The organism is Acinetobacter sp. ANC 4805, assembly GCF_022549495.1.
GTDB lineage: Bacteria > Pseudomonadota > Gammaproteobacteria > Pseudomonadales > Moraxellaceae > Acinetobacter.
On record NZ_JAKZGD010000001.1, the window covers coordinates 57,672 to 288,357 of the forward strand.

General features: G+C 38.9%; 205 protein-coding genes, 8 tRNA genes, 3 pseudogenes and 1 riboswitch (2 of these 217 only partly in view). Of the genes and pseudogenes, 126 read left to right on the forward strand and 90 right to left on the reverse strand.

From position 1 onward, the window contains the following. From MMP60_RS00260 to MMP60_RS00320, 13 genes are all read right to left on the reverse strand, one after another. Nucleotides 1–596 carry the beginning of a Tn7-like element transposition protein TnsE gene (locus MMP60_RS00260; RefSeq protein ID WP_241334455.1) on the reverse strand. Its footprint begins 1,012 nt before the window's first position, so only the first 596 of its 1,608 coding nucleotides appear in the window; the start codon lies at nt 594–596; its stop codon lies off the left edge, out of view. Next, a complete protein-coding gene (locus MMP60_RS00265; protein ID WP_241334456.1) occupies nt 589–2,112 on the reverse strand; it encodes a TnsD family transposase in 1,524 nt (507 codons plus the stop codon). Before MMP60_RS00265 ends, MMP60_RS00260 begins: the two co-directional genes overlap by 8 nt. 13 nt (nt 2,113–2,125) lie before the next feature. Beyond that, nucleotides 2,126–3,772 carry an AAA family ATPase gene (locus MMP60_RS00270; RefSeq protein ID WP_241334457.1) on the reverse strand — a complete coding sequence of 549 codons (1,647 nt, stop codon included), beginning with the start codon at nt 3,770–3,772 and terminating at the stop codon, nt 2,126–2,128. Beyond that, nucleotides 3,773–5,860, reverse strand: coding sequence for a Mu transposase C-terminal domain-containing protein (locus MMP60_RS00275; RefSeq protein WP_241334458.1), 2,088 nt, complete (start codon nt 5,858–5,860; stop codon nt 3,773–3,775). Next, nucleotides 5,844–6,677 (reverse strand): TnsA endonuclease N-terminal domain-containing protein, encoded by an 834-nt coding sequence (locus tag MMP60_RS00280; protein ID WP_241334459.1) that lies wholly within the window; start codon nt 6,675–6,677, stop codon nt 5,844–5,846. The genes MMP60_RS00275 and MMP60_RS00280 overlap by 17 nt, the downstream gene beginning before the upstream one ends. Nucleotides 6,678–6,829: 152 nt before the next feature. Next, nucleotides 6,830–8,668 (reverse strand): glutamine--fructose-6-phosphate transaminase (isomerizing), encoded by a 1,839-nt coding sequence (glmS, locus tag MMP60_RS00285; protein WP_241334460.1) that lies wholly within the window; start codon nt 8,666–8,668, stop codon nt 6,830–6,832. 12 nt (nt 8,669–8,680) lie between these two features. After that, nucleotides 8,681–10,045 (reverse strand): bifunctional UDP-N-acetylglucosamine diphosphorylase/glucosamine-1-phosphate N-acetyltransferase GlmU, encoded by a 1,365-nt coding sequence (gene glmU, locus MMP60_RS00290; RefSeq protein WP_241334461.1) that lies wholly within the window; start codon nt 10,043–10,045, stop codon nt 8,681–8,683. Nucleotides 10,046–10,072: 27 nt separating this feature from the next. Then, on the reverse strand, nt 10,073–10,588 hold the full coding sequence (locus MMP60_RS00295) for a phosphatidylglycerophosphatase A (protein ID WP_241334462.1): 516 nt from the start codon (nt 10,586–10,588) through the stop codon (nt 10,073–10,075). Continuing rightward, on the reverse strand, nt 10,566–11,483 hold the full coding sequence (thiL, locus tag MMP60_RS00300; RefSeq protein WP_241334463.1) for a thiamine-phosphate kinase: 918 nt from the start codon (nt 11,481–11,483) through the stop codon (nt 10,566–10,568). The genes MMP60_RS00295 and thiL overlap by 23 nt, the downstream gene beginning before the upstream one ends. 15 nt (nt 11,484–11,498) lie before the next feature. Further along, on the reverse strand, nt 11,499–11,948 hold the full coding sequence (nusB, locus tag MMP60_RS00305; protein ID WP_018678725.1) for a transcription antitermination factor NusB: 450 nt from the start codon (nt 11,946–11,948) through the stop codon (nt 11,499–11,501). A gap of 3 nt (nt 11,949–11,951) precedes the next feature. Continuing rightward, entirely contained in the window at nt 11,952–12,422 is a 471-nt protein-coding gene (ribE, locus tag MMP60_RS00310; RefSeq protein WP_018678724.1) for a 6,7-dimethyl-8-ribityllumazine synthase, read from the reverse strand. 11 nt (nt 12,423–12,433) lie between these two features. Beyond that, the gene (gene ribBA, locus MMP60_RS00315; protein WP_241334464.1) at nt 12,434–13,555 is read right to left on the reverse strand and encodes a bifunctional 3,4-dihydroxy-2-butanone-4-phosphate synthase/GTP cyclohydrolase II; all 1,122 of its coding nucleotides are present in this window, start codon (nt 13,553–13,555) and stop codon (nt 12,434–12,436) included. A 211-nt stretch (nt 13,556–13,766) separates the two neighbouring features. Continuing rightward, on the reverse strand, nt 13,767–15,059 hold the full coding sequence (locus MMP60_RS00320; protein WP_241334465.1) for a hypothetical protein: 1,293 nt from the start codon (nt 15,057–15,059) through the stop codon (nt 13,767–13,769). Between the two features lie 68 nt (nt 15,060–15,127). Between MMP60_RS00320 and serB the strand changes: the two genes are divergently transcribed. The 3 genes from serB to MMP60_RS00335 all read left to right on the forward strand — a co-directional run bounded on the left by serB (nt 15,128) and on the right by MMP60_RS00335 (nt 17,716). Beyond that, the gene (gene serB, locus MMP60_RS00325; RefSeq protein WP_241334466.1) at nt 15,128–16,348 is read left to right on the forward strand and encodes a phosphoserine phosphatase SerB; all 1,221 of its coding nucleotides are present in this window, start codon (nt 15,128–15,130) and stop codon (nt 16,346–16,348) included. Nucleotides 16,349–16,752: 404 nt separating this feature from the next. Next, on the forward strand, nt 16,753–17,088 hold the full coding sequence (gene aciT / locus MMP60_RS00330; RefSeq protein ID WP_241334467.1) for a ciprofloxacin tolerance protein AciT: 336 nt from the start codon (nt 16,753–16,755) through the stop codon (nt 17,086–17,088). A 148-nt stretch (nt 17,089–17,236) separates the two neighbouring features. Beyond that, nucleotides 17,237–17,716, forward strand: a complete 480-nt coding sequence (locus MMP60_RS00335) for a hypothetical protein (RefSeq protein WP_018678719.1) — start codon at nt 17,237–17,239, stop codon at nt 17,714–17,716. A 50-nt stretch (nt 17,717–17,766) separates the two neighbouring features. Here MMP60_RS00335 and dtd read toward each other — a convergent pair whose 3' ends face one another. After that, the gene (dtd, locus tag MMP60_RS00340) at nt 17,767–18,207 is read right to left on the reverse strand and encodes a D-aminoacyl-tRNA deacylase (RefSeq protein ID WP_241334468.1); all 441 of its coding nucleotides are present in this window, start codon (nt 18,205–18,207) and stop codon (nt 17,767–17,769) included. A gap of 151 nt (nt 18,208–18,358) precedes the next feature. Here dtd and pncB point away from each other — a divergent pair, with 151 nt between their 5' ends. From pncB to MMP60_RS00365, 5 genes are all read left to right on the forward strand, one after another. Next, complete coding sequence (gene pncB / locus MMP60_RS00345) at nt 18,359–19,561, forward strand: nicotinate phosphoribosyltransferase (protein ID WP_241334469.1); 1,203 nt, start codon at nt 18,359–18,361, stop codon at nt 19,559–19,561. Nucleotides 19,562–19,927: 366 nt separating this feature from the next. Beyond that, the gene (locus MMP60_RS00350; protein WP_241334470.1) at nt 19,928–20,776 is read left to right on the forward strand and encodes a rhodanese-like domain-containing protein; all 849 of its coding nucleotides are present in this window, start codon (nt 19,928–19,930) and stop codon (nt 20,774–20,776) included. Then, nucleotides 20,773–21,624 (forward strand): archaetidylserine decarboxylase, encoded by an 852-nt coding sequence (asd, locus tag MMP60_RS00355; RefSeq protein ID WP_241334471.1) that lies wholly within the window; start codon nt 20,773–20,775, stop codon nt 21,622–21,624. Before MMP60_RS00350 ends, asd begins: the two co-directional genes overlap by 4 nt. Before the next feature lie 144 nt (nt 21,625–21,768). Continuing rightward, nucleotides 21,769–22,110 (forward strand): hypothetical protein, encoded by a 342-nt coding sequence (locus MMP60_RS00360; RefSeq protein WP_180108366.1) that lies wholly within the window; start codon nt 21,769–21,771, stop codon nt 22,108–22,110. Between the two features lie 162 nt (nt 22,111–22,272). Next, nucleotides 22,273–22,827 (forward strand): hypothetical protein, encoded by a 555-nt coding sequence (locus MMP60_RS00365; RefSeq protein WP_241334472.1) that lies wholly within the window; start codon nt 22,273–22,275, stop codon nt 22,825–22,827. Between the two features lie 401 nt (nt 22,828–23,228). Here the strand turns inward: MMP60_RS00365 and MMP60_RS00370 are convergent, their stop codons facing one another. The 5 genes from MMP60_RS00370 to MMP60_RS00390 all read right to left on the reverse strand — a co-directional run bounded on the left by MMP60_RS00370 (nt 23,229) and on the right by MMP60_RS00390 (nt 28,254). Then, complete coding sequence (locus MMP60_RS00370; RefSeq protein WP_241334473.1) at nt 23,229–24,137, reverse strand: LysR family transcriptional regulator; 909 nt, start codon at nt 24,135–24,137, stop codon at nt 23,229–23,231. A 521-nt stretch (nt 24,138–24,658) separates the two neighbouring features. Beyond that, nucleotides 24,659–25,123 (reverse strand): DUF2147 domain-containing protein, encoded by a 465-nt coding sequence (locus tag MMP60_RS00375; protein ID WP_241334474.1) that lies wholly within the window; start codon nt 25,121–25,123, stop codon nt 24,659–24,661. Nucleotides 25,124–25,248: 125 nt separating this feature from the next. After that, nucleotides 25,249–26,607, reverse strand: coding sequence for a phosphate regulon sensor histidine kinase PhoR (gene phoR, locus MMP60_RS00380; RefSeq protein WP_241334475.1), 1,359 nt, complete (start codon nt 26,605–26,607; stop codon nt 25,249–25,251). 9 nt (nt 26,608–26,616) lie between these two features. Then, nucleotides 26,617–27,327, reverse strand: coding sequence for a phosphate regulon transcriptional regulator PhoB (gene phoB / locus MMP60_RS00385; RefSeq protein WP_004679100.1), 711 nt, complete (start codon nt 27,325–27,327; stop codon nt 26,617–26,619). Between the two features lie 249 nt (nt 27,328–27,576). After that, nucleotides 27,577–28,254 (reverse strand): TetR/AcrR family transcriptional regulator, encoded by a 678-nt coding sequence (locus MMP60_RS00390; protein WP_241334476.1) that lies wholly within the window; start codon nt 28,252–28,254, stop codon nt 27,577–27,579. 306 nt (nt 28,255–28,560) lie between these two features. Between MMP60_RS00390 and MMP60_RS00395 the strand changes: the two genes are divergently transcribed. Continuing rightward, nucleotides 28,561–29,388, forward strand: coding sequence for an SDR family NAD(P)-dependent oxidoreductase (locus MMP60_RS00395; RefSeq protein WP_241334477.1), 828 nt, complete (start codon nt 28,561–28,563; stop codon nt 29,386–29,388). A gap of 78 nt (nt 29,389–29,466) precedes the next feature. On the opposite strand, the gene MMP60_RS00400 is transcribed toward MMP60_RS00395, so the two are convergent. Next, the gene (locus tag MMP60_RS00400) at nt 29,467–30,834 is read right to left on the reverse strand and encodes an MATE family efflux transporter (RefSeq protein ID WP_241334478.1); all 1,368 of its coding nucleotides are present in this window, start codon (nt 30,832–30,834) and stop codon (nt 29,467–29,469) included. Nucleotides 30,835–30,933: 99 nt separating this feature from the next. Next, entirely contained in the window at nt 30,934–32,088 is a 1,155-nt protein-coding gene (locus MMP60_RS00405; protein ID WP_241334479.1) for a methionine aminotransferase, read from the reverse strand. Between the two features lie 318 nt (nt 32,089–32,406). On the opposite strand from MMP60_RS00405, the gene MMP60_RS00410 reads away from it, so the two are divergent. Further along, the gene (locus MMP60_RS00410) at nt 32,407–32,844 is read left to right on the forward strand and encodes a hypothetical protein (RefSeq protein ID WP_241334480.1); all 438 of its coding nucleotides are present in this window, start codon (nt 32,407–32,409) and stop codon (nt 32,842–32,844) included. A gap of 125 nt (nt 32,845–32,969) precedes the next feature. Here MMP60_RS00410 and MMP60_RS00415 read toward each other — a convergent pair whose 3' ends face one another. The 3 genes from MMP60_RS00415 to MMP60_RS00425 are packed head-to-tail and all read right to left on the reverse strand — an operon-like array spanning nt 32,970 to nt 35,432. After that, the gene (locus tag MMP60_RS00415; protein ID WP_241334481.1) at nt 32,970–34,277 is read right to left on the reverse strand and encodes a DUF445 domain-containing protein; all 1,308 of its coding nucleotides are present in this window, start codon (nt 34,275–34,277) and stop codon (nt 32,970–32,972) included. Between the two features lie 18 nt (nt 34,278–34,295). Continuing rightward, nucleotides 34,296–34,853: a hypothetical protein gene (locus tag MMP60_RS00420; protein ID WP_241334482.1), complete on the reverse strand. Its 558-nt coding sequence runs from the start codon at nt 34,851–34,853 to the stop codon at nt 34,296–34,298. 39 nt (nt 34,854–34,892) lie between these two features. Beyond that, nucleotides 34,893–35,432: a DUF924 family protein gene (locus tag MMP60_RS00425; RefSeq protein ID WP_241334483.1), complete on the reverse strand. Its 540-nt coding sequence runs from the start codon at nt 35,430–35,432 to the stop codon at nt 34,893–34,895. Between the two features lie 193 nt (nt 35,433–35,625). On the opposite strand from MMP60_RS00425, the gene gshA reads away from it, so the two are divergent. Together gshA and MMP60_RS00435 are read left to right on the forward strand one after the other, a co-directional pair. After that, nucleotides 35,626–37,203 (forward strand): glutamate--cysteine ligase, encoded by a 1,578-nt coding sequence (gene gshA / locus MMP60_RS00430; protein WP_241334484.1) that lies wholly within the window; start codon nt 35,626–35,628, stop codon nt 37,201–37,203. Nucleotides 37,204–37,221: 18 nt separating this feature from the next. Then, nucleotides 37,222–37,725 carry a disulfide bond formation protein B gene (locus MMP60_RS00435; RefSeq protein ID WP_241334485.1) on the forward strand — a complete coding sequence of 168 codons (504 nt, stop codon included), beginning with the start codon at nt 37,222–37,224 and terminating at the stop codon, nt 37,723–37,725. Nucleotides 37,726–37,778: 53 nt separating this feature from the next. On the opposite strand, the gene MMP60_RS00440 is transcribed toward MMP60_RS00435, so the two are convergent. Further along, nucleotides 37,779–39,125 (reverse strand): GPI inositol-deacylase, encoded by a 1,347-nt coding sequence (locus tag MMP60_RS00440; RefSeq protein WP_241334486.1) that lies wholly within the window; start codon nt 39,123–39,125, stop codon nt 37,779–37,781. A 261-nt stretch (nt 39,126–39,386) separates the two neighbouring features. Here MMP60_RS00440 and MMP60_RS00445 point away from each other — a divergent pair, with 261 nt between their 5' ends. Then, nucleotides 39,387–39,974 carry a YqiA/YcfP family alpha/beta fold hydrolase gene (locus MMP60_RS00445; RefSeq protein WP_241334487.1) on the forward strand — a complete coding sequence of 196 codons (588 nt, stop codon included), beginning with the start codon at nt 39,387–39,389 and terminating at the stop codon, nt 39,972–39,974. Nucleotides 39,975–39,991: 17 nt separating this feature from the next. Next, a complete protein-coding gene (gene parE / locus MMP60_RS00450) occupies nt 39,992–41,875 on the forward strand; it encodes a DNA topoisomerase IV subunit B (protein WP_241334488.1) in 1,884 nt (627 codons plus the stop codon). Between the two features lie 188 nt (nt 41,876–42,063). Here the strand turns inward: parE and MMP60_RS00455 are convergent, their stop codons facing one another. The 3 genes from MMP60_RS00455 to MMP60_RS00465 all read right to left on the reverse strand — a co-directional run bounded on the left by MMP60_RS00455 (nt 42,064) and on the right by MMP60_RS00465 (nt 44,240). Then, complete coding sequence (locus MMP60_RS00455; protein ID WP_241334489.1) at nt 42,064–42,804, reverse strand: hypothetical protein; 741 nt, start codon at nt 42,802–42,804, stop codon at nt 42,064–42,066. A gap of 71 nt (nt 42,805–42,875) precedes the next feature. Continuing rightward, complete coding sequence (locus tag MMP60_RS00460; RefSeq protein ID WP_241334490.1) at nt 42,876–43,421, reverse strand: GNAT family N-acetyltransferase; 546 nt, start codon at nt 43,419–43,421, stop codon at nt 42,876–42,878. Nucleotides 43,422–43,514: 93 nt separating this feature from the next. After that, complete coding sequence (locus MMP60_RS00465; protein ID WP_241334491.1) at nt 43,515–44,240, reverse strand: outer membrane protein OmpK; 726 nt, start codon at nt 44,238–44,240, stop codon at nt 43,515–43,517. Between the two features lie 370 nt (nt 44,241–44,610). Between MMP60_RS00465 and MMP60_RS00470 the strand changes: the two genes are divergently transcribed. The 5 genes from MMP60_RS00470 (at nt 44,611) to MMP60_RS00490 (ending at nt 49,094) form a co-directional block, all read left to right on the forward strand. Continuing rightward, a complete protein-coding gene (locus MMP60_RS00470) occupies nt 44,611–44,985 on the forward strand; it encodes an HPF/RaiA family ribosome-associated protein (RefSeq protein WP_241334492.1) in 375 nt (124 codons plus the stop codon). A gap of 140 nt (nt 44,986–45,125) precedes the next feature. Beyond that, nucleotides 45,126–45,671 carry an ankyrin repeat domain-containing protein gene (locus MMP60_RS00475; protein WP_241334493.1) on the forward strand — a complete coding sequence of 182 codons (546 nt, stop codon included), beginning with the start codon at nt 45,126–45,128 and terminating at the stop codon, nt 45,669–45,671. A 31-nt stretch (nt 45,672–45,702) separates the two neighbouring features. Beyond that, complete coding sequence (locus tag MMP60_RS00480; RefSeq protein WP_241334494.1) at nt 45,703–46,470, forward strand: transporter; 768 nt, start codon at nt 45,703–45,705, stop codon at nt 46,468–46,470. A 78-nt stretch (nt 46,471–46,548) separates the two neighbouring features. Next, complete coding sequence (dsbD, locus tag MMP60_RS00485) at nt 46,549–48,396, forward strand: protein-disulfide reductase DsbD (RefSeq protein ID WP_241334495.1); 1,848 nt, start codon at nt 46,549–46,551, stop codon at nt 48,394–48,396. A 2-nt stretch (nt 48,397–48,398) separates the two neighbouring features. Continuing rightward, the gene (locus tag MMP60_RS00490; protein ID WP_241334496.1) at nt 48,399–49,094 is read left to right on the forward strand and encodes a glutathione S-transferase family protein; all 696 of its coding nucleotides are present in this window, start codon (nt 48,399–48,401) and stop codon (nt 49,092–49,094) included. A 44-nt stretch (nt 49,095–49,138) separates the two neighbouring features. On the opposite strand, the gene MMP60_RS00495 is transcribed toward MMP60_RS00490, so the two are convergent. Together MMP60_RS00495 and MMP60_RS00500 are read right to left on the reverse strand one after the other, a co-directional pair. Further along, nucleotides 49,139–50,326 carry a GGDEF domain-containing protein gene (locus MMP60_RS00495; RefSeq protein ID WP_241334497.1) on the reverse strand — a complete coding sequence of 396 codons (1,188 nt, stop codon included), beginning with the start codon at nt 50,324–50,326 and terminating at the stop codon, nt 49,139–49,141. Nucleotides 50,327–50,612: 286 nt separating this feature from the next. Then, complete coding sequence (locus MMP60_RS00500) at nt 50,613–51,524, reverse strand: alpha/beta hydrolase (RefSeq protein ID WP_241334498.1); 912 nt, start codon at nt 51,522–51,524, stop codon at nt 50,613–50,615. A gap of 188 nt (nt 51,525–51,712) precedes the next feature. On the opposite strand from MMP60_RS00500, the gene MMP60_RS00505 reads away from it, so the two are divergent. Beyond that, a complete protein-coding gene (locus tag MMP60_RS00505; RefSeq protein WP_241334499.1) occupies nt 51,713–52,150 on the forward strand; it encodes a DUF2147 domain-containing protein in 438 nt (145 codons plus the stop codon). Between the two features lie 75 nt (nt 52,151–52,225). Here the strand turns inward: MMP60_RS00505 and MMP60_RS00510 are convergent, their stop codons facing one another. Together MMP60_RS00510 and MMP60_RS00515 are read right to left on the reverse strand one after the other, a co-directional pair. After that, a complete protein-coding gene (locus MMP60_RS00510) occupies nt 52,226–52,576 on the reverse strand; it encodes an arsenate reductase (protein ID WP_241334500.1) in 351 nt (116 codons plus the stop codon). Nucleotides 52,577–52,990: 414 nt separating this feature from the next. Further along, on the reverse strand, nt 52,991–53,815 hold the full coding sequence (locus tag MMP60_RS00515; RefSeq protein ID WP_241334501.1) for an exodeoxyribonuclease III: 825 nt from the start codon (nt 53,813–53,815) through the stop codon (nt 52,991–52,993). Nucleotides 53,816–53,856: 41 nt separating this feature from the next. Here MMP60_RS00515 and pyrE point away from each other — a divergent pair, with 41 nt between their 5' ends. Continuing rightward, nucleotides 53,857–54,507, forward strand: a complete 651-nt coding sequence (gene pyrE, locus MMP60_RS00520; protein ID WP_241334502.1) for an orotate phosphoribosyltransferase — start codon at nt 53,857–53,859, stop codon at nt 54,505–54,507. A gap of 285 nt (nt 54,508–54,792) precedes the next feature. Beyond that, entirely contained in the window at nt 54,793–55,920 is a 1,128-nt protein-coding gene (locus MMP60_RS00525; protein WP_241334503.1) for a hypothetical protein, read from the forward strand. Between the two features lie 139 nt (nt 55,921–56,059). On the opposite strand, the gene MMP60_RS00530 is transcribed toward MMP60_RS00525, so the two are convergent. From MMP60_RS00530 to MMP60_RS00565, 8 genes and pseudogenes are all read right to left on the reverse strand, one after another. Further along, nucleotides 56,060–56,440, reverse strand: coding sequence for a DUF1090 domain-containing protein (locus MMP60_RS00530; protein ID WP_241334504.1), 381 nt, complete (start codon nt 56,438–56,440; stop codon nt 56,060–56,062). A gap of 444 nt (nt 56,441–56,884) precedes the next feature. Next, nucleotides 56,885–57,247, reverse strand: coding sequence for a hypothetical protein (locus MMP60_RS00535; RefSeq protein ID WP_241334505.1), 363 nt, complete (start codon nt 57,245–57,247; stop codon nt 56,885–56,887). 62 nt (nt 57,248–57,309) lie between these two features. Continuing rightward, the gene (locus tag MMP60_RS00540; protein ID WP_241334506.1) at nt 57,310–58,527 is read right to left on the reverse strand and encodes a hypothetical protein; all 1,218 of its coding nucleotides are present in this window, start codon (nt 58,525–58,527) and stop codon (nt 57,310–57,312) included. Next, entirely contained in the window at nt 58,517–59,866 is a 1,350-nt protein-coding gene (locus MMP60_RS00545) for a class I SAM-dependent methyltransferase (RefSeq protein WP_241334507.1), read from the reverse strand. Before MMP60_RS00545 ends, MMP60_RS00540 begins: the two co-directional genes overlap by 11 nt. Further along, complete coding sequence (locus MMP60_RS00550; protein ID WP_241334508.1) at nt 59,853–61,022, reverse strand: DNA cytosine methyltransferase; 1,170 nt, start codon at nt 61,020–61,022, stop codon at nt 59,853–59,855. Before MMP60_RS00550 ends, MMP60_RS00545 begins: the two co-directional genes overlap by 14 nt. A 135-nt stretch (nt 61,023–61,157) precedes the next feature. Then, entirely contained in the window at nt 61,158–61,373 is a 216-nt protein-coding gene (gene rpsU / locus MMP60_RS00555; protein WP_004652785.1) for a 30S ribosomal protein S21, read from the reverse strand. Between the two features lie 72 nt (nt 61,374–61,445). Beyond that, nucleotides 61,446–61,663, reverse strand: a pseudogene (locus MMP60_RS00560) (DUF3565 domain-containing protein). Continuing rightward, nucleotides 61,664–62,116, reverse strand: a complete 453-nt coding sequence (locus MMP60_RS00565; RefSeq protein WP_241334509.1) for a MarR family transcriptional regulator — start codon at nt 62,114–62,116, stop codon at nt 61,664–61,666. 179 nt (nt 62,117–62,295) lie between these two features. Here MMP60_RS00565 and MMP60_RS00570 point away from each other — a divergent pair, with 179 nt between their 5' ends. The 9 genes from MMP60_RS00570 to lpxC all read left to right on the forward strand — a co-directional run bounded on the left by MMP60_RS00570 (nt 62,296) and on the right by lpxC (nt 72,312). Continuing rightward, nucleotides 62,296–62,778: a glutathione peroxidase gene (locus MMP60_RS00570; protein WP_046739821.1), complete on the forward strand. Its 483-nt coding sequence runs from the start codon at nt 62,296–62,298 to the stop codon at nt 62,776–62,778. Nucleotides 62,779–63,003: 225 nt separating this feature from the next. Next, nucleotides 63,004–63,948 (forward strand): glutathione synthase, encoded by a 945-nt coding sequence (gene gshB / locus MMP60_RS00575; protein ID WP_241334510.1) that lies wholly within the window; start codon nt 63,004–63,006, stop codon nt 63,946–63,948. 223 nt (nt 63,949–64,171) lie between these two features. Then, on the forward strand, nt 64,172–65,269 hold the full coding sequence (gene murG / locus MMP60_RS00580) for an undecaprenyldiphospho-muramoylpentapeptide beta-N-acetylglucosaminyltransferase (RefSeq protein WP_241334511.1): 1,098 nt from the start codon (nt 64,172–64,174) through the stop codon (nt 65,267–65,269). A 13-nt stretch (nt 65,270–65,282) separates the two neighbouring features. Then, entirely contained in the window at nt 65,283–66,734 is a 1,452-nt protein-coding gene (murC, locus tag MMP60_RS00585) for a UDP-N-acetylmuramate--L-alanine ligase (protein WP_241334512.1), read from the forward strand. Between the two features lie 91 nt (nt 66,735–66,825). Continuing rightward, nucleotides 66,826–67,752 carry a D-alanine--D-alanine ligase gene (locus tag MMP60_RS00590; protein ID WP_018679369.1) on the forward strand — a complete coding sequence of 309 codons (927 nt, stop codon included), beginning with the start codon at nt 66,826–66,828 and terminating at the stop codon, nt 67,750–67,752. A gap of 5 nt (nt 67,753–67,757) precedes the next feature. Next, nucleotides 67,758–68,615 carry a cell division protein FtsQ/DivIB gene (locus tag MMP60_RS00595; protein ID WP_241334513.1) on the forward strand — a complete coding sequence of 286 codons (858 nt, stop codon included), beginning with the start codon at nt 67,758–67,760 and terminating at the stop codon, nt 68,613–68,615. 65 nt (nt 68,616–68,680) lie between these two features. Continuing rightward, nucleotides 68,681–69,943: a cell division protein FtsA gene (gene ftsA / locus MMP60_RS00600; protein ID WP_241334514.1), complete on the forward strand. Its 1,263-nt coding sequence runs from the start codon at nt 68,681–68,683 to the stop codon at nt 69,941–69,943. 167 nt (nt 69,944–70,110) lie between these two features. Then, a complete protein-coding gene (gene ftsZ, locus MMP60_RS00605) occupies nt 70,111–71,298 on the forward strand; it encodes a cell division protein FtsZ (RefSeq protein ID WP_241334515.1) in 1,188 nt (395 codons plus the stop codon). 111 nt (nt 71,299–71,409) lie between these two features. Then, nucleotides 71,410–72,312 carry a UDP-3-O-acyl-N-acetylglucosamine deacetylase gene (lpxC, locus tag MMP60_RS00610; RefSeq protein ID WP_241334516.1) on the forward strand — a complete coding sequence of 301 codons (903 nt, stop codon included), beginning with the start codon at nt 71,410–71,412 and terminating at the stop codon, nt 72,310–72,312. A 98-nt stretch (nt 72,313–72,410) separates the two neighbouring features. Here the strand turns inward: lpxC and MMP60_RS00615 are convergent, their stop codons facing one another. After that, nucleotides 72,411–72,851 (reverse strand): DciA family protein, encoded by a 441-nt coding sequence (locus MMP60_RS00615; RefSeq protein WP_241334517.1) that lies wholly within the window; start codon nt 72,849–72,851, stop codon nt 72,411–72,413. Nucleotides 72,852–72,958: 107 nt separating this feature from the next. On the opposite strand from MMP60_RS00615, the gene MMP60_RS00620 reads away from it, so the two are divergent. The 10 genes from MMP60_RS00620 to recJ all read left to right on the forward strand — a co-directional run bounded on the left by MMP60_RS00620 (nt 72,959) and on the right by recJ (nt 86,360). Continuing rightward, nucleotides 72,959–73,657: a M23 family metallopeptidase gene (locus MMP60_RS00620; RefSeq protein ID WP_241334518.1), complete on the forward strand. Its 699-nt coding sequence runs from the start codon at nt 72,959–72,961 to the stop codon at nt 73,655–73,657. 206 nt (nt 73,658–73,863) lie between these two features. Continuing rightward, nucleotides 73,864–76,581, forward strand: coding sequence for a pyruvate dehydrogenase (acetyl-transferring), homodimeric type (gene aceE, locus MMP60_RS00625; RefSeq protein WP_241334519.1), 2,718 nt, complete (start codon nt 73,864–73,866; stop codon nt 76,579–76,581). Nucleotides 76,582–76,583: 2 nt separating this feature from the next. Then, complete coding sequence (locus MMP60_RS00630; RefSeq protein ID WP_241334520.1) at nt 76,584–78,518, forward strand: 2-oxo acid dehydrogenase subunit E2; 1,935 nt, start codon at nt 76,584–76,586, stop codon at nt 78,516–78,518. 138 nt (nt 78,519–78,656) lie between these two features. Beyond that, complete coding sequence (locus MMP60_RS00635) at nt 78,657–78,944, forward strand: hypothetical protein (protein ID WP_241334521.1); 288 nt, start codon at nt 78,657–78,659, stop codon at nt 78,942–78,944. 34 nt (nt 78,945–78,978) lie between these two features. After that, nucleotides 78,979–79,119: riboswitch (yybP-ykoY riboswitch) on the forward strand. Between the two features lie 84 nt (nt 79,120–79,203). Then, nucleotides 79,204–79,779, forward strand: a complete 576-nt coding sequence (locus tag MMP60_RS00640) for a TMEM165/GDT1 family protein (protein ID WP_241334522.1) — start codon at nt 79,204–79,206, stop codon at nt 79,777–79,779. 166 nt (nt 79,780–79,945) lie between these two features. Then, nucleotides 79,946–80,743, forward strand: coding sequence for an MBL fold metallo-hydrolase (locus MMP60_RS00645; RefSeq protein ID WP_241334523.1), 798 nt, complete (start codon nt 79,946–79,948; stop codon nt 80,741–80,743). Between the two features lie 318 nt (nt 80,744–81,061). After that, nucleotides 81,062–82,528 carry an IMP dehydrogenase gene (guaB, locus tag MMP60_RS00650; RefSeq protein ID WP_018679382.1) on the forward strand — a complete coding sequence of 489 codons (1,467 nt, stop codon included), beginning with the start codon at nt 81,062–81,064 and terminating at the stop codon, nt 82,526–82,528. Nucleotides 82,529–82,655: 127 nt separating this feature from the next. Next, the gene (gene glmM, locus MMP60_RS00655) at nt 82,656–83,993 is read left to right on the forward strand and encodes a phosphoglucosamine mutase (protein WP_241334524.1); all 1,338 of its coding nucleotides are present in this window, start codon (nt 82,656–82,658) and stop codon (nt 83,991–83,993) included. Nucleotides 83,994–84,005: 12 nt separating this feature from the next. Then, complete coding sequence (gene pdxH, locus MMP60_RS00660; RefSeq protein ID WP_241334525.1) at nt 84,006–84,659, forward strand: pyridoxamine 5'-phosphate oxidase; 654 nt, start codon at nt 84,006–84,008, stop codon at nt 84,657–84,659. Continuing rightward, nucleotides 84,660–86,360 (forward strand): single-stranded-DNA-specific exonuclease RecJ, encoded by a 1,701-nt coding sequence (recJ, locus tag MMP60_RS00665; RefSeq protein ID WP_241334526.1) that lies wholly within the window; start codon nt 84,660–84,662, stop codon nt 86,358–86,360. It abuts the gene before it with no gap. A 45-nt stretch (nt 86,361–86,405) separates the two neighbouring features. Here the strand turns inward: recJ and MMP60_RS00670 are convergent, their stop codons facing one another. Together MMP60_RS00670 and MMP60_RS00675 are read right to left on the reverse strand one after the other, a co-directional pair. Further along, nucleotides 86,406–87,317, reverse strand: coding sequence for a putative porin (locus MMP60_RS00670; protein ID WP_241334527.1), 912 nt, complete (start codon nt 87,315–87,317; stop codon nt 86,406–86,408). 217 nt (nt 87,318–87,534) lie between these two features. Then, nucleotides 87,535–88,302, reverse strand: coding sequence for a putative porin (locus MMP60_RS00675; RefSeq protein ID WP_241334528.1), 768 nt, complete (start codon nt 88,300–88,302; stop codon nt 87,535–87,537). A gap of 389 nt (nt 88,303–88,691) precedes the next feature. On the opposite strand from MMP60_RS00675, the gene prfB reads away from it, so the two are divergent. The 3 genes from prfB to MMP60_RS00690 all read left to right on the forward strand — a co-directional run bounded on the left by prfB (nt 88,692) and on the right by MMP60_RS00690 (nt 91,343). Further along, nucleotides 88,692–89,787, forward strand: a protein-coding gene (gene prfB, locus MMP60_RS00680; RefSeq protein ID WP_154650425.1) for a peptide chain release factor 2 whose coding sequence is annotated in 2 segments (ribosomal slippage) — nt 88,692–88,763 and nt 88,765–89,787 — 1,095 coding nt in all. Because the reading frame shifts where the segments join, the coding sequence is not laid out codon by codon here. A 162-nt stretch (nt 89,788–89,949) separates the two neighbouring features. Further along, nucleotides 89,950–90,252, forward strand: a complete 303-nt coding sequence (locus MMP60_RS00685) for a helix-turn-helix transcriptional regulator (protein ID WP_241334529.1) — start codon at nt 89,950–89,952, stop codon at nt 90,250–90,252. 26 nt (nt 90,253–90,278) lie between these two features. Continuing rightward, complete coding sequence (locus tag MMP60_RS00690) at nt 90,279–91,343, forward strand: alkene reductase (protein ID WP_241334530.1); 1,065 nt, start codon at nt 90,279–90,281, stop codon at nt 91,341–91,343. Nucleotides 91,344–91,396: 53 nt separating this feature from the next. On the opposite strand, the gene MMP60_RS00695 is transcribed toward MMP60_RS00690, so the two are convergent. After that, nucleotides 91,397–92,413, reverse strand: a complete 1,017-nt coding sequence (locus MMP60_RS00695; protein ID WP_241334531.1) for a hypothetical protein — start codon at nt 92,411–92,413, stop codon at nt 91,397–91,399. A 154-nt stretch (nt 92,414–92,567) separates the two neighbouring features. Between MMP60_RS00695 and MMP60_RS00700 the strand changes: the two genes are divergently transcribed. After that, a complete protein-coding gene (locus MMP60_RS00700; RefSeq protein WP_241334532.1) occupies nt 92,568–93,884 on the forward strand; it encodes a 3-deoxy-D-manno-octulosonic acid transferase in 1,317 nt (438 codons plus the stop codon). After that, on the forward strand, nt 93,881–94,594 hold the full coding sequence (locus MMP60_RS00705) for a 16S rRNA (uracil(1498)-N(3))-methyltransferase (protein WP_241334533.1): 714 nt from the start codon (nt 93,881–93,883) through the stop codon (nt 94,592–94,594). Before MMP60_RS00700 ends, MMP60_RS00705 begins: the two co-directional genes overlap by 4 nt. On the opposite strand, the gene MMP60_RS00710 is transcribed toward MMP60_RS00705, so the two are convergent. Then, nucleotides 94,583–95,551 (reverse strand): mechanosensitive ion channel family protein, encoded by a 969-nt coding sequence (locus tag MMP60_RS00710; protein ID WP_241334534.1) that lies wholly within the window; start codon nt 95,549–95,551, stop codon nt 94,583–94,585. The genes MMP60_RS00705 and MMP60_RS00710 overlap by 12 nt on opposite strands. A 134-nt stretch (nt 95,552–95,685) precedes the next feature. Then, entirely contained in the window at nt 95,686–96,255 is a 570-nt protein-coding gene (locus MMP60_RS00715) for a DUF805 domain-containing protein (protein ID WP_241334535.1), read from the reverse strand. A 282-nt stretch (nt 96,256–96,537) separates the two neighbouring features. Here MMP60_RS00715 and acs point away from each other — a divergent pair, with 282 nt between their 5' ends. Continuing rightward, on the forward strand, nt 96,538–98,481 hold the full coding sequence (gene acs / locus MMP60_RS00720) for an acetate--CoA ligase (protein WP_241334536.1): 1,944 nt from the start codon (nt 96,538–96,540) through the stop codon (nt 98,479–98,481). Nucleotides 98,482–98,536: 55 nt separating this feature from the next. Here acs and MMP60_RS00725 read toward each other — a convergent pair whose 3' ends face one another. Continuing rightward, nucleotides 98,537–99,079: a cysteine hydrolase family protein gene (locus MMP60_RS00725; protein ID WP_241334819.1), complete on the reverse strand. Its 543-nt coding sequence runs from the start codon at nt 99,077–99,079 to the stop codon at nt 98,537–98,539. 105 nt (nt 99,080–99,184) lie between these two features. On the opposite strand from MMP60_RS00725, the gene MMP60_RS00730 reads away from it, so the two are divergent. Then, nucleotides 99,185–99,598, forward strand: coding sequence for an AsnC family transcriptional regulator (locus MMP60_RS00730; RefSeq protein WP_087537033.1), 414 nt, complete (start codon nt 99,185–99,187; stop codon nt 99,596–99,598). 79 nt (nt 99,599–99,677) lie between these two features. Here MMP60_RS00730 and sfnG read toward each other — a convergent pair. Together sfnG and msuE are read right to left on the reverse strand one after the other, a co-directional pair. Beyond that, nucleotides 99,678–100,786: pseudogene (gene sfnG / locus MMP60_RS00735) on the reverse strand (dimethylsulfone monooxygenase SfnG). A 26-nt stretch (nt 100,787–100,812) separates the two neighbouring features. Next, nucleotides 100,813–101,553 (reverse strand): FMN reductase, encoded by a 741-nt coding sequence (msuE, locus tag MMP60_RS00740; RefSeq protein WP_241334537.1) that lies wholly within the window; start codon nt 101,551–101,553, stop codon nt 100,813–100,815. Between the two features lie 352 nt (nt 101,554–101,905). Between msuE and MMP60_RS00745 the strand changes: the two genes are divergently transcribed. Continuing rightward, nucleotides 101,906–102,556, forward strand: a complete 651-nt coding sequence (locus MMP60_RS00745; protein ID WP_018679402.1) for a response regulator transcription factor — start codon at nt 101,906–101,908, stop codon at nt 102,554–102,556. Nucleotides 102,557–102,678: 122 nt separating this feature from the next. On the opposite strand, the gene omp33-36 is transcribed toward MMP60_RS00745, so the two are convergent. Further along, on the reverse strand, nt 102,679–103,575 hold the full coding sequence (omp33-36, locus tag MMP60_RS00750) for a porin Omp33-36 (RefSeq protein ID WP_347005391.1): 897 nt from the start codon (nt 103,573–103,575) through the stop codon (nt 102,679–102,681). A gap of 1,053 nt (nt 103,576–104,628) precedes the next feature. Between omp33-36 and MMP60_RS00755 the strand changes: the two genes are divergently transcribed. Beyond that, nucleotides 104,629–106,350: a GGDEF domain-containing protein gene (locus MMP60_RS00755; RefSeq protein ID WP_241334539.1), complete on the forward strand. Its 1,722-nt coding sequence runs from the start codon at nt 104,629–104,631 to the stop codon at nt 106,348–106,350. 68 nt (nt 106,351–106,418) lie between these two features. On the opposite strand, the gene MMP60_RS00760 is transcribed toward MMP60_RS00755, so the two are convergent. Both MMP60_RS00760 and uvrA read right to left on the reverse strand, forming a co-directional pair. After that, the gene (locus tag MMP60_RS00760; protein ID WP_241334540.1) at nt 106,419–107,678 is read right to left on the reverse strand and encodes a hypothetical protein; all 1,260 of its coding nucleotides are present in this window, start codon (nt 107,676–107,678) and stop codon (nt 106,419–106,421) included. A gap of 60 nt (nt 107,679–107,738) precedes the next feature. Beyond that, the gene (gene uvrA / locus MMP60_RS00765) at nt 107,739–110,570 is read right to left on the reverse strand and encodes an excinuclease ABC subunit UvrA (RefSeq protein ID WP_241334541.1); all 2,832 of its coding nucleotides are present in this window, start codon (nt 110,568–110,570) and stop codon (nt 107,739–107,741) included. Nucleotides 110,571–110,940: 370 nt separating this feature from the next. On the opposite strand from uvrA, the gene MMP60_RS00770 reads away from it, so the two are divergent. The 4 genes from MMP60_RS00770 (at nt 110,941) to MMP60_RS00785 (ending at nt 113,993) form a co-directional block, all read left to right on the forward strand. After that, entirely contained in the window at nt 110,941–111,543 is a 603-nt protein-coding gene (locus MMP60_RS00770) for a TetR/AcrR family transcriptional regulator (protein ID WP_046739998.1), read from the forward strand. A 3-nt stretch (nt 111,544–111,546) separates the two neighbouring features. Beyond that, nucleotides 111,547–112,524 carry a zinc-binding dehydrogenase gene (locus MMP60_RS00775; RefSeq protein ID WP_241334542.1) on the forward strand — a complete coding sequence of 326 codons (978 nt, stop codon included), beginning with the start codon at nt 111,547–111,549 and terminating at the stop codon, nt 112,522–112,524. 69 nt (nt 112,525–112,593) lie between these two features. Next, a complete protein-coding gene (locus MMP60_RS00780; protein WP_241334543.1) occupies nt 112,594–112,947 on the forward strand; it encodes a DUF1304 domain-containing protein in 354 nt (117 codons plus the stop codon). 314 nt (nt 112,948–113,261) lie between these two features. Next, nucleotides 113,262–113,993, forward strand: coding sequence for a hypothetical protein (locus tag MMP60_RS00785; RefSeq protein WP_241334544.1), 732 nt, complete (start codon nt 113,262–113,264; stop codon nt 113,991–113,993). A 55-nt stretch (nt 113,994–114,048) separates the two neighbouring features. Here the strand turns inward: MMP60_RS00785 and tenA are convergent, their stop codons facing one another. Next, nucleotides 114,049–114,717, reverse strand: coding sequence for a thiaminase II (gene tenA / locus MMP60_RS00790; RefSeq protein WP_241334545.1), 669 nt, complete (start codon nt 114,715–114,717; stop codon nt 114,049–114,051). A 174-nt stretch (nt 114,718–114,891) separates the two neighbouring features. Here tenA and MMP60_RS00795 point away from each other — a divergent pair, with 174 nt between their 5' ends. From MMP60_RS00795 to MMP60_RS00865, 15 genes are all read left to right on the forward strand, one after another. Further along, complete coding sequence (locus MMP60_RS00795) at nt 114,892–115,974, forward strand: DUF475 domain-containing protein (protein ID WP_241334546.1); 1,083 nt, start codon at nt 114,892–114,894, stop codon at nt 115,972–115,974. A gap of 150 nt (nt 115,975–116,124) precedes the next feature. Then, a complete protein-coding gene (locus tag MMP60_RS00800; protein WP_241334820.1) occupies nt 116,125–117,489 on the forward strand; it encodes an MFS transporter in 1,365 nt (454 codons plus the stop codon). A 51-nt stretch (nt 117,490–117,540) separates the two neighbouring features. Beyond that, nucleotides 117,541–118,137, forward strand: coding sequence for a single-stranded DNA-binding protein (gene ssb, locus MMP60_RS00805; RefSeq protein WP_018679413.1), 597 nt, complete (start codon nt 117,541–117,543; stop codon nt 118,135–118,137). Between the two features lie 155 nt (nt 118,138–118,292). Continuing rightward, on the forward strand, nt 118,293–119,519 hold the full coding sequence (locus MMP60_RS00810; RefSeq protein WP_241334547.1) for a site-specific integrase: 1,227 nt from the start codon (nt 118,293–118,295) through the stop codon (nt 119,517–119,519). Continuing rightward, nucleotides 119,512–121,068, forward strand: coding sequence for a site-specific integrase (locus MMP60_RS00815; RefSeq protein WP_241334548.1), 1,557 nt, complete (start codon nt 119,512–119,514; stop codon nt 121,066–121,068). The genes MMP60_RS00810 and MMP60_RS00815 overlap by 8 nt, the downstream gene beginning before the upstream one ends. Next, entirely contained in the window at nt 121,061–123,187 is a 2,127-nt protein-coding gene (locus MMP60_RS00820) for an integrase (protein WP_241334549.1), read from the forward strand. Before MMP60_RS00815 ends, MMP60_RS00820 begins: the two co-directional genes overlap by 8 nt. A gap of 1 nt (nt 123,188) precedes the next feature. Beyond that, a complete protein-coding gene (locus MMP60_RS00825; RefSeq protein ID WP_241334550.1) occupies nt 123,189–123,605 on the forward strand; it encodes a hypothetical protein in 417 nt (138 codons plus the stop codon). A 78-nt stretch (nt 123,606–123,683) separates the two neighbouring features. Beyond that, on the forward strand, nt 123,684–127,544 hold the full coding sequence (locus MMP60_RS00830; RefSeq protein ID WP_241334551.1) for a hypothetical protein: 3,861 nt from the start codon (nt 123,684–123,686) through the stop codon (nt 127,542–127,544). 690 nt (nt 127,545–128,234) lie between these two features. Then, entirely contained in the window at nt 128,235–128,843 is a 609-nt protein-coding gene (locus tag MMP60_RS00835; protein ID WP_241334552.1) for a hypothetical protein, read from the forward strand. 25 nt (nt 128,844–128,868) lie between these two features. After that, nucleotides 128,869–130,107 carry a sel1 repeat family protein gene (locus MMP60_RS00840; RefSeq protein WP_241334553.1) on the forward strand — a complete coding sequence of 413 codons (1,239 nt, stop codon included), beginning with the start codon at nt 128,869–128,871 and terminating at the stop codon, nt 130,105–130,107. Between the two features lie 141 nt (nt 130,108–130,248). Next, a complete protein-coding gene (locus MMP60_RS00845; protein ID WP_241334554.1) occupies nt 130,249–130,617 on the forward strand; it encodes an MbcA/ParS/Xre antitoxin family protein in 369 nt (122 codons plus the stop codon). A gap of 214 nt (nt 130,618–130,831) precedes the next feature. Then, a complete protein-coding gene (locus MMP60_RS00850) occupies nt 130,832–131,524 on the forward strand; it encodes a hypothetical protein (RefSeq protein WP_241334555.1) in 693 nt (230 codons plus the stop codon). Between the two features lie 236 nt (nt 131,525–131,760). Beyond that, nucleotides 131,761–131,970 (forward strand): hypothetical protein, encoded by a 210-nt coding sequence (locus MMP60_RS00855; RefSeq protein WP_241334556.1) that lies wholly within the window; start codon nt 131,761–131,763, stop codon nt 131,968–131,970. After that, nucleotides 131,970–132,512: a hypothetical protein gene (locus MMP60_RS00860; protein WP_241334557.1), complete on the forward strand. Its 543-nt coding sequence runs from the start codon at nt 131,970–131,972 to the stop codon at nt 132,510–132,512. The genes MMP60_RS00855 and MMP60_RS00860 overlap by 1 nt, the downstream gene beginning before the upstream one ends. A gap of 220 nt (nt 132,513–132,732) precedes the next feature. Continuing rightward, nucleotides 132,733–134,523 carry a hypothetical protein gene (locus tag MMP60_RS00865; protein WP_241334558.1) on the forward strand — a complete coding sequence of 597 codons (1,791 nt, stop codon included), beginning with the start codon at nt 132,733–132,735 and terminating at the stop codon, nt 134,521–134,523. 82 nt (nt 134,524–134,605) lie between these two features. On the opposite strand, the gene MMP60_RS00870 is transcribed toward MMP60_RS00865, so the two are convergent. Continuing rightward, nucleotides 134,606–134,920 (reverse strand): hypothetical protein, encoded by a 315-nt coding sequence (locus tag MMP60_RS00870; RefSeq protein WP_241334559.1) that lies wholly within the window; start codon nt 134,918–134,920, stop codon nt 134,606–134,608. A 100-nt stretch (nt 134,921–135,020) separates the two neighbouring features. On the opposite strand from MMP60_RS00870, the gene MMP60_RS00875 reads away from it, so the two are divergent. After that, a complete protein-coding gene (locus tag MMP60_RS00875) occupies nt 135,021–135,392 on the forward strand; it encodes a hypothetical protein (RefSeq protein ID WP_241334560.1) in 372 nt (123 codons plus the stop codon). Between the two features lie 265 nt (nt 135,393–135,657). Here MMP60_RS00875 and MMP60_RS00880 read toward each other — a convergent pair whose 3' ends face one another. After that, nucleotides 135,658–136,620, reverse strand: a complete 963-nt coding sequence (locus MMP60_RS00880; protein ID WP_241334821.1) for a LysR substrate-binding domain-containing protein — start codon at nt 136,618–136,620, stop codon at nt 135,658–135,660. Between the two features lie 345 nt (nt 136,621–136,965). On the opposite strand from MMP60_RS00880, the gene MMP60_RS00885 reads away from it, so the two are divergent. The 3 genes from MMP60_RS00885 (at nt 136,966) to MMP60_RS00895 (ending at nt 140,379) form a co-directional block, all read left to right on the forward strand. Next, nucleotides 136,966–137,826, forward strand: coding sequence for a pirin family protein (locus tag MMP60_RS00885; RefSeq protein WP_241334561.1), 861 nt, complete (start codon nt 136,966–136,968; stop codon nt 137,824–137,826). 424 nt (nt 137,827–138,250) lie between these two features. Further along, nucleotides 138,251–139,549 (forward strand): FAD-dependent oxidoreductase, encoded by a 1,299-nt coding sequence (locus tag MMP60_RS00890; protein WP_241334562.1) that lies wholly within the window; start codon nt 138,251–138,253, stop codon nt 139,547–139,549. A 2-nt stretch (nt 139,550–139,551) separates the two neighbouring features. Next, complete coding sequence (locus MMP60_RS00895) at nt 139,552–140,379, forward strand: class I SAM-dependent methyltransferase (RefSeq protein WP_241334563.1); 828 nt, start codon at nt 139,552–139,554, stop codon at nt 140,377–140,379. 49 nt (nt 140,380–140,428) lie between these two features. Here MMP60_RS00895 and MMP60_RS00900 read toward each other — a convergent pair. Both MMP60_RS00900 and MMP60_RS00905 read right to left on the reverse strand, forming a co-directional pair. Continuing rightward, nucleotides 140,429–140,504, reverse strand: a tRNA-Thr gene (locus MMP60_RS00900). A 100-nt stretch (nt 140,505–140,604) separates the two neighbouring features. Next, nucleotides 140,605–140,931, reverse strand: a complete 327-nt coding sequence (locus tag MMP60_RS00905; protein ID WP_241334564.1) for a gamma-glutamylcyclotransferase — start codon at nt 140,929–140,931, stop codon at nt 140,605–140,607. Between the two features lie 180 nt (nt 140,932–141,111). On the opposite strand from MMP60_RS00905, the gene MMP60_RS00910 reads away from it, so the two are divergent. Continuing rightward, on the forward strand, nt 141,112–142,062 hold the full coding sequence (locus tag MMP60_RS00910) for a hypothetical protein (protein ID WP_241334565.1): 951 nt from the start codon (nt 141,112–141,114) through the stop codon (nt 142,060–142,062). A gap of 200 nt (nt 142,063–142,262) precedes the next feature. Here the strand turns inward: MMP60_RS00910 and MMP60_RS00915 are convergent. Further along, nucleotides 142,263–142,352 (reverse strand) — tRNA-Ser (locus tag MMP60_RS00915). 122 nt (nt 142,353–142,474) lie between these two features. Between MMP60_RS00915 and MMP60_RS00920 the strand changes: the two genes are divergently transcribed. The 3 genes from MMP60_RS00920 (at nt 142,475) to MMP60_RS00930 (ending at nt 145,904) form a co-directional block, all read left to right on the forward strand. Continuing rightward, nucleotides 142,475–144,352, forward strand: a complete 1,878-nt coding sequence (locus MMP60_RS00920; protein WP_241334566.1) for a potassium transporter Kup — start codon at nt 142,475–142,477, stop codon at nt 144,350–144,352. Nucleotides 144,353–144,515: 163 nt separating this feature from the next. Further along, entirely contained in the window at nt 144,516–145,589 is a 1,074-nt protein-coding gene (locus MMP60_RS00925; protein WP_241334567.1) for a DNA/RNA non-specific endonuclease, read from the forward strand. A gap of 72 nt (nt 145,590–145,661) precedes the next feature. Then, entirely contained in the window at nt 145,662–145,904 is a 243-nt protein-coding gene (locus MMP60_RS00930) for a hypothetical protein (RefSeq protein WP_241334568.1), read from the forward strand. Between the two features lie 47 nt (nt 145,905–145,951). Here MMP60_RS00930 and aqpZ read toward each other — a convergent pair whose 3' ends face one another. Together aqpZ and MMP60_RS00940 are read right to left on the reverse strand one after the other, a co-directional pair. Further along, nucleotides 145,952–146,641 carry an aquaporin Z gene (gene aqpZ / locus MMP60_RS00935; protein ID WP_241334569.1) on the reverse strand — a complete coding sequence of 230 codons (690 nt, stop codon included), beginning with the start codon at nt 146,639–146,641 and terminating at the stop codon, nt 145,952–145,954. Between the two features lie 174 nt (nt 146,642–146,815). Further along, entirely contained in the window at nt 146,816–147,823 is a 1,008-nt protein-coding gene (locus MMP60_RS00940; protein ID WP_004683482.1) for an AraC family transcriptional regulator, read from the reverse strand. 114 nt (nt 147,824–147,937) lie between these two features. Between MMP60_RS00940 and MMP60_RS00945 the strand changes: the two genes are divergently transcribed. Beyond that, a complete protein-coding gene (locus MMP60_RS00945; RefSeq protein ID WP_241334570.1) occupies nt 147,938–148,582 on the forward strand; it encodes a sterol desaturase family protein in 645 nt (214 codons plus the stop codon). 324 nt (nt 148,583–148,906) lie between these two features. On the opposite strand, the gene hisF is transcribed toward MMP60_RS00945, so the two are convergent. Beyond that, the gene (gene hisF, locus MMP60_RS00950) at nt 148,907–149,665 is read right to left on the reverse strand and encodes an imidazole glycerol phosphate synthase subunit HisF (protein ID WP_004659983.1); all 759 of its coding nucleotides are present in this window, start codon (nt 149,663–149,665) and stop codon (nt 148,907–148,909) included. 101 nt (nt 149,666–149,766) lie between these two features. Between hisF and MMP60_RS00955 the strand changes: the two genes are divergently transcribed. The 4 genes from MMP60_RS00955 to MMP60_RS00970 are packed head-to-tail and all read left to right on the forward strand — an operon-like array spanning nt 149,767 to nt 152,093. Continuing rightward, on the forward strand, nt 149,767–150,723 hold the full coding sequence (locus tag MMP60_RS00955) for a homoserine kinase (protein ID WP_241334571.1): 957 nt from the start codon (nt 149,767–149,769) through the stop codon (nt 150,721–150,723). A gap of 4 nt (nt 150,724–150,727) precedes the next feature. Continuing rightward, nucleotides 150,728–151,345 (forward strand): DUF1294 domain-containing protein, encoded by a 618-nt coding sequence (locus MMP60_RS00960; RefSeq protein ID WP_241334572.1) that lies wholly within the window; start codon nt 150,728–150,730, stop codon nt 151,343–151,345. A 31-nt stretch (nt 151,346–151,376) separates the two neighbouring features. Continuing rightward, nucleotides 151,377–151,778 (forward strand): hypothetical protein, encoded by a 402-nt coding sequence (locus tag MMP60_RS00965; RefSeq protein WP_241334573.1) that lies wholly within the window; start codon nt 151,377–151,379, stop codon nt 151,776–151,778. Between the two features lie 3 nt (nt 151,779–151,781). After that, the gene (locus MMP60_RS00970) at nt 151,782–152,093 is read left to right on the forward strand and encodes an antibiotic biosynthesis monooxygenase (RefSeq protein WP_241334574.1); all 312 of its coding nucleotides are present in this window, start codon (nt 151,782–151,784) and stop codon (nt 152,091–152,093) included. A gap of 21 nt (nt 152,094–152,114) precedes the next feature. On the opposite strand, the gene MMP60_RS00975 is transcribed toward MMP60_RS00970, so the two are convergent. After that, nucleotides 152,115–153,005, reverse strand: a complete 891-nt coding sequence (locus tag MMP60_RS00975) for a DMT family transporter (RefSeq protein ID WP_241334822.1) — start codon at nt 153,003–153,005, stop codon at nt 152,115–152,117. Between the two features lie 96 nt (nt 153,006–153,101). On the opposite strand from MMP60_RS00975, the gene MMP60_RS00980 reads away from it, so the two are divergent. Next, nucleotides 153,102–153,653 carry an XRE family transcriptional regulator gene (locus MMP60_RS00980; RefSeq protein ID WP_241334575.1) on the forward strand — a complete coding sequence of 184 codons (552 nt, stop codon included), beginning with the start codon at nt 153,102–153,104 and terminating at the stop codon, nt 153,651–153,653. Between the two features lie 43 nt (nt 153,654–153,696). Here MMP60_RS00980 and hisA read toward each other — a convergent pair whose 3' ends face one another. From hisA to hisB, 5 genes are all read right to left on the reverse strand, one after another. Then, entirely contained in the window at nt 153,697–154,428 is a 732-nt protein-coding gene (hisA, locus tag MMP60_RS00985; protein WP_241334576.1) for a 1-(5-phosphoribosyl)-5-[(5-phosphoribosylamino)methylideneamino]imidazole-4-carboxamide isomerase, read from the reverse strand. A 66-nt stretch (nt 154,429–154,494) separates the two neighbouring features. Then, nucleotides 154,495–155,157, reverse strand: a complete 663-nt coding sequence (locus tag MMP60_RS00990; protein ID WP_241334577.1) for a 3'-5' exonuclease domain-containing protein 2 — start codon at nt 155,155–155,157, stop codon at nt 154,495–154,497. A gap of 95 nt (nt 155,158–155,252) precedes the next feature. Next, nucleotides 155,253–155,792, reverse strand: coding sequence for a DUF805 domain-containing protein (locus tag MMP60_RS00995; RefSeq protein WP_241334578.1), 540 nt, complete (start codon nt 155,790–155,792; stop codon nt 155,253–155,255). 181 nt (nt 155,793–155,973) lie between these two features. Next, nucleotides 155,974–156,591: an imidazole glycerol phosphate synthase subunit HisH gene (hisH, locus tag MMP60_RS01000; protein WP_241334579.1), complete on the reverse strand. Its 618-nt coding sequence runs from the start codon at nt 156,589–156,591 to the stop codon at nt 155,974–155,976. Further along, the gene (hisB, locus tag MMP60_RS01005) at nt 156,591–157,184 is read right to left on the reverse strand and encodes an imidazoleglycerol-phosphate dehydratase HisB (RefSeq protein ID WP_000194096.1); all 594 of its coding nucleotides are present in this window, start codon (nt 157,182–157,184) and stop codon (nt 156,591–156,593) included. Before hisB ends, hisH begins: the two co-directional genes overlap by 1 nt. 103 nt (nt 157,185–157,287) lie before the next feature. Here hisB and MMP60_RS01010 point away from each other — a divergent pair, with 103 nt between their 5' ends. The 4 genes from MMP60_RS01010 (at nt 157,288) to MMP60_RS01025 (ending at nt 158,899) form a co-directional block, all read left to right on the forward strand. Continuing rightward, entirely contained in the window at nt 157,288–157,665 is a 378-nt protein-coding gene (locus MMP60_RS01010; RefSeq protein WP_018678860.1) for a GNAT family N-acetyltransferase, read from the forward strand. A gap of 109 nt (nt 157,666–157,774) precedes the next feature. Then, nucleotides 157,775–157,850: transfer RNA gene (locus MMP60_RS01015), tRNA-Phe, on the forward strand. A gap of 139 nt (nt 157,851–157,989) precedes the next feature. Then, nucleotides 157,990–158,065 (forward strand) — tRNA-Phe (locus MMP60_RS01020). 96 nt (nt 158,066–158,161) lie between these two features. Then, nucleotides 158,162–158,899, forward strand: a complete 738-nt coding sequence (locus MMP60_RS01025) for a class I SAM-dependent methyltransferase (RefSeq protein WP_241334580.1) — start codon at nt 158,162–158,164, stop codon at nt 158,897–158,899. Nucleotides 158,900–158,950: 51 nt separating this feature from the next. Here MMP60_RS01025 and MMP60_RS01030 read toward each other — a convergent pair whose 3' ends face one another. The 3 genes from MMP60_RS01030 to ompR all read right to left on the reverse strand — a co-directional run bounded on the left by MMP60_RS01030 (nt 158,951) and on the right by ompR (nt 162,850). After that, complete coding sequence (locus MMP60_RS01030) at nt 158,951–160,465, reverse strand: acetyl-CoA hydrolase/transferase family protein (RefSeq protein ID WP_241334823.1); 1,515 nt, start codon at nt 160,463–160,465, stop codon at nt 158,951–158,953. Nucleotides 160,466–160,613: 148 nt separating this feature from the next. Beyond that, the gene (locus MMP60_RS01035) at nt 160,614–162,068 is read right to left on the reverse strand and encodes an ATP-binding protein (protein WP_241334581.1); all 1,455 of its coding nucleotides are present in this window, start codon (nt 162,066–162,068) and stop codon (nt 160,614–160,616) included. A gap of 17 nt (nt 162,069–162,085) precedes the next feature. Then, entirely contained in the window at nt 162,086–162,850 is a 765-nt protein-coding gene (gene ompR / locus MMP60_RS01040) for a two-component system response regulator OmpR (protein WP_241334582.1), read from the reverse strand. Nucleotides 162,851–163,166: 316 nt separating this feature from the next. On the opposite strand from ompR, the gene MMP60_RS01045 reads away from it, so the two are divergent. Next, nucleotides 163,167–165,524 (forward strand): Tex family protein, encoded by a 2,358-nt coding sequence (locus tag MMP60_RS01045; RefSeq protein WP_241334583.1) that lies wholly within the window; start codon nt 163,167–163,169, stop codon nt 165,522–165,524. 55 nt (nt 165,525–165,579) lie between these two features. On the opposite strand, the gene MMP60_RS01050 is transcribed toward MMP60_RS01045, so the two are convergent. Genes MMP60_RS01050 through MMP60_RS01060 form a run of 3 tightly spaced genes read right to left on the reverse strand, consistent with a single transcriptional unit; the run spans nt 165,580 to nt 168,375 of the window. Continuing rightward, the gene (locus tag MMP60_RS01050; RefSeq protein WP_241334584.1) at nt 165,580–166,626 is read right to left on the reverse strand and encodes an RES family NAD+ phosphorylase; all 1,047 of its coding nucleotides are present in this window, start codon (nt 166,624–166,626) and stop codon (nt 165,580–165,582) included. Nucleotides 166,627–166,631: 5 nt separating this feature from the next. After that, nucleotides 166,632–167,534, reverse strand: coding sequence for a sce7725 family protein (locus tag MMP60_RS01055; RefSeq protein ID WP_241334585.1), 903 nt, complete (start codon nt 167,532–167,534; stop codon nt 166,632–166,634). Continuing rightward, the gene (locus MMP60_RS01060) at nt 167,503–168,375 is read right to left on the reverse strand and encodes a sce7726 family protein (protein ID WP_241334586.1); all 873 of its coding nucleotides are present in this window, start codon (nt 168,373–168,375) and stop codon (nt 167,503–167,505) included. The genes MMP60_RS01055 and MMP60_RS01060 overlap by 32 nt, the downstream gene beginning before the upstream one ends. A gap of 226 nt (nt 168,376–168,601) precedes the next feature. On the opposite strand from MMP60_RS01060, the gene MMP60_RS01065 reads away from it, so the two are divergent. The 3 genes from MMP60_RS01065 (at nt 168,602) to MMP60_RS01075 (ending at nt 170,534) form a co-directional block, all read left to right on the forward strand. Then, entirely contained in the window at nt 168,602–169,432 is an 831-nt protein-coding gene (locus MMP60_RS01065) for an AraC family transcriptional regulator (protein ID WP_241334587.1), read from the forward strand. A 77-nt stretch (nt 169,433–169,509) separates the two neighbouring features. Continuing rightward, on the forward strand, nt 169,510–170,220 hold the full coding sequence (locus MMP60_RS01070; protein WP_241334824.1) for an AzlC family ABC transporter permease: 711 nt from the start codon (nt 169,510–169,512) through the stop codon (nt 170,218–170,220). Next, nucleotides 170,217–170,534, forward strand: coding sequence for an AzlD domain-containing protein (locus tag MMP60_RS01075; RefSeq protein WP_241334588.1), 318 nt, complete (start codon nt 170,217–170,219; stop codon nt 170,532–170,534). Before MMP60_RS01070 ends, MMP60_RS01075 begins: the two co-directional genes overlap by 4 nt. A gap of 99 nt (nt 170,535–170,633) precedes the next feature. Here MMP60_RS01075 and MMP60_RS01080 read toward each other — a convergent pair whose 3' ends face one another. Together MMP60_RS01080 and MMP60_RS01085 are read right to left on the reverse strand one after the other, a co-directional pair. Further along, entirely contained in the window at nt 170,634–171,926 is a 1,293-nt protein-coding gene (locus MMP60_RS01080) for an MFS transporter (protein WP_241334589.1), read from the reverse strand. A gap of 314 nt (nt 171,927–172,240) precedes the next feature. Then, the gene (locus MMP60_RS01085) at nt 172,241–172,618 is read right to left on the reverse strand and encodes a heavy metal-responsive transcriptional regulator (protein ID WP_241334590.1); all 378 of its coding nucleotides are present in this window, start codon (nt 172,616–172,618) and stop codon (nt 172,241–172,243) included. A gap of 104 nt (nt 172,619–172,722) precedes the next feature. Here MMP60_RS01085 and MMP60_RS01090 point away from each other — a divergent pair, with 104 nt between their 5' ends. Next, nucleotides 172,723–173,832, forward strand: a complete 1,110-nt coding sequence (locus MMP60_RS01090) for an SDR family oxidoreductase (protein WP_241334591.1) — start codon at nt 172,723–172,725, stop codon at nt 173,830–173,832. Nucleotides 173,833–173,894: 62 nt separating this feature from the next. On the opposite strand, the gene MMP60_RS01095 is transcribed toward MMP60_RS01090, so the two are convergent. Together MMP60_RS01095 and MMP60_RS01100 are read right to left on the reverse strand one after the other, a co-directional pair. Further along, a complete protein-coding gene (locus MMP60_RS01095) occupies nt 173,895–174,782 on the reverse strand; it encodes an SDR family NAD(P)-dependent oxidoreductase (RefSeq protein ID WP_241334592.1) in 888 nt (295 codons plus the stop codon). A gap of 250 nt (nt 174,783–175,032) precedes the next feature. Next, nucleotides 175,033–176,310 (reverse strand): aminotransferase class V-fold PLP-dependent enzyme, encoded by a 1,278-nt coding sequence (locus MMP60_RS01100; protein ID WP_241334593.1) that lies wholly within the window; start codon nt 176,308–176,310, stop codon nt 175,033–175,035. A 296-nt stretch (nt 176,311–176,606) separates the two neighbouring features. On the opposite strand from MMP60_RS01100, the gene ettA reads away from it, so the two are divergent. The 6 genes from ettA to MMP60_RS01130 all read left to right on the forward strand — a co-directional run bounded on the left by ettA (nt 176,607) and on the right by MMP60_RS01130 (nt 185,875). Next, nucleotides 176,607–178,268 (forward strand): energy-dependent translational throttle protein EttA, encoded by a 1,662-nt coding sequence (gene ettA / locus MMP60_RS01105; protein WP_241334594.1) that lies wholly within the window; start codon nt 176,607–176,609, stop codon nt 178,266–178,268. A gap of 207 nt (nt 178,269–178,475) precedes the next feature. Further along, nucleotides 178,476–178,859 (forward strand): cation efflux protein, CzcI-like, encoded by a 384-nt coding sequence (locus MMP60_RS01110; RefSeq protein WP_241334825.1) that lies wholly within the window; start codon nt 178,476–178,478, stop codon nt 178,857–178,859. A 54-nt stretch (nt 178,860–178,913) separates the two neighbouring features. Continuing rightward, on the forward strand, nt 178,914–180,341 hold the full coding sequence (locus MMP60_RS01115; RefSeq protein ID WP_241334595.1) for a TolC family protein: 1,428 nt from the start codon (nt 178,914–178,916) through the stop codon (nt 180,339–180,341). A 3-nt stretch (nt 180,342–180,344) separates the two neighbouring features. Continuing rightward, nucleotides 180,345–181,592: an efflux RND transporter periplasmic adaptor subunit gene (locus tag MMP60_RS01120; protein WP_241334596.1), complete on the forward strand. Its 1,248-nt coding sequence runs from the start codon at nt 180,345–180,347 to the stop codon at nt 181,590–181,592. After that, the gene (locus MMP60_RS01125) at nt 181,582–184,725 is read left to right on the forward strand and encodes a CusA/CzcA family heavy metal efflux RND transporter (RefSeq protein WP_241334597.1); all 3,144 of its coding nucleotides are present in this window, start codon (nt 181,582–181,584) and stop codon (nt 184,723–184,725) included. The genes MMP60_RS01120 and MMP60_RS01125 overlap by 11 nt, the downstream gene beginning before the upstream one ends. A gap of 205 nt (nt 184,726–184,930) precedes the next feature. Beyond that, a complete protein-coding gene (locus MMP60_RS01130) occupies nt 184,931–185,875 on the forward strand; it encodes a cation diffusion facilitator family transporter (RefSeq protein WP_241334598.1) in 945 nt (314 codons plus the stop codon). A gap of 31 nt (nt 185,876–185,906) precedes the next feature. Here the strand turns inward: MMP60_RS01130 and MMP60_RS01135 are convergent, their stop codons facing one another. After that, nucleotides 185,907–186,245, reverse strand: a complete 339-nt coding sequence (locus tag MMP60_RS01135; protein WP_241334599.1) for a zinc-ribbon domain-containing protein — start codon at nt 186,243–186,245, stop codon at nt 185,907–185,909. 229 nt (nt 186,246–186,474) lie between these two features. Between MMP60_RS01135 and MMP60_RS01140 the strand changes: the two genes are divergently transcribed. After that, nucleotides 186,475–188,094 (forward strand): hypothetical protein, encoded by a 1,620-nt coding sequence (locus MMP60_RS01140; RefSeq protein WP_241334600.1) that lies wholly within the window; start codon nt 186,475–186,477, stop codon nt 188,092–188,094. A gap of 206 nt (nt 188,095–188,300) precedes the next feature. After that, on the forward strand, nt 188,301–189,209 hold the full coding sequence (locus MMP60_RS01145; RefSeq protein WP_228129336.1) for a hypothetical protein: 909 nt from the start codon (nt 188,301–188,303) through the stop codon (nt 189,207–189,209). A 42-nt stretch (nt 189,210–189,251) separates the two neighbouring features. Here MMP60_RS01145 and MMP60_RS01150 read toward each other — a convergent pair. The 7 genes from MMP60_RS01150 to MMP60_RS01180 form a co-directional block, all read right to left on the reverse strand. Next, nucleotides 189,252–189,327: transfer RNA gene (locus MMP60_RS01150), tRNA-Glu, on the reverse strand. 35 nt (nt 189,328–189,362) lie between these two features. Next, nucleotides 189,363–189,438, reverse strand: a tRNA-Glu gene (locus tag MMP60_RS01155). A gap of 211 nt (nt 189,439–189,649) precedes the next feature. Continuing rightward, the gene (locus tag MMP60_RS01160) at nt 189,650–191,056 is read right to left on the reverse strand and encodes an amino acid permease (RefSeq protein ID WP_241334601.1); all 1,407 of its coding nucleotides are present in this window, start codon (nt 191,054–191,056) and stop codon (nt 189,650–189,652) included. A 415-nt stretch (nt 191,057–191,471) separates the two neighbouring features. Beyond that, nucleotides 191,472–191,547: transfer RNA gene (locus tag MMP60_RS01165), tRNA-Glu, on the reverse strand. Between the two features lie 129 nt (nt 191,548–191,676). Beyond that, a tRNA-Ala gene (locus MMP60_RS01170) sits at nt 191,677–191,752 on the reverse strand. Nucleotides 191,753–191,810: 58 nt separating this feature from the next. After that, nucleotides 191,811–193,319 (reverse strand): glutamate--tRNA ligase, encoded by a 1,509-nt coding sequence (gene gltX, locus MMP60_RS01175; protein WP_241334602.1) that lies wholly within the window; start codon nt 193,317–193,319, stop codon nt 191,811–191,813. A 105-nt stretch (nt 193,320–193,424) separates the two neighbouring features. Beyond that, nucleotides 193,425–193,727: a DUF4179 domain-containing protein gene (locus MMP60_RS01180; protein ID WP_241334603.1), complete on the reverse strand. Its 303-nt coding sequence runs from the start codon at nt 193,725–193,727 to the stop codon at nt 193,425–193,427. A 407-nt stretch (nt 193,728–194,134) separates the two neighbouring features. Between MMP60_RS01180 and MMP60_RS01185 the strand changes: the two genes are divergently transcribed. The 8 genes and pseudogenes from MMP60_RS01185 to MMP60_RS01220 all read left to right on the forward strand — a co-directional run bounded on the left by MMP60_RS01185 (nt 194,135) and on the right by MMP60_RS01220 (nt 203,364). Then, on the forward strand, nt 194,135–195,130 hold the full coding sequence (locus MMP60_RS01185; RefSeq protein ID WP_241334604.1) for a sulfate ABC transporter substrate-binding protein: 996 nt from the start codon (nt 194,135–194,137) through the stop codon (nt 195,128–195,130). A 197-nt stretch (nt 195,131–195,327) separates the two neighbouring features. Then, entirely contained in the window at nt 195,328–196,251 is a 924-nt protein-coding gene (gene rsmH, locus MMP60_RS01190; protein ID WP_241334605.1) for a 16S rRNA (cytosine(1402)-N(4))-methyltransferase RsmH, read from the forward strand. Then, the gene (ftsL, locus tag MMP60_RS01195; RefSeq protein WP_241334606.1) at nt 196,251–196,589 is read left to right on the forward strand and encodes a cell division protein FtsL; all 339 of its coding nucleotides are present in this window, start codon (nt 196,251–196,253) and stop codon (nt 196,587–196,589) included. The genes rsmH and ftsL overlap by 1 nt, the downstream gene beginning before the upstream one ends. Before the next feature lie 10 nt (nt 196,590–196,599). Continuing rightward, nucleotides 196,600–198,433 (forward strand): annotated as a pseudogene (gene ftsI, locus MMP60_RS01200) (penicillin-binding protein PBP3). 3 nt (nt 198,434–198,436) lie between these two features. Next, nucleotides 198,437–199,936, forward strand: coding sequence for a UDP-N-acetylmuramoyl-L-alanyl-D-glutamate--2,6-diaminopimelate ligase (locus MMP60_RS01205; protein WP_241334607.1), 1,500 nt, complete (start codon nt 198,437–198,439; stop codon nt 199,934–199,936). Between the two features lie 22 nt (nt 199,937–199,958). After that, the gene (gene murF, locus MMP60_RS01210; protein ID WP_241334608.1) at nt 199,959–201,368 is read left to right on the forward strand and encodes a UDP-N-acetylmuramoyl-tripeptide--D-alanyl-D-alanine ligase; all 1,410 of its coding nucleotides are present in this window, start codon (nt 199,959–199,961) and stop codon (nt 201,366–201,368) included. After that, nucleotides 201,369–202,487 carry a phospho-N-acetylmuramoyl-pentapeptide-transferase gene (gene mraY / locus MMP60_RS01215; RefSeq protein WP_241334609.1) on the forward strand — a complete coding sequence of 373 codons (1,119 nt, stop codon included), beginning with the start codon at nt 201,369–201,371 and terminating at the stop codon, nt 202,485–202,487. Between the two features lie 58 nt (nt 202,488–202,545). Continuing rightward, entirely contained in the window at nt 202,546–203,364 is an 819-nt protein-coding gene (locus MMP60_RS01220) for a putative RNA methyltransferase (RefSeq protein WP_241334610.1), read from the forward strand. Between the two features lie 19 nt (nt 203,365–203,383). Here the strand turns inward: MMP60_RS01220 and ponA are convergent, their stop codons facing one another. Then, a complete protein-coding gene (gene ponA, locus MMP60_RS01225; RefSeq protein ID WP_241334611.1) occupies nt 203,384–205,951 on the reverse strand; it encodes a penicillin-binding protein PBP1a in 2,568 nt (855 codons plus the stop codon). Nucleotides 205,952–206,113: 162 nt separating this feature from the next. On the opposite strand from ponA, the gene MMP60_RS01230 reads away from it, so the two are divergent. From MMP60_RS01230 to MMP60_RS01315, 18 genes are all read left to right on the forward strand, one after another. Next, complete coding sequence (locus MMP60_RS01230; protein ID WP_241334612.1) at nt 206,114–207,172, forward strand: pilus assembly protein PilM; 1,059 nt, start codon at nt 206,114–206,116, stop codon at nt 207,170–207,172. Next, the gene (locus tag MMP60_RS01235; RefSeq protein WP_241334613.1) at nt 207,172–207,816 is read left to right on the forward strand and encodes a PilN domain-containing protein; all 645 of its coding nucleotides are present in this window, start codon (nt 207,172–207,174) and stop codon (nt 207,814–207,816) included. The genes MMP60_RS01230 and MMP60_RS01235 overlap by 1 nt, the downstream gene beginning before the upstream one ends. Then, nucleotides 207,813–208,565 (forward strand): type 4a pilus biogenesis protein PilO, encoded by a 753-nt coding sequence (locus MMP60_RS01240; protein WP_241334614.1) that lies wholly within the window; start codon nt 207,813–207,815, stop codon nt 208,563–208,565. The genes MMP60_RS01235 and MMP60_RS01240 overlap by 4 nt, the downstream gene beginning before the upstream one ends. Next, a complete protein-coding gene (locus MMP60_RS01245) occupies nt 208,565–209,092 on the forward strand; it encodes a pilus assembly protein PilP (protein WP_241334615.1) in 528 nt (175 codons plus the stop codon). Before MMP60_RS01240 ends, MMP60_RS01245 begins: the two co-directional genes overlap by 1 nt. A 16-nt stretch (nt 209,093–209,108) precedes the next feature. After that, nucleotides 209,109–211,286 (forward strand): type IV pilus secretin PilQ family protein, encoded by a 2,178-nt coding sequence (locus MMP60_RS01250; RefSeq protein ID WP_241334616.1) that lies wholly within the window; start codon nt 209,109–209,111, stop codon nt 211,284–211,286. 10 nt (nt 211,287–211,296) lie between these two features. Continuing rightward, the gene (aroK, locus tag MMP60_RS01255) at nt 211,297–211,866 is read left to right on the forward strand and encodes a shikimate kinase AroK (protein ID WP_241334826.1); all 570 of its coding nucleotides are present in this window, start codon (nt 211,297–211,299) and stop codon (nt 211,864–211,866) included. Nucleotides 211,867–211,888: 22 nt separating this feature from the next. Continuing rightward, nucleotides 211,889–212,971, forward strand: a complete 1,083-nt coding sequence (gene aroB / locus MMP60_RS01260) for a 3-dehydroquinate synthase (protein ID WP_241334617.1) — start codon at nt 211,889–211,891, stop codon at nt 212,969–212,971. A gap of 19 nt (nt 212,972–212,990) precedes the next feature. Next, nucleotides 212,991–213,857: a hypothetical protein gene (locus MMP60_RS01265; RefSeq protein ID WP_241334618.1), complete on the forward strand. Its 867-nt coding sequence runs from the start codon at nt 212,991–212,993 to the stop codon at nt 213,855–213,857. 464 nt (nt 213,858–214,321) lie between these two features. Further along, on the forward strand, nt 214,322–218,800 hold the full coding sequence (gene gltB / locus MMP60_RS01270; RefSeq protein WP_241334619.1) for a glutamate synthase large subunit: 4,479 nt from the start codon (nt 214,322–214,324) through the stop codon (nt 218,798–218,800). Nucleotides 218,801–218,871: 71 nt separating this feature from the next. Next, nucleotides 218,872–220,293, forward strand: coding sequence for an FAD-dependent oxidoreductase (locus MMP60_RS01275; RefSeq protein ID WP_241334620.1), 1,422 nt, complete (start codon nt 218,872–218,874; stop codon nt 220,291–220,293). Between the two features lie 172 nt (nt 220,294–220,465). Further along, nucleotides 220,466–221,356 (forward strand): metal-dependent hydrolase, encoded by an 891-nt coding sequence (locus tag MMP60_RS01280; protein WP_241334621.1) that lies wholly within the window; start codon nt 220,466–220,468, stop codon nt 221,354–221,356. A gap of 166 nt (nt 221,357–221,522) precedes the next feature. Continuing rightward, nucleotides 221,523–222,113 (forward strand): LemA family protein, encoded by a 591-nt coding sequence (locus MMP60_RS01285; protein ID WP_241334622.1) that lies wholly within the window; start codon nt 221,523–221,525, stop codon nt 222,111–222,113. 24 nt (nt 222,114–222,137) lie between these two features. Further along, nucleotides 222,138–223,199, forward strand: coding sequence for a TPM domain-containing protein (locus MMP60_RS01290; protein ID WP_241334623.1), 1,062 nt, complete (start codon nt 222,138–222,140; stop codon nt 223,197–223,199). Next, on the forward strand, nt 223,193–223,753 hold the full coding sequence (locus tag MMP60_RS01295) for a TPM domain-containing protein (protein WP_241334624.1): 561 nt from the start codon (nt 223,193–223,195) through the stop codon (nt 223,751–223,753). The genes MMP60_RS01290 and MMP60_RS01295 overlap by 7 nt, the downstream gene beginning before the upstream one ends. A 411-nt stretch (nt 223,754–224,164) precedes the next feature. Then, the gene (locus MMP60_RS01300) at nt 224,165–224,698 is read left to right on the forward strand and encodes a prepilin-type N-terminal cleavage/methylation domain-containing protein (protein WP_241334625.1); all 534 of its coding nucleotides are present in this window, start codon (nt 224,165–224,167) and stop codon (nt 224,696–224,698) included. Nucleotides 224,699–224,893: 195 nt separating this feature from the next. After that, entirely contained in the window at nt 224,894–225,424 is a 531-nt protein-coding gene (locus MMP60_RS01305) for a pilin (protein WP_277603644.1), read from the forward strand. A 30-nt stretch (nt 225,425–225,454) separates the two neighbouring features. After that, on the forward strand, nt 225,455–226,189 hold the full coding sequence (tfpZ, locus tag MMP60_RS01310; protein ID WP_241334626.1) for a TfpX/TfpZ family type IV pilin accessory protein: 735 nt from the start codon (nt 225,455–225,457) through the stop codon (nt 226,187–226,189). Between the two features lie 86 nt (nt 226,190–226,275). Continuing rightward, the gene (locus MMP60_RS01315) at nt 226,276–227,919 is read left to right on the forward strand and encodes an O-antigen ligase family protein (RefSeq protein WP_241334828.1); all 1,644 of its coding nucleotides are present in this window, start codon (nt 226,276–226,278) and stop codon (nt 227,917–227,919) included. Between the two features lie 74 nt (nt 227,920–227,993). On the opposite strand, the gene bfr is transcribed toward MMP60_RS01315, so the two are convergent. From bfr to MMP60_RS01335, 4 genes are all read right to left on the reverse strand, one after another. Continuing rightward, nucleotides 227,994–228,458, reverse strand: coding sequence for a bacterioferritin (gene bfr, locus MMP60_RS01320; RefSeq protein WP_241334627.1), 465 nt, complete (start codon nt 228,456–228,458; stop codon nt 227,994–227,996). Between the two features lie 266 nt (nt 228,459–228,724). Continuing rightward, nucleotides 228,725–228,919, reverse strand: a complete 195-nt coding sequence (locus tag MMP60_RS01325; protein ID WP_004660183.1) for a bacterioferritin-associated ferredoxin — start codon at nt 228,917–228,919, stop codon at nt 228,725–228,727. A gap of 177 nt (nt 228,920–229,096) precedes the next feature. Continuing rightward, a complete protein-coding gene (locus tag MMP60_RS01330; protein WP_241334628.1) occupies nt 229,097–229,480 on the reverse strand; it encodes a RidA family protein in 384 nt (127 codons plus the stop codon). A 173-nt stretch (nt 229,481–229,653) separates the two neighbouring features. Beyond that, a protein-coding gene (locus MMP60_RS01335; protein ID WP_241334629.1) for an HD domain-containing protein crosses the window boundary here: on the reverse strand, nt 229,654–230,686 show its 3' portion. Its footprint extends 1,076 nt past the window's final position; only the last 1,033 of its 2,109 coding nucleotides appear in the window; its start codon lies off the right edge, out of view — the gene reads right to left on this strand; the stop codon is at nt 229,654–229,656.

A 230,686-nucleotide genomic window follows, 5' to 3' on the forward strand; every position in this document is an offset into this window, starting at 1 on the left:
AAAGATTGTCGAATATCAGGATCAAGAAGAATCCAAGATAAGATCCGTCGTATGCCTGAATCGTTAAAATGAGAAATTGGATATGAGCAGGCTGGCAAAATATTGATGAGATAGTGATCAGGATTTGAAACAATATCGAAATCGATACTTAAACTATTTTCTGATACCGCTGATCTTGCAAGATATGGAGTATAGAAAAAGAGCGATCGAGCAAGTTCAAATTGTGGAAGTCGAACTTTGATTGTTTCGAACATTGGCTGCCCAAACTGATCGACTCGAACAGCATCAAACAAGAAATAATGCTCTATAAACTTTCCTTTAGGTAAGTTTGAATTATTGACAGAGGATAGCCAATCTTGTGTTGAACTAATTTTAAAGCGTAAATTATAGCCTTTAGGATATTCTTGAGTGGGGTTGATGTGACTATTTTTTCTTAATAATTTTGCATTAGAAAAATTCGTATAAGTCATTTTAGATTCTTTACTTTCATTCTCCAAAGCTAGATTTATTGCCCAACTGCCTGAATTATGTTTTTTAAACAAAGAGCCAATCTTTTTTATTTTCATATTCTTAGCGATGTGACTTATCTTAGCCATGGTTCATCCTTTTCATTTGATTTAGGAATTTGAGTGCTTCATCTGTTAATCGTTCTTCACTTAATCCTGAATGTCGTAATAATTGCCAATTAACTGGATGTTGATTCATTTTTTTAAATTGAATAATCGTTCGAGTGATTCTTCTGATTTGATAACTACTAATGTCCTCTGAAAAAGTGTTCAGAAATTTATGTGTTAAGGGTAATTGATATAGGTTTTTTTCTACGGTGGAGTGTTGTGATAGTTGTCTTAGATACCAGTTTCTAGATTGCCTAGGTAAACTCAAATCGTCTAATGATTGATAGAATATTTTGAATAATCGCATCACCATGTGCCAATCCCTAAGGGGCCAATCTACTTTCTTTGGAATACTTGCGGGCAAAGCGTGAAAGCTTTTATTTTTTGTGAGTAACCAAGTTTTATCATTGCGATAAAGCCATGCATATAAAGCAGCATTTTTGGCTCTAGAAGGTTTTATTCCAAAATCTTTAATCAAAGACATCCATTCATTACGTTTTTCTTTGAGCATCAATATGTCTTTGCACTTAGTTCTTTCACTAGGTGTATCAGTATTAGAGTGCTTAGCAGGTAATTGATGAATTTCACCCAGAATGGCTACCCATGTCCAGCCTTTAGGTAAAAACGTCTCTAAGACAATAATATGTTCAAGATAACTGAATGACTTACGATGCTTTCTAAAAATAGCTCTAAGCCAACATGTTTCAGACTCCAGTTCATCTAGGTGATGTTGCTGTAACCATTTTAAATCCCATGTTTTTATAACTGCTACATGAATTTTTGAATGATCAATGTGTTTAAAACCTCTGTTGAAACCTAATCGTTTTGCAGTACGCTGATAGAATTGACTCCATTGATGAAAGGTAGGTGATGTTGTTGGAGGAAGGTTTAACAGCTCATCAACACGCCTACTCACGATTAGATCTAATTCATGAGCAGGGTTATGAGGTTGCTTGCGATCCAGGATAAAACTTGCAGGAATAAATTGATGTCGTCCATTCAAATGGGCTGGTGGTAAAAATTCTGACAATTTAACTTTATGTTTGCTACAGCAATTTGCACCTTGAATGTACCAAAGTCTTGACCAAAAAAATTCTCCATATTGGTTATATTGTTCTTCTAAGCAATGGTGACAATAGCGATGCGTTGTTATTTGCTTAACTTTGGATGCCGCAACTCCTAATGCTAAATGGATAGAACCTTTTGATTGACTCCCCATCCAGTGAAGGCATTTTAACCGTGTATTTTCAGGAGAAAATAGAGCGTGGATTGGAAAAAGTGTATGTTCATAAACAATCTTTTCAAGTGCGTAGTTCGGTGATAAATGCGTTAACAGGCATATGAGATGGCTAGGTAAATCAATCGTGGCAATAACCTTACGATTAGCAAATACTTCTTCAAGTAATTGCTTAGGGCTTGTAATAGCATGATGAATTCCAGCTCTAGCTATCGTGCTATAAATTAATTCATTGGGATATGGTGTAGGAAAATTCAACATGCTAATTCCACTATTACATTGATTGCACCCAAGTTTGAGAATCAAAAATCAACTCACTTGATTGAAGAACGTCATAAAAATTTTGGGATTTTTGCTTTTGAGAAAACTTAAACCTTAAATCATCTGACGGTAAGCTTATCCATTCACTTTGTTTTATTTTTCTGAGATTCATTTTTTCTGGTTTTGTTTCTTTATTCGCCTCAACTTCAGTGATCCAATTCGAAACGATAGGCATGAGCTCTTGCATATTGAGATGAGGGAAATCGACAAAGGCTTTTTTGATTACAGAAATTACTTTAGATTCTGGATATCCAGTGGCAATTAGTAGATTATGCAATCTTTGTGCATGTACATTTCCATTATATTGTTCAACTTTTTCTTGTTCTTCTTCTATTTTTTTCTGAAGTAGAAGTAAGGTTTTGTCCACATACGGAATAGTTAAGTCAGAATAAAGTGCAATGCGATTAGGATCCCCAGACTTAAGCGCTTCTATCATTGGATGGACAAATTTAAGTTCATCCTCATAGACTTGTCTAAGCAAACCAGGCGTTATTCTTTCTAGTCCTGTCATGATCGCTCGGCATTGAGCCAAAACAAAAAGTTTGACGACTATATCCAGTATGCCTTGAGAGAGTTCATACCAACAGTCTCGAATTTCATCACTCAGTTGTTCCTTTTGGGTTAGCCATTGGTATTTCCACAGGGCATTGGTGAAAGCAATCCATTCTGTTCTAGTCGTGGTATTTGATAATGGGGGATTGTTCTTCATAGGTTCCCATATAACAGCTCCGAAACCAGCCCCACGACGCGCTGAACGCAAATCACCATCAAATATAAACTTAGCTTTAGGTGTGCCGACCATAACCACTGGTAAACCTACAACATTGATTAAGGTGACAAAGAAGTTCAGCATTTTTTCAGCACCACCTGAATTTTTAACACTCAGGTGTTGGATTTCATCAATGACGAGAACACCAATAGCGTAGGTGTTGGTAATTTGACGCATATAGTTGAGTAGGGCTTCGATTCCTAATCTTTTTAAGGCTACTTTTCTTTCAAAATCTGTTCCTAATGCAACATCAATCGCCTTAAAGAAATGCAAACATAGATTTTTCAATGAGCCATCATGAGGGCAGTCTATTTTGAGATAAACGAGTTGAGTAAAGTTGTATTTTTCATGATAAATCACTTGAGGATAAAGGTTCAGAATGCGTTGTAACGTTGTGCTTTTACCACTGCCTGAACAACCGATAAGTGAATAGCTTAAAGCTGTAGATTTTGGTGCATTAAAACGAAAGGCATTAATGTCTCCCGACATAATACGCTCATAACCATTTTGCAAATGCTGGTGCAATTTTCCATCAGCAATATTGCGCCCGACATAGCCTTTACGAATTAATATTGCAATTTTTTGTTCTAATGAAATATGTCGAGTAATGGGTTGAAAAAACTGATGAAGAAGTTGAGATGAAAGATGAATTCTTTCGTTCTTAGATCTCAGAATATCTTCAGGGTTAAAGTCCACTTTACCAATCAGATTAGCTTTGATATTTGCAATTTCTTGCATGATTGGTGGAAGAGCTTCAATAAATGGATTGTCTTTATATTCACCAAAACTAGGTGTGTAACGTGCTTGAATAAAATTTAATGGCAAAGTCATTTAATCATCCTCACCAAATAATTCGTCTGTTAAGTCTGGATAATGAACTGCTTCAGCATCTTGAGGCTTAATTGAGGTTTTCAGTTTAGGCATTGGAATAATGTTTGTATGGACTATTTCTTGCTGTATTACCTTAGCTTTGCGTTCACTATTTTTTTCTTTTGCTTTATTTTCAGTTATTTCAGCGATTCGTTGAGATGGTTTAATAGGAGTCTTCGGATGCTTAGTTTTAAGTTTCTCACTGATAAAAGCTTCAAGCTCTCTTCGTTTTTTTGAAGCCTCTAGTTCGTGCTGTACAAGGTGTGCTTTTTGGGCTTTTTGCCTTTCTTTGATTTCCCACAAAGTACTATCCAGAAATTCTCTCGATCGATCGGAGAGAGACCCTACCCAATATTCAAGACTATTATCTCTTTGAAAAATATAAATTTTATTCAATGAGTAAGGATCATATGCAGCTTCAAGGTTTTGAGGACGAGAACTTCCTGTTTTACGATGTAACCAACCGAGATCAAGTACTTCTTTCGCTAGGTAGTAAAGACCAAATGCTTTGATGCCTAAGTCTGATATTGTGATTTTAGTACGTGGCAATAATGCGATTCTGAGAGCTTCCTCTGGAACACTTCTCAATTTTCCTGTTCTGTTTTGAATACCCCAATTCCATAAATGTAAGGGAATGGTTGGTAAGTCATTAGGCATGTCTGGCTCACGATCATACGTCTTTAGCACATGAAATTGATTATGCGAGATGATGCAGGCAAGAATGATTTCATTAAATTGGTGAATATTTAATGTGGCATCTTGACGGTAATCATTACCACCAGTCTTTTTTACAGTGGAGCCTTCAACAACACCTTTTCCCTTACCTTCTTTTTTAAAATAAGCCTGATATGTATTGAAAGCTTGTTCCACGATGCCTTTAGCATCACCACGTCGAGCTGGCGCATTTTCGAGTCTTACAGCGAAAGTTTTTTCTAAAGCTTCTATTTGATAACCGAGTAGTTCTCCTCGATCCGCGAGTAAAGCATCAGGTAGACCAACAGCTGGCCAATCCTCTGGCTGAATTGAGATCCCATACTCAGCACAATATTGAACCTTATCGGTCATCGCTATATTCAATGCTTGTATTGCAGCTAAATATGAAGGTGATTCAAAACCTATATAAAAGCCTGCGATTAATCTACTGAAGACGTCAATCACAAAGTAAATGGTGGGTCTACCAACGATACTTTTTGGATTTGAATTTGAAACAAGATAAATATCAGCGATCGTGGCATCAATTTCATAACGTGCACCAGGGCCTAAGGCTTGAGTGTTAGATGTTGATTGCAAAGGACGATAGTCCTTTCGGTAGTTGGATGTACCAATACGAGCTTTTATGCTTTGAATTTTTTTGAATTCTTTTTCGTAGTAATACTTAAACTGCCATATTGTTGGAATATCTGATTCGGCTGTATCGGGATAGAGATTTTTATATGTGGTTTGAAATTTTCGATATACAAATGGAAGTGAGTGTTTATTGTCTTTTAAAAAGAATAACTTAATGGTTCGATAGAAAAGCTTTTCAATGTCTTCATTAACATTAATGCCTTGTTCACTATTATAGATACGAGGTCGACCTAATTTTTTATCTTTAGCTATTCTTTTTTTACCTTTAGCTCCACTATTTCTGTAATCAGGAAGTAATGCATTAGGAGTTTGTCCTCTTTGCCAATATCTGCGAGCTAAGCGATAAATAGTTTGTTTAGTGGCTTCATGTTGATCCATGATTTCACTAATTATTTTTCCTCTTTGCGCTGGAATATAAAATAATTCATGAGAGATCAGAGGGTAAATAAGGGCATAATTCTGGTCACGTTTTATTTCTTGTATTGATTCCTTCTCAGGCTGAATGAGCGCAAGTGACTCATGTGGATCTATTGCTCTTTCAATATTGCCATCTTCTAAACCTTTTAAGATTTCTGTTCTACTAACTTCAATGGGAAAAGCATTTTCAAGGTCAAGACGAATCCAAATCACAGAGTATGATAGGATAGTTAAAATCCTATAAAAAGAGCTTTCAAAACTTAATACTTCATTGATTTTCAGCATGAAGCATCTCATTCCAAATATTAAGTTCGCCCAATCGAATATGATCTGTATTCAAATCCTTAAAAGAAATATTAAGATCAAATATGAAATACCTTTGAGCCAGCAAGTCTCTAATTTCTCTTAACGATTGTCCTAACTCAAAATGATATTTTTGATCAATGGTTCTCGCTAATTCATTAATCTTTCTAGATTTATGTTTAATGAAAATATCTGAATAAAAGTTAAGTTTATCTAACGTATCTTGTTCACTCAGTTCCATGGTATTTATTGAACTGTACAACCATTGAATGTTCTGGCTGACAGTTTTAGGAACTTGGTGCTCGGTAAAAATAAAAAAAGGTATGTTTTTCTGTTTCCAATATTGTCGTTCAATTTCTATTTTTTCTATTGTGCGTGGGTCATTGAGAGCATTTGAATACTTAACTTGGAGTACAAATTTAGGTGTTATTGAATTATGTGTATCCACTAAAAAATCGCTTGTCATGATTTGATAGTGTTTCCCAAATCTAGGGTGAGGAATTCCAATTGTTTTTGCAATTTCTAGAGTTTGTTCGAGGTCTAAGGGATACTGTTCTCGAATATCGATAGTTGTTGAATGCCATTCTAGCAATAAAAAAGTCGACAGTTCTAGATCAGAGAGAAGGTGATGAGTTCTTTGGCTTTTATGACCAAAAACTCGATGAGATCGACCTTCTGAACTCACATCTCGAATTGTGAGCCAAGGCTTATAGTTATTTCCAAAACCCTGTCCTCGTCCTTCTTTAATCCATTTTTGAATTTTGAGTTCATGATTTTGTGTGTTCTTAAAGTTAGCCATAAAAAAATCCACACATCATGCTGTTTAGAGCATAACTTGTGTGGATTTTTTGAGCAATTCAGTATTACACTTTATTACTCAGTATGAGACTTTATTACTTAGTATGAAACTTTATTACTCTCATACACTAACCCTCCTTTCTTATTTTGTAATTACTCTACCGTTACACTCTTGGCAAGGTTACGTGGCTGATCGACATCTGTTCCACGTAATACCGCAACATGATACGACAGCAATTGCACAGGAATACTATAAACAATTGGTGCTAACCATTCATTGACTGATGGAATATGTACAACGTGTTGGCGGTCTTTACCATGAATTCCACTGTTTTCATCAGCAAAAACAAAGAGTTCACCACCACGAGCTTGAACTTCTTCCATGTTCGATTTTAACTTGTCGAGCATTTCATCATTCGGCGCTAAGATCACGACAGGCATGTCATTATCAACGAGTGCAAGTGGGCCATGTTTAAGCTCACCAGCAGCATAACCTTCCGCATGAATATATGAAATTTCTTTCAGTTTCAATGCGCCTTCTAAGGCAATTGGGAAATGCGTACCACGACCTAAGAATAGGCAGTGGTTTTTCTCAACGAAAAGTGCGGATAAACGCAGAATTTCAGCATTGCCTTGTAGTGTATTTAAAATGACTTTAGGGCAGTGCCATAATTCTTCAATAATTTTGGTGAGTTGAGTATCTGCAAGGCGTTGTTTAACCTGACCAATTTTCAAGATCAATAGCATTAATGCCGCAAGTTGCGTGGTAAATGCTTTGGTCGAAGCAACTCCAATTTCTGGACCTGCAAGCGTAAGCAAATGATGATCTGTTTCGCGTACCATTGATGAAGTGGCAACGTTACAAATGGTCATGGTGCTAATGTCGAGGTTCTGAGCTTTAGCTCGTTTCTGTGTTTCACGGAGGGCAGCTAAAGTATCAGCTGTTTCACCTGATTGTGAAATACAGATATAAAGCGTATTTGCAACAATCACTGGGCTGCGATAGCGAAATTCACTGGCAATCTCAACTTGGCAAGGCACGCCAATCAGTTGTTCGAACCAGTATTTTGCAATCATGCCAGCATGATAACTAGTACCACAGGCAATAATTTGAATGGTTTGAATTTTGGCAAAATCAGTAGTTGCGTATTGTAGAAAATCTTCACGTAAGCTATTGCCATTTAGGGCTTGAGAAATCGTTTGTTGAATGGCCTCAGGTTGCTCATAAATCTCTTTGAGCATGAAATGTTTATATTCACCTTTAGACACATTACTAACCGTTGCATCAAGTTCTTTGATCGGACGCTCTACACGCGCACCATTTACAAAAATTTCGATGCTATTACGTGTCAGACGGGCAATATCACCTTCTTCTAAATAGACGAAGCGATTCGTGACAGGTAATAAAGCCAACTGATCTGAACTAATAAAATTCTCACCGATTCCAACACCAATCACCAATGGTGAACCTTCGCGAACGGTGATCAGTTCATCAGGATGTGCTGTATGCACAATACCAAGCGCAAATGCACCTTTTAGACGAGGAACAACAGTTTGGACTGCTTCAAGCAAACTATCAGTTTGTTTTAGAGCATCGTTGACAAGATGTGCAACCACTTCGGTGTCTGTCTGTGAAGTGAAGACATAGCCTAAAGCTTGTAATTCATCTTTGAGTTCTTGGTAGTTTTCAATAATACCGTTATGCACAACCGCAACATTACCTGAAACGTGAGGATGCGCATTATTTTCGGTTGGTTTACCATGGGTTGCCCAACGGGTGTGTGCAATACCCACATTGCCCATCAAGTTTTGTTCTGATACAGCTTCAGCTAGATTTGCAACTTTACCTACGCGGCGCTCACGCAAGATTTTTTGATCATTCAGTAATGCCAAACCTGCAGAATCATAACCACGATATTCGAGACGTTTTAATCCTTCAATGAGGATGTCGGTTACAGAACGTTCAGCAACACCACCAACAATACCACACATAATTATATCCTCTTATTTTTTCAGCTTTTGGGGACGTTGATAATTTGCTTTCTCAAACTGTTTAGAGCGTTCGACAGCTAAACTATGCTCAGCCACATTTCGAGTTAAGGTTGAGCCTGCGCCTGTTGTTGCACCTTGACCAATTTTGATCGGTGCAACCAATGAGTTATTGGTTCCGATAAACACATTATCTTCAATAATAGTGCGATGTTTGTTTGCACCATCATAATTACAGGTAATCGTGCCTGCCCCAATATTACAATTCGCACCAATATCTGCATCACCTAGATAAGTGAAGTGATTGGCTTTTGAACCCTGTCCCATATTAGTATTTTTAACTTCAACGAAGTTGCCAATATGCACATCATCCGCCAAGTTTGCACCTGGACGTAAGCGTGCAAAAGGACCGATTTGGGTATTTTCACCCACAATTGCATTTTCAAATACGCTATAAGCTTGAACTTTAGTGCCTGCGGCAATTCGCGTATTCTTTAAAATACAGCCTGCACCAAGCTGAACGTTGTCACCGAGTTCACAGTCACCTTCAATGATGACATTGACATCAATTTGTACGTCTTGCCCACATTTAAGGCTGCCACGTAAATCAAAGCGATTTGGATCAATTAAATGTACGCCTTGTTGCATCAATTCTTTGGCTTGCTGTTGTTGGAACTGACGCTCCAACGTTGCAAGTTGTAGGCGGTCATTCACACCTTCAACTTCAAATGCAAGCTCAGGTTGAATTGAAGCAATTTCTAAGCCATCGGCAACGGCCATAGCAACAATATCGGTCAGGTAGTATTCACCCTGAACATTGTTATTAGACAGTTTTGGCAACCATCGGTGTAATTGGGCATTACTGACACAGTAAATACCCGTATTAATTTCTTGAATTTGACGTTGTTCGTCATTGGCATCTTTATGTTCAACAATGGCTTGAATCTTGCCAGCTTGACGAACGATACGACCATAGCCTGTTGGATTTTCAACATTAAGTGTAATCATACCAATACCAGATTGGCTAGAGGCTTCGAGTAGCTGTTCAAGGGTGCTTTGGCGAACGAGTGGCACATCCCCATACAGAATCAAAGAAATTCCATCTTGGGGTAAAACAGGTAAAGTCATTTGAACAGCATGACCTGTTCCTAGTTGTTCTGCTTGTTCAACCCACTCAATTTGTTCTGCGGCGAAGCTTTGTTTAACAAGGTCACCACCATGCCCATAGATGGTAATAATATTTTGAGCATGGAGTTTTTTTGCAGTTTGAATGACATGCCCCAAGAGTGGGCGACCTGCAAGTGGTTGTAATACTTTTGGTAGCTGTGAACGCATTCGCGTTCCTTTCCCTGCTGCAAGAATAATAACAGTTGCTGACATAACTTACCCTAATATCAATGGCTTAAGTCAAAAATAAAAATGAAGAATAAAAATACAGAGTGCTGCCCAAAGACCTGCGATGATGTCATCAAGCATAATCCCTAGACCGCCAGAAACTTTTTGGTCTGCCCAACTAATTGGAAATGGCTTCCAGATGTCGAATATACGGAAAAAAATGAAACCGACAATGACCCATAACCAGTTTAATTGCTGTACGTAGAGCAAGGGCAATAGCGTAATTGATTGTCCTGCAAATTCGTCCCAAACGATGCGTCCATCATCGTGTACATCAATCACTTTGGCGGTATGTCCACAAATGTATATACCGATGAGGGACATAATCGTGATTGCGAAAACGCTCAGATTAAAACCGAGATATAACCATAATGGTGTAAATAATAATGCAAAGGCTGATCCAAATGTTCCCGGTGCTTTAGGGCTTAGACCAGAACCAAATCCAACACCGCAGAAAACGATGCAGCGATTGAACCAAGTCATCTGTTTGAAGTGAATGGGAGGTTTATGCAAAATGTTGGTATCCATGAATTTGTAGTGGGTAATTCTCACCCATATACTCAAATAACAATCCAGTTTGTTGGGTAATTTTGCCGATTATTGTAAGCGGAACATCTAATTGTTGTCGCGAGAGTTTTTCAAAATTTTGCGGTGATATTGTAAAACATAATTCGTAATCATCACCACCTGCGAGAGCATAATGCCAAGCTTGTCTCAAATCTAATTCTTTTAGTGATGAATCTATCGGAAGTTGATCGAGGGATAATTTTGCACCCACATTTGAGGCTTTGAGAATATGTCCTAAATCTTGTGCAAGTCCATCTGAAACATCAATCATACTTGATGCCAAACCCTTGAGTTGTTGTCCTAACTGGCAACGTGGGGTTGGATAATCTAGACGCTGTTGTAAAGGATGCCCTAAATGTTGTAATCCAAAGGCGGCATCACCGACTTGCCCACTCACACAAATATGATCGCCAACTTGAGCACTTGCTCGTGTAATCGCTTGGCCCTGTTCAATCCAACCTAATGCAGTAACAGTGATGGTTAATTGAGTACTTTGAGTGGTATCGCCACCGATTAAGGCGACGCCAAATTGATCACAGCAAGCAAATAGTCCCTGACTAAATCCAGCTAACCAGTCATGATCAACGGTAGGGAGACTGAGCGCGAGTAAAATACTATGTGGTTTTGCACCCATTGCAGCAAGGTCAGAGAGATTGACAGCCACACTTTTCCAGCCAATGGCATGGGCAGAGGTATCTAAAGGAAAATGGCGACCAGCAACTAAGGTATCTGTGCAGATGACCAACTGCTGTGTCAGAGGAGGGGTGACTACGGCTGAGTCATCACCAATGCCTAAACTTACATCTGTATTGGATGTGCATTTAAAGTAGCGATCAATAATGGAGAACTCAGCCATCGTACATCAAGCCTATTATTTTGCTTGTTGTTTTTCAGCTTCACGAAGCTTTGATGATAGACGATCTAATACACCATTGATGTATTTATGACTGTCTGCACCACCAAAGTGTTTTGCTAGCTCAATTGCTTCATCAAGTACAACACGGTATGGAACTTCGAGATGATCTCGTAATTCATAAGCACCAAGTCGTAAGGTTGCAAGTTCTACACCGTCAAGTGCAGTTAACTCACGATCAAGTACAGGGATGAGTAACTCATCTAAAGCTTCATGTTGAGCAACCACTTGAGTGAGCAATTCATGGTAATAGTTAAGGTCAACTTTGTGCATTGCATTTTCTACACGCGTGCGTGCTTCAATTTCATGTACAGGGTTACGACTCATTTGCCATTCATAAATACCTTGTACAGCAAAACGACGTGCTTTGCGTTTCGCTGCATAAGCGGCCTGAAGTGTTTGCGACATGCTTTAAATTGCCTTTAATAAGTTAACCATTTCGATTGCAGTCAATGCAGCTTCGCTACCTTTATTGCCTGCTTTCGTACCTGAACGTTCGATTGCTTGTTCAATGCTGTCAGTTGTTAAGACACCATTGATGACAGGCATAGTGCTGTCAAGTGCAACCACACCTAAGCCTTTGGCACATTCACCTGCAACAAAGTCAAAATGTGGTGTGCTACCACGAATCACTGCACCTAAGGCAATGATGGCATCAAACTGATTTGAAGCCGCTAATTTTTTTGCAACGATAGGAAGTTCCCATGCACCAGGTGCATGAATAACAGTAATCGCTTCTTCTGAAACGCCATGACGTTTTAAAGTATCGATCGCACCTTCAAGTAAATGTTCAACCACGAAACTGTTGAAACGTCCTACTAAGATCGCATAACGACCTTCGCTTGCGAGATGTAATAAACCTTCAATTCGGCGAATTGCCATAGCAACCTCGATTATTTTGCTGTGATTTGATCGGCAGTGATGTATTCCACTACCTCTAAATGGAAACCTGACAAAGCATTGAAACGAAGTGGAGAACTCAACAACTTCATTTTTTCAACACCTAGATCACGTAAAATCTGTGCGCCGACACCAATCGTTTGATACTGATGTGACAATGCTGCATTTGATTTTAGTGGTTTCGGTTGATTTAACTGATCCAAGGCATGCCCTAAATCTTCTAAATGATCCTGACCGATCCAAACTAAAACACCACGTTCACTTGCAGCAATCGTTTTCATTGCAAGGTCTAAATTCCAAGCAGCTGAACCATCGGCTTTATTTAGTTTTAATAAGTCACGAACAGGGTTGAAGCCATGCACACGAACAGTGGTGATGCCTTGTTTTGGCTCGCCTTTCACTAAAGCTAAATGAATATCTGGATTACCGATTTCACGGTATTTGTATAAATCAAATTCACCATATTCGGTTTGAATCGTCTCTTGAGACAAACGCTCAACAGTTTGTTCATTGGTCATACGATAGTGAATCAGATCCGCAATTGTACCAATTTTCAGACCATGTTTTTCTGCAAAAACTTCTAAGTCTGGACGGCGTGCCATTGTACCGTCTTCATTAATAATTTCACAAATCACTGAAGCAGGCTCAAGACCCGCTAAACGTGTGAGATCACAACCTGCTTCGGTATGACCTGCACGATGGAGTACACCACCTGGTTGAGCCATTAATGGGAAAATATGCCCAGGTTGTACAATGTCGCTTGGTTTTGCATGTGCCGCCACAGCCGTACGAATCGTATGCGCACGCTCAGCTGCGGAAATACCTGTACTGATCCCTTCTGCTGCCTCAATCGAGAGCGTGAAGTTAGTGGCATGTTGTGCGCCGTTTTGATCAACCATCAAGGGTAGGTTGAGCTGTTTACAACGCTCACGACTCAGTGTTAGGCAAACCAAACCACGTGCATGTGTAATCATGAAGTTAATATCTTCAGGGCGAACATGCGTTGCAGCGATGACTAAGTCACCTTCATTTTCACGATCTTCATCATCCATTAGGATGACCATTTTGCCTGCACGAATATCTGCGACAAGCTCTTCAACACGACTCAGCGGCATTCGCTTTCACCTTTTATGCTGCCTTTTAGGGCACTAGTATTCGATAAATCTGGTGTAGTTTACCGTATTTTAATAAATTTCGCCTGTGCTTCTTTATCAATTAAAAAAAGTGAACAGAGCAAATAATAAAGCAACGCTTTGTCCTGAGGGGCATTTATAGCCTTGTAAGGGAGCGTTGCATTTTAAATTAGAGCCAATCTAGCCGATTAGCCTAGGATTCAGTCGAAGCTTTTACTTTTTTGCCCATTAGAATTTCAGTGCGAAGATCTTGAGCTAAAGTTGCGCACTGCTCATTCATACCATTAATCATAAAGGCATGACGAGTCATAATGTTGCTTGGATTTGGCATGATGACCAACTCATAACTGTTTTGAACTGTTTTCAACTGCTCATGATTAAGATGCAATGCTGCTTCTTTAGCATGTAAATGCTGTGTTAAGCGTTTAGCCGCTTCAATTGCATCTAACTGCATAGCATCTACAGCACTGGCAACCGCACCACGTGTTTGTAGCGCAAAGCGTTTATCTTCACGATAACGTTTATAGAGGACATCCGCTAATAATTGGAAAACAGCACCAACCATCATCAGACATTCTAAGGCATGGGCGTGTTCTGAGGTCGCTGATAAGGTTGCACCCTCAGCATTGAACTCTTGGACGACACGAATTTGTGTGACATCGAGCTGATAATGTTTAGCGCAGAGATCAATGCTTTTATCTAAGAACAATTGGCAGAGTTTAAAGTAAGGCACAGAAACCGACTGATTGACACTGCTCAAGAGTTGCTTTGGATCGTAAAACTGAATGTTGAGTGCTACGGTTTGATGATCGAGCTGAGCTTGATCTGTTGAACTTTTTTCAATTCGTGATTTTGGTTGTGCTTTTGCTTGTTGTTGCGCTTGTGCAACCAAGGTCACGGTATTTTGTTTTTCGAGTGCAAGTGCCTGAGTTAAACGTTGAATCTCATGCTTGAGATGATTTTCTTGGTTAATACGAGCTAAATATTCACTACGTGTTGGTCGAGCAATGGCACGGTACGCTAACCAAATCAACCCATGAATAAATAAAGATGCCAAAATCGCCAGCCATTGCGTGCGTAAGATTTCACCAATACTCGGTTGGATGAGCGTAATTTCAACCGTTCCAACTTTCTTCTCATTTTGTAACGCATCACGGACAAAGACCTCACCTTGACGTGTCTTTGCCATACCACTGGTCGCAAGGACTTGTTTATTGGCATCTAAAATACGAATTGAAGCAATACTCGGATTGGTTGCATAGCGATTGGCAACCAATGCCAATGAGACGGTATTAGCAGGTTCCAACTCTGAAATAGTATCCGCCACTAACTGACTGGTCATCAGTTGTCCTTGGCTGGCGCGATTTTCATTGAGTTGATGTGTCGTTGCAATCACCAATAAAAAGGTATGCAATGCAAAACTTACGATCAGTAGGCTAGCAAATAGCCCTTGGCGAGGCGCATTCAAGTTAAACTTCCAAGGCAAATAGATTTAGGTTGGGTTATGTTATGATTCTTACATACAATAGTTGTCGCTCAAACACGAGTCAATTCATGCGTGAAATCATTCTTATATCCTTTTTAGGACCAGATCAACCGAATCAGTTTACTCGATTAATGCAGGTACTTTCCGTGCATTCTTTGCAAATACTCGATGTGGGTCAGGCTGTTATCCATAATCAACTTACTTTGGGAATTGTTGTTGCTTCGGATAATGAGACTGCAACGGCATTGGCAATGAAAGAGATTTTGATTTTAGCACATGATATTGGCTTAACTGTGCGATTTAAACCAATCTCTAACGCAGAATATGATCAATGGGTGAGTGAAGGTGGACGAACTCGCTATATCGTAACGGCACTTGCACCAGAGCTCACCGCTGAACATTTGCAAGCGGTCACAAAAATTGTGTCTAGCCAAGGTTTTAATATTGAAACCGTGACACGTTTATCTGGACGCTTAGAATTAGCAACAGATGCTCATTTCCCACGCCGTGCCTGCGTTCAGTTTGGTTTAAGTGGGCAAATGCTTGATGCGCAAGCGATGCGTGCGGCATGCTTGAGTCTGTCAGGTGAACTGAATATTGATGTGGCAGTGCAAGAAGACAATGCTTATCGCCGTAATCGCCGTTTGGTTTGTTTCGATATGGATTCAACCCTGATTGAACAAGAAGTGATTGATGAATTGGCGCTAGAGGCAGGTGTTGGTGAACAGGTCGCAGAGATTACTGAACGTGCTATGTTGGGTGAGCTTGATTTCCAACAAAGTTTTCGTGCCCGTGTGGCGTTGTTAAAAGGTTTAGATGCTTCTGTATTACCGAAAATTGCGGAACGTCTGACGATTACGGAAGGGGCTGAGCGTTTAATTTCAACGCTTAAAGCGTTGGGATATAAAACCGCAATTTTATCAGGCGGTTTCCAGTATTTTGCAGAGTATTTACAAGCAAAATTGGGGATTGATGAAGTCCATGCCAATATTCTAGATGTTCAAGATGGCTTGGTGACAGGTGAAGTCAAAGGCGCAATCGTTGATGGCGCACGTAAAGCTGAATTATTGCGTCAATTGGCAGATAAAATGGGAATTTCACTAGAGCAGGCGATGGCTGTAGGTGATGGTGCTAATGACTTACCTATGCTTGCTATCGCAGGGCTTGGTGTTGCATTCCGTGCTAAACCCTTGGTTCGCCAAAATGCCAATCAAGCGATTTCAAGCGTTGGTTTAGATGGTGTCTTGTACTTATTAGGTATGCACGATAAAGATTTGAATCGTGCTTAAAACCGCACGGTTTCCCTTAAATAAAGCCGCTGTCTAAGCGGCTTTATTGATTTTAGACTCGTCATTAATTCGTCATATTTATGTCTAAATGTATAGAAAAACAACAATAAAGAAATTCTGAAAAAAGTTTTTTAATGCTGAAAAAGCCCGATATTTTTTTGTAATGACACGCAGTAATTGATGCCATATAGACATTCATAGATTTTGTAATTTTAAAAAATGTAATGACAAAAGCATATTGCGACATCTTGTGTCGTATGGTTAATTTCAGACTCTTTTTTTCTATAAAAAACCCTCCATAATGCTTAAAGACGTTAATGCAACACCAAATACTGTTTAGAGATTACAGAACAAATATGAGGTTTGGGCATGATCCAAACCACCTTTTAAAGACGGAGGTTTCTATGGAAGCAGCGAATTTCACCATGTGGGTTGGATTTGGCTTAATCGCTGTCGCAGTTATTGCTGTTTTCTTTTCTCCGTATCGTCGTTGGTTAGGTTTTATGCTAGCAGGTATGCTGAGTTGGGGACTGTTAGAAGTGGTGCGCTTTGGTATGCAAACCATGTTCGAAATGTCAGTTGCCTATAGTTATCTGACAGCACTAAGCCTTGCGATGGTCACGGTTACATTCATTCTTTTACGCGAAGATCAACAAACTAGGAGACGATTGGAAAAGCGTCAATATATTGAACACACACCAGTCTACAAGGATGATCAGCAACAATGTTCTAGCCGATAATTTATAATAATTTGGACAACCAAAGAGGCATGCTAAGCATGCCTTTTTTGTATTCATTTTCTGCAACAAAGCTTTTACAGACTGATCTACAATTGTGCTAGGATACGGTTGTCTTAATTTTCATCATTATACTGTGGGCATAAATGTCATGAAGCTTTCTTCTCTACCTGTAGTTAAGTTACCGATCGTTGATCTAAGCACTGATCCACTTGATTTGTTAGTGGCAGGTTTGGCGTTACGTATGAAGCAATTGGCACGTACTAGCCCAAAGTTTATTGAATTGGTTCATGACCGTGAATTCCGTATTCAAATTGGTACAGATTTAGGCTTGGCACGTCAGATTATTGTCAACCGTGGCAAGATTGATACCGTTGCGGGTAGTCCTGAAAAAGCTGATTTTATTTTGCAATTTGCTTCAAGTGAGCAAGGTGTGAAAACTTTAGTGAAAGGTGATCCAACGGCATTCATGACAGGCATGCAAGATGGTAGCATTAAAATGGAAGGCGATTTTAGCTTGTTGGTTTGGTTCAACCAAGCAGCGAAATTGATTCCACCAAAAGTGCCAAAGCCAGTAAAAGAAAAAATCCGTCAAGCACGCGCATTTATCAAACAAAAAACAGGTAAATAAACCAACCTGAAAGAAAACTCCCTGAATGGGAGTTTTTTTATTGCTTAGTACTATTCGATTTCTAAGTTAAACGTCACAGGCCCATCATTGATCAAATGGACTTTCATATCAGCAGCAAAAATACCTGTTTGGACATTTTCAAACTGCTGTTGTGCATATTCAACCAATTGTTCATACACTGCTTTCGCTTCGGCTGGCGGCATTGCAGGTCCAAAGTCGGGGCGTAAGCCTTTTTGAGTCTGAGCCATCAAGGTAAATTGCGAAACCAATAATAGTCCACCTTTGGCTTGACTGACATTCCAGCCCATTTTGCCTTGTTCATCATCGAAAATTCGATATTTTAAAATTTTATCAATCAGTTTTTGCCCTTTCTCTAGCGTATCTTCTTTGCCTAGACCTAAAAAGACCAGTAAGCCGTGTTGAATCTCCCCCGTGGTTTGACCCTCAACCACCACTTTTGCTTCGAGAACTCGTTGAATTAATGCACGCATAAGATTGAAAAAACAGAAAAATGAAGTGGGTAAGTTTAGCAGAGGTGCGCTATAAAAATGAGTTGCGCAGCAAAAGTCTACTATTCAACAAGCCTAATTTGATTGTATAACAACAATTATCATGCAAAAGAATTGGTTATAACCATCCGCTATGTCTGCCATTATTCGATCTTTATTGGACACTGACCTCTATAAATTCACGATGTTACAAGTGGTGCTGCATCAATTTCCACAGACACATAGCGTGTATTTATTTCGTTGTCGAAACCTAGAAGATACGGTTTATCCTTTAGTTGAGATTCTAGAAGATTTGAATCATCAGCTTGATTTACTCTGTGAATTACGTTTTGCTGAAGATGAATTGCAATATCTCCGTTCTTTACGTTTTATCAAAAGTGATTTTGTTGATTATTTAGAATTATTTCAGCTTAAACGTCGATTTATTCAAGCCAATATTGATCAGGCAGGTCGTTTGGACATTCGTATCGAAGGACCGATGGTTCAAGCGATGATGTTTGAGATTTTTGTGTTGGCGATCGTCAATGAATTGTATTTCCGCCGTATCCGTAGCGATGATGTATTGGCAGAAGGCGAGCATCGTTTGCAGCAGAAATTGATGCAATTAGAAAAATATTCGCAAGAACAACTAGATAATGAACCACCATTTTTAGTTTCAGATTTTGGTACTCGTCGTCGTTATAGCTTTGAATGGCAGAAACATGTGGTAAAGGCATTTCATGCCGCTGCACCCAAGGTATTTCGTGGAACCAGTAATGTCCTACTCGCCAAAGAATTAGGCATCAGCCCAATCGGTACAATGGCACATGAGTTTTTGCAAGCTTTTCAGGCTTTGGATGTGCGATTGCGTAATTTTCAAAAGGCAGCGCTAGAAGCTTGGGTACAAGAATATCGGGGGGATTTAGGCATTGCCTTGACTGATGTGGTGGGAATAGATGCCTTCTTACGTGATTTTGATTTGTATTTTGCCAAACTGTTTGATGGCTTACGCCATGATAGTGGTGATCCGTACGAATGGGGCGATAAAGCCTATGCACACTATCGTAAATTAAAGATTGATACCAAAACCAAGATGCTGACTTTTAGTGATGGTTTGAATTTAGAAAAAGCATGGTTATTACATCAATATTTTAAAGATCGTTTCCAAGTGAGTTTTGGTATCGGGACGAATCTAACCAATGATATGGGACAGACGCCATTGAATATTGTGTTGAAATTGGTGGAGTGTAATGGTCAGTCAGTGGCAAAGATTTCGGATAGTTCAGGCAAGACTATGACCGATAATGAGACTTTCTTGGCGTATTTAAGACAGGTGTTTGAGATTGAAGAAGCCTAGCTATTCTTTCACACTCAAAATCTGGTACGGTCGTGGAATAGCTCAAACGTTATGAGAGATTTGTATAAGCACTCTTTACTTTTGAAAGATCAAAAGTAACAAAAATCTTGTGTTGAACTGACGGCACATCCTTGATGCCGCAGTTCAACGGGCGGCATCCATGCCGCCTCCGCACCAGTAAATTGTTTCGATAGATTTATATGGCTTAACTTTCGCAATGGTCAGCAAATTTTATACTTTTAATCCATAATCGTTGGGCTTTTTGCTATATCTACTTTTCTGCTAAATGAATGCAAAAAATCAGACAAAGATAAAAAGTCGGCTATGTTAAAATCAACCTAATGCGGATGACAAAACAGCATAAAAATGACTGATGTAGATTTTAAACTAGGTTTACTGATTGAGCCTGAAGAACTTGTACCTTATTTAGGACATGAGCTGATTCGTGTCGTTGATTTAAGCCGAGCATCGGTTTATGAACAATTACACATTGCCCATGCGATTCATTTGCAGCCAAAATATTTGGTTGCACAGCAAGAACAAGCCAATGGGGTATTACCTGATTTAGCGAGTTTGCAGGCTTTAATTGAGAAATTGAATATTACCCCTCAGCACCATGTCGTGGTCTATGACGATGAAGGTGGGGCGTGGGCAGGGCGTTTAATCTGGAATTTACATTGCTTAGGTTTTGAGCGTACCAGTTTAATCAATGGTGGAATTCATGCTTGGTTAGGTGCAGCTTTGCCAACAACCGCAGATGTTGAAAAAGTCATACCAGTCGCTGATCTTCTACACGTTGATTTAGATGCGGTGCAACAACATCGTATTGAATACAACGAACTACTTCAGCAAGTGCAAGAACAGAATATTCAGCTATGGGACTGCCGTACCAATGAAGAATATACTGGACTACGTTTAGCTGCACGACGTGGTGGTCATATTCCAAATGCACTGCATTTTGAATGGAGTACTGCCCTTAATCGTGAAAATCATCTAAAATTACACTCGCTTGAACGCACACAACAACGTTTAGAACAACTAGGCTTTAATTTACAACAACCTGTCGTGGTGTATTGTCAGTCTCACCATCGTTCGGGCTTGGCGTATATCTTGGCAAGATTGCTCAATTGGCAAGTTAGAGCTTATGACGGTGCGTGGAGTGAATGGGGCAATCGCCTCGATAGTCCTATTATTTCAGGGGAGTCACCATCTTGAGTTTTTCAGCAGATTTAAAAAAACAACTTTTTATCCAAGCACAAAATTTAGTACCGCAACATCAACTCAGCCGTGTGATTGGTAAAGTTGCCGCAAGTGAAAATGTTTTGGTGAAAACTGCTGTGATTCAAGCATTCAAAGCAAAATACGGCATTGATATGAGCATTGCCAAGCAAACCAATCCGAACCAATATAAGTCATTTAATGAATTTTTTACTCGTGCGCTTAAAGATGGTGTACGTGGTGTAGATGAACAAGCGGATAGTATTGTGTGTCCTGCTGATGGTGCAATTTCACAGTTGGGTAAAATTGAAGCGGGTGATATTTTTCAAGCCAAAGGTCAAAGTTTTTCTGTTGATAAATTGATTGGTGATCCGCAATTGGCGAAACCATTTATTGATGGTCAGTTTGCAACGGTTTACTTATCACCGAAAGATTATCACCGTGTACATATGCCATTGGCTGGCACGTTGACCGAAACTTTATATATTCCGGGTGAGTTGTTCTCAGTCAACCAAACTACGGCTGAAAATGTACCAGGTTTGTTTGCACGTAATGAGCGTATGGTCTGTCTGTTTGATACTGAACTTGGTCGTATGGCGGTGGTTTTAGTTGGCGCAATGATTGTTGCGGGTATTGAAACTGTTGCAACGGGTAAAGTAAAACCAACAGGTCGTGTTGAATTACAACATCACCAAATGCAATTGGATAAAGGCGCGGAGTTAGGTCGTTTCTATCTAGGTTCAACTGCTGTGGTTTTATTTGAAAAAGATAAAATGGTCTGGGAAGAACAGTTTAAAGCGAACTCGACTGTAGTGATGGGTGAGCGGTTGGGGCATTCGGTTTAATTTAGAAATAAGTTTAAAAAGCCCTTTAAAACTTTAAAGGGCTTTTTTATTGTTACGTATTTCGCATAAGCTGTATTATGTTAATTTTAAATAATCTTTATAATATGTATTTGTCATCAATAATAATGGATAGGTTTTTAAATCATGAGTTTTTTCACAGAATTACAAGTTAGACATACTGATTTCGATGAAGTTGATCTCTCATCCGAAAAAACTAAAATTTTAGAAATATTAGCTAATGATGGAGTTCATGAAGACGTTTATAGCAGTCTAGTTACTGCATTTAGTGATGGTAAAGAAGGACTGAATGTTGATCCTATTTATTGCTTAGAACTTATAGAAAAAATAGCAGAATTATTCCCTAATTCTAACTTTGAATGTCGTGGACTTGGTGAAGAATATTTTTATACATGGATTATTTGTGTTGAGAATGGTCAGGTAATTTTTAAAAATCAGCCATGGGAAAGTGAAAATCCTTTTGTTTAAATCTGTCCGATGTAACATAATAGGTTTTATGAGATTTATAAAAAACCAGTAAAAATAGTAACTTAATTATATTTTTTGATTTTGCATAAGGTGTATTATGTTAATTTTAGGCAATCTAAAAAGTATCTTACTTATTAAAATCTTGGGAAATGTAGGCTGTTTATGTCATTTGACTTCGTAAAAATCTTTAAAGAAATTGATCTTCATAAAAACGATACTGATGTTGATAATTTTATGACAACGGTCATTAATCATTGTCATGAAATGCAGCCAAATAAAAATTGGGAACTATTCAAAGCATTAGATTACACAGCAGAAGTTAAAAGTTTAGCTCCCCATGTAATTAATATTTTAGAAAAAGAAGCTTCTCCCTTTATTGAGCAAGGATTTTGGTTTGGTCTTTCTGATAATGGGTATCTATATTTTGCAGTATCAGATCAATACATTTCAGAAGAAGATAACCTAGATTGGATGTCTGAAGCCCAAACATATTATCCTGAACAAGGTGCCTTTAGCTCTGAAATTTTACGATCTATTGAAGATTTAGCAGATGAAACCGAGCTAGATAATTATGCTGAGTATCCTTTTTTCTTAGCTTATGCACTTAAACTGGCACAAGCATCAATCAATCATTATAAAACCGCTTATCCAGAGAGAAAGATTGGGTATTCTGTTGGGTATGATTCAGGAGATTTCATTACTGGAGGATGGATTTAACTCATCCATTTAACATAATGGGCATTATGCGAAATCATTCTTTATTATTTTAATTAAATCAATTTCTTATAAATTTAACATAACCTAAAAAAACACCTAAAAGCCGACACAGAAACAAGTTGGCTTCTTTTTGAGCAGTTCTGATATTTCTTGCCAAGTATAAAACTAACCATGTACGCTTTTTCTTACACCAATTCCAGTCAATGACCCATATTCGTACCGATCCAAATCACCTAATATCAACTCATCAGGGAACAGGAAGTTCCAAAACATAAAACAAGAATGATAAGTTTGAGCATCAGGACGTGAGGTAGGACAGGAGTTATACCTAAAGTGCGAAATACGAAAAAGCCCGACAGGATGTCGGGCTTTTTTCATTTGATCTAAAACTCGGTAAGTTCTTAAAAGTTCATCTGCTTAGCATTGTAATAAGCATGAATAGCATCTGCACAACTGTTAATGATTGGGTCTTCATTCTTTTTCCAAATTAATCTGACTTCACTCAATGCATTTTCATCATGAATGGGAATCAGTCTGACATTATTTGGAAGAATCACTTTAAATTCCTCGGGTACGATACAAATGCCAAAACCATTCGCGACTAATTCCAGTTGAGACCTTTTTCTCGAATAGATTTTGGTTCTTTTAGGGGTAAAACCATTGACTAAACATAAATTGGCAGCCAGATAGCTTAGCCCACCACGTCCTTTATGAGGCACAGAAACAAAATTAAGTTGTGCTAACTCTCGAATCGTCACACTTTCTTTTTCATAGAAAAAGGAGTCTGAGCTATGAGCAGCAACGTATAAAGGGGCAGTGTATAAACTGATCGAATTTACATCATTTAGATTGTGATAAATCGGCGGGCGAATAAAGCCCAAATCAATGCTGCCATTTAATAAATATTCGAGCTGTAGTTCAGATGATAAAGTATTCATTTCAATATCAATCAAACGTGTATCACACAACTGCTCAAAGATTTCGAGCTTATTTTGATCAAGTACAATGCTGCTAGAGTGCGCAATTTTAATAATTCTACCTTCACCACGACTAATACTTTGAGCACTAACAATCGAGCTTTTTAAATGATCAAGATTGGTCTTTAAACTTTTATACAGTGCCTCACCTGCAGGTGTTAGTTTAATTTTCTTTTCTGAACGATCAAAAATTTCAAAGCCTAGTTCTTCTTCTAAATTTTTAATTTGCCTGCTGAGTGCTGATTGGGCAATGAAAAGCTTTTCTGACGCTGCGATAAAGCCACCAGTTTCAACAATCGTGATTAGATAATTGAATTGTTTTAATGTCCACATATCTCAAAATTAGATCATTGCTTGTTTTTTCTATATTAGATTAGATGGTAAAAATCTTATACCTTTTTCATAGATTCTTTATTTGAGTAACTGAAGATGACCATGACAAAGAAAATATTGATATTGATCGCTTTTGTTATCATTTGTGTGCTCGCTCAAAGCTATGATGCTTATATGGGAATGACGAACTCCATAGATCATATGAATTTATTGGGTGATTAACAGAATGCATTTAACTTAAAGCTTAGATTTAATCCATTTGATAAATGGTCCAAGCATTGAATGATGTACGCTTTTTCTTACACCAATTCCAGTCAATGACCCATATCCGTACACATCCAAATCACTTAATATCAACTCATCGGGAACAGGAAGTTCCAAAACATAAAACAAGAATGATAAGTTTGTGCATCAGGATGTGAGGTATGACAGGAGTTGTATCTAGTGAAAGGAATACGAAAAAGCCCGACAGGATGTCGGGCTTTTTTACTTTTGCTTTGATAGTGTTAACCACAATCACTTTACAATCGAATCCATGTCATATTTCGGAAAGTATTATTGCTAGGATTTTTTGTATTGATGTTTAACATTTTACCTGTTTTGCTCAAACGCGCGTTTAGGTTGTATTTATAGCCATCATAAGGATTTATCCAAATACCGAGTCCAAATTCCTCATTTGGGCTGAGCATCTTAAGACCCGTTAAAACTTCCATACCGATGATTGGTTGATTTTTTAAAGCGCCTGAACATAGGGTGCATAAAGTCGGTATTGCCTCTTTACCTAGAGGATACATTTTGACAATCACGGCACTATATTGTTCAGTCTTAGAGTTCCGTCTAATCACAATATCAGATAAATAAGAACCAGTGCGTTCATCTACAACTTTCCAAGTCCCAATTAAGGGATCAGTCGGTGTAGCGATTGCAGCAAATGGACTGCTTAGTCCAAAGAGAAATACTAAAGTGCGGAAAAAATGAGGATTCATAAAGTATTTTACATCTAAATAAGAATGCGTTAGCAGTGAAATTAAACAAGGTATTATTATATTGTTATTGTAATCAGATTGTAATATCAAATATTTAGGGAGCGATTTAAGCTCCCTAAATATTTTTAAACGATACGATATAAACGCTCTTTAGGGAATACTGCAGTAAAGGTTGACCCTTCATTTTCTTTCGAGCTGATTTCTAAATGTGCACCATGCTGCATCAAGACATGTTTGACAATCGCAAGACCTAAACCTGTGCCACCTGTTTGACGACTACGTGCACTGTCTACACGATAAAAGCGCTCGGTTAAACGTGGTAAATGTTTTGGATTAATACCGATCCCATTATCTTGCACAGTAAAGTAAGCATGATCACCATCTTCATGCCAACCAATGGTAATAATGCCGCCTTTTGGCGTGTATTTAATTGCATTGGTAATTAAATTGCTGAAAGCACTGGCAATTTCCATATCTGAGCCAATCAGATCACAATGGCTGTCGATATCGAGATTTAACGTGTGACCATAGTCCAAATTGTAGGCACGAGCATCATCAAATAATTGATTCATTAAATTTGCCATATCAATAATTTGGTTTTTTGCGACTTTCTTATTGTTTTCCAAATTGGATAACAGCAATAAATCATTGACCAAAGCATTCATACGTTTAGTTTGTGACTGCATTTGAGTAAAAGCACGTTTCCAACGCGGCGTAATGTCATCTTGATCGATAAATGTTTCGATATAACCACTCAGTACGGTGAGTGGTGTGCGTAATTCATGTGAGATGTTATCGACAAAGTCTTTACGCATTTGTTCAAGGTTATGTACTCGTGTCGTGTCATGAGCGACTAAGAGGCGACTTTCTCCACCAAAGCGTGTCAGTTTCACTTGCACATAGCGGTCTTCATCCATTTGTGCTTGTAGGCGAATACCATCAGGTGCTTGATCAATATGATTAAAATATTCAATAAAACTCGGTTGGCGCAAAATAGCCAATAGATTACGCCCGCGATCTAAGGGATTAATCCCTAATAGTTTTTCTGCCGCAGGGTTCCACCATTCAATTTGGTGTTGGTCATCAATCAAAACCACAGCTTCTGCTAGTGCAACCAAAGAGGATTGTGCACGGTCAATTAATCCGACCATTTCCGCTTGAACAATACGCTCTTGGCGTTGTGCACGATAGACATTGAATAATAATGCCCCCCAAATTCCGCTTAGGTTGGGAGGAACATCATAAGGACGATTTGAAATCCATTCATTGACTAAATACAGTGACCGAAGTTGTAGGAAAAAAAACAACACGAATGCGACAAAAATACAGCTCCAGAAGTATCCAACCCCGAATCCAATTAAGCTCGCAATCAATAAGAAAAAAAGTAACAGTCTTAAATCTTGTTTTGCAAACGTCCATAAATTGCTGTGACGGAAACGTTGATGTTCACGTGCAAGCTCAGGGACGGGATAAGGTTCATACATAAAGGATTTTTAACCTGCTGCTAAATCAGCGCGTGTAGAGAAACGGTAACCTGTGCCGCGTACCGTTTGTACAAAACGATCAACGCCGAAAGGTTCTAAAACTTTGCGTAAACGACGGATATGTACATCGATGGTACGGTCTTCGATATAGACATTGCCACCCCAAACCTGATCAAGTAGTTGTGCACGTGTGTACGCACGCTCTGGGTGGGTCATAAAGAAAGCCAGTAAGCGATATTCAGTTGGACCCATCTCTAAAATACTATTGCCAAAGCTGACGCGTTGGCTAACAGGGTCAAGCATTAAACCATTGGCATCAATGACTTTTTCGCCACTGAGAGCATTGGCACGACGTAATACAGCCTTGATACGAGAAACCAATTCACGTGTGGAGAATGGTTTGGTCATGTAATCATCTGCACCTGCATCAAGTCCTTGCACTTTATGGTCTTCTTCACCACGTGCAGTGAGCATGATCACAGGAATCTCTGCCAAGTTTTCATCACGTTTGAGGCGACGGCATAGATCTACACCACTGACACCCCCTGGTAGCATCCAATCCAGCAAAATAAGAGCAGGACGCTGATCGACGATAATCTGATGCGCTTGTTTGGCATCCTCTGCTTGTAAACATTGGAAGCCTGCCATATCCAAAGAGGTATGGATCATTTCGCGGATCGGTAACTCATCATCGACAATTAAAATATAGTCATCTTTCACAGCGCAATACCCTTAAATTTGTAACGGTGAACCGTTTTGTTGTTATGACAGGCTTATTACAAAGATTAATTATGACAATATCATTGCAAAAGAGTGAATAAAGTCGAATTTAGCAATAAATTGTGACAATTCTGGGGCAAAGCAGTGACCAAATGATGACAAGTTGTTTGTAAATAAAACAAATAAATTCATTTGGTTAATACTGCTATCATCGTATACTTTTGTTTGTCACAAAACTGTAAAAGGATTTTAATTTTTTTGAGAAGTTGTTTCAATAAAGGATAAAAACACGGCGCAACAGGCAGATAATACATCTTCTAAGGGTTGTTTAAAACTTTCAGAAACCCAACGGATAATAATATGTGTCACATAACCATTTAAACCTGTTGCCATTAAAGAAACTTCCTCAGTACTTTGTGGCGCATTTGGCATGGTAATCATCACGAATGCCTGAATAATACGATCAAATTGGGTTAATGTTTCCTGAATCGTGGCTTGATTATGCAGGTCTTGAACCAACATGGCATCGATATAAATAATCCGAGCCATACGGGGATCATCTTTAATCGCATTGAGTAAAGCAGATAAACCCGCATTGACCATATTCTTGGGTTCGGGTGCAGCCATTAATACCGCTTGAGTTAAACAGTTTTGCATTTTGCCAATCATTCTTAAAAAAACTGTTTGGAACAGTTCCTCGCTTTTTTTAAACGATTCATAAAAATAACGTTCAGTCAGTTTTGCTTCATTACAAACATCTTTGACGGTGACAGAAAAAAAGCCATGTGTCCCATAGGTGGCGATACCTGCTTCAATGAGTTTTTCCCGACGTAATTCTTTACGTTCAGTTAAAGAGAGACCTTTAAACTGACGCTCTTTCGCTTCGGTATTATTTTTTTTACGTGTCGCTAGATCTTCAGTTGCCATTGAAAAAACCGTTCCCTAAAAAGTCTTTGAATCGTATATCTAAGATTTATTTGCATTTTAAACAGGTCTTACAGATTTAGAATAACTAAATTTCGTAAAACATGCCTGATCACACTTCAACATTTTAAGTCATAAAACGTAAATAGACCTAATATGACAAGCAATATGTTGGTTATTGCCATTTGTCTTAAAGCTGTAGTGTACTATATTGACAACATGTATTGTCAAAATTATATTGGTTACATCTTAAACGGCACATGATCTAGACAAATATGTGCATATCATTCGCAATACAAAGGATAGGCAATGAAAAATTTTAAAAATAAAGTCGCAGCGATCACAGGTGCAGGTTCTGGGATTGGACAACAATTGGCAATTTTATTGGCTAAACAAGGTTGCCATTTGTCATTGAGTGATATCAATGAGAAAGGATTGGCGCAAACTGTTGAGTTGGTAAAACAAAATCCCATCACTGTAACCACCAAAGTGCTTGATGTTTCAAACCGCGATGCGGTAAAGCAATGGGCGCAAGAAACCGTTCAAGATCATGGTTCTGTGAATATGATTTTCAATAACGCAGGTGTAGCGTTAGGTTCAACTGTTGAAGGTGCGAGCTATGAAGATTTAGAATGGATCGTGGGAATTAACTTCTGGGGCGTGGTTTACGGCACTAAAGAATTCTTACCATTCATTAAGCAAACCAAAGATGGTCACATCATCAATATCTCAAGTATTTTTGGTTTAACCTCACAGCCAACACAATCTGCTTATAATGCAACTAAATTTGCAGTCCGTGGCTTTACTGAATCATTACGCCAAGAGCTTGATATTGAAAAGAGTGGTGTAAGTTCACTGTGCGTACACCCAGGAGGTATTCGTACCAATATCGCAAAAGCTGCGAAAATGAACGATAGCCTAAAAAGCTTAGGTATGGACCCAAATAAATCAATCAAACAGTTTGATAAATTCTTACGTACGCCACCTGAAGAAGCTGCACGTCAGATTCTAAATGCTGTGTTGAAAGATAAACGCCGTCTGTTGATTGGAACAGATGCACGTATTGTGGATTCTTTTCAGCGTTTATTCCCAACGGGTTATCAACGCCTTGCTGCATTCGCAACTAAAATGATGTAAGTTTCCGTGATTGTAAAAAAGCCATTCTGATGAGAATGGCTTTTTTATTGAAATTGCGAATTGTTGCTTGTGCGAATTTTAGATTAGGACTTTGATCTTACCTTTCTTCCAAACGAACTGATAATAAGACGCTTGTAATACGCATAAGCAGACAAAAGAAAGCGCGTAAGCCGTCCAAATGCCCGTTAAGCCCCATAACGAGCTAAACCAATAGGCACAAGGAACTTCAATTAAAATAATGGTCAGAATATTGATCATCATCGGAACATTGACGGTTCCACTAGCACGCATAATTGAGGCAAAAATGGCACTCGCACCAAAGAATAAAAGCGACCACAATACGATGAATAAGAGCTGCTGCCCAAGTTCAATGACGCTGTGATCGGTAATAAATAACGCCATTAAATATTTGGAAAATAAGTAGGCTAAAGTGATCAAACTGCCTGTGAATATGACATTCATTCCCAAAGCGGTTCGTGTGACTTTGGCTAATAGTTCGGGTTTTCCAGCACCAATTGCTTGAGCAGCAAAAATAGAAGCCGCAATTGAAATAGAGAGGGCAGGAAACTGAATATAGTTGAGTACTTGGTTCACTGCACCATACGCTGCGGTCGCATGCGCACCATAGTGATTAACCAAACCAATAATAACTAAGCCTGCCAATGAGGTCGTCACCATTTGGATACCTGTTGGGATACCAAGCTTTAAGATCAGTTTGCTTAGGTTGCTATCGTGACGAATACTTTTCAATAGACGGGCATCTATTTTCAGTGGATGGTTCTTATAATTGAGATAGAAGCTTAGAAAAATAAGGACTGCGGCATATCCCATAATAGTTGCCACCGCAGGCGCAACAATGCCCAAAGCAGGAAAACCAAAATAACCTTTGAGTAAGACAGGTGTGACGGCTAATCCAATCAGGCTGGTTAGACTCAAGGCAATCAGAGGGGTAACGCTATCGCCTACACCACGTAAAATCGAAGTATAAATAATATAGACAAACAGTAATGGACTACCCACCAGCATCCATCGAACATAGGGCAAAGAGAGGTGCATGACTTTAGGATCTGTGCCCAGTAATTTCAAAATATGTTCAGCAAAGCCCCAACCTAAAACGGCAATGATGCTACCACCAATCAGGGTCATAAATAGGGTAGAACCAATGACACTCCGTACTTTTTCAAGGTTTTGCGCACCCCATGCCTGTCCAATCAGCACAGTCGTTCCTGCTGAAATACCGATGACAAATGCCAATAAAAAGAAAAGAATGGGAAAGAAGACGGAGACCGCAGCAATCGCATCTACTCCCATCATTTGACCGACAAAGATGGTATTAATCGTTCCTGATAAGTTCTGTAAAATATTTGTGGCAATCAAGGGAACCAGAAAAACAAAAAATGTTTTCCATAGATTGGGTTGCATCACCAAAGGTTGGCGTGGTGTCATTCTATTTCCTTCACGCTTCATCCAGAAACGTTTCTATTTTTTCCACCATACCATCATCGGTCATATTGACGTCATGATTGTTCGGTTTATTTTTGTTGATCAACACTGTGCAAGGATTGCTCCTGCACGTTGTAAAGTCTGATCAGTTTTGGCAAAGCAGAATCGAATCAGACGAAGCGATTTAGGGGCTTGTTGATAAAATACGGAAATTGGAATCGCAACAATTTTGTGCTGCTCGGCAAGGAATTGGCACATGTCGATATCATTGAGGTCAGGGCGAATCGCACTGTAATCGAGATTTTGGAAATAGGTGCCTTGTGATGGAATAAATTGGAAACGTGAATTTTGGATTTGGGTATTAAAAAGATCCCGTTTTGCCTGATAAAAATGTGGGAGTTCCTGAACGTGCTCAGGATGCTGCTGCATATAGTGCGCTAAGGCAACTTGGCAAGGTGTGGTGCCGCAGAAATTGGCAAATTGATAAATCTGACGGAACAGATGCATCAAATGCGGAGTTGCAACACAATAGCCAGTTTTCCAACCTGTAACATGATAACTTTTGCCAAAAGAACCAATCACATAACTACGTTCACGTAATTCTGGAAATTGCAGTGCGCTATAGTGCTTTTGCCCGTCAAAAACCAAATGTTCGTATACTTCATCTGACAGCACCACAATATTTTTATCTTGAATGAGTTCAATCAGTTGGCGCCAGTCTTGTTCTGACCAAATCGCTCCTGTTGGGTTATGTGGTGTATTGACGATAATCATGCGAGTTTTTGCATTGATACAATCTTTGACCTTTTGCCAATTCACCTGAAATGTTGGCGCTTCTAAATGAATATGAACTGATTTTCCCCCTGCCAGTTGTACCGCAGGGGCATAGCTGTCATAGCTCGGGTCAAAAATAATGACTTCATCATCTGCATGGATACAGGCTTGAATGGCACAAAAAATCGCAATGGTTGCGCCAGGGGTAATGGTAATTTCAGTGACAGGATCGAGTTGCAGTTGGTCTCGCTGTAAAAATTGCTTTGCCAATTGTTCTCTTAATGCCAACACACCATCACCCGCAGGGTACTGGTTATAACCTGAAAGCGTGGCTTGGCTAAGGGCTTCGAGTAGTGCAGGCGGAGCAGGGAAATCGGGAAAGCCTTGTGATAGATTCAGTGCATTCAGTCGTTGTGCAAGTTCAGTCATCACGCTAAAAATGGTCACGCCTTGGCTTGGGAGTTTTGACTGGAGCTGCAACATTGTGGTTAACCTAATTCCATTTTATTTTGAGGTGATTGTAGCGATAAAGAGGGGCTTTTTCCAAATTCTCGATTTCTAAATAAAAAGAGATACGTCTCTCTTGTTCGTTTGGAGAATGTGTTTCCCATCAAGAGAAATAATGGAATTGTGTCCTAATAAGAATAATACTGACAGAATTGGTCATTTTTGACTTAAAAATATCAAATTAATTTTTAATTTTCAATTACATAATATGCTTTTATTTTTTTTATTAAGCGATATAATTTATAGGTGGTGATTAAAATAAATACAAATTTCTGTGAAATGGGACATTAAGTAATGGACAGTTTCGATCTAAAAATACGCTATCCACATCATATTAATTTAAAAGATGTAGAGCAGCTTGAAGCACTGAATACCATTGAGATATTAACTCGCTTTGATAAAATGGGTTGGAAAAAACAATTAAGCCGTTGGTTACAACTCAATGGTGCAAATCCGACGTTTACAATTACAGATGAAAACAAGGAACGAACGATAGAAATTGTCTTGAATCCTTATGGGTCTGCTCAAGAACTTAAATTTATCGTGAAGACTAATATTCCAGTGGTTATTGCTAAAAAGCAAATCTTTGGATTAATTACGCTGCAGGCAAAAGAAAAGATTCATTTTGATCAACTTTCATTAGTGCAAGTGAAAACTTATCTGACTGCATTTTTAAAGCAAGATACAGATGCTTTGACTCGTTATTATCAAGAAAGTAAATACATGGTTTGATCTACAGGGAGTGAAATGATAGATCTCTAAATCGGATGGTATTCGTATTGGGGCTTATTTTATTTCAATTCAGTGATCATAAAGACGGCAAAACATCACGGTTTTACCGTCTTTAATCACATCACTTACAAAACATTTTCAACAATTGCACGAATCACACCGAGGGCTAAACCAATAAACGCACCCACGATGACGCCATTGACGCGGATCATATGCAAATCACCACCAACTTCACTTTCGATTTTGGCAATCATTTCACGCGAATCCCATTCATGGATACGCTCACTGATATAGCGAATAATCTTATCGCTGTATTGCTCACTAAAATTGGTTGCTAAGCCAACCATTTTCTCATTCAAGACTTGGCGCACTTTTTCATTTTGAATCAAGCTTTCACCCAACTGTTGAATTGCGACTTGTAAGTTGGTGGCAATGCCTGAATCTTCTTGCATTAAATCAGTTTTAATCGCATCACATAAAATCGCCACTGCACCACTGATAAAGTTTAGTACTTGTGGGCTATCGAGCAGCGCATCTTTTCCACTGTTTAAACGTTGACTGGCATCACTGTCTGTATCTGCCAGTTGTAACATCAGTGCATGCGTGGTTGCTTCAATGTCCTGTCGCCATGGATGTTCAGGGTTGGCTAACATTGATTCAACTTTTTCGATCAATGAATCAATGGTACGTTGTTGTACATCAATTCCAATCCAACTTGCGCCTTTAGCAAGTTTCCAAACACCTAATTCTTGGAACAGTTTACGGGAAAGATCACGTGCTTCTTCAGGGTGAGATACCATCCATTCATGCGCAAGATCCAGCCCACGTTGTAGCACATCTTGATGGAAATCATTTTCCAAAACAGCACGTAACATTTCACTGGCGAGTTTATTGACTTTAGTGCTGCGGACCCATTGCACACTATTGTTTTGTACGAAATGGGCAATTTGGTCTTGGCTTACAAATTCAAAGATCTTCGGTACAGTGTGTTGAATCATCTGTACCACTTGCTTATTGTTTTTTGGATTGGCTAACCATTGACCCACTGCCAAGCTGATGTCGGTATTTTGTAAACTGCGTTCAACGATCTGTGGTGATAAAAAATTCTCTTGTACAAAGCGTCCCATAGATTCAGCAATACGTGCTTTATTTCGGGGAATAATTTCGGTGTGGTCACGCAATAGTTTTGGTAAAGGCATTTTCCCGAAAGGGTTGCGAAAGAGTACAGTTACCGCATACCAATCGGCTAAGCCACCGACCACGCCTGCTTCTGCACCGAGCATCAAGATGTGGATGACCCATTTATATTCAGGTAGAAAATGTGCCACGACCATTAATCCAATCCATGCCACCACAGCAATAATCAATGCCATTGTGGCGAAGTATTTACTTCTTTGTAGACTCGGTACGTGAATTTCTTCGACTGAATTCATTAAGTCATCCTTATCAATTTACTTTTTGTTTTGAGGTGGTGCAGGGGGTTGCAACACGTCTCCTGTTGGACTTAAACCATATTTCTGCCCTAATGATTGCAAAATGAGTTGTGCATCAAAAGCATCAGGGGATTGCTGTTGTGTCTGAAAACACTCAATAGTATACGACACTTGGATTGGATCAAGATTGACCACTTGTGGCATATCATAGAATGGATCGGGCCAAAAGGCAGGGTGACGACGGTAGTAGCCATATGGGTAATACGATGGGGTTGAGTAAATCACGGCTTGGCGTTGCGTTTTATGTCGTGCGTTACTTGGGTCATCGACCACCGTAAAATAACGGAAACCATTTTTTATCGTGGTTTGTGCAGCTTTGAGTAAAGTAATTTCCTCTGCTGTACCATAACTCAAATTATTATCTGCTTGGAAACCAATGCGGTAAGTTTTGTTATTTAATGGATAAGCGGTGAATTGACCCAGTTGATCGAAGGTTTTGGGTTTAGATGGAACGGTTGCACAGCCTGTGAATGTCAATGCAACAAGGAGGGGCGTGTAGATTAATAAAGCTTTCATCTGCAATTCCTATGGTCAAAGTCGTGGGAGATGAGCGACTTAAAAGCTGCTATTCGGTTGTGTTAAAAATGCTAGTTCTTCGGGGGTTGAGACGCGCCCTAATAGTGCATTGCGATGTGGGTAGCGTCCAAAACGGTCGATAATGACTTTATGTTTTTTCTCGAAATTTAAGTTAATTTCGTTGCCCAAGCGTTGAAATAGTTTCAAGGCAAACTCATGTATCAGCTTAGATTCACTATGCATAAATGGCATATACAAAAATGCGCATTGTTCAGGGCTAAGTTGAGCATCGAGTTGTAAGCTAATCGCTTCTTGAGCCAATATCAACGCCATATTGTCATAGGCAAAGGCTTGTGGCTGATCGCGGTATAAGTTACGAGAAAATTGATCTAATACGATAATTTCAGCTAAACGACCTTCGGGTGTCTGTCGCCAAGACCAAAGTTCAGTTTGGGTTGCTTGATGGTGAATTATTTGAAATTGATCGCGAATTTTTGCATCAAATTCATCACTTTTGGCAAACCAAAGCGAGTGATGCTCAGGGTCAAACCAGAAATTAATAATGTCCTGCGCTTGCATAGTTCAGTATCCATCGGAAGATTTATTTTTTAATAAAATCACAATTTCAGCATGTCTTATGTAATAAGATTGTGATAAAAATTGCCAAACTAAATCAGATGACTAGATCACAATTGTCGTTATAATTGGCGGAATAACCGAGTCGCGACCATTGATGTGGTTGGCTGATCTTAAATAAGCGAGCATATAAATTATGAATCAACCCAGCATACTTTCTTCCTTTGTGATACCGACTTGGGTAGATGCTTCGCTATTAAAAGGAATGTTACGCGGTATTGAACGCGAAAGTTTACGTATGCAAAGCAATGGATTTTTATCACAAAAAAATCATCCAGATGCGTTGGGTTCTGCACTGACACATCCGCATATCACGACAGATTATTCAGAAGCGTTGATGGAGTTTATTACCACACCGAAAACAACCATCGCAGCTGCATTAGATGAATTAAGAGATATCCATAGCGTGGTGCATCAGCAGCTAGAAGAGGGCGAAAGACTTTGGCCTCTTTCTATGCCGTGTATGTTGGATGATAACGAAGAGAATATCCGATTAGCACAGTATGGTAGATCTAATATTGGTCGCTTTAAAACCTTATATCGTCATGGTTTAGGTGTGCGCTATGGTCGCCGTATGCAAACCATTTCGGGTGTGCATTACAATTTATCTTTTCCTGATCAATTGTTTGCAGTATTGCAACAACATGAAACCAAGCCTGAATTAAAACAACTCAGTTTGCAGGATTATCGTAGCCATCGTTATTTTGGTTTGATTCGAAACTTTATTCGTTTGATCCCTTTAGTGATGTATATGTTGGGTGCAAGCCCATCTGTCTGTCGTTGCTTTTTAACAGGGCGTGAGCATCACTTGCAGCCGTTGGTTAAAGGAACTTTATATTTACCAGAAGCGACTGCATTGCGAATGGGACGTTTGGGCTATCAAAACTCAGCACAAAAAGAATTGGGCATTCATTACAACGATCTACACGATTATCTCGATGGATTACAAAAAGCGGTGCATACGCCTTATCCTGAATTTACCGATTTAGGTCTCAATGATGCACAGGGTGAACCGATTCAGATCAATGATCATGTGCTTCAAATCGAAAATGAATACTACAGTCTAGTTCGTCCAAAGCAAGTGCCACAAGCGGGCGAAACTCCATCACAAGCATTGAAAAATCGTGGTGTGGGCTATGTGGAATTACGTGCAGTCGATGTCAATCCCTATAGTGCGATTGGGATTGATGAAATCTCGGCAGGTTTCCTTGAAAGTTTAGCATTGTATTGTTTATTACAAGACAGTCCTGATTTGTTTGCAGAAGAACAAGAGCAAATTGATCATAATCAAACTGAAGTGGTCAATCGCGGACGTGCAGCAGATGCCAAAATTCAAGATGGTCAAACCACAGTTTCACTTCAAGATTGGGCACAACGTCATTTAAATGCGATTCAGGACTGTGCCATTTTGTTAGATCAAATGGATGGTTCCGCGTTATATCGTGAGGCGATCCAAGTAATGCAACATCGTTTGGATCATGTTGAAAATACGCTTTCAGCACACGTGATTAAAGACACTTTGGATAATGGTGGGACATGGAGCTTTGGGAGTGTCATGGCTCAACAGCATGTCAATCGTTATGAGCAACATCAGTTAAGTGCAGAAAGAGAACAATATTTCGCACAATTAGCGCAAACATCGTTGCAAAAACAAGTGCAACTTGAACAAGATAACGACATGAGTTTTGAACAATATCTTGCACAATATCGCTAAAATTTTAGAGGGCTTCCCATGCGATGGAATTACCGCTTAGTTAGTGCATTACTGGTACTGACAAGTATTATTGGTATCTCGTTTGCGTTGTATTTAGAACATGTACAAGGTTTGGAGCCTTGTCCACTGTGTATTTTTCAACGTATTGGCTTAATTGGAATGGGATTGATTGGGTTAGTTGCATTTATTCATAATCCGATTTCAAATGGTTTTAAATGTTTTTATGCACTATTAGCAACTTTATCCATCGGTTGGTCGGTTGGGGTTGCAGCCCGCCATGTTTGGCTACAACATTTGCCACCCGATAAAGTACCAAGTTGCGGCCCTGGTTTGGATTATTTGGTCGATGCATTACCCATGAAAGCGGTATTCCAAGAAGTTCTTTCAGGTTCAGGTGAATGTGCTGCAATTGATTGGACGTTCTTAGGTCAATCCTTGCCAGTATGGTCGTTGCTTTATTTCAGCTTGATCTTATTGGTTTGTTTATGGCAGCTTTTTAGAAATTATAAGGTCGCTAAATAAGAAAAAAGAAAAGCCAACGTGAGTTGGCTTTTTTGTCGCATGAAGAATACGGATTAGGTTTCTACAATGCCATCTAAGTCATCAAAAGTATAATTATTTGGGACATTGATCAGATGTGTTTGAATACCATCTTCAACCACTTCATCGACTTCAGGGTATAACCAACGGGTAATCTGCTCTGCCACACTAGAATGGTACTGAATTTCAAAATGATTCAGTCCATAGAAGACAGCTTTATGTGTATCAGGTAGTTTTAATTGAAAGCGTGGGTTTGGATGTTCCCCTAAGGCACTTTTTACACTGACCAGATAATCACCAATGACAGAGAGTGCTTTATTACGCAATTTCTCAAATTCTAAAGTACCTGCAATCAAGAACGTATTGATATGTGAGGGCAATGGTGCCGGTTTACGATTGTCATCAGCAAAGCCAATACGCGCATCATTATGTTCCCAATCATCATCTCGAACACTGCCATGACGCAAATCTAAAATACCATTACTACGAATGTTGACCAACTGGCCAATTAAGTTAATAAAAGGGAAAGCACCAAGCTTATCTTGCAAAATAAAGCCAAAACGCTCTAAAACAGCACCATGATGTGGTGAACCAATACAGACTAAGTTCTCAACCATGTGTACCCATTGGTAGAGATTTTGTTTGCCATAAAATAGGGCGCTACGAGAGACCAAGCCACCCATACTATGCCCAATCAAATCGATACTGGTGATTCGTGGATTCCGTTGAACTAAATCCTCAAGCACATTGGCATAACTACGGCCATTGGCTGAAATACGTCGCCCTGTATTGTAATTGAGGTATAACATGGTGTTGTTATCACGTTGTGCCAGTAAACGTTCGCCAATTCCACCATAGCGATGATTTGACCATGTGAGGTGATTCATACATAAGCCATGCGCTAAAATGACGACACGCCCTGTAAGCTCACCTTTTTGTACCGATCCATAGTGATCGTAAAGCACCATTGGTAATGCAAGAGGATTGTGTTGCTTTAAGAAAAAATCTCCAAAAATCCCATTTAATGCGCCGACTACAAAATGTAATGTCGGTGTGAGCGGCTTGTCATGTAAGACTGGGAATTTTTCAATGATACGGCGCAGATTTGGTGCGAGAAAACTACTCCCATATTTTTGCAAGGTGTCATAGGAGAATTGATAAAATGTCTGCAATTGTGGAAGTTTCTGTAATTTTTTGGCTTTTTGTGCACTTAAACCGAGTGTTGTCCTTAACACTTCAGTTTGTACCAATTGCACCAATTCGTGTACTCCGCTTAAGCTCGTGCTCACGACTTGTGCTAAACCTTCCAAAACATCTGCCTGACTTGGGGGGGTACTGTCCCACTTACAGTAGGTTTCGTGCAGAGGTGTTAAACTTGGCATATTGATTTCCCCATCCTTGTATATACCGAAGGGTTGAAGTAATTAACTTAACATTGTTTAGGTAAACTACAACAAACGCTTACATCTTATGTGTTTCATAAGTAATTTTTTTAGAATACTGATGAACGGAGTATAGAATCGTTTTTTGTGTCAGACAATTTTAAGCTTAAATGTAATTTATATTGTTATTTAATTATCCATTGATTGAAATAATGTGATTTATTCCACTATAAGTCAAGCTCTTGACCATTAATGGTGCGTATGCAAATTATTTATTTACATGGTTTTCGAAGTGGCCCGATGTCTAAAAAGGGGCAACAGTTGAAACAATATTGTGCAAACTACAATCTAGCACAGGTGCATTTACCTGACTTAAATCAGCCGCCAGCGCAAGTCATCCAGCAACTCTCTCAACTTATCAAAAATTTATCACACGATAAAGTTGTTTTAGTGGGAAGCAGTTTAGGTGGTTTCTATACGACATATCTTGTCGCAAAATATGCTTGTGCTGCTGTACTGATTAATCCTGCTATGCAACCATGGCAACTATTCGAAGATTTATTTGGAATTGAACAAATCCCACTCAAAGTCACGGAATCATGGACGCTTGATGCTGATCAATTGCAGCAATTACAATCAATTGCTGAGACGAAGTTACAGCATGCTGATAAAATTCTCGTACTATTGCAACAAGGCGACGAAGTCTTGGATTATCGTCAGGCACAACGTTATTATAGTGCGACACATCGATCTTCATTGATTTTAACCGACGCTGGTGGTAATCATGCAATGGATGATTTTGAAGAAAAATTACCCTTCATACTCGAATTTTTATCGACAGCCATCTAATAAGGAAGTCAGACCCAGTGACACAATACACGGCACAATCCCTTGAAGTTCTTTCTGGTTTAGATCCTGTTCGTCGTCGTCCCGGTATGTATACCGATACTTCACGCCCAAACCATTTGGCGCAAGAGGTGATTGATAATGCGGTCGATGAAGCACTTGCAGGACATGCCAATCAAATTTGTGTCACCGTGTATGAAGATGGTTCATTATCTGTAGAAGACAATGGACGTGGTATGCCTGTCGATATTCACCCTGAGTATGGGCAAAGTGGTATTGAAATTATTTTGACCAAGTTACATGCAGGCGGAAAATTCAGTACCGATAATTATCAGTTCTCAGGCGGTTTACACGGTGTCGGGATCTCCGTTGTGAATGCTTTATCAACACGTGTTGAAGTTGCGGTACAACGTCAGGGTAATCTGTATCAGATGGCGTTTGAGCAAGGTGAGCCGGTTGCGCCTTTGTCGGTCTTAGAAGGTAAAGTGGCGAAACGTGCCACAGGAACAACGGTGCGTTTTTGGCCTGAAACCAAATACTTTGATAGTCCCAAATTTGCACTCAAAGCACTGAAACATAATCTAAAAGCCAAAGCTGTCTTAGCAGCGGGCTTAAAAATTATCTATGACGATAAAATCAATAAAGAAAAGATTGAATGGCAGTTTGAAAATGGTCTCGTCGACTATTTAATGGATGAGCTAGAAAATCGAGAAATTTTACCTGATCCTGCTTTTGTCAGTAGCGGGCAAGCGGATCGGGCTGCCTGTGAATTTGCAATTTGTTGGAATGTTGAAGGTGGCGAACAAATTCAAGAAAGTTACGTCAATTTGATTCCAACCGCGCAAGGTGGAACGCATGTGAATGGTTTACGTTCGGGTGTCACAGAGGCTTTACGTGAATTTTGTGAATTACGTAATTTATTGCCACGGAACATGAAACTTTCAGCCGAAGATGTCTGGGATGGTGTCAATTTTATTTTATCGCTGAAATTTCAAGAGCCTCAATTCTCAGGGCAAACCAAAGAACGTTTATCTAGTCGTGAAGCCTCTAATATTGTGCTGAATATTGCCAAAGATGCCTTTGCCTTATGGTTAAACCAACATGCTGAGATTGCAACGCAGTTAGCTGAAATGGCAATTGCCAAAGCTGGACGTCGCTTAAAAGCAGCAAAAAAAGTGGAACGTAAAAAGATTGTCTCAGGGCCTGCATTACCTGGAAAACTTGCTGATTGTGTGGGCTTGACTCGTGAAGACAGCGAATTATTTATTGTCGAAGGAGACTCTGCGGGCGGAAGTGCCAAGCAAGCACGCGATAAGAATTTCCAAGCGATTATGCCGATTCGAGGCAAAATTCTAAACACATGGGAAGTTTCTTCGGACGAAGTATTGGCTTCGCAAGAAGTACATGACATCGCGATTGCCATTGGGGTTGATCCAGGTAGTGATGATCTGTCTGAATTGCGTTATGGCAAAGTCTGTATCCTTGCCGATGCGGACTCGGATGGTTTGCATATTGCGACCTTACTTTGTGCGCTATTTGTGAAACATTTCCCTGCTTTGGTTGAAGATGGTCATCTGTTTGTGGCAATGCCACCGCTTTATCGAATTGATATTGGTAAAGATGTGCATTATGCGCTTGATGATGATGAGCTAGAGACGATTCTGAAAAAAGTGAAAGGGAATAAGAATCCACAAATCACTCGATTTAAAGGATTGGGTGAGATGAATGCCAGTCAATTGCGTGAAACCACGATGGATCCCAATACGCGTCGATTAGTGCAATTAGATTTGGATGATGCACATTTTACCGCAGGTTTGTTGGATAAACTGCTCGCCAAAAAACGTTCTGCTGACCGTAAATCATGGTTAGAACAGAAGGGTAATTTAGCGGATATTAGCGTTTAAATTCTTCACTCAGTATCTAGCGTTCGACTGTTATCACAGCCAAGTGCATACTTGGCTGTTGACTGTATCAAATGCAGTCTGACATGGCGACACTGATGTCACCTGTTTTGATCGTAAGTGTTGAATAAATATATAATTTATTTATCTAACTGATAAGTTTCTAAGCTTGGTATTTTATTAAGTTTAGATCATTTATTCTCCACTTTATAGTAAGTGCCACCTGCATAGACATTGTGTCCAAAGCCACACGAGGACTCACCATCCTTCTGTTCAACCTCAATCTTTTGACCATTTTGCGCATCATTGACAAATTGAAGCTTGATTTGACAGTCTTCATAACGGTAGCTTGTTTGTTTTGCAGTGATCGGCATCGTGGTTTCAAACTGTCCCATATTTGGACCATAGATCAAACCTCGAATCCCAAAGTAATAACCGTCAAAAGCAACCTGATATTTATTTTGCTTTTTGCTGACCTTGATGTAATCCCACTGTCCAAAGCCATTGGCTCGAACATAAGTCCCTTGTAAATCCGTAGATACTTTTGGCTTGGGCAATTGTTTTAAGTTGTATTGGCTGGTTTTAGAGTCTTTATCTTTTAAAAACCAGACTCTTGCCCATTGAGGTTTGCCTAGTTTGGCGTAGCTGAGACCGACATTATTATTCGCAATTTCAATCTCTCGGTCAGTAACTTTGATACCACTTTCTTCTGCGTTCATTTGGCAGAATTGCGCCCATGCTGCCTGATCTTCAAATTGTTTCGCAGCTTGAGCATATTGCTTTTGGTCGTAAAACTTTTTACCTGTTTGGGCATATTGTTTTACTTTGCTACAGCCTTGTTGTAACTCTTGTTCAAACGATAATTCAGCGAAACTACTGCTTGATAGAATTACGGTAGCCGTAATCATACTGAGTTGAGATATTTTAATCATTTTCAATATTTTAAAAGTTTTAAGGTGTTTATTCTAACCAATAAATCGAAATTCATGCTGTGATTGAATTGTTAGCTTGAGAGTTGTAGTTGCATCCATACGACATCGCGCCACTGCCCAAATTTCTGTCCAACCTGTGGCATATAACCTGTTTGTACAAAACCCAATTGTTCATGCAGCACAATCGAGCCTGTATTCTCACTATCAATGGCAGCAATCATCATATGCATGTGTTGTTGGGTCGCAAGATGAATGAGTTGTTGCATCAGCGCTTTGCCTAGACCTTGACGTGCATACTGCGGATCAACAAAGACAGAATGTTCGATGCTTTGACGATAACCGCTAATATTACGGAATGTTGAATAATACGCATAACCTGCAATTTTATTATTTTGCTGATCTTCGACCACGATCATGGGGAAGTGTTGTTGTTGCATGTCCTGAAAACGTTGTTGATATTGCGCTAAAGTAACGGCCTGATCATTCCAGTTGGCTGTACCTGTGAGGATTTCATAATTATAAATGGCGAGAATCTGTTCCAAATCATCCATCATCGCAAAACGAATTTGATAAGGCGAATTCAGAGAATGTACTGCAAGCTTAAGATCGAATGACATGAGGAAATAAAAGAAAGTTCACATATCCTGAATATGCGTGATTGCAAAAAAAACAGCAAGACGGAGCTTGCTGTTTTTAAACAGATTGACTGCTTAGAAATGGTATTTTACTAAAGCGCTGACATTGTTTTCGTCGCTGCCTTTAATACCAAACTTGTTATTCCAAACAGAATGTTCAATACCGAGGTATAAACGTGTTTCAGGTGAAATATGTTTACCGACATTCCACTTATATTGTGTGGTCCAGTTGAGTTCACTCGCATGATCTTTTTCTGCTGTAGACCAGTCAAGGAAACCATCAACCACAAAATCTTCTGTAGAGACTTTAAATGGCAACGCATAAGCGATGGTCATTTGATAGTCATCAGCCGTTTTTTCATTATTGGCACGGTAGAAATTCACGTTTGCATATTGGAAATATGGAATCGCGAGATCAAAACCTACGCCATATAAGAAATTGTCGAAACTAGAGAGGTCATCATTATTGCCTTCCCACGTCGTTGAGATCAACACATCTTTGACTGGACCAAAAGCAAGTTTTTGACCTGAAATTTCACCCAAGCTTAAACGTGGAGAAAGTTCGAAATAGGTACTTTTATGATCGTCACCACCGCGCATGCGATCCATAAAGAAAAAGACATCGGCATATTTCACTTTAGCAGCATATTCAACCGTTAAAGTCGTTTGTTTTTCGTCGACAACTTCGTAGTTTTCACCGTATAAACCTGTGAGGCTAAAATCTTGCCAAATAGGCTTTGCCTGAACGAAAGCTGCTGTAGATACCAATAAACAAGTCGCTGCAAGTTGCTTCAATTGCATTTAAAAAAATCCCCCAAAAATGGCGTGTAAAGCATACAAGGAATTAAGCAAAAATAAAGCCAAATTTGACCAAATGCTCAAAAGAATTGGGTTGAGCCGATCAAAAGAAAAAAGTTCATGAATTTAAAAATCTTTTTGATCAAGTTTTAATAAAAATGTCAAAAATCAGCTTGCATATTTGTTATGAAAGTCAGATATTGGAGTTATAGAAGATCTTCTTAATGACTGAAAAGCAACAGATGTAAGGCAAGGAGACTACACGCATTTACATAATCAAAATATACAACTGCACTGAATGAATGCATGCTCAAAGCGTGCTAAATAAAAAAGTTTCGTAGAACCGTCTCACAGAAAAGAGAGGAAGATATTTATGAATATTGAAATCCGTACAGATAAAAACATTCAAGGTAGCGAACGCTTAATCAGTTATATCCGTGCAGAACTTACGCAAGAATTTCAACGCTATAGCGAGCGTATTACACATTTTTCGGTTCATATTAGTGATGAAAATGGGGAGAAAACGGGCGATCATGATAAACGCTGTATGATCGAAGCTCGTCCAGCAGGTTTGAAGCCACTTGCCGTGACTCATAAAGCTGCGAATATCGATGCATCTATTCATGGTGCGATTGATAAACTAAAACGTAGTCTGGAACATTTATACGAGAAAAAAGAACATCATCGTGGTGGTTTACCAGAGTATGTTGACGTCGATGACGATGTAAAAATTGATGATGAAGCGTAAAATTAGCGCATAAAGAAAGCCCAATTGAGGGCTTTTTTTATGTGTGTATCAAATTTATACATGATTTTTAGATCGTTTTATAAAAACCTGTCGGGATATTCGGCATAATAGAAACATTCAATACAATGTGAGAATTGGTCATGTTAAGCAATCAGCAGCAAGCCTTGGTGCAAGCCATACAACAACTCGATTTAGACCAAGTGCAATCTTTACTTGCTGCAGGACTCGACCCTAACTTTATTGATCCTGAACATGGTTTTCCTGTATCTATTGTATGTGATGGTTTATTTGTGTGGTGGGAAAATGTGTGTGAAGCCTATGAAGCAGGCAAGCCATTCACTGACGTTGAAAAACAACAACAACTGCAAGTTTACCTACACATTTTAGATGCATTGATTCAAGCAAAAGCCAATTTACATTTATGGGATGCAGAAGAATTCTATGGCCCACTTTGGGATGCTGCTAGTGCAGCGTGTGTACCTGTTGTACAGCGTTTACTCGATGAAAAAGTAGATCCGAACACACGTGATGAAGAAGGTTTAACGATTTTATCTTCAATCAGTCAACTGTTTTTCGATTGTGATTTTGATGAGATTAATTGGTCAGAATCTTTACCAGAAGAACGTGAAACTCTCGAGTTATTACGCAGCCATGGTGCGAAAATGTCAAAAGAGCTAACGGTATAAGTTCAGCCAATAGAATAGAAAGGGGATAATCATGAAAAAAATTGGAACATTGAGCTTGATCGTTGCATCAATGATGGCAAGCACTGCTTTTGCAGCAGATTTCTCTTTTGACCGTCCTGGTGCGGGAATGGGCACAGGTATTACACCTGTGGGGCATTTGGCTTGGGAACAAGGTTTGCCGAGTGTCAGCTATCAAGAAGGCACGGTTGATGGTGAAAAAGATAAAACCTTAACACTCAACGGTGACATGCTGTTACGCACAGGTTTAGCCGAAGGATTAGAATTACAATTGGGTTGGCAAGGTCCTGTTTGGCAGCAATACAAACGTGCGGGTGTCAAGAAAGAAAGCAATGGTTTAGGCGATGTTAGCATTGGTTTGAAAAAGTCGATTGATTTAAAAGATGATCGTTTATCAATGGCATTGTTGGCTGAAGCAATCATTGCCACAGGGAACGAGGAGTTCACGGCACATGATGATATTTATAGCTTAAGCTCAGCAGTCGCTTATGAATTCAGTGATTTAATTGGTACCTCGATTACCATGCGTTATGAGGCACAGAATAGTAACTGGGCAGTAACGGCGATTCCGACCATTGACTACAAGATTGCAGGTAAATTATCTGGATATTCAGAATTTGTTTACCGTAAAGCGGAGAGCCAAGACTATGAATATGGTCTAGGCACAGGTCTTGTTTATGCTTTAAATAATCGAACTCAACTGGATGCGAGCATTGGGGTTGATCTCAATGGCGACCAGAAAAGCTATAACGGTGGCTTCGGCGTATCGGTTTTATTCTAATCAAAATGCGCCTGATTTCTCTTAAATGAACTCCTGCATTGGAGGGTGGGGATTTGGGGGCAAGATAGAGAGATCATCATGAAAATGTCTATTCAGGCTGGGTTTAGTTCCCAACTGATGAGTTACTTTTTGGGTAGTTTATTGTTGTTATGTGGGTCTTTAACTTACGCTCAAGAGAATTTATCAGCACCTTTGCTTAGCCCAGAACAGGCATTTACATTTTCCGTTGAATCGACACAAACCAATCAAGCACGATTACATTGGACTATTCAGCCGAATTACTATTTATATCAACATAAATTTGAAGTGCAGCAAGGCAATCAGCCTGTTGCATTAAAATTGCCCAAAGCAGTTGAACAATATGATGAAAATTATGGGCATAGCCAAGTTTATTATCAGCAAGTTGAGTTCAATATCACCACACAAGCCGCTCAACATTATCGGGTGACGTGGCAAGGCTGTGCCAAAGACCGAATTTGTTATCCTCCTCAAAATATTGAATTTCAAACTGATGCTGATGGATTGGTGAGTGTCGAAAATGTCAGCTCAAATTCCCAAAAACGTTTTTTAGATGTTGCTCGTTCAGCAAATACCTTGAATGCGCAAACAACAGATGTTGAAGACCTAACAACGGGAAAATCAGAATCAGCAAGTATCAGCAATTCAACACCAATGGCGCAAGACCAAAAGTGGTCAAATACTTTAGAACAACATTCTCTCGCCTACAGCCTTGTACTGTTCTTAGGTTTGGGCATTTTGTTGGCATTTACGCCGTGTTCTTTGCCGATGTTGCCAATTTTGACCTCATTGATCATAAGAGAGCATAAAGGCGTCAAAGCGTGGACAATTGCGCTGACCTTTGTGGTCAGTATGGCAATGGTTTATGCAGTTTTAGGTTTAATCGCTTCTGCTGCTGGACTGAATTTTCAGCGTTGGTTACAGCAACCTGCGACCTTGATCGCCTTTAGCTTATTGTTTGTGATCTTTGCATTGAACCTGTTTGGCTTATTTGAGTTGAAACTACCGCAGAAATGGGTGAATCGACTAGATCACATGCAGTCCACACAAAAAGGTGGAACGCTGGTGGGTGCCAGTGTGATGGGAATGATTTCTGCCTTGCTGGTCGGCCCTTGTATGACCGCACCTCTGGCAGGAACACTCCTCTTTATTTCACAAACGCAAAATCAGTGGCAAGGTGCTCTACTATTATTCACCTTGGGATTTGGTATGGGTATTCCATTACTGCTTGCCAGTGTTCTAGGTGCAAAGGCACTACCGAAAGCAGGGGAATGGATGCATCAAATTAAGGTTATTTTTGCCTTTTTGATGTTGGCGTTAAGTATTTATTTTATCCGTCCGTTATTACCTGAATTAGCGATTCAAATACTTAGTCTTGTATTGGGCATGGCATTTATTGGTTTCGCGATATATCGTCTGTTTGTGAAGAAAGGGCAATTACAGTGGTTATATGCATTGTTGCTGATGATCTCAGTTCCGTTTTTAGCTTTTAACCAATATCAACATATTCAAAATTTAAGCGCAGTTCAGGCAGATAAATTAGCAGAGTGGCATGTCGCAACAACCGCTGCTGATTTTGAGCGGATTCTAGCCAACGCACCCAAAGATCAGGCCGTTGTGATTGATGTGTATGCAGACTGGTGTGTGGCTTGTCAGCCGATTGAGCATCGTGTATTAAAAGATGCAGAAGTTCAACAGGCATTATCTCACTATTATTTGATTAAACTTGATTTAAGTCATTATGATGCGTCACATCAGGCTTTATTAAATCAATGGGACATTTTAGGACCGCCAACCTATTTATTTTTAGATCAAAAACAACAAGAAGTACGTTCGCTGCGTTTAACTGGTGCTTTTCAAAAATCAGAATTATTACAACAACTCACCTTGCTGAAAGGGAAATTATAATCATGTATCAATTGTTTATTGGCAATAAAAATTATTCAACTTGGTCGATGCGACCGTGGATTTTATTAAAACAACTTGGCATTCCATTTCAGGAGCATTTAATTCAATTTGATAGTTTTGAACCTAATAGCCAATTTAAAACTGAGATTTTAAAATTGAATTCAACGGGCAAAGTCCCAACACTCATGCACGATGATTTGATTATTTGGGATAGTCTGGCGATTTGTGAATATATTGCTGAACAAAATCCTGAGAAGAATGTGCTACCTCAAGATAGAAAGCAACGAGCCAAAGCACGATGCATTAGTGCAGAAATGCACAGTAGTTTTCAAAGTTTACGCAATCTGTGCCCAATGAATGTAGAAGCGGATTTAGCCCATATCGGACAACAGCTTTGGCTGGACAATGCCCAGCTTCGTCCAGATGTGGCTCGGATTGAACAAATTTGGTCTGAACGTCCAACTGAGGACAGCTTTTTATGTGGTGAGTTTAGTCTAGCCGATGCATTTTATGCGCCTGTGGCTATGCGTTTTGAATGTTATAAATTACCCATCTCTGCTTCTAGCCAAAGTTATATGCACAAGATATTGTCTTTAGCATCAGTTCAAGAGTGGATCGCAGAAGCCAAACAAGAACAGATGTTTGTACCCTTTGATGAGCCTTATCGTAATCATCGTGAAGAATATCTAAAAGACTAAACAACAGGTCAAAAATAAAGGCATCTTTGGATGCCTTTATTTGATTAATTTGACAATAATTCAGTAAATACTTTGACCTGATTACGACCCGCTGCCTTTACGGCATACAGGGCACGATCTGCTTGGCTAATAATTAAATGGGGTTCATTGGCACTGAGCGTGCTACTAATTCCAAAACTTGCACTGATTGAAAATTCTTGATGATCTTCTGATGTAAAACTTAATTCAGCAATTGCTATGCGGCAACGTTCAGCCACACTATATGCTTGGGCTGGTTTAGTATTGGGAAGTAATAAAATAAACTCCTCACCGCCAAAGCGCCCAATCATATCTCGATCACGTAAATTACTCGCTAAGCACTTTGCAAGTTCTACCAATACCTGATCACCTACACTGTGCCCAAAATGATCATTAATATTTTTAAAGTGATCTAAATCGAGTAATACAATGGAGTACAGTTGATTGGGTTGTTGGTGTAGCCGCTCTAAATGATTACTAATACTTCGACGATTCATCACATTGGTTAATGGATCTAGGCGACTGAGTACTTGAATCGCTGTTTCTCGAATTCGCCATTGTTTAAGTAAAATTTCAAATAGAAGTAGGCAAGCAATCAAAATCGGGAGTAAAAAAAAGAACATACTGCCGACCCAAAAAGGGTGCATTTGTGCTTGATTGAGGACTTCTAGTTTAAAGATTGGTGCGTATTGCAATACGCCATACATACTTAAGAAATTGCAAAACAGCAAGGCAATCGTGGCAGGTATAAGCGCGCAATAAATCATTTTACGATCAAACAGAACCAAACCTACTCCAACCACACTGACATAGGCGACCATGGTTGCAGGGCTGAAACTACCAATTAAATAGCTCATATGGCACAGTAAAACAGTAAAGACTTGTACACTTAAAATAGGGATGATTTCCTGTACCCATTTTTTATCTTTATATAGATGGCAAGGTACAATCAGGCTCAAAAAAACAAACAACATAATGATATTGGTCCAAAGTTTAGATCGAACCAAAGGTAAATTGACCCATTGCCATGTGATGGGGTTCAGCAAGACAAAACTATCCCAAATAATCCAAAAAATGCTCATTAGTGAGGCAAGGGTTAGCAACAAAATACATTTCTTTAACATGTTCCAATTGATCAATGGTCCATGTTCCCAAAACTTTGAGAAACTCCATTTTTCTCTGTTGACTAACCGCTTAAAATGAATCTTCATCATTGGCATGCTTCCTTATATGCAATGAGATTCCTAAGAAACTTTATTAATGTAAATTCGTCATCAAAAATTTTGTTAAACGATTATTAAAATAACAATAACATCTTTAGAATGAGAAGGAAGTCTAGTTATATGCTTTTTAATGTAAATTAGAAGAGGAAAAATTCTTTGAAAAAGGGGCTATGATCTAAATATCCAATCAGTTTAATTTCATAATGACAAAAATGAATTAAGAATGACAATGGTCAGACATAACTGACCATTTTCTGTACAATATTTTTAAGTGGCCTTAATCTTGGTCAAGTGCATGAGCAAAATCAGCAATGTCTGCTAATGCTTGTTTGGCTTCAGGGAACCATGCATTAAACATTTGGAAGTTATGCCACATACCTGTGTACAGTTTAAAATGAACTTTGACGCCTGCTTTCTCCGCTTTTTCTCTAAAGCGTTTTGAATCATCCAGTAAAATTTCTTTAGAACCGACCTGAACAAGCGTGGTTGGTAATCCTTTTAAGTCATCAAATAAAGGTGAAACACGAGGATCATCCGCCTGGATGCCATCTTTTAAATAATGATTGATCCCTGCTTGCAAAGCTTCAATTGAGAGTAAGGCATCATGTTTTTGGTTAAAGCGTAGAGATTCACTGGTTAAGGTGAGATCTAAATAGGGTGACATGAGAATTAAACCACTTGGCATTAACTCAGGTTGTGCTTTTAGTCTTAGGCACAATGCCAATGCAAGGTTTGCCCCACAAGAGTCACCTGAAATAATAATATCTTTGGGCTTAATACCTTGCACTAACAATGCTTGATAAACATCAAAAATTGCATCAATCGCTTCAGGAAAAGCATGTTCAGGTGCTAAAGGATAATCGACATGAATCACTTGCATTTGGGTTCGTGCAGCAATATCAGTCATGAGGGCACGATGGGTATTTAAACTGCCTAAGAAAAATGCACCACCGTGAATATGGAAAATCAATTGTGTTGCAGAGGCTTTGGCTTTAATCTCCTCGCCACGAACACCCGCTAAGCGTAATGGTCGAATTTGTACTGTTGGGTTTTGTGGAAATAAACGACAAAGTTGATCGAGTAAAGGTCGTAAAGCATTCGGGGCTAAATTAAACTGACTCGGCGTACGAATGGTCGCTTTTAGTAATGATTCAGTAAAATAATATTTCCAAACAGTACCAAGTTTCATAATTTTTCCATATTGTTAGGTCAATATATAAATGAGAGTTTTGACTTGCATTTCGCCATTTGCAACAATGAAAACGATGCTTTTTTATTGCTCAGGATATACCCAATAGTCATAATCAAGAATTGCAATATTGATAAAAATTCTCAATACTCATAGTCTTGAAAGGACCCCTTAAGGATATTACAAAAATGAAGAAAATTGCTTTAGCATTTGGATTGCTCGGTTTAACAACTTTTGCCAATGCAGCAGATGTATTAAATGGCTCAGTATGGCAAACCATTGATGATGAAACGAAACAGCCAAAAGCGATCGTAAAGTTTACTGAACAAAGAGATGGCTCGCTGACCGCATCTATTCAGAAATATTTAGTCCCAGGACAAGAGACTTCTTGTTCTAAATGTGAAGGGACATTCCATAATAAAACATTAAAAGGGGTAACGATTGTTCACAGCCTTAAAAATGTGGGCGGCGTGAACTATGATGGTGGTTCAATTATCGATCCTAAAAATGGTAAAACCTATAAATTGAAAGCTGAAATCATCGAAGGTGGTAAAAAGCTTAAATTACGTGGTTATATTGGTGTTGCGGCATTAGGTCGTAACCAAACTTGGGTTCGTGCAAACTAAGCGTTTGTTACCCTTAAAAAGACCGAGTCCAGTGACTCGGTTTTTTTATATCTGTTCAGCTGCTGCTTGAAAGTGTTAAGCAGATAAAGCGTGATAAGTGGCTTCATCAAAGCCAATCACCAAGCCCTGAGGAGTTTGTAATACTGGACGTTTAATTAGGCTCGGTTGAGCAATTAAAGTTTCAATCAGATTTTCCTGATTGCTGATCGCATATGCTTGTTCCGCTTCGGTTAATTTGCGCCATGTCGTGCCTTTTTTATTTAATACTTTGTCCGCACCCATGTCTTTTAGCCAAACTGCTAAAGTCACTGCGTCAATACCTTGTTTTTTGTAATCATGAAATTCGTAAGCAATACCTTGTGCTTGTAAGGCATCGAAAGCCTTTTTCATTGAACTACAATTTTTAATACCATAAATTTTAAACATACTGAAAAGCCATCAAGATGATAGATATATTTGCATGAAAGCCTAACGCAAAAGAACGAGATATTGCTAGTTGAAATTTTTTATAAAGTTTGTGGGTCTATTGTCTTTCGTAAAAGTGCATTGATGATTTATGTGCAAGATAAAATTGAGCAAAATATTGAATACATAAAAAGAGAAAACCCGCATCTAATCATCCTGATCATGCGGGTCTCATTTCAACGTCCAATGTCACATCCTTGAATAAACTTAATCTAAGTTTATTTTTCCTTCCTACGGCGTCCTATCCCTTTTTGGTCATCCTGACCGCTTCCCTGTGCCGTGGTGCTATAATGCCGTTACAGTGAGTAAATAAAAATACACAAAAACGACAAATCATGTAAGCTAAAGAGGCGATCAAAGTGAACAAGTGTTCACTTATTCGTGTATTTTATAGTCAATAATCACAGGTGCGTGGTCACTAAACCATTGTTCTTTATAGACCCATGCATTTGTAGTACGTACTTTCCAATCTGGAGAACATGCTTGATAGTCAATACGCCAACCGACATTTTTCGCACGTGCTTGACCACGATTTGACCACCATGAATACAATTCGGCTTCTTTTCGTACCTCACGGAAGCTATCGACATAACCCAATTCATCGTAAATATGATCGAGCCATGCGCGTTCATGCGGTAAGCAGCCTGATGACTTCTGATTGCCTGACCAATTCTTAATATCAATACGTTTATGCACGATATTGTAGTCACCACAAACGATGATAGATTTATTTTCATTTCGCCATTGTTTGAGTATTTGGGCATATTCTTGAAGAAATAAATCTTTACGTGCTTGGGCTTCATCGCCACTTGAACCTGATGGCAAGTATAAGGAGGCAATATGAACTGGCTGTGACAGTCCTAAATCGAACTCTGCTGAGATAAAGCGCCCTTGGGAATCTGCCAACTCAAAACCTAAGCCATTCTGTACAGAAACAAAAGGTAAGCGACTATAAATCGCTGTGCCTGCATAGCCTGCACGTTCAGCAGGGAATAGGTGCGTATACCAACCTTCTGGTTTAAATTTATCCGTCCATTGTTCATGGGTGATGCGGCTTTCTTGCATACACACCACGTCGGCATCAGACTGTTCTAACCATTCGAGTAGCCCCTTAGTCACAGATGAACGTAGACCATTTACGTTGATTGAAACCACTCGAAGAATTTTTACATCACTTGGATAGCTATCCTTTGGTATCATACGTCTGTTTAACCTCAATTAAAGAATTTGGAGCACCTTATATGACAACGCCTGTGTCATTTCATCCGCAAGCTTTTATCGAACTCGCATTATCACGTGGTGTGCTTAAATTTGGTGAGTTTACCTTAAAATCAGGTCGTGTCAGTCCTTATTTCTTTAACGCAGGTTTGCTCAATGATGGTGAGGCACTTTCTTTATTAGCAGAAGGCTATGCCGATAAATTGGTTCAGTGTGACAATGTCGGTGTGATTTTTGGCCCTGCTTATAAAGGTATTCCATTTGTTGCTGCAACTGCGGTGGCGTTGTCTCAAGTTCATGGCAAAAGTGTACCATGGGGCTTTAACCGTAAAGAAGCCAAAGATCATGGTGAAGGTGGTGTGTTGGTGGGTGCATCGGTTGCTGGTCAAAAAGTGTGGATCATTGATGATGTGATTACTGCGGGGACTGCAATCCGTGAAGTTGTCACGGTCTTAAAAAATGCAGGAGCAACGATTGCAGGTGTGTTGGTGGCGTTAGACCGCCAAGAGCGTGGTCAGGGTGAGCTTTCTGCGATTCAGGAAGTACAAAAAGAACTCGAAATTCCTGTACATGCTTTAATCACAATGAAAGATTTGATGGATTATTTAGATGCGAAAGGCGAGAAAGAAGCTTTGGCAAATATGCAGGCCTATCGTGAAAAATATGGTATCTAAATTTTAGATGTGGGGAAAAGGAAGCAGCAATTGCTTCCTTTTATTTTGATTACAAATCATGATTAAAAAAAGAGGCGTGGAATGTGAGAAATCATTCCAGTGTGCTGAATCCTTAGAGTGATCTTGACCAAAATATTGATATAAGAAGAAAAATATCAAGCATTTCACATGATATTAATTTTAGTCATGAAATCATTGCTAATTTCATCCTTATACTATTGTCTTTGATTAAAGGAAACATATAAGATACTAAAAAATAAACACTTTTAAAGAATAAATATCATTATGTCCCTTCAAACACCTGAACGAGAAATTCTAAATTTCCAACCGCATCTATTTAAAACCATCGCTTTTGTCTCGGCTGCATTATTCTTCACTCGGATCATATTCGATTGGAAATTTCTTATCGAAGGTCATTTTTCAAAAATTGAGTTTGTTCCTCTTGTTACGGCATTACTTGTGTTCATCATTACCAGTAGCACAAGAATCATTCTCTCCACACACAGCATTAAGCAAAAAATTGGTCCATTTTTTCGATATGAAACGCAAAGATCACAAGTTGAAGCGATTAAAATCACACCGACAGCTCAATACATGCATAAAAAAGCGCATCCAATTCTATTTAAAAAGTTATTTAGTAAAAAAGATCAAGAATTTACTGCCGAATATTGGAATAGATATGGTGTATTGCATTTCATCCATTCAGAGAAAATTTATACGCTGTTTAAAATGAGCCTGACAGATATTTTACTGTCGCAGCTTTCTGAGGAGCAATCTACACAACTCATTCGACATTTGGTCCAAGATTGGCAATTAGCAAAACCTCTAGTAGAAGATGAGTTTCCTGCTCAGCCTCTGGTAATTGCACAAAATGATATTGGCAAATATGCACTTGTTCTATTAGTGGTAAGTCTATTGATCGGATTGATTGCCTTCTGTACCCCAATGTTGATATTACAATCTCTACATTTTGGTGTTGAATCTTATTTTTGGATGATTCCTTGCTTCATGTTTGCAATCGGGTTGAGTTTTTTTCTAATTCGTCAAGAAGCAAAAAGCTATCCATTTGCTACTTCTATTTTAGTCGGGCTAGTACTTGGTTCATCGCTGTATTTTTTAGCATTACAAATCAATCGTTTTTATAGTGAGTCAGTATCACAAAAAACTTGGACAGTAGAGCTTAAACTGATTGAACAGAAGGAGCATTATCAGACTTGGCAGCTTCCAAAAGAGCTTATAGATAAAACTGGCTTAACTGAAATTTATATTGCAAAGAAATGGCAAAACACCCATACACATGTTGAACTGTATCAAAGTTATCCAATCACAATCCATCAAGGCTTATTTCAAGATTATTGGTTAACCCCACATGATTTTCAGCCCAAACCAGTCACGCTTGAGACCCAACCATGATGGACTACTGAATAGTCACTGATATCTAGGATAAGGGCAGCCCAAGAAAAAGCTTAATCTTCGTCTCAAGTAGATATGTTTTATATTCTAAAAGCAGACATTTCTACTTGAGACTTACAGCATTAATTGATGCTCATTTTTATCTGCTCAGTTGGCTCTTAGCTTCCTTTAATTCTTGTTGTGCATTTTGAAGTTTGGTTTGTTTTTTAATGATTTTTCTCGGATCACCTTTCTCTTTTTCTTTCTGAAGTTCAAGCTCTAACTTGGAAACTTTTCGTTGTTTTTCTAGTACTTTTTGCTCTCTTTCATATTTTAAACTTGAATCATTACATTTTGCGATATTCTCTTTTAGTGCTTTTTCTAAGCCTTTAATTTCATACGTATTGCCACGAGATTGAGCATATTTAAGTTGAGTTTCTATATCTTGTTTTTTCGCAGCGCAACCTTTTAAAACTTCAGCATTCACTGTGCTGATTGATAATAATGACGCTGTAATAATCAATAATTTGCTGAATTTCATTTATAAAACACCAATACATGAAAAATAACGAGAATTATTAAGTATTTTTTGATATTTGTGTGATGTATTTTGGTAAAAATTGATGATGGGCGAGATCAGCTTTCAATTTTAATCCAAGGTTGTAATTTGTTTATCTTAGTGTGGTTTTCGCACTAAGCCTATTTGCTTAGGGAATGGGAGTAATCACTCAGTATTATACGAGGCATGGCGAATGAAAAATTAGGTCTGGCGGTTGAACTCCATCTACTCGCTATTTTTTATACAGTAAATGTTCACAGACCCTCATCGATTATTAGAAAGAATGATTGAGAAATGAGCATGGAACGTGAATAGTCACGAACAAGCCGTTCCAGTGCGTTAAACCCTAGAACGGCTTGATGCTAAAGAGGAAACTTCAAGCATTACGCATAAGCCGTATTATGTTAATTTTAGAAAATCTTAAAATTACAATTGAGACCCTGCATCAAAATCAGATTGATAAGATACTGGAATATTACTTCTAATAACAGTTACATCTTGAGTTCCACCTCTTACAAATCCCAAGTTAAGTAACTCACTTACAAACTCATTACAATTTAGACGACTATGATAAGCTGAATTACCCGCACTATAGCCTAAAGTGGGAAAATGAGCTTCTACGTGGTTTGAAACAAAAGTAATACGCCCTTCTTCACCCCATGCTCCTTGTTCATTATTTTTCTCCCAAGTCACACCAACCCCATGAGAAGTTATGTAACCAATGAACATATATTTTTCATTTTCATTAGCAAAGCTGATTTGCTTATTTTTCCCATAAATCAATTTCATATTAGAACTCCTTAATTAAGATGAGATTAGTAGTTATAGCCTATATTCTAAAATTCAAGAGATTAGGCATAATAATTATCAATAGTTTTAGAGATACTTAGGAAATCTAGATAAGGAATCTCATATACATTTTCGTCTTCAAATCCTACAGCTAATATTTCTTTTAATTTGTCAAAGTCATATATTTGTGGAATTGAGTCTTGTGTTAAATTATCTCTGATTTTACTAGTTTTAGAAATTAGTAATAAATACTGATAATCTCTATTAATTTCTTGTGTTTTTCCTAATGGATGTGCTCGATTTAAATGCTGAGATGGTGACAGAGCAATTAAATTTTCAATAGATCCTGAAAGAACGGGATATAACGCTTCTGGAAATATATGGTGTATATGTGTTGCTTCACTATTAGCTAAATTATCATGATGCTCTGAAATTGAATTGAAAAACTCATGATTAAATTTACGTAAAAGTTTTTTAGCTTTATTAGAATTATATTTCCAAAATCGCTCCAACTTCAATTTTTCGCTTAGTGTTGGTTCATGCTCATTTCGTGTAATATCCTTGGGTTTATTTGTGTATAAATCCCTGAAATTTAATCGATTATACATAAGTTGATCATAGATTATTTTTTGCGGAGACAATCTTCCACTTTCTGTTCCATAGCTTTTTACATCAAAAGCTAAGGGGTTTAGAATTTTTGTAAAAATCCTTCGGCATTCAACTTCTGTATTAATTGATGTGTATTTAATCGTAAATTTTTCAAATGCTGATTTTAACTCAGAAAAGCTATTTACATTTGGGTTATCAAAAAAGGTTTCAAAATAATCATATAAATCACTATCATTCAACACATGCTTTATATAATGTGTCAAAAACTTAAGAGCATTTCTTTCTCTCACAGCAATGTAAGACAATAGCTCAAAATTCTTTACAGAATATATGTTTCTATTACCCTTTTTTTCTTTAGATAGCACACCTGAATAAGCTAATAATTCCATAGGTTGTTGAAAAAACTTATCATATTCATTTTGAGCATTTTCACTATGAACATCAGGCTTCGAAAATAGATCTGAAACCTCTTTCGCATATTGTGAATTCCAAATCTCTTTGGTTGAAAATTCCAAATTTTCATCGTGTTCAACATAGTTCAGAATACAGTCTGCTATAATGCAAACTACATCTGGTGTACATTTTTGATCGATCCAACGAGCATTTCCTGAAATACGTATATCGTAGTTAAACTGATCTAAAAAACTGTCTAAATTTTTATCATTGAACACAATGATTTCTCTTACCAAAATAAAATATAGCAATATTATCAATATTTAATGATCGTGTACTATGATTTCGAGCAATTCGATAAAACTCTTCAAATTCAGGAGAAGCAAAGAATAGTAAATCTGTTTCAGCGATAGATATACTAGGCTTTAGCTCAAATATTGCTACAGATCCATTCACCACGCAATTTTTAGGCTTTACGACAACCCGAGGATAATAAGTCATATTAGGGCTTAGAAACATATCATCACGTTCTAGATATTTATTAACACCTAGTTTTGATAATGCACCTTTTTCAATAAATACATCATCTTTAATATGAATAATTTTATCTCCACTTCGAGGAATGTTTTTTGACTTAATTACCCATATATCACCTGTAGGTTCTAGAAGTTTTGATGTAATTTGTCGATCACGGAATACATTAAAAATTCCAAAACTCATTTCTGATGCTAACTTCTTGAAACTTTCATTAATATAAATAAGCCAATTAGGAAAAAATGATTGTGTGATTTCATTTTGATCTTGCATTAATTCAAATTTCTTAGGTACAGAAACTACTTTTGTTCCTGAAGTGTTGTTGGACTTTGTATCCAAAAATAAGCAGATCGTTTCAATCAAAACCCCCTTGAAGCCTGTTTCTCCAAAATCAGTAATACATTGGATATTTATATTTTTAATTTTTTCTCTGGACATTGAAAAATCAGAATTATGTAAAAAATATTTAGGCATAATTAAAACAATATAATTAGATAATTCTATTGATTTATCTAGAAAAAATGCAGAAATATTATCGGCAACAGGGTTGTTAAACTCCTGACGTAAATTTTCTCTATAAGTTCCTTTAATCTTCATAAAAGGAGGATTACCAACAACCAAATCATATTTTTTTTCAAGCTGATATGTTAAAAAATCACCATATATATAATTGATTTTTAAGTTATTAAAATCAGAAAACTCCTTTTGTATAAAGATCTCACAAATCTCTAAAGAATGCTGATTTATATCAAATACATCACATTCTATTGAATCAAATAGCCCCTTATAGTAATGAATTACTCGACGTAAAATATTTCCTACTCCCACAGAAGGCTCTAGGATCTTCAAAGTCCTTTTATGGATTTGTGGCAACTGTTGGCAAAGTGTCTGCACTGTTTTTGGGTCAGTGTAATAAGCAGCCGTTGACTCTTGTAAACCATTTGCCATTTCTGCAAGACGAGATAAATCATCAATAGATAATGCTAATGGATTGTCTAAAATAAATTTTTTACTTTTAGCGAAACAGTTTAGTTCATGCTCTTTAATCAACTTCTTGAGTGAAGCATCATTATTTTTTTGCATGTTTTAAACCTTCTTTAATATTTTTCGCAATTTTTGAAAAAATAATGGTTGGTACAGCTTCACCTAAACTTTGTCTAATATTTACCTCATGCTTTTTTAAATAATCCTTTTTTTCTATATCACTAAGTCTAGTTAATTCAAATAACGTATGGTTAGTCCATTTGAATTTTTTAGGGACATTCATAAAAATCATTAATTCTCGCAAACTAAAAACACGATCATCTTCAGGATGTACTGTATTTTGACTCGCTAAAATATCATTACGTGTATGAATACATGGAGGAATTTTATCCCAAAGTTGACGGCTATATTTATCTCCATTCTTATTCACATTAGGGATAAAAATACCATCTTTTATTTGATGGGGACGTTTAAGTGGATCTGAGTTATCAAAAGCATTCTCGCCAGGTTTTAAATCTTTGATCCATTCACGCATATGTGGTCTATATGATTTAAAATTATGATAAATGTCATTTTTATCTATTCCACCCATTACTTCCAATCTAGGTAAATAATAAATTAAATCACGCATCTTTTTTGAGTTTTCTTTAGATGGCCAAAGGCCATCTATGTTTAGATCAACATCTTTTCTAACGCCTAGTACTAAACATCTTGAACGACTTGAATTTGCACCATAATCTTTAAAATTAATAATTTTGGACTCAAACTTATACAAATCTTCAAGTTCTTCCTGAATAGCTTGAGATATTTTACGTTCTTTACCTTCCTTGCCACATTTTGTATTCATAAATGCAGCAACATTTTCAAAAATAAAGACTTTGGGTTGGATTAATGAAATAAGATGGATCGCTTCTAAAACGAGTGAGTTTCTAATTATTTCATCTTTTGTTTTCTTATGATTTGCAACAGACATACCTTGACAAGGTGGTGTAGCTATTACCACATCAATATCCTTTAAGTTTTTATTTTTTTTATATTCATCAATATAATTTAACGCAGTTTTTTGAATTTTAGGATCAGTAATATCCCCACATAAATAACCACGTGGATCACTACACTTAGCATTACACTTCTGTACTTCCATACGCCTTTCAACCAATTCATTGGTTAAGACACAATCGAATTTTTCTTGTTTAAAGCCATAGCAACCTACGCCAGCACTACTGAACAAGGATACATAGGTATAAGGTCGCATTTTTCATCTACATTAAATAAAGTCTGAAAGAATCATACTTAAAGCTAATCTATTAGGGAAGGATTACCATTTCTATTGTTTAAAGATTAGTCTAATTCATGGTTAGTATGAAAAAAACACACTAACCATTAGCGATTAGTACAAACGAGTAGTTCGAACAGATTCACGGGTTAGTTTTTTTTGATAGCGTTTTACTGCTGCAGCTTTCTTACGTTTACGTTCTTGAGTTGGTTTTTCATAAAACTCACGTTTACGGACATCAGCAAGAACACCTGCTTTTTCGCATGAACGCTTAAAGCGACGGATAGCTACGTCAACTGGCTCGCCTTCTTTCAACTTAACTTGTGGCATAAATATTCCTTAGTATTGGGTTTAAATACCTATAATTCGTTAATTATGGGTATTGCTTAATTCTACTACTATTTATACTTTTTGAAAAATCCCGTACCTAGGTTTTGTCTCCTCACACTTCTTACATTCCAACATTACCCCTAATTTTTCCTTATGCCCTTGTTCAGTCAACACCCAAGGCGATTTTGCCACGGTGGATCATGGCGGACATGTTGCGTATGACCGCAAGCGAGATCAGCAACCCAGTGGTTTTCTTCATCGAGGTGAAATCCAACAATCGCTTGTTGCATTTATTCACTCAAACTTTCGAGTTTAGAATCCTCTAAGCCCTTTAAAAAACGATGGCATAGATTATGAATTGCCACCAAATCATTTGGATCAATACCCAAAGAGCAGGCGAGTTTAAATGGGATCAGCGTAATTTCATCTTTTGCAACAAGTGCTTTTTCCAGCAAGATCACCTTTTTCATACGTTCATCTTCTTTTACCGCAACGCGCTTTAAAAATTGCTTTTCTTCAAGTTTTTTAATAATTGGCGTCAGCGTGCCTGAATCAAAAAAGGTCTTTTGTCCAATTTCAGACAACGTCACATTGTCCTTTTCATACAAAGCCAGCAACACAATAAACTGCGGATAGGTCAGATCGTATTCCTGAAGCAAAGGACGATATTGACGAATCATAGCATTGGTCGCGGAGTACATGGCAAAACACACTTGATTATCCAAGTAAGAAAATTCAGTCATGCTTTGCTCCTCAACGTCATCTTTGCGAACTCATAGTATAGTTTGATTAATATAAAAAGTATATTGTGCATAATTAACTTGCACACAAGATAATTGTGTGCAATATTGGTTCGTATAGCTGAACAAATAGACAAAGCTATTAAGCAAATAAGATGGATTGAATCAGAGCGAGATGTTGTATGACCACAATTTATGATTTTCAGGCTGAACTTTTAGAAGGCGAGCAAAAGAACCTTGCAGACTATCAAGGCAAAGTTTTATTGGTGGTGAACACTGCAAGTCAATGTGGCTTAACCCCACAATTCGAAGGACTTGAGAAGCTATATCAGGACTATCAACAACAAGGTTTGGTGATTTTAGGCTTTCCATGTAACCAGTTTGCCAACCAAGACCCATCAAGTAATGAAGAAATTGGCAGCTTCTGTCAGCGTAACTATGGCGTATCATTTCCAATGTTTGCCAAAGTCGATGTGAATGGTTCAAATGCGCATCCGATTTATAAATATCTCACTTCAGAAGCCAAAGGCATCTTAGGTAGTGAAAGCATCAAATGGAATTTCACCAAGTTTTTGATTAACCAAAATGGTGAAGTCATCAAACGCTATTCACCAACCACCAAACCTGAAAAAATTAGCAAAGATATTCAAAAACTCTTGGCATAAGTTGAATATAAAATTGAATGCTTTAGAAATTACTGGTATTGAAATCATCTACCAGTAATTTTTTATTTATAATGAAAGATAAAATCTTCTATATAAAATAAATTGAATGTAGTTATTTGAATAAATTAGGATTTTTTAGCTTTAAGAATTACATAACTTGTTTAAACATCGTCAACAAACTTCGCTATACTTTTTGCCAAGATTAAAAAATACGAGCGTCAGATTATGCGTGTACTTGTAGTGATGGATCCAATTGAAAGTGTGAATCTCAAAAAAGATTCAACAATGGCAATGTTATGGGCGGCAAGCCGTCGTGGACATGAGTTGGGTTATGCATTACAGCAAGATTTATATATCGATCAAGGCAAAGCTTTTGGCTTGATTTCACCACTCCAAGTTTTTGAAGATTATGATCATTATTACGAGTTAGGTGAAAAGCAAAAAGAGTCACTCGCAACTTACGATGTGGTACTGATGCGTAAAGACCCACCGTTCGATATGAACTTTGTTTATACCACTTATATTTTGGAACAAGCAGAGCGTGAAGGGGCGTGGATTATCAATAAACCACAGTCTTTACGTGACTGTAATGAAAAGCTATTTGCCACTCAGTTCCCAGAGCTGCAAGTACCCACTTTGGTGACCTCTCAACAAAGCTTGATTCGTGAATTTATCAAAGAACATGGCGATGTGATTGTGAAACCTTTGGATGGGATGGGCGGGATGGGCATTTTCCGTTTATACCAAGATGGTGTGAATATCGGTTCGACTTTGGAAATGCTCACTGAGATGGGAACTTGTCCAATTATGGCACAACGCTATATTCCTGAAATTGTTGAAGGGGATAAGCGAATCTTGATGGTCAATGGTGAACCTATTCCCTATTGCTTAGCACGTATTCCTCAAAATGGTGAAGTGCGTGGTAATTTGGCGGCAGGTGGTCTAGGTCAGGCGCGTCCACTCACTGAAAATGACAAAATGATTGCGGCGAAAGTTGGGCCTTTCCTCCGTGAGAAAGGTTTGGTTTTTGTGGGGCTTGATGTGATTGGCAATTATGTCACTGAAATTAATGTCACCAGTCCGACCTGTATCCGTGAGATTGATGCACAGTTTGGAACCTCGATTGCAGATGATCTTTTTGATGTTTTAGAAGCGGGTCGTAAAAACTAAAAAAATATTTTTTGACCAAACTGCCCGTTTGTATTTGGATTAAATTTATGTGCAAATGGGCATTTGGATATCGGCAGAACCTTGTTTTCAACAAAGAATTAAAAAAAGCCAAGCTTTCTGTTGTAAACAGGTGAAATTCGCTTTTCGTGAACGAAGCTTTAGGATTAGAATAACTTCCGAAAACAATAGACGATAACCTTCTTTTGAGTTGAAGAATTAGACCGTGACCAATTCACCACAGAACAAAGCTAAACATGTCATGATGATGGCCGCTGGTACAGGTGGGCATGTTTTCCCTGCGCTTGCCGTTGCCAAACAACTGCAACAAGAAGGCTGCCAAGTCTCTTGGTTAGCGACGCCTACAGGAATGGAAAATCGGTTACTTAAAGATCAAAATATTCCGATTTATCAAATTGATATTCAGGGTGTGCGTGGTAATGGTATTTTACGTAAGCTCAGCGCACCGTTTAAAATTTTAAAAGCGACTTTAAGCGCAATGCGCTATATGAAACAGCTTAAGATTGATGCTGTGGCGGGTTTTGGTGGTTATGTGGCAGGCCCAGGTGGTTTGGCTGCACGTTTGCTTGGTATTCCTGTGTTGATCCATGAGCAGAATGCGATTGCAGGATTTACCAATACCCAATTGGCACGTATTGCCAAAACAGTTTGTCAGGCTTTTCCAAATACCTTTCCAACTAGTGATAAAGTGGTGACCACAGGCAATCCTGTGCGTGCTGAAATTACAGCGATTTTGAACCCATCATGGCGTTATCAAACCCGTGAACAAGAACAATCTCCAATCAATGTTTTGATTGTGGGAGGGTCGTTGGGGGCGCAAGCGCTGAATGAACGTTTGCCTGAAGCTTTGAAAAAGGTCAATGTCGCGTTAAATGTGTTTCATCAATGTGGTCAAAATCAGCAAGATACAACGCGTGAGCGTTATCAGGGTGCGCCTGCAAGTTTGAATATTCAAGTTGAGCCATTTATTCACGATATGGCAAAAGCCTATAGTGATGCAGATTTAATTATTTGCCGTGCAGGTGCATTAACAGTAACCGAGGTCGCGACAGCAGGTTTAGCTGCCGTTTTTGTACCGTTACCGATCGCAGTGGATGATCATCAAACCGCAAATGCTAGATTTTTGGCAAATGTAGGTGCTGCGAAGATTTGCCAGCAAGCGGAAATGACACCTGCTGTTTTGGATGAACTGTTAGCGACTTTACTGAATCGCCAGTTACTCTCTGAAATGGCAATTAAAGCACGTCAACAAGCACAACCGAATGCGACGCAGCATGTGGTTGATCTGATTAAAAAATTGTAATTCGAGTTTATTTATGTCTCCAACAAATCCAAACCAAGCCAAAAAGCTGATTAAAGTGCCAGAAATGCGCCGTATTAAACATATCCACTTTGTTGGTATTGGCGGTGCGGGGATGTGTGGTATCGCCGAAGTATTGGCGAACCAAGGCTATAAAATTTCAGGCTCAGATATTAAAGCGTCTAAGACCACAGCACAGCTCGAAGCCAATGGTATTAAAGTTTATATTGGACATTCGGCTGATAATATTAAAAATGCTAATGTGTTGGTGGTTTCAACAGCGATTGATCCTGAGAACCCTGAGATTAAAGCTGCGATTGAACAACGTACGCCAATTGTACGCCGCGCAGAAATGCTCGGTGAGTTAATGCGCTACCGTCATGGTATTGCAGTGGCTGGAACACATGGTAAAACCACGACAACGAGTTTGTTAACGACGATGTTGGCAGAAGAAAACCTTGATCCGACTTATGTGATTGGTGGTTTGCTGAATAGTACAGGTGTGAATGCCGCGTTGGGTGAAAGTCGTTTTATCGTGGCAGAAGCGGATGAATCAGATGCATCATTCTTGTATTTGCAACCAATGGCAGCGATTGTTACCAATATCGATGCAGACCATATGGATACCTATGAAGGTAGCTTTGATAAATTAAAAGATACCTTTATTCAGTTCTTACATAACTTACCATTCTATGGTTTGGCTGTGGTTTGTGGGGATGATGCCAATATTCGTGAGATTCTTCCGCGTATTGGTCGCCCAACGTTGACCTATGGTTTTGATGAAGATAACGATATTCGTGCTGTGGATGTGTTACAAGAAGGTATGCAATCGCATTTCACGGTGTTGCGTAAAGACCGTGAACCTTTACGTGTCACGATTAACCAACCAGGTTTGCATAATGTTTTAAATGCATTGGCAGCGATTGGCGTAGCAACGGATGAAGGTGTTTCTGATGGTGCGATTTGTCGTGCTTTAGAGAGCTTTAGTGGTGTGGGACGTCGCTTCCAAGTTCAAGGTGAATTTGAAGTCGGCGGAGGCTTAGTGAAATTGGTCGATGATTATGGTCATCATCCAAAAGAAGTTGAGGCAACCATTAAAGCGGCACGTGCTAGCCATCCAAATCGTCGTTTAGTCATGTTATTCCAACCGCATCGTTTTAGCCGTACCCGTGATTGTTTTGATGATTTTGTGGACGTGCTATCGCAAGTGGATCAGTTGTTATTACTGGAAGTCTATCCAGCAGGTGAAAAACCGATTGTGGGCGCAGATAGTCGTGCTTTAGCGCGTAGTATTCGTTTACGTGGTGAGGTCGGGCCGATCTTGGTTGACCCCATTGATGGTAATTTACCGAATGTTTTACAAAAAGTGTTACAAGCGGATGACCTGTTATTAACACAAGGCGCGGGTAACGTTGGTGCAATTTCAGTAGAATTGGCTCAGCATCGCTTGTATGCCAAATCCCCCTAACCCCCTTTGTTAAAGGGGGAACCCCTCCCTTTGAAAAGGGAGGCGGGGAGGGATTTAATAGAATATATGAAGTTTTTTTAAGGATATAAACGTGTCAAATGCTGCAAAATTCGGCAAAGTTGCTGTGTTGTTTGGTGGGAAGTCAGCTGAACGTGCTGTGTCATTGGATAGTGGTCAAGCCGTTTTAGAAGCGCTATTGCGCTCAGGTGTGCAAGCAGAAGCATTTGATCCACAAGCGCGTAGCGTGACTGAGTTAGTGGGTTATGATCGTGCTTTTATTGTATTGCATGGTCGTGGCGGTGAAGATGGTCAGATCCAAGGTGTATTGGAATGGTTAAACCTTCCATATACGGGCACAGGTGTGCAGGGTTCTGCTATTGGGATGGATAAAGTCAAAACTAAGCAAGTTTGGCAAGGGAGCGATTTACCGACCGCACCATATCGCATTATTACCAAAGATTCTGACCTAGATGCTGTCGTGGCAGACTTAGGATTACCTGTCATTATCAAGCCAGTACATGAGGGCTCAAGTGTTGGCATGAGTAAGGTTGAAAAAGCAGAAGATTTTGCGGCTGCGATTGAGAAAGCAACACAACATGATGCTGTAGTGATGGCAGAAAAGTGGATTACAGGTCGTGAGTTCACGATTTCATTCTTGAATGGACAACCGCTGCCTGTGATTCGTTTACAACCGCCAGCAGATGTTGCCTTTTATGACTATGAAGCAAAATACCAACGTGATGATGTGCAGTATGGCATTCCTTGCGGCCTAACGGAGTCGGAAGAGCAAAACTTACAGGCGTTGTGTCTACGTGCATTCCAAGCAGTCGGTGCAGAAGGTTGGGGGCGTATTGATGCAATGCAAGATGAGCAAGGCAATTTCTGGTTGCTCGAAGTCAATACCGTACCGGGAATGACCAGTCATTCTTTAGTACCTAAAGCAGCTCAAGCAGTAGGTTATAGTTTTGATCAGCTCTGCGTTGCGATTTTAGAGCAAACTTTAACAAAGTCGGCTTAATTTATATGGCTCAACTCCCTGCTTCTATGCGTCGTAAAACACGACCAGCCATTAGCTCGATTCATGAGAAACCGCCTTCGCCTAAGCAAAAGATGGTGAATGCGGGTGGTTGGGCGTTGTTGATCATTGCTTTTGCTGTATTGGCAATCGGTCTATACGGCTTATATAAAGTAATGACCGATGCGAAAGTCGCACAATTGCAGGTGGTTGGAACCAATTCGGATGTTGAAAATCAGCAGTTAGTGCAGCATCTGAGCCCAATAATCAAAGATAACTATTTCACTTCTGATCTTGAGCAAATTCGAGATCAAGCGTTAAAAGTATCTTGGGTAGATCGTGTCGTGGTATCACGAGCTTGGCCCAATGCAATTCGCGTACGGGTCATGCCGCGTCATGCAATTGCACGTTGGGGAACAGGGCGTTTGCTCAGTGATAATGGCGATGTATTTAGTGAGGCTGTGTTAAAAGTACATCCAAACTTGCCATTACTACACGGTCCAGTCAGCCAATCCAAAATGATGATGCGTCGCTATAATGAAATTAATCAATTATTTCATCCTGCGAATCTAAGATTAAAAGAATTGTATTTAACTGAGCGAATGACTTGGTTTATGCAGTTTGATTCAGGTTTACGAATTATTGTGGATCAAGATCAAACCATGAATAAGCTCCAGCGCTTAAGCCATTTGGCACAAACGGACTTAAAACCTGTATGGTCGAAAATCTCAGCCATTGATTTGCGTTATCGGAATGGTCTTGCCATTCAATGGAAAAACGCAATTCCGCCAAAGATTGTTAACGGTCAGTTAGTTGTAACGATTGATGACACAAGCCTTGCAGGGGCAATTCAGGCAAAGCCATAATATGTGGCTTGAAAATAACAGGCAGTTTGCCCGTACTAAACAACAAAAGATATGGTAATGAAGTAATGAGTGAAGCTGTTTCCTCAGTTGTTGCGATTGATATTGGGACACATAAAGTCTCAGTCTTGATTGGTAAGGTCCATGCACCGGATAAGATCCAAGTGATTGGCATGGCAACTGCTCGCAACCGAGGCATGGTTAAAGGCAAAATTGTCAGCTTAGATAAGGTTATTGCGGCAATTAAAAATGCGGTTTCTGAAGCCGAAGATATGGCGGAGTGCCGTATTCATAGTGCGTGGGTGTCTATTCCAAGTACTGAGTTGCAAAGTTTTTACGCTTCAGGTCGAACCCCTGTTGCGAACCATGATCATATTATTACGACAAATGAAGTGGTTAGAGCATTGGAGTTGGCAAAAGCCAGTCATGTCTCACCAGATTATTATCTCGCGAGTGCTGTACCATTAGGCTTTGAGCTAGGGGATTCGGCTGAATGGGTACAGAACCCAGTGAACATGTCAGCACATAGTATGACGGGACATTATCAATTGATGATGATGCCGATTAGCACCATGCAGAACCTTGATCGTGCCATGAAAGGGGCAAATATCGGGGTGGAAAAAATGGTGGTATCTTGTTTGGCAACAGCTGAAGCAAGTCTACTCAAAGATGAAAAAGAATATGGGGTATGTTTAGTTGATATTGGTGCAGGAATCACCAATATTGCAGTGTATTTGGATGGACGCTTAGCATTAGTACGCACTTTGCAGCGTGGTGGCGAAAATGTCACTCGTGATATTGCAGCAGTCTTACAAACGACCACTGAAGAAGCTGAACGAATTAAGATTTTACATGGTTGTGTTGATCTGAGTGTGGTGAAACCAGACCATATGATTCAAGTGCAAGGGATTGATGGACAACAAACCATTAGTCGTATTGAACTTGCAGAAATTATTATTGCGCGCTATGAAGAAATCTTTACATTAATTCGTGAAGAATTGGAGCATAGTGGTGCAATACATGGTTTATATCATGGGGTTGTACTCACAGGTGATGCTTGTCAAATTGAAGGTATGGTGAATTTGGCACGTCGTATGCTTGGTGTATCTGCACATTTGGGTAATCCACCTTTACAGGTTTATGCTGAAGACCAGCATCTTGCGGCCTTACGTCGTTCAATGTATGCGACAGCTTCAGGATTATTGATGTTTAGTCAAAGTGATTTGCAGGATGCAGTAGAAGAACCAGAAGAATCGAATGATCGAAGTTTTATGGATCGTGTGACCAATGGTTGGAATGCATTAAATAGCAAATTAAAAGCTATATTTTAAGTTGTACGTATTTTGGGGAAAATTTGTTAGGAAGTTGTAATAGTGAGCCGTTGTACTTGACAAGCTAGCTATTATTGAACAGCATCCTAAACATCGGTTGTTTTAAAAATCAGGGCAGTAACGGGCTGAAGTGACTGCCACTTAATATATTAGGAAATTTAAAGGTCATGGCCTCATTTGAATTTATAGAAGATGAACTAGACGATGGCAACGGTCAAGCCCGTTTCACAGTATTTGGTGTTGGTGGTGGTGGTGGTAATGCTGTCCAACATATGGTGCAATCCGATATTCAAGGTGTAAAGTTTGTTTGTGCCAATACAGACAAGCAAGCACTCGACAGTATGAATGCCCCATTTAAAATTCAACTTGGTGAACAAAGTACGCGTGGTTTAGGCGCTGGTGCGAATCCTGAAGTAGGACAAATCGCAGCAGAAGAAAGCCGTGAAGTGATTCGCCAACATCTTGAAGGCACGGATATGGTATTCGTGACCGCAGGTATGGGTGGCGGTACTGGAACAGGCGCTGCGCCAGTGGTTGCTGAAGTTGCCAAAGAAATGGGCATTTTAACTGTTGGGGTTGTGACGACGCCATTTAATTTTGAAGGTCGTCGCCGTCAAAAGTCTGCTGAAAAAGGGATTGATGCGTTAGAAGCACATGTTGACTCATTAATTATTATTCCGAACCAACGTTTACTCAGCGTTTATGGTGATATTTCAATGAAAGATGCCTATAAAAAGGCAGATGATGTATTGTTAAATGCGGTTCGTAGTATTTTTGATTTAGTTGTCAACCGTGGTCATATTAACCTTGACTTCGCGGACTTGAAAACAGCAATGAGTACTCGTGGTTATGCCATGATGGGTGCGGGTTTGGGTCGTGGTGAAGACCGTGCGCGCCAAGCTGCTGAACAAGCGATTCGTAGCCCGTTATTGGATAATGTTAATATTATCAATGCGAAAGGTGTATTGATCAATATCACGGGTGGTGATGATATTACCTTGCGTGAAACTGAAATCATTACGGATGTCGTGAATCAAATTGTTGATTTGGATGAAGGTGAAATCTTCTACGGTACGGTATTTGATCCTGATGCACGTGATGAACTTCGTGTCACTGTGATCGCAACGGGCTTGACACGTAATGCAAGTGAAGTTGAACATAAAAAACGCAGTGTTGTGACACCAACTCATGCTGCGCCTGTGCAAGTTGCACCTCAAGCGGTTGATGAAGATGATGTCCCTGCGATTAGTAAACGTGCAAATGTGGAGGTGCCAGCAAGTGCTACACCAAATTCTACGCCACGTTCGTCGCCAATGAGCATTCAAGACTACCTGAAAAATCAACAGCGCAAATAATAAAATCAGATGTTTAGAAAAAGGGAGCGAGTAATTGCTCCCTTTTTTATTTTTTTTAAATGGCAAAATATGCTAACTTATATCGGTTTTTGCAAATGAAGTTGGCATGGTATGGTGAAACAACGTACTCTCAAGCGTGTGGTGAAAGCGAGCGGTATTGGTCTGCACAGTGGTCAAAAGGTGCTGATTAATTTTGTTCCACATCATATTGATGGAGGTATTGTCTTTCGCCGTATTGACTTAGATCCACCTGTCGAGATTCAGGCGAATGCTTTACTCATTCAAGAAGCATTTATGTGTTCTAATCTTGTTCGTGAAGATATCAAAGTTGGTACGATTGAGCATGTGATGAGTGCAATCGCTGGCTTAGGAATTGATAACCTAATCATTGAGGTTTCTGCTTCAGAAGTCCCGATTATGGATGGCAGCGCAGGGCCATTTATCTATTTACTTATGCAAGGTGAGCTTGCTGAACAAGATGCACCCAAAAAATTTATAAGAATTTTAAAACCTGTTGAAGCACTAATCGACGATAAACACGCTATTTTTACTCCTCATTCAGGTTTTCAGCTCAACTTTACCATCGACTTTGATCATCCTGCATTTGCCAAAGAATACCAATCTGTGTCCATTGATTTCTCAACAGAAACTTTTGTGTATGAGGTGAGTGAAGCTCGAACCTTTGGTTTTATGAAAGATCTTGATTATCTAAAGGCAAATAACCTTGCTTTGGGTGCAAGTCTGGACAATGCCATTGGTGTAGATGATACAGGTGTGGTCAATGAAGAGGGGCTACGCTTTGCTGATGAGTTTGTGCGGCACAAGATTTTAGATGCTGTTGGTGACTTATATTTGCTTGGGCATCAAATTATTGCCAAGTTTGATGGTTATAAATCAGGACATGCGCTCAATAATCAGTTATTACGCAATGTTAAAAATGATCCGACCAGTTATGAAATTGTAACATTTAATAACGATAATGATTGTCCAATTTCTTATGTGAGTGTGACATAAGTCATTGTCTTTTATTGGTTATGTTATATTATAACAATGAAAAACGAGATTCTTATCACATTAAATAAGTCTGTATTTCAGAGGTTGAGCAAGGCAGTTTACTTTTTATTGCTTGCCAAACGTAGTAAAGCTTGGCTAAGCTTAGGGTCGCTCACATATTCAGCGGCACTGCGCAATTGCTCTTGGGTCTCTGAAGTAAGTGTTTTAGATGGGGGAGAGGGTTCACGAGAAACACTAATCTTGTTTCTTAAACGAACTTGGATTTTTCGTAATTCCTTGAGTCCTTCTAATTGAGCTAACTGCGCAACATAGTTGCTTTGTAAATAGCTGAGTTGACTAATCATTGCTTGATTTTCACCTGTTATGATCAAAACGCCATGTTGATAACAAACAACCTGCCATTGCTCTGGTTGGGGCAGTAAGGGTTGAATAATTTTCGTAAGTTGTTTCCATTGAGTCACTTGCGTAGTCAGAAACGTTAAGTTTCCAGTTTTTATGTGTTGTCCTTTCTGTTGAAAAACGTTGTTAGGTTCAGACATGTTAACTTCCTTCGAGGTTATCTGTTTATCTTAAGCGTTCATTTTAACTATTATCAAGGAAGAGATGATAAAGGAACTATTTAAGGACGGTTTCAAGAGGTTTTTTTATGCATCCGCGTCGTATTTTACTTGCATTTTCATTGGCTGCTTCAGCCGCTTCAGTTGCTTTTGCAGATTACCAAAATATTGGTCAGGCAGCAGATGGTGACCGCCTAGAACAGTTATCTAAAACTTTGGCTCAAGGCTCTTATAGCCATCCTGATGATATTGATTTACCCGCTGTCTCGAATGTTTCGGTGAAGCTACGTGAAAAAACCATCGAATTGAATAACGCAACGATTGAAAGAAAATATGGCCGTTCAGCAATCTCAACTCAAGACAATGCACCATCATTTTCCGCAAACACAGGTTATTCTTGGTTAGTGAATCATCCTTTAGAAGATGGTCGTGTTAGTTCGACTTGGGGTAATCGTACTTTATTGGGAACAACTCGTCATCATTCAGGCGTTGATTTAGCGGCACCATCAGGTACACCGATTTATTCAACGGGTTCGGGTGTAGTGACCAAATCAGGTTGGGGTTCAGGCTACGGTCAATATGTTGAGATTGATCATGGCAATGGCTATATCACACGTTATGCACATGCATCACGCTTAATGGTCAATGCAGGCGATCGCGTGAATGCAGGTGAACATATTGCCAATGTCGGTTGTACAGGTCGTTGTACAGGACCACATCTGCATTTTGAAGTGGTAAAAGATGGTCAGCGTAAAAATCCATCAACCTACTTAGCAATGTTACCTTAAAAATAATTTGTTAACAGTTGTATATCAAATCTTAGAAGAGAGCGCCTTAATTGGCGTTTTTTTGTGGTTTTTGTTTTGTTTTGGTCAATGACTATTTAGTGAAAAAATATTAAGAGATTTTGTATTCATTTGGGGCAATACCTTTATGATGCTAAAACATGATACATATATAAGATCAAAATAACTTAAGGGAAAAGGTGAATTGTATGGCGTTTTATGGCGACTCAGATGCGCAGGAAACCCAAGAATGGCAAGAAGCATTTGATTCAGTATTACAACATATGGGCACGGAACGCGCTGCTTTCTTACTTGAAAAGCTCTATCAACGGGCAATTGCGAAGCATGTTCCAATCCAACGCTTAAATACACCTTATCTCAATACCATTTCAGTCGAAGAACAACCTGCCATGCCTGGCGATCAAGATATGGAGCGCCGTATTCGCGCTTTGATCCGTTGGAACGCTTTGGCGACGGTATTACGTGCAAATAAGACAGGCGATGATCTGGGTGGTCATCTTGCGAGTTTTGCATCATCTGCAACTTTATATGATGTGGGTTTTAACCATTTCTTTCGTGCAGCCTCAGATAACTTTGGCGGCGATATGATCTATTATCAAGGTCATTGTGCTCCAGGGATTTATGCGCGTTCTTTTTTAGAAGGGCGTTTAACTGAAGATCAACTCAATAATTTTCGCCGTGAGGTGGGGGGGAATGGTCTACCAAGCTATCCACATCCTTATTTAATGCCTGACTATTGGCAGTTCCCAACTGTATCTATGGGTTTGGGTCCAATTATGTCGATTTACCAAGCACACATTCAAAAGTACTTGATGAATCGTGGTTTGATTAAAGAAGAAAATCGTAAAGTCTGGGCTTATCTGGGCGATGGTGAGATGGATGAGCCAGAAAGTACGGGTGCAATTTCACTTGCCGGTCGTGAAAAGCTGGATAACCTGATTTGGGTCGTGAACTGTAACTTACAGCGCCTAGATGGTCCTGTACGTGGTAACGGTAAAATTATTCAAGAATTAGAATCTTTATTCCGTGGTGCGGGATGGCGTGTCATTAAAGTGGTGTGGGGTCGTCATTGGGATCCACTACTTGCTCAAGATTCTTCAGGCGCTTTAAAAGCGGTCATGGAAGAAACAGTGGATGGTGAGTACCAGCGCTATCAAGTGAAAGGTGGTGCATATACCCGTGAGAAATTCTTTGGCAAGTACCCAGAAGCTGCGGAACTGGTAAAAGATTTAAGTGATGAAGACATCGATAATCTTAACCGTGGTGGTCACGACCCGTACAAAGTTTTTGCTGCCTATGCAGAAGCAATGAAAGCCAAAGGTCAACCAACTGTTATCCTTGCAAAAACGGTTAAAGGCTACGGTTTGTCTGAAGAAATTGAAGCGGTAAATAAAACGCACCAAATCAAAAAAATGCAGATCGATTCATTAAAGTATGTCCGTGATCGTTTTAATTTGCCATTTAATGATGAGCAACTTGAAGAATTACCATTCTATCGTCCAGCAGAAAACTCACCAGAATTAAAATATATGAAAGCGCGTCGCGAGGCTTTAGGTGGTTATTTGCCTGCTCGACGTAAAGAAAGTGCAGCTTTACCGATCCCTGAACTTTCAGTGTTTGATGGTGTACTCAAAGGCAGCGGCGGTAAAGAACAATCAACCACCATGTTAATGGTACGTTTGATCGCCGCGTTATTGAAAGAAAAAGCGATTAAAGATCATGTGGTGCCAATCGTTCCTGATGAAGCACGTACCTTTGGTTTAGAAGGGATGTTCCGTCAGCTCGGTATTTATGCTGCTCACGGACAAAAATATACACCTGAAGACAATGAACAGCTCATGAATTATCGTGAGGCGAAAGATGGTCATATGTTACAGGAAGGGATTAACGAAGCAGGTGCGATGAGTGCATGGGCTGCGTTAGGCACCAGTTATTCAACCAATAACTTGCCAATGATCCCGATGTATATGTATTACTCAATGTTTGGTTTCCAGCGCATTGGTGATATTGCATGGGCGGCAGGTGATGCTCAAGCACAAGGTTTCTTGTTGGGTGCAACAGCAGGTCGTACCACACTGAATGGAGAAGGTTTACAACATCAAGATGGTCATTCGCATATCTTGGCAGGCACGATTCCAAACTGTGTGTCCTATGATCCTTGTTTTGGTTATGAACTCGCAGTGATTGTGCATGATGGTTTAAAACGCATGTATCAAAATCAAGAACGTGTGTTCTATTACCTGACCGTGATGAATGAAAACTATGAACATCCTGAAATGCCAGAAGGTATTGAGGATGGGATTAAACGTGGCATGTACTTATTGCAGAAAGATGAGCAAGCAAGTGTTCAACTGCTTGGGTCTGGTGTCATTCTGCGTGAAGTCATTAAAGCAGCGAAAATTCTTCGTGATGAATATCAAATCCATTCAAATGTATGGAGCGTGACCAGCTTTAACGAGTTAGCACGTGATGGTATGGCATGTGATGAATATAACCGCTTACATCCGTTGGCTGAAACAGCACAAGAATCTTGGGTGTCACAACAATTACGTCATACTGATGGGATTGTGGTGTCTGCAACCGATCATATGCGTGCCTATAGCGAACAAATTCGTGCCTATCTACCAGACAACCGCCCATATGTCACATTAGGTACAGATGGTTATGGTCGTTCAGATACGCGTGCTAATTTGCGTAGCTATTTCGGTGTTGATGCTGCACATATTGTGGTTGCAACCTTGAAAAAACTCGCAGACGAAGGTGAGGTCGAAAATCGCTTAGTCAAAGATGCAATCTCATCTTTTGAATTAGATACTGATCGTCCAGTGGCATGGGCACCTCAGGCACATCCTGAAGTTCAAGCTGTAGCGGCATACCATGAAAGTCAAACAGGTGAGGGGAACTAATTATGCAAATCCAAGCACCTGATATTGGCGTGGATAAGGCAGTCGTTGCCGAAATCTTGGTAAAAGTGGGCGATCATGTTGCAGTCGAAGATAGTCTCTTGGTTTTAGAATCAGATAAGGCGGCAGTTGAAGTACCAAGTACTGCAGCAGGGATTGTCAAAAGTATTCTGGTGCAACAAGGCGATGAAGTTACTGAAGGCGTCGCATTAATTGAATTGGAATCTGAGTCTGCTGTTGAAGCACCTGCGAACGAAGTACCGAAATCGGAAGTACCAAAAGCAGAGGCTCAAACTGTAGAAGTTACAACTCAAGCTCAAGTCGCTCCTGCCGCGACAGCAAGCCAAGTGATTGATGTGAAAGTCCCAGATATTGGGGTGGAAAAAGCATTGGTTGCTGAAGTCTTGGTCAAAGTCGGTGATGAGATTGAGGCTGAGCAAAGCATCGTGGTGGTTGAATCAGATAAAGCCACCGTAGAAGTGCCAAGCTCGATTGCTGGTGTGGTTGAAACGATTCAGATTAAAGAAGGTGATAGTGTTAAAGAAGGCGTGGTGTTGATTCAAGTCAAAACGACAGTCGTCGCAGCTCCTGTAGTTTCAGAAGCACGCCCAACTCCAGTAGAAGCAGCCGTTCCTATATCGGCTACAACTGGTGAAATCGAGATTACAGTGCCTGATCTCGGTGTGGAAAAAGCCTTGGTTTCAGAAATCTTAGTCAGCGTTGGCGATTATGTCGAAGCGCAACAAAGTTTATGCGTGGTCGAGTCAGACAAAGCTTCGGTTGAAGTCCCTAGCGCATCTGCTGGAATTGTCAAAGCCATTCATGTTTCACTCAATCAAGAAGTTCGTCAAGGTATTGCTTTGGCAACGATTGAATTGAGTGGTTCGGCGGCTGCACAGGCAGTGCCAAAAGCTCAGCCTACAGTTGCTGCAACAGCGACGACGACAGTAGCAAAATCACAGCCAGTAGTCGCTTCGCAAACAGCCTCAGCGCAACCCGAAAAGTTGAGCAAAGAGCAAGAAATTGCGAATGCGAAAGTGTATGCAGGGCCTGCGGTACGTAAACTGGCGCGTGAGTTAGGTGTAGTGCTTGGACAGGTTAAAGCTTCAGGTGAGCATGGTCGTGTGATAAAAGAAGATGTGTTCGCACATGTGAAAACACGCCTAACAGCACCGCAGGCAGCTCCAACAGTTCAAATTGCTCCAATTGCTTCAGGTCTGCCATCATTACCAGATTTCACTGCATTTGGTGGCGGTGAAGTGAAAGCGATGACGCGTTTACAGCAAGTGTCTGTGCCGCAGTTATCATTGAACAACTTCATTCCACAAGTGACACAGTTTGATTTGGCTGATATTACTGAGCTTGAAGCGTGGCGTGGAGAACTGAAAGATGGGTTTAAAAAGCAAGGTTTAAGCTTGACCATCTTGGCTTTCATTGCGAAAGCTGTTGCACATTTGCTGAAAGAAGAGCCTTATTTTGCTGGGCATTTGGCGGATGATCAGAAGTCGGTATTGTTACGTAATGAAATCCATATGGGAATCGCGGTGGCAACACCAGATGGTTTAACCGTTCCTGTATTGCGTAATCCTGATCAAAAGTCGATTAAGCAAATTGCAGCTGAATTGGCTGAACTGAGTCAAAAAGCACGTGATCGTAAATTGTCGCCGAAAGATTTACAAGGTGCTAACTTTACCATTACCAGTTTAGGTAGTATTGGTGGAACCGCATTTACGCCATTGGTGAATTGGCCTCAAGTGGCAATTCTAGGGATCTCGCCTGCAACCATGCAACCCGTATGGAATGGTAAAGACTTCGATCCTCGTTTGATGTTGCCATTGTCATTGTCTTATGATCATCGTGTCATTAATGGTGCAGACGCAGCACGCTTTACCAATAAATTGACGAAGTTGCTAAAAGACATTCGTAACTTGTTGCTCTAATATATTTGTAAATTTGGAAAACCTCGCTCAAGCGGGGTTTTTTATTTTTTCAGGATCAAAATGTGGTTTTATTTGTTTAAGCTTTTCTCTAAAAGTGATGTAGATTGATAAAATTTTTATTTGAAAGAAGGAATAAGAATGTTCGTGATATATCGAGTTGTATTGCCGATATTGCTTACTATTTTTGTATTAATGGGTTTATGGGTCAATTTCCTCCATTTCTCATCAGATTGGGTCATGTATATCGTCATGGGCTTGGAGATGCTCGCGGCAACAATCGTTGTGAGCATGGAATATCAAGCTCAAAATGTTGGTGGTGCAAGCGGTTGGGGAATTTTTGGTTTTTTGGGATTGAGTGTGAATTTAGCTTTTTTGCTCGGTATTGCCCGCTTGCTGATTTGGAGTTACCAAAAATTTTGGGCATAACGATTTAAAAAGTTCTGATTGTTTGGTAAAATGCACTCACTTCATTGGGGAGTAGCCGCTCTTTACGCAAAGTAAAGAGGTGATGATCAACATAATTGTTCAACAGAACATGGTCATCATAGCAAAGAACCAAAAACGGCTTTTCAGCCGTGCTTTTGTTGGCAAGACCTTTGATTTTCCACTCTGCATCAATCTATTTGATTTTGGCTAGCAGGAGGGGTAGGTCATCGGTATATTTTGCTAGCCAGAGCATTCAACTATGTATGAATTCCTCATCTCGACTTCAATTGTTGCCCTTGCAGAAATGGGTGATAAAACACAATTACTTGCGCTTTTACTTGCAGCCCGTTTCCGTAAACCAGTTCCAATTCTGATCGCTATATTGTTAGCCACCACCATCAATCATGGTATTTCCGCTGTTTTAGGACAATGGATTACCACTGTGTTCAGCCCTGAAATTTTATTGTGGATTCTGGCACTTGGCTTTATTGGGATGGCGATCTGGATGCTGATCCCTGATGAATTGGGTGATGAAACTGAAAGCATTAATAAATGGCAAAAGTTTGGCGTGTTTGGTGCGACCTTTATTTTATTTTTCTTGGCGGAAATTGGCGATAAGACGCAAATTGCTACGGTTGCTTTAGCTGCACGTTTTGACAGTATTTTTTGGGTGATGTGTGGTACGACGGTGGGAATGATGCTTGCTAATGCTCCTGCAGTGTTTATTGGCGACAAATTGGCAGATAAATTACCAATTTCATTGATTCATAAAATTGGTGCTGCGATTTTCTTGGTTGTGGGTCTTTCGGCATTGGTACAGCATTATTTCTTTTGATACCGCTATATTATCTGAAATAAAAAATCGACCCATCCAAAAGTGATGGGTCTTTTCTTATAAATTACGATAAAAGTCCAATATATGATTGAAACAATAATAAAATCCCATTATTTTATTAAGGAATTAAAATATTTCATATTTAAAGAATTTTTATGGGGTTGACATGAGTTTCGAGAGGACTACATCGCAAATACTATTTGATAATGGTACGCATAAATGCATTAGTTTTACCAGTTTAGTCAAAGGTGAAGGCATTCAAGCCAATCAATTTCTAATTATTGATCATGACCGTGCGGCAGTATTAGATCCAGGTGGCGATCTCACCTATGTGCCCTTAACAATGGAGTTGAGTCGTTATACCAAATTGAAAAATTTGGATTATGTGATGGCATCACACCAAGACCCCGACATTATTACCTCAATGCCACGTTGGTTGGTGTATACGGATGCCAAAGTGGTGGCTTCTAAATTGTGGGCACGCTTTTTACCGCATTTGAATTCGGCATTTATGAGTGACCGTATGAAAGGCAATTGGGAAGAGCGTTTAATTGAACTGTCAGATACTGGGCAGATTATTCCACTAGGTGAATCCTCGATTGTTGCTGTACCCGCGCATTTTCTACATTCGGTCGGTAATTTTCAGTTTTACGACCCAACTGCAAAGATTTTGTTCTCAGGCGATATGGGGGCTTCGATCGTTGATGATGCAAGTCAACCAATTACTGATTTTGAAGCGCACATCAAAAAAATGAAGGGCTTCCATCAGCGTTATATGTGTTCCAATAAAGTGATTCGCTTGTGGGTCAATATGGTTCGCCAAATGGATCTTGATATGATTGTGCCTCAGCACGGTACAGCATTTGTCGGTAAAGAGATGATCAAGCAATTTTTGGATTGGATTGAGCAGCTAGAGTGCGGCGTAGATTTAATGAATGAATATGTTTTTAGTTGCCCTACTTAAATGAAGTTATAGGCAATCAGTTGGGTAAACCCTGATGAGTGAATCGGTGAAGGGACTTCGCTTTTGAAAAGTGATGATATTGAGCGATATCAGCACAGCAAACCGAGTATATAAATCATCTGATGGCTTGTCATGGTATCCAATCAAAAGCAGTCATTATTCTGTTCGAGTTAGTTAGAGTAATTTTACCGATGTACATAGAACCTATATTGTGTAAAAAATACTCTAGCGACTTATAAAATTATTTTCATCATAGAAAATGAAAATCACATCGAAATTTGTATATAATAGCTCACGGAAATTACCAGTGAGATTGTTATGCTGACCATCGTTCAAGAAGCGTTAACCTTCGATGATGTCTTATTACTTCCTGCCTACTCAACTGTTCTCCCAAAAGATGTCTCTTTAAAGACACGATTCACACGCGGTATTAATTTGAATATCCCTCTCGTTTCAGCTGCAATGGATACAGTGACTGAGTCACGTATGGCGATTGCAATGGCGCAAAACGGTGGTATTGGTATTTTGCACAAGAACATGGATATTGCTGCACAAGCTGCCGAAGTTCGCCGTGTGAAAAAATTTGAAGCTGGGATGGTAAAAGATCCAATTACAGTTAGCCCTGAAACTACAGTACGTGAGCTGATTGCGATTACCCAAGCCAATAATATTAGCGGTGTGCCTGTTGTAAAAGATGGCAAAGTGGTGGGTATTGTCACAGGTCGTGATACACGCTTTGAAACCAATCTTGAACAACCTGTAAGCAACATCATGACGGGTCAAGACCGTTTGGTGACTGTTCGTGAAGGTGAGTCGAAAGAAAATATTCAAGCATTGCTGCAAAAGCATCGCATTGAAAAAGTTTTAGTCGTTGGTGAACACAACGAACTCAAAGGTTTAATTACAGTCACTGACTTCCGTAAAGCGGAAAGCTATCCAAGCAGCTGTAAAGATGACCTCGGTCGTTTACGTGTGGGTGCTGCAGTCGGTACAGGTGTAGAAACACCAAGCCGTGTGGAAGCATTGGTCGATGCGGGTGTCGATGCGATTGTCGTGGATACGGCACACGGTCACTCAGCAGGTGTGATTGAACGTGTACGTTGGGTAAAAGCAAACTATCCACAAGTTCAAGTGATTGGTGGAAACATTGCAACAGGTGATGCAGCCTTAGCATTGTTAGATGCAGGTGCAGATGCTGTTAAAGTGGGTATTGGTCCTGGTTCGATTTGTACTACACGAATTGTTGCAGGTATTGGTATGCCACAGATTTCGGCAATTGATAGCGTTGCGAATGCACTAAAAGATCAAATTCCATTGATCGCAGATGGTGGTATTCGTTTCTCTGGCGATATGGCGAAAGCGATTGGCGCAGGTGCGAGCACGATCATGGTCGGTTCACTCCTTGCAGGGACTGAAGAAGCGCCAGGTGAAGTTGAATTTTTCCAAGGTCGTTATTATAAAGCGTATCGTGGTATGGGTTCATTGGGTGCGATGGCAGGGGCAACAGGTTCCGCTGATCGTTATTTCCAAGACTCTAAAGCAGGCGCTGAAAAGCTAGTACCAGAAGGCATTGAAGGTCGTGTGCCATATAAAGGTCCAATGGGTAATATCGTACACCAAATGATGGGCGGTTTACGTTCTTCTATGGGGTATACGGGTTCATCTGTGATTGAAGATCTACGTCAAAATGCGAAATTTGTGAAAATTACTTCAGCAGGTATGTCTGAGTCGCATGTTCATGATGTGACAATTACTAAAGAAGCACCAAACTACCGTGTCGGTTGATCTGTCGTAATTTAGGTAATAAAAAAACCGTCAGTTCGCTGACGGTTTTTTTGGTTTTGGTGTAAAGTGAAGCAGATGGAAAATGATATGGCGATACGTCATATAAAGATAAGAAAGTGAGTAAAAAATGAGCTATTTTGGAACTGATGGAATTCGTGGTAAATTTGGACAAATGCCGATCACACCTGAATTTGCATTAAAATTAGGTTTTGCCGCAGGAAAAGTATTAAAAAGAAATAGTCCTAAAAATAAGCCAATTGTGGTTATGGGTAAAGATACGCGTTTATCAGGTTATATTCTAGAAGCAGCTCTCCAAGCAGGTTTAAACGCAGCAGGTGTGTATGTGCATTTGTTGGGACCATTACCAACGCCTGCCATAGCGCATTTAACACGTGCTTTGCATGCACATGCAGGTATTGTGATTTCAGCATCACATAACCCTTACTTTGATAATGGGATTAAATTTTTCTCAGGTGAAGGTAAAAAACTCCCAGATGCCTTACAAAATGAGATCAATCAAGAATTAGAAAAAGATTTAGTGATTGATGATACGGCTAATCTAGGTAAAAGTGTTCGTGTAAAAGATGCAAATGGTCGATACATCGAATTCTGTAAATCAACATTTCCATACCACTTCGATCTTAGTAATCTCAAAATTGTAGTGGATTGTGCTAACGGCGCAGCATATAGCGTTGGTCCTTCAGTTTTTAGAGAGCTAGGTGCAAAAGTAATCCCCCTTTTTAATGAACCAGATGGTTTAAATATCAATGAAAATTGTGGATCAACCCATCCTGAATTTCTACAAAAGGCTGTGGTTGATCACCAAGCCGATTTAGGTATTGCGTTTGATGGTGATGCAGATCGTGTCGTGATGGTGGATAAAAATGGTCAGCTGGTAGATGGTGATCATATCCTGTATATCCTTGCAACTCAGGCCAAAAATAAACCAGCAGGTATTGTTGGAACAGTCATGAGTAATATGGCACTTGAGTTAGCATTACAGAAAGCGGATGTCGGTTTTGTACGCGCAAAAGTCGGTGACCGCTATGTATTACAGGCATTAGAAGAAAATGGTTGGGTCACAGGTGGTGAGCCTTCAGGTCATATCTTAACGTTGGATAAGAGCACAACTGGTGATGCGATTATTGCCGCTTTACAAGTGCTCACGGTGATGGTTGAGCAAGCGAAAGCATTACATGAATTAGTTGCAGACTTTGAATTATTTCCACAGGTGTTAATCAATGTTCGTTTACAGCACATGATTGATCCATATGCTGTTCCCGCTCTTGTTGCTGAATTTGAAAAAGCTGAACAACAGTTGAAAGGTCGTGGACGTATTTTGATTCGTAAATCAGGTACTGAACCTGTGATTCGAGTTATGGTAGAAGGAGATCAACAGCAGGAAGTGGATGCCATCGCAAATCATTTAGCCGATGCAGTCAGAGCTCATGCTCAAGCTGCTTAAAGGAGAGTAATAATGAATGATGTCATTAAAGACCTGAGTGAGCTTCGTTTAAGTTATGAACAAGGTGAGTTACACGAATCCCAGATGAGTGTAAATCCCCATGAGCAATTCTTGAATTGGTTCAATCATGCACTCACTGCTCAATTACATGAACCGTATGCGATGTCTTTGGCGACAGCAAATGCTCAAGGTCGGCCACACGTGCGAACCGTTTTGTTACGTGGTGCGACAGAAGCTGGTTATGATTTTTACACCAATTATGATAGTCAGAAAGGATTAGACCTTGCGGAAAATCCTTATGCTGAACTTTTATTTTACTGGCCGAGTTTAGAACGTCAGGTACGTATCGGTGGTCAGGTTTCCAAGATTTCAGAACAGGAATCGACGGATTATTACCATAAGCGTCCACGTGATAGTCAGATTGCAGCACATATTAGTACGCCACAAAGTGGTGTCATTGAAAGCCGTGAGTTATTACAACAGCGTTTTCAAAACTTACAAAACCAAGTACATGAAGCTGAGTTGGATAAACCCGAATTTTGGGGTGGTTATCGCTTAGATGCTGATTATTATGAATTCTGGCAAGGACGACCAAATCGTTTACATGATCGTTTAAGTTATGAAAAACAAAATGGACTTTGGATTATTCAACGCTTGATGCCATAAATGACCATGATTCAAATTCAACAAAGACCATTTTTGACACGCCCTGAACAATTTCAGGGCGTGCCTACGTTTATTGCTGAGATATTGGCAAGACGTGGAGTGCAATCGGAACAAGAGCTTGAGCTAAAACTCAAACATATCATGCCACCCCATTTAAAAGGACTGGATGCGGCTGTTGAATTGATTGATCAGGCTATAGATCGACAGCAACAAATCGTCATCATTGGTGACTATGATGCGGATGGTGCGACCAGTACAGCACTTATGATCTTAGTTCTTAAAGAAATGGGGGCGAAAGTTGAATATTTAGTGCCTGATCGTTTTAAGTACGGTTATGGCTTAACCCCTAAAATTGCTGAGCTTGCAAAGCAAAGCTATCAACCTGATGTATTGATTACAGTTGATAATGGTATTTCTAGTCACGCAGGTGTAGAAACTGCACAGGCATTAGGAATGCAAGTGATCATCACCGATCATCACTTAACCACGAAACCCACACCTAATGCTGAAGCAGTGGTGAATCCGAATCAACTCGGTTGTGATTTTCTGAGTAAAGCCCTTGCAGGCGTTGGTGTCGCTTTCTATGTTTTGGCGAAATTGGCAAGTTACCGCACCCAACAAGGCAAAAGCAGTACTAAAGTGACCCAATATTTAGATTTGGTTGCTTTGGGAACTTATGCTGATGTTGCAAGTTTGGACTATAACAATCGTATTTTGATTGATACAGGTCTAAAGCGAATCCAACAATATCAATGTCGTGCAGGAATCCTCGCATTATTGGATATTGCGAAACGTGATGCTGCGACTTTACGTGCTCAAGATCTAGGCTTTGTTGTTGGACCACGTATCAATGCGGCTGGTCGGATGGAAAGTATGCGGATTGGGATTGAGTGCTTACTCGCAGCGGATATGGCAGAGGCTTATCCAATTGCACAACAGCTCAATCAACTGAATGTAGAACGTCGTCAAGTTGAAGCTGAGATGAAACAGCAAGCGATTAGTGCATTACAGCATGTACAGCTACAAGCAGATTCTTTGCCTGCCGCATTGGTCATGTTTGATGAACAATGGCATCAGGGGGTGATTGGGATTGTGGCTGGGCGTCTAAAAGAACAGTTTCATCGTCCAAGTTTGGTGTTTGCACCAGATGAGGATGGGATTCATATCAAAGGCTCTGCACGTTCAATTGAGGGAATTCACATTCGCGATCTTATTGAACAGGTCGCAGAACGATACCCACATTTAGTGAGTCATTTTGGTGGACATGCAGCAGCAGCAGGTTTAACGCTCAGAAAAGAAAACTTTGATGAATTCAAAACTGTTTTTACACAATGTATTGCTGAAATGGATGAGGATTTATTTCAAGCAGTCTTATGGACAGATGGGCAGTTAGAGCATTCAGATCTGCATTTATCAACCCTTGATTATATTGAACAGCTAGGACCTTGGGGACAGAAGTTTCCATTCCCCCAATTTGAAGGGCGATTTAAAGTTATTGATTCTCGTTGGCTCAAAGACCAACATTTAAAATTAAAACTGGCATTTGGACAACAGTCGATTGATGCGATTGCTTTTAATGCAATTGATCGTTTTAAGTTTGACCCTGCTCTTGGTTATGTTGATTTAGTTTATACCTTAGAGCGTAATGTTTTTAATGGAAACACCAGTTTACAACTGCATATTGTGCATTTAAAGCAATAAAAAATCCGCTCACAAGAGCGGATTTTTTATATAACAAAGGATAAATTAGAAACGGAACGTACCATTGACGCCATAAGAATCAACATCCTCAACGGTTGTATAACCTACACCTAAAGCAAATTGAGACGTGATGAATTTCTGTGCACGAATGTTAAAGATACTATCTGAATCATCTGCTGTTGAGTCAGCAAATGAGAGACCGATACTCAGTGTTGGATCAAGATAAAGATCAGCACCTAAACGATAAGTTGTTTCATCACCAATATATGTTTGTGCTTCAAAGTTAGTGTAATAGCCACCAATTTCAGAAACATATTTTGCACGAAGAGACACTGCTGTATCCTCATCTTCGCCAGTTACAACCGCAGCATTTGCTAAAGTTGTAATAAAACCATGTTTAGTGACTTGTGTTGGGTCGACACTTTCAGATAAATCGGTAACACCAACTGCTAATAATAAACCATTAATTGGTAAGAAGCCTGCTTCAACAGAATAACCTGTGCCATCTGTACTTTCACTTTCTGAATAGCCAAAAACTTCTGCGGTATTTTTTACATCTGTTTTGTTCAGGCTACCAGAAATGTAAAACTGTGAATCTGGAATATAAAATTCACCATTAAGCCCGATTATATTGAACTCTTGTTTGTAGTTAGCAGTTATGGCAGGGCTATTCCAAAATAACTCATTTTCAGAAAAACCCATTTGACCTGACTGTTTAGCATAAGCATAACCTAAACCAAGATTTGATGCTTTATCTAAAAATGCAGCCTCAGCTAAAGGGGCATTACGTGTTTCAACTGGGTTGAAGTAATATTGACCACTGAGAGTAACAGTATTGATTTTCCCTTCTTCAATCTCTGTATGTTCATATGATCCATTGACTTCGGTTTGATATGCATTTGCATTAAAACCAATAAAAGAAGATAGAATTGCTGTAATTAAGCTGAGTTTATTCATTGAAGACCCCTTATTAAAATTAAGTCATTTATTAATATTTTGTTACATCGGTAGTTTAATGAAAAAAATTAAAACGTCAAATTATAAATGACTAGAAAAAATAAATAATTTTTTAATATAAATGAGAATGTAAGATTATTTATTATGAATAGAAAATGCCCTGTAAAATATTTACAGGGCATTTTCTCGTATATCTTTTCTATAAATAGTCTATTGATTAGAAGCGATATGCACCACGAATACCGTAAGTATTATAGTCATCACCAAAACCAACACGACCTTCTAAACTTACTTGTTGATTTAGGAATTTCTTCGCAGAGATACCCCATTCATCACGTTTCGTTAAGTCATTGTTGTAGTAGTCTGCACCAACACTTAGCGTTTTATCTAGATAGTAGTCGCCTTTTACACGGTATTCATCAAGATCACCAAATGCACCGTAAGCTTCTAAGTTAATATCTTTTCCGCCGACTTGAGTTACATATTTAGCACGGACAGTTGGATCTGCACCATCTTTACCATTTTTCTCATCATAACCTTTCACACCTAGTGCAAGTAATAAGCCTGGTGCTGGTAAATAACCGACTTCTGCACCGTAGGTTGTTACTTTTTGATCAATAGATGATTTATCGACTTCTAACTCACTACGACCGAGATTCCCACTTAAGTAGAAATCGCTGTTGGGTACGAAATATTCGACACCTACGCCATATTGTGAGTCTTTGATACCATTATTATTGGCATAATTCACTTTTGCATCGACATTACTTGCACGATTTAAAAAGGCTGCTTCAGCAAGTGGTGCATTACGCGTTTGGACTGGATTGAAATAATAAGTACCATCTACACCAAAACTATGAGTACTATCAAATTGATCCCAATCTGTATAAGTATATGAACCACCGACTTCAGCTTGATACGCATGAGCAGTGCCTGTTACTGCAAGTGCAGATAAAAGTGCTGATGCTATTGCTAATTTTTTCATGGTTATGCCCCTGTTGAGATAATGAACCAAAAGAATATTAATTACACGTTTTGTTACAACTTTAAGTCTAGTATAAATTTCTCAGTCGTCAATCTTCAGAAAGTAATCGGACTGTACAAATGTAAGAAATATGTAAGTTAAATCTTATATATTGTTGATTTTTAAATATTAATATTAGTGTTTTGATTTATTAAAACTTAGGAGAGATTGTGTTGATTCGTATTTTTACTGTAATTGGTAGCTAATTTGAGTGTGAAAATAAAACGATAGACGTGACCATCATCGGTCTGTCATTTGGCAGGTATGCGTTAAAAAATACATGGCTGTGTCGTGTAAAGCAGTTATGTTAAAATAATAAATTGAGTGAAAAATATTGTGGGAAAACACGCGTGGAAATTAATCCGTATTTAATTCAACTGAAAGATTTATCTGATCGTAGTCAAACACTACGGGGGTATCTTTGACTACGATCTAAAGGCTGAGCGTTTAGAAGAAGTTTTAAGAGAACTCGAAGACCCGACGATTTGGAATGATCAAAATCGTGCGCAAGCGATTGCGAAAGAAAAGGGCAGTTTAGAAAATACCATTGGCGTATTTGACCGTCTTGCTGAACAGTTAGATGATGCCAAAGCCATGCTTGATCTAGCGGTTGAAGCCGATGATGAAAGTTTGCTTGAAGATGTACAAGCGGAGTTAGATAGTGCTGAAAAGGCATTAGGCGATCTTGAATTCCGCCGTATGTTTAGCAACCCAATGGATCCAAATCCATGCTTCCTTGAAATTCAATCGGGTTCAGGTGGGACAGAAGCACAAGATTGGGCATCGATGTTATTGCGCATGTATTTACGCTGGATCGAGCGCCATGGTTTTAAAGGTGAGTTAATGGAAGTATCAGACGGTGATGTTGCGGGTATTAAATCTGCAACCATCCGTGTTGATGGTGAGTTTGCTTATGGTTGGTTACGTACCGAAAGTGGTGTGCATCGTTTAGTACGTAAGTCACCGTTTGACAGTAATAACAACCGTCATACTTCATTTTCTGCGGTGTTTATCTCACCTGAGATTGATGACAATATCGAAATTGATATTAATCCTTCAGATGTACGCACCGATACTTATCGTGCTTCGGGTGCGGGTGGTCAGCACATTAACAAAACCGATTCTGCGGTTCGCTTAACACACGCACCAACAGGGATCGTGGTGGCTTGTCAGAACCAGCGTTCACAGCATGCCAACCGTGACCATGCGTGGAAGCAATTACGTGCCAAGCTCTATGAATTAGAGATGAGTAAACGAAATGAAGCGGCGCAGGCTTTGGAAGATTCGAAGTCAGATATTGGTTGGGGCAGTCAAATTCGCTCTTATGTGTTAGATGACTCACGTATCAAAGATTTGCGGACTGGTGTAGAGAATTCAAATACCAAAGCAGTCTTAGATGGTGATTTGGATCGGTTTATTGAAGCAAGTTTGAAACAAGGTCTATAAGTTTTAATCCACTTAAAACGGCAATCTCGTTCAGCATTTGAGTGTTAATCGAAAAAACATGATATTAATATCGAAAAATATAGATATTAATATTTATAAAATTCGATATACTAAATTCAGATGCTGAACAAAGCTTTGCCTGTTGAGAAACATGGTGAGTCTATGGATATTGATGTTATAAGCAAGGCCTTAGCCAATCCATTACGTCGAGAAATTTTGCAATGGCTGAAAGAGCCTGAGCAATTTTTACCGATACAGGAATGTGGTGGCAGTTTTGAACGAGGCGTATGCGCAGGTCATATCGAACGTTTAGGCAAAGTTGCACAATCAACCATGTCAAATCATCTGTCTGTGTTACAGCAGGCAGGTTTGATTAAGGTTGAGAAATATGGGCAATGGTCATATTTTACCCGCAATGAAGCTTTGATTCAGCAATACATCGAACATTTAAAACAAACACTTTAAATTGATAAGTGTAAGTTGAGGCGATTATGGCTGAACTAAATTCTGCATTACAAGTAGGTGATTTTACGATTAAAAACCGTTTGGTTTTAGCACCTTTGACGAGATCTCGTAGTGGTGTTGAGCGTATTCCAAACGATTTAATGGTGGAATATTATCAACAACGTGCCAATGCAGGCTTAATCATTACCGAAGCGACGGTGATTAGCCCGAAAGCGGTTGGTTATGCCAATACGCCAGGCTTATGGTCGCAAGAGCAAGCTCAAGCATGGAACAAAATTGTTGAAGCTGTACATGCTCAGGGTTCAAAGATTGTGGTTCAGTTATGGCATGTTGGTCGTATTTCACATCCTGATTTATTGGATGGCGATATTCCTGTTGCACCAAGTGCGATTCAACCTGCGGGTGAAGTGAGTTTACTGCGTCCAAAACGTCCTTTTGTTACCCCTCGTGCTTTATCGCATGAAGAAATTCAAGAAATCGTCGCACAATATAAACATGCGGCTGAATTGGCAAAAGTGGCGGGTTTTGATGGTGTTGAATTGCATGCAGCCAATGGTTATTTGATCGACCAATTTCTACAAAGTACTACCAACCATCGTGATGATGAATATGGTGGTTCGATTGAAAATCGCGCACGTTTATTATTACAAGTGGTCGATGCATTTATTGAGGTTTGGGGTGCTGGGCGTGTGGGTGTTCACCTTGCACCACGTGCAGATTCGCACGATATGGGCGATGCAGATCCATTAGCAACTTTTGGTTATGTGGTTGAACAATTAGATCAACGCAATATTGGTTTTATTTTCACGCGTGAATATGCAGCAGAAGATAGTTTACAGTCGCAACTCCGCCCTAAATTTAAAGGGGTGTGGATTGCCAATGAGAAATTAACGCCAGCTTCTGCAAAACAGATTTTAGACACTGAGCAAGCAGATGCAGTCGCATTTGGTTTGGCTTATATTGCCAATCCTGATTTATTAGAACGTTTAGAACATGATTTACCGCTAAATCAGGTTCAATTTGAGACCTTATATGGTGCAGGTGCAGCGGGTTATACCGATTATCCTGTATTGGAAAAGTTAGAGGCTTAAGTAAAGCAAAAAACCTCCTAGCAGGTTGAATCTGCTAGGAGGTTTTTGACAATTTAAGTTTGGGGTGTCTGTATGGCGTGTTCACTTCTATTTTTGTAGAAATCCAAAATCACATTGGAAAAATCATGCACCATCAATTGTGCAATCTGATTGGCATAAAAATTGACTTCGGTGCTGATTCGATAATCAATTTTTAGCGTGAGCTTAGTTTGCTGATCATTGATTGGTGTCAGTTCAAATGAGGTATATCGAAGATCAAAATATTTCCCTCCAATGCTGACATGATCATCTAGCGCACCTTGAGGAATGGATGCTGGAGAGAAACGATAGGTCCAACTGAGATATTGATTGGGTTTGGATTGTTGAATGATCTCTTCAAAATGAATATTTTTTTGCCATGTTGAATAACGGATCAATCCTTCACTCGTCGGTTGAGTCAGCCCAGAAACAGGATAAGGCACACCAATGCTGTATAACACGCTCGGTTTAAATTCTTGTGGTTGAATATTGTCAGCATGATTGAGTTGTTGCCAAATGACCTTGGCAGGGGCATTGACGAGAATACTTTGATCAACATGATCATAATGCAGTTGGGTTTTCTCGGGGAGAGGTAGCAGAATAAACGGTAATAATACGAGGCTGTAAATGCCCTTATTGGGTTTCCATATTTTGTAACACAGCCCTTTCATGAGTAAAGCGCCAGTCAGCATACCGACCAATAAAATTGGGGTCATGATCACAACGCAAATTGCACCTTCACGTAGCACAACAATGGAAAACAATAAGAGAAAAATGAGAAAAATAATAATCACTTTAAAACTATGTATAAATGAAATAGCTTTTCGGTAATTCTGGATATATACAATGAGCGCACCAATAATAAAGGGAACAACAAGTAAAAAACTGGCTTTCATTAATGCGCCTAAGTGACTGGCTAGAAGCGCCCATAAGCAGCACAGTAACGCTAGAATTAAAAAAGGAAGAATAATTTGAAATGGATGACGGGGTAGATATGTTGGTGTCGTTTCTTCAGGAGGTTGCTTTATTTGTTTGAACCAATCAGGTTGCATCGTTTTTCTCAAAATGGATTATTCTTTGTTCTAAGATATCATTTTTCTTTATAAAGAAATATTTAATCAAAGTGCAACATACAATAATCAATTGTCAATGCATAGGAAACTTCCGCATAATGAGTTGAAATCAAATTCTAAATTATGGTCTAGGATGGCGCAGCAAAACGCAGTACAGCAAACACCATTTTGGTATAACTTTTTACTGACATGTATCAAGCCTTTATACCGTTGGAAAATCAAACAACGTGCTGAAAGTGATGCGCTATTTCAACAGGAATGTCTAGAGCGTTTTGGACCGTTTCAACCGCCTAAAAATTTAAATACGATTTGGTTTCATGTGGTATCGGTTGGAGAAACCAATGCTGCTCAACCTTTGATTGAGCACTATCTAAAACTTGGACACACAGTTTTAGTGACTAACACCACTAAGACAGGACAAGCCAGAGCCAAGAGCTTATTTTCCCAAAAATATCCTGCACTTTTTCAGGCGGTCTATTTGCCTGTCGATCAAAAGCCTTTACTAAAACAATTTTTTGAGCTGTATCAACCGAAACTTCTTGCTCTAGTTGAAACTGAAATTTGGCCAAATTTGATCGCACAAGCCAAGCAGCAACAAATCCCATGTATCTTATTGAATGCTCGTCTTTCAGAAAAATCTGCCAAAGGTTATGGCAAAGTTTTACGCTTAACTCAGCTGATGTTGCAGCAACTCACATGGTTGTTGGCTCAAGACGTAGCGACACAGCAGCGTTATGTTGATTTAGGGTTAGATCAAAGCAAAAGTCAGGTGGTTGGTAATATTAAATTTGATATTGCTGCGCCAGAGCAGTACGTGCAACAAGCACAGCAGTTAAAACAAGATTGGCAATTGGCAGATCGGCAGGTTATCGTACTTGCAAGTACACATGCACCTGAAGAAGAAAGTTTGCTGAAACAATTACAGCCACATTTAAATTCAAATCCCAATTTACTCTGCATTGTCGTACCACGTCATCCTGAGCGTTTTGATGAGGTGTATAAAGTCTGCCAAAGTTTAAACTTAAATACGCAACGCCGTAGTCTTAAACAGCCAATTCAAGCCGATACACAGGTTTTTCTTGCCGATAGTATGGGCGAAATGTGGCTGTGGTATGCCTTGAGCCAAGCTTGTTTTGTTGGTGGTTCATTGAATGAGCCGGGTGGCGGGCACAATATTTTAGAACCGATGGTTTTAGATGTACCGACTGTGATTGGTCCACGCTATTTTAATTTCCAAAGTATCGTGGATGAGTTTGTGGCTGAACATGGACTTTTGATTGGAACAGATGCGGCACAAGTGGTACAGCAGCTTTTGAGTTGTTTAGATGACCCAATACAGGCTCAGCAATTGATTGAACAGGCTGAATTGGTTCTGCAACGAAATAAAGGCTCACTCCAAAAGCATATTCAATTGATTGACCATTATTTAGAATTCAAAGCATTGTCATGAATATTGTTTTACTTGAGCCTGATCAAATCACGACAACGGATGATGTCTGGCAGATTGAAAATCCGCGTCAATTACAACATTTACGACAGCATATTCAGTTGAATTGTGGTGATACCTTAAAAGTCGGTGTGCGTAACGGTCAACGCTATCTTACGGAAGTAATATCTGTTTCTGAGCAACAGATTCGTATAAGACCGATTCAATTGGAAGCAATCCCAGCAAAGCTGCCTGTGCATTTAATTCTTGCTTTGCCACGTCCTAAAGTGTTACGCCGTATCATCATGGATGCGGTGACTTTAGGCGTGGAACGGATCAGTCTGATTCATAGTTATCGAGTGGATAAAAGCTATTGGCAAAGCCCATTTTTACAGCAGCTCAAGGATTATGTGACTTTAGGTCTAGAGCAAGCAGGCGATAGTATTGAGCCTGAAATTCAATTGTATAAACGCTTTAAACCGTTTGTTGAAGATATCTTGCCTACATTTATTTCTGACCAAAAACCTGCTTATGTCGCGCACCCTTATGCAGAACAGCAGATGCCACATGCGATTCAGCATTCATGTTGCCTGATCGTTGGCCCAGAAGGGGGATTTATTCCTTATGAGGTTGATCTGCTCAAAAAAAATGGCTGCCAAGCAATGAGCTTAGGCAACCGAATTTTACGAACTGAAACGGCGGTATCGCATATTTTAGGGCGATTATTTATCTAGGTTGATCGGCTCTGATTGATCACCACGATAGACTTTAACTTCCTGTACTGGATAAGGAATCGAAATACCCTTTTCATCAAATGCGGTGACCACCAGTTCTTGAATCTCGCTAATTGATGCCGAAGTCGATGTTTCTGTAGTATTGACCCACCAACGCACGGTTAAATTAATTGAGAAATCTGCAAGTGCGGTGACATTGACTGAGAAACTAGGTTGGCTCAGTACATTAAGATTACGATCAAGAATATCGAGAATAATTTTCTTGGCTTTTTGCATATCATCTTCATAGCCAATGCCGACTATAAATTCACAACGACGACGCTGATAGGCATTGTTGACGATAACGGCACTGGTATACACCGTGGCATTTGGAATGACAATACGGCGACCATCAGGTGAGCGTAAAAAGGTTGCGCGAATCTGGATATCTTCAACATTGCCTTCCATGCCATTGACAACAATATCATCACCGATACGGAATGGTTCACTCAGTAAAATTAAAATACCTGACAGCAAGTTTTGGAAAATATCTTTGAAGGCAAAACCAATTGCGACAGAACCTATTCCTAAAGCTCCGATGAGTTGGCTTGGGGTAAAGCCTGGAATGGCAATCACCAGTGCAATTAAAAAACCAAAAAATAGAATAAAGGTACTTCCAACACGGTTGAGAACCAATACTAAATTTTGGCGAGTGTAGCTGCGATTTTCCAAAGTTTTGCGAATAAAGAATTTAAATAACTTGGTTAGTAGCCAAAAAATGACAAAAACAGTGATCGCAATACAGATATAGGGTACACGTTCCCAAAAGCTATCCATGATTTTATCGATGGTGGTATAGGCATCTTGGTACTTTTCCGTATGTGCCAATACCGTTTGCGTGGTTTTTGTACCTGCTTGATGAATCAATTCACCAGTATCTTTAGCGACTTCGGTTAATGTCGTTTGCTCATTTGCCACAAGAAATCTCTATTTCGCAACGTAAGGAATAAATTAGGGGAGCCATCATAATGAATTTATCCTGATCATGCATGATAAATTCCGTAACGGTTTGCACTTATGATTTACGAAAACTTTGGCTGCTGGATGAATCCTTAAAAATATTCAGTTGTATTTTGCAAGAGCTGGGTTGGTGTATCCCAAAAGTCAGGGCTAGCAAAATAATAGCTGAAGATCAACATGGCAAAAATCATAATCAAACTGAATATAATCATGATCCATGCAAGCAGCTTCTCCCATGCTGCGGATGGGCGAATATCGCCATAATCATTGCGATGAGGTGTGCCTTTGGCAAGCAGGACATAAAGAATGAAAAAGAACTGAATCATCGGAACCAATAATAATAGGCAGAGCCATCCTGTTTTATTTAGATCATGTAAACGTCGTGTTAAAAACACAATCTGAAAATAAAAGCCTGCAAACCACAGTCCTGTCAGTGCAATTGCACCGATCCCAGAGAATGCCGATAAAATAGGTTCATGAACTTGGACATTATTGACACTGAAACTAGTTGAAATTGCAATAATGAGAGTGAAAAGAACAGACCAGCTGATGCTGAGTAAACCATACCAACCCAAATAGCTGAGACGATTAAAACGTCCTTTAATGGATAAGGGGTGGTCATTTTTTTGGCTGATCTTCGGTGGTCGGGTTTGATTGAACATAATGCATTCCTATTTTTTGATTATTAAATCTTTTAAGGTTTTGGCAATGATCAAAATAATCACTTATTTTAAGAGTAAAAAGCATAGACAAGCAGTTCAAATTTAAATTATTTTGAGTAAATTTTTGAAAACAATTTGGTCGTCAAAACATAACATTCTTACGACCAAAGCCGCATTGTTTGCTCTTGTAAATGGTGACCATACTGCAAGAGAAAACAAAACATACCCGAAAAATAGATGTGTATATCTAAGGTATGAAATAAAAAACAAAGGAAGTGAGCTATGAAAGAAATCTACCCAGTGCCTGATAAATTCAAAGAAATGGCAAGAACCTCGGAAGCAGACTATTTCAAACGTTATCAGGATTCAATCGAGCAGCCTGAAGCATTTTGGGCAGCAGAAGCGCAAAACATTGACTGGATTAAGCCATTTACACAGGTTAAAAATACCAGTTTTAATCAAGATCATTTCAAAATTGAATGGTTTGCTGATGGGGAATTGAACGTCTCTGCAAACTGTTTAGATCGTCATTTAAAAGATAATCCCCTCAAACCTGCGATTATTTGGGAAGGTGATCACCCCTCACGCCATAAAATCATTTCTTTTGTTGAACTACATGATGAAGTCTGTCGGTTTGCGAATGTATTAAAAAAACAAGGCATTACTAAAGGCGACCGTGTAGTGCTATACATGCCAATGGTGCCAGAAGCAGCGATTGCCATGTTAGCTTGTGCCCGTATTGGTGCGGTGCATTGTGTGGTTTTTGGTGGTTTTTCACCGGATTCATTGGCAAGTCGTATTGATGATAGTCAGGCAAAATTAGTCATTACTGCGGATGCGGGCATGCGTGGTGGTAAGCTGATTCCACTGAAAGAAAATGTCGATGCTGCACTCGAAATTGAGGGAACCAGTAGTGTTGAAAACGTAATTGTGGTGCATCGTACAGGGAACCCAATTCAGTTTAATGCACCACGTGATGTTTGGTATCACCTTGCAATCATGGAAGTGGATGAGCATTGCCCACCTGAACCAATGAAAGCAGAAGATCCGTTATTCATTTTATATACTTCTGGTTCAACAGGTAAGCCAAAAGGCGTATTACATACGACAGGCGGTTATCTGGTCTACGTCAACACCACGTTTAGAGAAGTCTTTGATTTACGTGAAGATGATGTGTATTGGTGTACCGCAGATGTAGGCTGGATTACAGGACATAGTTATTTACTGTATGGCCCACTCAGTAATGCCACCACTACCGTGATGTTTGAGGGTATTCCACAATACCCAACATGGGCACGTATTGGTCATGTGATTGATAAGCACAACATTACCATTCTATATACGGCACCAACTGCAATTCGCGCGATGATGCGTGAAGGTGATGCTTATGTACGTGAAAGTGATCGCAGTAGCTTACGTTTACTGGGTTCAGTCGGTGAACCGATTAACCCTGAGGCATGGAATTGGTATCACGAAGTCGTTGGCGAAGGGCGTTGCCCAATTGTTGATACATGGTGGCAAACTGAAACAGGTGGAATTTTAATTTCACCGTTACCGGGTGCAACTGCATTAAAACCGGGTTCAGCAACACGTCCATTCTTTGGGGTACAGCCTGCATTGGTGGATGGCGAAGGGAATGAATTAGATGGTGCTGCCGAAGGTAATCTAGTAATCAAAGACTCATGGCCGGGACAAATGCGAACCATTTGGGGTGATCCAGAGCGTTTTATCGAAGCGTATTTTTCCACCTTTAAAAATTATTATTTTACTGGTGATGGCGCACGCCGTGATGCTGATGGTTACTATTGGATCACAGGGCGTGTTGATGATGTACTGAACGTTTCAGGACATCGTCTAGGCACAGCTGAGATTGAAAGTGCTTTGGTCGCACATGAAGCCGTGGCTGAAGCTGCTGTGGTGGGGATGCCGCATGATATTAAAGGTCAGGGCATTTGTACTTTTGTCACTTTACAAGCTGATGTCGCGGAATCGGAAGAGCTGCGTAAGGAGTTGGTCAATTGGGTGCGTAAAGTGCTTGGGCCAGTGGCTACCCCTGATGCACTGCATTGGGCGCCTGCTTTGCCGAAAACTCGTTCAGGTAAAATCATGCGTCGTATCCTAAGAAAGATTGCGGCAAATGAGTTGGATAGCTTAGGCGATACCTCAACATTGGCTGAGCCGGCTGTGGTTGAACATCTGATTGCCACGGTTTATCCAAACCGATAAACCTATTCAAATTTAAAAAGAGCGTTCGATCAAACGCTCTTTTTTTCTGCATGATTTAATTCTGTGCTAAAAAATCAGCCGTGTTTTGTACCGTGGCAAAGAAACCGAGTGCAGATAAAAATGCCGTTTGTACATCGGCTGCTTTGACGATCTTAGCATCATGTTCAAGATCACGGGTTGCAGTGGCATCTGCGATCACAATGGGTTGGTAGCCAAGTTCTTTGGCTGCACGTGTCCCTGAGTCAATACAGACATGGGTCATCATACCTGTGATCACTAACTGTTCAACTTGATGTTGTTCAAGGATGGTTTGAAGATTGGTTTCCAAAAAGCTATTGGGAAAATGCTTTTCGACAATCACTGATTGATCTGTGACTTTAAGTTGAGGATGTAATTCAACACCCACGGTATTTTCCTGAAAGAAACTGGCAGAGGCAGGGTTAATATGTTGAATATAAATAATCGGTAAATTGTTTTGAATAAAATGGTCTTCCAATAGATTGGTTTGCGCAAGAGCAAGCTCTGGATTGACCAATTCCATTTTGCCATTTTTAAAATAATCGTTTTGGACATCAATAATCAGTAAGGCTTGTTTCATCATTTTTTTCTTCCAACGTTAAGATAAAACAAGAGTAGGGGAAGTGTGAAAAATCCGCTATATTCAGATGAAAGCATTGTTGCTGGTTTTCTTTCGTAATGAAAAATGAATATTGAACTTGATCCGATTGATCTGAAAATTATTGAATTGCTAAAACAAGATTCGCGTTTAAGCCATAAAGAAATAGGACAGCGAGTGCACCGTACTGGGCAGGCCGTTGGCGCTCGTATTGCACAGTTAATGGATGCAGGCTTTATCAAAAATTACACCATCGCGATAAAATATGAACATAAACAATTCATCCAACTGTTTATGAATGATCAGCAAGCTTTTATTGAGGTTGAGCGTTTGGTCAAACAATATGAGCAGGTGGATGAATGTTTTAAAATTCTCGGCAACGCCTGCTATATGATTGTTAGCCATTTTAATCCATCACAATTAAATGAGTTTATTGAGCAACTGTCGCAGTGGTGCCGATATTCGGTTGAAACGGTCATGCGGGAAATTGAGACCCGTTAAAATAAAAAAAGCCCCAAGCCGAGCCTTGGGGGGAAGATTTGCCATTTCTTTTGTTTTTCTTCTTATTCAGCACTGAAAACTAAGCTGATTTTGCTGCGAGACGCTGTTCCTGTTGTTGCTCAAGTTGACGGACTAACGGTAGAACTTTTTCTCCAAAATATTCAACTTCCTCAATAAAGTGAAGAAAGCCTGATAAAATAAGATCAACGCCTACATTTTTTAAGTCCACAATCCGTTCCGCAATTTGCTGCGGTGTACCGATGAGATTGGTTTTAAAACCATCGTTATATTGCACTAAATCATCAAAGGTGGATGTTGCCCAATTACCCGCACGTTCAGGGGCGGCTGCACCTGCTTCACGGGTCGCATCACCAAAGGCATTCACCGCTTCGACATTGGCTTGTGCAATAATGTCATTCAATACGGTTTTGGCTTCTTCTTCAGTGTCACGCGCGATGATAAAGGCATTCACGCCAATCTTGATCTGTCGATTGCCCAGTTTTGCTTTACTGCGAACATCATCAACCTGTTTTTTAATTTCTTCGACACTATTACCATTGGTAAAATACCAGTCTGACACACGCGCAGCCATATCACGTGCGGCACGGGAACTGCCGCCTTGAAACACTTCGATATAAGGTTTTTGCAAAGGTTTTGGTTTAAGCGTGTAATTCTGGAATTGGTAATATATTTGCCGCCAAAGCTGTAATTGTCAGTCGTCCAGATGCCTTTGAGAGTACGAATAAATTCTTCTGAACGAACATAACGTTCATCGTGTTCAGGCCATACTTCGCCAATAGCGTCAAATTCACCACGGAACCAGCCACTCACCACATTAATGGCGATACGACCTTGAGTCAGATAGTCAATGGTTGCTAGCTGTTTCGCCGCAAGCACAGGTTTCCAAGGACCAGGTAGAATGGCTGCAATCACCTTTAGTTTTTCAGTCTGAGCCAATAGCGCATGGCTAAAACTGACTGATTCATGTTGGTTTTCTGCACCATAGCCTGCGGTAAAACGGATTTGGGTGAGTGCATATTCGAAGCCGCTACGTTCTGCGGTTTGTGCCAGTCGCACGTTATAGTCATAGCTCCAGTCGGTACGTTGTTCGATATCGCTGACAACGAGACCACCACTTACATTGGGAACCCAGTAGGCAAATTTAATTGCAGATGTTGTTATTGTCATCGTTGTATCCTCCATCAAACTATTATTTATGCGACATTGGTTAAATTCTTGGTTGGTTTAGGATGTAAGCGAGATTCAGCAGCATCTAAATCGGGTACAGCTGCCGATGGGAGTACTTCTGCCTGTTCAATCTGTTTGTTGATGCCGAGATTTTGATTGGCTTGTTCTGTTTTGGTTTTAATTACCGCAGCGCGCTGACCTTTGGCAGGTGCCCATTCTAGAATGGGTAAAGCACGTGCGACAGCTAAGGTGACACGATCAGAGAGTTGTTCACTTTTTACCGTATATTCAGGGGTAAAATCTCGATCGGTAGCATAGACGCCGATCGGTAGTGTCTGTGCTTGGAAAAAACTAAACAATGGGCGTAACTGATGTTCTAAGACAAGTGCATGACGATCACTACCGCCAGATGCTGCGAGTAAAACAGGAACATCGACCAAAGCTGTTTGTTCTACAAAGTCAAAAAAATGTTTGAATAAGCCTGTAAATGAGGCACGGTAAACAGGTGTTCCCACAATCAATGCATCGGCTGCTTCAACGGCTGCTAGATCATCTTGGACACGTTGCGGTAACTGATTTCGGTAAATCACTCCGCCAAGTAGAGGTCCAATTTCACTTAATTTGATGAAATGTATTTTGATATGAATTGCTTCTGAAAGTTCATCAATAATGGATTGAACCAAACTTTCCGTTTTTGACGGACTATTTAAACCACCAGAAACAGCAACAATATTAAGAGGAGTTGATAGCGTATTATGATGAGACATGGTCATTACCTAAAAAGATCATTTCGAATTAGGCTCTATTTATCTACATGACAGTCTAGGCTGTAAAATAAGGAAATGCTGCAAGCTTATCTTTTTTATAGATATCTCAAACTATCCCAAAGTTAAAAAAATAAAATGAATTTAATGCTCTGTTTCTATTCGGTATTTCTGTATAGTAGTTATTAATTGATCTATAGTGTATGCGTTATATCAATATTTGCATTGTTTTTCAGTTAGATGAAATAAACAAGAGTTGATGTTTGAGCAACAGTTTATTTAAAAAATAAGCTAAAATAGATCAAATTTGAATAAACACCGTACAGTGACGTACTCGCAGATAGCTTAAGCGCTTATGAATATTTTAATTGTAGACGACCATCCTTTATTTAGACATGCTTTGATTCAAGCGGTTCGTTATAGCATTCCTCAAGCACAGATTCAGGAAACTGCGGATGTTGATGAGTTCTATGAAAAGTTGGAACATGGTTCTGAGCCTGATTTAGTTTTACTCGATTTAAATCTACCAGGTGCATCTGGTTTTTCTGCTTTGGTGTATGTACGAGCACAATATCCAGCGATTCCGATTATTGTGGTATCGGCACATGAGGAAGTTTCAATCATTCAGCGGGCGATTGCACATGGTGCGATGGGCTATATCCCAAAATCGTCACATCCAAGTCATATTGGTGAAGCGATTAAACATGTATTAGAGGGTGAAATTTGGTTACCACCGAATTTACCAAAACATGCTGGATTTGATCCAAGGGCTGCTGACGAAACAGCATTGGCAGAACGTCTACAATCACTTACACCACAACAGTTCCGCGTATTGATGATGGTTGCTGAGGGTTTGCTAAATAAGCAGATTGCTTATGAGCTAGATGTCTCTGAAGCAACGATTAAAGCGCATGTCACCGCTATTTTTCGTAAATTAGGTGTACAAAATCGTACTCAAGCGGTATTGGCGATCAGTGCTTTAAACATTGAAGATAAGAAGATGTAAGATATTGAAATGAGAAATTTAAGTTCTCATTTTATTGAATATCAGCAAAGAAAAAACCAGTTCAAAAGAACTGGTTTTTTCTTATGAATTTTGGGTTCGATAGACTGAACTCAAATCTAATATTAGAAACGGAACTTCGCGTTTACGCCAATCGTTTGTGCATCTAAATTTACTAGCTTGGCATTTACATTTACGTAGCTTGCACCTACAGCAACTGCTGGAGTAATGAAGTAGTTTACGTTTGTGCCCCAAGCAGACTTGATTGGAGAGAAGTTATCGCTGTTGATGTCTGAGCTTGCATTCACTTCAGCATAAGATGCGCCAACGCTTAGTTTAGGTGTTAAGTAAAGATCAGTTTTTAAACCGTAAGCTTTATTTTCACCATATACAAGACCAGTTTCAAAACCGATCGCCATGTTGGTACCATCGATGTTACCCACATATTTAGTACGTGCAGTTACAACATCTTGTTTATCGCCAATCGTTGCTGATTCTGCAACAGTATGGAAAACACCATTTTCAAGAACACTGTTTGCATCTAAAGAGATTTGGTCAGAAACACGAGTATAACCTACTGCAACTAAGAAATTAGGAGAGACTAATGCACCTACTTCTAATGCATAACGATCACCGTTGTCTTTTTCGTCTTCAGCTTTAGTTTGAGAGTGGCTGTATGAAGCACTTGTATAAATTGGAAGGTAAGGTGTTGGAAGATATGCTTCACCTTTTACACCAAATGAATTGTTTTTAATCGTAGGGATTTCATTACCACTTAATTTAGCAAAGCTATACGCAGCAGATACATTCGATGCTTGGTTTAAGAAAGCAGCTTCGGCTAAAGGACCTTTAGATGCATCTACATTTTTAAGGTAAACAGTACCTTGAGCAGCACCAGTAAAATCTTTATCGTTTACAGTCGCGTCTAGGAATTCAGATTGACCTTGAACTTCTACTTGGTAAGCGTGAGCACCGGTCATGGCTAATAATAAAGCAGTGGCTAAACCGAGTTTTTTCATAATAATTTCCAGCTTTAACAGTAAGGAATAAAGTTGGATTTCATTCTATTGTAACAAAATATGAAGTCAATGTAATAAATTGGCTGTTCCGACAAGTGATTAGCCAATAAATGAGATATGGTTAAAAAATGTGCAAATGTTTTTAAAAATGTCAACCTTCCATAAAATTAATATCAAACAAGGAGATAAATCTGTTTTTTTCATTCAATTAGAACAATTTCAGGCACTCTAATCACATGCTGTTGATTGTTTAATTCGATTGAATTAATCGTTTTTTACGTTTATAGTTGTCGCAAAACTGTAATAATTAACCTATAAAAATGTGATTTAAATCTCTTTTACATTGTGGTATGAGATATTATTATAGTAATATCATTTCATAATAAAGAATCGAATTAGCAGATTAGAGTTTTAATGGTTACTTAATTTAAAAAAACGATAATTATATTAAATACAATCTATTTAATCGACTTTACATTTTGAGATGTAATTCACATAATGCAAGCCAAGAGGTATTTAATTTGCATTTTAGTATCTCCTAACATTTTCTCAATATATGATGTTTTACTAGCTCGACTTTCCCCAAGGTTGAGCTTTTTTTTTGTTGATATGATATCAAGGATTTTTTATAAAAATAAAACACTTGTGGTGATGATAGCTTGGGTTTTTACATCAAAAAGTGGTCTCTATAGATAAAAAAATCTTTCTGATTTCTTAGTATGGAATGCATTTTCATTTTAAATACCAAATAGACGTACATTATTTCTAGAAATATTTATTTATGATTTAGATGAGTTTTAATTATGAAACAATTTTTTATAATTTATAAATTGTGTAATAAGCTGCTGTTGAATTTTAATCATTTTAAGATTATGTTTAATAAAACAATAGATTAACTGAAAATAAAAAAACTAAATGGAAATTTAGTTCAGCTTTATATGTTATGAAAACTAAAAAACTACTTTTAATAGTAGGTGTTAAATTTAAAATTCAGGTAAAATTGTTTCTGTTTAAAAATCAATCAGGATGGCTTTTGGGAACTAACAGGATGTGTTCATGGAGCGTAGTCTAAAACATACGAAATTACGTTCAGGACATACAAGCCGTCGTTTGTTCTTCTGTATGGTCATTATTATTTTTTCGATTTTATATATTTCTATTCCTCTTATCATTCACACTTATCAAGAATACGTAAAAACAAAACAAGCTTTAACTGAAATTATTGGTTTACGTACGTTGGTTAAAACAGCGAATCAAATTTCTAAAGAACGAGCGCCATCTAATCAAGCAATGGCGAGTCAAGCTAGCGATTTACTAAAAAATGTAAAGAAATTAGAAGAGCATCGGCAAATTGTAGATACTCAGATTGATCAAACAATTTCTGTTTTAAAGGAGAATGGTTTTGAATCAATCGCCTTACATTTACAAACAGATCTAAAGCTAAAATTGGCTCAAGCTCGCACGGAAGTTGATGCCTATATACAGATGCCATCGCAACAACGAACTTCTCAAAAGTTTGATCATGCAATTCTTTCAATGTTTGCTGTTTGGGATGTAAATAGGGATTTTCTGAAATTGCTTATGACACAGTCAGCCAGCAAAGATAGTGATATGTCGAATTATTTTACATCGATTTTAATCTTAACCGACATGCGCGATCAGGCAGGGCGCATCGCATCGAATATTATTGCACCGATTACTTTTTCGGAGTCTATCTCAGATGAAAATCGCGCACGTTCTTTGCAAACGCAACATCAAGCAGAATATCTTTGGTCACTGGTGGATACTCTTCAACCTGAACAAACAAAAACCCCTAAATATATACATTTGCATGAACGTGTCAAAACGGAGTTCCTTGATCAAGGGTTACCTTTGATTGGAGAGTTGCTGGATCAAAGTAAGAATGCCGAACCTTATTCGCTTATAGGAACGCAGTTAACTGAGCGAATGGTTGGCAAGTTTACGACAGTAATAGATTTGCAAAACTATATCTTAGACTATAGTTTTGAAGTTGTTAAACAACAGAATAAAGAAGCAAGGCAACAGTTCATTTTCACATTTGGTATTTCTATTGTTTCTTTGCTGACCGCTATTTTTACTATGAGCTATGCTAAAAGACGAGTATTTCAGCCTTTAATTAGAGCAAGAAATATGATTCTTAGCCTGTCGAATAGTTCTACCGAACAATCTATTAATAAACAATCTCGACAAGAATTTGTTTCGCTTTTTGAAGCGATAGAGAAGTTAAAAAATATTTTAAAACAACGAGAGTTGATGGAGTCTCAACTTAAGCAAATTGCGAATTCGGATGTACTCACAGGTGTGGCAAATCGGTTAGCATTAGAAGAATATATTAATTTATTAGAGTCAAAACCTGAAAGGTTATCAGAAACCTGTGTGATTGTGGTTGATATTGATAATTTTAAGTTTGTAAATGATCAGTATGGGCATATCGTTGGCGATCAGGTGATTACCATGATTGCTGATCAACTGAGACATAATGTAAGAGCATCTGATTTGATCGTACGTTATGGTGGTGATGAATTTTTGGTGGTCATTGAAAGTATTGAAATGAATGCCGCAAAAGCAATTGCTGAAAGTATTCGTTCAGGCATCTTAAAACAAAATATTATTATTTCTAGTGTCGGTGAGTTGATTCAGGTTTCGGTCAGTATTGGGGTGGCGATTGGGGCGGAGAGCTGGTTAGAGCTGCTAGAAAAAGCAGATCAGTCGTTGTTAAAAGCGAAGGCGAAGGGAAAAAATGTGGTGGAGGGGTAAAATGAAATTTGCCTAATTAGCAAATTTTATTAACTCCTCGCCTAGAGATATTGGTTCAAAAGAGCTTTCTAGAATAAGAGTTGGCTTAATGAGTTTTGTAAAATAAACCATTTACCTTTTGGTTCATTTCTAAGTTCAGGTAGACCGTTATCCTGATTAGCATAGTTTAGAGAAATAGAAACTTCTTTAGTAAAGCTTTCGCCATTGTTGATGTAATGAAGATGAGTTTTTATAACAGTACTTGAGGGTGTTTGATCACTAGAACTAATAATATGAAAATTTAATAACTTCATGGTTGAATAGTCCGTTTTAATATGTGTTGTCGCTTTTCCATGATGTTCACCTATTGTATGAAGCAAGGACGGTGTTAACTTTCCCCATTGTTGCTCTTTCCAAGATTGTAAAAATTCCAGGAGTTTATACTCAGGACTACTTTCTTCTAATGTTTCAGTTGTCTGATTTTGCCAAAAAATGAAACTTTGGCTAGGGCGTTTTTGCCATAAATTAATTTTTTGTTGAATTTTAATCGTCTCACTGTATTTTTTTAGTGTTTCTAAGAATGGCTCTTCATTTTTGTGTTTTTTAATACTTCTTTCATCTGCCCAATCGATAAGAGCAGCTAATGCCCACCAACATTTGGAAGCGACTTCTTTGTTAGCGAAATTTAGATCTCGGCCATGCAGAATACCATTACGATAAGGAATTGTAATTTCCTCAATACATGTAGCTTTGCGTGATGAATTCATAATCGTTTTAAGAAATGGTAGTCCACTAGAATGAGCTGTAATACTATCGAAAAGCTCAAATTCAGATTTTTCAGTAAAGAAGCCTATGTGATTTGAAATATCATTGGCTAGACCATCTATAAGAGCCAATAGTAGAGGAATACACGAGTGGTATCGTTCTTCCAAATAGTCTGTTTTTAATAACGTAAGTAGATCTACTCTTAATTTAAAATGTTCACGGCTTTGACATTTTAATAATATTAAGTTTATATGATTTTCATCAATTGAATCTATTAAAAGCCTTTTAGCTTCATCAATTTTGTTTTCTGTTCCAAGTTTTACAGCTTCTTCTAAAATATTTTGACTTAAAGCACTATAACAAATCCAGCCATGCTTAGAGAAGAGTTCATTAAATTGGTCTGGTAAGTCTAAAATATTGCTCATCTCTTGAATTTTTAAAAACTCTTCTTTTATTAGTTTAATCTTTGGATTGAGCTTATAAATAGCAGGAAATTTATCTAATACTTTAAAACTTACTTGACCTACTTTAAGTAAATCAACTAATGGCTTGATAGATTGATTATCTTTAATTTTTTTAGGCATAAAAATGATAAAACGGAGAATGAATCACCGTTTTATCATGAAATTACAATGAATTGTATTTTATTTAAGCATCGGCTTTAAGAAACGCCCTGTATGTGAAATCTCAACCTCAGCGACTTGTTCAGGTGTACCTTCTGCAATAATTTGACCACCACCAGAACCACCTTCAGGACCAAGGTCAATTACCCAATCGGCAGTTTTGATCACATCCAAATTATGCTCAATGACCACAATGGTATTCCCCTTATTGCGTAGCTCATACAAAATATCGAGTAACTTGGCGATATCATGGAAATGTAAACCTGTGGTTGGTTCATCCAAAATATACAAGGTTTTGCCTGTATCTCGTTTTGCTAACTCACGTGCTAATTTAACCCGTTGCGCCTCACCACCTGAAAGTGTGGTTGCGGCTTGACCTAAACGGATATAACCCAAACCCACTTGCATTAACGTATCTAAACGACGATGAATCACCGGAATGGCACTAAAGAATTCAGCTGCATCTTCAACGGTCATTTCTAACACGTCTGAAATGTTCTTGCCTTTATAACCCACTTCTAAAGTTTCACGGTTATAACGCTTGCCATGACAGGCATCACAAGGCACATACATATCAGGCAGGAAGTGCATCGCGACTTTGATCATGCCATCGCCTTCACAAGCTTCACAACGTCCGCCTTTCACGTTAAACGAGAAACGACCTGCACTATAACCACGTGCTTTGGCTTCAGGCGTTTGCGCAAATAATTCACGAATTGGGGTAAATAAACCTGTATACGTAGCAGGATTTGAACGTGGGGTACGACCAATGGGACTCTGATCAATATCAACCACTTTATCGAGATGCTGTAAACCATCAATCGAATCAAATTTCTCTGCAGTCAGCGTGGTTGCACCATTGAGTTGAGTCGCAGCCAAAGGCAATAAGGTACGATTAATCAGCGTTGATTTACCCGAACCTGAAACCCCAGTCACACAGGTCATAATGCCGAGAGGAATGGTTAAATCGACATTTTGTAAGTTATGTCCGCTTGCCCCAGAAAGCTTGATCACTTCATTTGGACGAGGGGATAGCGTACGCTGTTTCGGTACTTCAATCTTCAATTTGCCTGAGAGATATTGACCAGTGAGTGAGTCAGCATGATTCGCAAGTTCGTCATAAGTGCCTTCGGCAATAATTGCACCACCGTGAATACCTGCACCAGGACCAATATCAATAATATGATCCGCAGCACGAATTGCATCTTCATCATGCTCAACCACAAGTACGGTATTGCCGAGATCACGTAAGCGAATCAAGGTTTGCAGTAGACGATCATTGTCACGTTGATGTAGACCAATGGATGGCTCATCCAGTACATACATCACGCCCATTAAGCCTGCACCAATCTGAGAAGCAAGACGAATACGTTGTGCTTCACCACCTGAAAGCGTTTCAGCCGAACGTGCAAGACTTAGATAATTGAGCCCAACACTGACCAAGAAGTGTAAACGCTCACGAATCTCTTTAAAGATTTTATCGGCGATTTCACCTTTGGCACCTTCAAGATTGAGGTCTTGATAGTAATTTTCAGCATCACCAATCGACATCTTGGTAATTTGTGCGATGGTCTTGTCTTTAACCCGAACATGGCGTGAAATCTCATTCAGACGTGAACCGTCACAGGCATCACAGGCTGCATTGGATAAATACTGCGCTAGATCATCACGTACATAATTCGATTCAGTTTCACGATAACGGCGTTCTAAGTGCGGCAAGATTCCTTCAAAGGCTTGTACACGACTGTGTTTACGACCACGTTCATCAATATAACTGAGGTCGATTTTCTCTTTGCCTGTCCCTTGTAAAAATTTCTTTTGGGTGTCTTTATCGAGTGTATTCCAAGGCTGATCGAGATCAATACTGAAATGATCCGCTACTTTTTGCAGCATGGTGTAGTAATAAGGACGTTGTCTGTCCCAACCACGAATTGCCCCTTGGCTGATTGAAACCTCTGGATTTGGAATTAGTTTTTCTGCACTGAAATGACTACGAGTTCCCAAACCATCACAGACAGGGCAAGCACCAAATGGATTATTAAATGAGAATAAGCGTGGTTCAAGTTCAGCTACGGCGCGGTCACATTCAGGGCATGAGTGTTTTGCTGAGAAAACACGTTCAGGATGCTCGCCGTTCATCCACGATAAGACCGCAATATCACCGCCTAGACGTAATGCAGTTTCAAAAGATTCTGCAATACGGTTGCCCAAATCATCACGTACTTTAAAGCGATCAACCACCACTTCAATGGTGTGTTTTTTCTTTTTGTCTAATTCAGGTGGGGTATCAATATCAATGATTTCACCATCGACACGGGCGCGGACAAAACCTTGTCCTTGGAGTTGTTCAAATAGTTGAGTGTATTCACCCTTACGCTCGCGCACCACAGGTGCAAGTAGCATCAGTGCTGTGCCTTCTTCCAGTCCTTTTACTGCATCAACCATTTCTGAAATGGTTTGTGCCACCATCGGTAGATCATGTTCAGGGCAATAGGGTGTACCAACACGAGCATAGAGCAAACGTAAATAGTCATAGATTTCGGTAATTGTACCGACGGTTGAACGTGGATTGTGGCTGGTTGATTTTTGCTCAATTGCAATCGCAGGCGATAAACCTTCAATCGAATCAACTTCAGGCTTTTCCATTTGTGAAAGGAATTGACGTGCGTAGGCTGAAAGTGATTCGACATAACGGCGTTGACCTTCGGCATATAAGGTATCAAATGCGAGCGATGATTTTCCTGAACCTGAAAGCCCTGTAATCACCACAAATTTGTCACGTGGAATATCGAGTGACACATTTTTTAAATTATGGGTACGTGCGCCTCGAATACGGATATGACTTTGGCTCATGAAAACATCTCAGTAGTATGCAAATAGAAGGTCAAAACAGGTTGAACATGGGTGCAATCCATCATCAATTATTTAATTTCAATGTAATGGTGCAAAGATTCAGTACACATCAATTTAAAATAATTTCTGGGCAGCATCTTACTGTTGAACAGGTCTTATATATGATAGCGTCTTAAAATTGTTCAAGTGGTATAAAAATATTTAAAACGACAAATTGTGACGGTTCAACGATAAGATCAGTATTTATCTCGACTTAACCGAGTTGTATTTTTATCATTCATTGTTGCAGATTTCCACTGCAAAACTCTCGATGAGAAGAAATACATAATTTTACTAGACGACTGGTCTAATATTAATTTATAGTGTGCTTATGAAACGATCAATAAAGAGTGAAGCAACTCGACAACACATTTTGGATACCAGTTTTGAATTGGTATTGCGTAAAGGTTTTGTGGGAGTTGGCTTACAAGAAATTTTAAAAGCCTGTGACGTGCCAAAAGGTTCGTTCTATCACTACTTTGCATCTAAAGAGGCATTTGGTTGTGCCCTATTAGAACAGTATATGGCGGATTACAAAGTACGAGTCGAACAGCTCTGGCAGCACACTGAACAAAGTGCGTATGCACGTTTGATGGCTTTGTGGCAGGCATGGATTGACGATCCAATTTATGGCAGTTGGGCAGAAAACTGCTTAATTGTCAAACTCGCGGCTGAAGTCTCTGATTTATCAGAAGACATGCGCCAGATTTTAAATTTAGGTGTGCATCGACTCACGCAACGCGTGGCGCTGTTATTGCAAGAAGGGCAGCAGCAAGGTTCGATTCCAACACATCTTGATCCATTTAAAACAGCTCAAGTGATGTATCAGCTTTGGTTAGGGGCTGCTTTGATGACCAAATTGGCACAAGACAAAGCACCGCTACATCTGGCTTTAGAAACCACCAAACAGCTGTTACAACCAATACAGGAATAAATCATGCAAAGTATTATCCATCAACAATTTGGCGAACCTGTAGATGTTTTAGAATTCGGTGATATGCCGAAACCTGAGCCTAAAGCAGGTGAAGTCCGTATTAAAACGATTATGTCCCCAATCCATAATCACGATGTGTGGACGGTGCGGGGGAGTTATGGCTATAAGCCAACTTTACCTGCAATTGGCGGTAGTGAAGCGGTAGGTATTGTCGACGCTGTGGGTGAAGGTGTTGATCAAAGCAAATTAGGACAACGTATTGCGGTTGCTGGTGTGCATGGCAGTTGGGCAGAATATTTTATTGCACCTGCACACAGTATGATTCCTTTAAATGATGCGATTAATGATGAAACAGCAGCGCAATTGATTGGGATGCCGATTAGTGCCTTGATGTTATTAGACTTCGTCAATGTTCAAACAGATCAATGGCTGATTCAAAACACCGCAAATGGTGCAGTCGGTAAAACAGTAGCCATGATTGCTCAGGCACGTGGTCTGCAAGTCATTAATCTCGTGCGTCGTACAGATGCAATTGCCGAGATGCGAGCTTTAGGTATTCAACATGTGGTTGCCACGGATCAAGTGGATTGGAAGCAACAAGTCAAAGCCATTCATGCTGATCAGCCCTTAATCGCAGGCGTGGATTCAATCGGTGGTACGGCAAGTGGCGAAATGTTAAATCTACTGAGTGAAAATAGTTTGTTAGTTTCATTTGGTAGCATGACAGGTGAAACCATGCAGATTTCATCAGGCGACCTGATCTTCAAACAGGCAACAGTCAAAGGCTTTTGGGCGAGTGTGGTCAATAAAGAAATGCCAACAGAGCGTAAAAAAGTGTTATTTGTCGAGCTACTTACACTTGCGACCCAGAAAAAACTGGTTCTACCTGTTGAAGGTGTGTTTAGTTTTGATGAGATTAAAACGGCTGCACTCAAAGCAACTCAAGGTGCGCGTCAAGGTAAGGTCTTGTTAAAACCATAATTGGAAAAATAGCAGATCAGTCGCATGGCTGGTCTGTTCAAATTTAGGCACAATAAAAAGGAAAATAGCATGATTGGACAACTGCTCATCGGCTTGATTGCTGTATTACATGTTTATATTTTAGTACTAGAAATGTTTTTGTGGGACAAACCTTATGGTTTAAAGGCTTTTGGTAATAGCTTGGAAAAAGCCCAACTCACGAAAGTTTTAGCGCAGAACCAAGGCTTGTATAATGGTTTTCTTGCAGCAGGTTTATTTTGGTCGCTACTTGCTCCTGCAACGTATGCCGTAGCTTTGGCGAATTTCTTTTTAGGCTGTGTGTTGGTTGCAGGAATTTATGGTGGATTGACTGCCAGTAAGAAAATTATTTATATCCAAGCTGTACCTGCATTGATTGCTTTAATCGCGGTTCACTTTTTTTAAGCAATAAAGGTATTCACTCGAGCGAGTTTATGTTTTAATGCAACCAGTTTGAGATGAGCCTCATACAGTATATCGGACAATACGATATACGACTAAGCCCCCATGAGGGGCTTTTTTTATGCCTAAAAAAATTTTTTAGTTTGTATTACAACATTCCAGTATGTTTATGCTGGGCATTATTGGTAAATATATATAACTGAATGCTAGAAGTTGTCATTTTTAGTCACTAGTAGTTGATATAATTTAGAATTGTTTTTTTATTCTCTGACAAATAAATTAAAATTAAATATATATAAATAATGAGTAAAAAAACAATGTCGAAGTTTAAAAGGATGAGCCTATTTGGATGGATATTGTGTATTAGTTGTAGCGCTTTTTCCCAAGAGACAAAAATTATAGCTTTTAATCAGGTTCTTAATTTGAATGTTGGTCAAAGCTATCAATTTGAGTTAGAAAATCTCAATCCAAGTACGCAATTATGGACAGCATTTTATGTGGTTGGAGTTCCACAATCTGCTGGGATGGATACACACGCAAATTTGACTATAATGGGTGATGGACTAATAGCAGAAGATCATCCTAAAACACCCGTTGAAAGTATTACTTTAATTGCAAATGATTTACCAGTACGTCAAAACTATTCTTTAAAAGAATTTAGTGGATTGATGGGGGAAATTGAAGATCAGACGGGACAGAAGGTGCAAGATCCTAATTTAAGTCAAACAGGGAATGTTCGAATATATGGGCGAATTCTAGATTGGATACCAGAATATAATTTACAAAAACCAGCCAAAATTAGTTTTAGTATTAATAATCCAAAAGATTTTGATATTAAGGCTGTTTATATGATTGTTGGTGAAGGTGTTAAGACATCACAATTACTGGAATTGGCTATTGAAAACAAAGATATTGCTAAACAACCACAGCAAACAGGTTCTGAATCAAAAGAAAAAGATTCTTTCCCTTTAGCAATGAAATCATTGTTGCTGCTAATATTTGTTGCTTTAATCAGTTTTTTAGTTATAGCAAGAAGAAAGAAAGCTTAAGAATGCAAGGTTGAAACTTAATGCTTAAGGAGGATTAACCCTCCTTAAATCGATCTTAATCTAAACCTAACCATTGACGTTGTTGGTAAGCGCTATCCCAAAATAACCATTCCAACTTCGCACCCATGCGATAAGCCGCATGCATTTTCACTAAAGTATCTTCATCACAACGTGCAGCGACTTTATCAATGGTCGCAATTACATTACGCACCGCTGTATTAAATTCTTCACCTGCATAAGTATCAATCCATGCTTGATAAGGATTGTTTTCAACGGATTGACTCACGATGTCTTTCCCCACTTCTGCATAAATCCAGAAACATGGGAGTAAGGCTGCCAAAATCACAGGATAGCTTTCCGACCAAGCCGTAGCAGTTAAGAACGACGTATAATGATGGCAGGCGAGTGTTAATGGCGTATTTTCAAACTCAGCTTTGCTAATTTCAAACTCCTGCATAAAGTCAGCGTGCAAACTCCGCTCCACAATAATGGCAATTTTTGCTGCTTCAGAAAACTGAATCACATCATCTGCTTCATAGGCTTTTGCAGCAGCCACAGCCAGTGCACGTCCATAAGCCAGTAAGTAATGTGCATCTTGAATGACATAATGGCAGAATACCTCACGCTTCAACGTGCCAGAAGCCAGTTCTTGATTAAATGGCAGTGCTAATATTTTTTGATATAAATCTTGATTACGTTGCCAAACATCTTGGGAAAAAGTCATGTATTTGAACCTATGAACAGCTTATAAATTGAAGAATGACAAAACTATAGCAGAGTCTTTATCTCGATCGCTTTTTCTCAAAATAAGTCTAACAATCTTTTTTATTTTCTAGCGCAAACTCACCTACAATAGGCGCATTTTTATCACCCAACGATTTCACATAAAAGGCTGTTCATGAAGCATTTTCGTTTTTCAATATTTTTTACGGTAGTGTGTTTGGCACTATCTGCCTATTGGGGCTATACGCATGGTCCTGAAGCAGGCGTAGCGACAATGCTTAAAGCATTGACAATTACTGCGATTTTAGCAGTGATGGAGGTATCACTTTCTTTTGATAATGCTGTTGTCAACGCATCAGTACTACGTGGTTGGGATCATTTCTGGAAAATGATTTTCTTAACGGTGGGTATTTTGATCGCTGTATTTGGTATGCGTTTGATTTTCCCTGTGGTCATCGTTGCAGTTACAGCAGATATGGGAATGGTCGAAGTCGCTAAAATGGCATTGAACGATCCAAAGAGCTATTCAGAACGCTTAATGGCACATCATGCTGAAATTTCAGCATTTGGTGGCACATTCTTATTGCTCGTATTCTTAAACTTCTTCTTCGATGATGGTAAAGAAACACATTGGTTTAAGTGGTTAGAAGCAAAATTGGCAAATTTAGCCAGTGTACCTGCGATGTCAGTTTTCCTTGCCTTGATTGCCATGATTATTATGGCAGCCAATGTTGACGAATCTATTCGCTTAGCGGTGACAATGGCAGGTATTTGGGGCATTGTGGTCTATATCGGCGTGCAAGTTCTCAGTCACTTATTGGGTGGTGAGCCAGAGATTGATGAAAATGGTAATGCTGTTACTCATGATGCAAGTGGCGCAGCTTCAGGTGTCGTGAAAGCTGGATTTGGTGGTTTCTTATATCTTGAAGTCCTTGATGCTTCTTTCAGTTTTGATGGTGTGATTGGTGCATTCGCAATTACTAGTGATGTTGTCATCATTATGTTAGGTCTTGCGATTGGTGCGATGTTTGTCCGTTCAATGACAATTTATTTGGTTGAAAAAGGGACTTTGGATGCCTATGTTTTCTTGGAACATGGCGCACATTATGCGATTGGTGCTTTGGCATTCATTATGATCGCAAGTGGTACGGGTTTACATGTACCAGAGGTTGTAACGGGTCTGATCGGTGTTGCATTTATCGTTTGGGCGGTGGTTTCTTCAATCCAATATAGTAAGCGCGAACAGCAAACCTCTTAAGCTTATTTTCAGTTAATGAGCGTATTTTTAGTAAAGGAGCGAAATCGCTCCTTTATTTTTTCTCCTAAAGGTTGTGTTTTTCATAATCTACTTACAACCTTGTTAAGCGAATCGCTTATAATTCGCTAAGCCAGTTATAGTGTCTTATCAATAATGAATGCTTTAGAACGCCGTTCAACCTTTGCCTTAAGTAGCATTTTTGCCTTACGCATGTTGGGCTTGTTCATGATTATTCCTGTATTTTCTGTTGCAGGACAGTCATATCAATACGCCACACCTGCCTTAATCGGGCTAGCGGTTGGGGTCTATGGTTTAACCCAAGCCATTTTACAAATTCCATTTAGCCTTTTAGCTGATCGTTTTAGCCGTAAGCCGCTCGTTGTACTCGGTTTACTCTTATTTGCTTTAGGCGGTGCAATCGCGGGCTTGTCTGACACGATTTATGGTGTGATTATTGGGCGAGCAATTGCAGGCGCAGGTGCAGTTTCAGCTGTAGTGATGGCATTGCTTGCCGATGTAACACGTGAAGAGCAGCGTACCAAAGCTATGGCTGTGATGGGGATGAGTATTGGCTTATCTTTTGTGGTGGCATTCAGTTTAGGGCCATGGCTCACCAGTTTGGTTGGTATTTCTGGTTTATTTTTTGTCACAACAATTATGGGCTTAGCTGCAATTTTAATGTTGTTACTGGTGCCTAAAGTCACTCGACATCATCGAAATTACCAACAAGGCTATGTATTGCAGCTGAAACAAGTCATTCAAATGGGCGATCTGAACCGATTGCATGTTTCAGTTTTTGCACTACATTTATTACTGACAGCGATGTTTATTTATATTCCTTCTCAGTTGATCGAATATACCCAAATTCCCTTAGCAAAACATGGTCTCATCTACTTGCCGTTATTGGTTCTCAGTCTATTTTTTGCCTTCCCAAGCATTATCATTGCTGAAAAATATCGTAAGATGCGTGGTATTTTCTTATCTGCGATTGCAGGCATTATTATTGGATTGCTGCTGCTAATTTTTGGATATGAATCTAAATATGTATTGCTTGCAGGATTGGGGATATTCTTTATCGCATTTAATGTGATGGAAGCATTATTACCCTCTTGGTTATCAAAAGTTGCACCAATTCAATCTAAAGCCACCGCAATGGGTATCAATGCCAGTAGCCAGTTCTTGGGGGCTTTTTTTGGGGGTACTTTGGGCGGACAGCTTTTGATGTTACAGAATACTGCGCTTGGGTGGAGCGTACTCTCTGGGATTGCTATACTGTGGTTGCTAGTGAGTTTTGGCTTGGCTCAACCAAGATATTTGTCTTCAATTGTGTTGCCCTTACCTCAAATGGCACAAACAGATGAATGGACTTCAAAACTATTGGCAATTCGTGGTATTGAAGAAGTGGTGGTGATGCCCGAACAACAAGTTGCCTATATTAAAGTCGATAAACAGCGGATAGATGATGCTGGGCGACAAGATTTAACGCACTTGATTGGCAAAGAGGTAGCCATTTAAGTATAACTCTTATAAAGTAAAACATAGAAATACATAGGATGAAGACAGCTAATGCGTGGTGTGAATAAAGTTATTTTAGTCGGTACTCTGGGTAAAGATCCTGAAACAAAAACCTTTCCAAATGGTGGATCGTTGACTCAATTCTCGATTGCGACAAGCGAATCGTGGACAGATAAAAATACAGGTGAACGAAAAGAACAAACAGAATGGCATCGTATTGTATTACACAACCGTTTAGGTGAAATTGCTCAGCAATATTTGCGTAAGGGCTCAAAGGTGTATATCGAGGGTTCATTGCGTACACGTCAATGGACAGACCAAAATGGTCAGGAACGTTACAGCACTGAAATTCGTGGTGATCAAATGCAAATGCTTGATTCACGTCAACAGGGTGAGCAGAGCGGTGGTGACTTTAACCAACCACGTTTTAATAACAATAATAATAACCAAGGTGGCGGTTACCAAAATACGGGTTATAACAATAACAACAACCAAAATGGCTATGGTCAAGGCGGTGGCTTTGGTGGTGGAAACCAAGGTAATTACGCAGGAAACCCTCAAGCAGGCAATGGCTTTAATACGCCAAAAGCTGCGCCGCAACCTACTGCGTCAGCACCAGCCGATTTAGATGATGATTTACCGTTCTGACACCTACTAGAGACCATGTTTTGTAAAGTTTATAAAATTATTCTTTATTAGTAGTTAGTTACATAAGAAATTTACAGACACTAGAAATAGTTCTGTAAATTTTTTTAATTATATTTTATGATATTTAACACTTAGATATTTTGTTAAATTTAATCATGATGTCTGTTAAAAGATTTGTAATGAGTAGTGGTGAGAGATTCGCTGTTCTTTTGAATAGTGATGGTGTTCCTATGACTTATCCAAATTTATATACGATCATTCATCTAAGAAATCGTGGTCAATCAATCAATACAATTTCTGCTATTTTGGAAGATATTAAGTTGCTCTTTCAGTTGTTGGATAAGTTAGGAATTGACTTGGAACAAAGGATAAAAACTAAAGATTTTTTAAAATTAAATGAAATCGAAGCTTTAGTAAATTTAACCAGTTTCAATCGCAGTCGATTAGGTGGGGCAGATTCAAAAAAAAAGATCATAAGTTTTCCAAAAAGTAATAATAAAGAGCGATCTAGAGCAAAATTGGTTGTTACTCAGGACTATGTATCTAAACAATTAATATATAGGCGGTTAACTAATTTTGCTGAATATATTGGATGGTTTGAGACGCATCTTCATTCATCAGCAATAACAAGTACAAAACGTTTGTTAAAATCTCGTAGACCTCGTAAGTCCATGGATATTCAGTCTGAATACAAATCTTTTGATAGTGATCAATTAAAAAAAATTTTCAAGGCGGTTGATCCTGATAATCAGAATCGTATCTGGACTTCAGATTACCTTACTTATAGAAATGAGCTAATTATCTATTTGTTTTTATATCTTGGATGTCGTAAAGGAGAATTATTAAATTTAAAAATTACAGATATAACTCCCTCTCAAGGTGTTACATCATATCTTACTATTAGGCGTAATCCTCATGATGGTAGTGATTCTAGGCTATATCAACCTTTGGTTAAAACTAGAAGTCGATCAATTGCAGTCAATCAAAACTTAAAGAAAAAATTAGAAACTTACATTTTAAATTATAGATCAGCCATACCGCATGCAGAGCTAACAGACTTTTTGATTTTATCAAATAAAGGTAAACCTTTATCAATAAAAGCTCTAGATAAAATCTTTTCTGAAATTTCTAAAGTTGTTCTATTCAATGTACATGCACATGCATTTAGACATACTTGGAATGACAAATTTTCTAAGAAATCTCAACTTTTAGTGGCAACAGGTCAAACGACTGAAGCTCAAGTTGAAAATGATCGTGCTTATCTAATGGGGTGGATACCTAACTCACAAAGCGCAAGAAGATATTCAAGGCGTGCAGAGAATAAGCGTGCCGTAGAGGTTGGCTTAAGTATCCAAGAAAAATTTGAGGATGAAAATGAATAAATCAATTCGAATCGATAGTTTAGATAAGTCGCAAAATACTTTTACCTCATTCAAAGGTTATGAGTTTAGTATCGATGATCAGAAATGGGTATTAGATATCAATAAAACTATAGATATCTCTCGGATACGAAATTTTGAGTTTTCTGTCCAATCTGATGTAGTCATGACTTTGGTTCATTTTGCTAAGTATAGTTCAAGTTCACATACAGCAAACATGTGCGAATATATTGGTAAATATTTTGATATTACAGGAGAGGATCATTTTTCAATTAAAGGTCTTTTAAATTATAAAAATTTTTATTCGGCAAAAAAAGATGAATACAAAGTAGCTATGCTACGAGTCTTTTTGAAGAAACTATATGATTTAGGTTATTCCTCAGTAGATGATGAAGTTTACGATCTAATGGATTCATGGAGATTGAGTGGCAATGAAAAAGGAGCAGCAGTCCTTTCCCTTGATCCAGATGAAGGCCCATTTAGCCCATTTGAATTTCAAACAATTATCACTAGAACCAATGAATATTTAGCAGAAAATAAGATTTCCTATTATGAGGCTGCTCTAATTCGTGTTTTTTGTGCGACTGGTAGACGACCAATTCAAATTTCAGGATTAAAGGTGAAAGACCTATATGTGTCGGATAAATATAATTTTAATGATACAAATGCAGTTCATATCCTTAACATTCCGAGAGCTAAAGTTAGAGGTGCTAGTGGATTCCGATTTGCTTTTAATGAAGTGGGAATTCGGGAAAGTATTGCGAAAATCTTATTTGAACATATTCAAATTTTAAAACAGAAATTAGCAAAGCAAATAAAGCGAGAAGTATCTGAACAGGAGCTTTCAGAGTTACCAATTTTCTATGATATTAAGGTGTTAGCCAATCTAGATTGGAGCAATGAAAAAGAAATTTCTCAAATTTTGCCAACAGAAATTATTCATTTACCTACTATCAAATTAACTCAAATATTGAGAGATGCTGTTCAAAAACTTGGTGTCCGTTCAAGAGAAACCGGTAAACCAATACATATCACTGCATATCGGTTTCGCTATACGCTTGGAACAAATGCGGCTAGGCAAAAAGCAGGTGTGAATGTCATTGCAAAGCTGTTAGATCATCATGATACGCAAAATGCACACTGTTATGTACAGAGTGTTCCTGAAATTGCACAACAAATCTCATCCATCATGGATGAAAGCTTACGCAAATATGCAGATGCTTTTCAGGGGAAAGTTGTAAAGGATGAGATTGAGGCTCAATCACAAGTTAAAGAGGCGAATAGAATTTCTTGTGTAGAACAGGATTGTGATGTCGGCTCATGTGGTACACATCAATACTGTAACGATTACGCACCAATCGCATGTTATCTGTGTAGCAAGTTTATGCCTTGGGCAAATGCACCTCACCATCTAGTTCTAGAGCAATTAATTAAAGAACGGGATGATCTAATTACGATGGGGTGTAGCCTTGAGGTCGCTGCCGTGAATGACCGAACAATTATTGCCGTTCAGCAAGTAATTGATGCTTGTAAGGAGTTCAATCATGGATGATTTAATATATTTCCCATCTGACAAAGTTCAATCTCCTTACTCCGAAATAAAGCGGTTTATTGATTTTGTTAAACAGTTATCTGAATTAAATGAAGATATTAAATTTGATGAGAATTATTGGAAAGGCGAAGTAAACTTTGTCAAAACAGGTATTTCATCCAAAGATAGATCACCTGAAAATCTTTTGCATCATTCAATTCTAGAATTTGCCAAAGCGTATGTTAAGTATCAGAGAATTAAGAGTAAGTTAAAAACCCAAGATACAATTCTTTCAATTCGGGCAATAGAACAAATATGTTTAGACCGATATGGTGAAGTTGATTTAACTAAATTGGTTATTGCAGATTTTGACTTGGCTGCTGAAAATGCAAAAGTAAATTATAAAGCGAGTTCTGCTTACCATGTAGGTAGACAACTAAAGATTCTATTGGATTTTCTTCGCCAATTAAAAATAGTTGCTTTACCAGAATGGAAAAATCCAATTAAAAAACCTGCTGATAAGTCGATTGTGCTAGATGAGGAGTCAGAGGAACATAGAGCATCTAAACTTCCTGATGAGGATGCGATTTTTGCATTAGCTGATATTTTTTCACGGAAAGATTCAGAATTGTCAGATAGAGATATTTTTGTCACCAGTGCTGTGAGTTTGCTTCTAGCTGCGCCTGAGCGAGCATCAGAGCTATTTTTCTTAAAGCATAATTGTATCCGTGAGGAAGAAGTCCAAACGCTTTCTAAGAGCAGTTTAGGGCTTGTGGCAGATGGTTCTAATATTGAGAAAGCATTAGGTATCAGGTGGTATGCACAGAAAAATTATGGGTATGACATTAAATTCATTCCGAGTGTCATGATTCCAACGGTCAAACGGGCTATTGAACGTTTGATTAAGATGTCAGAAAAGTCTAGACATTTAGCATATTTGCTTGAGACAAGCGATAAATTTCCAAGACATGAGCTTTGTCCCAAAGTGCCTGATGATCAATTGTTAAAACGTAGTGAAGTTTTATCGGCAATGGGTTTTGATTTATCATCTTATGAAGATTCATATACTGCAAATAATTCTGGAATAGGTTTTTTAAGAACTCGTGATATACCTATTGATGATTATGAAGTCTGCCTCAACGATTTAAATATTATCTTGCGAAATAGATTGCCAGATGGCTTTCCTTACGTACCTTTTAAAACAGGTAATGGCGTACAGGTTAAATGGTCTGAAGCTTTATTTTGTTGTTTCGCAAACCAATTCCATAGTGATAAAGCAACTATTTTCTCAGAATTATGGATACCACATATTGATACTTTAAATGAAGACTTATCTCCCACCAAAAAAAAGAAGAAAGGACGTGATGAGTTAGTAAATGTTCAATCCATTTTCCAACGATGGGGATATGGTGACTACAGTGTGTCTACACATCAATTTAGGCATCTTCTCAATACGATAGCAAATACCAATGGAATGGATAGCATGTTACTCGCTAAATGGTCAGGGCGGGCTGATATGAAGCAAAATCGAGTATATGACCATACTTCGGTTGAAGATCGTAATTTTAGCTTAATTGAGATGCAGAAAAATGAGGTTGGTACAGTAAATACTGATAGTACATTTACATTCCAAATAGCTACACCTCGAACTCTACAAGAGCTAAATACCAAAACAACATTGTCTATGCACACTACCGAGTTTGGATTTTGTACACATTCTTATATTGATGAACCCTGCCTAAAGTATAGAAATTGTCTTAATTGTACGGAACATGTCTGTATTAAGGGGGATGAAGAAAAGAAAAAACGGCTTCAAGATCGACTTAGAAAAGAAAAAATCTTATGGGCAAAGGATAAGGAAGCTGTTAGTAAAAATGTTACTGGTGCAACGGTCTGGTTGGGGACTAGAGAGCTTACGATTAAACGTTGTGAACAGTTAATTGCCCTACTAGATGATCCAAACATTCTTGATGGAACGCCTTTAAGTTTGCCGCCTTCGGAAGATGTTACACATCTTGATTTAGCGTATCAAAAAGCAGGTCGTAAACGTATCCCCGTTATTGAGAATACTCAACGGAAAAAGATAGAGGATGAACCACATTTGCTCAGTCCTGCATTGCAAATGGATTTATGGATTTGATATGGCACAGCATTTAACAGATAAAGACATCGAGAATATTGTTGAGCTTCTTGATTATTGGCCTTTAGATCAGAAATTGACTTGGGAACTCCTATGTAAAGCTATTGAGCTACAGCTAGAGTTTGTGCCTGCGCCAACTCGTCAAACATTACAGAAATATGTACGAATTAAGAATGCCTATGATCAATGCAAAAAACCAAAAGTTACACATGTTAAGAGCAATCCAACACAGAAATTGCCTGCTAGTTTAAAAATTGCTCAAACTAGAATTGAGGCTTTGGAGGCTAAGAATGCCAGACTGGAAAAAGAGAACGCTATGTTATTGGAACAGTTTGTAGTGTGGCAATACAATGCCCACAAGTATGGACTAAGTATTGTTAAATTGAATGAACCGATGAGCAAAAAAAGTTCGGATTGATCTAATTATAAAAAACATCATGTTTCAGTTGGTTGATTCCATCAATTGTAGTTTAATGATTTACTTTATAAGAAATGGGTGATTTATTTAGCTCTTTTAAGTATTTTTGAAATATATAAATGGAGTTTTTTTGATATGCCTGCTACTAATAAGCCTATAATTAATACTGATGATGAAGCAATTTGTAAAGGTCTTTATAATTTCCTCTCACAGCAAAGTATTTTATTTGGAAATATTGATGTCTTTTTTATGGGTTGTAGTCGCTCAATTAATCATTTAAAAATAATTGTTAGCCTTTTAGGGGGATTTAAAAAAAAGGATAATACCTCTTGTTTTGAAAGCGTAATTCTTGTAATACCTCCAGTTCTGTCTCTGGAATTAGATTTAGAAAAATTATATAATGATTGTGAAATATTAATAAACTCAAGGTTTGAATTTAATCAAGAATTACCATTGAGTGAGCGATTTAAAATCGTCTTGCCAAATGATATGAAAATATCAACACTTTTATCATTAATACAAGATAGTCCAACGAACTCCATAGTTATTGTTCATAATGCTGTGTTATATCGATCAGATGCTTTGGAAAATCAAGAAAATGTACCAGTACTTTTTGAAGATTTATGGGTTCCACATCTTACTGATTTAGTTTTTAAAATTTCTAAATTATTAGAAAATAAAGAAATTTACATTATATTGAATGCAGGTGAAAAGCCTCCATTTCACCAGACATTCAATGAACAAACAAAAAATATTAAAAATTTAGCAGTATTGGGGATTAAAAGGGAAAATGATGCCGAAGATATTTTAAAGGAAAATATCAATAGTTGGACAAAATTTTTAGCACAGGGTAGATTGGGGCAGGCTCTAAAATGTATTGAAAACTTGCCTGAATCATTTGAAATTGAGAAGAAGATTCAGAAAATTCAAGTTCTATTTAATGCTGGGTTAACACAGCTTGCGGTGAATGAAATTGAGTCATTAGATTTTAATGATTCAATTTACGACGCCAGTGGATTTATAAAACTTGCTCAAATTACAAATTCAGAGGGAAGTGATTTATTAACAGTAAAGTTACTTAACAAGGCCTTAGATGGACTAAAAACTAAAGAGGAATTAGAACTCGCACTTTCAATTTCAGAATCTATTGAAAATACGAAATTACAGACTAGTATCGCTTCTAAATTATTAAAATTTTATCCAGATTCAGTCAAATTTAAGATTCATCAAATTAATTTATTTTTAGAAAAGCAAGAATATTGTGAAGCTGCCAAGTTAATTGATCATAATTTTTTTCCTAAAATAAAAGAATTTTATGAATATCTTAGAGTGCTTCAGAATACATCTCTAATTCCAAACTATATTGAAATATTAGAATATTGGATAGGTTATGAGCCATCATTGGCAGCTAGGCTAAAGGTTGTTTTGATTAAGGATGCTTTAGCAAAAAAAATGTTTTTTCACGTTATAAAAATTATATTGTTTCAATTACCGTCAAGAGAAATTTCTGTTCAACAAATACATTTATTTATAACTGTACTTGAACAATTAATTTTAAATCAGAAAAAGTCAAATGATTTTCATTTTTTTAAAAGTGAACTTCAACAAATTTTTGAAGAAATAGTTATATTTCTCTCAAAAAAACCGAATGAAAAGGCAGTTTTTATTCGGTTTTGTGAGTTGTTACAACCTGATAAGTATGGAGTTTTTGGTATTGCATTACTTACTATAGTAATTATGAATTTTCTTTCTAAAAATCCTGTTGTACTAGGCCCATTGATTGAGTATGAATCTCTATCGGTTGAGGATTTTTTTTCTAAAAAAACCTTTCTAAAAAATATTAGTGATTGGTTGATTCAAGAGGCACCTTTAATTCTAGGAGAGATAAAACTCCCTACATCTTTGATAACCGAACCACCAGATATTATGGTCCAGACAATAGCAGAAATACTTTCGAATATGGCAAAAGGCTTGGACCAAGTTGCCGATGTTGAGACGATCAGAAATCTTTTAAATATTGGTGTGAGCATAGCGCCCTTTTCGTCTAATCCCAACATGGATTTATCCATGATTCGTACTGTAGCTAGTGGGTTGTCTCTAATTGGAAAAGTTCAAGATGCTAGAGATATGGTTGAACAAACTTTGAGAATTACAGATGGAAATATTATCCGAAGTAAGATGGCATGGTTTTCAATGGCGGACGTTTATAATCGGACACATGATGATATTCGAAGTTTAGTTTCTTGTGCTTGCGCAATATTGGCTCATACTCAAGATGCTTTGGACCCAAAAGAAGTTTACAGTAATATTCAAATTTTGGCTCGAGTTTTTAGGAATTTAGGTTTTCTAAGTGAAGCTAAGAAATTGAATGAAAAAGGAAAAAAAATACTAGAAAGAATTGGTTTATTTAGCGAGAATGAGCACCAATATGAGTATTTTAATTTCTCGGTAGATGTACTAGAGCTAGAGAGACAACCTAATGAAGAATTCTTTTTAAAACTAATCGAAAATGTCTCTTCTAATGCAATTAAAGTTCAATCAAATAGGGATCATTTAGCTCCTATCATTTTGATGCTTGCTCAATTAATTAGAGAGGGAGAAGAGCTAGGGTATAATATTTCACCAGATATTTATCAAATCTATAACTCTCTATCTCAAGAGGGCACATCAATTTATCTTGAAACGTATGGTAAAGAGCATTTATCTTCTGTTGATGTTTTTAAATTATATAATCATATAGATGCTACAAGATATTCAACTGATGTTAGCTATGACTTAAGGCGTATAGTTTATATTGCAAAGAGATTGCTCTCAAGTCGAGAGGCTAGAGAAGATATTGCTACAGCTGTATATGCGCTTGAGCTACTAACTGATAGGTCTATTGCCACCCCAGGATGGCAAACCATAGCAGAGCCAGTACCTAAAATTAGTTCTATTCGTGAACCAATTGACTTTCTAATAAATTTATCTAAAAAAAATATTACAATTCTGCTAATAGGTTTAGATAGTAAAAAGCAGTTAACTAGTGTTGTTGTGCGTAATGGTCAATCTTTATATGATCAGACAGTTTGTTTTTCATTTGATCAGTTTGAGAATTGGAAAAAAAATTTTCCATATGAATACGGGATAGATGATGGGGAGACCTCTAACTTATTTTATACAAGTATGAATTTTTTAGAGATATCAAATTTTCCAGACTCAAGATTGTTGGTAATACCTAGCGCTGATTTAGCTCCAATTCCACCGAATATTTTGATGATTGATAATGAGCTCGCTGGGAGAACTAAAGCTGTAGCGATAGCTCCATCATCGTCTTGGTTATCATATTCTTTGCAAAACCCCCTTAAGACAAATGGTAGATTTGTTTCTTGGATATCTAGAGATGATTCTATCCAAACTTCATTGCCTGTAATGATAGAAAGATTGTCCCCTACATTAGAGCAATATAATATTACACTTAATACTGAACCAACTTTACCACTTGGATTTTCAAATTCTGAGTTGGTTATAATTGGGGCACATGGCGGGATCTCATCTGAAGAACATTTATTTCAACGTATCAGTGATGATGGTTTTCTAAAAATATCTGCAGATGAATTTTGTGAAAAATTTCGAAATATTGGTGTAGTCATTTTATTCGTATGTAGCGGAGGAAGATCAGATCTCCACCCTGCAGTAAATACTAATATTGGATTAGCAAAGAAAATGCTTGATCGTGGTTGTTCAACAGTAATAGCTTCACCTTGGCCACTTGATATTAAAATGACTTACAAATGGTTACCGATATTCTTAGAGCATTGGACAAATGGTGTTCAATTAATTGATGCAACTTATTTGGCAAATCAGGCTGTGTCAGAAGCTTTTTCACATGATCCATCTTACTGTTTAGCAATGAGTGTTTTTGGTGATCCCTTTAGAGTTTTAAGCCCTGATTATTGATAGTGCTTAATTTTTAATAATTTTTTCTAGTTAATTTGATACTTGATAAGAAACTACCTAGAAAATAAGTGATGATTTCACTTATGAACTTGAATTAATGTATTTGATATTTATGAAACAAGAAAATAGGATTTTAATTTTCAGAAAGAGATTAATTATTTAGGAAAATGTGTTTGCGGTTTATTTAAGAATCAACGTAATTGACTTGACGGCTGCTTAAAACTATCATTCTCTCGCTGGCCTAAATTGTCAGTCGGTTTTGACAGACCGTGCGTATAGCGTACCAGATTCATACTTTTCTAAGTGTGGGTTATGTGCGAAACCTTCTTGTTCCCCCTTTGCGGTAGAACGGGAGGGGGACGCTTCGTGCGTGCTGGTTCTATATGCCCAGTCTGTCAACCCCCTCTTTGTTCTACCACCATCATTTGACAGTGATTTGGTAGAACCTTTATTCGCATATAGGAATTTATCATGTCTCATTCATTTTTTCTCATTTGTGCCTCGCCACATATTCAGCCTCGTTATTTCAGACAACGGGGAATACAGAGCTAATTCTCAATTAGCTGTATTAATAAGATTTTTTAATAGAGCAATCTATAAGGTGGATGGCTAAGTCACGCCTATAAAAAATACACCTTTTTATCCCCTTGTGATTGTGAAGTATTACATTGAACATGTGTGGGAATAACTATGACTGAATTAACGAAACCAAAAATCATTCCAATTGAAAACTACCCCAAAAAATCCAAATTATTTTTAAAATGCGTAGTCTTACCGATTGTGATCTTTTTAATTGTTGCCAAGATTTTTTCCTTTGGCGCTTTCGCATATATCTTCTTTGGTTTTGATCTATTCTGGTTTGTGATCATTTACTACCTATATCAATACGGAAATACCTACTTTGATGGGATGACCGAGCAGCTCAAACGTCAGGGTGAAACCTTTAATTATCAGAATCGTGGAGTCTGGATTAATAGCCAAGACAAGACCATCATTCTTTTTGATCAGCCTGATCAACGTTTAGTTAAATATCCTTTTGATTACATTACCTCTGTAGGTCATTACAACTTGGTCGAAGATCGCTTCAGAACCACGACTACCGTGATCAGTAACCCGATGATGGGTAAACATGTTAATCAGCGTGAACATCGAACACCAATGAAGCGTGAGTTCCAAGTCAATATTGGAACACGAGATCAATTTAAACCTAACTATAGCCTTAAGGTGCTGTTCCCTTGGCGTAGTCCAAAAATGGCAAGTGAAATCCGTCAGTTACTATCGGCTGATCATTATCAATAACAACAATATATAGGATAAGAATCAGATGAAAAAATTAATGCTCAGTATTGTTATGACTACTGGTATGGTCGTAACTAGTTCAACAGTATGTGCTGAAACCAAAAAAGTGAATCTGTCAGCAGGGTTAAACTATGTTCTGTCTCAAGTAGCAACAAAGGGAGATAACAACCAAAGTAACCATAATATGGGGATGCTTTACTACCTAGGTAAAAATGGCGTACCCATAGATCATAAAAAAGCTGCTGAATGGTTCTCCAAGTCAGCCGCTAATGGTTATGCCCCATCTCAGTACGCATTATCGGCCATGTATTTAAATGGAGATGGTGTGCCACAGGATGCAGAAAAAGGTATAGCCTTATTGCAAAGTGCTGCACGGCAGGGACAACCTGAAGCAGTCAAGTTATACAATACATTGCAGGCTAAAGCACAACAGCTCAATACCACTCAAACGTCATCAGTACAAACAGCCACAACGGCTATTAAATACTATAATACATCCACGCTTGAGCCTAAAAACTTTAAGCAAGTGGTACTTCCTAACCTAAGTACAGATACCGTTGCTCGAAGTTTTTATAAAGTGACATCATCTAGAGAAAGACAAAAAGATGATTACTGGGGGAGTGGCAAATACTATTATGTCAATAAGCCAAGTGACTTGGACGATCTCACAGACGCTGTGATCAGTATCGCCCCTATTTTTACTTACCAGAATATGCAGGGCGAAGCCCGTTATTTAGTCCCTGTGGAAGTGACTTTAGCAATCGAAGGCGGGATAGAAACTTCACATGTTACGCGAGGCACTTTGGAATTATATCTCTTTAAAAAATTGGACAATGGACAATTCCAAATGGTTTCAAAAACAGCCCAAGGGGGAATTGAAAGTATCGAGGGATATGGTCGAACCTCATGGAACGCCCAAGAGTTTAAGAGGAATTTACAAGCTTTTGGAAACAATACACTAGGAAGCTATACCATTGATGGTTATTACGGTAATGGTTATGGGGAAAGCGTATGGTCACTGCTTCTGTTAAATGAAGAAAGCTATATTGTTGAACAAATGTTTGAAGAAGGAAAAGTTTCAGAACAACCAGAGTATGGCTATTCTTCAGCAATCAAAGTCAACAAAAATGGACAACCATTTTATCCATTCCAGATTCATTATCTGGGAACGGATATGAATGACAATAATCGGATGGTTAAAGTAAATAAAATTGTACTTTATCAGTATGATAGTAAGAGTAAGTTATATTCGAAGCCGAAATAATAATCTTAAATTAGGGAAACTATATTGATGTCTATGCTCCTGTTTCTTTTATTCGCTTAGAAAGCATTTTTCAAGCAGAGGAAGGAACGTCTGAAGCCGAAGAAATGGAAATTTTAGTCTCACTTATTGAAGCTTATGAAGATGAATATTACCCAATCAAATGCAGATCCTAAAGTGGTATTGGCAAAAGCGTTGCTTAATACTGCTGATCAGCTAGGTCTGAAACAGGCAAAAGTTGCATCTGCGGTTGGGGGGTATCGTAGCTCAATCAGCCGCTTAAAAGCCAATCCTGTACTTGACCCTGCATCTAAGCAGGGAGAACTGGCCTTATTTTTCATTCGAGTTTATTGTGCGGTATATGCATTGACTGGTGGAGATTCAGAGAGGATTCACTATTACATGAATTCCGATAACGAGGCGACTAGAGGTGTTCCGATTGAGCAGATTCAAACCATAAGCGGCTTGGTCAGGATACTACATTTTGTTGATGCAATTCGAGAGAAAGTATAATCACTCAAAAGGTTTGTTTATAAGTATTTAATTTTAACAACTAAAACTTTAATAAGTCATATAAGGATAAATGTTCCGAAATGCTATGCTTACATTAGTGATCTAACGCCGATAGATATCTTATACTCGATGGAAATCTTAGAGAAAAATTACTTGAGGATGCCTTTTCTTTAAGCCTGGCTATCTATTTTTTTATTGATTAGGATGTTTTAGGATGTACGAACTTATTAAATATTTTATAGAACATTATCCAGTGCCTAGTTTTATTGGGTATAGTGTAGTTGTAATAGGTTTAATATTGGTTCTTTGGCATTATGCTAGACACACTAGAATTGCACAAGATATTTTAAATATATACTCCATTTTTCAAAACCGAGAAATAAAAATACTAGACAATAAAATAGAGTCGAAGAAATATCTTGATTATGAGGTGGAGATTTTTGAATATAAAAGAAAAATATTGATGTACCAGAAAGATTTAAAAACAAGAGAAACACACCTTCCTACACTTATCTATTTGTCTGGTTACGAAAACTCAAAAATAGCAGTTAGTCATTATGAGAATTCACGTAAGATATTAAAATTTAATGATAAGGAAAATCGGTTTGAATTAAAAAATCGAATCAATGATGAGCTTTCAAAGAGTAGAGAGAGAATTGGAGTGATAGTATTTTTTATCAATGGTATAGCTGCATATATTATGATGATGATACCTATAGTATTTTTTGAGGATTATATAAATAAAAATAACGTTATCCCTATAGTTTTTTTCTTGTTTTTGTTCATGATTTTTCAAGTATATTTAGGGGCAAAATTTTTAAAATATATGTCCAGATTCTCTAACTCTTTAGTTCTATTGGAAATGGAAAGGATTAATGTTAAGTATTATGAAAATATTGATAAATAGAGTTTCGCTGATTTCCGAGCAATCTAATGTAGAAACTAGTGTTTCTTTAAAATAAATGATGTTACGCACAATGATAGATGAAATTTTACTATATTAATTTTTGTACTTCTTGGTTAATATATGTAAAATACTGCGGACTTCAAAAAATACAACTTTTTAAAATCATCTATGTATTCAGTGCTACTTTATTTTTCTTTTTTTATGAAATACATAGATAGCTAGTGGAATAAAAAATTATGCAAGATTTGATCAACAAACTTCCATCGAATTTGCCTGCTTGGGCTTATGTCATTATCATTTTAGGGATTGCAATCGTAATCTGGCTGATTGCACGAGCTACGGGCAATAACAGTAAAGAAACTAATACTTTTTCTAATATTACACAAGATGGAAAGGGTAACATTCAGCAGATAGGCGGAAAGATAAATAATAATGAGGATAAGTGATGTCAATATTTCCACCCAAGAATGAGATCTCAGGTATTACCCAAGATGGGCAGGGTAATACTCAGCAAATAGCAACAACTATTAATAACTATACTACGCCTTTAGCTGAAGCAAAAAAAGCTAGCATAATCCAAGAAGTAATTGAAGATATCCTTGAATTATCAATTAACCTTGAAGTTACAGAACTTGATGTGAAATTCTTCGACATTGAGAAAAAAGTTGATTACAATCAGATTGTTAGCTATAAGTCATCATTTGATTTTTTTATGAACAATAAACAAGTCATACAATCGAGATTAGATGTCTTAGAAAGTGTCAGTAATCCTTTAGCAACAAAAAAATTATTTACTGTAGTAAAAAATATTTATCATAAGTATATAAATCTTAGTAATCCCGATGAGATTGTGAGAGCTATGCAAGATGAACTTACTTCGTCATTATTAACCGCTGATCCCGATAACTATGATAATATTACATTTGTCCCATCAGTAATTTTTTATGTTTTTTCTGAGTGCCAAATTTTCAAAAAGCCATTGACATGATATTACTATCAACTAAGCAACCTCAAAATTCTGTATATTACCTAGGTTCTCTTTTACTAGGTATTATGAAAACTAATACCAAAAATAATTTGGGTATATATGATTATTTTGAGCTAATAAATGAAATTCAACCTATTACCATGAATAGATTTTTGTTGGTATTAGACTGGTTATTTATGCTTGGAAAGATTAAATCAGATAGTGATAAGGGGTTAATATTGTGTATTTAAAGTACTTAACTATCAGTGATAAAGATAATAATATCATCAGACATGTCGACTTTAAAAAAGGTGTAAATATTATAAAGGGTGAAGAGTCTGGTGAAGTTGGTAGAAATAATACCAATAGCTTAGGGAAAACTACACTTCTACGTTGTGTCGATTTCTGTTTGTATGGGAAGTGGAATGCTTTTATCTTTGATAAAGAAATTAAAGGTAGTAAGAATAACACTGTGTTTGATTTTTTTAAAAAAACTTTACCAACATTTGAATTGCTAATTGTAAAAAATATCGATAGTAATATATCATCAAGTCTGAAAATTAAAAGACAATTAAATCATAATTTAAAAGCAAAATCGGATAATAGTTATTTCAATGTTACGAATTATATTAATAATGAGCAAGTTACTGATCAATATTTCAGTGATACTATAAAAAAATTTCTTTTCGGATTTGAAGCTGAAAAACCAACTTTAAGGCAGTTATTACCAAAATTCATTCGAACGTCAGACCATCAAATATCTAATATTATTAAATATCTGCACCCTTCAACTTCTGCTTTTGAGTATGAGGTGTTGCATTTATTTTTATTTGACTTCAATAACATGAGATTAATTCACGATAGAATTTTAAAAGAACATGAAATTACATTAAAAACACAAGAGTCAAAATCTCTTGAGAGTTTATTGAGCTCAGGGAAAAGAGAAATAAATGATGTTAAGAAAATTGAATTAACAGAGCTACAGTCTAAATATGATAACTTTCAAATATCAAAAGAATATGATAGAGAAAATGATGAATTAAACTTAATTCAAGAGAGAATTAATATTAATAAAGCTAATATTACTTCACTTTATCTTGATAAAGATGTTTGGGAAAAACGCTTATTCGAAGCAACAACTAAAATTGACTCTATAGATATAGAGACTATCGATTACATGTACAAAGAAGCAAATATATATAATATTGATATTCAAAAAAAATTTGAAGAAACCATTCAGTTTCATGCACAAATGTTAGACAATGAAATTGAATTTATTAATAAGTCTATTCAAAAAAGTATAACATTAATTAGTGATTTTGAAAATCAACATGTTTTATTGGCAAATGAGTATTCAGAATTACTTGGGAAATTAGGTTCTAGCGGTTCATTAGCAGAATATACACGTCTTGGAAACCAAATTAATAGCCTAACAAAAGATATTGCAGAAACTGAGTCTTTAATTAATCAATATCAGAGGACTATTGGTGAATTATCGGAATATAAAATTGAATTTGATAGACTTACTTTCGAAATTCAAAAGTTATTAGATAATATGCGAAGAAAAATTGCCATATTTAATCGTTATTTTTCTGAATATTCAAAAGCTTTAACTGAGGATGCTTATTATCTGACAATAGATCAGGATAAAAATAATCATTTTAATTTGATTCCGCGTTGTGAGAATGAAGATAGCCACGTTGGTGATGGGCGAAAGCAAAGTGTAATTATTGCTTTTGATTTAGCTTATGTTTCATTTTCTAATGATGCAGCAATTAATTTAGTTAGACCTCATTTTTTTACACAAGATAAAATCGAAATTATTGATGTTAATATCTTAAATAAGCTTATCAACTTGGTTAATAGTGTAGATTGCCAATTTATATTTCCACTTATTGCTGATAAGTTAAATGGCCTGCCTGTTTTTGATGAGGATAATGTAATTCTTACATTGTCTGAAAATAATAAATTTTTTAATATTGAGAATTATACTACAAATACAGATAATTCTAGACTTGACTGTGTTGCATAAGGTTTTTATATGTCTTGATTATTTAACCTTACAATTAAAATTATTTACTTGTAAGGTTAATTTTTTATTTATAAATAATTTGTTAAGCATCAAGCTTTGGTGACCATCCATTTCTTTCTGCTAAAACTTGCCATTCAGGTTTCTGTTGAATAATAAATTTTTTGCAATAATTAACTAATTCTTCAATTTCTGAATTTTTTCCATTTATAAGATTTAACGGTGTAGATTTAAATCTAAAATTAGGACGCACATGCATTTTTTGTAGATCCATTATAAGTGCTGCTAATAATTTCTTAAGTTCTTGATCTTCTGACTTATTCATAATAGTCCCAAGATTTTTAATATGTGAAGAAATAGTTTTTAAGTCTTTAAGTGATGAAATAGTTTCTTTGTACATTTTTCATTAATCCTTTTATCTTGTTAATAAAATTAATAGAATACATTAAAATTTAGAGTTTTTAGCATTTTCTAATAGCAAAGTTAATGGAGAGATAAAAGTGGGACAAGCTAAGAAACGAGGGTCACTTGAAGAGCGTATTAAACAGGCACAAGAACGCCAAGACAATTTTTATGGGATAAATACAAGTGTTGAACATATACGTGAGGAGTTAGGACTACCTGAGGATGCTGAACCTATTGGATATGTCATCCACTTGCCAGATCAAGATGAGTTTGTCGCAGAAATAATAGACACTGATATGGCCTTTTCTGTTGCTTATGCAAAAGTACCAAAAATGGCAAAGACATATGATGAGCCTGAATTAGCGATTGCCGATGCCAAAAAAATTACTAAACATAAGTTACTAGTTTGTGTTCTTTTTGAATCATCAGAGCAATATATGATTAATGATATTTGGGCAAATTATTAAAGATTGGAGATAGGCGAACAGATTCTAAAATTACATTCCGAGATTTTATATTTGAATTGCTCAAGAATGTTAAATTTAAAGCGTTAAATTTACAAAATATTTAACATTTTGTTTTAATATATTGTAACTTAATGATTTATTTGTTTTTGGTAGGTATATCCGTTCTAACTTTTATCTAGTCACAAGAAAGGCATAAACTCAGTTTATGCCTTTTTTTATTGTTTAGGTGCTCAATAAATTGTGAAAAAACTTTCTTATTTCTGTATTACAAAGTGTAACCACTGTCAGTTTTTGCCAATTCACGTAGACCCTCGATCAAGGTTTCGATGAGTTTCTCAATCACCAACCGTTGCCCTTTACGAGAAGCATAAACGAGTTGTACTGTGCCACGATTCGATTTCCATTCAGGCAAAATATGAATGAGTTTACCTTTCTCGATATCTGATTGAACGGTTAAATAAGGTAAGTCTGCGATACCTAAGCCATCACTCACAGCATAATAGACACCAGCTAAATCATTACTTCGAATCCTCGGTGAATAGGCAACATCAACAGTTTCATCATGATTTATATTGCATAAATGCCAATGATATTGGTTTTTTTGGATGCCTAAAGCCACACTTGGATAGGAGTGCAATTCTGAATAATGTTCAATTTGATTGTTTTGCAATAATTCAGGAGCAGCAACGAGACAATGCTCTGTCCGAATAACCTCTCGGACAATCAGGTTAGAGTCTTGATTGGGTTCGAAGCTGGTTCTGATTGCAATATCAATATCATCATGTAGCACATCAACTCGACGGCTAGTGAGTTCTAGAGCGATTTCAACTTTAGGGTAGTTTTTTAAGAACTGACTGAGTAACTGACGAACCTGAAAATGCATCATTAACGGTGGACAACTTATTTTAACCAGACCTTGTGGTTCACTTTTTTGTTTTAATAAAACATTTTCAGCACATTCAACTTGAGCAATCACTTTACAGCATTCTTCGTAAAATTCTTGTCCTAATTCGGTCACTTTAAAATGACGTGTTGTTCGTTGAATGAGATTGAGATTAAACTTTGTTTCAAGGTCAATAATACGACGGCTCAGTTTAGATTTACTGATATTTTCAGCTTCACTGGCAGCACTAAAACCGCCGTGTTTAACCACGAGATAGAAATAATGAAAATCATCAAATGAATTAATCAAGGTGGGTCGAGTCCTATCACTATGCAAGATTAGAATAGCATTAACGCTCCTAATCTGTAGATGTGGTTTATCTTTTCGAGGTATTTTGAACCGCACTGTTCATCAAGTTGCTATAAGCAGGAGTGTTCTTGATCATGACGTCGTTTGAAGTGTTGTTTTAAATGATGCTAATCAAAATATTCAGATGTCAGAAGTACAAAAAATGAGATGAACAATATTGAAAATAGGATGATGAATGAAAATATGAATTTTAAATACCTATAAAAAGATAAATTGTCCTATTTATAGAATAATGTGTTGCCAATCCATCTCTATAAGCTTTAATCACTGAAGCGTAAAATGAATCCCAAGAAAAGAATTTCCTGAATAGGAGAAACTAAAATGAAGAAAATTCTTGGGATCTATCAAAATAAACACATGCATTGGGTGGGTGATGGTTTCCCAGTGTACAACTTGTTTTCCTATGATCGTTTGGGACAAATGATTAGCCCATTTCTACTGCTAGATTATGCTGCACCTTACCGCTTTGAGCCGACTACTGCTCAACAAGGGGTGGGTACACATCCGCATCGCGGTTTTGAGACAGTCACCATTGCTTATCAAGGTGAAGTGACACATCAAGATTCAAGTGGCGGTGGTGGCACAATTAAAGCAGGTGATGTGCAATGGATGACGGCTGGAGGTGGAGTCCTACACCAAGAATTTCATTCCCCTGAATTTGCGCATCAAGGTGGTTTGTTTGAAATGGTGCAATTATGGGTGAATTTGCCTGCACATTCAAAGATGACTCCAGCAAAATACCAAGCCATTGAAGCCGCTCAAATTCAAAGCATCAGCTTAGATGATGTTGGTAGTGAGTTACGTGTCATCGCAGGGCAATACCAAGAGAGAGCGGGCGCAGCAACCACATTTAGCCCTGTCAATGTTTGGGATGGTAAAGTTGTGGCAGGTCAAGCGCACACGTTTTATGTGACCGAAGGACATACCACATTGTTGGTGGTACTTTCTGGTGAGGTGATTTTAAATGATGCTCAACACATTGAAGCACCAAGTTTGGTTGTACTGAGCCGTGAAGAAATTGATTTTACGATCAAGGCTGAGCAAGACAGTAAATTCTTGATTTTAACGGGTCAACCTTTAAATGAACCGATTGAAGGTTATGGGCCATTTGTTATGAATAGCAAAGCTGAGATTAACGACGCGATCAATGATTTCAATCATGGCAAATTTGGCAGCATGTAAAGCTCATTTTTCCCCTATATACAGACATATAAGAAAGCCCATAACTCCTTTAAAGTTATGGGCTTTCGCTATAAGGCTCTCTATTGATTGTTTTAATATTAGGTCACTTATTATTGTGCAGTTTGTTACGTGACTCGATTCTGATTATTGTTTAATCACAATAGCGCTAAATTTCAGCTTTGCAAAGCCCTTGAGATCGTAAAAATGATGAAATAAAGAATGTTCTGTCTACTGTGCTTGAATAAGTGAATATTATCATTAAGTTAAGAGCAAAATAGAAAGCATGCTAAAATGTAACAAGAAATGACCGATGTTGCTAAGACAAAAGTCTAGCTTAAATGCAGAATCTGGTATTTTTTAATACCGTGTTTAAGTTAACTATCAGTCATAATCAAGAAAAATCATCAACTGATGGGACATAATTTTGGATATTGCAATAATCGGCAGTGGAATGGCGGGACTTGCCTCAGCCAGAATCCTACATGATGCAGGGCATAAAGTGACAATATTCGAAGCACTCGCAGGGCGAGGCATGGATAGTCACAGTATTGACTTTGATGGTGGCATAATTGATGCGCCATTACGTGTGATGAATCCCAAGCTTTGGAAAAATACGCTAAGCCTAGCAAGTTACTTAGGCATAGAAACTTTTCCAGTACGTACATTTATGGCCTGTAGTTGGCTATTTGAAGATAAAACAGATACTTGGTTGACCACTTCTCGTAGCCGTATTGGTAATTTCCCAATTATTAATAACCGTAAAGGCATACAGCAATATGGTTGGCGTTTAGTCAAAGGCATGTTGCAATTAAAAACCGCCGTACATCAATTTTTCAAATCAGAGAATCAAGACATCACCTTAGCCGAATTCATGAATCAATATCATATTGAAGAAGTGTTTTGGCATGGGACGGTGATGCCCGTTCTTTATACGATTTGTACATGTCATCCAAAAACGATTGGTGAGTGGCCAGCCAAGCCCCTATTAGAATTTATTCGTCAACTCACAGAAGGTGAAGCCTTATTAAGAATGAAAGGTGGAACACCTGCTTTAGTAAATCGTTTAATTGAGGGTATTACAATCCATAGTGGTTCACCTGTTCATAAAGTCGAGGAACAAGGTGATAAAATTTTGGTAGAAAATGAGCAAGGTGAAAGTCAATTATTCGACCGAGTCGTGATCGCAACACCAACGCCAGTGATTGAAAATTTCTTGAAGCAGCCTCAATTTGCAGATGATCTTGCGCTATTGAAAAAGTTCCGTTTTGAACAAGGTGATTTGGTTATTCACACAGATCCAATCGTGATGCCGCAACGCCGTAAAGATTGGGCGGTATTAAGTTATATGATGGATCGGAATTTTAGTCGCCAGCAATTTACCGTGTGGATTAACTCGATCGAACCAAGCTTGGTTGGCAAAAATGCCGTATTCCAAACATGGTGTCCTGTGATTGATATTGATCCTAAGAAAATTATTTCTAAGGTACAACTCACACGTGCTGTTGTCGATTCTGAAACGGTTGCATTGAATAAACAAATCCAGCAACGCCATTTAGATTTAAATCGTAAAGTGTTCTATTGCGGTTCATGGTCATGTGATGGTTTGCCAATTTTAGAGTCAGCAGTCACTTCTGCAATGCATATTTCTGAAATTTTAGGCGCACCATTACCATTCGTTGGGCTTAAACCAAAAGTTACAGTTGCACCTGAACTCGGTTATTAAATATGGCTTACTTCAAGCAAAGATTGATTGAGAAAGTTTTCGGACATAAATATGCAGTTGATGCAAAACGTCTAGGAGATGATTCTCTACTTGCTTGGAGTAATTTAGGCTATTGGCAAGACCAGCATCATGATTATCCACAGGCTTGCCAAAGTCTAGCTGATCAAATCGCTGCTTCTGTTCAACTCAAAAAAGACGATAAAGTTTTAGATATTGGTTGTGGGCAAGGTGCGAGTCTATTGCACTGGCTTAAACAGTATCAACTTGAACAGTTAAGTGCAGTTGAATTACAAGCGGATTGCGTCAAACGAATTCAAAAACAACTCCCGCAAGTTCAAATTTACTGTGAAAATTTTTTGAATTTAAACCAACAGCATTTTTTAAATTCATTTGATGTGATTGTCTGTATTGATGCGGCTTATCACAGTGATTTGAATTCATTTCTGAATTCAGTGTCCCCAATTTTAAATTCACAAGGTCGAATCGCATTTCATTATTTAATGTGGTCAGATGCTTGGCAAGAGTGTTCGAATTTAAAAAAGCAACAATATCGTTATTTGCTCAAAAGTGCTGATGTGAATTGGCAAAATTTAATGGATGAGCAACAACTCACTCAAAACTTAATACAACAGGGATTTACTGAGATAGTAATTCAGGATTTTTCTGAACCTGTTTTAAATGGCTTTGTTGAGTATATTAAAAATAAGGGAGCTGGGAAAAAACATGTTGACTTGGCACAATTGAAAATCACACTGACAGCGAGGTTGTGTCGAAAACTCTATCAAGATGGTTTAGCGCATTATATTCAGGTCAGTGCAGTTAAAAATTAGGCAATAAAAAAGGCTTAATCTTTAAGATTAAACCTTTCCTTGAATTTGATGGTGCCGGCACACGGATTCGAACTGTGGACCTACTGATTACAAGTCAGTTGCTCTACCAACTGAGCTATGCCGGCAACGTGGCGAGAATTTTACAGAATCTAATTAAAAAAACAAGCGAAAAAATGAGCAATTAGGTGGATTTAATTCGATTGTGGGATTTTTATCCATTTTTATTTAAGTATTTAGTACGTATACATAAGAATCAATCACTTCACCTGTACTTAAATACGCTTTAACAGGGACGCGTTGATAACCTGCACCTTCGAATTCATCGAGTTCTTGCCAATGTTGTTCTAAATTGTCTGAGAAAAAGACAAAGCCAGAGACTTGATGTTCGCTTTGATCCAACACAATACCTGGAAAACCGAGTTCTGCACCCCAACCTTGTTGTTTCAGTGTGCCAAATACATGTGCTTCTGCCCAAGTACCACCAATTTTTTCCATAATATGAGCGTTGGGACGATTTGGTCCTAATGTACCGTAAACAAATAAACTAAGCATAAATAAATGTAGAAATTAAAAAGGATAGTTTAGCAAATAGGATAAATCAAGAATGAGGAATTTTTCATTATAAAAAACTACTTTGTGCGATCACTTAAATAGGTTCATATGTTCTGGAGAACATACTCGTTATAATCAATAAATTTTTAATAGATCTATACGAATTAGGTTAAATAATTAATGAATGATTTAACAACAAGATTTTTAAATAATTTTAGCCAGTGGCATGAAGTGGGATTGACAATAATAAAAACCATTATTGCGATTGGAGTGTTGTGCTTGGTTGCCTATCTTTTAACAATTAGTTATATCCCTTCAGAGATAAGCTTTGGCGATACACTTATTTTTCTATTGATTTTCGTTGCTTGTTCTATTGTCTATGCTGGATTAAGCATGGTTCTTTTTTTCTTCGGAATTTCCTTAATGCCTATGGTCTATCTAATTCTTAGTACTGTAGATAAGTATTTGCCACAGCATACACGAATAGGCAAAAAACTTCCCTTTCCAAAGATAAGTATTCTTACATTGATTGCCTCCCTATATCTCTTATATACCATTCGTGGTTTGTTATTATTACATTGGAAAATCAGCTTTTATGTAGCTCTTACTTCAGCCTTTATTTCGCTGTTCTATTATGCTTTTTATATCAATAGACAGAAGATCAAAGAGTTTGGCAATAAGTTTGAAAATTTAAAGGATATTATTGATGATCCTGATGCCAGTGAAAATCTTAAAACATTTGCCAGAACTAAATTAAAGAGATTAGAAACACATATTAAAGATAGTATACAAATATCGTTCTTTCTTATCCTAGTTCCCCTTGTACCTATGTTTTTTATTGGAGATATTGGAAAAGTGTTCTTAGATTTTACTATGCAGAAAACAGGTGTACGTATAGATAAAGCAACACTATACATTAAAGCACCTTATGCCACTTTAATTAACTCGCCTAAAACGACGAATAAAGAACTAAACCAATATCAAACCTTTATTTTTAAGGATATAAAAGTTCTATTTCAAGGGATTGGAAAAAATACATTAATTTCCTATAAGGTTAAAAATATTGAAAAACAGATCGTAATCCCAAATGAATACATCATAATAGAGAGCACTCGGAAAGTTGATGAGTAGTTTTAGAGCTTAGAAAGAGATTTATGAATAAAAACAGATCACTTCTATTTCTTTGAGGGTAATTTATTATACCCCCAGTTATACCCCCAACTAATTCAGGATTCAATAGGGTCAATTGGAAAACATAAGGCAATAAAAAAAGCCTAAACCCTTTGGATTTAAGCTTTTAGGACTCTATGAGATATCATAGAAAGTAAACTTGGCGGTGAGAGAGGGATTCGAACCCTCGATACGCGCAAACGTATACACACTTTCCAGGCGTGCTCCTTAAGCCACTCGGACACCTCACCAAGGTGTGCGATAGTAACCAAAAAAAAGCAGACTGCCAAGTTGTAGTCGAACAGATTTGCAGAAAAACTTCTTGGCTAATGATAATATTGAGAAATATAACGTTCTATATTGAAGACAATATATGCAAAGTACTGCAAAAAAAGCAGCATTGCCTGCCACTGCGTTGGCAGCTCTAGGGGTAGTGTTTGGAGACATTGGAACCAGCCCTCTCTATGCATTGAAAGAATCCTTCCATGCAGCGCATGGTTTAGGGATTCAACCTGAAAATGTATTAGGGATCTTGTCCATTATCTTTTGGTGTTTAATGCTGATTATCAGTATTAAATATATCGCTATTGTGATGCGTGCAGATAATAACGGTGAAGGTGGGATCATGGCTTTATTGGCTTTGAACCTACGTAAAGCCAAGATATCAGATAGTAAGAAAATTTATTTGATCGCGATTGGTTTTGTAGGGGCGTCACTATTTTTTGGCGATGGCATCATTACCCCTGCAATTTCAGTCTTGTCGGCAGTGGAGGGGTTATCTATTGCAACGAATGTTTTAGATCCCTTTATTATACCGATTGCGATTGTGATCGTCACAACACTGTTTTTAATGCAGAAACATGGAACAGCCTTTGTTGGTAAATTCTTTGGTCCAATTACCTTACTTTGGTTCCTATCTTTAGGAATTTTAGGTATTGCTAGTGTTATACAGACCCCGATTGTCTTGGGGATGGTGAGTCCACATTGGGCAATTCAATTTATTCTTGCCAATCCTTTAATGTCATTTTTTATTATGGGTGCAGTTGTACTCACAGTAACGGGTGGTGAAGCCTTATATGCAGATATGGGGCATTTTGGACCTCGTCCGATTCGTTTTGGATGGTTTAGTGTGGTGTTACCTTGTCTTGTATTAAACTATGCAGGTCAAGGCGCATTATTACTACGACATCCAGAAGCGATTGAAAATCCGTTCTATTTGTTGGTTCCGAGTTGGGGTTTATACCCAATGATTATTTTGGCAACCATGGCAGCAGTGATTGCATCTCAGGCAGTCATTTCTGGGGTTTTCTCATTAGCGCGTCAGGCGATTCAATTGGGTTATTTACCACGATTAAGCATTAAACATACTTCAGATTCTGAGGAGGGTCAGATTTATGTTCCTTTCCTTAATTGGTTGTTGTTGGTTGCAATAGTCATTTTAATTTTAATTTTCAAAACCAGCTCAAACCTTGCAAGTGCTTATGGTTTGGCTGTGACTTTAACCATGTTATGTGACACGATTTTGGTTGCTGTTTTTGTATACTATGCATGGAAATGGAGTTTACCAAAAGTCATGCTTTTGATTATTCCATTCTTTATTTTAGAGTCGGTTTTAGTAGCGGCAGCATCATTAAAAATGTTCTCAGGTGGTTGGGTACCATTGTTGATTGGTGCGATTGCAATCATGATCCTGATGACATGGAAGCGTGGGCGCGAACTGACGTTTGCCAAGCTTGAGCATGACACCTTATCACTCGATTTATTTGTTAAAAGTATTGGAGATAATGTTCATCGAGTACCGGGTGATGCTGTATTCTTAACGGGTACACCGAATGTTGTTCCACATGCGATGCTACATAATATCAAGCACAATAAAGTACTACATGAGCGCAATATTTTAGTAACGGTCGTGATTGAGGATGTTCCATTTGTTCCTCAAGAAGAACGAATCAGTGTCGAAACTTTAAATGCGCATTTTTATCGCATTAAAATCTTCTATGGTTTTAAAGATGAGCCAAATGTGCCAAAAGCATTGACTCAAGCCTATGAAGAATTAGAGTTTGAATACGATCTTATGCAGATCAGCTTCTTTATCTCACGTGATCGCATTGTGCATAGCGTTGGTGATGGCATGTCGCCATGGCGTGAACGTTTATTTATTTCAATGCAACGGAATACCAGTCCTGTCAGCGATTTCTACCAAATCCCAACCAACCGTGTTGTGGAGTTGGGGAGTCAAATTGAAATTTAAATAACAGAAAGCGATTCAAAATGGCACTTTAGAGTGCCATTTTTATTATCTGGTGATCAAGTGAACAGTTTTGCGACATAAAGTGTCGTTCTTCGCTTTATCTGAATATACAGTTGAGTCTGGAATTGCTAAGCTTCGCGCTCATATTGATTTTGATATAGTTATGGCGAAGAAAACAACTAGAAAGAGTAAAACACAATTTGCTTTTTTGAGCCAAAATGTTGGAAAAATTGTACTTGCCTTGATTGCAACTGGAAGTTTTGCGATTGCATTTGGCAATGAGAAGATTAGTAAATTAATGCCTACCGCATCTAGTCATGATGCTTGTTTACAACAGTTTTATCGTGATGTTCCTCCCTTACTAACCAAAGAAAGTTTGAAGAAAGACAGCTACGCCCTGTGCTTCAATGATTTTAATGTCATGTATTCAGGTATTTCAAAAACACCACTTTGGTCAGCAGAATATCTGACGCCTGAGCGTCTAAGCGTCAAAATTAAACGTGAAGACAGTTTCCATGAGGAAACACGAGTACAGCTTGCGCATCGTGCTTTGTTATCGGACTATCGTGGTTCTGGTTATGATCGTGGGCATATGGCACCCAACGGAGATATGAATAATACCGCAGCGCAGCAGGATAGCTTTTCTTTAGCTAATATGGTGCCACAAGCACCCAAGAATAATCAGGAAGTCTGGCGTAAATTAGAAGAAGCGGTACGTTCTATCGTGACTAAACAGCATAAAGATGCTTATGTTATTACGGGACCGATCTTTGAAGCGAAGCGTTTAAAAACGATTGGCAATGGTGTAATAGTCCCTACGGCTGTATACAAAGCAGTGTATTTACCTAAACAGGGCATTATTGGTGCGTATTATGCGCCGAATAATGATTCGCTACAGGTTAAAGTCGTGAGCGTGTGCTATCTAGAAGAAAAACTAGGGATTAATTTATTCCCACAGCTTACAGAACAACAAAAGCGTAATATTTATCAATTACCGACATCAGCACAACAGGTTAAAGCCAACAAAGACATTAGCTATGTCAAATGGGATGGGCAAAGTCAGTGTGCGGAAGAAGCAACAACAGAAAGTATCCAAGCGCAACAACAGCAATTTTCTTCAGGGCAATCACAACCGATTGAAAGTAAATTACCGCAAGTAGATGAAGAAACCAAACAGGCTTTAATCAAGCAATTGATTGAGGCATTGGTTCAGTTTTTTTTACAATTATTGCGATAATATCGCTGCTATCCTAAATTGATTATGCTTAACTCAAATAGGCTAAAACAGAAAAGAACAATGAGAGGAAAGATGTTTAAACCTTTTGAACAGGGCGATCAGTCTTCGGCAATTTATGATCTGACTTTGGAAAATCAAGTGGACTGTGTCAGTTTATATGGCAACTTACAAATTACCAAAGATCAAGCAGGTTTGAAAACAGCCAAAGCATTACAAAGTTTTATCAATGATGTTGTGGCAACATTAGAGAAACAAAGCTTACCTGAACAGATTGAACGAAAGCTTGAGCGAGAAATTGAAAACCCATTTTTGTAAATGAAAACAGCCTTTTGAAAAGGCTGTTTTTTTATGGGAATGTGAGCTTAGCTTTTCTCGTTGCCGACTACTTTATAAATAAGCGCCCCAATGATTGCCCCAATAATAGGTGCAACCCAGAATAACCATAATTGGCTTAGTGCCGCAGTTTCAGCAAAAAGCGCCACTGCTGTACTACGTGCAGGGTTTACCGATGTATTGGTTACAGGGATACTAATTAAGTGAATCAATGTTAATGCTAAACCGATAGCAATCGGTGCGAAACCAGCAGGCGCACGGCGATCAGTTGATCCTAAAATAACAATCAGGAAAAATGCGGTCAGTACCACTTCAATTAAAAAAGCGGAGATTAAAGAAAAATGGTTAGGTGATAAATCCCCATAGCCATTGCTTGCAAAGCCACCAGTACCTGCAAAGCCTGTTTGACCTTGTACAATAATGTAAAGTACCAAGGCTGCGATTGCTCCACCAATCACTTGAGAAATAATATAAGGTGCTAATTCTTTGGCTTCAAAGCGTCCACCAACCCATAAGCCTACACTGACAGCAGGGTTGAAGTGCCCCCCTGAAATATGACCAAATGCATAAGCGCCTGTTAAAACAGTTAGACCAAAAGCAAGTGCCACACCTAAGAAGCCGATCCCAAGCTCTGGAAATGCAGCGGCAAGCACAGCGCTACCACAACCACCAAACACTAACCAAAAGGTCCCCAGAAATTCTGCTAAATATTTGTTCATTGTTATTACCCGATTCGTTATAAAAATAAAAGAGTACGCATCCAAGAATTTATTATGGATATATTTAAGCTCTATGAATAAATGTGAATTAATTCACAAAACTGCATACGCTCTTGTATAAATGCTGTAAAAAAAATGATCTGTTGTGAAAGCGTTAGTTTGTCTCTAGTTTTATTAAGAATTGTAAGTTGTGTTGTTGTTTCGCCACTGCTGTGGGGTTTGATTGGTCCAAATTTTAAATGCACGTTGAAAGGCGCTTTGTTCAGAATAGCAAAGTAATAATGCGATTTCTTGTAGGCTCAGATGCGGGTCTTTTAAGTATTCGGTTGCCAACATAAAGCGAATTTGCTGTACCCGTTCCTGAAAGGTGGTGTTTTGCTGTTGTAAGTGGCGTTGTAATTGTCTTACCGATAACCCTAGTTTTTCTGCAATAAAATCGATTTGATATTGGTTTTTCTGTAATCCTGTCAAAATGGCATGTTGCAAACGTTGATCAAGTTGAGTGGAATTTGGCAGCTTGTCCAATAATGCTTGAGCTTGTTGTAATAACAGTTGCTGTAAGGTGTGATCACCTGTTTTTAATGGTTTAAAGGCTTCAGTAACGGGCAGGAGTAGTTGAGTTTTCGGCTGATCAAATCGGACTTTACAGCGAAAATATTGCTCATAAACGCTGATATTCTTCGGCGCAACATTCACAAAATGGACTTCATGCAGATTGATGTTTTCACCTGACATAAATAGCTTGAGGAATTGCACCATTAAGGCAATTGCAATTTCATCTGTTAACTGGGTTGGGTGGGGTTCGGGAGCTTCCCAACGGATTGAAGCATAAGGATGATTAAATTCCACCACCAAGGGACTGCCATCATAAATCAGACGATGAAAATCATGATAACGTGCCAATGCTTCACCCAAATTTTCACAAGAAAGTGCGAGGTAAGCAATAATTCCTAAATGTTTGGGTTGTACGTATTCTGCAATTTCTAAGCCCAAACCTGTCTTTGCGTGCAAGTGATTGAGGTCTTCAAGTAGGTCTCGCCAAATCACGTAATCAAAGCGTTCCAGATTTTGAACTTGTTGTAATTGTTCAGGAACAGCAATATGTTGTGCTTCACAATAGGCTTTTAATAAATGCCCCAATCCCCCATAAACAGAGCCTGTATAGTTCTTGAGTTGAGACATCCTGTCCATCCTTATTCTGTCGTGTTTTGTCAATATAAATATATCGCATCGTCAATACTTCGCCTACAAAAATTTATATCTTTAATAAAAATAAGGAAACATTTGGAGAAAGCCATGTTAAAGGGTTTTATTGCAGGTTTAGCTGTTGCAAACGCATTTGAATGGTTTGCACATAAATATATTTTACACGGTGTACATCGTCCAGGTCAGCCACGTTACAGTCCTGTGCCCAAAAGCATGGAATCACATTGGGCACATCATCGTGAAGTCCGTAAACAAGACTTTTCTGATGATTGTTATGTGGAAGGTCTAGACAGTTGGCGTACACGTAATGAAATTATGTCATTGGCTGTGGTAGCAGGCGTTGCCAGTGTGGCGTTTTATCCTTTTTCAAAAGGCATGGCATTGGCAGCAGTTTATAGTGCAGGCAATTATTATTATGTACATCGCCGTGCACACTTAGAACCTGATTGGGCAAAGCGTACCATTCCTTGGCATTACGATCATCATATGAATTCGAATCAAGATGCGAATTGGTGTGTGACCCGTCCATGGTTTGATTATGTCATGGGCACACGCGTGGTTTCATCTGCTGATTTAAAAGAAGCCAATCCACTCGGTTTACCTCTACCTGCGCCACTTTCCAAAGCGCTGACTCAAGCGATTGAATCGGTTTTCCCTGCGAAGTGGGTTGAGCAAAAACCAAAGTTAGTGACGCCACCTGTAGCTGATGCGGAGCAACAAGAATCAGTTGCTTAGTGGAAAATGCGAAGTGTGACAATAAAGCACCAAGATTTTGACGAATCACGACAATACCTCAGTTGTTCATGTCGTGAATTGTCAATAAAATCTGTTTTTAATGTCAATATTTTTGTCCAGTTTATGGCTATTTTGATTCAAGCATTTTAGATGCTCAGAATTTACCAAAATGACAAAATTCACAGTTACCCTCTAGCGTTGTATAAACGCAGTTTCCATGCCTTGCTCCGCAAGGTATTTTTTTGTCTGAGGAAATGTTGAGTGAATAAAAAAACCTCTCAAACGATGATTTTGAGAGGTTGGTTTTTTGAGTGATACTCGCGTTTAAAGACGCATTTCAATCCCTTGCTCAGCAAGATATTGCTTCGCTTCTGGAATCGTATGTTGGCCGAAATGGAAAATAGAGGCAGCCAGTACTGCATCTGCACCACCTTTTAAAATCCCGTCAGCCAAATGCTGCAAGTTACCGACACCACCTGATGCAATGGTTGGAATATTGACACGATCGTTGATTTGACGCATTAGGGCAATGTCATAACCTGCTTTGGTTCCATCCGCATCCATACTGGTAATCAGTAGTTCACCTGCACCGAAGTCTGCCATTTTCACAGCCCATTCAATTGCATCGATGCCTGTTGGTTTACGTCCGCCGTGAGTAAAAATTTCCCACTTATTTTCGCCAGTTTTTTTCGCATCAATTGCGACCACAATACATTGTGCGCCAAAACGTTGCGAAGCTTCTTGAACAAACTCAGGCGTAAATACTGCTGCCGAGTTGATACTGACTTTGTCCGCACCTGCATTCAACAATAAACGGATATCTTCAACTTTACGGACACCACCACCTACAGTTAAAGGTACGAATACGCTTTCTGCCATACGTTCTACCGTACGGTAAGTCGTATCACGTCCATGATGGGTAGCAGTAATATCTAAAAAGGTAATTTCATCGGCGCCTTGTTCGTTATAACGACGAGCGACTTCGACAGGGTCACCTGCGTCACGAATATCAAGGAATTGAACGCCTTTGACGACTCGACCATTATCAACATCTAAGCAAGGGATAATACGTTTTGCGAGCATAAAATTTTCCAAAAAATCGCCAATAAAGAAAGGGGTGCTACACCTTCATGGAGGGAACAGGTATTCTATCAAACTTCACAGCTATTTTTTGCAGGTTTTCCATGTCGGTTTATACCCCGTTGAGTTTAGAAGAAGTTCAAGCATTCGCTGAGCCTTATGGTTTAGCGATCATTGAGCTGATTCCAATCCAAGGCGGTATTCAAAACACCAACTATTTTTTGGTGGATCAATCACAGAAACAATATGTTTTAACAGTTTTTGAAGAATTAGATGCTGAAGGGGCAGGTGAGCTCGTCCCAGTACTCGATTGTTTAGGGAAGGCGGGTGTGCCTGTGGCTGTACCATTAAAATATGATGGTCAGGCAATTCACAGCATTGCAGATAAACCTGCTCAGATTGCACCGCGCTTGATGGGGGAACATCCTGAAGAAGCCAGTATTAAGCAAGTACAGGCGATTGCCCAAGCGCAGGCAAAATTGCATTTGGCTTTGCAGGGCTTTCCTTTGGAACGTGATTTTAATCGCAATCATCAATACTGGTCAGAAGTAGCAAGCCAATTACGTCCTCAATTGATTCAAGCAGATCAACAACTTTTAAATCAGGTCTTTCATTTATTTACAGTGATTACGCAAGCATATCCAAACCGACCAATAGGCTTTATTCATTCCGATTTATTTCGGGATAATACCTTGTTTGAGGGTAACCAATTACAAGGCATTCTTGATTTTTATGAACTGAATCAAGATGAATGGCTGTTTGATATTGCAATTAGTATCAATGACTTCTGTACCGCTTATCCACAAGCCCATTTGGATATAGAAAAAGCTGAGGCATTCTTAAATGCTTATCAAAGCATTCGCCCACTAACACCAGATGAATTGGCTTGTCTGGATATTTTTCTGGCAATGGCTGCTTGTCGTTTTTGGAGTATGCGTTTACAGGTTGCACAGAAAAATGCAGCAGAAGGGCGGACAGGTGAAGATATTTCGCAAAAAGACCCCATGGAAATGCGCATGATGTTACAAAACCGTTTACAACAAGTTTTAGGTTTAGGGTAGGAATATGCGAGATCAAGGGCGTTTAGTTGAATGGTTCGATGATAAAGGCTATGGCTTTATTCAACCTAATGATGCACATAAAGATCGTGTCTTTATCCATATCAAAGACTTTGCTCGCACAGGGCCGCGCCCAATTGTGGGGTGTGCCTTGGAATATGTGGTCATTTTGGATGGGCGTGGTCGTTATCGCGCTCAGCAAGCAACCTATTTAAAAGCATCACAAGTGATTGAACATCGTCGGAAACCGAATACGCCTTCATCGTCTAAGCGTTGGTCAGCAATGCAGATTGGTATTGTGATTTATATTGTATTTATGCTGATTGCGAGCTTTAGCAAGTTATTGCCGCCGTATACTTTGCTGTTTGTTAGCTTGATGAATGTAGTCAGTTATTGGTTGTATGCGCAAGACAAAGAAGCAGCACAATTGGGAAATCGCCGTGTTCCAGAGCAGACTTTGCATATCGTGGATTCTTTGGGTGGTTGGTGTGGAGGATGGCTTGCTCAACAAAAACTGAGACATAAAACACAAAAACAACCATTTCGTAAGATTTATTTCTGTACCATAGTCTTTCATATATTGTTGATATGTTGGTTAATTTCTCCACTCAATGTGTTTTATTGATTGAGGGAGTTTGTTTTGGAGATAAATAAAAATGAATTATTCCGTTGATCAAGATCCAAACCGTACCTTAACCTTGGTTCTGTATGTACTTTATATCATTGCGATTTTTAGTGGTGGTTTGTTGGCGATTATTGCGTTAATTATTAATTATGTGAAACGTCGTGATGTGCAAGGTTCAATTTTTGAGAGCCATTTTACTTGGCAAATTCGTACCTTTTGGTGGTATTTAGCTTGGAATATCATTGCATTTATCCCATTCTTCTTTCTGTTCTTTACAGCAGATAATGCCAATGTTTTTGCAGGTGTTGCACTGTCAAGTACTATATTTTGTGGGTTAGTGATTTTTGCTGCGTGGGTGTGGATTGTATATCGCGCGATTCGTGGTTTAATTGCATTAAATGATAATCAACCCATGTACCAACAAATAGGATAAAGCATGATTATTGAGCATGTGCATTTAAATATTAAACCAAATCAAAGTGAAGATTTCGAATTAGCATTTCAAACCGCGAAAGAGATTATTTATCCAATGGAAGGTCTGAATGCTGTACAGCTCATTAAACATGTCGAAGACCATCATCGCTATATTTTGATGGTCTTTTGGGATCGTATCGAAAATCATACTGAAGGTTTTAGGAAATCTCCTGAATATCAGCAGTGGAAAGCATTATTGCACCCATTCTATGAACAGATACCAACGGTTGAATATTATCAGCCACAGATGTTGTTAAAAAAGAAAGCGCCATAGATTATAGAAAGGGAGCGCTATTTAGCTCTCTTTTTTCTTTTCTAATAATTTGAGTTCACTGACTAAAACACCAAGCACCACTAAACACCCACCGAATAAAGCCAATAATGGTAATCGCTCACCTGCGATTCTTCCAAACATACCTGCCCAAACAGGCTCACCTGCATAAATAATTGCAGCACGGGTTGGATCGACCATTCGTTGTGCCCAGTTCATTACAAATTGAATCAGCGCACTGGCTAAACCAAGACTGAGTACTAAAATGCTCAATTGCCATGAAAAATCAGGAATACTGTGTTCACCAACAATCGGCATACTGGCAAAAGATAAGAATGATGCAACAGCCAATTGAATAACTGTGACTCGTCTTAAATTAACTTTTCCTGCGAAATAACCAATCAAAATAATTTCTAGCGCAATCACAAAGGCACAGATTAAGGTCAGTGTTTGTCCATAGCTTAAACTGATATTAGAGATACCATTCCCAGTTAAAAGAACTAGTCCAATAAAAGCGAGTGCAGTCCCTAACCATGTCATGAGTGGAGGTCTTTTTTGGAAAATAAGCCACATTAAAATTGGGACAAGAGGCACATACAGTGCGGTTAAAAAGGCGGATTCACTACTTAAAATCGTTTGTAACGCAATAGTTTGGGTGCCATAACCAATCGCAATCACGATACCAATCGCTGTGCCTGCTAAAACCTCTTTTAAAGTTAACCCACGCATTGATTTGATTGAAATGAGCAAGATGACTAAAGCTGCAACGGCAAAACGACAGCCTACAAAAAACATGGGACTACTAAAATTCAGGGCGTATTGCACCGCTAAAAAAGTTCCACCCCAAATCATGGTAATGAAAATGAGTGCAAATTGAGCAGCTTTGGGGGATTGAGATAAAGATGTCACAACAATAAGCCTGATGAGTAAGTGCAATATACTGCACATATTGTATTATTTGAAAGTTTTGTGCAATATATTGCACTAATATTAATTTGATTACTGATGTAAATGAGCCAAGCTGACACTGTTTTACAATATGTAGGAAAAAATATTCGTTTTTTCCGCGATCAATCACAACTCAGCCAACAAGAATTAGCGGATCGTGCTGGTGTGAGTCGACGTACGATTGCTGCCTTGGAAACAGGACAAGTGAATATTAGTTTAGCCAAGTTAGATGCGATTGCTGCTGTTTTGGCTGTCGATTTTAAACGTATTGTGAGCGCCCCTGAGCTGAGTGAATCGGCTATTGTGGATACGCTGGCCTGGCAAGGAAAAGCTCAAGATAGTCATGCTACGCTTTTGGCTGCTGTACCAACACATACCCAAACCGAGTTATGGAAGTGGTCACTTGCGGTGGGAGAGGTGTATTGTGCGGAAGCAGATTTAAAGGGTTGGCAAGAACTTATTTATGTTTTGGAGGGCGAATTAAGCCTTGAATTTGAAACTGAAACTCGTGTGATTTGTGCAGGTCAGTCGATTCTTTTTAAAAGTGATGTGCTTTATCGTTATGTTAATCGCGGCACATGCGTATTAAGATTTATTCGTAATGTTCTGTATTAAATCAAAAGAAGCCATCAAAAAAGATAGCTTCTCTTGCATTAGATTACAGGCGATTGTCATCCAACAAGAGCTGTGCTTCACGAAGATTTAATGTACCTTCATAAATTGCACGACCTGTAATAGCACCTAAAATACCTTGCTGACCTTTTAAGTTGCGAACATCATCGAGATTGGTCACACCACCTGAAGCGATCACAGGTAAGCCAGAGTATTGTGCTAAATGAACAGTTTGCTCAACGTTCACGCCTTGCATCATGCCATCACGTGCAATATCAGTATAGACAATGCTTGAAACACCAGCATCAGCAAAACGTTTTGCCAAATCAGTTGCCTTCACGTCAGTTACATTTGCCCAGCCATCTGTTGCAACCACACCATTAATTGCATCAATACCAACAATGATATGACCTGCAAAGCGTTTGCATGCTTCTTCAACAAATTCAGGTTCTTTTACTGCTTTTGTGCCAATGATGACAAAAGATACGCCTGCTTCCAAATAGTGCTCAATGGTTTCAAGTGAACGAATACCACCACCAATTTGAATTGGAAGTTCTGGTTGTGCGCGTGCAATCGCTTCCACCACTGGTTTATGAATTGGCGTACCTGCGAAAGCACCATTCAAATCGACTAAATGTAAACGACGTGCGCCTTCATCAACCCAGTGTTGTGCAGTTGCGACAGGATCATCAGAGAAAACGGTATCGTCTTCCATACGTCCTTGTTTTAAACGAACACATTTACCATCTTTCAGGTCAATTGCAGGGATGATTAGCATGCTTTCGCTCCTAGCTTCATCGTAAAGTTTAAATTGGCGATATATTAACAAAGTATTGATCAATCGCTAAGCCTTGTCTGCTGAACCTTGAAGTATTCTCGTGATTTGTTGCTGTAATTGCGGTGTGAGTAACTGTTGTTGATTGAGTTGTTCAAAACTGCGAAGTGCTGCATAAGCATCTGCTGCCGCGTAGCTGATTTGTTGGGGGCTAAGATTCTTGACTGCCCAATTCGAGGTGCTGATTTTTTTACTTTTGACAAAATAGCGTTGAAAAAGCAGTGCTATTGCCGTTTGAATGCCAACTTGATGGGTATAACCGAAACTTGAAAAACTTTTAGACAGATCGATCATGGATTGTGGATTGATTTCTTTGCGACGAAAGCTGCTGGCATCATTTTTTAAACCAAAACCAACTTTGAGCTGATGTTCATTTTCTAAGATAGGCTTTAAGAAATTAAGAATGTCGGGCTTCACTTGGAACAGATAGGCTTTTTCATGTGTTGAAAGTTGAATTAAATGGGGGCCTGTGGATTTCTCACCGACTTTGAAGGTCGGTTTGGATTCGGTATCAAATCCGAATACAGCAATAGCGTGAAGTTCAGTTTGAATTGCCCAGCATTGTTCGAGTGTTTGAATCACTAAAATATTTTCAGCACTTAGGTTTTGAAATGCAGGTAATGTACGGATTTGTTCTTTGCTTAAAAGAACTGTTGCTTGCTGCATTTCCATTTTCTGAAACTCAAAACTTTTGTTCGAGCTTAAACTGTTTTGTGGCAATGAAAAAGCCAAGTGAGAAAACTTGGCTTTGTAATGAAGTGAAATATTTATTCTGTATAAGAATGTTGTTGTTCAAATTGCAGTTGCTGGCTTTTCTGTATATAACTTTGGTACGCTGGGATAGCAGTCGCAGCGAGTATTAAAATACTAATTGGAAAGATAATAATATAAATCCATGCTAAAACTTTTTCCCATCCTTTTGTTATACGTGGTGAGCCATAATTATTTGAATTATCATCACCTTTTGCACAGCTTAGATAAATAAAAAAGAATACATTGAAAAGTGGTATTAGCATTAAAAGAGATAACCAACCTGTTTGATTTCTATCATGCAAACGGCGAATAGAGAAAATAAAGCTATAGTAGATGACAGCGATATAAAGAATAATAAAAAAAACAGCAAATATGTAAACGAGAGCACCTGTACCTGTTGAGGAGCTATAAAAACTAGGGATTAATATCGCAGCGATAATACCGACCAATACTAAAGATAAGCCAAGTAACATGTTCCATCCTAGATAGGATAGTCTGCCAAAACGCCCATTTGCACTCAAACCAGAATCATTTGCTTGAAAACTAGATGACATATTATTTTCCTGTAGTCACTGATTTTTAAAATTAATTTTGAAACAACGTGTTGTTTGATTTTTATTCAAAACATTTGCATGATATGCAAAAAATAAAGGTAAATAAATAGAAAAGAAAATTAAAAAAATAAAGCCAACTTAAAATTGGCTTTATTATCAAAAATTAAAATCGTGTGAATGATCAAATATTCCATTCCACAAAGTTTTTTAACAACTGTAAACCAGCCGTATGACTTTTCTCAGGATGGAATTGGGTCGCGAACAAATTGTCTTTGTGAATCGCGGTACAGAAGTTCACGCCATAATCACAGGTTGCCGCAGTGATGGCAGAGTCTTTTGGTTCGACATAGTAACTATGCACAAAATAGAAACGCGCATCTTGTTCAATGTTGTTCCACATTGGATGGCTTGGATCTAATTGATGGACTTGATTCCAACCCATGTGAGGTACTTTTAAGTTTGGAATTTCAGGAAAGTGTTTAACAACACCCTCAAAAATACCCAAAGCATCTACACCACCATTTTCTTCAGATGTTTGTAGAAGAGCTTGCATCCCAACGCAAATTGCTAAAACAGGCTTGTTAAATGCTGCTTGACGTACTACTTCATCAATGCCTGCGTCATGCATGCCTTGCATACAATCACGCATTGCACCCACGCCAGGAAATACAATTTTATCTGCTTTGGCGATCAGCTTTGGGTCATTGGTCACATCAACCGTTGCACCGACATGTTCCAAGGCTTTTGCCGCAGAGTGCAAATTACCCATACCATAGTCAAGTAAAGCAATACGCGTCATTACAGGCTACCTTTTGTTGAAGCAATGGTATTTTCTGCGCGTGGATCAATCTCACATGCCATACGCAATGCACGAGCCAATGCTTTAAAGACACTTTCAATCTGGTGATGACTATTTTTGCCTTTCAAGTTGTCAATATGCAATGTCATTAATGCATGATTGACAAAGCCTTGGAAAAACTCTGAAAATAAGTCGACATCGAATGTTCCAATGCGAGCGCGAGTAAATGGAATGTCCATAAACAAGCCTGGGCGACCTGATAGATCAACAACAACACGAGAAAGTGCTTCATCTAATGGTGCATAAAAATGCCCATAACGACGTAAGCCTTTTTTATCACCTAAAGCTTGTGCAAATGCTTGCCCCAAGGTGATTCCACAATCTTCAACTGTGTGGTGATCATCAATTTCTAGATCGCCATCGCAATGAATATCGATATCAAATAGACCATGGCGCTTGATTTGATCAATCATATGGTCTAAAAATGGAACTCCAGTGTTAAGTGTGCCTTGACCTGTACCATCGAGATTGAGACGAACTCGAATTTTGGTTTCGTTGGTATTTCTTACCACTTCACTGATACGTTGCGTCATGGACACGTTCCTCAAAAAACGTCAAAAATGATTGAATTAAAAACCAATATTTCGCTGTGACGAAAAAGTGACAGCATCATAGTTTGCTCAGGAGGGTTAATCAATGCCTATTACCGTACATGCTTACAGTTCTCTAGATAATCTAGGAATTCGTACTCAGCTCGAGCGACTCTACGATACCAGCCCAGAGTTTGGTGATGGGCAAGATGCAATGGAGCAACTTGCACAAAATCTACAACAATATACCACAGTTTATACTGCTGAATTTAACACCAAAATTATAGGTGCAATTTGGGCAACAGGACAAGGTGAAAGCCGAGTTTTGGAATATATTGTGGTACATCCGTCTAACCGTGGGCGTGGAGTTGCAGAGCGCCTAGTTGAAGAAGTTTGCCGTATGGAAGAAGAACAAGGGGTGAAGCAATTTGAGCCAGGCTGTGGAGCAATTCATCGCTGTTTATCGCATCTAGGCAAAATCTAGAATTAAAGTCTGATGGGTTTGTGATTTGCATCAAAATTAGACGTTTGATAGAAAAACCCAGAAATTTGCTTGACGGGCTTAGGTAAACATTGTTTAATACGCCCACTTTGGCGCGATAGCTCAGTCGGTAGAGCAACGGATTGAAAATCCGTGTGTCCCCAGTTCGATCCTGGGTCCCGCCACCATAAATTTGTATTTTCAATCCCTGATCCCATCAGGGATTTTTTTTACCCAAAATTCATTGCATGAAAAATGGGCAATCAAATCGAAAGTTCATGATAATTATTGACTATTGGGCTGAGATACGGCTTAATACACTCCATTGGCGCGATAGCTCAGTCGGTAGAGCAACGGATTGAAAATCCGTGTGTCCCCAGTTCGATCCTGGGTCCCGCCACCATATTCGAAAAACCCCAAACGAAAGTTTGGGGTTTTTTTATATCTAAAATATTTTGCTATATTTATGCTTAGTCGAAAACTTTAAGAAAAAAGCAGTATGAAAGACTTATTTTCTGAGCAGAGCGAACTTTATCAACAAGCACGTCCAAGTTATCCCAAACTGATGATTGAAGCTCTATTGGCACAGATCAAAACACACGTACATGCGTGGGATTGTGGCGCAGGCTCAGGACAACTGACGCAGTTGCTTGCACCATATTTTCAAGATGTGATTGCCACAGACCTCAGTCAAAATCAGCTCGATCAAGCTCCTAGATTTGCTAATGTGCAGTATTTACAGCAAGCCGCAGAGCATACGACTTTCCCCAATCAATATTTTGACTTTATTACCGTGGCTCAAGCCATTCATTGGTTTGATTTTGAAAAATTCTATGCTGAAGTCAAACGAACATTAAAACCAGATGGTATTTTTGCAGTGATTGGTTATGGCTTGTTGCAACTTGACGATATCGAGCTAAATCAGAAAGTCATTCAGCTATATACCGAGACTTTAAATGGTTTTTGGGATGCTGAGCGAAGCTATATTGATGAGCACTATCAAAGTATTCCATTTCCGTTTGATGAAATCATTATGCCTAGTTTTCAGATCGAACTGGCATGGACAGGGCAGCAATTGTGGGATTATTTAAATACATGGTCTGCGATCAAACATTATCAGAAACAGCTCAATCTGAACCCATTGGATCGTTTAAAGCAGATTATTTTGAGTCATCACACTATTAATGTTTCATTTCCTATTTTGTTGAGAGTGGGGCGGTTGTGGACATTGAAATAAGCAAATAAAAAAAGCATGTCGAAACATGCTCTTTTATTCGGTCAAGTGTAATTAAGCAGACTTAGCAATCGTCTTATTTTCTAACATATGACCTGTTTCTTCAAAGTTAGAATGCCATGACAGCGCTTCACGAAGAATATGCGGTGTATGTCCACCACGTTCACATGCACGATCAAAGTAGTCGTTGAGTGCAGCTTGGTAAAGTGGATGTACACAGTTATCAATAATCACACGTGCGCGCTCACGCGGTGCTAAACCACGTAAATCAGCTAAACCAACTTCTGTTACTAGAATATCGACATCATGCTCGTTATGATCAACATGGCTGACCATTGGTACGATTGATGAAATATCGCCACCTTTCGCAATTGACTTGGTCACGAAGATAGCTAAGTGCGCATTACGTGCAAAGTCACCTGAACCACCAATACCATTCATCATTTTAGTACCGCAAACATGAGTTGAATTGACGTTACCGTAAATATCAAACTCTAGTGCGGTATTAATTCCGATAATACCCAAACGGCGTACGATCTCAGGATGGTTTGAAATCTCTTGTGGGCGTAATACCAGTTTGTCTTTGTAGTGTTCCAAATTACCAAATACACGCTCACCACATTGTGCAGAGAGCGTAATTGAACTACCTGATGCAAATTTCATTTTTCCTGCATCAATCAATTCAAAGGTACAGTCTTGTAGGACTTCTGAATACATCACAAGGTCTTCAAAGTTCGAATCTTTAAGACCAGTCAAAACGGCATTGGCGATAGAGCCAATACCTGCTTGTAATGGGCCTAAGTTCTTCGCTAAACGACCTGCTGCAACTTCTTGTTCAAAGAATTTAATCAGGTGGTTGGCAATGCCTTGAGTTTCATCATCAGGTGCAGTGACTGTTGATGGAGAATCAGCAGTATCATTAAAAACGATACCCACGATTTTTGCTGGGTCAATTTGAATCGCCGTTGAACCGATACGGTCATCAACTTGAGTTAATGGAAGTGGAGTACGTGTTGGGCGATAAGTCGGGATGTAAATATCGTGTAAACCTTCAAAGTTTTCGCTGAGAGAGGTGTTGATTTCTACAATCACTTTTTCCGCAAAAATTGCAAAACTTGCTGAGTTACCTACAGATGTTGTTGGTACGATATGACCATCTTCTGTAATTGCAACGGCTTCAATAACAGCAATGTCAGGGCGTTTGAGCTGCTGATTACGCATTTGCTCTACAGTTTCAGATAAATGCTGGTCAATGAACATCACTTCGCCGTTGTTAATTGCACGACGTAATGTGTTATCAACTTGGAATGGCATACGACGAGCAAGTACACCTGCTTCGGTCAATTGTTTGTCTAAGTCGTTACCGAGGCTTGCACCTGTAATTAACGTGATTTTTAACGGATTTTTCTTGGCTTGTTCAACCAGTGCTTGCGGAACAGCTTTTGCTTCTCCAGCACGAGTAAAACCACTCATACCAACCGTCATATCATTTTCAATAAAGCGAGCAGCTTGCTCTGCACTCATCACTTTGTCATGTAGGGTAGCAAGGCGAATACGACTTAAAGACATCATCCATTCTCAATATACTTTTTAGTTCGATATTGATTTTAGCGTCAAAACTTGAAAAGGGAATTGGACTACGGCTAAGGTCTAATATGTGAAATTCGGGATATTTTTTAGAGAGAAAAAGTGACATTTTGCGATGCCACTGATTGATTTAAAAATGCCCAGTGAGGGTTTGTTTGATTTTATGAATGGTATTGCTTTGAGGTTCTTCAGGATTTTCACTCTTTAGTGGGAGAGAAATAACAACTTCTAAGCCACCCTGATCTCGATTGCGAATATTGATTTGCCCTTGATGAATATCAACAATACGTTTCACAATCGCTAAACCGAGTCCACTGCCTTGAATGGTACGAGCTGAATTACCACGCACAAAAGGTTGCATCAGTTCTTCAACCTGATCTGGTGGAATACCCTCGCCATGATCAGCCACTGTAATCAGAATATGATCATCCACATGACTGGCTGATAACTCTATTGGCTCTGCACCATAACGCTTGGCATTATTGACTAAATTGGCAATCAAACGTTTCAGCGATAAGCTACGAGCAGGAATAATAGGCAGTTCCTGAGCATCAAAGCGAATATCTAAAGGCTTAAATTGCACGACCACTTCTTGCAGTAAAGTGTTGATATTGGTTGGTGTAAGCTCCTCATCAGATCCATCCCGCATATAGGAAATAAATTGATTCAGGATGGCATCCATATCATCGACGTCATAGATTAAGCCTTCACGAAAAAATTCATCGGGGAGCATTTCTGCGGTTAAGCGAATGCGCGTCAGAGGTGTGCGTAAATCATGTGAAATGCCTGCTAACATGATTTGTCGATCACGTTCAGTTTGCTCAAGCGTATATACCATATGGTTAAATGCTTGATTCACCTGACGGATTTCTAAAGGGCCATGATTGGTATCCAAATAAGGGGCTTTGCCTGTTTTACTATAACTATTGGCAGCATTTTGTAAGCGACGTAATGGTCGATTCATTTGTCGAACAAGCGTTAAAATAATAATTGAGGAAATAATTGGCACACCGAAAAGCCATGTGGCAATCAGTTCAACACTGTAATTGGTATACGTTTTTAACGGTTCGCTTACCCAGTTGCCATTCATTTCTGGTGTTTGAATCCAGATACGAGGAATTGGTTTGAACTTAAAATAGACGGTAACGTTTTTTACACCTAGCTCTTTGGCTAATTTTGCTTCAATTTGATCTGTGAATAATTCTGCGAGAAACTTTTCTTCAATTTTTGGAAATTCTGCTGGATTTGTAACATATTCAATCCCAATACGATTTTTGAGCCATGTATCAATATCGACTTCGGTATCACGATGTAAAATCCGAATATCAGGGTTGTTGACAAGCTCTAATTCAATCGCAAGATAACGCGCATGTTGTTGTAGTTCTGGCAGATAAAGTGTTCGCCAAAAGAGCCACAAGGACATAAACAGACTAAAAGAAACTGTGAACAAGACCAATATCGTTGTACGCATGGCAGCAGAGCGCGGTTTTATTTTATCTAAAAAGCGCTCCCACTTGGTTCGTGGTCTTTCAGAATAAGCTGTGAAGTCAGTAAAAGCCTGTGGATCAATTGGTTCAAGTTTCAACGCTTAACTTCCTTAGCTTACTCTGCGCCATCTGGAACAAATACGTAACCGACACCCCAAACCGTTTGAATGTAACGGGCACGTGCAGGATTGTCTTCAATTAGGCGGCGTAACCGAGAGACTTGCACATCAATTGAACGTTCCATCGCTCCCCATTCACGACCACGCGCCAAGTTCATCAATTTATCACGTGTGAGTGGTTCACGTGGGTGTTGAACCAATGCTTTTAATACTGCAAATTCACCTGTGGTTAAAGTCACGACTTGACCTTCGCGGGTTAAGGTACGTGTAGAGAGATCTAATGCCCAAGGACCAAAACTAACGACTTCGACTTGTTGACTTGGCGCACCTGGAACTTCACGCACTTGACGACGTAATACGGCACGAATACGTGCTAACAGCTCATTTGGATTAAATGGCTTTGGTAAATAGTCATCTGCACCTGCTTCCAAACCTGCAATGCGGTCAGAGTCGCTGCCACGTGCAGTCAACATGATAATTGGGGTATCAATATTGGATTGACGTAAACGACGGCAGATACTCAAACCATCTTCAACAGGCAGCATAAAATCAAGCACAATGAGAGAGAACAGCTCACGTTGGAGTAAACGATCCATCTGTGTTGCATCGTGGGCTGTTTTCACCACGAAGCCTTTGTCTTCTAAAAAGCGTTGTAAAAGCGTACGCAAGCGCACATCATCATCGACAACTAAAATACGTTCGACTCGATCTGTTTCATGATGTACTGTTTCCGTCGATTCGGCAGGTACAACTAAAGTCATGATGTGCTCCTTTATCGTTTATTGTCGTCATTCATGCAATGCTTTGGAGTATACGATTCATTGCACAGTTTTGACTATGTTATAAAGCAACAAATATTGCCAATAAAATCAAGATATAGATACCAAACGTATACAGGTAAAATGATGACAATCAATCTATTTTTCAATATTTAGCTGAAAAAATCTTGGTATTTTATAAGTATTTATCAATTAGCATAATCTACTCGAAAAATATTCAAAAAAACAATAGTGGATTTTATAGTCACGGACTTTATAATCAGTGCTTTTAGACTTAACCCTTGTGGAATCAATCACGATGACTGACTTAGTTCAGCAGTTGGCAAATGAAATTGCCGTACGTCCAAACCAAGTAGAAGCTGCTATTCGTTTAATTGATGAAGGCGCTAGCGTTCCCTTTATTGCACGTTACCGTAAAGAAGTCACGCAGGGCTTAGACGATACGCAATTACGTCAACTCGATACACGTTTAACTTACTTACGTGATTTATACGAGCGTCGTGAAAAGGTGATCCAATCTTTACAAGAACAAGATAAATTAAGCGATGACTTATTGGCGCGTGTCAATGCAGCAGAAACCAAGAATGCCTTGGAAGAAATTTATGCGCCATATCGTCCAAAACGTACCAGTAAATCATTTAAGGCAAAAGAAGCAGGTCTTGGTGCTATTGCTGAAAAAGTGATTGCAGATCAAGTTGACCCAAGCGAAGCATTGGTTGGCTTTAGTCATGAAGACTACCCAGATGTAGAAAGCCAACTCGATGCGATTCAGCATATTTTGATTGATGATTGGGCACAAAATATTGGATTAACCACTGAATTAAAACAAATTTTCTCTAAAACGGCAGTGCTGAAAAGTAGCGTTGCTTCTGAAGAGAAAAAAGAAGTTGGTAAGAAATTCCGCGATTATTTTGAATTCTCAGAGAATTTAAATAAATTACCATCACATCGTTTATTGGCAATGTTACGTGGTCGCCAAGAAAATGTCTTAGGCTTAAAAGTTGATGGTGAAGATGATACACCTCTGTCACGTATTGAGACAGAATACAATCTTGATCAAATTCAGCCACAGGCTCGCCAAGATTATTTAAAACAAACTGCAAAATTATTTTGGCTGGGCAAGATTCGTCCGCAAATCGAGCATTCATTATTAACAGACAAACGCTTGGCTGCTGAAGCGGAAGCAATGGATGTTTTTGCTGAAAATTTACGTCATTTGCTCCTTTCTGCACCTGCTGGTGGTCGTACCACTTTAGGTGTCGATCCTGGTATCCGTACTGGTGTAAAACTTGCTGTGGTGAGTGATGCAGGTGATGTATTAGCACATAGTACAATTTATCCATTTGCGCCGAAAGAAGATAAAGAGGGTTCTATTACAGAACTTTCTCGTTTATGTCGAGAGTTCCACGTGGAACTTATTGCGATTGGTAATGGAACAGCAAGCCGTGAAACTGAAGCTTTAGTTGCTGAAATGATGGCTGCCAATGCTGACTTGAAACTGACGCGTATCACGGTAAGTGAAGCGGGTGCATCGGTTTATTCAGCTAGTGAATTAGCATCACAAGAACTTCCAGAGCTTGATGTTTCAATTCGTGGAGCAGTTTCAATTGCACGCCGTTTGCAAGACCCATTGGCAGAGCTTGTTAAGATTGATCCTAAATCGATTGGTGTAGGTCAATATCAACATGATGTGAACCAGACTGGCTTAGCAAAAACACTCGATGCGGTAGTTGAAGACTGTGTGAATGCTGTGGGCGTAGATGTGAACACTGCATCACCAGCAATCTTGGCTTATATTGCGGGCTTGAATAAATCAATTGCACAGCAAATTGTTGAATACCGTAAAGAACATGGTCGTTTTGACAACCGCCAAGCATTGAAAAAAGTGCCACGTTTAGGCGAGCGTACCTTTGAACAATCAGCAGGTTTCTTACGTGTGCAAAATGGTTCTGAGCCATTGGATGCATCAGCAGTTCACCCAGAAAGTTATGGCGTAGTGGAAAAAATTGTTGCAGCAAAAGCGACAACAGTAAAAGACATCATCGGTAATACTGAAATCATTCGCCAAGTCAAAGCAGATGAGTTTGTTGATGACAGGTTTGGTTTGCCGACGATTCAAGATATTTTAGCTGAACTTGAAAAGCCTGCTCGTGATCCACGTCCAGAGTTTCGTACTGCCAAGTTCCGTGAAGATATTACTGAAGTTGCTCAACTCACTGAAGGCATGCAGCTCGAAGGTGTGGTGACCAATGTGACCAACTTCGGCGCGTTCGTAGATGTGGGTGTACATCAAGATGGTTTAGTGCATATCTCTGAACTTGCAAATGAATTTGTTTCTGATCCACATAAAGTGGTGAAACCAGGTCAAATTGTGCAAGTACGTGTGATGCAAGTTGATGTGGAACGTAATCGTGTGAATTTGAGTATGCGTGCAGAAGGTTCTGCACCTGCTAAAGCGCCACGTCAGCAACAGCGTCCACAGCAAGAGCGAACTGAACGTTCAGAGCGTAAGCCTCAAGGTCAACGTCCGCCACGTAAAGAAGGTGACTTTAAGCGTCCGCAAAATAACAAGCCAAAAACTGAAAAACCACAAGAGCAAAAAATTGGTGGTTTAGGTGCTTTGTTATTACAAGCAGGGATCAAAGGTTCTAAGTAACTGATCAAATAAATAAAAGCCTCTTCGGAGGCTTTTATTTTAAGAGGTGCTATTTTTATAATTCAGTATAATCAGGCTGTATACCCATAATTCTCAATTGTTTCAAGGGTATATCAATTGGAATATCTATTTTATCTTGATCAAATATGACTAAGTTGTAACCGTTTCCAAAAGAGCTATTAAACATTAATCCATCAATCCCACCTAAATTTTTAAAAAACTCAGTAATGAATTGAGTTGGTATATAATCGAGATGTGAACGATTAGGCAAAACAGGTAAAGATAACTCTTTGGCGAATTGATCTAATAAATTAACTAATTTCATAATCTTATGAAAATCATCTGTAGAGCTTAAAGATATGAATGAAATATCTTTTTTGGGATCACATAAATTAATAACGTTAATATCTTGTTTGACTTTTAAACAAGCAATATAAACAGTTTGCCCGTTACTTGGACGAACCTCTGTTAATGCAGTTTCAATTAACTGAGCTGTATATAGATAAGAAATACCATCTGGATTAGCTCTACCTATAGTCACTTTTTCTAAAGGAGGTTTGTTCATTTCTTGATGTTTAAGTATATTATCCGATATTCGAGCACGAAAAAGTGTATCAGAAGTAGTAATTTCATAATTTAGTTGCTCAATTACCTCTGTAAATTTCTCAAATAGGTTTCCAGTTTCAAGAAAAGCATCTCTGTATATCTCAATTTGAGGAAAGAAACGATTATTATGTTTTAGTTCATATTTAAAGGCTTCCCATTCATTCTGAGTATTAGTTGGAAAGTTTTTATATTTTTTGTTAATGAACTCTTGTTTATTTTGTAGAGCATCTTCAATTATTTGCTCTTGAACGTTACTAGTAAATAATTTAAATTCACTTGATAGGATATGGAATAAACTATAACCATCTGTATCTTTTTCAAATATGCTATCAATCACTTCAATAAGAGGTGAGATTAGCATATACAATTGATCTATATTTATAGTACTTGCATCATTTGTTCCGCAATAATGACAACGTGAAATTCTACCTATTGAGTTAATTTGTAACTTCAAAGCTTTATCTGAAAAACAGTTACTACAACATTTTCGAACCATTAGTCTTAATCCTTTGATTCTAAATATATATTTATTGTTTCAATATGATGCATTATTGAATTTTTTTTAACTTGCCCTAACCCTGGGAAATGTCCTATTTTGTATAAAAAAATGAACTCTTGTAGTCCTTTGGTTTCTTCGAAAAGGATTTTCTTTGATTGGAAATCAGAAATAAGTTTCGTTAACGCTTCCTTAAATTTAGCACCAGGATTAGTGGGTGTTCCATCGTCTTCTGAGGAATAGTGACGAATGAATAACTCATCAAATCTTTGAGAATCAATATACGATGCATGAACTGTTACAACATAGGCTGGACCACCACCTTCAATAAAATCATCGCCCGTAATAGTATAATCACCAAAACCTATATTATTTTCTTCATGATAATAACTATGTAAGGCTGAGAATGATGATTCTTGAGGATAATCTGCATTTCTTAGTTGTCTTTTAAAAAAGTCCTCATAGACAACTTTATTGTGTATAAGTCTTTTAACTTGTGGACTATTATCATTTTGAATAAAATTAATTCTTGAGATTTTTGTAAAATCAATCAGTTCTTTATCAATGCCTTTCTGAATAAACAAACCAAAATTATTTAATTCTAAAAAATCATTGTATAAATTCGTCTTTTCATTGATCGAGTAGAGTGGTGTATACTCGATATTCTCTATCTTAGTTATGAGTTCACTAAACTCAGTCTTTGATTTTTTAAAGTCACCAATTATTGGGTTAATGATTATATAAGGTACAATACCATTCTTATTTAGGACCTCAATGGTTTTACAGAGTGCTTTTATATCATTTTTCACAGGTTCAATAACAGGAATAAAGTTTTTAAGTCCTAGCTCTGATAGTTCTCGAATAGCTAAAAGCTCATTAAGTTTTCCTCTTAAAATTGGATAATACATTAAGGTCTTTCTCCGAGAAAAAGCTAATTAGGTTTTTAATATCATTTTTATTGAATTTAAAGCTTATCAAAGCATTAGTCAAAGGGTGTGGTAGAGTATTTATTGCTTCAATATTATTCTTTCTGTGTTTTTTTAAAGTTTTTAAAAATAAATTGTTCACAACATCTCTATCAGATTTATTAAGAATTTTAAAGCACAGATCAAAAACCTGAGTGTTAGGAACATCAATTTTTAACCCATATATATTTTCAGCAATATCTAAATACTCTTCTTTTCTTAATGACTTCATCATAAGGTTAATATCAAAAATATCATTAGATATAGCTTCTTTTATAGTCCGTAAAGTGTTGTTGTCGGTTAAAACCATAATACCAACACTATGAGGAATGATAGCTTCTACATCTATTTGTAGGGAACTAGGGCAAACGACATAAACTTTTTCAAATAATTGAATATATGACTGTAGCTGGTCTTCTAATCTGTTTAATGAATCATATTCTGTTTTGATTTCATAACAAGTTGAACAGCCATTTAGTAAGACTAAATCAGCTTTATTCTGACCTACTCTGAATTCTGAAAGTAAAACGGATGACTGGAGTGAATGTTTGCTTCTTAAAATTTTGCGAGCAATGAAATTTTTATAGACATATTCATTTCTATAATTTTGACTTAAAAATTCAAATGCAGATGAATATATATCAAGGATACTGGATGTATTTACATTTGAGCTTAAGGATTTGTTATTTATTATTTTTTCAAGAGATGAAACGTCACCAGAAGCAATAGCTCTTAAGCTATTGCTTGTAAATAGTTTGGCGATTTCTCTCTCAGTAGTGCTCACAATATTAAGATATCTTATATAAATTAGATTATTCTTATTGTACCTAGTAATCTAATAAGAAAAAAAGCTGAAAAATAATTTTTACCTCGAATGAGTTAACTTTTTTGAACATAAATTTATAGTAAGTCGTTTTATATAGCTTAAGCTATGAACAGCAATTTTGTTCTATAAATCTATCTAAATCGCGTTAACCTGAAATGATGCATATATGCCTTAGGAGGTCGTGATGTCGCGCAGACCTCGAGAACAAGTTGATTACTTACACCTAAAAGAATTAGGTGGTTTGGAAATGTTGAAAGCCAGTTACTTTCAACAGGAGTTTTCACGACATGTTCATGAAGGCTTTTGCATTGGGGTGATCGAGGAAGGGGCACAACGGTTCTATCGTACAGGTGGACATCATGTTGCACCCCAAGGCGATATTATTTTGGTCAATGCTGATGAAGTTCATACAGGTTCTTCTGCGGTTGATACTGGTTGGTGCTATCGCGCTATTTATCCCACACCTGAGATTTTTAATGAGTTAACACGTGACTTAACTACGGTAAATGGCATTGCGCCGTGGTTCAGAGATGCAGTCTTGCATGATGAAGGCTTGGCACAGCAATTTCGTTTACTCTTTGATTTGTTAGAGCAACCTAACAATACCTTACTCAAACAAACTTTATTTCTGTCAACGATTGCTTGGCTCGTATCAAAGTACAGTCAAGTCAAGCCACTCGCAACAGATCTCAGTCATGCCAAACAACGTATTCTAAATATTAAAGAATTGATGGCGAGTATGCCTGAACAAGAGTTTTCTTTGGTTCAATTGGCAGAAATCGCCAATCTGAGTCAGTGGCACTTTTTACGCCAGTTTAAAAAGCATGTAGGTCTGTCACCCCATGCATGGTTAGTGCAGGCACGTTTGCAAAAATCACAAAAATTATTAAGACAAGGATTGAACTTATCTGAGGTTTCACAACAGTGTGGCTTCTCGGATCAAAGTCATTTTAGTCGGCATTTTCGTCAAGCTTTTGGCATTACCCCAGGCGGTTATATCGCTTATCTCAAATAAAATAGCAATTTTATACAATCTTCATTTAGCAATTTTTGGCATAGTCAGAATGTCTTTGATAATAAATTGTGGTTTTGATGTTAGGTGAGAGCATAGATGACACGCCGATGAGTGAAACACGGGCATTTTTAAATGGAGTGATCAAAATCTTGCCTCTGTGTTTTGCCGTATTGCCTTGGGGCTTATTGGTAGGTTCAATGGCAATCCAAGCAGGATTAACGACATTACAAGCGATCGCGATGTCTGCGTTGGTTTTCGCGGGAGCGGCTCAATTAATGACGCTTGGGTTAGTGATGGCAGGTACGCCAGCATTGACCATTATCATTTCCGTTTTCCTGATCACCACACAGCATTATTTATATGCATTGTATTTACGCGAAGATATTTCCAAACAACCATTAAAATATCGGTTGATGCTAGGTTTCTTGCTGACCGATGAATTATTTGCCGTCAGTCTTAAAAGGCAACAACACTATATTTATTATCTGCTAGGTGCAGGAAGTTGTTTTTATCTATGTTGGGTATTGTTTAGCGCCTGTGGTGTATTTCTCGCATCCGCGATACCAAACTTAGATCAATATCATCTCGATTTTTCGATTGTGGCAACTTTTATTGCCATCGTGATTCCATTCATTAAAAACCTAAATACCTTGGTGGGTGTACTGGTTTCGGTGATTTTAACCGTGATCTTTCTAGGTTTAGGTTTTAAAAGTGCAGCGATCATGGCGGGTGTGATTGGGATGTTGGCAGCCACTTGCTTGCAAAATTTTCGGGAGCGTAAAGCATGAGTTGGTTTGTTCTGATTATTTTGGCACTAGTGGTGTTTATGAATCGCTATATCTTGCTTGAACCTAATCTTCCTTTGCGCTTACCGAAATGGTTTCAGCAGTCTTTGCAATATTCTGCACCATGTTTACTGACGGCAATTGCGACTCCGATTGTGTTTATGGATGAGCAGGGGGCATTTCGTTCGACTTTACTGAATCCGTATTTTCTCGCCACGATTTTAACGATTGTAATTGCTTATAAAGTGAGACATACCTTGTTGACGATTATTCTGAGTTTGGCTTGTTTTTATGGATTGGTGTTTGTATTGAAATGAATATATGAAATGACGTGCGTGTTGAAGTTATTGTGAAATCCTATATCAACAAAACCACAGTTGAGAAAGCAAATGTAGTTTTGTTGATACTCGATTTATTTAATGATCATGCTCCAAATATTCAGGTTTTTTCGGTAATGCCAAACTACAGAAGAAACAAATAATCAGCATGATAATCACGTAGACGAAAAAAGAGTTTTCAATCCCTGCATCTTTAAATAGTAACGCGACAGAGGGTGCCGAACCACCAAATAATGCATTGCCCACGGCATAAGAAAAACCGACACCTAAGGCACGGACATGAGTTGGGAACATTTCAGCTTTGACTAAACCACTGATCGAGGTATAGAAGCTGAGTAACATCATGAGGAAAATGAGTAATAAGGTAATGATGACAGGTGAATCTGCAAAATTACGCATACCTGTCACCATCACTGGGTAAATAAATATGGCACTCAGTAAGCTAAAAGCGAGCATTGAGGCGCGTCGACCAATTCGATCCGAGAGCATTCCAAAAAATGGTTGAGCAAGCATAAATACAAACAGGGCAGTGGTCATGATGAAGCCGACAGTTTTGCCATCCATACCAATATTGGTGAGATAGGTTTTTGAATAAACCGTCACCACATAAAAGGTCAGTGAACCTGCTGAGGTATAACCGACCACCAATAAGAATGTTTTCCAGTGTTGTTTAAGTAAGGCGGTTAAACTGCCCGATTCTTCATGTTTTGCATCTTCATGTGATAAGGTTTCTTCCAAACGGCTACGTGCTGCAAGAGAAAGTAAGGCAGCAACACCGCCAATCACAAATGGAATACGCCAACCACCATCATTCAATTGTTGTTCACTCATAAAACCGAGCAAGATCACACCAAGTAAACTCGCCAGCAATTGTCCGCCTGATAATGTCACATATTGGAAAGAAGCGAAGAAACCTCGTTGCCCTTTTAAGCCAAGTTCACTCATATAGGTGGCAACAGCACCGTATTCACCACCAACGGAGAGACCTTGGAGTAACCGAACCATAAGGAGTAAAAATGGGGCAAACATACCCACTTGCTCATAGGTTGGTAAGGCTGCGAATAAAAATGAACTGAGTGCCATTAAGCAAATCGAAATGACCATAGATTGTTTACGTCCATGACGATCTGCAATACGTCCAAATAACCAACTTCCGATTGGGCGCATAAAGAAGCTAGCGGCAAATACTCCCCAGACATAAATTGCTTTGGTGGTGGCTTCCATGTCGGGTGCTGTGAGTGCATGGGTAAAATAAGCAGCAAAAACTGCATAAATATAAAAATCGAACCATTCCACTAAGTTCCCTGAAGCCGCACCAACAATCCCTTTTATGCGGCTGGTTCTTTCTGCTTTACTATATGTTTGATTCATCGCTACTCCTTTCTTAATCCGTAAGATTCTGTAATTAAATCTTTACCGAATGTTATATACCGCTAAAAAAACATGAAAATGACACTAATTTTGTATGTTTTTATAGCGATATTTTTTACATAGGATGCATTTAAGTAGCGTTGGCGTAAGGGGAAATAAGCTTGGAATTGGCAATAAGGTCACATATCATTTCTTTAGTTTTTGAAAAATAACGAGGGTCTATCGGCACTTCAGCCATGTATTGTACTGGTGGATAAAACAACGCCAATAAGGCATGACATGCAAGTAATGACGATCATTCCCCTTATCAAATTTTAATTTAAGTCAGGGATCGGGCAATCCGCTCTGAGTGGGCATGCCTCACCTTGTGTAAATCGGCTTAACATGGTTTTGATATTCATTAACTGTTCAATTTTTTCATCAATCATATTCAGTTTGTCTTGGAAAATGTCTTGTACTTGAATGGCTGGAATTTCCCCTTGTGTGGTCAGTGCTAAAATTTGTTTAATCTCATTAAGTGAAAACCCTAGATTTTTTGCAGTTCGTATTAAGTGTAATTGTTGTAAGGTTTGTTCAGGATAATCTTTATACCCGTTATTACGAGTGATGGACTGAATCAGCTGCATTTTTTCATAAAAACGGATGGTATCCCGACTGAGTTCGGTTTGTTTTGAGAGTTGTCCAATTAACATCATAGTACCTTTATTGTTATATAAAATTTGATTAGAAATGCCTTGACCATTGAGTGTACTCCATCCTTTAGCCTATTCCTATCTTGAAAAATAAGGCATACACAATGGAAAATAAGCAAACAAAATCTCATCAACAACAGGTTGCTTTGGTTGCAGGTGCAACAGGATTTGTCGGTCGATTTTTAATTGCCGAATTATTAAAAAGAGGGCATCACGTTTTTGCCTTATTGCGTAATCCAATACAGCAGCAAACTATCTTAGAACAGTGGTTGAGTCTCAAGCAGGTCTCGATTCAAAGGTTGAGCTTTATTCAAGGTGATGTGACTCAACCAAAGCTTGGAATCAGTGAGCAAGATTGGGAAAAATTAAGTTCAGTGAATACGCTGTATAACAGTAGCGCACTTTTTGCGTGGAATCTCAGTATGCAACAAGCTCGTGCTGTGAATGTCGATGGCGCATTAAACTTACTTCGTTGTGTAGCACAGCATTGTGATCTACAGCGTGCGGTACATGTTTCAGGTTATATGTTGACTATTCTCTCGCATTTGCAACAGGCGGGTGTGTGTTTAGAACAACCTGATCGAACCAATTGGTTATCTGTGTATCAACAGTTGGGAGCGTATGAAGCTTCCAAAATAGAGGCACATTTTGCTTGGATACAACAGGCTGAACATTTAGCGATTGATTGGACGATTATTCATCCTGCGACGGTCTGTGGTGATGCGGTTTCAGGTGAGATACCAAACAATCAGCCGATTGCACAAATGATTGATCTATTAAAACGTCGGAAAATGAGCGCAATTCCTGCGACACCACAGCATTATTTACCTTTGGTTAGAGTGGATGATTTATGCCAAGTCATGGCACAAGCTGCAACGGATATAAACTTATCGAATCAGGCATTGTTGGTTGCCGCAGAACAAAAGATTCCACTCTCTCAATTGACACAGATTATTGCTCAGCAACTTCATGTGTCTGCACCGAGGCAGCATGTACCCATAGGGATCTTAAAATTGATATTGAAATGGCAATGGTTGGCGGATCAATTAGAAATGTCAGCCGAGATGTTGAGTTTTCTCAGAACAGAGCAACTTGAATTAGAGCCACTCAAACAATTTAAACAACGTTGGAATATGCAAACGGGTGATTTAAAGATGGCTATTGCTAAAACTGCGGATTGGATTAATCAGACATCACCTTCATCCATTGTGTAACCCATAAAAAAACAGCGTATCTATTGATACGCTGTTTTGACATTCTAACTGAATTGAAAAGATTACCAGTGTTCACCTGGGAACAAACGAGCATAGGCACGTTGCATGAGATTCAATTTCTCTTGCTCACCGATAGATGCTGTAGAGCTTGGGAATAAGTTGAAGCCGATAGACATCAAAATATTATTTACATCTGGTGCAATCGCATAAGTAATTGATGCAAGACGACCTAAGTTGGTTGCAATCTTTTTCGGACGTTTCACAATCGCATAAGCAATTAAATCTGCTGCTTGTTCAGGAGAAAGCGTCGGTACATATTTATAAATTTTGGTTGGTGCAATCATTGGGGTACGCACTAACGGCATGTAAATCGAAGTGATTGCAATTTTGTGCGAGTGAACTTCAGCAGACAAACAACGACTGAATGCATCAAGTGCCGCTTTAGACGCTACATAAGCCGAGAAGCGAGTTGCATTTGCAAGTACGCCAATTGAGCTGATGTTAATGATTTGACCGTCTTTACGTTGCATCATGTGTGGCAAGATATTCAATACCAAACGTACTGCACCGAAGTAATTCAATTGCATTGTACGTTCGAAATCATGGAAGCGATCAACTGACTCATGTACCGCACGACGAATTGAACGTCCTGCGTTATTCACTAGAATATCAATGTGATCAACGGCAGCTAAAATCTCTTTTGAAACAGCATCAATTGATTCCATATCATTAAGATCACATGGAAATACCGAAGCCTTTCCGCCTTCAGCTTCAATCTCAGCTTTGACTTCGTCTAATTTTTCTTTAGTACGAGCAAGTAACAAGACATGAGCGCCTGCTTGAGCAAGATATTTTGATACCGTTAAACCAATGCCACTTGATGCACCAGTGACAACGATTGTTTTCCCGTCGACTTTTTGTTGAAAAAGTTTTTTGAGTTTTGCGTTCATGTAAGTTACCTACATTAATCAAGCTGTTGTTTGCAATGCTTTTTTATTGCGATTAAACACTGCACTTTATTTTGTACTAATATTAACCGATATTTTTTGTTTGTCTAGTGTAAATATTTGAAATATAATAAATTTTTTAGAGTAAAAACTCTAAAACCCAATATTGCAATAGTTGAAAAAGCAATAATATTTTTAGAGTATAGAACAAAAAAACAGCCTCTAAAAGAGAGGCTGTTTGATTTTATTCAACTTAAACTTGGGCAAGGGCTTGTTCAAGATCTGCAACTAAGTCGTCAATGTGTTCAATACCAATTGATAAACGCACAAGGTCTTCGCTAACCCCTGCTGATTTGAGTTCTTCAGCATTAAGTTGTCGATGTGTTGTGGTTGCAGGATGACACGCCAAGCTTTTGGCATCACCAATATTGACCAAACGTGTAAACAGTTGTAGGGCATCAATAAAGCGTGTGCCGCCTTCTAAACCATCTTGTACACCAAAAGAAAGGATGGCTGAAGGTTTACCTTTCACATACTTTTGTGCCAAATTATGCTGTGGATGGTCGCTTAAACCTGCATAATTAACCCATTTTACTTTTGGATGTTGTTTTAAATATTCTGCAACTTTGCGGGCATTTTCAGTATGACGTTCCATTCGGAGGCTCAAAGTTTCTAAGCCTTGTAAAATGAGAAATACACTGAGAGGGCTAATCGCAGCCCCTGTATTCCGTAATGGAACTACGCGGGCACGGGCGATATACGCTGCTTCACCGAGTACTTCAACATAATTGACACCGTGATAACTTGGATCGGGTGTATTTAATGTTTTAAAACGCTCAGGATATTTCCCCCAAGGAAATTTACCACTGTCGATAATTGCTCCCCCAATACTATTGCCATGTCCGCCGATGTATTTAGTGAGGGAGTGCACGACAATATCTGCCCCAAATTCAAATGGTTTTAATAGAGCAGGAGTCGCAACAGTGTTATCGACAATCACAGGCACACCATATTCATGTGCAATTTTTGCTATCGCTTCTAGGTCAATAATATTACCAAGCGGATTACCAATTGATTCAACAAAGACTAACTTGGTCTTATCATCAATAATAGAGCGTAACGCTTCGGGATTTTGATAATCAAAGAAACGTACCTCGATGCCTTGTTTTGGCAAAGTATGTGCAAATAAGTTATAAGTTCCGCCGTATAAAGTGGATACAGAAGCGATATTGTCGCCTGCTTCAGCAATGGTCTGAATCGAATAGGTAATTGCCGCCATACCTGAAGCTAAAGCCAGCGCACCGATACCACCTTCGAGTGCTGCAAGGCGTTGTTCAAGTACCGCAGTGGTGGGGTTCATGATACGGGTATAAATATTCCCCTGTACTTTCAAATCAAATAAGTCCGCACCATGTTGTGTATTATCAAAGGCATATGAAGTGGTTTGATAAATCGGTACGGCAACCGCTTTGGTGGTTGCTTCTGGAGAATACCCCGCATGAATCGCTAAAGTTTCATCTTTATAGGTCATGATTACATCATCTACGTGAGTTAAATAGTGACCGAGTGTAGCTTAAAAGCTATCCAAAATGGTGCATAATTTATGAGATTTATTGCGTTTTTATTCATATGAATAGAATGTCGGTCTATTTTTATGTGTCATCATGACCATATGCTTGATGGTGTAATGTCTTGAAAAATAAAATCCTTGGATTGGCGTAAACAAATATGATCTTAACTTCATGTTAATTGGGTTTTCGGCGTATAATAACTGCGATTATTTTTCGCTTTTTGCGATTTATTGGTTTTTCAATTGAGGAGTCCTGCGTGGCCCAATATATTTATACGATGAATCGAGTGTCAAAAATGGTTCCGCCGAAGCGCGAAATCTTAAAAGACATCTCTTTATCATTTTTCCCAGGCGCAAAAATTGGTGTGCTTGGTTTGAACGGTGCTGGTAAATCTACCTTACTCCGTATTATGGCTGGCGTAGATAAAGATTTCTCAGGTGAAGCACGCGCACAACCAGGAATCAAAATCGGCTACTTAGAACAAGAACCGCCATTAGATCCAAGCAAAGACGTTCGTGGTAACGTTGAAGATGGTCTACGTGAGCCGCTTGATGCGCTTGCTCGTTTAGATGAAGTTTTTGCGGAATATGCAGCGGAAGATGCAGATTTTGATGCACTTGCAAAAGAGCAAGAAAAATTAGAATCAATCATCCATGCTTGGGATGCACACAACCTCAATAACCAAATGGAACAAGCAGCAGGTGCATTAAACCTACCCGCTTGGGATGCAGATGTATCATTGCTATCTGGTGGTGAGCGTCGTCGTGTTGCTTTATGTCGTTTATTGCTTTCTAAGCCAGACATGTTGCTATTGGACGAACCAACGAACCATTTGGATGCAGAATCTGTTTCTTGGTTAGAGCGTTTCTTAAAAGACTTCCCAGGCACCATCGTTGCGATTACGCATGACCGTTATTTCTTGGATAACGTTGCTGAATGGATTCTTGAGCTTGACCGCGGTATGGGTATTCCTTATCAAGGTAACTATTCTTCTTGGTTAGAACAGAAGAATGCGCGTCTAGAGCAAGAAAACAAGCAAGAAGAATCTTTTGCTAAAGCATTGAAAAAAGAACTTGAATGGGTTCGTTCAAATGCTAAAGGTCAGCAAAAGAAAAACAAAGCACGTATGGAGCGTTTTGAAGAACTTAACTCGCGTGAGTTCCAACAGCGTAACGAAACTTCTGAAATTTATATTCCACCTGGCCCACGTCTAGGCAATAAAGTTGTAGAAGTTGAAGGGATCAGCAAATCATTTGATGGTCGTTTGTTGTATAAAGACTTGACGTTTACCATACCACCAACTGCGATTGTGGGTATTGTTGGTCCGAACGGTGCAGGTAAAACCACCTTATTCCGTATGATGACTGGTGAACAACAGCCAGATACAGGTACGGTGACTTTGGGTGAGTCGGTTAAAGTTGCGTATGTCGGTCAGATTCGTGACACTTTAGATAACAACAAAACCGTATGGGAAGAGGTTTCTGGCGGTTTGGATATCTTAAGAATTGGCGATTATGAAATTGCATCACGTGCTTATATCGGTCGCTTTAACTTTAAAGGTCAAGACCAGCAGAAGCGTGTAGGGGAGCTGTCAGGTGGTGAGCGTAACCGTTTACAACTGGCGAAAATCCTGCAAATGGGCGCGAACGTCATCTTACTGGATGAGCCATCGAACGACTTGGATATCGAAACACTACGCGCACTTGAGGATGCAATTCTTGTATTCCCAGGTACCGTCATGGTGGTATCGCATGACCGTTGGTTCCTTGACCGTATTGCAACGCATATCTTGTCATTTGAAAATGAGCAACCTGAGTTTTACGAAGGCAACTATGCTGAATATGAAGCATATCGTCAGTCACGTTTAGGTGATGTAGCGGCAACTAAACGTGCTAAATATAAGAAAATTACGGGTTAATTAATTGTAAACTAAAGGAAACCAGCTTTCGGGCTGGTTTTTTTATTGCTTAGATTATCATTTGAAGGACAAAAAATGGATTTATAAGATTGGTTACGTAATTAAAACAATCTCACTTAATAATGTAATTTTATTACATAAGCTTTCGTTGCTATGCTTCAATAAATTTTGAACAGTTGATCAAACGTGCGACGTTCTGCTGTATTTATGACAGTCTTATTGAGTTTGTTCATATTCCAAAGTCTTTGGAATGTGGCTGCCGCGTATTGTGGACATGAAAATATTAGTCAACAGTCAATCTTAGATAGTCATTTTGGTCATCATCTTCCTGCGAATGCTGAAGTTGTAACGAAACAGCATATTCATTCGATTAACCAGGATACGACTGATTTACCAATGCCTTTGAGCTTGCAAGATCATCACGATCATTTACCATCATGTTTTTATGTGGTTGTTACTGAAGCACAACAACTGCTTGATACACCTGTTTTACGAGTTCAGCAGTCAGAACAACAATATTATTGGTCAAATTTTTATCAATCCCCGCATTTATCTGGAATAAATCCACCGCCGCTCTACACCCCGCTATAGGTGGGGTAGCCGAAAAATAGCCCACCGCAATCTTATTACTTTGCGGGGCTCTCTATGTCTTTAAGTTTAAATCAGCGTATCTGTGCATTCAAAAAGCGCACGCTAAAAAATCATATGCTTTTATCGCCATTGAAATGGTCAATACTTGGGATTGCTTTAACGACCCTATTTGTTGAGCAATCAGTTGCAGCACAGCCATTATTGGATGCTAATCAGGCTTCTACAAGGATGCTGCAACGTGATGTTAATTTTGAAAAAATCTTAGAACACGTTCGTGCTTATCAAAGCCAACAGTCTGGTTGGCAAACCCAACAGCAGATGGCAAATGCAAGGCTACAACAAAGTGGTCTATGGGCAAATCCAAGTCTCTCGATTGAGCAAACGGGTCTGCAAAATGATCAAGATCGAGAGTTAGCGATTGGAATCTCCCAGTCATTAGACTTATTTGGTCAGCGTAAGGCTGCACAGAAAGTCGCAAAACTTTCAGCCAATCAAATTGATTTGGATCAGCAACGTTACGATGCTGAACTTGAGCTGATCGTGCAATTTGTTTGGTCACAAGTGGCGTTATTTCAACTGGAAAAATCCGTTGTTGTTGAACAGTTACAGGTCAGTCAACAGAACTTAGATGCATCAGAAAAGCGTTATCAGGCGGGTAGTATTGCCCAAGTCGATGTAGAGCGGGTTCGAATTGCACATTTAGAAAACCAGCGAATTTACCAACAGGCAGATCTACAGCTTCGGATTGCACAACAGCAATTAGCGAGTTTTTGGGGAAGTGACCTCAATCAATTTGTTATTGCCCCAAGTGTGAACGAACTTTGGGCACAGGCGACCCAGATTAAACCCACTGTCGAGCACAACCAGAATTTATTTGAGCGTAGTTTGCAATTAGAAACTCAGCGTCAACAAGCCAATATTGATCAGCTCAAAGCAAAATCTCGCCCACAACCGACTATGACTTTTGGTGTGAATCGAACTCGTTCGGCAGATCAAAATACTGAAAATCAAATCCGCTTAGGGGTGGAGATCCCACTCAATATTTTTAATTCACAAAAATATGGGGTTCAAATTGCAGAAGCAAAGCAAACACTGATTCAGCAACAACAACGCTTTTACCGTCAGCAAAATCAGTTGGATATTGATTTACGTTTGGCTGAGTTAAAAGGTTTGCAAGCCCAATTTCAACAACTGAATGATCAGCAAATTCCATTGGCTGTACAAGTTCAGCAAAAAACCTTACAAGGTTTTCGTCTAGGTAAATTTGCAGTGACTGATGTGCAGCAGGCAACGGCACAATTACAGGATGTTCGTTTGCGTAAAGTTCAGTTACTCAAACAGGCATGGCAACTCAGTATTGACGTACAAAGTGCGCGTATAGGGCTTGCAACAGAACAGATCATGGCTAAAGACGCTTTGATGCAATTGAATCAACGTGTTTGGCAACAAAGTAATGCTTTCCCAAGCCAAGTCGGAGAATAAGAGATGAATATCAAACAAAAAACACCTTCTCAGTGGCTTTGGATTGTGGTGATTGCCGTACTGACGATACTTTTGGCAGTCGGACTATTGTGGAATAACAAGAGCAAAACTGCTGAAAGTGCTGCACAGGGTGAACAAGAACATGCTCATCAGAAAAGTGAAAAAGCTGAATCTGCTCATGATGAAAATGGTGAGGAACATGAGGCTGAAGAAAGCCTTAGTTTAACTGCAGAGCAAATGCAGCAGCATCGTGTCAAATTGGCACAAGTGGCATTGGGTGAAGTGAATCAGGTTCAAACTTTTCCTGCAAAATTGGTCGTGAATACAGATCGGCAAGCGCATGTATCACCAAGCTTTGCAGGGCGGGTTGAATCGGTACATGTGGAATTAGGTCAGCAAGTGAAACGCGGTCAGGCTTTGGCGAATTTATTGGTGCCAGACTTAGTCGATCAGCAAGCTAATTTGCAGATTGCCCAGACCAATTTGGATTTAGCCAAACAAGATTATGAGCGTGAACATCGCTTATGGTCTCAAGGTATTTCTGCCAAACAAGACTATCAGCGTGCTTATAATACGTATCGTCAGGCACAAATTCAGGTACAGGCAGTTCGTTCGCGTCTTAGCGCCTTTGGCGCAAGTTCTGGCTCAAATGGTCGCTATACCTTAACTGCACCGATCAGTGGTGTGATCAGTAATAAAGATATTGTCATCGGTGAAAATGTTCAACTTGCCGATCAATTGTTTACCATTGATCAGTTAGATCAACTTTGGTTGGAATTTGTGTTGCCCACTATGGCGAATATCAATGTGCAACCCAATCAGCAAATTCGCTTTAAATCGCTACAAACAGGCAATATTTTTAATGCCCAAGTTCAGAGCCTAACCACGGAGGCAGATGCTCAAACGGGGCGCTTACAGATTCGTGCCAAAGTATTGTCGAATGCGACTGAATTACGTCCAAATCTGATGGTCAATGTTGAACTACAAGCAGGTTCAAAATCATCTGTGATTCGCGTGAGTTCTGAAGCGATTCAACAGGTCGAAGGCAAAGACGTGGTATTTGTTGCGCAGACCAATCAGAACAAAGGTTTTGACTTCAAGGCTGTTCCTGTTCAAATCGGTCAGCGTACGCAAGATGGACAATGGGTCGAAATTACTCAAGGTCTAAGCGCAGGGCAATCTTATGTGGCAGTCGGCAGTTTCTTACTGAAATCAGAACTTGAGAAAGGAGAGGCTGAACATGGGCACTAATTCCTCTCTTTTACCCAAGCCAGAGGGTGTGTTTGATCGCATTATTCAATTTGCGATTAACAACGCCATCTGGGTGATTTTGTTTGCAATGACATGGATTGCGATTGGCATTTGGAGTTATCAAAAACTGCCGATAGATGCTGTACCGGACATTACCAATACGCAGGTGCAAATTAATACCCAAGCCAATGGTTATACCGCTTTAGAAACCGAGCAACGGATTACTTATCCGATTGAAACGGCGATGGCAGGACTTCCGAATCTAGAGCAAACGCGTTCAATTTCCCGTTATGGTTTATCGCAGGTCACCATTATTTTTAAAGATGGCACTGATATTTACTGGGCAAGGCAATTGATCAATCAACGTTTGCAGGAAGCAGATGGGCAGTTACCTGATGCTGTTGATCCCGTGATGTCACCTGTATCAACAGGGCTTGGTGAGATTTATCAATGGGTGATCAAGGCTCAACCTGATGCGAGAAAGGAAGATGGTACACCTTATAGCGCAATGGATTTACGAGAGATTCAAGATTGGATTGTGCGTCCGCAATTGCAGCGTGTCAAAGGCGTTGCGGAGATCAATAGTATTGGGGGATATAATAAAACCTATATTGTTTCTCCTGACCTTAAACGCCTACAACAGTTACAGATTTCGTTGACGGAATTTCAAACGGCATTACAGGAAAACAATGAAAATCGAGGCGCAGGTTTTATTGAGGAAAATGGTCAACAGTTGACGGTGCGTGTACCAGGTATGCTCAGCACGGTTGAAGATATTCAAAATATTAGCGTAACGACAAAAAATGGTTTACCGATTCGTGTAGCAGATGTTGCTAGTGTTGCGATCGGACATGATCTGCGTACAGGTGCTGCCACGTATAATGGTGAGGAAACGGTACTGGGTATCGCCATGATGATGTTGGGTGAAAACAGCCGCATCGTGGCTCAATCAGTAGGTGCAAAAGTTAAAGAAATCCAATTGACGCTCCCAAAAGGTGTTGAAATTGAAACAGTGTATGACCGCACCAGTTTGGTCAATAAAGCGATTAAAACTGTTCAGAAAAACTTAGTAGAAGGTGCGATTCTTGTCATCGTGATTCTGTTTGTGTTCTTGGGCAATTTCCGTGCCGCTTTAATTACTGCCTGTGTGATTCCACTCTCCATGCTGTTCACTTTGACAGGAATGGCTGAAAAAAATATCAGTGCCAATTTGATGAGTTTGGGGGCATTGGACTTCGGAATTATTGTGGATGGTGCGGTGGTTATTGTTGAAAACTGTATTCGACGGCTTGCGGAGGCACAGCATCATGCAGGGCGATTATTAACGAGACAAGAACGTTTTAAAGAAGTCTTTCTTGCAGCAAAACAAGCACGTAAGCCGTTATTATTTGGGCAAGCCATTATTATGGTGGTGTATTTACCCATCTTTGCACTTTCAGGTGTGGAAGCCAAAATGTTCCATCCAATGGCGATGACCGTGGTGATGGCATTGTTGGGTGCGATGATTCTATCGGTGACGTTTGTTCCTGCGGCTGTTGCACTGTTTATTACAGGTGAAGTGAAAGAAAAAGAATCTCGTTGGATGCAAGCACTGAAACGTAAATACCAACACATCCTTGATTGGGCGTATCAATTCAAAATGGTGGTGGTGGCTTTAGCAATCAGTATTCTGGTATTAACAGGCGTGCTGACGACTCAAATTGGGAGTGAATTTGCACCACAATTAAGTGAGGGTGATTTTGCCTTACAGCAAATGCGTTCACCGAGTACGGGTCTGGAACAGTCTTTACGCATGCAGGAGAACACAGAAAAACTGATTTTGAAAAATTTCCCTGAAGTCAAAGCGGTGTTTGCACGAACGGGGACTGCTGAAGTTGCGACGGATGTGATGCCGCCAAATATCTCGGATGCCGTGATCTTGTTGAAACCATATGATCAGTGGAAAAATCCGAAAGAAACGATTGATGAACTGCGGACTCGTATGCAGGCATTTTTAGCAACCATCCCAGGCAATAATAGCGAATTTTCTCAGCCGATTGAGCTGCGTTTTAATGAGTTGATCTCAGGTGTGCGGAGTGATGTCGGGATTAAAGTCTTTGGCGATGATATGGATGTGCTGAATACCCAAGCACAGGCAATTGCGCAACAAGTCCAGAAAATCTCGGGAGCGACGGCAGTTAAAGTTGAGCAAACGACGGGCTTGCCTGTACTCAATGTCGATATCAATAATCCACTTGCAGCGCAATATGGCTTGTCGGTGAAAACCATTCAAGATGTGGTTGCCACAAGTGTGGGTGGTCAAAATGTGGGGCAAATTTTGCAAGGAGATCGCCGTTTTGAGTTTGAAATCCGTTTAGCTGATGAACAGCGTACCGCACAGAATTTGGCACAGTTGCCGATCCAATTGCCAAATGGTGGTTTGATCCAATTACAAGATGTCGCCAAAGTGGAAACGATTTTAGGGATGAGCCAGGTCGGTCGTGAAAATGGCAAACGTCGGGTCATTGTGACCGCAAATGTTGAAGGACGTGATTTGGGTTCATTTGTACAAGAGTTACAGGCGACACTCAAACAACAACCGCTACCTGCGGGCTATTGGTTGGAATATGGTGGGCAGTTCGAGAACTTGGCTTCTGCGGCAGCACGTATGCAAATCGTGATTCCATTGGTATTGATCACCATCTTCATTTTATTGATGGCGGTGTTTCGTAATATTAAAGAAAGCTTGTTGGTGTTTAGCGGTGTTCCGTTTGCTTTGTCAGGTGGTTTGATTGCTTTATGGCTACGAGATATTCCATTATCGATGTCAGCAGGAGTCGGTTTTATTGCGCTTTCTGGGGTTGCCGTCCTCAATGGTTTGGTGATGCTCAGTTTCATCAAGGAGTTGCGTGCGCAATTTAATGTGCATAAAGCAACATGGCAGGGGGCAATTCTCCGATTGCGTCCGGTCTTGATGACAGCTTTTGTTGCTTCGCTAGGTTTTATTCCAATGGCGATTGCGACGGGGACGGGTGCGGAAGTGCAGCGTCCTCTGGCAACGGTCGTGATTGGTGGAATTATTTCCTCTACCTTACTGACGCTGTTGATTTTACCTGTGGTGTATCGTTGGATGAATGAGAAAGTTTCTGATTAGTGTCATTTAGCGGAATCTAAATCAGTATTCGCTATTGTGATAGGTGGCATGGATGTACCGTCAGACCTACAAAGGATTTTGCCTACTTTGATCCTTCAAAGTAGGAAGAGGCCTATACACATACCATTTGATTTAGGCTTTAATTCGAGGCAGTGTAAGCACGATAAAAGAAACTTCTTACTTACAAAATGATAAGGAGTCCAATATGAGTGGACATCAAGGGCATGATCATAGCCATGCCGCCGTCACTGAAGGCAATGCGAAAAAGTTAACCATTGCGCTAATACTGACCACTACATTTTTAGTTATTGAATTTATAGCGGGTTTAATCACGCAAAGTTTGGCATTACTTTCTGATGCAGCGCATATGTTTACCGATGCTGCTGCATTGGCGATTGCTTTAGCAGCGATTAAAATTGCGAAACGTCCTGCAGATAATAAACGCACCTTTGGTTATCAACGGTTTGAGATTTTAGCGGCATTATTTAATGCATCAATGCTGTTCTTTGTGGCGATGTATATTCTTTACGAAGCCTATCAACGTTTTACCCAACCGCCTGAAATTCAAAGTCTTGGTATGTTGATTGTGGCTTCAATAGGTTTGATCATTAATTTAATTTCAATGAAGATTTTAATGTCCAGTGCGACTGAAAGTCTGAATATGAAAGGTGCTTATTTAGAAGTGCTGAGTGATGCATTAGGTTCTGTTGGTGTCATTATTGGTGCGGTGATTATCTATTACACCAATTGGTATTGGGTTGATACCATTATTGCAGTTGCGATTGGTTTTTGGGTCTTACCAAGAACTTGGATTTTGCTCAGACAAAGTATCAATATTTTGTTAGAAGGCGTGCCTGAAGAAATTGATATTGAAAAATTACGCCATGATTTACTTGCATTGGATGGAGTTGAAAGTATCCATCAATTAAAAGTTTGGGCGATCACATCCAAAAATATCCATCTGACGGTTCATTTGTTTGCACCGAACATAGATCGTAATCAGTTGCATCGTACTGCAATCGAAATGTTATCACATGAACATGGTATTGCTGAGGTGACTTTGCAAATTGAAGATGATGCAGAAATGAATTGTCAGCATACGCATCAACATGTTGAAGGCGAACAGCATGATCATTCACATCAGCATTAAGCTGATGTGAATATCCATTTAAAATGTTGTATTAATTCTGCCATTCATGATTACAATCACGGCATTTCCAATGCTTTTGCGCTTGCATAAAAGCTTGCATTGAAATCTTAAAATCAGGCAGATCACGCCAGAATAAAATGCCTGCAATCACACAGACCACAAACACCACAACGGTTGCAATTTGTAGACCTTGACCAGCACCATTTCCGAAAATCCACATGGCAACACTAATCAATACCAGTACCAATAAAATAAAAATAGCAGGGACTAAAAGCACCAAACTTTTAGGTACATTTGGACGAGGGCTATTGGCACCCTGACTGACAGGCATAATTTTCACGCTTTGACATTTAGGGCAACGGTATTGCATAGAGGTTTCCTATAGTATTTTGTTTATTTTACCGAAAATTATGCAAAAGCTAAAATCTTGAATTGTTCAAATATATAAACTTATTTATTTTGTGTGTTGCTTAAATCGCTGAGTAGGTTCATAAAAAAGGTAGACAGCCTATTACAGTTCGTCTAAACCTGTTCGCTAAAGCAGTATCAGTCATGCTAATTTGATTCACGAATTTGCTCAATAATTCGCAAGGAATTACATGCTGCCCACCAGAATTCTAAAATTACGTTTAGCACGTATTACAAAGGGAGAAGGTCATCTTTCTACCCAAGATAAACTCATGCTGGTCAGTATGGAAAGCCCTGATTTAAGTGCAAATTTCTTTTTAAGACTGTTTAAAGTGTCATTGCCGAAACAATGGAAGTTTCAGCATGAAACAGATGAAGAACTTTTATATATATCACAATTAATTCAATTGATTGAAAATGAATTTATTCCAAGCTATGAATCTCATGCTAGAAAATATGCATGGTATGAACAGTGCTTGATGTATAAGCTCAATTTTTTAGTCCCTCAACCGACGCAACAACAGATCAATACCTATCTACGTCAGCTCGATCGTTGTTTGGATCAACAGCCTAAAATTGATTTACTGCATTATCTTCAAGAAAAATACCCAAGTGCAAAACATGCAGTGGCTTTGGCTAAAGCCTATGCAGGGGTAGAACAATATACACAAGCCATTGAACAGCATGAATGGGCATCACAGCAGTCGATACAACGCAGTGAAATCGCGTTTTATGCCTATATTGAGTGCTTGGTGAATCGTCGGCAATCTGAATACATGCCGTATGTTAGCGATATTGAGTATGCGATTGATTTGTTATCTAAATTTGAGAAACCGATTGATCAGAAGACATATCTGAAAACATTGCAAGCTGCTGTGAATGCTTTATTGCCTCCCGTTATTTTGCAAACTCAGGCAATAGAGACCAATATTTTGGCGGATGTGGGACGTGGTTTAAGTTCACTGGGTAAATCTCTAGGTGGAATGCTAGGTGGGCGAGATTTTCACCTTCCGTATAGTAAAGAGGTTATTGCAAATGCACCGCAACTCCTCACTGATCACCTTGTCTGTGCAGGTTTGGCAGAGTCGAGTGCGATGCAGAATGCTGTGTTACGGATTTTTAACAATCATGAACATGAGATAGAGCAAGTTGAGCCACTCTTGATGCGCTTATGGTTGGCACTTCAACAGGATATTGAGATGTTGGGGTTGTTGATTGAACCGAAACAACGAGATCAATTGCTACTTTATTTATCGAAGTTTGAAATAAAACCAAATTCAGTGACGAGTGTGGAACCGATACAAATGATCCTAGAACAAGGGATTGATGCGTATTTGGGAGATTTTCGTCTTGATAAGCAGCATCCTGAAAGAAATGATTTATATGAGCAACGAGATATTGTTGTCAATGAAATGACGACTTTTGCACTGGAGTTCCAAAAGAATATTCTAGAGCCCTATTTAGTGAATAAACGTCAATGTTTACAACAGTTACAATCGCGGTTACTTGGTCAGTTAGATGAAATTGCACTATCGAGTGGATTGTTGGCTTACCAGTTTGAAACAGAGCAACGTGCGCAGGATTTATTTGATTGGATGCAGGAGAAACTGGAGAAAGGTCATGATTTTGAGAAAATGCAAGCCGCATGGGTTGCTTTACGAGAAGTGATTCATTTAGACGTTGCAAATATTGAGGAAAGACTTGCACCTATTCAACATGCTTTGGAGAGGTATAAAGATATTCGTCTTCATCAAGTGTTTTTGAAACAAGAGATGAATGAGACAGTACCGTTGAAAGAAAGTGAAATGTAATGTTTTCTGCGTGAAAGTTGCAAAATGAAGACATTAAATAATTTAAAAGTGTGCAACAAAAAGACGCAAATTGCTTTAGATAGCATGCTAATCTACATAAAAATAGCAAATAAGTTTATAAAGTAGATTGTTACTCATATGAAGAATTGAGTTGCTAAGAAGGGAATAGGGAGAACATCTTGAATCGACAAGATGATAAAAAGGCAATGTTCGATATTATGCCTGCAGATATAGAATCATCTGATGGAAAACCGTCTTTATCACGTCGGTTAATCAACAAGACACTGCAACATGCACAAGATGCTGTGGAGTTTGCAAGTGACACCTCTCGTAATATTGCAGGGGTGGCAGATGCTGCATTAGATGCCTTAGATCAAGTCACTCATCATACCAAACGTGGTGTTGAGGGGATGCGTAATACTGTTCGCGATATGGTATCAGAAACCAGTGAAGCCGCACGTCAGGTTGCACTGGCAATGGCTCGCGCATCGTTAGGTAAAAGTAGTTTAACTTTATATTTACCTGAAATGCTGCTGAATAACCAAATTCGGAAACGCATGGATCGTTCTGAAATAGATGATATTCGAATTGAATGTGGCAATGATCGGTTCCATATTGAGTTAGATGGGCACTATCGTCGTTTTCTTTATCGTCTTTCCTTAGAGTTTAATGTTTTAGAATGCCGTATTGGACAGGAAAAATACTTACGCTTATGTCAGGTTGATGAGCACCTTGACTTACAAATCCGTCATGGTGGTACTTTGACCAATTGGGCTGCACGGAGAGTTGGCAATATTAGTTTTGAGTTGATTAACTCTTTACCTATTCCATTTCTGATTAATCATTTGATTCGCGATGTGCCGGGCATTCAAAAAGAAGGGCATCGTTTGTGGTATATCGACCTAGAAGAAGCAGGCTTTATTGATTTCATTAATAACCGTTCATGGATGGTGGATAAGTTATTAAGCTTGACCGATTTTAGTATTTTACCTGGTCTGAATATTTTGCAAGAAAGTCGTGACTTAGTGCAACAGTTGGTAGACCAATTTGAGATTCGTGGTTTACGTGTTCAGTCTGGGCGTCTAGAAGTCCAAGTTGGAATTGGCACTGAATAAGCAATAAAAAAGCCACTGTCAATGCAGTGGCTTTTTAGAATTTGGCGTCCCTACGGGGATTCGAACCCCGGTTACCGCCGTGAAAGGGCGATGTCCTAGGCCTCTAGACGATAGGGACTTATATGAGGCATACATCTGAAAAATATTAAATATTGGCGTCCCTACGGGGATTCGAACCCCGGTTACCGCCGTGAAAGGGCGATGTCCTAGGCCTCTAGACGATAGGGACGTTTCAGAGGTGGGCGTATATTAGGGTGAATTAGGTAGGGTGTCAAACACTTTTCTCAAGAAAATCTAAAAAAAGTTTATGAATGTCTAAAAATAAAACATATCGTCGAATAAGTAATCAAAATGAAACATTTAAGCAAAAAATACCCAATGAACTGTTTTCGATTGCGCTAAAAAATGCAGCTTAAGCTGCATTTTTATCTTCATGATTTTTATTTACGATCACGATAAAAAATGTAGTGGCTCAGATAACAAGCTGCAATGAAGATTAAGCAACCAATAAAGCCCGCATACATTTCTGGATCAGCCGCCATACTTAAACCAGTAATCAGGCAGAATACAAATCCTAAAATAGGGACAATTGGATAAAGTGGTGCAGCAAACTTTAAGTCTTTTACAGTGTGCCCAGCTTTATACCACTGACGTCTAAAATTAAATTGACTCAAGCAAATGCTCATCCACACAATAACCATGGTGAATGCAGCAACACCCAATAAATTTTTGAAGATAGTTTCAGGTGCAAAATGTTCTGATAAAAGCCCTGGAATTGCACCAAACATCGTGACGATAAGTGCAATAATCGGCGTGCCACTCTTAGAAAGTTTTGAAAATATGCTTGGCAATTGGCGTTGATCAGACAGAGACCACATCATTCGTGATGCTGCATAAAGCCCTGAGTTTGCAGCAGATAATAGAGCCGTAATAATCACGAAGCGGATAATATCATCGGCATAAGGAATACCAATATATTTAAACACGGTTACGAAAGGGCTACTACTGACACCTTCACCACCCAAGCCTGCTACTTGAAATGGCAGTAGGGCACTGATAACGATGATGGTACCAACGAAGAAAATAAGTAAACGCCAAATTGCAGCATTGATCGCTTTAGGGACATTTTCTGCTGGGTTTTTGGTTTCACCAGCCGCAACACCAATCAACTCAGTCCCAGAAAATGCAAAGTTAACAATTAACATGGTGGTGAAAATTGGAACTAAGCCCTGAGGGAACCAACCATGTGCGGTTAAATTGTGAAATAACGGTGCTGATTCTGAACCATGAAAAGGAATTAAGCCGAAAATGGCCAATAAACCGAGGATAATAAATGCAATCACGGTAATGACTTTAACAAGGGCAAGCCAAAATTCAGATTCGGCAAAAATACGGGTCGAACTGATGTTTAGCCCGAAAATAATGATGGCAAAAACAATAGTCCAAATCCACATCGAAATGTGTGGAAACCACTCTTGCATGAGTAAAGCCGCAGCCGTAAATTCTGTACCAAGTGTTGCTGTCCATGTAAGCCAATACAGCCAAGAAATGGTGTAACCCGTACTTGGGCCAATATATTTTTGAGCGTATGCACCAAAAGATCCTGCAACAGGCATGTGTACTGCAAGTTCGCCTAAACAAAGCATGACCATGTAGGCGATGAGACCACCTAATACATAAGCGATAATTGCACCAATCGGACCTGTTTGAGCGATGACTTCGCCAGAACCTAAAAATAGACCTGTACCAATTGCTCCTCCTAGAGAAAGCATGACAAGGTGGCGAGTGCTCATTGCACGTTTTAAAGTCTTTGATTCTGACGTCGCATTTGAGTTGGAAGATTGCATACGACAATTTGCCCAAGCATTGAGAAGCGGCTATTTTAGGGGAAATTTTAAAATGTGCAATTTAATTGATATATATTTATAATTATCAAAAGCTTATTCCTAAAAAATAGACCTAAAATTAATAGAAATTTGTAGATATTGAGAGGGTTTTAATCGGTTTAAACAAAATGTTGAAATTGCAGTAAAAAATAAATTTTTAGCAAAATATTGGTCAATATCTTGTTTAAAGAAACGATACTTTTGCCTTATTGCTAGCGTATTAATAGCCATTTATAACTCTTTTTATGGATCGGCTCAGCAATGGGTAGATCAATTCGAGCTTTGAGTCGGCAATCGACATTTAAAAGCACGAATTAAAGTTAGAAGCGAAGAGGCAATAAAAAAGCCACTGTCAATGCAGTGGCTTTTTAGAATTTGGCGTCCCTACGGGGATTCGAACCCCGGTTACCGCCGTGAAAGGGCGATGTCCTAGGCCTCTAGACGATAGGGACTTATCGAGGCTTTTGTGCAAAAACTTTTTGCATATTTTGTAGAGCTTTACTTGCTTGCGCACAGCAGTTCACTTTAAATTTTAAGAAAAAATCTTAAAGTGATACTTTAAGTTCTCTGTTCTTAAAATTTGGTGGAGCCAAACGGGATCGAACCGTTGACCTCTACAATGCCATTGTAGCGCTCTACCAACTGAGCTATGACCCCAGTCTGTGTGAGCGCAATATTAGGATGATTGCACTCACACGTCAATCATTAAACTCAATTAAGTCTCACTATTTGCATCATTTTTCGGCAATTTTAGTGATTCATTCAGTTTTTCCCAAACTTTTAATTCTTTCTTGCTTGGTCCACCAACAAGTTCTAAGGCGTGGCGTAAACGAGCAAATGTTAAATCTGGGCCAAGTGTGACCATAGACTGCATCACAGGGGTTGAACTGGTCGAACCTGCAATCGCAATAAAGAAGGCAGGCATGAAGTCACGGAGTTTAATTTCCATTTGATTTGCCAAATCCATCAGTGTTTGGCTAACGGTGTCATTATTCCAAGTAAACTGACTCTCTAAACGCCATATTGCAAATTGTAGGCTTTGACGAACTTGTTCTTCGGTCAATTTTTTGCTTTCAAACTGTTCTTTGCTGATTTGAGGCATGTGATTGAAATAGAAACCAGCCCAATTCACCGCTTCAGAGAGTAAGTTAATTCGCGGTTGAATTGCAGCAGCGATATCTTCAAGGGTTTGACGATCACTTTTCCATGACAATAAACGGTCTAAAAGTTGTCCAGGTGTCAATCCTTTGATCCATTGACCGTTGAGCCAATTGAGTTTCTCAACATCAAAGATTGGGCCACCAAGTGAGACACGTTGTACATCAAAGTTTTCGATCATGTCCTGTAGGGTAAACACTTCACGTTCATCTGGCATTGACCAGCCCATACGACCTAAGTAGTTCAATAGTGCTTCTGGTAAAACACCGATATCGCGATAGTAATTGATCGAGGTTGGGTTCTTACGTTTAGATAGTTTTGATTTGTCTGGGTTGCGCAATAATGGCATGTGACAAATCGTTGGCATTTCCCAACCAAAGTATTGGTAAAGTAATTGATGTTTAGGTGCCGAAGGCAACCATTCTTCGCCACGTAATACATGGGTGATTTCCATTAAATGGTCATCAACGACATTGGCAAGGTGGTAGGTCGGTAGACCATCTGTCTTTAATAGCACTTGCATGTCGACTTGGGCCCAAGGAATTTCAACCTCGCCACGAAGTAGGTCATTGATTTTACAAATACCTTCTTCAGGTACTTTCATACGAATGACATGTGGCTCACCCGCAGTAAGGCGTTGTTGTACTTCTTCTTGTGATAGTTTTAAACCACGACCATCATATTTGGGTGTTTCACCGCGCGCTTGTTGTTCAGCACGCATTTGGTCAAGTTCTTCTGCGGTTGCAAAACAGTAGAACGCATGACCCTTTTCAATTAGGTCTAAAGCGTATTGCTTATAAATTCCCATACGTTCTGACTGACGATAAGGTGCATGTGGGCCACCGACATCTGGGCCTTCTGACCAGTTCAACCCCAACCAACGTAATGAATCTAAAATCATTTTTTCAGATTCAGGAGTTGAACGGAGTTGGTCTGTATCTTCAATACGTAAAATAAATTCACCGCCGTGCTGTTTGGCAAAGCATAAATTGAATAATGCAATATAGGCAGTACCTACATGCGGAAAACCTGTAGGGGAAGGTGCAATACGAGTACGGACTTTCATAAGTGATCGGAGATTAAATTAAAATTGAAACTATTATAACGAAAAAGCCTAGTCACAGCATGACTAGGCCCATTTAAACATGTGAAGGATTACATATTTAAAAATTTAAGACGTATGTGGTTGGAATATGGTTTGAACAAAACGTGAAAAACGTTCATGTTGGTTTGCAAAGAAATTTTGAGTTGGTGTTGTACGTATCGTATTCAACATTTTTAACTCATCATCAGTCGAGGGTAACATTGCTGTATTGCGCTTTTGTTGATCAAGTGCTTTTACAATTAAAGACGATGATTTATCAATCGTTTTCATGTTATTACTTTCTTTAATTGCTGCGGCATGTCCAACTTGAACAGAACAAACTAAAAATAAGCTTAAGCATAGTGTTTTTTTAAATTTTAATGCTTGCACTGTTAATATCCCCTTCATGACATTGAGTCTACAAGACTAACCAAATTACTATAGTATTGCTTTAATCCGACGATTTAAACATAAATCTTAATGAAAAAGTACAACTAAGTCACATTTTTTGCAAAAATATAAGAATAAAACACTCTTTTGTGTATTGCATATTCTATGGCTAGTTTATGTACAACTCAAATTTAGCAAGTAAATGTGTAGAAAAAGTGGAGAATGAGAATTTTTCTCAATTCTGAGTTGTGGGTAAGAAGTCTTAGCATTTTTAGTGTAATCCATACGCGTAATTACGATATCTTAAAAAGAGAATATTTATTAATTTATTGATATAACCATATGATTGTAAAATGTTTTTAATTAAATATAGTGGTCATGGTTGATATGAAATGAGCAAACAATAAATGAAAACAGTGATCGCAGCGGCATTGCTCGCTTTAGGTTTAAATGGTGTAACGCAAGCAGCAACAACATTTTTGAATGTATCCTATGACCCCACACGTGAGTTTTATCAAGAATATAATCAAGCATTTGGTCAGTATTGGAAACAAAGAACAGGTCAAGATGTAGACTTTAAACAATCGCATGGCGGTTCAGGTAAACAGGCACGATCGGTGATTGATGGTTTACAGGCTGATGTTGTGACCTTAGCATTAGCCAATGATATTGATGAAATTGCCAATGCAGGTCTCATTCGTAAAGATTGGCAAAAACAATTTAAAAATAATTCAGCACCCTATACGTCAACAGTGGTATTCCTTGTGCGTAAAGGCAATCCGAAAAATATTCGTGATTGGAATGATCTTACCAAAGCAGGCATTGAAATTATTACCCCAAATCCGAAAACAGGGGGCGCGCCACGTTGGATTTATTTATCGGCATGGGGCTATGCGTTGAAACAACCCGGTGGTAATGATGTCAAAGCCCGTGAGTTAGTGAAAAAGCTGTATCAAAATGTCAAAGTACTCGATTCTGGTGCGCGTGGTTCTTTAACCACATTTGCTGAGCGTGGTATTGGTGATGTCCTACTATCGTGGGAAAATGAAGCTTTATTGGCAACCCAAGGCTTGGGTAAAGATAAATATGACATTATCTATCCATCAATTTCGATTTTGGCTGAGCCATCAGTGGCAATCGTGGATAAAACCGTGGATAAAGATGGCAATCGCAATTTAGCACGAGGTTATTTAAATTTCCTTTATTCACCATTGGGGCAGGAACTTGCGGCAAAGCATTATTTCCGTCCACGTAACCCACAAGTTGCAGCAAAATATGCCCAACAATTTCCGAAGATTAAATTATTTAGCATTCATGATGTATTTGGTGGATGGGCAAAAGCGCAAAAAACACATTTTGTAAATGGTGCGGTTTTTGATCAAATTTATGCGGATAGACCATAAATAGATCGGTCATGAAATTTCAAGTTGCATATCGAAAAGCAAATACAGAAGGTATTTGCTTTTTTGTTGCATAAAAAATGATAAGAAAACGGTTTTATCTATGAAAAGTTAAGAATTCTCTACAAAAAGTCGTTTGGTGCTGGCATAAAACAAGGTGATAATGTGCAGTTACATTTTCAGCTGTTGATCCCATTCTTATGTCGCATATTTCTGTCTTACTTCATGAAACCGTTGATGGCGTATTGGCAGGTCGCGATACTGGTGTTTTTGTCGATGCAACTTTTGGTCGAGGAGGGCATACTAAGCTCTTACTTTCAAAGTTGGATCAAAATGCGCGTGTTTACGCCTTTGATAAAGATCCGCAAGCACTTGCAGTCGCAGCACAATTAGAACAAGAAGATTCACGATTTAAAATTATCCATGCCAGTTTTGCTGATCTTCAAGCTGAATTAGCCAATATTGGGATCACAGAAGTCGATGGCATCATGGCGGATTTAGGCGTGTCATCGCCACAGCTTGATCAAGCCGAACGTGGTTTTAGTTTTATGCAAGATGGCCCGTTAGACATGCGTATGGATAATTCTCAAGGTTTGACTGCGGCTGAATGGTTATTAAAAATTGAAGAAGAAAAATTAGCCAATATTATTTTCCAATATGGCGAAGAGCGTTATAGCCGTCGTATTGCCAAGGCCATTAAACTGGCAGGTGAAATTACGACAACTGCTCAACTTGCAGAAATTGTCAAAGTTGCTCATCCGAAATGGGAAAAGCACAAACACCCTGCAACACGTACTTTCCAAGCGATTCGTATTGCAATTAATAAAGAGCTTGATGATATTGAAACATTTTTACCGCAAGCTGTAGAATTGTTGAAAGTACAAGGACAGTTGGCTGTGATTAGCTTCCACTCTTTGGAAGATCGTTTGATTAAACAGTTTATCCAAAAAGAATCAACTTTAGCGGAAGATCATGGTTGGGGGATGCCTCAAGCACAGGTTGATACGCGACGTTTAAAGAAAGTGTCTCGTATTCGTGCGAGTGAAGCAGAAGTAAAAGCAAATCCTCGTTCACGTAGTGCATGGTTGCGTGTGGCAGAGCGTTTAGAGCAAAAAGGCAGATAATGAATAAAAAAAATGATGATGAGGTTTTATCTAGCAGCAAAAAGGGACTGAAAAAAGTTGTGGTGTATGCTGTGCTTCTTGCATTGGTCTTCATTAGTGCGATGATGGTGGTGTTCCAAGTATTTGAATATCGTCATGATTATCGTGATTTGAGTGGATATATGCGTGAAAAAGATGATTTAAATGCTGAATGGGGGCGTTTATTGATTGAGCAACAAACCTTTGGTGCGACTGCACAGATTGGTTCTCGTGCTGTGACACAGTTACGCATGTTTTCACCGCCTGCGGCGCAAACCGTCGTGATTTCTTTACCTATGACTTCAAAGCAAGACAAATAAGGCATGCTGTATGGCAGATAAGCGAAGCAAACCAATACGAAAAAAACAGCAGTCCATTTCGGAAAAACCAACACTTGCTTTGGATATGTGGCGATTTTATTTGCTTTGGGGAACAGTACTCCTTTGCTTTATTATCTTGGTCGCGCGCGCTTTTTATGTGCAAGTGGTCAATAAAGACTTTTTGCAGAACAAAGCCAATGCCAATATTTTACGTACCGAACGCTTAGAGGCGATGCGTGGCGTGATTAGTGATCGCCATGGTGTACCTTTGGCGATTAGTACACCGATTATGAAAATCGTCATTGACCCAAGAGATTATTGGGAGACTAAAAAGCAGTATGATGACATTACGGCAGAACTACAAAAAGACCCAACTAACCGTAAACTCAAACGTCAGTTGCCAGATAAGAATCTAAATTTAGATGAATTGGCAGATGCAGTGGGTGTTGATCGTGCAGATCTCAAAAAGCAAATGGAAGCTCGTCCACGTTCGCGCTATTTGGTATTGCAGAAGGAAATCCCGCCTCAGCAAGCTGATTTAATTACCAAGCGAAACTTTCAAGGGGTTTATGCTGAGAAGAGTTATAAGCGCTACTATCCACAACCACAACCGAATGCACAGATTATTGGTTTGACTAATAGTGAAGGTGTTGGGGTCGAAGGTCTAGAAATGCAGCTGAATAAGCAGCTCTCTGGCGTGGACGGTGAACAAAAAATTATTCGTGATAAAAAAGGTAATCGTCTTAAAGTTTCTGAAGTGGTTAAAGAAGTTGAATCAGGCGAAAACGTTACACTCAGTATTGATTCACGTTTGCAATATATTATGTATCGTGAATTGACTGCAGCAGGTGTCGCGAATAATGCACGTTCTGCCACTGCAATTGCAGTGGATGTAAAAACGGGCGAAATTTTGGCAATGACCAGTTGGCCATCGTATAACCCGAATGATAAAAATGGTTTAGCCAACAAAGATGCAATGCGTAACCGTGGCGCAATTGATATGTTTGAGCCTGGTTCGACCATGAAGCCATTTACGGTCGCTGCAGCTTTAGAAAGTGGGAAATATACTCCAAATACCATCGTCAATACTTCGCCGGGTTCAATGAAATTGGGATGGCATACTATCCGTGATACGCATAATTATGGCGCATTGACCCTGACAGGGATTATTGTTAAATCATCAAACGTTGGTTCAGCCAAACTCGCGCTATCGTTACCTAAAGATGCGATTCCTTCTTTCTTCCGTCGTGTTGGTTTTGGGCATCGTTCAGATGTGAAGTTTCCCGGTGAAAGTGCGGGTCTGTTGTATTCGGGTGAGAAATTAAATCCATCTCAGTTGGGTACGATGGCGTATGGTTATGGCTTGAATGCGACAATTTTACAAGTCGCACAAGGTTATGCCATGTTGGCAAATCATGGTATGGAAATGCCATTAAGTCTACGAAAATTAGATCAGGCACCCCAAGGCAAGCAAGTACTTGACCCTAAAATTGCAGATCAAGTGCTACTGATGCTTGAACAAGTTACGATGCCGGGTGGTACAGCAACACAAGCAAATATTCCAGGTTATCGTGTTGGTGGTAAGACAGGTACGGCACATAAATTACGCGCGGATCGTAAAGGTTATTCGAGTAATGAGTATCGTGCTTTATTTGCTGGGGTTGCTCCAGTAAGCGATCCTCGTTTAGCGATGATTATTGTAGTTGAAAATCCACAGGGTCGTTATTACGGTGGTCTAGTCGCAGCACCCGTTTTTGCGAGAATTATGCAAGAATCGCTACGATTATTGAATGTACCTTTAGATAAGCCACTTGATACTTCTATAAAATCCAATCCGTAGGTAGATTATGTCGATTAGTTTTCAGCAGATACATCCGATCAGCATCGATGCGGCTTGGCCTACTCAGCCTTTTCAGGGCTTTTGTTTGGACAGTCGTAAGATTGCAGTAGGGCAAATTTTTATTGCTTTAAGTAGCTATAGTCAACCTGAAAAAACACGTCAATTTGCACAGAATGCGCTGAATGCAGGGGCATCGGCGGTCATTAGTGAAACGAGTTTGGGGCTCACAAATGAGTGGGTTTGTCCTGAAGTGCGTTATCTCATGGGTGAATGGCAGAAGCAGTATTTGCTAGCGGTCGATCCTGTACAGCCATTACGTGGTATTGCGGTAACGGGTACAAATGGAAAAACCACCATTTCACGTCTGATTGCAGAATTAGTCAGTTCACAAGCGGCAGGCTGTGCAGTGATGGGAACAACGGGCAATGGTATTTTGCCAAAATTAACCCCATCGACCCATACCACTTTGGATGCATTGCAATTACAGCAAGCGTTACATGACTATGCTAAACAAGGGGCAAGTTTTGTCGCACTAGAAGCCAGTTCGCATGGTCTGGAACAAGGTCGTCTGAATGGTTGCGATCTTGAAATTGCAGTTTATAGTAATTTAAGTCGTGATCATTTGGATTATCACGGTACTTTAGAGGCTTATGCAGAAGCTAAGGCGCTATTATTTAAATTTACTACTTTAAAAGTCGTTGTGATTAACATCGACGATGCACATGCAAACGTGATGCTGACTGCTGCGAAAGAGAATCCATCAAAACCGAAAGTTTTGACTTATTCTTTGACTCAAACGACAGCGGATTATCATATTGCTGATTTGCAATATCGCTTGAGTGGTGCAAGTTTTACATTGATTAGTCCAACAGGTACTTTTGCTGTGCAAAGCCCATTGCTTGGGCATTTTAATGTAGAGAATTTATTAGCAAGCTTGATTGCAGCAGAATATGCGGGCTTTTCCCTTGTTGATTTAGTGCAGTTTGTTCCTCAACTTCAGGGTGCTCCAGGGCGAATGCAAGTCATTCAAGATGCGGATCGTTTATTTGTCGTCGATTATGCCCACACCCCTGATGCCTTGATTCAAGTATTAACTACGTTAAAACGTCATGTTACTGGACAACTATGGGCTGTATTTGGCTGTGGTGGTGATCGCGATCGTGGTAAGCGTCCTTTAATGACTCAGGCTGCGCTTGATCATGCTAATCCTGTGGTTCTTACCTCAGACAATCCACGAACTGAGAACCCTGAACAGATTTTTGCTGATATGAAGCAGGGAATAGATTTTGCAGAACACAACGTACATGAAATTCATGATCGTCGTGAAGCAATTAAGTTTGTGGTTGCTCAAGCTCAAGCAGGCGATATTGTGGTGATTGCGGGCAAAGGTCATGAAAACTATCAAGAAGTGGATGGCGTTCGTCACTGGTTTGATGATGTGGTCGAGGTACAGTCTGCGATTAATGCACAAGCCCATTCAGTCGATTCAGCTTATCCTGCGCAATAAGGTTAAAAGGTAAATAAAGCGTATGCATACTTCAACAACCAGCACCGTTCCACTAGAACCTTGGACAGCAGAGCAATTACAACAAGCGACTCAAGGTGAGTGGCATAATCATAAAATTCCACAAAGCGAAATCAAGCGTATTTTGACTGACTCTCGTCATGCTGAAGCTGGAGACGTTTTTCTTGCTTTAAAAGGTGAGCGTTTTGATGCACATAACTTTGTCGCCCAAGTGGCGACCCAAGGTTGTCAAATTGCCATCGTAGAGCGCCCGATTGATGCAGATATTGCACAACTGATTGTCAAAGATACACGTTTGGCTTTAGGTCATCTCGGTGCTTATCGTCGTCAACAAAATCCGCAGTTGAAAGTGATTGCGTTAACAGGCAGTAGTGGTAAAACCACGACGAAAGAAATGTTGGGTAGTATCTTATCTCGTTTAGCGCCAACCTTGATTACGCGTGGTAATTTAAATAACGACTTAGGCGTACCTATGATGTTGCTTGAATTGCGTTCAGAGCATCAATACGCTGTGATGGAATTGGGTGCGAGTCATCAAGGTGAAATTGACTATACTTCTCATCTGGTTCAACCACATGTGGCTGGTATTCTGAATATTGGTACGGCACATTTAGGTGAGTTTGGTGGGCGTGAAGGAATTTGTCGTGCCAAGTCAGAGATTTATGCACATATTTTGCCTGACGGAATATCGGTTGTTCCCGCTGATGATGATTTTACAGTTACCATTCGTGAAAATGCCCAAGCTCATTCAATTCTGAGTTTTGGTCAGGGTGGAGATGTATTTGCGACAGAGGTTGAATTACATCCTCAATCAGCAAAATTCAATTTACATACTCCACAAGGCATACGTGCAGTGGATCTCCCGTTTGCAGGTGCACATAATGTGCAAAATGCCGCTGCTGCAACTGCATTTGCACTGGCAATCGGCATTGCGCTTGATGATATTGTACAAGGCTTGGAGCAAGCACAGGGTGCTAAAGGACGTTTGAATTTTATTCAACGTCAAAATTACTTATTTATTGATGATACTTATAATGCCAATCCAACTTCGATGCGTGCCGCAGCGGAGGTTCTTGCTCAACAAGCAGGGATTAAAGTGATGGTGATTGGAGATATTGGTGAGCTTGGCAGCACAGCAGCACAGCAGCATTATTTGTTAGGTCGAGATTTAGTTTCGATGCAGGGGATTCATTTTGTGGTCGCAGTGGGAGAATTTTCACCTGCCACACAAGAAGGTGCGAGAAGTACGCAGTACGGTAAAAAATTACAAGCTTTTCTGAATCAGGAACAAGCTTTGTCATTTTTGATTAGTTTGGTAGAGACACATCAACCACAGTACATGAGTTTCCTATTTAAAGGTTCTCGTTATACCCATATGGAAACGTTGATGGCTGATTTGATGGAGAACATTTAAATGTTGTTATGGTTATTTGAACAATTGGCAGGCTATAACAGCTCTTTCCAAGTGGTTCGCTACTTAACATTACGCTCTTTATTAAGCGTATTGACTGCTTTGACGATTGGCTTGGTTTTAGGGCCAGTGATGATCCGTAAATTACAAGCCTTAAAATATGGTCAGGCGGTGAGCTCTTTTGCTCCTGAAAATCATGCCAAAAAGATGGGTACGCCAACCATGGGGGGGATCCTAATCCTGCTCTCCATCGGTATTAGTACTTTATTGTGGGCTGATTTATCAAATCCTTACGTCTGGATTGTATTGGGTGTCATGGTGGTCTTTGGTGCTGTTGGTTGGGCAGATGACTGGATCAAAGTCCGTTATAAAGATAATGCTGGTTTGCCTGCACGTAAAAAATTCTTTTGGACTTCTGTAGCATCATTAGGTGCTGGTATTGCCTTATATGTAATTGCCAAACAACAGGATAATCCAGTGAATACGGCAAACATGCTGGATTTGCTTATCCCATTCTTCAAAAACCTCTCGATTCCACTCTCAGCGGTTCCGTTTGGTTTAGCATTTATTGGTTTTACTTATCTGGTCATTAATGGTGCTTCTAATGCAGTCAACCTGACGGATGGTTTAGATGGCTTGGCAATTATGCCAATTGTCATGGTTGCAGCAGGTTTAGGGGTGTTTGCCTATTTGTCGGGTGATATTCGTTTCGCCAATTATCTGCATATTTCCTATGTAAAATATACGTCCGAATTGGTTGTGGTGTGTTCCGCAATGGTTGGCGCGGGTCTGGCATTCCTTTGGTATAATGCCCATCCTGCCCAAGTATTCATGGGCGATGTTGGTGCTTTGGCACTCGGTGCAATGCTGGGTACAATTGCTGTGATGGTACGCCAAGAAATTGTATTTGCGATTATGGGCGGTGTCTTTGTGATGGAAGCCGTTTCTGTATTTTTACAAATCGGTTCATTGCGTATGCGTAATAAACGTGTGTTCTTAATGGCACCTTTACATCATCATTATGAAAAACAAGGTTGGAAAGAAACTCAAGTCGTTATTCGCTTTTGGATTATTACCATTTTCCTTGTTGTGTTAGGCTTAATGACCTTAAAGTTGCGTTAAACCATGATTCAAAAAGAAGCTGGTGATCACCAGCTTTTTTTATGTTTGGAGAAAATGGATGAATTTGTTGATGTGCCCTGTTTGTCGCCAATCATTGAATTTGGTTGCAAACTCTTGGCATTGTGAAAAAGGTCATCATTATGATGTTGCCAAGCAAGGCTATGTTAATTTGCATGTGGTGCAGCATAAACACAGTAAAACGCCAGGGGATACCGCTGAGTCTGTATTGGCTCGTCGTGAGTTTTTGCAAACGGGCGCTTATCAACCGCTACAACTTGCAGTCGTTGAGTTATTGCAGCAATTAAAACCGAAAGCTGTTTTGGATATTGGTTGTGGTGAGGGATATTATACCCATGCCATGCAAGCGCAGACTCAAGATTGTATCGGTGTTGATATTGCTAAAGCTGCTGTGCAAAGAGCTGCTAAACTTAATTCAAAAGTGACATGGGTCGTCGGAACAGGCGCGACATTACCCGTACAAGATCATTCAATTGATGTGTGCAGCAGTTTATTTAGTCCAATTCCACAGGATGAAATCATACGAGTACTTCGGGATGATGGACATTTGATTGTGGTAACACCTGCGCCAAGACATCTTTATGCGTTGCGTGAAGCGTTATTTGAACAAGTGAATTTGCACGAACCGCAGAAATTTGTGCAGCAACTAGATGCTCAATTTGAGTTGAAGCAACAACAAGTTGTAGAAACTCAAATGGTGTTGGATCAACACGCATTAAAAAATTTGATTGCTATGACGCCTTATGCATATAAAGCGAATCCTGAGAGAAGAATGGCTTTAGAGCAAGAGCAGCAATTTTTGGCCACGGCTGCTTTTCAAATTTATGTGTTCCAAAAAAGAAAGAAGCCATCAATTTGATGGCCTCTTTCTTTTTATATTATTGAATATCATTAATTAGATTTTCGATACCATCATGTTCTCTTTGAGATGGCGTAGCCCCCATTGCTGGAGGTTGTTTCTTCGCTGGAATGATAATTTGTTCTTCATCCGGTGAACCAGTTTCAGGTAAATCAGAAAAGTCAGTCTGTATAGACCGAGTCGGCGTTGTCGGGGCAGGGCGATAAAGTGGACGTGCTAAAGGTGGTGAAGCACGATATTCTTTTTGTCCTTCTTTTTGTTCAATTGCTAGTTTGTCAAAAGAGATTGGATCTTTGGCATCCTTATCTAAGCGAACCCAAGCCGATGGTGTATCCTTAAGCGAATTTGCCATGAAATTTGTCCAAATTGGTAAAGCAGCAACCCCACCATACTCACGACGACCTAGTGTGCGAGGTTGATCAAAACCAACCCAAGTAATTGCAACTAATTTGCCGTTAAAACCAGCAAACCATGCATCTTTTGCATCATTGGTTGTTCCTGTTTTACCACCTAAATCATCACGACCAATTTTAAGTGCTGCACGTCCAGTACCATGCTGAATCACATCGCGTAAAATGTTTGCCATATCATAAGCTGAACTAGATTTTAAAATGCGTTGGGCTTGGCGATAATTACTATTTGTTGTGCCTGCTGTTGGTGTATCGGTTGCTGCTGTCTCAGAAGCAGCAATTGTCTCATCTAAAGCTTGATTAGTGATGTCATTTACAGCGTCTTCTTTCGGTTCATCTGATGCTGCATAGGCATTTGGATCGCTAATACATGGAATACATGCATATTCTGGATTAGCTTCATAAATAACTTTGCCTGATGCATCTTCAATTCGTTTAATAAAATGAGGTTGAATGCGATATCCCCCATTTGCGAAAGTTGCATAACCTGTTGCCATCTGCACTGGAAGGACTTGAGGTGTTCCTAAGGCAATGGTGTAGTTGCGTGGAATCTGATCTTCTTCTAAACCAAAGTCCATAAAGAGTTGGCGTGTGCGTTCAATGCCTACATTTTGTAATAAACGTACAGATACAGTATTTCGGGATAGATATAATGCACGACGTAAGGGAATCATACCCAAGTAACGGCCATCAGCATTTCTTGGTGACCATTTTCCAATTGTGATCGGGCTATCATTGACCATACTGTAGGGGGTCATGCCACGTTCAAGTGCAAGTGCATAGACAAAGGGTTTAATGGTTGAACCAGGCTGTCTCCAGCCTTGTAAAGCACGGTTAAATTTGGATTGATAGAAACTATAACCGCCGACAACTGCTTCTATTGACCCATCATTTGGATTTAAAGCAATCAATTGACCTTGAACTTTGGGAACTTGAACCAAAGACCAAACGGTTTTATTTTCATTTGGACGCAACCGAATAATATCTTTAACTTCTACGATTTGTGAAGCATTAGATACTGCTCCACCAACACTATTGGCATTGCGGTAAGGGCGAACCCATGACATTCCAGCCCAGTTTACGGTGACTGTCGAGCCATCCTGCATCAAGGCATCAAAAGAATTATTATTAACTTTTATCACTTGAGCTGGATAAGTATTGGCATATGGGACAAATTGATCTAGGGGCTTGTCATGTGCTTCTGGACCACGCCAACCATGACGGCGATCGTATGCTTCTAGACCATCTTGAACAGATTGTTCAGCATAGCGTTGGCGATCGCTATCAATGGTTGTATAGACTTTATAGCCTGAATCAATTGCTTGTTCACCAAAATTTTCAATCAGTTCTGAGCGAACCATTTCACCAATGTAAGGGAAAACATTACTTACTGAGCGGTCAATCATATTTAAATTGATTGGCTCTGCTACCGCTTTCTGGTATTGATTTTGATTGATATACCCAAGTTGTAACATCCGACCTAAAATCCAGTTTCGACGTTCCAGCGCACGCTCAGGATTCACCACAGGATTGTATTTTGATGGAGCTTTGGGTAAGCCTGCAATCATTGCCATTTGTGCAGTCGTCAGTTCACTGATATTTTTGTTGTAATAGATTTGTGCGGCTGCTGCGATGCCATACGCATTTTTTCCTAAAAAGATTTTATTCACATAGGAGCTTAAAATCTCTTGCTTGGTTAGATTTTGTTCAATTTTTCGAGCAAGAAAAATTTCAGTAAGTTTGCGTTTGAGTGTTCGCTCAGGACTTAAATAGTAGTTTTTTGCGACTTGCATAGTAATGGTTGAGCCGCCAGTTTGAACATCTGAACCCGTAACAGACTCTGTTATCGCACGCCCTAATCCTTTGAAACTAATACCATTATGCTCAAAAAATGAAGAGTCTTCTGCTGCTAAAAAAGCATGAATAAATGTTGGTGGGATTTGCTCATATTTCACAGGAATTGAAAGTTTGCCACCATACTCTGCAATGAGCTTATTATCTGCTGTGTATACCTGTAATGGTTTTAATAAAGGCGCCTTTTTTAATGAGCTCATATCTGGCAAAGAGGGTGCTAGATAGAGATACATGCCATAAAATCCCATTGGAAGTGAGACTAATATAATAATAAGGATTAAAAAAAAGGGGCGAACAATACCAGAACTGGATAGCTTTTTCATAATAAGTAAGTTTTAATAAGAGCGAATGGCAAACTAATTATGGTCAGTATATCCTTTAGCCATACGGATTGTTAGATGAGATATTGTATCCGTATCAATTAAAGACCAAAGCAAATTAGTGAGTTGTATTTTTGGGGATAAAAAAATAAATAGGAATGTACTGTGCTCAGGTTATATCGTAAACCAAATAAGGGGTTAGTAGGGGTCGATATTAGTTCGACAACTGTTAAGTTATTGGAGCTCTCTGTAAAGAACGGTAGATATTGGGTTGAAAGCTATGCTGTGATGCCGCTGCCTGAAAACAGTGTCGTAGAAAAAAGCATTCTAAATCCAGAAGCAGTGGGTGATGCGCTTGAAAGAGTCGTCAACCTTGCGAATCCGCATACAATAAATGTAGCAATTGCTGTGCCGACTTCAATGGTGATTAATAAAATCATTGAAATGGATGCGGATATGACAGCAGAAGAACGAGAAGTTCAAATTCGTATGGACGCTGAGCAATACATTCCGTTCCCATTAGATGAGGTGAGTCTTGATTTTGAGGTTTTGTCTGACAAATTAGCGAACCCAAATCGAGCAAATATACTTTTAGTCGCAACACGTACAGAAAATGTTGATACGCGTGTGGAAGTATTAGAGCTTGCCAATTTGTCTGCAAAAATTGCTGATGTAGAAAGCTATGCAATTGAACGCGCTTTCAGTGTATTTGCGGATACTTTGCCAATGGGCGCAAATACAGTTGGTATCTTAGATATTGGTCATACTATGACCACCTTATCTGTGATGCAGAAAGGGAAAATTATCTATACACGTGAGCAGGTGTTTGGTGGTCGACAGCTGACTCAGGATGTACAAAGTCGCTATGGATTGTCTTTCGAAGAAGCTGGGCGCGCGAAAAAAGAAAGAACACTTCCAGATGACTATGATACAGAAGTGCTTGAGCCATTTTTAGATGCAGTTGTGCAACAAGCTGCACGTTCACTGCAATTTTTCTTCTCATCATCACAGTTTAATGAGATTGACCATATTTTATTGGCGGGTGGTAATGCCAATATTCCTGGTTTAGCCAAGTTACTACAACAAAAACTAGGCTATCGCGTCACAATTGCCAATCCATTCTTACAAATGGGCTTTTCTCCGCAAATTGATATTAAAAAAATTGAAAATGATGCTTCCTCATTGATGGTTGCATGTGGTTTAGCATTGAGGAGTTTTGATTAATGGCAAAGATTAATTTACTCCCTTGGCGTGATGAGCTAAGAGAACAAAAAAAGAAGCAATTCGTTGCATTTTGTGCTGGGGTAGCAGCATTAGGTGTAGTATCGGTTTTTTCTGGGTGGATGTATTTTGATCAAAAATTAAATGATCAAGAACAAGCGAATCAACTCATTATTAGTACAAATCAAAATTTAGATACTCAGCTTAAATCATTGGATGGTTTGCAAGAGCAGCGTAATGCGATTATTGAACGTATGAAGCTCATTCAAGGATTGCAAGGACAGCGACCAGTTACTGTACGTTTGGTTGATGAATTGGTACGTGTTACACCTCCAACAATGTATTTGACTAAATTTACACGAACGGGTGATAAATTTACGATTGAGGGCAAGGCTGAAAGTCCTAATACAGTTGCTGAATTATTACGTAACTTGGAAGCATCTCCTTGGTATCGTAATGCCTTTATGAATTCTTTCTTGGCAACCGATGATAAAAAAGATAAAGCAGCAAGTTCTTTAATTCCTCGAGTTGAAGAAAACTATGGAAGTTTTCTTGTAACTGTAGATTTAGGTGAAATAGGGACAACAACTGAAGCTGACCCAACTTTAGAAGCTCCAGCATCAGGGACAGCGGGGGTGACAAAATGAACTTAGAAAAATCAGATGATTTAAACCAAGATGCCATTGTTGTTAAAAAGAAGAAAATGACGCTAGAACAATTCTTCCAGCAATTTAATACGCTGGATATGAATAACTATGGTGGATGGTCTCTTTCTGTAAAAATTACTTGCTGGTTTTTTGTTTTCTTGGCAGTTGTGGCTTTGGGCTATTTTGTTGTCATCAAAAAGCAACTTGATAATATTGCGAATGCCCAAGCACAAGAACAAAGTTTGTTAAATGAATTTAAAGAAAAAGATTCTAAGTTGCGAAATCTGCAGCAGTATCAAGCTCAATTGCAAGAAATGGAAGCGAATTTTAATCAGCAATTAGAGCAGTTACCCAAAGAAACTGAGATTCCGAGTTTGGTTGAAGATATTAACTTAACTGGTGTAAATTCAGGACTGAAGTTTAAAAATATCAAATTAGAGGATGAGGTAAAACAAGAGTTCTTTATTGAGCAACCAATTAGTATGGAAGCAACAGGTGATTATCATGCTTTTGGTGCTTTTGTAACAGGAATTGCTGCATTGCCTCGTATCGTAACCTTACATGATTTTGTTGTTGATGTAACAAGAGCTGATTCATCAAAGGCATCCGATATTCCTGTGGTTAATTATTCAATCAAAGCAAAAACCTATCGCTATATTAGTCCTGAAGAACAAGCTGAGACGGGTGCAGTGCCTAGTGCTCAGCCAGCTACAAATACAACTCCAGCAGCCCAAGGGAGTCAGCACTAATGAATAATTATAAAATGCTATGTGGTTTATTGCTCGGTATTGGTTTGGTCGGATGTGATTCTCGTATTGATGCGGTCAATCAGCAAATGGCAGAAATTCGTAATCAACCTCCATTGTCGATTGAGCCTGCACCAATATTTACACCTGTACCATTATTTAACTATGCAGCACATCAGTTAAAGAGTCCTTTTATGCCAAGTTCGCTAGCTGCAGAACTTCAAATTATGGCAGGCAAGCGAGTTTATCCGAACTTCAATCGTCAATCTCAGCCTTTGGAAAGTTATGCTTTAGAGTCCTTGAATATGAAAGGAAGCATGCGTGGTAAGGCGAATGAAACTATTGCTTTGATTCAGACTCCAGATGGGCAGATTGAGCGTGTACAGGTTGGTAGTTACTTGGGTATGAACCAAGGACGCATCGTAAAGATTAATCCAACACAAATTGATTTAGTAGAGATTGTGCCAGATGGGCGAGAAGGTTATGTGGAAAGACCACGTACGCTCGTTTTAATTGGGCCGGCATCGTAAGATTAAGGGAATAACAATGAAAAAACAGTTTAAAGATTCTTTATTTGGGGAAGCGAAGACCATGAACCGTGCATTCCGTCAATTTTCTATGGGTGCTGTGGCGATTGCAATTATGCAAGTTGCGTCTGCACAGGTGAGTATGACGAATATTGTTCCGATGAGTCTAGCCGACCAAGGTACAGAAATTCGTGTGATGTTTAATGGTTTACCGCCACAACCGCAAGCTTATCAATTAGAGCAGCCTTCGCGATTAATTTTGGATTTTGATAAAACACAACAAGGTTTAAAGCAAACATCAATTCCGGTATCGACCAATGAAGCTGCATCAATTGATATTGCAGCTGATGATCAGCGTTCTCGTCTTGTGGTTAATTTAAAAGAAGCAGGAGCTTTCACGACACGTGTTGAAGGAAATACTTTTGTTCTTAAAATTAATGCTGCTCAGCCTGTAAATAATTCAAAAAATGCTGCGGTTGCTCGACAGCCACAACAAGGTGTTTCCAATATTGGTTTCCAACGAGGTGCACAGGGTGAAGGACTCGTCGTTGTCGACTTGTTGGGAAGTAATACACCTGTAGATGTACAACAGCAAGGCAGTAAAATTGTTATTCGTACAATGGGGAATAAAATTCCTACCCATTTGGCTCGTCGTTTAAATACCAATGATTTTGCAACTCCTGTTGCAAGTGTTGATGCTTATAATGATAAAGGGAATGGTGTTATTACGATTCAATCTGCAGGAAGCTATGAATACATGGCTTATCAGGCGGAGAATAAGTTAACCATTAGCCTTAAACGACCTGATGATAAGTCACCAGCAAAAGCAAAATCTCAAGTTTATACAGGAAATAAGATATCTCTAGATTTCCAAGATATCGAGGTGCGTCGAGTTTTACAGTTGTTGGCTGATTTCACGAGCATTAACATGGTGGCTGCTGATACAGTGCAAGGTAACATTACTTTAAGATTAAAGGATGTGCCTTGGGATCAGGCTTTAGATATTGTGCTTAAAACAAAAAATTTAGATAAGCGTCGTAATGGTAATGTGATTTGGATTGCTCCCGTTACAGAATTGATTAAGTCTGAAGAAGAAGAAGCTAAAGCGATTGCGCAAAGTATTAAGCTTGCACCAATTCAAACAGAATATATCAAATTAAGTTATGCAAAAGCTGCAGATGTTCTGAAATTGATTGAGGAGTCTCGTGATGGTAAAGGTGCGACATCAAATAGAACATCTAACTCTGATTCATTGGCTTTGGAAAGCTTATTAAGTTCTCGTGGTAGTGCGGTAGCAGATACGCGTACCAATACTTTAATTGTGAATGACACTGCACTTAATATTGATAAAGTTCGGAAATTGATTGATTTACTGGATGTTTCGGTAAAACAAGTGATGATCGAAGCGCGTATTGTCAGTGCGAGTACCGATTTTACCAAAGAAATGGGGGTTAAATGGGGTATCTTGTCACAAGGTATCACCAGTAATAATGATCTATTGGTAGGTGGTAGTGATACCACGCTATGGAATTTAAAAAAACCTGAAAAGGATAGTGATACAGGTGGTTGGAAATATGAAATCGAACGCCCAGATAATTTAAACGTTGATTTAGGTGCAGTAACACCTGGTGCAAGTCGTATTGCATTTGGTTTAATTAGTCTGTCTGATTTTATGTTGGATTTAGAGTTGTCAGCAGTTCAGGCTGATGGCTATGGCGAAGTCATTTCAACTCCAAAAGTCATGACCGCAGATAAGCAAGCTGCCAAAATTGAATCAGGTACCCAAATTCCCTATTCATCTTCAACAGGTAGTGGTGCAAATGCAGTACCAAAAACCGAATTTATTAATGCGACTTTGAGTTTGGATGTGACACCAAGTATCACACCAGAAGGCAAAGTGATGATGAAGTTGAATATTACAAAGGATTCGCCGAGTACACCAACACCAACTGGGCAGTTAACTATTAATAAAAACTCGATTGATACCAATGTATTGGTTGATAATGGTGAAACGGTTGTGTTGGGGGGGATATTTGAACAAGAGAACCTTACTAATCAGACGAAAGTGCCTTTCCTTGGGGATTTGCCATATATTGGGCAATTATTCCGTCGAGATTTAAAAACAGATAAAAAACGTGAACTGCTTATTTTTGTGACACCAAGAATTGTTAATGACACTTTGACTAGAAATCATTAATATATTTTGAATAATTGCAATTAATATAGGTGGCGCGTTGCCAAGCAAAGCGTTTGAAACCCTACCAAATGTTTATTTGGTAGGGCCAATGGGGGCGGGTAAAACAACAGTTGGTCGGCATTTAGCAGAATTGTTGGGACGTGAGTTTATTGATAGTGATCATGAAATCGAACGTAAAACAGGTGCTACAATCCCTTGGATTTTCGAAAAAGAGGGTGAAATAGGCTTTCGCTCGCGTGAAACCAATGTATTGAATGAATTGACTGCACGTTCTTCACTTGTTGTCGCAACAGGTGGCGGTGCTGTAACCCAGTTAGAAAATCGAAAATTTTTAAAACAACGAGGTATCGTTGTTTATCTTTATACTCCTGTAGAACTTCAACTACAGCGAACTTATCGCGATAAGAATCGCCCATTACTGCAAGTCGATAACCCTGAACAGAAATTAAGGGATTTGTTAACAGTACGAGACCCTTTATATCGAGAGATTGCTCACTTTATTGTCGAAACCAATCAGGGTGCTGCACGCGATCTTGCGCAAAAAATTCTGCACCTTATTTTATCCCAACAAATCAACTGATTCTTTTATCTGGTCTAGTTTTATGCAAACGTTACATGTTGAATTGGGTGATCGTCGCTACCCTATTTTTATTGGAAGTCATTTAAATCCGAAAATATTACTTGAGCCATATGTTTATGGGCGACAAGTTATGCTGGTTTCCAATACAACAGTTGCTCCTTTGTATTTGCAACATTATGTTGATGCCTTAGTGCAGTTAGATAAACAAGTTGCACAATGTATTTTACCTGATGGTGAGCAATTTAAAGATATTCAACATTTGAATTTAATTTTTGATGCACTGTTGGAAGCAGGATTTAATCGTGATTGTACGGTGCTTGCTTTAGGTGGTGGTGTCATTGGTGATATGGCGGGATTTGCATCGGCATGTTTCCAGCGTGGGGTGAATTTTATCCAAGTGCCAACAACATTATTGTCTCAAGTGGATTCAAGTGTTGGTGGAAAAACAGGCATTAACCATCCTTTGGGTAAGAATATGTTGGGCGCTTTTCAACAGCCCCAAGTTGTGCTCGCAGATATGGCACAATTAGATACTTTACCGGATCGTGAGCTTTCAGCAGGTTTAGCTGAAGTGATTAAATACGCATTATTGGGTGATGTGGATTTTTTGGTTTGGTTAGAGCAGAACATGGATGCGTTGGTTGCTCGTGATGCGACTTTATTGGCAGAAGCGGTTTATCGTTCATGTGCACATAAAGCTAGGATTGTCGCAAATGATGAAAAAGAACAAGGTGAACGTGCTTTATTAAACTTGGGGCATACTTTTGGTCACGCAATTGAATCTTATTTGGGCTATGGGGTGTGGTTACATGGTGAGGCTGTTGCTACAGGAATGGTCATGGCAGCGGATCTTTCATACCGCTTAGGCTGGATTTCTACTGGAGACCTTGAGCGTACAAAAAGAATTATCCAACGCGCCAATTTACCGATATCATGTCCTGAAATTCCACTCGATGAATTTTTGGCTTATATGTCACATGATAAAAAAGTCCTAAATGGTCAGTTACGTTTGGTTTTACTTAGAAAGTTAGGACAAGCCGTGATTACTAAAGATTTTGATGTTGATTTGATGAAGCAAGCGATTCTTGCAAATCAATCAGCATAATGAATATATTGAGAAAAGCATGCCCATTTCTAGATCAATTTGGCAAAACATTCAACAGTACAGTTGGCTTACACTCGCAATTGTGTGTTTGGTTGCTGCATTGATCTTTTGGGCGATTACAGATAGTGATGCTCTCATTGAAGTGGATCAACCACCTACAACTGAAGTGCAGATTCAACCTGAAAAAGTTGCTGCAACAGCACATTTAGGCGCACTTTCTAATGAGGTGAAACCTTTAGATTTAACCACGAGGGTTGTGGTGTCTAATGAGCATGCGTCAGAGTTCCGTGGAACTAAATTTGTTAAGGAAAACCAACAGCAATGGATTGTGGAAATTTTCCGTAGTTCAGATGAGGCGATTGTAAAAAACTTTTTGTTGAGTCGTGCTGACAGAAAGAAATTTATTTATTTTCGTTTAAGTGGGCAAGATCGGGCGGAACAATATGTTGTAGTTTATGGTGTGTTCCCTAATATGGAAGAAGCAAATCGTCAATTTTCTCAATTGAATTTGACACTTCCTAAATCAGTTAAGCCAAAAGCCCAACAATTATCAGTATATACTGAATTTGTGAATGATTTGGGTTCGGATGAGCTAAAAACCGCAGCCAATCAGCTCTATGAAGTTCAATTAAAACCTGCTGCTCTTCCAAAGGTAGATGAGACTTTGTTAATGGGAGTGGCGACGCCATCAAAAACTGCGCTTGGAGGGAATTCTGAGCAAATGGCAGTTGATCCAAGTACAGTGACTCAAACAACAGTGACGCAGCGTGATGCTCAAGGTAATGTTGTTAATGTTAAGCAGAGTCAGTCTACAGTGCAAAGAGTAGAAAAATTAGAAGAAAATTCCGATTCTGTGAAGAGGATGGAAGGTGTTCCATTGAATTGATATTGCTATAATTTGGTGCATAAATAGTTCTTTTTTAAAGCATGTTGGTATTATTTGGTGCGTTTTAATATTTAACGGTAAACATTTCCCCAATTATAATTTGAAGTTATTTTAGTTTTTTTAATGATTTAGTAAATTTATGATTAGTTGGCATATTCTTTGCTTTCTTGTGGTGCTAATTTATCTGCTCATTGCTCTTTTTTACACTAAACGATTCATTAATTTGGTGAAATGGAAAGTTTTTGTGCTTTACAAACATCTATTAAGGTGTAATAACTGAAAACACTTTATCTGTTGGATTACGCTGCTTCTTGTCAAAGAAAGGCGTATATTTGCAAATCCGCCAGTAAAAATGTTTTCGCGAAGCATTGAACTTTATATGAGTTGATCGGCAATATCGCAGAAAATGAATTGATTGTTTGTTGCTCGAAAGAGCCATGTTGAAAGAAGGGTACGCTATGCACATGCCATCGCCTAATACTGTAGCTCCCGCTCAAGGTTTATATCAGCCTGATGAGTTTAAGGATAACTGTGGTTTTGGTCTGATTGCCCATATGAAGGGTGAATCAAGCCATCATCTGGTCGAAACTGCGATTCACAGTTTAAGTTGCATGACGCACCGTGGTGGTATTGCCGCGGATGGTAAAACAGGAGATGGGTGCGGATTGTTATTGGCGATGCCAAAACAGTTTTTCCGTGAAGAAGCTCAGAAATTAGGAACGAACCTAACTGAGATTTTTGCTGCTGGTACAGTATTTCTGAATATTGACCCTGCTTTAGCTCAAAATGCAAAAAACATTTTAAATAAAGAAATTGCTGCTGAAGGTTTAACGGTTGCGGCATGGCGTGTTGTACCAACAAATAATGATGCTTTAGGTGAAATTGCATTACAATCACTCCCAGCATTTGAACAAATTTTGGTTAACTGCCCAATGGGCCTAACTGAGGTTGAGTTTAACCGTAAGTTATTCTTAGCACGCCGCCGTGCAGAGCAACAATTACAAAATGATCCATTATTCTATGTGACAACACTTGCAACGACTGTTATCACATACAAGGGTTTAATGATGCCAGCAGCGATTGCTGACTTCTATACAGACTTAGCTGATGAACGCCTAAAATCGCATATTGTTGTATTCCATCAACGCTTTTCAACCAACACATTACCGCGTTGGCCATTGGCTCAGCCATTCCGTTATCTTGCGCATAATGGTGAAATTAACACCATTACAGCAAACCGTAACTGGGCTTTGGCACGTACACCAAAATTTGAAAACCCATTGCTACCAGGTTTAACTGAGTTAAATCCGATTGTAAACCGTACTGGTTCGGATTCATCAAGCCTAGACAACATGCTTGAAATTCTTGTTGGTGGTGGAATGGATTTATTCCGTGCACTTCGTATGCTTGTTCCACCAGCATGGCAAAACGTTGAAACTTTAGATGCTGACTTACGTGCATTCTATGAATTTAACTCGAAGCATATGGAAGCTTGGGATGGCCCAGCGGGTCTCGTGATTCAAGATGGTCGTCATGCAATCTGTATGCTTGATCGTAATGGTTTGCGTCCAGCACGTTGGGTCATCACGAAAAATGATTATATCACCCTTGCATCTGAGATTGGTGTGTGGGGTTATGAACCAGAAGATGTTGTATCGAAAGGTCGTGTTGGTCCAGGTCAGATCTTAGTTGTTGATACTTTGACTGGTAAAGTGCTTGATACAAAAGATGTCAGTAACCATCTTAAAAATATGCGCCCATATCGTGAGTGGTTACGTGACCATGCAATTCGTTTGAAAGCTGATCCTCAGCTTGAAGAACAATTGAGTGATCAAGGTTTAACTGGCGACGCATTAAAAGCGGCTCAAAAAATGTTTATGGTGACATTTGAAGAGCGTGATCAAATTTTGCGTCCAATCGCAGAAAGTGGTCAGGAAGCTGTTGGTTCAATGGGTGATGATACGCCAATGGCTGTGTTATCTCGTCAAGTTCGCCATGTAACGGATTATTTCCGTCAGCAGTTTGCGCAAGTAACGAACCCACCCATTGATCCATTACGTGAATCGATTGTGATGTCATTGGAAACATGTTTGGGCCGTGAACAAAACGTGTTTGAACAAGGTTCTGAACATGCAGACCGCATTATTATTTCAAGCCCTGTATTGTCACATTCGAAAATGCAGCAGCTTCGTGATGTTGAAAAAGAACGTGCGGGTTATGCAGTTGCTGATATCAATCTAAACTATCCAGAGGCTGAAGGTTTACAAGCCGCAGTTGCACGTATTTGTGAAGAAGCAGCGCAAGCTATCCGTGATGGCAAAACTTTACTTGTTTTGACAGATAAAAACATTCGCGAAGGTTTCTTACCTGCAAACTCAGCATTGGTAACAGGTGCAGTACATCACTACTTGATTCAAGTTGGTTTACGTACTGATGCAAATATTTTGGTAGAAACTGGTTTTGCACGTGATCCACATCAATTCGCGGTATTGCTTGGTTTTGGTGCAACAGCAATTTACCCATATTTAGCTTATGATGTGATCAATGATTTGGTTGCGAAAGGTGAATTATTGGGTGACCCAATTTATGCACAAGCAAACTTCCGTAAAGGGATTGAGAAAGGCTTATTAAAAGTACTTTCTAAAATGGGAATCTCGACAGTTGCTTCGTATCGTGGTGGTCAGTTGTTTGAAGCAGTTGGTTTGTCGTCTGAAGTTGTTGATAAATGTTTCCTTGGCGTACCAAGCCGTATTCAAGGTGCAACATTTGTAGACTTAGAGAATGACCAGAAAAAATTAGCAACAACTGCATGGCAAAACCGTAAAGCAATTGACCAAGGCGGTTTGCTTAAATTCGTATTCGGTAAAGAATACCATGCGTTCAACCCTGATGTGATTAATTCATTGCATAAGGCAGTTCGTTCAGGTCAATACCAAGACTTTAAAGAATATGCTGAGCTGGTGAACAACCGTCCAGTTGCTACGATTCGTGACTTATTCAAGTTAAAAACAACTGATTCAATTGCATTAGATCAAGTTGAAACGATTGAAGAAATTCTACCGCGTTTTGACTCTGCGGGAATGTCTTTAGGTGCATTATCACCTGAAGCACACGAAGCAATTGCAATTGCAATGAATACGATTGGTGGTCGTTCAAACTCAGGTGAAGGTGGTGAAGATCCTTCACGTTACGGTACGATTCGTAACTCAAAAATCAAGCAAATTGCATCAGGTCGCTTTGGTGTAACTCCAGCATATTTAACGTCTGCTGAAGTTCTACAAATTAAAGTAGCGCAGGGTGCAAAACCAGGTGAAGGTGGTCAGTTACCAGGTGGTAAAGTGAATGGCTTAATTGCACGTTTACGTTACTCAGTACCGGGTGTGACTTTGATTTCTCCGCCTCCACATCATGACATTTACTCAATTGAAGATTTGTCACAATTGATCTTTGACTTGAAACAAGTCAATCCTCAAGCAATGGTTTCAGTAAAATTAGTATCTGAGCCAGGTGTGGGAACAATTGCTGCTGGTGTAGCAAAAGCGTATGCAGACTTCATTACCATTTCAGGTTATGACGGTGGTACAGCGGCATCTCCGCTGTCATCGATTCACCATGCGGGTTCACCATGGGAATTAGGTTTGAGTGAAGCGCATCAAGCCCTTCGTGTAAATGATTTACGTGGCAAAGTTCGTGTTCAAACTGATGGTGGTTTAAAAACAGGTCTAGATGTCATTAAAGCTGCAATTTTAGGTGCGGAAAGCTTTGGTTTTGGTTCTACCCCAATGATTGCACTTGGTTGTAAATACCTCCGTATCTGTCACTTAAACAACTGTGCAACAGGTGTTGCGACACAACAAGATCATTTACGTCAAGAGCATTATATTGGCGAGCCAGAAATGCTGATCAATTTCTTCAAATTTATTGCTGAAGAAACTCGTGAATGGTTAGCTGCGCTTGGTGTTTCATCACTGAAAGACTTGATTGGTCGTGTTGATTTGCTTGAGGTTTTACCGGGTGAAACTGAAAAGCATGCGCATCTTGATCTAAGTGCTCTATTAACTTCACATCCATCTGCTGAAGGTAAGGCGCAGTATTGCCAAGTTCAAGGCAATGCACCATTTGATAAAGGTGTTTTAGCTGAGAAAATGGTGGCTGAAATGTTACCAGCAATTGAAGCAGGTACAGGTGGTTCGTTTAACTTCACTGTAGGTAACTGTGACCGTTCGATTGGTGCACGTATTTCAGGTGAAATCGCACGTCGTTATAGCAACTTGGGTATGGAAAATAGCCCAGTGGTGATGAATCTTGTGGGTACTGCTGGTCAGTCACTAGGTGTTTGGAATGCAGGTGGTTTGCATATCAAACTTGAAGGTGATGCCAACGATTACGTTGGTAAAGGTATGGCGGGTGGTCGCGTATCGATCTTCCCACCTAAAGGTTCGCCTTTCCAAACGCAAAATACTGCAATTATTGGTAACACCTGTTTGTATGGTGCGACTGGCGGTAAAGTTTTTGCGGCAGGTACAGCAGGCGAGCGTTTCGCAGTTCGTAACTCAGGTGCATTTGCTGTAATTGAAGGTGCAGGCGATCACTGTTGTGAATATATGACAGGTGGTGTAGTGACAGTACTTGGTAAAGTGGGTCATAACTTCGGTGCAGGTATGACGGGTGGTTTTGCTTATGTACTTGACCTTGATAATGACTTTGTTGACTACTACAACCATGAACTGATTGACCTCAATCGTATCTCTACAGAGGCGATGGAAGATCATAAAGAAAACCTCCTTCGTATTCTTGATGAACATATTCAAGAAACAGGAAGTGCTTGGGCGTACAAAATCCGTAATGAGTTCGACTTCTATAGTCGTAAGTTCTGGCTTGTAAAACCAAAAGCTGCTAATTTGCAATCGCTTTTGAAAACAACCCAAGCTGATCCACAATAATTCCACGACTGCAAAGACATAGGCAGGTGCAGAGGTGAAGGACATCGCTGCGCCTACCCACGGAGAGAGACATGGCAGAACGCCTCAATAATGACTTTCAATTTCTGGATGTAGCACGCCAAGATCCAGAGAAAAAAGATATTACTGTCCGCAAAGCAGAGTTTGTGGAAATTTATAAACCGTTTACTGCGGAAGTGGCTGCGAATCAGACCCACCGTTGTTTAGGTTGTGGTAACCCGTATTGTGAGTGGAAATGTCCAGTACATAACTACATTCCAAACTGGTTAAAGTTGATTGCGGAAGGTCAAATTTTCCAAGCGGCTGAGCTTTGCCATCAAACTAATACCTTGCCAGAGGTATGTGGTCGTGTTTGTCCGCAAGACCGTTTGTGTGAAGGTGCATGTACCTTAAATGATGGTTTTGGTGCAGTGACCATTGGTAATGCAGAAAAATACATTAATGACACCGCGTTTGCTTTAGGCTGGCGTCCAGATATGTCTGGCGTCAAATGGACTGATAAAAAAGTTGCAATTATTGGTGCGGGTCCTGCGGGCTTAGGTTGTGCAGACATCCTTGCGCGTGGTGGTGTGAAACCAGTTGTATTTGATAAACGTCCTGAAATCGGTGGTCTTCTCACATTTGGTATTCCAGAATTTAAAATGGAAAAAGATGTGATGAAGCGTCGTCGTGAAATTTTCACGGGGATGGGCATTGAGTTCCGTTTAAACACTGAAATTGGTGTTGATGTAACGATTGAACAACTCCTTGCGGAATATGATGCCGTATTTATGGGTATGGGAACTTATACCTACATGAAAGGTGGTTTCCCTGGCGAAGACCTTGATGGCGTTTACGATGCTTTAGATTTCTTAATTGCTAATGTAAATCGTTGCCAAGGTTGGGAAAAAGACCCAAGCGAATACATCAGCGTAGATGGTAAGAAAGTGATTGTTCTTGGCGGTGGTGATACTGCGATGGACTGTAACCGTACTTCATTACGTCAAGGCGCACACGATGTGACTTGTGCTTACCGTCGCGACGAAAGCAACATGCCAGGTTCTGCGCGTGAAGTGAAGAACGCCTATGAAGAGGGTGTTAAATTCCTGTTCAACCGTCAGCCAATTGAGATTGTTGGTGAAAACGGTAAGGTAACTGGTGTTAAGGTTGTCACTACACAAATGGGTGAGCCTGATAGCCGTGGTCGTCGTAGCCCTGAGCCTGTTCCTGGTTCTGAAGAAATTTTGCCAGCAGATGCAGTATTACTTGCATTTGGTTTCCGTCCAAGTCCTGCTGATTGGTTTGGTCCTGCAAATGTGAGTTTAGATGGTTCAGGTCGTGTCGTTGCGGCAGAACAACAAGAATTTAAATTCCAAACATCTAATCCAAAAATCTTCGCAGGTGGAGATATGGTACGTGGTTCTGACCTTGTTGTGACTGCAATTTGGGAAGGTCGCCAAGCTGCTGAAGGTATTTTAGATTACCTTGGTGTTTAACTAAACATCCTGTAAATCGTATTTGAACAAAGCCTGCTTTATGCAGGTTTTGTTTTTTGCACATTATCATTTTGGTAGTTTTAGCAAATCTTATAAGCTTTTTTGCCCTGTCCTTGATCATTTTTCAGCATGATACTCGAAGACCAATCAGAAAATTGTGCAGGCAATAAAGATGGCTCTTGCAAATGTGAATGCTGAAAAAACCTATCTAAATCGCCCAAAAGCTTTGGGTATTACGGTACGCCGTTTGCAGTTTAATCCTAAAAAGATTAAACGACATTATTTTGCCAATTCACCTTTGATGTCACATCTTTTGACTGCACTTTCCTCGACTTTTCCAATCGGTGAACAGTATTTTGTTAATAGTGTGCGGAATGCTAGAGATAAAGTTCGAGAACCACAACTGCAGGCCCAGATCGCCGCATTTATCGGGCAAGAAGCGATGCACTCTAAAGCGCATACCGAGTTTAATGATGCGTGGCGAAGAGACGATTACAACCTTGATCGTTTTCAGGCTTGGCTTGCAAAGCGTGATGATGCGCTTCGAAATATTCATCCCAAATTACAGCTCGCTTTAACTTGCGCCTTTGAGCATTTCACAGCGATGTTGGGGGGCTATATTTTGAAACATCCAGAAATTCTAAGTACCTTAGATGATGATGCGATGAAGCTCTGGGTTTGGCATGCGATTGAGGAAATTGAGCATCGTTCAGTTGCCTTTGATGTCTATCAAGAAGTTTATGGTGATGATCGAGTTCGTCGTCTGTTGATGCGTAGCGTGACCACAGGATTTGCAAGTCTCACTTTTTATGCAACATCACGTTTGATTTGGCAAGATAAGTGGAAAAGTTTGCCAAAAATCGGAGGAAATGTATTTGGGATATATTTGCTTGGAAAAATGTTTATTCAATTGATTCCTAAATATCTATCTTATTATCAAGCGGATTTTCATCCTGCGAAACATGACTATACGAAGTTGGTGAATTATTGGAAAGCACGTATGGCGGATGAGTACGGTATGGTCAGTTTCCAAGAAGAGACCGCCTCAACACGATATAGCTAATTTGCGTTAGAAAACTAAAAAGGGCATTACTCAAGATTGTTGGGTGATGTCCTTTTTATTTAAATGGCGACCAAGTAACTTTAATAAATGTTACACAGTGAACAAAAAATCTTACTACAATGAATTATTGCAGAAATATAAAGAAAGATTTGAGGGTAAATTTTTTATGAAAATGATCAAACAAACCGCTCTCGCAACTGTGTTGGCAAGCACGTTATTGTTCACGGGTTGTGGATATAATACCTTGCAAGTGAAAGATGAAGCCGTAAGTGCTTCATGGTCTGAGGTGCAAAACCAATATCAACGACGTGCTGACCTTGTTCCAAATCTTGTCAATGTGGTGAAAGGTTATGCCAAACATGAAGAACAAGTGTTGGTCGAGGTGACACAAGCACGTTCTAATGTTGCGGGTTTGAAAGTGGATAAAGAGGTTTTAGAAGACCCAGCACTATTTGAAAAATACCAACAAGCACAAAGCCAATTAACAGGGGCATTGTCTCGCTTGTTAATGGTGCAGGAGCGTTATCCTGATCTCAAAGCCAATGAGCAATTCCGTGATTTACAAGCACAATTGGAAGGGACAGAAAATCGTATCGCCGTTGCTCGTAACCGTTATATTACGACAGTACAGGACTATAATTCCTATGTTCGTCAATTCCCACAAGCGATGACGGCAAAAGTGATTGGAATGAAAACCAAAGAGAATTTTAAGGCGGAACAGTCGGCTCAACAAGCACCAACAGTATCATTTAATTAAGATCGGACTGTTAGGAGTAGTCGTATGCTAAGTGTGTATAGGCAATATCTGAAACAGCAAGCTTTACCTGTTTTAATGATTGTTTTGGCGACGCTATTTTTTCAGCATACGGTTTGGGCTGAGAGCGCTACAACGGCTGATCAAAGTGATACGATTGTTGCAACTCAAATCATCCAACAGCAGCAAAACCAAACATCAACGACATCTAGCCAAAACGTTGAAACAGTAGCTTTACCACAAGTTGCTCATGATATGGCGGATGGTGAATCCATACGGGGTCTGCCGACTTTAAATCAACCCATTATTGATCAGGCAAAGATATTAACTGATGTTGAGATGTGGCAGCTTAATCAGAAAATATTAAGTCTTTACCAGCAAGGAAAAGCCCAAATCGGTGTGATTATTGTCCCAACGACAGGGCAAGAATCCATTTTTGATTTCGCTCTGCGCGTGGGTGAAAAATGGCAACTCGGTTCAGCCAAACGAGACAATGGCTTATTAATGGCGATTGCAATAAATGATCATAAAATTCAAATTTTGACAGGCTATGGTCTCGAAGGTGTTTTACCTGATGTGGTTCTTAGCCGTATTATTCGTAATCAGATCACACCCTCTTTTAAACAAGGTCAGTATGCACAAGGCATTTCATCTGGTTTAGATGAGATTACTCGGATTGTGAATCTAGACCCAGAAATCGCACAGCAGGCAGCTCAGGAACTCAAAGAACGCCATGAACAAGCATTACGGGAGCAACAAGCCAAGGATAATACTCTCTCAATGGCATTATTTATCCTTATCGCAGGTGTTGTGGGTTCATTTATTATCGGTAAGCGTTTAAGTGCTGCGACGGCTGGCGTAACTGCTACAGCAGCAGGTCTGTTGAATGGTACAGGTCTGGTCATGAGTTTATTGCTTGGGTTTGGTATTTTCTTTTTACTCATTACTTCACTTGCTCAACTCATTTTTCAAGCGTTCTTATCGGGTGGGGGGCGTGGAGGCGGTGGTGGTTTTGGAGGAGGTCATGGTGGTGGCTATAGTGGCGGTGGTGGTCGCTTTGGAGGAGGGGGAGCATCAGGCTCATGGTAACCAAGACAGATACAACACAGATTATTACCCAGCCAAAACTGGATGAGCCTGTAGAGCCAAGTTTAAAACGTTGGCTTAAACATTTCTTTTATGTTTCTTCTGCACATCGCTATTTCAGTAAACAAGATCGGCTTGAGATTGCTAAAGTAGTACAACAAGCTGAACATGGTCATGTTGGTGAGATTCAGGTTGTGATAGAAGGACATATTCCATGTTCACAGGCTTATCATCAAAATACACGATTACGTGCGCAGCAACTCTTTGCTGAACTGGGTGTTTGGGATACAGAACTAAACAGTGGCGTATTGTTATATTTGAATCTTTGTGAGCATAAAGTCGAAATTGTAATTGATCGTGGTTTAAAGAATGCAACCCAAGTTGAAACTTGGAATGAAATTTGCCAAGGCATTGTCAGGCTATTGGCTCAAAAACAATATTTACAAGCCATAAATGATGGCGTGAATGAGATTGGGCAAATCTTAGATCATTATTTTATCAAAAATAAAAATAACCATGAAAATGAATTACCTAATGAACCTATTATTTTAAATTAACAATACGTTTATCAGTTAATCAACTTTGATTAACTAATTTGTATCAGATATGTGCATAAAGAAAGCTCCAAAATTTATCATTTGTAAAAATATGTCCTTTTATCTTCCGATGAGCGGTTGAATGAATCGCTATATTTTTTGTGTGATTTATGTCGCTCAATTTGAGCTCTCTTCGATAAAAATCATGTTTAATGGATGATAAAGTTGAAAATTAGTCGTTAAAGGTGACGTTTATTGTCATATATTGTCATATATTGGAATAATTGGGTTATTTGTCACCAATAATAATATTCTTTTAAGTCTCTGTTTTTTTGAGTTAAAATTGGCTAAGCTAAGGATTGGCATAGAACATGCTAAATACAAAGTAGCTGAAAAAAGGCTTATAAAAATTTATACCATTGGAGAAATGTTATGAAATCAATGCAAAAAGGTTTTACTCTTATTGAATTAATGATCGTTGTAGCGATTATTGGTATTTTGGCTGCGATTGCACTTCCTGCATACCAAGACTATACAATCCGTACTCGTATTACTGAAGGTTTAACAATTGCTGGTGACTTGCAAAAACAAGTTGCTGGTGCCCCTACTTTAACGGATCTTGGTGTTGCTGTAGATACTTGGAATGATCAAGTTGGTGTTGGTATCGGTGCAAAATCAAAATATGTGAACTCTGTACAAGCAGTTCGTACTACTGGTGTGATTACAGTAACTTATAACCCAACAACTGTGGGTGTAGCTCCTGCTCAAAATACACTTATATTAAGCCCTTATGTTCAATCTCAAGCTACTGCTGAAACTCTAGCATCTGCATTAGGTGCAGGTCGTACGGGTTCTGTAGACTGGGCTTGTGCATCAGCTACTAATGCTACAGCTACAGCTCAAGGTTTAACTGGTGCCGCAGTTGGTACAGTTCAAGCAAAATATGCACCTTCTCAATGCCGTTAATATTTGATTAAAAAAGAACAGCCTTAGGGCTGTTTTTTTTTTAATTATTATGACGTAAAATGGAAGATATATGACAAATTTTGGCCTGTTCTATATAATTTATATTCTAATATGTTGATTTATATAATTAAAAATAGTGGTATGTTTTTTGAATATAATTTAGGAGTGAAGTGAAATTATGATGGGATAATTGAGATGGAAAAAGGATTTACGCTTATTGAGTTAATGATAGTTGTGGCAATCATTGGTATTTTGGCTGCTATAGCACTTCCTGCTTATCAAGATTACACAATCCGTACTCGTGTGATCGAGGGGGTGAGTTTGGCTGATAGTGCGAAATCGGCAATGGCTGCAGAAGCAATTATTTCCAATAATGATTTAATGATTGTTACAACTTCGTGGAATAAACAAGCTGCGAATAAAGGAGCAACCAGTAAATATGTGGACTCTGTTTTAGTTAATAGTGCCACTGGAGAAATTACAGTTACATTTAAGGCGAATATGATTGGTGTTGCGGCAGCTGAAAATACTTTGGTGCTTAGTCCTTTTATAAGAGTGGATGCTACAACGATTAAATCTCTTCAGAATGCATTAACTGATGGTCAAAGTGGTGTTGTTGATTGGGCATGTTCTTCTAAAACACAGTACTCAGCAATTAATCATGGTATGACTGGTGCAACTTTAGGAACTCTACAGCCTAGATATGCTCCTTCAGTTTGTAGATAATACGCAAAACTTTTATTGATTTAAAGTGATATGACACCAAGAAAAAAATTTGCATTAAGGCATTTATTGTTATCCTTACTGGTTGCTAGCTTTATTATGGCTGTTGTTTTTTTTATGTGGTACCCATACCCATTAGGAAAAGCTACAGGCGTGACTCGAATTTTCTTGATGGTGGTAGGAGTGGATATAATTCTAGGACCATTACTTACATGGCTTGTTTATAAGGAAGGAAAGAAGACTCTAATATTTGATTTAACCATAATTATTTTAATTCAAATCTCTGCTCTATGTTTCGGTATATACCACATTGCTCAGGGGCGTCCAACATGGATTGTATATAGTGTGAATCGTTTTGAGCTTGTTAGAAATAATGAAATTTATACCAAAAATATTCAACAAGCGCAGAGACAATATCAACAAGTTTCTTGGTTAAAGCCAAATTTTGTTGCTATAGAGTTTGCAAAAGATTCAAAGAGGCGTAGTCAAGATATGTTTGATGAGATTTTAGGTGGGGTGGAAATATCACAGCGTCCTGAGCGTTATGTTGACTTATTGAAAGTAAAACGGCAAATTCAAAAACGCACTTTAGATTTGAATTTATTATACCAGTTTAATGACAAGGCGATAGTGCAAAAAATATTAGCCAAGTACCCGCAAGCTTCAGGTTTTGTACCTCTCAAAGCAAATGCTGTTGATATGACGGTTTTGATTGACAAAAAAACAGGACAGGTAGTAAAGATTGTAGACTTGCGTCCATGGAAGTAAAATCAATTCAAGTTAACTAATTATTAGAATTTGTTTAAAAGAGCTTCGATGTATAATCAGATCGAGCTCTTTTTTTTTATATGAATATGCAAATTTTATGTAGTGTCATTGTGGCTTTGTTGATCAGCTCCGCTTGGCTATCGCCATTCCATACCTATCCTTGGGTGACATTCTCAAGTGAGATAGCGAGTTTTGGGGCTGCTCTGGCTTTCTTTGGCGTGTCTTTAAAGCAAGAGATTAGAATTCCTAAACCACAACTTTTGATGCTACCCGTCCTTGCAATTCCATTATTTCAATGGTTTTTTGGACTTATCACGGATTTTAGTGTCGCATTCCTAAGTTTTTCATACATGTTTATGTTTTGGTTAATGATGGTGTGTGGATATAGCTTGTCTTCTATATCTGAACAGCGCGAGCGACTCATGCAGGGATTGAGCATCTTATTATTAAGTATTGCTTTAATAAGTAGTCTGCTTGCGATTGTACAATGGTTAAACCTTGAATCAGGTTTGAGTTGGGTGATGCAATTAAAGGGCAATAGACCCTATGCTAATTTCGGTCAACCTAATAACTTAGCTACATTTCTGATTATGGGATTAATGGGTGCATTGTATTTATATGAAAAAAACAAGGTGTCATTGTGGCTCCTCGTGCCTTCAAGCGTACTCATCTTATTTGCAATTTGTTTAACCCAATCACGTACCTCATGGTTAGTCTGTATTTTTATTTGCGTTTATTGGCTTTGTAAACAGTATAAGAACAAACCAAGGCTTAATTTTATTCAGTTATTATTTTGGTCAGCAGCTTATTTTTTGATTGCAGCGTTTTTGTTGCCTGCCATCGCACAATTGATGACGACGAATGTAGGAGAGGCTGTCACGCATACCGCTTCGTTAGCTGAACGTGCAGGGTCTGGGCATGAGCGTCTTGGGATGTGGATGCAGATTCTACATGCAATTGTTGAACGCCCTTGGTTTGGTTATGGGTGGAATCAAACCAGTATTGCTGTTGTGGAGAGTATTCATTTCAATACGGTGCAAGTTTGGTTTAACAGTTCACATAATATTGTGTTGGATCTGCTTGTGTGGAATGGTCTGCCATTAGGTTCTTTAATTATTGTTTATTTTACTGCTTGGTTATTCTGGTTAAACAAAAATGCAAAAGATACGATTTCAATTATTGCGATCTTAATGGTGAGTGCTATCTTGATTCATGCAATGTTGGAATTTCCGCAGCGGTATGCTTATTTCCTTTTACCAATGGGGGTTCTATTTGGCTTGATTCAAGCGCAGACTCCAAATCTAAAAGGACTTACATTACACCGAAATGTGATTCGTTGTGTTTGGTTAATGAGTATTGTGGTATTGCTTGTAGTTTGGCGAGATTACAAACTTTTTCAAGATAATAGTCGGTTGGTCTTGAAGCAAAAACCAGTTTCGGAACAAATACTCGGTAGTTCTAGAATTTTGGTGCTAACGCAGTTTCAACAGCGACTAGATTGGATCGCTTTGAAGCCTCAAACAGCCATGTCGGATTCAGACTTACTGCAACTTGGGGAAATGGTTAAGAATAAGGCAACGCCTTATAATCTAAAAAAATATGCACAATTACTTGCTTATAATCATAAACTTGTAGAGGCGGAGCAGCAGTTATTTGTATTGCAACAATTGTATAAGCAAAAAATAAGTTTGGCAGAAATTATTGAATTAAATAATCAGATAAAGCCCTAAGAAAAAGCTCTCGACTTGGACTTTCTGAAAAGTTGCAGTCGGGAGCTTAATGGCTAAAATTGAGATGTATGCGTTTAGATTTGGCTCTGAATATAGTTTTCAATACCAACATTTTCAACTAGATCGAGTTGTGTGTCGAGCCAGTCCCAATATTCTTCTTCTTTCTCTAGAATTTCTTGTACTAAATCGCGAGTAACGTAGTCTTGCTCTGCTTCTGCGAGTTCAACAGCTTGTTTGATTGCTTCGATATTTTCTTTTACTTTACGGATATCACAGTTCAAAACTTCAACTGTATGTTGTCCAATATATAGTTTGCCTAGATGCTGTAAATTGGGTAAGCCTTCTAGAAATAAAATACGCTCAATCACTTTATCCGCATGCTTCATTTGGCGAATCGATTCTTTATATTCAGCAGAACCAAGTTGTTCAATTCCCCAGTCGTTAAACATACGCGAGTGTAAAAAATATTGGTTAATTGCGGTTAAATGGTGATAAAGCACCTGATTCAGTTGATTAATAACTTCTCGATTGCCTTTCATTGCACTTACTCCATAAACACCACGTGATGCCCTAGTTGCTAAGGCAATTTATATGATTTTAATCAACAAATCGTGATATGGCGAGTAAATTATAGAACGGCAAATGAAAATCACAATCAAAATACGAAGAGAGTTTGAGGTTGAATCAGTGGGTATGATTTATTAAAAAAACCGCTTATCTGAGGAATGGTTAAAGTTCTACAAGAAGCGGCGGAGTCGTAAACTGAAAATTAAAGATATAGATAGATGTTATAAATTTGGAGGGATCAGGCAGCAACAGAAATACGAGCGGCAATTTCTGCTAACTCATCGCTAATAATTGAACGTGCTTCAGGTGCACAGCGACCACAGCAAGTGCCTAAGTCGAGTAAATCACGAATTTCACGATAGCTTTCAGCGCCGTTTGCAACAGCGTCTTTGATATCTTGATCTGTGATTCCACGGCATAAACAAACATACATGGGAGTGATCCACAAATATTAATGCGATAATTGATATTATTGATAATTATTATCGTTTGTCAATGAATTTCATTCTAATAATGAATGTATTCTTATTGAGAATTTGAATAAAAAAATACCACCTTATCGGTAGTATTTTTTAAAATATTTATCTATTTGATAAGTATGGTTTTAATTTTATGCTGGAATGATAACAATTCCATCCATTTCAACTAAAGCACCTTTAGGTAGGCTTGCTACACCTAAGGCTGCTCGAGCAGGGTAAGGTTGAGCAAAATATTCGCCCATGATTTGATTAACCAATTGGAAATGAGATAGATCTGTAAGAAAGATATTCAATTTAGCGATGTCTGCTAAGCTACCACCCGCAGCCGTACATACCGCTTTAAGATTATCGAATACACGACGAATCTGAGCCTCAATGCCTTCTACAAGTTCCATACTATATGGGTCTAAACCAATCTGACCTGAAAGGTAGAGCGTGTTGCCAACAAGAATTGCTTGAGAATATGTTCCGATAGCAGCAGGGGCGTGTTCAGTATGAATAACTTGACGTGACATTAAGCTCTCCTATGTCATTGTTTCTATCTTAAACAATGCGACTTTAACACAAAAATTTAACCACGAAACGGCTGAATACTGTTTAGTCGCTATTGTTTAGAATGATTCTTGATATTTTATTTTTATGGAATTTTCCAAATCGGAGCTTGAGTGAAAAATGCCTGATTAAGCTGTCAGCTGACTTTGGCAACCTCAGGTTGGTTTGTTGGCATATTTAAACGCTCAATGCGAGGGAAACCAAAGTGCATACGTAAATCACGAATAATTTGGGCAATTTGATTACGATTACTGACCACAATATTGACATAGGTTTTTTGATCTTGCGAATGGACCATTTCTACGCCTGTTTTTGCTTTTCGACATTGGTAAATTAAGTCTGAGATCTGTTCGTCACTCATTGCCATATGGACGCAAAGGAATGCACTAAAGCGAACATCATCAATTTCTTCAGATTGCCAGTGTAAAGGCATAATATTTTCAGGATGAAGATGTTGTTCATGCAATAAGTTGCGACAGCGTGAGCGATGTACGATTAAGCCTCGTCGAGATAGATGCCCTTGAATAGGGTCGCCTAGTACAGGGTTACAACAGTGGGCATATTTTACATCTACACCGTCAGTACCCAAAATTAAACGATCAGAAACTTCATGGTGCTGAGAGTGGTAATCTTGTGCGAATAAGTGATTGGCGACCAATTGTGGTAGTAAATCACCAACAGCGATTTGTTCAAAAAGCGTATCTTTACTACTTAAATGTCGCCATTCGAGAACACTAATCCAATCTGCTGCTGAAAGATCATCAACGGAACGATGGAATAGTTTTAAGGCACGATTGAGCGCTTGTTGTCCAACGAGGCGTTGTTCATCAATATCTTGCTCTCTCAGCAAATTCTGTAATGCACGACGCGCTTTTTGGGTGTTAATGAAACTGAGCCAATCAGGGTTTGGAGTGGCTAAAACGTCAGTGATGATTTCAACCACTTGCCCACTATGTAAGGGGGTCGATAATGGGCGAATTTCACCATCAACTTTTGCACCAACGGCATGGTTGCCTAGAAATAGACTGGCTGAGTAAGCAAAATCAACAACCGTTGCGCCCTGAGGAAGTTCATGTAATTGACCATGTGGTGTATATACCCAAACTTTTTCTTGGTGCAAATAATCCAGTAAGTCACTAAAAGTGGTTTTTGCGCAGTCACTATCAATC

Coding starts and splice junctions, on each gene's coding strand:
- MMP60_RS00265 (WP_241334456.1), bottom strand. CDS start 2,112: ATGTTGAATTTTCCTACACCATATCCCAATGAATTAATTTATAGCACG.
- MMP60_RS00270 (WP_241334457.1), bottom strand. CDS start 3,772: ATGACTTTGCCATTAAATTTTATTCAAGCACGTTACACACCTAGTTTT.
- MMP60_RS00275 (WP_241334458.1), bottom strand. CDS start 5,860: ATGCTGAAAATCAATGAAGTATTAAGTTTTGAAAGCTCTTTTTATAGG.
- MMP60_RS00280 (WP_241334459.1), bottom strand. CDS start 6,677: ATGGCTAACTTTAAGAACACACAAAATCATGAACTCAAAATTCAAAAA.
- glmS (WP_241334460.1), bottom strand. CDS start 8,668: ATGTGTGGTATTGTTGGTGGTGTTGCTGAACGTTCTGTAACCGACATC.
- glmU (WP_241334461.1), bottom strand. CDS start 10,045: ATGTCAGCAACTGTTATTATTCTTGCAGCAGGGAAAGGAACGCGAATG.
- MMP60_RS00295 (WP_241334462.1), bottom strand. CDS start 10,588: ATGGATACCAACATTTTGCATAAACCTCCCATTCACTTCAAACAGATG.
- thiL (WP_241334463.1), bottom strand. CDS start 11,483: ATGGCTGAGTTCTCCATTATTGATCGCTACTTTAAATGCACATCCAAT.
- nusB (WP_018678725.1), bottom strand. CDS start 11,948: ATGTCGCAAACACTTCAGGCCGCTTATGCAGCGAAACGCAAAGCACGT.
- ribE (WP_018678724.1), bottom strand. CDS start 12,422: ATGGCAATTCGCCGAATTGAAGGTTTATTACATCTCGCAAGCGAAGGT.
- ribBA (WP_241334464.1), bottom strand. CDS start 13,555: ATGCCGCTGAGTCGTGTTGAAGAGCTTGTCGCAGATATTCGTGCAGGC.
- serB (WP_241334466.1), top strand. CDS start 15,128: ATGCGTGAAATCATTCTTATATCCTTTTTAGGACCAGATCAACCGAAT.
- aciT (WP_241334467.1), top strand. CDS start 16,753: ATGGAAGCAGCGAATTTCACCATGTGGGTTGGATTTGGCTTAATCGCT.
- MMP60_RS00335 (WP_018678719.1), top strand. CDS start 17,237: ATGAAGCTTTCTTCTCTACCTGTAGTTAAGTTACCGATCGTTGATCTA.
- dtd (WP_241334468.1), bottom strand. CDS start 18,207: ATGCGTGCATTAATTCAACGAGTTCTCGAAGCAAAAGTGGTGGTTGAG.
- pncB (WP_241334469.1), top strand. CDS start 18,359: ATGTCTGCCATTATTCGATCTTTATTGGACACTGACCTCTATAAATTC.
- MMP60_RS00350 (WP_241334470.1), top strand. CDS start 19,928: ATGACTGATGTAGATTTTAAACTAGGTTTACTGATTGAGCCTGAAGAA.
- MMP60_RS00360 (WP_180108366.1), top strand. CDS start 21,769: ATGAGTTTTTTCACAGAATTACAAGTTAGACATACTGATTTCGATGAA.
- MMP60_RS00365 (WP_241334472.1), top strand. CDS start 22,273: ATGTCATTTGACTTCGTAAAAATCTTTAAAGAAATTGATCTTCATAAA.
- MMP60_RS00370 (WP_241334473.1), bottom strand. CDS start 24,137: ATGTGGACATTAAAACAATTCAATTATCTAATCACGATTGTTGAAACT.
- MMP60_RS00375 (WP_241334474.1), bottom strand. CDS start 25,123: ATGAATCCTCATTTTTTCCGCACTTTAGTATTTCTCTTTGGACTAAGC.
- phoR (WP_241334475.1), bottom strand. CDS start 26,607: ATGTATGAACCTTATCCCGTCCCTGAGCTTGCACGTGAACATCAACGT.
- MMP60_RS00390 (WP_241334476.1), bottom strand. CDS start 28,254: ATGGCAACTGAAGATCTAGCGACACGTAAAAAAAATAATACCGAAGCG.
- MMP60_RS00395 (WP_241334477.1), top strand. CDS start 28,561: ATGAAAAATTTTAAAAATAAAGTCGCAGCGATCACAGGTGCAGGTTCT.
- MMP60_RS00400 (WP_241334478.1), bottom strand. CDS start 30,834: ATGACACCACGCCAACCTTTGGTGATGCAACCCAATCTATGGAAAACA.
- MMP60_RS00405 (WP_241334479.1), bottom strand. CDS start 32,088: ATGTTGCAGCTCCAGTCAAAACTCCCAAGCCAAGGCGTGACCATTTTT.
- MMP60_RS00410 (WP_241334480.1), top strand. CDS start 32,407: ATGGACAGTTTCGATCTAAAAATACGCTATCCACATCATATTAATTTA.
- MMP60_RS00415 (WP_241334481.1), bottom strand. CDS start 34,277: ATGAATTCAGTCGAAGAAATTCACGTACCGAGTCTACAAAGAAGTAAA.
- MMP60_RS00420 (WP_241334482.1), bottom strand. CDS start 34,853: ATGAAAGCTTTATTAATCTACACGCCCCTCCTTGTTGCATTGACATTC.
- MMP60_RS00425 (WP_241334483.1), bottom strand. CDS start 35,432: ATGCAAGCGCAGGACATTATTAATTTCTGGTTTGACCCTGAGCATCAC.
- gshA (WP_241334484.1), top strand. CDS start 35,626: ATGAATCAACCCAGCATACTTTCTTCCTTTGTGATACCGACTTGGGTA.
- MMP60_RS00435 (WP_241334485.1), top strand. CDS start 37,222: ATGCGATGGAATTACCGCTTAGTTAGTGCATTACTGGTACTGACAAGT.
- MMP60_RS00440 (WP_241334486.1), bottom strand. CDS start 39,125: ATGCCAAGTTTAACACCTCTGCACGAAACCTACTGTAAGTGGGACAGT.
- MMP60_RS00445 (WP_241334487.1), top strand. CDS start 39,387: ATGCAAATTATTTATTTACATGGTTTTCGAAGTGGCCCGATGTCTAAA.
- MMP60_RS00455 (WP_241334489.1), bottom strand. CDS start 42,804: ATGATTAAAATATCTCAACTCAGTATGATTACGGCTACCGTAATTCTA.
- MMP60_RS00460 (WP_241334490.1), bottom strand. CDS start 43,421: ATGTCATTCGATCTTAAGCTTGCAGTACATTCTCTGAATTCGCCTTAT.
- MMP60_RS00465 (WP_241334491.1), bottom strand. CDS start 44,240: ATGCAATTGAAGCAACTTGCAGCGACTTGTTTATTGGTATCTACAGCA.
- MMP60_RS00470 (WP_241334492.1), top strand. CDS start 44,611: ATGAATATTGAAATCCGTACAGATAAAAACATTCAAGGTAGCGAACGC.
- MMP60_RS00475 (WP_241334493.1), top strand. CDS start 45,126: ATGTTAAGCAATCAGCAGCAAGCCTTGGTGCAAGCCATACAACAACTC.
- MMP60_RS00480 (WP_241334494.1), top strand. CDS start 45,703: ATGAAAAAAATTGGAACATTGAGCTTGATCGTTGCATCAATGATGGCA.
- dsbD (WP_241334495.1), top strand. CDS start 46,549: ATGAAAATGTCTATTCAGGCTGGGTTTAGTTCCCAACTGATGAGTTAC.
- MMP60_RS00490 (WP_241334496.1), top strand. CDS start 48,399: ATGTATCAATTGTTTATTGGCAATAAAAATTATTCAACTTGGTCGATG.
- MMP60_RS00495 (WP_241334497.1), bottom strand. CDS start 50,326: ATGATGAAGATTCATTTTAAGCGGTTAGTCAACAGAGAAAAATGGAGT.
- MMP60_RS00500 (WP_241334498.1), bottom strand. CDS start 51,524: ATGAAACTTGGTACTGTTTGGAAATATTATTTTACTGAATCATTACTA.
- MMP60_RS00505 (WP_241334499.1), top strand. CDS start 51,713: ATGAAGAAAATTGCTTTAGCATTTGGATTGCTCGGTTTAACAACTTTT.
- MMP60_RS00510 (WP_241334500.1), bottom strand. CDS start 52,576: ATGTTTAAAATTTATGGTATTAAAAATTGTAGTTCAATGAAAAAGGCT.
- MMP60_RS00515 (WP_241334501.1), bottom strand. CDS start 53,815: ATGATACCAAAGGATAGCTATCCAAGTGATGTAAAAATTCTTCGAGTG.
- pyrE (WP_241334502.1), top strand. CDS start 53,857: ATGACAACGCCTGTGTCATTTCATCCGCAAGCTTTTATCGAACTCGCA.
- MMP60_RS00525 (WP_241334503.1), top strand. CDS start 54,793: ATGTCCCTTCAAACACCTGAACGAGAAATTCTAAATTTCCAACCGCAT.
- MMP60_RS00530 (WP_241334504.1), bottom strand. CDS start 56,440: ATGAAATTCAGCAAATTATTGATTATTACAGCGTCATTATTATCAATC.
- MMP60_RS00535 (WP_241334505.1), bottom strand. CDS start 57,247: ATGAAATTGATTTATGGGAAAAATAAGCAAATCAGCTTTGCTAATGAA.
- MMP60_RS00545 (WP_241334507.1), bottom strand. CDS start 59,866: ATGCAAAAAAATAATGATGCTTCACTCAAGAAGTTGATTAAAGAGCAT.
- MMP60_RS00550 (WP_241334508.1), bottom strand. CDS start 61,022: ATGCGACCTTATACCTATGTATCCTTGTTCAGTAGTGCTGGCGTAGGT.
- rpsU (WP_004652785.1), bottom strand. CDS start 61,373: ATGCCACAAGTTAAGTTGAAAGAAGGCGAGCCAGTTGACGTAGCTATC.
- MMP60_RS00565 (WP_241334509.1), bottom strand. CDS start 62,116: ATGACTGAATTTTCTTACTTGGATAATCAAGTGTGTTTTGCCATGTAC.
- MMP60_RS00570 (WP_046739821.1), top strand. CDS start 62,296: ATGACCACAATTTATGATTTTCAGGCTGAACTTTTAGAAGGCGAGCAA.
- gshB (WP_241334510.1), top strand. CDS start 63,004: ATGCGTGTACTTGTAGTGATGGATCCAATTGAAAGTGTGAATCTCAAA.
- murC (WP_241334512.1), top strand. CDS start 65,283: ATGTCTCCAACAAATCCAAACCAAGCCAAAAAGCTGATTAAAGTGCCA.
- MMP60_RS00595 (WP_241334513.1), top strand. CDS start 67,758: ATGGCTCAACTCCCTGCTTCTATGCGTCGTAAAACACGACCAGCCATT.
- ftsA (WP_241334514.1), top strand. CDS start 68,681: ATGAGTGAAGCTGTTTCCTCAGTTGTTGCGATTGATATTGGGACACAT.
- ftsZ (WP_241334515.1), top strand. CDS start 70,111: ATGGCCTCATTTGAATTTATAGAAGATGAACTAGACGATGGCAACGGT.
- lpxC (WP_241334516.1), top strand. CDS start 71,410: ATGGTGAAACAACGTACTCTCAAGCGTGTGGTGAAAGCGAGCGGTATT.
- MMP60_RS00615 (WP_241334517.1), bottom strand. CDS start 72,851: ATGTCTGAACCTAACAACGTTTTTCAACAGAAAGGACAACACATAAAA.
- MMP60_RS00620 (WP_241334518.1), top strand. CDS start 72,959: ATGCATCCGCGTCGTATTTTACTTGCATTTTCATTGGCTGCTTCAGCC.
- aceE (WP_241334519.1), top strand. CDS start 73,864: ATGGCGTTTTATGGCGACTCAGATGCGCAGGAAACCCAAGAATGGCAA.
- MMP60_RS00630 (WP_241334520.1), top strand. CDS start 76,584: ATGCAAATCCAAGCACCTGATATTGGCGTGGATAAGGCAGTCGTTGCC.
- MMP60_RS00635 (WP_241334521.1), top strand. CDS start 78,657: ATGTTCGTGATATATCGAGTTGTATTGCCGATATTGCTTACTATTTTT.
- MMP60_RS00640 (WP_241334522.1), top strand. CDS start 79,204: ATGTATGAATTCCTCATCTCGACTTCAATTGTTGCCCTTGCAGAAATG.
- MMP60_RS00645 (WP_241334523.1), top strand. CDS start 79,946: ATGAGTTTCGAGAGGACTACATCGCAAATACTATTTGATAATGGTACG.
- guaB (WP_018679382.1), top strand. CDS start 81,062: ATGCTGACCATCGTTCAAGAAGCGTTAACCTTCGATGATGTCTTATTA.
- glmM (WP_241334524.1), top strand. CDS start 82,656: ATGAGCTATTTTGGAACTGATGGAATTCGTGGTAAATTTGGACAAATG.
- pdxH (WP_241334525.1), top strand. CDS start 84,006: ATGAATGATGTCATTAAAGACCTGAGTGAGCTTCGTTTAAGTTATGAA.
- recJ (WP_241334526.1), top strand. CDS start 84,660: ATGACCATGATTCAAATTCAACAAAGACCATTTTTGACACGCCCTGAA.
- MMP60_RS00670 (WP_241334527.1), bottom strand. CDS start 87,317: ATGAATAAACTCAGCTTAATTACAGCAATTCTATCTTCTTTTATTGGT.
- MMP60_RS00675 (WP_241334528.1), bottom strand. CDS start 88,302: ATGAAAAAATTAGCAATAGCATCAGCACTTTTATCTGCACTTGCAGTA.
- MMP60_RS00685 (WP_241334529.1), top strand. CDS start 89,950: ATGGATATTGATGTTATAAGCAAGGCCTTAGCCAATCCATTACGTCGA.
- MMP60_RS00690 (WP_241334530.1), top strand. CDS start 90,279: ATGGCTGAACTAAATTCTGCATTACAAGTAGGTGATTTTACGATTAAA.
- MMP60_RS00695 (WP_241334531.1), bottom strand. CDS start 92,413: ATGCAACCTGATTGGTTCAAACAAATAAAGCAACCTCCTGAAGAAACG.
- MMP60_RS00700 (WP_241334532.1), top strand. CDS start 92,568: ATGGCGCAGCAAAACGCAGTACAGCAAACACCATTTTGGTATAACTTT.
- MMP60_RS00705 (WP_241334533.1), top strand. CDS start 93,881: ATGAATATTGTTTTACTTGAGCCTGATCAAATCACGACAACGGATGAT.
- MMP60_RS00715 (WP_241334535.1), bottom strand. CDS start 96,255: ATGTTCAATCAAACCCGACCACCGAAGATCAGCCAAAAAAATGACCAC.
- acs (WP_241334536.1), top strand. CDS start 96,538: ATGAAAGAAATCTACCCAGTGCCTGATAAATTCAAAGAAATGGCAAGA.
- MMP60_RS00725 (WP_241334819.1), bottom strand. CDS start 99,079: ATGAAACAAGCCTTACTGATTATTGATGTCCAAAACGATTATTTTAAA.
- MMP60_RS00730 (WP_087537033.1), top strand. CDS start 99,185: ATGAATATTGAACTTGATCCGATTGATCTGAAAATTATTGAATTGCTA.
- msuE (WP_241334537.1), bottom strand. CDS start 101,553: ATGTCTCATCATAATACGCTATCAACTCCTCTTAATATTGTTGCTGTT.
- MMP60_RS00745 (WP_018679402.1), top strand. CDS start 101,906: ATGAATATTTTAATTGTAGACGACCATCCTTTATTTAGACATGCTTTG.
- MMP60_RS00755 (WP_241334539.1), top strand. CDS start 104,629: ATGGAGCGTAGTCTAAAACATACGAAATTACGTTCAGGACATACAAGC.
- MMP60_RS00760 (WP_241334540.1), bottom strand. CDS start 107,678: ATGCCTAAAAAAATTAAAGATAATCAATCTATCAAGCCATTAGTTGAT.
- uvrA (WP_241334541.1), bottom strand. CDS start 110,570: ATGAGCCAAAGTCATATCCGTATTCGAGGCGCACGTACCCATAATTTA.
- MMP60_RS00770 (WP_046739998.1), top strand. CDS start 110,941: ATGAAACGATCAATAAAGAGTGAAGCAACTCGACAACACATTTTGGAT.
- MMP60_RS00775 (WP_241334542.1), top strand. CDS start 111,547: ATGCAAAGTATTATCCATCAACAATTTGGCGAACCTGTAGATGTTTTA.
- MMP60_RS00780 (WP_241334543.1), top strand. CDS start 112,594: ATGATTGGACAACTGCTCATCGGCTTGATTGCTGTATTACATGTTTAT.
- MMP60_RS00785 (WP_241334544.1), top strand. CDS start 113,262: ATGTCGAAGTTTAAAAGGATGAGCCTATTTGGATGGATATTGTGTATT.
- tenA (WP_241334545.1), bottom strand. CDS start 114,717: ATGACTTTTTCCCAAGATGTTTGGCAACGTAATCAAGATTTATATCAA.
- MMP60_RS00795 (WP_241334546.1), top strand. CDS start 114,892: ATGAAGCATTTTCGTTTTTCAATATTTTTTACGGTAGTGTGTTTGGCA.
- ssb (WP_018679413.1), top strand. CDS start 117,541: ATGCGTGGTGTGAATAAAGTTATTTTAGTCGGTACTCTGGGTAAAGAT.
- MMP60_RS00810 (WP_241334547.1), top strand. CDS start 118,293: ATGATGTCTGTTAAAAGATTTGTAATGAGTAGTGGTGAGAGATTCGCT.
- MMP60_RS00815 (WP_241334548.1), top strand. CDS start 119,512: ATGAATAAATCAATTCGAATCGATAGTTTAGATAAGTCGCAAAATACT.
- MMP60_RS00820 (WP_241334549.1), top strand. CDS start 121,061: ATGGATGATTTAATATATTTCCCATCTGACAAAGTTCAATCTCCTTAC.
- MMP60_RS00825 (WP_241334550.1), top strand. CDS start 123,189: ATGGCACAGCATTTAACAGATAAAGACATCGAGAATATTGTTGAGCTT.
- MMP60_RS00835 (WP_241334552.1), top strand. CDS start 128,235: ATGACTGAATTAACGAAACCAAAAATCATTCCAATTGAAAACTACCCC.
- MMP60_RS00840 (WP_241334553.1), top strand. CDS start 128,869: ATGAAAAAATTAATGCTCAGTATTGTTATGACTACTGGTATGGTCGTA.
- MMP60_RS00845 (WP_241334554.1), top strand. CDS start 130,249: ATGAATATTACCCAATCAAATGCAGATCCTAAAGTGGTATTGGCAAAA.
- MMP60_RS00850 (WP_241334555.1), top strand. CDS start 130,832: ATGTACGAACTTATTAAATATTTTATAGAACATTATCCAGTGCCTAGT.
- MMP60_RS00855 (WP_241334556.1), top strand. CDS start 131,761: ATGCAAGATTTGATCAACAAACTTCCATCGAATTTGCCTGCTTGGGCT.
- MMP60_RS00860 (WP_241334557.1), top strand. CDS start 131,970: ATGTCAATATTTCCACCCAAGAATGAGATCTCAGGTATTACCCAAGAT.
- MMP60_RS00870 (WP_241334559.1), bottom strand. CDS start 134,920: ATGTACAAAGAAACTATTTCATCACTTAAAGACTTAAAAACTATTTCT.
- MMP60_RS00885 (WP_241334561.1), top strand. CDS start 136,966: ATGAAGAAAATTCTTGGGATCTATCAAAATAAACACATGCATTGGGTG.
- MMP60_RS00895 (WP_241334563.1), top strand. CDS start 139,552: ATGGCTTACTTCAAGCAAAGATTGATTGAGAAAGTTTTCGGACATAAA.
- MMP60_RS00905 (WP_241334564.1), bottom strand. CDS start 140,931: ATGCTTAGTTTATTTGTTTACGGTACATTAGGACCAAATCGTCCCAAC.
- MMP60_RS00910 (WP_241334565.1), top strand. CDS start 141,112: ATGAATGATTTAACAACAAGATTTTTAAATAATTTTAGCCAGTGGCAT.
- MMP60_RS00920 (WP_241334566.1), top strand. CDS start 142,475: ATGCAAAGTACTGCAAAAAAAGCAGCATTGCCTGCCACTGCGTTGGCA.
- MMP60_RS00925 (WP_241334567.1), top strand. CDS start 144,516: ATGGCGAAGAAAACAACTAGAAAGAGTAAAACACAATTTGCTTTTTTG.
- MMP60_RS00930 (WP_241334568.1), top strand. CDS start 145,662: ATGTTTAAACCTTTTGAACAGGGCGATCAGTCTTCGGCAATTTATGAT.
- aqpZ (WP_241334569.1), bottom strand. CDS start 146,641: ATGAACAAATATTTAGCAGAATTTCTGGGGACCTTTTGGTTAGTGTTT.
- MMP60_RS00940 (WP_004683482.1), bottom strand. CDS start 147,823: ATGTCTCAACTCAAGAACTATACAGGCTCTGTTTATGGGGGATTGGGG.
- MMP60_RS00945 (WP_241334570.1), top strand. CDS start 147,938: ATGTTAAAGGGTTTTATTGCAGGTTTAGCTGTTGCAAACGCATTTGAA.
- hisF (WP_004659983.1), bottom strand. CDS start 149,665: ATGCTCGCAAAACGTATTATCCCTTGCTTAGATGTTGATAATGGTCGA.
- MMP60_RS00955 (WP_241334571.1), top strand. CDS start 149,767: ATGTCGGTTTATACCCCGTTGAGTTTAGAAGAAGTTCAAGCATTCGCT.
- MMP60_RS00960 (WP_241334572.1), top strand. CDS start 150,728: ATGCGAGATCAAGGGCGTTTAGTTGAATGGTTCGATGATAAAGGCTAT.
- MMP60_RS00965 (WP_241334573.1), top strand. CDS start 151,377: ATGAATTATTCCGTTGATCAAGATCCAAACCGTACCTTAACCTTGGTT.
- MMP60_RS00970 (WP_241334574.1), top strand. CDS start 151,782: ATGATTATTGAGCATGTGCATTTAAATATTAAACCAAATCAAAGTGAA.
- MMP60_RS00980 (WP_241334575.1), top strand. CDS start 153,102: ATGAGCCAAGCTGACACTGTTTTACAATATGTAGGAAAAAATATTCGT.
- hisA (WP_241334576.1), bottom strand. CDS start 154,428: ATGCTAATCATCCCTGCAATTGACCTGAAAGATGGTAAATGTGTTCGT.
- MMP60_RS00990 (WP_241334577.1), bottom strand. CDS start 155,157: ATGGAAATGCAGCAAGCAACAGTTCTTTTAAGCAAAGAACAAATCCGT.
- MMP60_RS00995 (WP_241334578.1), bottom strand. CDS start 155,792: ATGTCATCTAGTTTTCAAGCAAATGATTCTGGTTTGAGTGCAAATGGG.
- hisH (WP_241334579.1), bottom strand. CDS start 156,591: ATGACGCGTATTGCTTTACTTGACTATGGTATGGGTAATTTGCACTCT.
- hisB (WP_000194096.1), bottom strand. CDS start 157,184: ATGACGCAACGTATCAGTGAAGTGGTAAGAAATACCAACGAAACCAAA.
- MMP60_RS01010 (WP_018678860.1), top strand. CDS start 157,288: ATGCCTATTACCGTACATGCTTACAGTTCTCTAGATAATCTAGGAATT.
- MMP60_RS01025 (WP_241334580.1), top strand. CDS start 158,162: ATGAAAGACTTATTTTCTGAGCAGAGCGAACTTTATCAACAAGCACGT.
- MMP60_RS01030 (WP_241334823.1), bottom strand. CDS start 160,465: ATGTCTTTAAGTCGTATTCGCCTTGCTACCCTACATGACAAAGTGATG.
- ompR (WP_241334582.1), bottom strand. CDS start 162,850: ATGACTTTAGTTGTACCTGCCGAATCGACGGAAACAGTACATCATGAA.
- MMP60_RS01045 (WP_241334583.1), top strand. CDS start 163,167: ATGACTGACTTAGTTCAGCAGTTGGCAAATGAAATTGCCGTACGTCCA.
- MMP60_RS01050 (WP_241334584.1), bottom strand. CDS start 166,626: ATGGTTCGAAAATGTTGTAGTAACTGTTTTTCAGATAAAGCTTTGAAG.
- MMP60_RS01055 (WP_241334585.1), bottom strand. CDS start 167,534: ATGTATTATCCAATTTTAAGAGGAAAACTTAATGAGCTTTTAGCTATT.
- MMP60_RS01065 (WP_241334587.1), top strand. CDS start 168,602: ATGTCGCGCAGACCTCGAGAACAAGTTGATTACTTACACCTAAAAGAA.
- MMP60_RS01070 (WP_241334824.1), top strand. CDS start 169,510: ATGTTAGGTGAGAGCATAGATGACACGCCGATGAGTGAAACACGGGCA.
- MMP60_RS01075 (WP_241334588.1), top strand. CDS start 170,217: ATGAGTTGGTTTGTTCTGATTATTTTGGCACTAGTGGTGTTTATGAAT.
- MMP60_RS01080 (WP_241334589.1), bottom strand. CDS start 171,926: ATGAATCAAACATATAGTAAAGCAGAAAGAACCAGCCGCATAAAAGGG.
- MMP60_RS01085 (WP_241334590.1), bottom strand. CDS start 172,618: ATGTTAATTGGACAACTCTCAAAACAAACCGAACTCAGTCGGGATACC.
- MMP60_RS01090 (WP_241334591.1), top strand. CDS start 172,723: ATGGAAAATAAGCAAACAAAATCTCATCAACAACAGGTTGCTTTGGTT.
- MMP60_RS01095 (WP_241334592.1), bottom strand. CDS start 174,782: ATGAACGCAAAACTCAAAAAACTTTTTCAACAAAAAGTCGACGGGAAA.
- MMP60_RS01100 (WP_241334593.1), bottom strand. CDS start 176,310: ATGACCTATAAAGATGAAACTTTAGCGATTCATGCGGGGTATTCTCCA.
- MMP60_RS01110 (WP_241334825.1), top strand. CDS start 178,476: ATGACAGTCTTATTGAGTTTGTTCATATTCCAAAGTCTTTGGAATGTG.
- MMP60_RS01115 (WP_241334595.1), top strand. CDS start 178,914: ATGTCTTTAAGTTTAAATCAGCGTATCTGTGCATTCAAAAAGCGCACG.
- MMP60_RS01120 (WP_241334596.1), top strand. CDS start 180,345: ATGAATATCAAACAAAAAACACCTTCTCAGTGGCTTTGGATTGTGGTG.
- MMP60_RS01125 (WP_241334597.1), top strand. CDS start 181,582: ATGGGCACTAATTCCTCTCTTTTACCCAAGCCAGAGGGTGTGTTTGAT.
- MMP60_RS01130 (WP_241334598.1), top strand. CDS start 184,931: ATGAGTGGACATCAAGGGCATGATCATAGCCATGCCGCCGTCACTGAA.
- MMP60_RS01135 (WP_241334599.1), bottom strand. CDS start 186,245: ATGCAATACCGTTGCCCTAAATGTCAAAGCGTGAAAATTATGCCTGTC.
- MMP60_RS01140 (WP_241334600.1), top strand. CDS start 186,475: ATGCTGCCCACCAGAATTCTAAAATTACGTTTAGCACGTATTACAAAG.
- MMP60_RS01145 (WP_228129336.1), top strand. CDS start 188,301: ATGTTCGATATTATGCCTGCAGATATAGAATCATCTGATGGAAAACCG.
- MMP60_RS01160 (WP_241334601.1), bottom strand. CDS start 191,056: ATGCAATCTTCCAACTCAAATGCGACGTCAGAATCAAAGACTTTAAAA.
- gltX (WP_241334602.1), bottom strand. CDS start 193,319: ATGAAAGTCCGTACTCGTATTGCACCTTCCCCTACAGGTTTTCCGCAT.
- MMP60_RS01185 (WP_241334604.1), top strand. CDS start 194,135: ATGAAAACAGTGATCGCAGCGGCATTGCTCGCTTTAGGTTTAAATGGT.
- rsmH (WP_241334605.1), top strand. CDS start 195,328: ATGTCGCATATTTCTGTCTTACTTCATGAAACCGTTGATGGCGTATTG.
- ftsL (WP_241334606.1), top strand. CDS start 196,251: ATGAATAAAAAAAATGATGATGAGGTTTTATCTAGCAGCAAAAAGGGA.
- MMP60_RS01205 (WP_241334607.1), top strand. CDS start 198,437: ATGTCGATTAGTTTTCAGCAGATACATCCGATCAGCATCGATGCGGCT.
- murF (WP_241334608.1), top strand. CDS start 199,959: ATGCATACTTCAACAACCAGCACCGTTCCACTAGAACCTTGGACAGCA.
- mraY (WP_241334609.1), top strand. CDS start 201,369: ATGTTGTTATGGTTATTTGAACAATTGGCAGGCTATAACAGCTCTTTC.
- MMP60_RS01220 (WP_241334610.1), top strand. CDS start 202,546: ATGAATTTGTTGATGTGCCCTGTTTGTCGCCAATCATTGAATTTGGTT.
- ponA (WP_241334611.1), bottom strand. CDS start 205,951: ATGAAAAAGCTATCCAGTTCTGGTATTGTTCGCCCCTTTTTTTTAATC.
- MMP60_RS01235 (WP_241334613.1), top strand. CDS start 207,172: ATGGCAAAGATTAATTTACTCCCTTGGCGTGATGAGCTAAGAGAACAA.
- MMP60_RS01240 (WP_241334614.1), top strand. CDS start 207,813: ATGAACTTAGAAAAATCAGATGATTTAAACCAAGATGCCATTGTTGTT.
- MMP60_RS01245 (WP_241334615.1), top strand. CDS start 208,565: ATGAATAATTATAAAATGCTATGTGGTTTATTGCTCGGTATTGGTTTG.
- MMP60_RS01250 (WP_241334616.1), top strand. CDS start 209,109: ATGAAAAAACAGTTTAAAGATTCTTTATTTGGGGAAGCGAAGACCATG.
- aroB (WP_241334617.1), top strand. CDS start 211,889: ATGCAAACGTTACATGTTGAATTGGGTGATCGTCGCTACCCTATTTTT.
- MMP60_RS01265 (WP_241334618.1), top strand. CDS start 212,991: ATGCCCATTTCTAGATCAATTTGGCAAAACATTCAACAGTACAGTTGG.
- gltB (WP_241334619.1), top strand. CDS start 214,322: ATGCCATCGCCTAATACTGTAGCTCCCGCTCAAGGTTTATATCAGCCT.
- MMP60_RS01275 (WP_241334620.1), top strand. CDS start 218,872: ATGGCAGAACGCCTCAATAATGACTTTCAATTTCTGGATGTAGCACGC.
- MMP60_RS01280 (WP_241334621.1), top strand. CDS start 220,466: ATGGCTCTTGCAAATGTGAATGCTGAAAAAACCTATCTAAATCGCCCA.
- MMP60_RS01285 (WP_241334622.1), top strand. CDS start 221,523: ATGAAAATGATCAAACAAACCGCTCTCGCAACTGTGTTGGCAAGCACG.
- MMP60_RS01290 (WP_241334623.1), top strand. CDS start 222,138: ATGCTAAGTGTGTATAGGCAATATCTGAAACAGCAAGCTTTACCTGTT.
- MMP60_RS01295 (WP_241334624.1), top strand. CDS start 223,193: ATGGTAACCAAGACAGATACAACACAGATTATTACCCAGCCAAAACTG.
- MMP60_RS01300 (WP_241334625.1), top strand. CDS start 224,165: ATGAAATCAATGCAAAAAGGTTTTACTCTTATTGAATTAATGATCGTT.
- MMP60_RS01305 (WP_277603644.1), top strand. CDS start 224,894: ATGGAAAAAGGATTTACGCTTATTGAGTTAATGATAGTTGTGGCAATC.
- tfpZ (WP_241334626.1), top strand. CDS start 225,455: ATGACACCAAGAAAAAAATTTGCATTAAGGCATTTATTGTTATCCTTA.
- MMP60_RS01315 (WP_241334828.1), top strand. CDS start 226,276: ATGCAAATTTTATGTAGTGTCATTGTGGCTTTGTTGATCAGCTCCGCT.
- bfr (WP_241334627.1), bottom strand. CDS start 228,458: ATGAAAGGCAATCGAGAAGTTATTAATCAACTGAATCAGGTGCTTTAT.
- MMP60_RS01325 (WP_004660183.1), bottom strand. CDS start 228,919: ATGTATGTTTGTTTATGCCGTGGAATCACAGATCAAGATATCAAAGAC.
- MMP60_RS01330 (WP_241334628.1), bottom strand. CDS start 229,480: ATGTCACGTCAAGTTATTCATACTGAACACGCCCCTGCTGCTATCGGA.